We start from the raw sequence: 230,686 nt of genomic DNA, 5'->3' as shown, positions 1-230,686 counted from the left end.
TGGGCGTGGTCACGGAAATATTCCAAGGTATGTCGCCGTACTTCATCGAATGCATGGTCCAGCGTGTGCATAAACAAGTCCTCTTTACAGCTAAAATGCGCGTATATAGAGGGTTTCTTAATCCCGACTTCATCAGCTATCGCTCTCAAGGAAGCCCCTTCATAGCCGTCTCTGGCAAAATGAAACAGGGCCGCGTCCCGGATGGAATAAGCAGTCATCACATTCACCTTCCTAACGGTCGTTAGGTAACATCTTTTCACACATTACATCCTCTGTCAAGATAGGATAGAAAAATCAGGAAATACACCCGCCGCACATGAAACGTACAGACGGATGTATCTTGTTACAAGGATATATTTAATTATGTTGGGGCCTGGTCAGAATGTTGTAAACCCAAGAATGAGCTGCAGTTTATACAAAATGCCTTTCAGGAAGGTGGTCTTCTCCTGGAACTCTTCCAGATTCAGAGTGAATTCGGCATCTTCATTTGTCCAAATGCGCTTGAAATAATTCGCAACGTCTAACGTAAACTTGTTGTCTGCCGGAGCTGCAATCCACACATTGTTCTCCAAATTGTAGTCATTCAGATTCCGGGGAGTGAAGTTGGTTGAGCCACCGAGCACGATATGATCTCCAGCAGCTTTGGCAATATACATCATTTTGGTATGGTACTGTTCCTTGGTCGTGTTATACCAGCGGATCTGGATTTTGCCATTCGATTTACCATGTAATTCCGCTGCTACAGGACGATTAGGAATGCCGATCTTCTCCTGACCAAAGGCGTTTTCGTTAGGGTCAAGTACAAGCCGGATATCGGTTCCTCGCTCCGAGGCATCCAGTAAAGCCTCCAATACTTTTGGTGAAGCGATGTAGAACATCCCCATCCAAATGGTATCCCCTTTTCCCACCTGGCTCAGCTCATCCAGCAAGGCATCATTGACTTTGCCTTCGGTCACATAACGAAGGCGAACAGGCCGATCATTTTCATCGGCTTCCTCGGAAGACGGAGTGTGGGAGATTTCGTCATAGACAGGAAGCTGGCCCCCGCCCGATATATCTACAACAGCTTGCTCCGATTGAATGATATCTCCAATGATCGGACCGGTAACCTCAAAGCCAATGTTGGAGTGATAAGCGCTAGGATCATGAATGTTACCTGATGATACAATAGCTGTTTTTTCGCTTAGAACAACCTTGCGGTGATTGGCCTTTACATTCAGCAATTTTAGATAGGAACGTAATGTAACATCCGGGCCATCTGTTGCCATCAGGTTAGGAATCCAGCCTTTACCGGACTGACCAAACCACTGGAAGAACGTACGCCAGACTGCGGAATATACCGGTGTAGAATCACGTAGTGGATCAACATTAGTGATGACGACATGAATATCGGCCTGTTTCATCTGTTCCAGTAGCGGATTGGGGGCCGAGTTATAGTTGGTGTTCACTTCATCGGTAATGAACCAGATGTCCATATCGGGATGTTGCATTTTCTTGGCAAGGAGTGCATCAGTAAACTCCTGGCTGACAGGCGGAAAGTTCTGTCCCTTGTGTTGATAATTGTTGAACAGAAACATATCCACCAGGACAAATTGCTCGGCATCCTCAACCACCTGTTTCATCCGCTGAAAAATCTGCTGTTCATGCTGCATCTGTCCGTCGGCAGAAGGGTACGTGAGGTCATGAAGGAACTCGACATTCTTCACCCGATATTCTTGACTTTCATAAGAGATGCCTGGTGGTAGCGGTTTATAGGTCTGATAGAGCATAACAGCAATAAACCATAGGATAAGTAGTGCAATTGCTGTACGTATGTATGGGAATTTGCCGCGGGAAGATTTGCGGTCAGAGGTATGGCGGCGCAATGGGAACAATGTTGGACTCCCCCTTTCTGTACTTGCTGACGTTTATTACCACAGGTGTAGCGATGTTGACGCAGGAGGCAGAATTCGGATGTTGTATGGGAATCATGAGATTTTTACAGGCGAATCATGCAATTTGGATTGGATGAATCGACAGCTGTAGGGTCGTTGTGTATAATGAACGTATTATTTTTGTAGAACGTTTATGGAGAGAAAGTAGGTAATCACGTGTATTCCATCAAACAAGTCGCTGCCATGCTGGGCATTCAGGCGGTCACGCTCCGGGCTTGGGAAAATCGTTATGATGCGGTTACCCCTGAGCGGACAGAGTCGGGTTATCGCATGTACACGGAAGAGAATGTAGCGGATCTGCGCTGGCTAAAGGAGCAGATTGATCAGCATCAGGCCAATATCTCCGAGGCTGTACGCATGTTGAAGATCAGGAAAGCTAAAAGGCCTGATTCTTCTTCACCTGCGCCGATGGTTCCCCCAGTACCCGTGATGGAAGAAGCTCATGCACAGATGGCCGATCAGATCTATGATTCCCTCTATCATTTTCAGGGCGAGCGTGCCAACGGTTTGATTGATTTTGGTTTCACGATGTACGGATATGACAGCATGTTTTACCATGTACTCGTACCGATCCTGGTTCGGGTTGGAGACGCATGGGAAGCAGGACGTGCAACGGTAGCGCAGGAACATTTCATGACGCAGTTGATCTCCCAGCGGTTTTATCAGTTTTTCCATCTGTTCCCGATCTATCCGCATCTGCCCAAAGTTCTTGCTCTCTGTCCGGAAGGGGAACATCATCAGGTTGGTTTATTGTTGTTCTCTTTATTTATGCGCAAAAATGGAGCGGAAGTCCTGTATCTCGGGGCCAATACGCCGGAAGAAGGGGTATTTCCGATTCTCCGCGAGCAGAAAATCAAACTGGTCTGTCTTTCGATTACGAGCCCCGGACTTGTGGAACCTTGTGATCAGCTGATTGACCGAATTCGGGACGAGTTCCCTCATATCCGTTTTGTGCTGGGCGGCAAAGGGTTTGAACGTGCGAAGCACGCTCGTCACCCGGAATGGATTATGCCTGAAGATTCGGCAGACTGGCAGTCCTGGATTGAACGGGAGTATTTTACGGATCGGCCACCAGGTGCCTAACAAGTGATAGGATAACAATTGAACATAAGGCGAATGTTGATGGAATAGATTCATATAGGACATCCTTTGATCCAGCGATCAAGGGATGTTTTTTTATGGGATTATATAGATCTTTAACGTGTAAAAAACAATTAATTTGACCCACGGGTCATTTTATGTTTTACTTGTCGTATAATATTTGTACACGATTTGTATAATGTTTTCGAGTTTACCCGATTAAAGTGTTTCATTGCGGTTTAATAATAGTTTAGGGGCTTGAGAACTAGAGATAGTCCTACATAGAAAGGTGAGTGGCATGATACCGAATCAACAACGCAAACGTGCAGCCGTCATTGGCGCAGGCCCGGGTGGGCTTGCAGCAGCCATGTTACTGTCCGGTCAGGGATATGAGGTTGATGTATACGAGAAACAGCCAGCCATTGGCGGACGATCTTCCCGTCTGGAGCTTGGTGAATATAAGTTTGACCGCGGGGCTACCTTTTTGATGATGCCTCAGTTGATTGAAGAGATGTTTGATGTGGTCGGACGCAAGCTCTCGGATTATGTAGATATGAAAGAACTGACCCCGCTGTACGCTTTGAACTTTGGAGATAAGGTGTTCACGCCTTCACGCAATCGGGAGGATACAGCAGCGCAGATCAAAGAGCTGTTCCCTGGCAATGAAGAGAATTACCTCCGGTACATGCGGGACGAAGAAGTGAAGTTTGGCAAAGTGATGCCACTGCTCCGCCGTCCGTTTGGGAAGCTCACCGATTATTTACGTAAAGATGCGATTACGGCTCTACCTAAACTTGATATAAATAATACGGTTTACGGCATTCTTTCCCGGTACTTTACCGACGAACGCCTGCGCTGGGCGTTTACATTCCAGTCCAAATATTTGGGGATGTCCGCATGGGATTGTCCAGGAACATTTACGATCTTGTCGTTCATCGAACACCAATATGGACTGTTTCATCCGATCGGCGGCGTGAATCGGGTATTTCAGGCGATGGCGGATGTCGTTGAAGAGAATGGCGGACGCATTCACACCCTTACACCGGTGAAACAGGTTATTGTTCGCAATGGTCGCGCCGAGGGTGTACTGCTTGAGAACGGCGAACGGATCGAAGCAGACCATGTCGTGCTCAATGCCGATTTTGCCCATGCAGTGAACCATCTGTTCGAACCTGGCGTACTTAAAAAATATACACCCGAAAAAATGAAACAGAAAAAATATTCTTGTTCCACAGCCATGTTGTATCTCGGTGTAGATGGTGAGATCGACCTGCCACATCACTCGATTTATTTTCCGGAAGATTACCGGGTGAATGTAGACGAAATAACCAAGCACAAAATTTTATCGGCAGACCCGTCTCTATATGTTCATAACCCATCCAGGCTCGATCCGACACTCGCTCCGGCAGGAAAATCTGCACTTTATGTGCTGATGCCAACACCAAACCTTACGGGAGACATCGATTGGGAGGCGGAACGAGCGAAGGTGCAAGAAGACATGTTGAAGCGGCTCGAAGCGATTCCAGAACTGGCAGACATTCGTGGCCGGATCGAAGAAAGTATGCTGTTCACACCGCTGGATTGGCAGAATGAGCTGGATGTATACCAGGGGGCAACGTTTAATATGGCACATAATCTGGGCCAGATGATGTATCTGAGACCGCATAATCAGTTTGAGGAATTGGAACGCGTTTGGCTGGTGGGTGGAGGTACGCACCCGGGTAGCGGCTTGCCGACAATCTTTGAATCGGCGCGAATCAGTGTCAGATTGATTCAGGAAGAGGATGCACGAAGACGTACCAAGCCATCCTCCTACGTGAAGACTGCCCAAGCCGGAGGACAATCATGAAGCGGGCAGCTGTTGTAGGTGCCGGGATTGGAGGGCTTACCTCAGCGTTGCTGCTGAACCGTCAGGGATGGGATGTTACCGTGTACGAGCGAGGCTCTCGCGTAGGCGGACGGATAGCTTTTGAACAGGAAGGGGAATACCGGATCGATCAGGGGCCAACTATTGTCCTCCTGCCCGAGATGTTGCTTGGCATTTTGGAAGAGGCCGGTGTGGATCGCTCCAAAGTCGAGCTGCTACGCTGTGACCCGTTATACCGGGTGCATTATCACAGCGGACGTGTCATGACCAAGAAGACAGACCGGGCAGAGCAGACCGCCGAGATTGAACGGTTGTTCCCGGGAGAAGGCCGAGGATTCAACAGGTTTATGAAGGATATGGACACGTTGTTCCCCGCAGGCCGGACAGCGTTTCTGGAACAGATGTTTCCGCGCAAAAGGGACTTCTTCACCCCTTCGCTCATGTCGCTTATGGGCAAGCTGCGTGCACACAAGAGTGTGCGGAAGGCCGTTGGGGATTATTTTGAACATGAAGAATTACTCGATGCGTATTCGCTGCAAAGCTTGTATATCGGTGGATCGCCCTTTGGTACACCTGGGATTTATTCATTGCTTCCTTACGCCGAGCACGAATATGGCATCTGGATGGTGAAGGGCGGTTACGCGGCTCTGCCCGCTATTCTGGAGCAGGAACTGCTCTCTCGCGGCGTGAAGATCAAGCTGAACACGGAAGTCACTGGACTGGAGATCCGCAATGGAATATGCGAGGGGATTGAAACGGCTGATGGTGCTGAAAATGTGAATGCCGTAATCTATAACGGAGATTTTCCGAATTTGAGCGGGCTGATGAAGCAGGTACCGGAAGCACCCGTGAAACGTAAGCCGTATCGCCCTTCATCGGGATGTGTGCTGATTTACGCCGGAGTAGATAAAAGGTGGGAGGATGCCACAACGCATCAGTTTTTCTTGCCACCAAGCCTGGATGGTAGCTTGCGCCAAGTTTTCAACGAGCGCCGCATTCCCGCGAAGCCATCGTTTTACGTCTTCAATCCGGCTGCAGTGGACGAGACCGCTGCACCTTCAGGGCAGAGTGTACTGTATTTCCTCATTCCGGTACCGGACGCAGAAGGCGTGAACTGGGAACAAGAGAGTGAAGCGCTGGCAGAACGTGTGCTGGAAGAAGCAGAAGAACGAGGATTCCCGGGACTCCGTGCAGCATTGCAATGGAAAAAAGTACGTACACCTGCTGACGCCGCGCGTGATGGCTTATACGGTGGAGGAAGCTTTGGCATTGCACCTGTCCTGTTTCAGTCGGGTGTGTATCGACCGCAGCCCAAGCCGTTCTCGAAGATACAAGGTTTATATGCTGCCGGAGCATCGGTACATCCAGGAGGCGGCGTGCCCATTGTCATGCAAGGCGCTAGGATGGCTGTCAATCAACTCATGAAGGAGATGGGGAAATGAACGAAGCGATTTTAAGCAGGTGTGAAGAGTTGATGCAGAAGGGCTCCTCGTCTTTTTATCAGGCGTTTAAGGGCCTGCCCAGTCCCCGCCGCGAGGCGGTATATGTCATCTATGCGTTTTGCCGCATGATTGATGACAGTGTGGATGAGCCGGAGCAATCAACGTATACGATCCATGAGATTCGTGAATTATTTGAACACCTCGAAGAAGCGGAGGGGCACTTTATCTGGCCGGCGCTGAGATGGCTGTTCAGCAGCTTCCCTCATCTGGACAAAGGCCCGTTTTTTCGTCAGATGGAGGGCCAATTAACGGATCTGGAAGTGACCCACTATACAACGCTGGAACAGCTGGAGCACTATTGTTATCTGGTTGCCGGAACCGTAGGCGAGATGCTGCTACCTGTGCTCCGTAATGATAACGGTTCGGAAGTAGCGATGAATGGTATCGCACTAGGCAAAGGCATGCAGATTGTGAACATTATTCGGGATGTGGGTGAAGACCGGGCCAGAATGCGCCGTTATGTACCGCTGGAGATTATGGAGAAACACGGATACTCCGAACAGGACTGGGAAGACGGCATTGTGGATGAACGATTTATCGCCATCATTCAGGATCTGAAAGCAGCAGCGCTGAACTGGTTCCGGATCGGCATGGATCGTTTGGACACCTATCCGGTTGAAAGTGCCTTTTCGATTGAGTTAGCCGCGGCCTTCTATTCAACGATCCTGCACGCCGTGGAGCGTAACGACTACGATGTGTACACGAAACGAGCATATGTCAGCGATGAATTGAAACTGGAGATGCTGGGAGCGATTGTGAAACGGTATCCGATGCTGGCGTATCAAGCTTCCCGAATGGCGGTATCCTGATGGTTCAGTGGGTGTACTGGGTATGGTACGCCATTGGTGCCATCCTCATGCTTACGATTGGTGTGCCTGAGGCGTTATCCTTCTCTAATGGGCTATTTCTTGTATTCTACGCGTTGTATGTGCTTGACCTTATATATCAACAACATCGCCGATCTGACCTGTCCGACCAGTCAGTCAAGTGGCTACGGCCCGACCTCTGGATATCGTCCTTTATCATCTGGCTGGGCGGTATGGGTGTGGAATGGATCGGTGTACATACACACTGGCCTTTTGGCGAGTATGCCTATTCCGACTTCTTTGGCATCCATCTGTTCAGTGTACCGGTAACACTTGGATTCGCCTGGATCGCAGTCGTTGGCAACTCGGCGATGATTAGCGGCGGTGGATCGACCTGGGGTGGGAAGTTGGTGCGAGCCCTCAAAACGGGATTTTGGGCAATTGTGCTGGATTTTGTACTCGATCCTGTAGCTCATGCAAGGGGATTTTGGGAATGGCAGGCTCCAGGCGGGTTCTACGGTGTTCCGTGGACAAACTACATCAGCTGGTTCATTATGGGAGCATTTCTGTCTCTCTTTTTGCCGGCCATGCCGAAGGATCGGCATTCCCTACTGCGGGCAAAATGGTTGTACCAACTATTTATCCTTCTGTTTGGCCTGCTTGCGCTAAAAGAAGGCATAACAGGCAGTTTCATCATTGCCATCGCAGGTGTGCTGCTTGCCGAGGGGAGCTGGCTGTATGATTCGCGCCGTAAAGTCCAAAGCGTTTGACCGAGTCTTCTCGCTGTACAACCATTATTATTTGTTGCGTAGACGTTTTCGTTCGTTTACGCTCTCGGGTTCACTCGATCCACATATCGTAGATCGCAAGCGCTTGGATGGAGTGTTGCCTATAGCGCCGGATCAGCCTGTTGTCTATTTTATGAACCACAGCTCATGGTGGGATGGACTGCTGCTGTATCATGCGGCGAAGCAAACTTCGCGCGGGGATCATTATGTGATGATGGAGGAGCGGCAGCTTCGGCAGTATGCTTTTTTTCGCAAACTCGGGGCGTATTCAATCAACAAGGACAGTGCATCGGGTGTGCGGACATCGTTGCAATATACGAATGAGTTGCTGGCTGCTGGTAAAAGGGTCTGGATATTCCCGCAGGGTGAAATTCTGCATCAGGAGGCTCGGCCGATTCAGTTTCGTCCGGGCATTGGACTCGTGCTTCGTCGTTTTCCACAGGCTATTGCCGTGCCAGTCACCTTATGTCATGGCATGGTTCAGCATGACCTGCCTGAAATTTCAATGAAGGCTGGCTTGCCGATTGTGGAAGATTGGAAAACGTGGAAAAGTGAAGAGATTGCTCATCGGCTGGGATGTGTGCTGGAGCAACAACTGAATGATCATAGAGCAACGTTGATTCGGCTTGGGCAAGGAAGTCTGCCAGATGCACAGCCTCTGATTCGGGGAATTCGCTCCACTAGTGAAAAATACGATGCGGCACGAAAGCGGGTGAACCGATAACATGAGTGAGAGTATGAATGCATCTGAGATATTGTGGATGTGTCTGGTGGGAGGGTTGCTACTGCAATTGCTCTTTGCGGTGTGGAATGCCCTTTGCCTGCCCAAAGTACGATCATTCCGTAAGATGAATATCGTGCCATCCGATCAGCTTGTTTCGGTATTGATCCCCGCGCGAAATGAACGAATACATATTGAAGCATGTTTGGAAAGTGTGCTTGCCAGCGATACGAAGGGTTTTCGTATGGAAGTGCTGGTACTGGACGACCGCTCCGAAGATGAAACCGCCGCTTTGGTTCAGGCGATTGCCGAGCGAGACTCACGCGTACGTTTGCTTCGGGGTACTGAACTACCTGCGGGCTGGATGGGGAAATCCTACGCCTGTCACCGATTGGTTCAGGAAGCCCAAGGAGACTGGTTTATGTTCGTGGATGCGGACGTTCGGGTCAAGCCGGATGCCATTCGGCAGACTTTTGCTGCCGGGTGCGCGCAGGGCGGCGGGCTGGTTACCGGCTTTCCGTATCAGGTTGCGAAGACCTGGATGGAAAAGCTTGTTGTGCCCATGATGATGTTTACGATCATCAGCCATCTTCCTATTTTTATGATACGCAGATCGGCAAGTCCGATGTTTGTCGCCGCTACGGGGGCTTTTTTGCTTATTCATCGAACAAGTTATGAAGCATCCGGCGGTCATGCAGCGATTCAAGGGCATCTGGTGGACGACATGAGTCTCGCCAAAGCAGTGAAACGTGCCGGTCATCCCGTGATGCTGGCGGATGTCCATGATGTGACGAGTACGCGGATGTATCAGAACGGTGCAGAAGTATGGAACGGATATAAGAAAAATATGTATGAAGGCATGGGACGCAAGGACGTGCTGTTGCTTGGGACGATGCTGATGTACTTTGTGATGTATATTGTGCCGCCGCTGGGTCTGGTTATAGGGCTATTAACGGGCAGTGAAACGTCATTTCTCTATGGTTTCATAGGCACATTGCTTGGCATGGCCGTAAAACGGGTATCCGATCATATCGGAGGTCAGCCGTGGTGGCTTGCTCTTTTTCAACCGATCAGCATGGCGTGTGTGATTGCTATTGGTCTGGCCTCATGGCAGGCAGGTCGATCTGGTAAAGGGTATGTATGGAAAGGCAGGCGTTATAGCTGATGCAGAGTGTACAGGAGAATGGAAATGGTGACGGTTCAGAAGATACAGAGAGAGACCAAGGTATAGGAGAAGGTAGTAAAGGGGCAGGAATGTTGCTGGGAAAAGAGATGAAAATGGATAACGGGCACCGGGCGGAGGCCTCAAACGGGAACTTGAAACAGGATGTCATTATAATCGGGGCAGGCTTCGGCGGTCTATCCTGTGCGATTCGCCTTGCTACGGCGGGCTTGCGAGTAACCATTCTGGAGCGTCAGGCGCATGTGGGCGGCAAGTTGCAACAGATCCAGCAGGACGGGTATCATTTTGACCGCGGGCCGAGCACGATTACGATGCCGGATGCGTTTCGCTCGGTTTTTGATCAGGCAGGCGTGGTGATGGAGAACTATGTGCAGTTGTACGAGCTGGAGCCTAGAACACGTAATGTTTTTGCGGATGGAACAGTGGTCGATCTGTCTAGAAATCGCGGCTGGATGAAAGAGCAGATTGCTGTGTACAGTCCGGAGGATGCCTTGCGTTATGATGCGTTTATGGATGAATCTGCCGCATTGTATGCGGAGGCGAATCGTCATTTCCTCGGTAAGTTGCTACTGAATCCGTCTGATAAATACAACCTTCAAATGTTGCGCAGTCTGCTTCGGGTGCGGCCTACAGTCAGGCTGGATAAGTTGCTACGCAGGTATTTCAGCCATCCACACACACTCGCCATGTTCGGGCGGTACGCCACGTATGTAGGATCATCTCCGTATCTGTCGCCTTCTATTTTTGCCATGATGGGTCATGTGGAAGCAGAGGTGGGCATCTACGGGGTCAAAGGCGGAACGTATCAGCTGATTGAAGGCATGACCCGGCTTGCGCAGGAAAAAGGCGTGCGGATTCTGACGGGTGTAGAAGTGCATCAGATCGTGACTCGGCATGGCAAGGTGATCGGCGTGGATACGGATCGGGGCTTTATGGAAGCAGAACAGGTCGTGGCTAATGGAGATGTGCTTAGTGTAAACAGGTTACTGCTCGCGCCGGAGCATCGGAAACGAATGAGTGATGCCCGGATTGCCAAGTACGAACCTTCCATCTCAGGATTCGTAACCCTGGCGGGAGTGCGCAGAAAGTACGATCAGTTATTACATCACACGGTCTTTTTTCCAGAGCAGTATAAGCTGGAGTTTGATGATATTTTCCGTGATCGCAGGATGCCCTCAGATCCAACGATATACATCTGTTACTCGGGTTATTCCGAAGCAGGTATGGCTCCGGAAGGGGCGAGCAATTTGTTCATTTTGGTGAATGCACCGTATTTGTCTCAAGCGTGGAACTGGGAAGAGCAGAAATATCGTTACGGTGAGTTTGTGCTGGAACAATTGGAGGCGCGTGGTATTGGCGGGTTGATGCAATCGGAAGTGTTAATTTGTTACACACCGCAACATATTGAACGGGATACACTCGCTCATCAAGGGTCGATCTATGGCATTTCCTCCAATTCGGTGAAACAGACTTTTATGCGACCAGGCAATCAGAGCAAAGATGTTCAAGGGCTCTGGTACGTTGGCGGTACAACCCATCCTGGCGGCGGAACCCCGATTGTTACGCTGTCCGGCCAGCTTGTGGGGGAGCGACTTGCAACGGAGCTGGGAAGGTAGAGCAAGCACGTGGAGAACCAGGTGTGCTGGAACTTGATGAAGTTAATGAGGTGGACCGAGGCGCTACAAGACTCAAATGAGATAAAATAGAAGCTCCGAAACTCTAATGAATTCATGTTTGAGATCATGGGGGTTTTGGAGTGTCCTTTCATTAGGTTGAGAGGAACGGTATACTGGATAGAGTTGTCCATTGATGGACACTACCCTATATGGTCTGTCTAAGAACCGAATGAATAAGCCGAGCGATTAACGACACAAGGATGATTTATTGAATAGGTGTGAGTGGATAGAACGGTGAGTGATTTCTCCCAGTCCATTGCAACCGCATTTTACATAGAAACAAGAGTTACAGAGCAACTCAGCATGGGGTAGGGAACAGGAAGCATAACAACGCAGATGAGCCTACCCTGCACATCATTCTCACATAGGAGGTCTCATCATGAACGAACAAGAGCGAGCCGGCAGACGGCTGCTGCCCGAAGTGGCAACGGGAGAACGGAAGCTGGAGCACGTGCGCCTCTGTCTGGAGGAGAATGTGGCAGGAGAAGGCATAACGAGCGGCCTGGAGAAGTATGCGTTTCGTCATCATCCGCTGCCGGAGCTGGATTTTGAAGAGGTGAATCTGGACACTTCGTTCCTTGGCAAAAAAATGCGTACACCCTTGCTCATCAGTTCGATGACGGGTGGAAGCAAGACCACAGGCGCGATAAATGAGCGCCTTGCACGGGTAGCAAACGCCAGAGGCTGGGCGCTCGGGGTAGGCTCGATCCGGGCTGCCGTAGAGCAGCCGGAACTCGCAAGCACATTTGATGTCCGCCGCTGGGCACCGGATATCCCGGTCATCGCGAACCTGGGCGCGGTTCAGCTGAACTATGGCTTCAGCACGGCTGATTTCCAGCGTGCCGTGGATATCGCCGGCGCAGATCTGCTTGTGCTGCATCTGAACACGCTGCAGGAAGTATTCCAGCCCGAAGGCAATACGAACTTCAGCGGTCTGTACCAACGAATCGAGAAATTGTGTCGTGAGCTGGACGTGCCTGTCGGTGTTAAGGAAGTTGGTTTTGGCATCGATGGTGTGACGGCACAGCGATTGTACGAAGCAGGCGTAGCCTTCATCGATGTGGCTGGCGCAGGTGGTACAAGCTGGGTACAGGTGGAGAAGTATCGCAACAATAACCCGGTACGCCGGGCGGCTGCTGAAGCTTTTGCCGATTGGGGCATTCCGACAGCCGAATGCATCCAGGATGTGCGGGCACTGAACCCCGATGGGGCGCTGATCGGTAGCGGCGGACTGTACACTGGCGTGGATGCTGCCAAAGCATTCGCGCTCGGTGCCGACCTCGCAGGTTTTGGTCGCTCCTTGCTCGAATCCGCCGTCACCTCCGACGAAGCACTGTCCGAGCGGCTGGAGCAGGTCGAATTCGAGCTACGCACCGTCATGTTCGGCATCGGCGCAGGCAGCGTTGCAGAGGTGAAGCGGACAGAACGTCTGGTTGAGCGGCGGTAATGTTGTTGGGGTCGGGCGACATGGATGCCGAGGACTCAGAGTGCGGAAGCGAAGGTTAGTGAGCGGAGTGGCTGTATCGACTCAGAGGCTCTAACGATCTCACAGAACCTTATTTCGCGCATTTTGCGGTGTTTGACAATCTAACGATCACCAGAAGCGTTATTTGTGTGAAATTCCGCAAAAATGAGTGAAAAACGTAGCTTTTCAAGTAAATAAGCTCCCTGGTGATCGTTAGAATGATTCGAGTCCCATCGTAGCAATCGCAGATCGTTCTTAATCCGCTCAATTAAAATAGGGCGGTTTTTTTTGCATATTAAAGTAAAATATTTACAAGTTAAATATTGATGATACTTACCAAAATATTGTATGATCGCATTAAGCTTCATTTCATGGGAAGGCGGTGTCCCGTTGAGCGAAAAAGCTACAATTCGTGACCATTTAGAACATTTTTTGAAAAGGAATCGAATGACCATCAATCGCTTTTCCGAGATTTCTGGCGTGAATTCCGGGACATTGAGCGGTACGTTGAAAGGGAATCGTCCGATAGGCTTAAATCAGTTAGATCGTATTACTGCTGGCATCGGAATGCCTGAAGGCGAATTATATGAACTATACATACATGAGTATTTAGTAGACTCTACCCTGGATTGGAGAAGGCTCAGACCTTTTCTATATCGTTGTGCGGAGCTAGGCCATATAACACATATGGAGACAGCGGTGAACTATGTGATGGATAACCTTTCCTATGTGCCTCTGTTGTTTGAGCTGGCAGAGCAGTTGCATAGCGAAGGCAAGATGGAGGCTTGTAAACCGCTCTATCGCTGTGTTGCTGAGAGTGAGAAGTTGCAACATTCGGAACGTCTGGCTTTATGCCAATATCGTCTGTTTTCAATAGGGCTTTCGAATGACCAGGTTCATAATCTTACGCTAGCCACGAGGTTCGAACTATTTGTAGAACGTCTTGATGAGCAATACCAATTCGATGCGCTGAATGAACTGATCAATGTGTATGCATCCTTGCGCCGCTGGGACAAAGTGAAAGAATTCGCTGACCAGTTACAGATCAAAGCTTTTATTCAATATGATGCCAAGAAAACATTACGAGAAGTAGAGACCAGAACCAAAAAGAAGATTGTGTATTATGCTTTGTATTCGTATCTTGCGCTTGCTGAGGTCAGTTATCAACATGGGAAGTATGAAGAAACCCTTCAGTATGTCTCCAAATATGCTGATTACAGCTGGATCAAAGATCCTACAGAAGAGGAAAAGATGGTAATTCTTCAGTTTCAGGATTGGTCAGAAGGGAATAACTACTATTTCAGATTGCTGTCGGGTGAAACAGCGTTGATTCCAGATTATTTAACGTATATCTCTGATCGCAAAAAAGAAATATTTCCTGCGCTATGCGCCATCGTGACCGCAGCAAATCGATATAATGTCAATATTGACGAGGTACTTGAGCAGTATCAATCTCATCTGGATTACGAGGAACAGAGCAGTCGCTTCGGAAAAATGAGCAAACAATACACCAATGATCAATATGGTATTTTGCTTGCAGGGTTAGGTACGTATTATTTAAGAAATAACAACTATGACAGAGGTGTAGCTTACATTCGCCAAGGCATGGAATTTGCGATTGAAAATATGAATAAAGATGGGCTTCTCGATTGTCTAGGCCTGTTTGATGATTTGCAGTACGTGGTCACTGGACTCGGGGTCAAGCCAAGTGCCGAAATGCTTATTCAAAAGATTCAGAGATTATACAGTCCCGAACGATGAGTGGGTACATGCTAAGTAAAAAGTAACAAGGAACATATCCACATGTATGTATAGGCCTAGGGGCGATCTCCACAGGTCTAAAGAAATTAGGTTTGTTGCATCCTGATGCATCCTCCGTTTTGAAATTCCTTATACAGACAGTTGGTTAGATTGTCCAAAGGTGTTTCAGAAAAGGGTGTTTTTTTGTCGTTTTCACTGTTGGAGTTTATTTGAATTTATGTTAATTAGCAGGATGTCCTACAATGGTACAGCAGGGAGGGGTGTTATGGAGCGGGACGAACTCAAACTGCGGATCGAAGAAGCGAGGGAGAGACTCCATCAGATAAAAACGGAGTATGGCGAGCTTCTTCACCCTCAGGTGATCCACCAATCTATGGTGCTGGATGAACTTATAAATATGTACAATCATGTTAAAAGGATAAAGCCGATGGAGTAATCCATCGACCTCTGGGCGAGAAACTTTGGCCGGTCGCTCGCCCTTCTATTTTAACATAGGTAGATGTGTAGAATGAGAAACATTCAATTTAAGTACAATTTTCCTTCACAGTTATATTCTCATTAGTTATCGTGATGAGGGAAGTTCCTGACACAGATTCTGTATATCCACAGGCTGTTTTTGTATAGGTTTTGCCGCGACTGTCCTTAAGTATGACGTAGACGGAGCTTTCGCCTAGAAATTGCAGCTTTGGAGTAAACTTTACTTTTTTCCCGCTAACGATTTCTTCGCTAAAGGTATAGAGCAGGTCGGAATCTTCTGTTTTATCTGCTGTGCTCGCATTGAGAACGGGTTGATTCAAATGGGTTATGCCTGTCTTAATCTGAGTAATGTCATAGTCTGACTGATTATCAATCGTAATTCTGAGTTTGCGGAACGGATCCATGGCATTTAGAAAACTCATCACTACAATGGTACCCAGTGCAAGGAACAGGCCAAGGGCAATCATTAGTTTTAGTTTGGAAAAGGGACGACGTGGTTTGGTGTGCATGGTTAAACCGTCCTTTCTATTCGATTGTTGTATACGGGTGTCTTGTATTAAAGATATAAACGCAGGGATGCATGCAAAAGTTGGTGCAGGAGCATTATTTTACAGTGTATGTTCAATGAATAAGGTACAATATGAAGGAGAACGAGCAGAGCAATAAGATAAATGCGTGGAAACGTGTAAAGTCGATTAGGATGAGTGCTCAACATAAGAAGTTGAAGCGCTTGGAATAAGGTTCATTTAATGTGGTTCATGTAATGAGGTACTTGAAGAGGTGCTGATTTGTAAGTGTACTAGACTGTACATAAAGTTCATACGTAGGCCATCGTAGCAATCACACTCAAGTAATCACAACTAGATCAGGAGGAAATAACATGGAACTGTCTCCAATGAGTACGGAACAATTTGCGAGTTTTCGTAGCCGTTCAATTGAAGATTTTGCACAGGAAAAAGTAGAAGCAGGAACGTGGGCGCCAGAAGAAGCGCTACAACGGGCAGAGGAATCGTATGAGCGTTATCTGCCGGAAGGATTAGAGACGCCAGGGGCATATGTGTTTAATCTGATGCATCCGGTGGACGGCATTGTCGGATACCTCTGGTTTAATATTACGGAGAATCGCCGGGGGAAAGAAGCTTTTCTGCTGGATATCGTGGTGGAAGAAGCATATCGCGGCAAAGGATACGGCACAGAAACGATGGATGCACTCGAAAAGACCGCGCGAAGTCTTGGGGTGGATCGCATCGGGCTGCATGTGTTTGGACATAATGAGCGGGCAAGCAGCCTGTATCGCAAGATGGGCTATGAAGTGACAGACTTGACGATGTATAAGGAGATCAAAGGCTAGCATGAGTCACGGGATTTAAAGATGAGGATGATTGCCGATGAGTCGGCGAAGTTCCTTGATGCCTTGGGGTTTGTCATATATAATGGATAGGATTATCCATACCGAACAAGTAATGAATGAGGAGTTGTCATATACATGGCTTTGAAAGCAGGAATCGTTGGTTTGCCGAACGTTGGTAAATCTACATTGTTTAATGCAATTACACAAGCAGGTGCCGAGTCTGCAAACTATCCGTTTTGTACGATTGACCCGAACGTGGGGATCGTTGAAGTACCGGACGAGCGTTTGGACAAATTGACAGAACTCGTTGTACCCAAAAAAACAGTGCCTACCGCATTTGAGTTTGTTGATATCGCAGGTCTGGTACGCGGAGCTTCCAAAGGTGAAGGCCTGGGTAACAAGTTCCTTGCACACATCCGTGAAGTGGATGCGATTGTGCACGTTGTTCGTTGTTTCGTAGACGAGAACATCACTCACGTCGATGGCAAGATTGATCCTGTAAGTGACATTCAGACGATTAACCTGGAGTTGATCCTGGCGGACATCGAGAGTGTTGAGAAAAAAATCGACCGTTCCAAGAAAAACATGAAGGGTGGCAACAAAACGGCTGCTCAAGAAGTGGAAGTATTGGAGAAAGTCAAAGCGGTCCTTTATGAAGACAAGCCTGCACGTAGCATGGAGCTGACAGACGAAGAGCGTCTGATTGTACGTGACTTGCACTTGCTTACGCTGAAACCCGTTCTGTATGCGGCCAATGTGGCTGAAGACGAAATTGGTGATGTAGCGAACAATGCATATGTGCAAAAGGTAAGAGAGTTCGCAGCTGCTGAAAATGCAGAAGTGGTGCCGATCAGTGCAAAAGTGGAGGAAGAAATCTCCGAACTGGAAGGCGAAGATAAACAAATGTTCCTGGAAGAGCTCGGGATCGAGGATTCCGGTCTGAACTTGCTTATCAAAGCGGCTTATAAATTGCTCGGATTGTATACGTACTTTACAGCGGGTGTACAAGAGGTTCGTGCATGGACCATCCGTAAAGGAACTAAAGCGCCTGGCGCAGCGGGTGTCATTCACACCGACTTCGAACGCGGATTCATCCGTGCAGAGGTTGTTTCTTATGACGATCTGGTTGCAGCGGGTTCCATGAACGGTGCCAAAGAGCGCGGTCAACTGCGTCTGGAAGGTAAAGAGTACGTGGTAAATGACGGCGACGTGATGCACTTCCGTTTCAACGTGTAATCTTAAATAAATGATTAAAGACGGGTCAGCCTTCAGAGGTTTACCGGTTAAAATAAAGAACAGCACTATCTCTTTCGTAGGGGAATAGTGCTGTTTTTGTTTGCATTTTACTCCGAAACAACGGTCAGTATATGCAAGGTTGATTCCGTTTTCACTGGATTGTTTACCCATGATGGATATAATAAAAGAAAGAAGGACCTTTGGAGGAGGTGGCAAGAGTGGATATAACGTCCCGGTGTGTTCGATACGATCCTCTGCTTGTAGAAAAAGCGAATTTAACCGAAGAAACACAGGGGTTACTGCTTCATTCTGGCTTGCCACAGCTTACGTTGGACGGTGAAGATGTACTTGGTATTAGGTTCAACCCATTGCCGGATATGGAGTTAATGAGGACATCGGATGATCTCAAAACGCTGTTACCCATCGGTTATGAATGGGATGAGCAGACGGCCATTCTTGGGGTGTAAGCTGGAACGGGCATACTGTATAGAGTCGATGTGCAGAGTGGAGAGTATGCTGTAATGAACAGCAGTCTCCACCTGTTTCTGGCGTTTCTGAGCAGGTACACGGCAATCGTAGAGGAGCACTCCAAAGCCTATGAGCCCACGGTCATGACACTGGAACAAGCGGAAGCGAAGCTGGAAGCATTTCGACGCGGAGAGATTAAACCTCGTTTAACGCAAAAAGAGCAGTCCGGAAAAGATGAAGCAGTGAAGCAACTCCGTTTATTTTATACAGAGAAAGACCCTGTAAGTTTGCTTGATGAAGAAACATGGTGGAGTGTTGTGCTGGAGCAGTTGGAGGACGAATTGCTCTAGCCAGAGGCATAAGCATATGCTATAATTAAGAGTCGTATACCCATGATAAAATCTTTGTTTTAATCGATGAGATGAGACAAGGGCTTTTGGCGGTAGGCGATTTCTTTATATCACTTTAAAAGTAAAGGATTTGATGACGTTGTAGCGAGGTTATACGTCGATCATATAACACAGAATTCGAATGAGATGCTGCGGTCAGGGGATTCAGAAGAATCCTGTGGTTTGTGGAATCTTGAATGATAGATATATACAGCAAGTGTGCATGTTGGTTCGTTATGAAATACGGCATGTGCAAAGACAAAATAAAACGTGAGGTGACTATACATGTTGGATAAATTGCAGGCATTGGCCGATCGTTATGACAAGCTGAGCGAGCTTTTGTGTGACCCGGATGTAGCTAGTGATAACAAAAAGCTGCGTGAATATTCGAAGGAGCAATCCGATCTTCAGCCGACATACGATGCGTACAATGAGTACAAACAGGTAAGCGAGGATCTGGAAGCGGCGAAGGAAATGCAAGGCGAGAAGCTGGATGACGAGATGCGCGAGATGGTCAAAATGGAAATTGATGAACTTTCTGCTCGCCAGAAAGAACTGGATGATCTGATTCGTGTACTCATGCTACCCAAAGATCCGAATGACGACAAAAACGTTATTGTGGAAATTCGCGGCGCGGCTGGTGGAAATGAAGCGGCATTGTTTGCGGCTGATCTGTACCGGATGTATACCCGTTATGCGGATGCACAAGGCTGGAAAGTCGAGCTGATGGATGTGAACACGAATGACCTCGGTGGATTCAAAGAGGTTGTATTCATGATCAACGGACGCGGCGCGTACAGCAAAATGAAATACGAGAGCGGTGCACACCGTGTACAACGTATCCCGACAACGGAATCCGGTGGACGGATTCATACATCGACTTCGACCGTTGCGGTAATGCCGGAAGCGGAAGATTTTGATATCGAAATTCATGATAAAGACATTCGTGTGGATACGTTCTGTTCCAGTGGTGCCGGTGGACAATCGGTTAACACAACGAAATCGGCAGTACGGGTAACTCACGTGCCAACAGGTATCGTAGCAACGTGTCAGGATGGTAAATCCCAGAACTCCAACAAAGAAAAAGCGTTGCAAGTTCTGCGTACACGTATCTTTGATATGAAACGGATGGAAGAAGAAGCGAAAATCTCCGTAGAGCGTAAAAGCAAAGTGGGAACGGGTGACCGCAGTGAGCGGATCCGTACGTACAACTTCCCGCAAAGCCGTGTAACGGATCACCGTATCGGTCTGACGATGCACAAGCTGGATCAAATCATGAACGGTGAGATTGAAGATATCTTGTCTGCACTGACGATTGCTCAGCAGACCGAGATGATGGATAGAGGAGAATAATCTGTGACGGGCGGAACGTTTGTAATGACGCCGGAGCAGAGTTGCCGGGAAGCCTTCGTAGAGGCTTCCTCTTTTTTGGAGAAGTGCGGCGTGTACGAGCCGCACAATAATGCACGGCTGCTGCTGGAGCATGTACTGGGCGTCTATGGCGCCCAGTATTACATGATGCAGCCGGAGCCGTTCCCCAGCGGGCTGCGTAGCCGCTGGGAAGACGCCGTCACGCGCAAGGCTGCGGGTGAGCCGGCGCAGTACATTATCGGCAGCCAGGAATTCTACGGGCTGCCGTTCGAGGTCACGCCGGCCGTGCTGATTCCGCGGCCGGAGACCGAGCTGCTGGTCGAAGCTGTGCTACGCGCAGCAGACCGCGTGTTTGCCGGCGCCGGCGGTGCCGTGCGCGCCGTCGACATTGGCACGGGCAGCGGTGCCATCGCGGTCACGATGGCTTCGCTTCGCCCGCAGTGGCAGGTATCCGCCGGGGACCTCTCGGCGGATGCCCTGCATGTGGCCGCGCGCAACGCGGCCGCGAACGGCGTACAGATCGACTTCCGTGAAGGCGATCTGCTTGCACCGTTCGCTGGGGAGCGGTTGGACATCCTGGTGTCCAACCCGCCCTACATCCCGGCGGGAGATATCGCCGGGTTACAGCAAGAGGTGCGCGATCATGAGCCGCGCCTCGCTCTGGATGGCGGTCCGGACGGGCTCGCCCCGTACCGCATCATGGTAGAGCAGTTGAATCTGCTGCCTGCGCCGCCGCAGATTGTCGGTTTTGAGCTGGGCATGGGCCAGGCTCACGACGTGGCGGCTTTGCTGGAATCGGCGGGGCACTGGCCAGAGATTATCATCGTTCCCGACCTTGCCGGAATTGAGCGGCATGTCCTGGGTGTTCGACCTTCGGAACAGGTGACAAAAATGTAAGGCACGTAAGTTTTCTTTTTGCCGCGAAATCCTCTACAATGGGGTATGCCGAAGATTTTCTGAATGCTTGGGGGAACATAAAGACATGCTGCACAAATTCAAAAAGATCGACTACTCCATCGTTTTTATTTTGGTGATCCTGATGGTCATTAGTATCATGGCCATTTACAGTACTACGTTTGGTCGTCCAAAGGTTGAGGGATTCTCCAAAAATATGATTGTATTTTATGTTTTGGGTTTTGTTGTTTTTTTCGGAATGTCCATGATCAACTATAAATTTATCGTCAAAAATTATTTATATATCTATGGGCTGGGTCTGTTACTGTTAGTTCTGGTTTTGTTCATTGGTAATGAGTATTACGGAGCCCAAGGTTGGCTTTCGATTGGCGGAATCAGTCTTCAGCCTTCGGAGTTGTTCAAGCTATGTCTGATTGTCATGTTATCGACACTGCTCGCTAGGAAGAAGAACAGGCCTTTGTTTTTTGGGCGAGATGTCATTCCGATCAGTTTGTGTGTGCTGCCGCCCTTGCTGCTTGTGTTGTTGCAAAATGACCTGGGTGCGGTACTCAGTTATATTTTTATCTGGATCGGTTTATTATGGATCGGCAATATCAAATTTTCACATGCATTGATTGGTTTTGTACTGGCGGTAAGTGCTATCGTTGCTGGCATACAAGCATACATTCATTATCATGATGAAATTACAAGTTTCCTCAAAGATATTAAACGTGCACACTGGGCAGAACGATTTGACCCGTGGCTTGTACCTGAACTGACATCCAGAGACGTATTGTGGCAGACGTACAATGCCAAACTTGCCATTGGTTCTGGTGGGGTTACGGGTAAGGGTTACATGGAGGGTACGACCATTCAATCCAATCGGGTACCTCTGGCCTATGCAGACTCGATTTTTGTACAGATTGGTGAAGAGTTTGGCTTTGTTGGCGCATCGGTACTTCTATTATTGTATTTCATCCTGATTCATAGGCTAGTCTTAATCGCTTTGGAATGTAAGGATCGCGTAGGTGCTTATTTGATTGTAGGTATTATTGCGATGATTCTGTATCAGGTCTTTGTCAATATCGGACCGTTTATCGGACTCATGCCACTGACAGGTATCACCTTGCCATTCATTAGTTATGGAGGAACATCACTGCTCATTAACATGATCAGTATGGGGATTGCCATGAGTATCAAGGTACACACCGAAGAGAATGAAGATATCCTGGGAGCAGCGGAGCAACCGAGTATTACGGAACTGATCTTGAAGCTGTTCAGACGCAAACCTGTGCAACAGGAGCAACCGGAACAGTGAACATGAATGGTTTACAGCAATATTGAAAAAGAAGTCAGATCAACCTTGGAATCGTTCTTCCCGGCATTCGCTGGGGAACGGACTTTCAAGGTTTTTTGCTTTAAAATCAACCGGATTTCCATTCTCCCATCCAATTAGGTACAATGGTAATATTGATCATTATTGGTAAAGTGCGATGTGTGAGCTAGGGGGATATTCAAACATCATGTGGAAAACGGTAAAGAAGCTGGATGGCGTTATTCTTTTTGTTCTGTTGTTGTTAATGGCGATTAGTATACTTGCGATTTATAGTGGAACACGCTTTGATCCCAAACTCGCGAATCATCATGTGAAAACGATCTATTTCTACGTGGTTGGGTTCATTGCAGTCATCGGGATTGGTTTGTTTAATTACAAGTTGTACGTAAAATACGCTTTTCTTCTATATGGTATAGGCATTATTTTCTTGATCCTGGCCAATGTGCTTGGAAGTACGTTGAATAACGCGAATGGCTGGCTGAAAATCACGGAAAGCATTTCGTTTCAACCTGCGGAATTGTTCAAAATGATCCTTGTTCTATTTCTTGCCCATTTAATTGTGAAGCGTAAACGTGGGGAGCTCGGGTTCTGGAGAGATGTCGTACCGATTGGGCTCTGGACATTTATTCCCTTCGCACTGGTTATGGCTCAGAATGACCTGGGTAACGCTCTCGGTTATGTGGTCATTCTGGTTGCTATTTTATGGATCGGCAATATAAAGCTGAAACATGCGTTAATCGGGCTGGCGATTGTGGGGGCTTTCTTTATTGGTTTCATCAAATCGTATACCTTCTACCATGATGAAATATTCGCCTTTTTGGAAAAGATCAAACGGGAGCACTGGGCTGAACGGATCGATCCGTGGCTTGTACCCGAGAAAGCTACAGCCAAAGCGATGTGGCATACAAAAAATGCAGGACTTGCCATCGGATCGGGCGGGATTATGGGCAAGGGTTTTTTGGAAGGAACTTCGGTTCAAAGCGGACGTGTGCCGTATACGTATTCGGATTCCATCTTTGTGGTGGTCGCGGAGGAATTTGGTTTTGTCGGAGCTTCGCTCTTAATCCTGTTATATTTTATCCTTATCCACCGGATGGTGTTAATCGCACTGGAGTGCAAAGAACGGGCCGGACCCATTATCATTGTGGGTATTATCGGGATGTTACTCTATCAGGTGTTTGAAAATGTAGGTGCATTCCTTGGCCTCATGCCTCTAACGGGCATTACCCTGCCGTTTATTAGTTATGGCGGTACGTCTCTGCTGATTAACATGGCCTGTATTGGGCTGGTGATGAGCATTAAGTTGTATGGTGATGAAGACGAGGATGAATGGTTTCCAGAGGAGCAATCACCATCGTGGATGCAGCGGATTCGGAGTCTGATGAAAAAGAAAAAAGAGAATAGCGCGATGTAGTTGTGTTTTTCACGAGTTGGAGGGATTATTCAGATTAAAGTAGCATCTAATCCATTACTGTCTTCGAAAGAAAGCTTAGTGGTCACTAAGCTTTTTTCATATGCCCGAGAAGAGATGGTTTAGGGGCATTTCGTAGAATAAATGAGTGCTGAAATCATCTCCTTTTAGTAAGGAATCTCTTTTCTTTCCCGATCTATAAAGCCAATTCATCCGTTTCTATGAAAAACTTTAATAGATTTCTGGTTTGTACTAGGTTTACTTCTTCCTCTACCGGGCATACTGATAGACATGAGAGAGTTGCAGCTGGATATCGGAACCGAGGGGGAGAACGGGATGAACAGACGAATTGGTAAACAAATTGGACTTATCCTTGTATGTCTTATGATGATCATTATGATGTGGGAAGGTCAGAAAACCGATGCGGCTGTTGCTGCTACTACTATTCCGGAGCAATCGATCCGTTTGCGGATTCTAGCGAATTCCGATGCGGCGGGAGATCAGCTCGTGAAACGCGAGATTCGGGATGCGGTCGTTGCACAGATGGGCGAATGGGTTGGGGCGCTGGAAAATCCGCAAAGTCTGGAGCAGGCTCGGTATGTCATTCGTGAACATCTGTCTGAGATTGAGAATCGGGTAGGAGAAGAGCTAATGAAACGTGGTCTAACTTATGATTATCAGGTGGAGCTTGGCACGGTTCCTTTTCCAACAAAGCTGTATGGGGGTACGGTATACCCTGCTGGCGAGTATGAAGCGGTACGGATTACGCTGGGCGAAGGCAAAGGGCAGAACTGGTGGTGTGTACTGTTCCCGCCACTCTGTTTCATCGATGCAAGTACAGGGGACGCGCTGGCTAAACCAACGACAACGACAGTCTCTGCCTCAGCTGGGGATGCTGTAGAGGTGAAAGCAACTGTGCAAGGTGAAACGCCTGAAGCGAGATTCTTCCTGTGGGATGTGGCTGTGAAAATATGGGATTGGGTAGCAACTTTATTCGCCTAACAACGAATAAAAGACATATTAAAATGCAGTGCAATATAGAATAAAAAACTAAGGGATGGAAGTTTCGTTGCAAATGTGCAGGGAGCTTCCTTTTCTACATGAACAGGATATGCGGGAGAAGTACCCTATGGTTGGATCGAACCTGTAACGTTATAGATATGGTATACTTATATGTACTGAAATTGAACCTACTTGAAGTTTAGGGATGATGATATATATGAACAGAGAGCACGAAAAGGTACAACAACCCTCGTTAGAGGACAAGCATGATCATGCGGCGGTAGAGAGAGTCGAGGTGGAACACAATACAGCCTTTTGGGATGTCAGAGCACTGGTGCATGAGCAGAGTGAGGGCGAGAACATAAATGTGCACGTTCAAGAGATTTCCCCAGTATCGGATGTGAAAAAGGGAAACGCCGCCCGCGAAGCGGCGCTCGCTGACTTGCAGGCTGCCGCGGCCTGCCTTCGTCAAGGGGAGACGGTTGCCTTCCCGACCGAGACGGTCTACGGCCTCGGCGCAGACGCTCGCAGCACGGAAGCAGTGGAGGCAGTATTTGCCGCCAAAGGGCGGCCATCCGACAATCCGCTGATTGTGCATATCGCGCACCGTGACCAGCTGCATGAACTGGTCACTGAGGTGAATGCAACAGCGGAAGCGCTGATGGCGGCCTTCTGGCCAGGCCCGCTGACGCTGGTGCTGCCGGTTAGGCCAGGGGCGGTGTCCCCGCGGGTCACTGCCGGGCTGGACACGGTGGCCGTGCGCATGCCGGACCACCCGGTGGCGCTGCCACTCATTGCGGCGGCGGCATGCCCCGTGGCTGCGCCAAGTGCGAACCGCTCCGGGCGGCCTAGCCCAACCCTCGCCGCACATGTGCGGGAGGATCTGGATGGCCGCATCGGCGGCATTGTGGACGGCGGCCCCACGGGGGTGGGCGTCGAGTCCACCGTGGTGCAGGCCGGTGACGACGGTACCGTCACCATCCTGCGCCCTGGCGGCATCACGGCGGAACAGCTGTCCGCCGTAGCCGCCCGTGTCGCCACGGACCCGGCGCTTCTCGCCGAAGGGTCCGGTGGCGACAGCAACAGCCCGGCGCCGCGCTCGCCGGGCATGAAGTACACGCACTACGCACCCGCAGGGGCGCTGTGCGTCGTAGAGGGGCCGCCCGCAGCGGTGGCGGCCTGGACCCGCGCCGCCCTGGCGGAGGCGGCGCAGCGCGGAGAGCGCACCGCGGTGCTGGCGTTCGCCGAGCACGCGGAGCAGTACCGCGCCGATGCCGTATTCTCGCTGGGTAACGCCAGCGAGCTACAGGAAGCTGCGCGCAGACTATACGCCGCGCTGCGCAGCTGCGATGAGCAGGGCGCCACATATATTGTGGCGGAAGCCTGCTCGCGCGAAGGGCTGGGAGCAGCCGTCATGAACCGGCTGCTCAAGGCGGCAGGCAACCAACTTATTCAAGTTGGCTGAGCCGCCTACCTAAACGTTCCTGCCCACAGGATCAGGAGCGAGCCTCAACTTTTGCAAGCATTCATCTAGCTTGCATGCAGTCGTCAAGTTTAACGTCCCAATCTACTATTTCATATTAGCAAGGGTGTCCTTGATCTGTTTTTTTTCATCCGAAAACTGTATCCATACTTCTTAGCTCCGTTTCCCTGTAACCGTCATGTTTGAGTTCTTGTCCGCATATCGTGTACAAGAACCTTATGTGACTTGGGGGTATGAGGATGTGGGATGTGTCTGCCCATATAGGGCAGTTGGTAACCATTCTGATTATGGCGGTTGCGCTGGGGCTTGATGCATTCTCGCTGGGCATCGGCATTGGCATGAAGGGTATACGGCTGCGGGATGTATTGAAAATTAGCACCGTTACGGCACTGTTTCATGTCATCATGCCGCTTGCTGGCATGTATATGGGGAAATATGTCAGTTCCTTGCTGGGCAATATTACGAATTATGCAGCAGGCGGACTGCTGGTACTGCTAGGCGCTCACATGATTTTGAATGCCTTTCGTGAAGGGGAGACCAAGCTGGTCGATCATCGATCTCTGCTGGGCATTCTTTTGTTTTCGCTTAGTGTCAGCGTCGATTCCTTCTCTGTCGGGGTGTCGCTCGGCATGTTCAGCAGTGATCTTGTCCTGACCATCCTGGCCTTTGGTTTCTGCGGTGGTTTGATGTCGATCATGGGTCTGCTTCTCGGACGTCGGGTCAGTCAGAATTTGGGCGATTACGGTGAAGCTGTAGGCGGGGCGATCTTGCTTGCCTTTGGACTTTTGTTTATATTTTAAAAAATAAAGCGGTTGAACGATAAGATAGGTAGTTCACATCTTGATTATATGGGGAGGCTATCACAATGAAACATATTTTGTTTGTATGTACAGGAAACACGTGCCGCAGCCCCATGGCAGAAGGGCTTCTGCGGAAACTTGCAGCCGAGCGCGGTATCGAGGTACATGTTCGTTCAGCAGGTGTGGCTGCATCGTCAGGCATGCCGATATCACGTCATGCCGAAGCAGTTTTGAAGGATCATCAGGCAGAGGGCCCATCCCAGTCTACACAGCTTAGTGAAGCATTGGTCGAATGGGCAGATCTGATTCTGACGTTAACCCGAAGTCATAAGCAACATGTGATGCAGGTGTTCCCGAATTCCATTCAGAAGACCTACACGCTGAAGGAATATGCCGAGAATGATACACAAGTGCTTCAAGATCTGGAGGAATTGGACAGCCTGTTTGCTACAATGGAGATGAAACGGGCCCTGGGCCAGGAAATTCTGGCCTCGGAGAGGGAGCGTGCAATCGAAATTCGGCAGCGTATTCCGAGTTTTGATATCTCCGATCCGTTTGGTGGTAGCCGGGACGATTACAATATTGCGGCAGCAGAGATTCGTACAGCGTTATCCAAGCTTCTGGATAAGCTTGAATAATTCAGCTGTACAGAGACAAGATATAGAAACAGAACATGGAATGTAAATTAACCGTTGATTTTAAAGTGGGGTTGATTTATGATGAAGGGGAAAACAGGGATCCGGTGTAACTGGCGACGAAGTGGGCACAACCACAATGGAGCACCGGAACAAACGGCCGGTCGCCTGGGCAAAAGAGCAATTCTGCGATACCCGCAGACTGCTCTTTTTTTCGTCTTTCATCTGATTTTTCGCTATAATAGTACCTGAAATGCCATGCAACGTATGCGTTGAGCAAAATGATCACAAGATGACGGGCATGATTTTATCGGGAGGCGATAGGATGACTATTGAACTGGATTCGGAACAACCCGGATTGCAACAACAGACAGCATCAATCCTGCGCGAACTGGCGACAGCCGGTAAACTTGGCTCTGGCCATGTTGTTGTTATCGGCACAAGTACAAGTGAAGTTGCAGGTCAGCGCATCGGAACAAGTGGTGCCGTCGACGTGGCAGATCAGTTGCTTGCAGGTATTCGCGAGGTGCAGACAGAGTTTGGTTTCGACACTGTATTCCAGTGCTGTGAGCACCTGAATCGAGCGCTTGTGATGGAACGTAGGTTGCTTGAGCGGCTCGGACTGACAGAGGTTGGCGCTGTACCTGTGCCGAAGGCTGGTGGTTCCATGGCATCTACCGCCTATCGTTCACTGTCCGATCCATGTCTGGCTGAGCATGTTCAAGCCCATGCCGGTATGGATATCGGAGAGACTATGATTGGCATGCATCTTCGCCATGTTGCGGTTCCTTTTCGGACATCGCTTCGTTACATTGGAGAGGCTCGTGTCACAGCAGCACTTACACGTCCGAAGCTGATTGGCGGCGAACGTGCGGTTTATCGAATGGAAGAAGAGCCCGATTCAACCTTTTGTGACTAACGTATAAAGCGAAATCACTGGGTTACACTCCAGACTTCGATTGCATCACCATCTTACGATCGCTGTTATCCCCAGATTTCTTTGAATCCCCTTTTAAAAAGGGGAAATCCGGTGATAAATGCGAACGCGCTGCTTCTCCAGATTGGTGTTGCACTCTCCGTTTACGTGTAAACATCATTTCACTTTATAACTTCATTATAATTTAGGAGGAATTTAATCATGGAACAATTGCGTAAAAATGACCCTGCAGTATTGGAAGCGATGAATCTTGAACTGAAACGTCAACAGAACAACATCGAGCTGATCGCATCCGAGAACATCGTAAGTGAAGCGGTAATTGAAGCACTCGGCTCCGTTCTGACGAATAAGTACGCTGAAGGTTATCCAGGCAAACGTTACTATGGTGGCTGTGAGCATGTCGATATCGTTGAAGATATCGCGCGTGATCGCGCGAAAGAACTGTTTGGTGCAGAACATGCGAACGTGCAACCGCACTCCGGTGCACAAGCGAACATGGCTGTATATCTGGCAGCATTGAAGCCTGGTGATACCGTTCTGGGTATGAACCTGGCACATGGCGGTCACTTGACCCATGGTAGCCCGGTTAATGCTTCTGGTTTGCTTTACAACTTCGTTGCGTATGGTGTTCAAGAAGATACATTCCTCATTGATTATGATGAAGTTCGCAAAGCAGCATTCAAACATCGTCCTCGTCTGATCGTAGCAGGTGCAAGTGCATACCCACGTACGATTGATTTTGAGAAGCTGGCTTCCATCGCCAATGATGTTGGCGCGCTGTTCATGGTTGATATGGCACACATCGCAGGACTTGTTGCAGCTGGACTGCATCCTAACCCGGTGCCACATGCACACTTCGTTACAACAACAACACACAAAACATTGCGCGGACCACGTGGCGGTATGATCCTGTGCCGCAAGTCCTGGGCAGCTGCCATTGATAAAGCAGTATTCCCAGGTTCCCAAGGTGGACCTTTGATGCACGTGATCGCTTCAAAAGCTGTAGCGTTCGGTGAAGCATTGCAACCTTCGTTCAAAACGTATGCTCAGAACGTGGTGAAAAACGCACAGGTGCTGGCTGAAACATTGATCGCTGAAGGATTGAACATTGTATCCGGCGGTACAGACAATCACTTGATGCTGATTGATACTCGTAGCGTAAACATCACGGGTAAAGAAGCGGAACATGTGCTTGATTCCATCGGTATTACAGTGAACAAAAACGCGATTCCATTCGATCCAACAAGCCCGTTCATTACAAGCGGTATCCGTATTGGTACACCTGCTGCGACTTCCCGTGGTATGGACGAGAAAGCAATGGTAGCGATCGGTAAGATCATTGCGAAAACTCTTAAAAATCCAAAAGATACAGCAACACTTGATCAGGCACGCGCAGAAGTGACTGCACTGACGGATCAATACCCACTCTACACCGACCTTAAATACTAGTACCGTTACTTCTACTGCTAAAAAACATTGCTTGTGCTGTTTGGTTTTGAAGGTTGTTAAAATGGAATACAAAGTAACGAAGTGAGCAGAATGAGGCCGTAGAAGCGGAGCGCTCGCATTTATCCCCGAATTTTCACCTACCTAAGGTGATTCATAAAATTCGGGGATAACGGCGATCGAAGGAGCATTCTGGTGGCGGAGTGGTATTGTATTACAAAAGAGCATCTTTAGTGTTCACACGTATTTTGAGCATTCAACTCACACAACAGCACGAGCAAACAGGACCGGATGAATCATTTTCCGGTCCTGTTTTTGTAGGATTTGCTTTTCTGTAATGATTAGGTGCCCTTTGATGGTGTAATTCAGTGTGGGTGATGATATAATATACAGGATTTATCGAGCCTGTGAATGACGGCTAGGTATATTTGGAAATGCTTAACTCATGAAGAACTTACCGGAGGGACAATTTAATGGGAAAATTAGTAATATGTGATCACCCCCTGATTCAACACAAACTGACGTTTATACGCGACATGCGTACGAATACGAAAGATTTTCGTGAATTGGTTGATGAAGTAGCAACATTAATGGCTTACGAGATTACAAGAGATGTTGAGCTGGAATCCATTGATGTACAAACGCCTGTAGCCGCGACACAAGGAAAAGTAATTTCTGGACGTATGCTTGGACTGGTACCGATTCTGCGTGCGGGACTAGGGATGCTGGATGGCGTTGTGAAGTTGTTGCCAGCGGCAAAAGTAGGACATGTTGGTTTGTTCCGTGACCCGGAAACATTGCAACCGGTTGAATACTACACCAAGCTGCCCACAGATGTGACTGAACGTCAACTTATTGTGATTGACCCGATGCTTGCAACAGGCGGATCAGCAATCGCAGCGATTGACGTGCTCAAAAAGCGCGGATGCACTCAGATCAAAATGATGAACCTGGTCGCAGCGCCAGAGGGCGTAAAAGCAGTACAAGATGCACATCCAGATGTAGACATCTATGTAGCTGCGCTTGACGACCGTCTGGATGATCACGGATATATCGTGCCAGGACTTGGCGATGCGGGAGACCGTTTGTACGGAACGAAATAAGCATATTTTCATGCGGATTAGAAAAGGAGCTTTGCTCAAATGTCCAAAAAAATTAAAGTGATGACTATTTTCGGGGTGCGCCCAGAAGCGATCAAGATGGCTCCGCTGATTCTGGAATTGCAGAAACATCCCGACTCTATTGAGTCGATTGTTTGCGTAACTGCGCAACATCGCCAGATGCTGGATCAGGTTCTTGAAGTTTTCGACATTCATCCCGATTATGATCTGGATGTCATGAAAGATCGTCAGACCCTGAACGAAATCACCATTCGTGTTCTTGGCGGTCTGGAGCCGGTTTTGCGTGAAGCCAAGCCAGATATCGTGCTCGTTCACGGTGATACGTTGACTACATTTGTAGCCAGCTATGCAGCCTTCCTGCAACAGATTCAGGTCGGACACGTGGAAGCCGGTCTGCGGACGTGGAATAAGCTGTCACCATACCCGGAAGAGATGAACCGCCAGCTGACGGGTGTTTTGGCCGATCTGCATTTTGCGCCAACGGACTGGTCTTCTTCCAATCTTGCCAAGGAAAATAAACCGGAGTCTAGTACCTACGTCACAGGCAACACGGTAACAGATGTGTTTCAATATACAGTACGGGAGGATTACAAACACCCGGTACTTGATTGGGCCCAAGGCAAACGCCTGGTGCTGATGACTGCTCATCGCCGCGAATCTCAAGGCGAGCCTCACCGCAACATTTTCCAGGCCGTCAAACGTATTGCTGACGAATTTGAAGATATTGCCATCGTGTACCCGGTGCACCCTAGTCCTGCTGTGAAGGAGCCGGCTCACGCGATTTTGGGGAATCATCCCCGTATTCAGTTAATTGATCCGCTAGACGTAGTGGATTTGCATAACTTTTACCCGCACACTCACTTGATCCTGACTGATTCAGGCGGTTTGCAGGAAGAAGCGCCTTCGTTTGGTGTGCCTGTTCTTGTATTGCGCGATACTACAGAGCGCCCGGAAGGCATCGAAGCAGGTACGCTGGAATTGGTAGGGACAGAAGAGGAACGTGTATATGAACGGACCAAGGCTCTGCTTACGGATGAAGAACTGTATGCAAGCATGAGCCAAGCTGCTAATCCATACGGTGATGGACATGCTTCGGAAAGAATTGTCAATGCGATTTTGCACCATTTTGGCGTAAAAAGTGAGCGTCCGGAATCATTTCACAGAAAGTTCAAAAAATAATTCACATTTTCTGTTGGATTTATAGAGGGGATAGCATACAGTTAAACTGTACGGTTTACGCGGGTTTATGGGCTTTCTTAAGCTGTAGACCCGTCGTTTCTCCCTTTAAAACGCTAAAATCAATCAATTGACAAAGGCTCTCATCATTCAGTAAAATTAACTGGGATTGCAAGGGTGGCGTGGAAAATGGCCGATTCGAACAAACCAAATTCATCCCGTAACCATGATGATAAGGTCTGGAAAGCAATGGGGCTCGTGACAGCTTTTGGGATCGAGATTGCCTTGCTCGCTGTTGCCGGATATTACGCTGGCTCGTGGTTGGACAGGACCATTGGAGGCAACGGAATATGGATCGCCGTAAGCGTTCTCTTTTTTCTTGCGGCAGGCGGGGTAAGCATTTACTTTATTGCTAAAAAATTCATGGGGGAAAGTGATGAGTGAACTAGCCAGATATCGCAGATGGATGACCGTTTCCGTCATGTACATTCTCATGATTTGTTTTCTGACGGCTGCATTTGCACCTCGTTTGGAAACGATTGCTTTGGGACTGGCCCTGGGTGTTAGCATCAGTTTGATTAATGCATTTTACCTGGGCTACAAGGTGAGGAAGATGTCCGATGATGCGGCAGAAGGTAATCTGAAGCGTGTGAACCTGGGATTTTTGACAAGAGCGGCGCTCGCAGTGCTTGGTATTTACATATCGATGCGCTTTCCGCAGTACTTCAATACATATGCGGTTGCAGGCGGTCTGGCCATTGCGCAATTTTCCCTATTAATTATAGGGATCATCATGTCCCGCAAAGCAGAGTGATTTTGAGTGTGGCAACTTTCAGGTAGAGAAAGGGGTGAGAAAAAAATATGCATGAAGCTCCAGTGATTATGCTTGGTGGATTTCATCTGGACTTGTCCGTACTATTGATGTTGATTGTAACCAGCGCCATTGTCTTCATATTTGCCATCATCGCTACACGGAACCTGTCGGTGGATAATCCGGGAAAGCTGCAAAACTTTATGGAGTGGGCTGTTGAGTTCGTTCGTAATCTGATATCCAGTACGATGGACATGAAGAAAGGCAAACACTTTATTTCTCTCGCACTTACGATGATTTTGTTCATCTTCGTAGGAAATATGCTTGGGCTTCCATTCCAGGCCGTTACCGATGTTAAGGATGTTAATGCAGCTACCGTTTTCGGGAAACCAATCGTTACAGCGGTTGAGGCTTATGAAAAGGCTCACGCGAAGGACCCAGAAGCGCATCCACATATCGAGCTGGCTTGGTTCAAATCACCAACAGCTGACTTGTCCGTAACGATGGGACTAGCTCTTGTAGCCTTCCTCGTAGCACATGGACTTGGACTGTTCAAGAACACTAGAGGTTATCTGAAGCACTATGTGCAACCGTACGCGTTGTTCCTTCCGATTAATATTATCGAGACCGCGTCCAAGTTGCTCACGCACGGCATGCGTTTGTTCGCGAATATTTTTGCGGGTGAGGTGCTGATTGCAACCATCCTCAAACTGACCAGCTTTAAAGTGCTGGGCGCTATTTTCGCAATACCGCTACTTGCAGTGTGGCAAGGTTTCAGTATCTTTATCGGCGGGATTCAAGCTTTCGTTTTCGTCATTCTAATGATGGTGTACATTTCACAGACCATCGAAACGCACGAAGAACATTAAGTTTTAGACCTGCGGGGATCTCTCCATCAGGCTGAACAATAAAATTGATTTATAATTTTAAGGAGGATATACAAATGGGAGCAATGGCATTAATCGCAGCAGCAATTGTTGCAGGATTGGGCGCTTTCGGCGCAGGTATCGGTAACGGTATGGTAATCAGCAAAACAGTGGAAGGGATCGCGCGTCAACCAGAAGCGAAATCCACACTGCAAACAACAATGTTCATCGGGGTAGGTTTGATCGAGGTATTGCCGATCATCGGTGTGGTACTCGCATTCATGTTCTACGGTGCTGCTTAAGACATAACACAGTACGGCGGGGAAGGCTGTAGCCCTCCGCGCCTTCTTTTTAGCTAGGAACTTATCCTGTAAGGGATAACGGTTTAGGATACCTCCAGGAAGGAGTGAACAGATTGAGTTTCTTATGGGAAAATACGCTTCTTGCGATTATCGCATTTTTGGTTTTATACTGGCTGCTTAGCCGTTATGCTTTCGGTCCGTTGTTCTCCATCATGGAAAAGCGTCGTGAACTCGTAATGAGCCAGATGAATGAGGCTGCTCAGACTCGGGAACAGGCGATTGCTTATGTGGAGGAGCAAAAACAGGCTCTGGAACAAGCGCGCAAAGAAGCTCACGACATTATTGAACAATCCAGACAAACGGGTGGCAAGCAGGCTGAATCTATTCTGGCTGATGCCAAAGCTGAAGCAACTCGTCTCAAAGACGATGCTGTACGTGAAATTGAGAGCGAGAAGAACAAAGCGGTTGCCGCTCTTCGCAGCGAACTGGGTACTGCTTCCGTTCAGATTGCTTCCAGATTGATCAAAAAAGAAGTTGAGAACGGTCCAGCACAAGAGGAACTTGTGAACCAATACCTCAATGAGGTAGGGGGCCGACAATGAGCCGCGATACGATTGTTGCCAAGCGTTATGCAAAAGCATTGTTCGAAGTTGCTCTTCAGCAGCAGCAAGTGCTTGAAGTTGAACAGGAACTGCGTGCCGTTGTCAGTGGATTAACCGGAGATCAAGAGATTATCAAATTTATTGTTTCTCCAAACATCTCTGATGAAGCCAAGCGAAATGTGCTTCATGCAAGCCTTGATGGCAAAGTGTCCGAACCTGTCCTTCGCACGGTTTTGCTTCTGATTGAGCGTGGCCGCGTGGAATTGTTGCAAGACCTGTTGGATGATTATGTGAGAATCGAAGGGGATTCCCTTGGAATCGCCGATGCTCGCGTATACTCGACCTATGCATTGAAGGAAGAAGAGAAAGAAGCGGTAGCCCGTGAGTTCGGTGGCCGTGTGAATAAAAAGATCCGTATCGAGAACATTGTTGATCCTGCACTGCTGGGCGGATTGAAAGTCGCCATTGGCGATACGATCTATGACGGCAGCTTGGCTGGCAAGCTCGAACGTCTTGAGCAGTCTTTTAACAGACGAGTACAGTAGATTGGGGTGAGGACACTTGAGTATCAAACCAGAAGAAATCAGTACATTAATTAAGAGTCAGATTGAACAATATAAGACTGATATCGATGTAGTCGAAGTTGGTACAGTTATTGAGGTTGGTGACGGGATCGCCCGTGTATACGGACTCGAGAATGTCATGTCCAACGAGTTGGTTGAGTTCCCAAGCGGTGTAATGGGCCTCGCCATGAACGTAGAAGAAAGCAATGTCGGTGTCGTTATCCTGGGACCTTACTATGATATTCGTGAGGGCGACCAAGTGAAACGGACTGGTCAAATCATGCAGGTGCCTGTAGGCGAAGCATTGATTGGACGTGTCGTGAACCCGCTTGGTATTCCAGTGGATGGCAAAGGGCCAATCGCTACAACGGAATTCCGTCCGGTTGAAGGTAAAGCACCAGGCGTAATGGATCGTAAATCCGTTCATGAGCCGATGCAAACAGGAATTAAAGCCATCGATGCAATGGTACCAATCGGTCGCGGACAACGTGAGTTGATCATCGGTGACCGTCAAACAGGAAAAACATCGATTGCCATTGATGCGATCCTGAACCAAAAAGGTAGCGGCATGAAGTGTATCTATGTGGCTATTGGTCAGAAGCAGTCTACGGTTGCACAAGTTGTAGAAACTCTTCGTCGTAAAGGCGCAATGGAGTACACCATTGTTGTAACAGCAGCAGCTTCCGATCCATCACCACTCTTGTACATCGCACCGTACTCCGGTTGTTCGATGGGTGAGTATTTCATGTATAAAGGCGAGCACGTCCTGGTCATCTATGATGACTTGACTAAACAAGCTTCTGCTTATCGTGAGTTGTCCTTGTTGCTCCGTCGTCCACCGGGCCGTGAGGCTTATCCGGGTGACGTCTTCTACCTGCACTCCCGTTTGCTGGAGCGTGCTGCGAAGCTGAACGATGAACTGGGTGGTGGTTCTTTAACCGCACTGCCGTTCATTGAAACACAAGCTTCCGATGTATCTGCTTATATTCCAACGAACGTAATCTCCATCACGGATGGACAGATCTTCTTGGAAGCTGACTTGTTCAATGCTGGACAACGTCCGGCGATCAACGTTGGTATCTCTGTATCCCGTGTCGGTGGTTCTGCTCAGATCAAAGCGATGAAAAAGGTTGCAGGTTCCCTGCGTCTTGACCTCGCTCAATATCGTGAGCTTCAAGCGTTCTCCCAGTTCGGTTCCGATCTGGATAAAGCGACTCAGGCTCGTCTGAATCGTGGTGCACGTATGATGGAAATTCTGAAGCAAGGTGTTAACCAGCCGTTGCCTGTAGAACAACAGGTTGTCAGCTTGTACACTGCAGTTAAAGGATTCCTTGATGAGATTCCAACAGGTGATGTTACTCGTTTTGAGCATGAGTTCCTTGCGTTCATGGAGAGCAACCACCCGGAAATTCTGGGATCGATTCGTGAAACGAAAGAATTGACAGTAGACAATGAAAATGCACTCAAAGGTGCAATCGAGAAGTTCAGAAAGAGCTTCGCAGTCTCTGTCTAAATAGATGATTGTAGCTGCGGAGTTGTCTAACCGATTCCGCATGTCTGCATGCAAAACTTTGACTCAGTCAAAGCAGGAATATGCTTACGAAGTAGTTTTGACTATGTCAAAACTTTAAGGTGGTGAAATCATGGCAAAAGGCATGCGCGAAATTAAGCGGCAAATTAAAAGCGTACAAAGCACAAAGCAGATCACCAAAGCAATGGAGATGGTTGCAGCTGCAAAACTGCGTAAAGCGCAGGAAAAAGCAGAGGCCGCACGTCCTTATTCAGAGAAGTTGAAAGAAGTTGTGGCGAGTATTGCCTCCAGTACCCAAGGTATCCAGCACCCAATGCTGGAAAGCCGTCCGGTCAAAAAGACAGCGTATCTGATCATTACGTCAGATCGGGGTCTTGCAGGTGGATACAATGCGAACGTTCTGCGTCAGGTGAGTCAGACTCTGAAAGAGCGTCACAACTCCCAGGACGAGTACGAATTATTCGTTATTGGTCGTAAAGGGCGTGACTATTTCAGAAGACGCGAAATAGCTATGGCTTCCACAACTACAGATCTGTCGGACTCACCTTCATTCGCAGATATCAAATCCATCGCTCATGAGGCAGTTCATGGATTTGAACTGGCTGATTTTGATGAATTGTACATTTGTTATAACCGCTTTGTAAATGCGTTGACCCAGATTCCGACAATGGAGAAACTTCTCCCTATGGAAACACCTGAGTTAACTCCTGCGGATGGACCGACTGCGAGCTACGAGTATGAACCGTCAGCTGAGGCTGTGCTGGAAGTTTTGCTTCCGCGTTATGCGGAAACATTGATCTACGGTGCACTGTTGAATGGTAAAGCGAGTGAACTGGGTGCGAAGATGACAGCAATGGGTAATGCAACCAAAAATGCATCGAAACTCATTAATGATCTGTCATTGACTTATAACCGTGCCCGTCAAGCAGCGATTACGCAGGAGATTACGGAAATTGTGGCAGGTGCCAACGCAGCACAAGGCTAACCGTTTTTTATTTAATGAAGGCTTGCACTGCAAAAATGAACGAACGGAATTTTATTTTTGCCAAAGTAGCAGGCTTGTAGGAGGGGAACGTTAAGATGAACAAAGGACGCGTTGTGAGCATCATGGGTCCGGTTGTTGACGTCGAGTTTGATCGCGGCGGTCTGCCGGAAATCCTCAATGCCATTACGATCACTACAGTAAACGAGAGCGGTGTGAGTGTAAATCTTACACTCGAAGCTTCGAAACATCTGGGTGACAACCGTGTACGTTGTATCGCGATGTCCTCCACGGACGGTCTCGTACGTGGCATGGAAGCCGTAGATACTGGAGCTCCAATCTCTGTACCTGTCGGTGAAGCGACACTGGGCCGTGTATTTAACGTACTCGGCGAAGCGATTGATACTGGCGGTACAGTTGTATCTGAACATAAAAACCCGATTCACCGCTCTGCTCCTGCATTCGATGAATTGACTACCCAAGCGGAAATGCTTGAAACAGGTATCAAAGTTATCGACTTGCTGGCTCCTTACGCAAAAGGTGGTAAAATCGGTCTGTTTGGTGGTGCCGGTGTAGGTAAAACGGTAACCATTCAGGAATTGATCAACAACATTGCGCAAGAACACGGCGGTATCTCCGTATTTGCCGGTGTTGGTGAGCGTACCCGTGAAGGTAATGACTTGTATCACGAGATGAGTGATTCCGGCGTTATCAACAAAACAGCAATGGTCTTCGGACAAATGAACGAGCCACCAGGCGCACGTCTTCGTGTAGCCCTCACAGGTTTGACTATGGCGGAATATTTCCGTGATGAAGAAGGCCGTGACGTGTTGCTCTTTATCGATAACATCTTCCGTTTCACCCAAGCGGGTTCAGAAGTATCTGCCTTGCTTGGACGTATGCCATCCGCGGTAGGTTACCAGCCTACGCTGGCAACAGAAATGGGTCAATTGCAAGAGCGTATCACTTCAACGAAAAAAGGATCGGTTACATCCATCCAGGCGATCTACGTACCTGCGGATGACTATACTGACCCGGCTCCTGCAACAACGTTTGCTCACTTGGATGCAACAACAAACCTGGAGCGTAAAATCTCCGAGATGGGTATCTACCCAGCCGTAGATCCACTCGCATCCAGCTCCCGGATCTTGTCTCCTGAAGTTGTTGGCGAAGAGCACTATAGTGTCGCACAAGGCGTTAAACGTATCTTGGCACGTTATAATGAACTTCAAGATATCATCGCAATCCTGGGTATGGACGAGCTCAGCGAAGAAGACAGAGCGCTCGTATATCGTGCGCGTAAAATTCAACGTTTCTTGTCCCAGCCTTTCCACGTTGCTGAAGCATTTAACGGTATTCCGGGTAAATACGTTCCGGTTAAAGAAACAGTGCGCAGCTTTAAAGAGATTCTCGAAGGCAAGCATGACGATCTGCCGGAAGCAGCATTCCTCTTCGTGGGTACGATTGAAGAGGCAGTGGAGAAAGCTAAAACACTGGTATAATCTGAGTCCAGGATTGTCCTTATGAAGCGAGCTATCCTTCGGATAGTTTCAGGAGGGATGGAATTGAGCACCTTTTTGTTGGAGATCGTAACGCCTGAGCGTCTCGTCTATTCACAGCAAGTGGATAGCGTCATCGCTCGCGGTATTGAAGGGGAACTGGGGATTCTTCCTGGTCATATCCCGATGGTCACACCTTTACAGATTGCACCGATCACGATCAAAAACGGAAAAGAGAATAAGCAAGTCGCCATCGGCGGCGGCTTTATCGAAGTCCGCAAAGATAAGGTTGTTGTACTCGCAGAGAGTGCCGAATTCCCGGAAAGCATCGATGTGGATCGTGCGCGTGCGGCCAAAGAGCGGGCAGAACGCCGGCTTGCCAGCCAAAGCAACCAGGATCACTTTGATCACCGTCGTGCAGAGATTGCTTTGCAAAAAGCGGTTAACCGGATCAACGTATTCGGCAAATAAAGTAACTTATGGAGCCCGGCGGCATTGTCTGCCGGGTTCTTTTACTCTTTTATGAAGAAATAATGATAGAAATAAAAAAGTGGAATACGATGATGAATTGCCAATACGCTATTTATGGATTTGAACGTTAGAGAGTTTTCTCTTTATATAGTATGAATAGCTTCAAATAATTAGATTCACATTTCAATGATCAGGTGAATAAGATGTAGGACTTAAGTAGTATGGGCATATCACCCTGATAGAACTAATTTTACGAGATTCAGTAGAATTATTTCCGAGGAAATGACAGAATCGATATCGTTATAACGCTATTTTATGTCGTTTTAGTCACCCATTACTGGCGGATAAAAATTAAAATATTTTTTGAAGTGGAAATCAATGTAGTTGACAAGTAATAGTGAAACAGCCTATATTCCTTAGAGTCAGCAGATGCAGGAAGTAGGGCGCTAGATGTCCATCATCTTGCAGAGTTGAATTGTTGTTGCTTGATCAGGTAGGCATCAGAGACTTTTTCAATTCGAGGGGGACCTGACAGTAGAACAGAGATGTTTTTCTGGTTTTCGCTCATTCCTGTGTACTAACAAGTTATGGGGGTTAGGCATATGATATGCCGATCGCTGCAACAATCAAGGTGGAGGTAAGAAGATATGGGTAATGATCTGGCGAATCAGGTGAACCAGACATTGAGCACAAACAGCCTGATCTCAATTGTCGTTTCTCTTATATGTATAGCGATTACATGGTGGTCATTGCAAAATCTGAAATTGGATTTAGTGATCAGACAGCCGAAAGGTCCTCAGGGGAGACTGTTACATTTGTTGCTGGCCATTATTCTAGGGCATGCCGTTGCTGGCTTTGTTATTGATTATTTGTCCTGGACTCAAATGTTAAGAAATTTGTTTTAATGTTGAGATGGTTGGTTAATCATCTGTTAGGTTCTTCAAGCGGCTCATTGTCGAATAACATCGATTAATTGTGTTAACAATTAGAGTATGAGCTGTCGGCCAAAATATAAGAAAGAAATGTGAACGTTTAACTGACCAAATTTGAATTGTTTATGTAAAAAATGCTTGTATCGAACAATTCAACAATGTTATGATGGAAGTTAGGGAATTCACAATTTTTCACTAATTATGTAGGTTATAAAGGGGATATCCGGTAGTTACCGGCTAAAAACCATCCCAATTGGTCTGTTCTGATGCTAAGATGGCCTTTTTAATGAGTTTTCAAGCCATAAAGCAGGATGTACAGTACACATGGTATCATCGATATGAATTATACAAACCAATTCTTTTCTGATCAGACATCTGTGCTTACATGCCAGAATATGTCGAAATTCCACACACAGCAACAGTCCTTTCTATCACAGTGGGGCTTACGTATTCCGGAATGAGGAAAAGGGAATAAAAGCGCGGAGGGAACCATGATGAGCAAATTTATCGTCCGCGGTGGCAAAAGGTTGACCGGAAGTGTCAAAGTTAGCGGCGCTAAAAATTCTGTTCTTCCGATCATCGCTGCCTCTCTCTTAGGGGAAGAAGGACAAAGCGTTATTATTGACGCACCTCCTCTAGACGATGTGATGACGATTAACAAAGTGTTGGAATCGCTAGGAGCGGGAGTTACATACCGGGACGAAGTGATTACCGTAAATGCGGAGAACCTTACTTCCTGTGAAGCCCCGTATGAATGGGTTAGTAAAATGCGGGCGTCTTTTCTGGTCATGGGGCCTTTGCTGACGCGTTTGGGTAAAACAAGAATCTCATTGCCTGGGGGATGTGCCATCGGTACACGACCGATTGATCAGCATCTCAAAGGGTTTGAAGCCATGGGAGCCGAGATTAGCTTGGGCCAAGGTTATATCGAAGCACGTAGCCAAGGACGGTTGCGCGGAGCGAAAATTTATCTGGATGTGGCTTCTGTAGGTGCCACTCAAAATATTATGATGGCTGCAACTTTGGCCGAAGGTGTTACGGTTCTGGAGAATGCGGCGAAAGAACCTGAGATTGTCGATCTGGCTAACTTCCTGAACGGGATGGGTGCAAAGGTTCGCGGAGCCGGTACGGGCGTTATTCGTATCGAAGGCGTTGAGAAACTGTCTGGTGTTAAGCATACGGTAATTCCAGATCGTATTGAAGCAGGAACGTATATGGCTGCCGCAGCAATCTCTGGTGGTGACGTATACGTTGAAGGTGCGATCTCTGATCACTTGGGTTCCGTTATTGCTAAACTTGAAGAAATGGGTGTAACAGTACAGCCTGACGAGAATGGCGTACGTGTTATTGCAGACCGTCCACTCAAAGCAGTGGATGTCAAAACGTTACCATACCCAGGATTCCCGACAGATATGCAATCCCAAATGATGGCTTTGTTGCTGGCATCCGAAGGAACGAGTGTTGTGACTGAAACGGTTTTTGAGAACCGCTTTATGCATGTTGATGAGTTCCAACTGATGAACGCAGAAATCAAAGTTGAAGGAAGATCCTCCATCATTACAGGCAATGCTAAGCTGAAAGGTGCTAAAGTGACAGCTACAGACCTGCGTGCAGGGGCTGCTCTGATCATTGCTGGCTTGGTCGCTGAAGGCACAACTGAGGTAGGTGGTGTACATCACATCGACCGTGGTTATGTACATTTGGCAGAAAAGTTAAATGGCCTCGGGGCAGATATCTACCGAATTTCGGTGGAAGAGCCTAAGCTGGATGCAGTTAAGGCGCCTAGCGAAAAGGTTGAGGAAGAAGTTCCTATGTTTAAAGTACAACCAACTTGGGTGTAAACCCTCGTTTATATCACATAGCGTTATTTCTGTATAGCTACCCTACTGTGGAGAATACAGGAACAAGATCAAACGTATCGTATCCGTTTGATGAAGCTGAGCCTCCGGGCTTGGCTTTTTTTGTTCTTTTTACAAGTTCAAACGATATATGAGGATGGTCTGTTAAGGACCTGATTCTATTAATACCTGATCCTAACTTTGTATAACATAACATCTAGGCTTATATCTATTTTGACCATATGAAAGAGCGGGTATTCCATACCCATTGATCGGGATGCACTGTGTAAACCGCGTAGTAGCAATGCTTTCAGGTATCTACTCATACAAAGGAAAAGGTGCTCATTAAATAGCAACGGTTCGCGTTTCTCTTAAATCCGGTTCTATCAGATCGAGTGAACTCATATCTTAAACTATGGATTTGAGAAAAACCAGCCATGACCTGGTCATCGACAACGGAGGGGTATCACGGATGAAAGAAGCTCGTGTACAACTAAAAGTACCTCTTGCCCCGCGGCCCGGAATGCAGGGATCAGAGGAGAATTTAATTCAGGATGCAGAGAAAGACAGGTTGAATCCTGAGAAGAAGAGAGGTACCCCGTTACAGATAGCGAAGGTGCAAATCGTAATGGGGAGCAAGCAAGAAACGGCACATGCTAAACGTGGGGGATTGTCTACGGAGGAACTGAAACAGGAAGCTACAGAGCATATAAATATCCCGCTTATTGAGTTGGATGCGTTTCGTAAGGTCAAACGTCGTCGTATGCGTGCATTCGGTCACCGTCACCGCTGGGGACGCCACCCAGGGCGTTGGCAGCCCGCAGTAGCGGTATCAGCACTGCTTGTTCTGGCGATATGCATTCCGGTCATCCTGGTGTGGCCGCGAGCAGGAGAACAGGTGAAATCTACGCCTGCTTCTACAGGTTTGAACGCTGGTACCGGTCTACAGTCTCCTAATCCTGTACCCGCTGTGCCTGTAAGCTATCCTGAGCCGAAGGTGCGTGTTTACTTGTCTGCTACCGGGACAACGTTGGAATTACCACTTGAGACATATGTGACGGGAGTAGTTGCTGCTGAGATGCCAGCTGAATTTGAGTTAGAAGCGTTAAAAGCACAAGCGATAGCTGCTCGCACATTTATCGTGAGAAGACTTGCTGCAAATGATACAAGTGGCGTACCTTCAGGTACAGCAGATGTCACGGATACGATTAGTCATCAGGTCTTCATTCCACCCGATCAGGTCAAGGCGGATTGGACAAGGTTAGGTAAAGCGAAGGAATGGGAAAAACTTCAGCAGGCCGTTCGTGAAAGTCGTGACGCAGTTATGACGTATCAGGGTCGTGCGATCACAGCATCCTTTTTCTCAACCAGCAATGGATATACGGAAAATGCAGAGGATGTGTGGGGCAATGTTGTTCCCTATTTGAAAAGTGTAGCTAGCCCCTGGGATAAACAGCTTGCACCAGGTTTTGAAGAAACAATTACGATGAAGCGCAGTGAAATTTTGCAGAAGATGAACCTGGATGCAATTCCGGTGTCAGCAGATAAGAACGGTTCCTGGATCAAAGTGTTATCTACGACCAAGGGGCATCGTATTAAAGAAATGCAGATTGCAGGTGAAACGTTCAGTGGGCCGGAAGTCCGCAAACGTCTCGGACTCAGATCCAGTCAGTTCAACTGGAGAACAACAGGCGATGAAGTGCAGATTACAACGTATGGTTATGGCCATGGAGTGGGTATGAGTCAATGGGGAGCAAATGGTATGGCGCAGGAGGGGCACACGGCTACCGAGATTCTGAAACATTATTATACGGGAATCTCTTTCGGACAGGCATCCAAGATGCTAGCCTCAAAGCAGGGGAAGTGAGTATAGTGAGTGGTTCTCTACCAACCTCCCGTTCCGGAGCTTTTAAGATTTGGCTATATATGAGTAAAGTGAGAGCATACGGAGAGCTCAGGGGACAGAAAAGACCTGTAGAAGTGAAGCGGAAAGCTTTTTGAAAAAAAAGCTGCATCGGAAGCATAAACTTGCCTTTACTACCGGATTTCACCTTTGAAAAAGGAGATAGAAGAAATCTGGTAGTAACCTGCGGTCGAAAGGTTTTCTGGCCCCGAAGCGGTGCACGGATGAACACTGATCTCAAACATATATAGCATTCTTTGAAAGCTGCGTGAAAATTTTTAGAGTCGCGCGTGTATAAAAGAGTTGCACCCGGTAACACTTGTTACTGAGGTGATCAAGATGAATGAAAACAACAAAAAATCAATCCAAGAAGAAACTCCTAAAACAACTCAAGGAGTACCGGCAGCTCAGCCCTCTTCATGGAGAAAAGCAATGTCCAAACGTTGGGTTTTCCCGGCAGTCTACATCGCAGCAGCAGGCATTATACTAACTCTAGTGTGGGTCTATCAGGGAACAGGCGGCAAAGCGCTGAACCCGGACTCTCCTAAAGAATCAGTAGAAACAGGCGCAGCGAGCAACGAGGGAGCCGCTACAGGTGGGGATCAGGAAAGTGTGGAAGTTGTTGCAAAGTCGGAAAATTTTGTTTGGCCAGTAGGATCTCCTTCCGAGATCTCGGTTGTGAAACCATTCTATGACAACGAGGCTTCAAGTGAAGAGCATGAAGCAGCGATGGTGCAGTACAATGACACATTTATTCCGAATACGGGTGTCGATCTGGCACGCGGTGATAACAAATCATTTGAAGTCAAAGCAGCACTCAGCGGTAAAGTTACACGTGTTGAGCAAAATCCGCTTACAGGTCAAGTGGTGGAGATTACTCACAGCGATAACCTGAAAACTGTATACCAAAGCCTTGCGGACGTCAAAGTAAAACAGGACGATGAAGTGAAGCAAGGAGATGCGATTGCATCTGCTGGTGTGAGTGAGCTTGGAAAAAACCTGGGGAATCACCTTCACTTTGAAGTTTATGAAGATGGTCAGCCTGTAAACCCGCAAGGATATCTTCCGGAAAAATAAATGATTTTTACCGCACTAACATGATGGGCAGGGGTGAATAACCTCTGCTTTTTTATGCTTTTCAGAAAATAATGGGACCTTCGAAGCTTGTCACACCTCTAAACCGCGAATATATAGGCATGCTCCTCATATAATGTACCAAACTATCCACACAGTAGGGAGGCGGGAGCGTGCACGATTACATCAAGGAACGGACCATCAAAATTGGTCGCTGCATTGTTGAGACGAGAAATACGGTCCGTACCATTGCCAAAGAATTCGGCGTGTCAAAGAGTACTGTGCATAAGGATCTGACGGAGCGTCTGCCGGAAATTAACCCTGATCTTGCTGACCAGGTGAAACACATTTTGGAATACCATAAGTCGATCCGTCATTTGCGGGGCGGTGAAGCGACCAAAATCAAGTACAAAAAAACGAGTGGAAAAAAACGTGAGGTGCTGGCTTCCGCCAAATCATAAGCAAGTTCTTTGAGAACTAGGCCAAAAAGCTCACAGCATGGATTGAATCCCTCCCCTGAAGTATGATATGTTAAAAGCTGGTACAGGATCGAATTATGACATCTTATCAGCCCGATTTTTACATATATATGTTGCACTTTGTCGAACGAGCGGTGACGTGATAAGAGACACTTTTTCACAGGATACGCTGACCAAATAATATCACTTTGGGGGCTCTTTTATGTTTAGCAAGGATATCGGTATTGATCTTGGCACGGCAAACGTGCTTATTCACGTGAAAGGAAGCGGAGTTGTTCTCAATGAACCTTCCGTCGTGACCATTGAAAGCGATACGAAGCGGGTCCTTGCTGTCGGGGAAGAGGCGCGTCGTATGGTGGGGCGTACGCCGGGTAACATTGTTGCCATTAGACCGCTGCGCGATGGCGTTATTGCGGACTTCGAAATTACGGAAGCCATGCTTAGACATTTCATTAGTCGTGTAGGGGCAAGAAGCTGGTACAGCCACCCGCGAATTTTGATTTGTGCACCAACGAATATCACTTCTGTAGAGCAGAAGGCCATCCGTGAAGCAGCGGAGCGCAGCGGTGCCAAAGAAGTATTTCTGGAAGAAGAGCCGAAAGCGGCTGCGATCGGGGCAGGTATGGATATTTTCCAACCGAGCGGCAATATGGTCGTGGATATCGGCGGCGGAACGACTGACGTTGCAGTCCTGTCTATGGGCGACGTAGTCACCGCCTCTTCTATTAAAGTTGCGGGGGACAAGTTCGACGAAGCGATTATCAAGTTTATTAAAGCAAAATACAAACTCATGATCGGAGAACGTACAGCCGAAGATATCAAAATCGCAATTGGTACCGTTAACCCTGCGGGTCTTCAAGCTGAAATGGATGTTCGCGGCCGTGATATGGTAACCGGTCTGCCGGTTACAGTTACTGTGTCAGGTAGTGAAGTGCAGGAAGCGCTATGGGATTCCGTGCAATCCATTATCGTTGCGGCCAAGTCGGTACTGGAGCGCACACCACCTGAACTGTCTGCGGACATTATTGACCGTGGTGTCGTTTTGACTGGTGGAGGTGCATTGCTGAACGGACTGGATGAACTGTTGTCCAATGAATTGCATGTTCCGGTATGGGTTGCAGAGGATCCGATGCACTGCGTTGTAAAAGGAACAGGCATTATGCTGAATAATTTGGATCAAGTAGTTAAGAAAAAATTCTAGTTTGCCGATATAAAAAGCAGGTAGGTTCACCGAAAAGGTGAACAGAACGGACAAACAGCTACCTGCGTTGCAGGGACAAGCGTTTAAGGAGAGGGGTTCATTCATGTTAAGAGGTCTGTACACCGCTGCTGCGGGAATGATTACAGAGCAACGCCGCCACGACACTGCTACACAGAATATTGTAAATATGAACACAACGGGATACAAACAGGTGAATAGCGTAAACCGCTCCTTCCCGGAAATGCTCATTACTTTAACGGGCGGGGATGCCAATCTTCCAACAAAGCGGCTGGGCAAACTCAACTCGGGCGTATTCGCTGAGGAAAGCTTATCCATGAATGTTCAAGGCGCTCTTATGGAAACGAAACGTAAAAGTGATTTTGCAATCTCATCGAATTTGAGTGTGAATGATCCGCAGACCAATCAACCCATTCGGTTTGATGCTTCCGGCAAGTTTGTACGAGCAGATGGAACGGTCACGTACCAGCCGCAAGCATACTTTACCGTTCGAGATGCACAGGGAAACACGCGTTATACACGTGATGGTCATCTGGATGTTAATGGAACAGGGCAACTTCTCAGCTCTACCGGTTCTCAGGTGCTGGACAGTAATGGGCAACCGGTTGTATTGACAGGTCCTGTGGATCAATTTAAAGTGGATGAGCAAGGCCGCTTTGTTAATGCGGTTACAGGTGTTCCAACAGGCGTTACGCTTGGAATCAGTATTATTGACCAGCCGAATCAGCTTGTTCGTCAAGGTGACGGTAATTTTAGTCTGAATGAAGATAATGGTGCAACGGCTCGGACGATGAATGCTACTGATATTGTGCAGATTCATCAAGGTTATCTGGAAGGGTCGAATGTAGACGCCTCTCAGGCTACCGTTGACATGAATGCGGCATTTCGTGCCTACGAAGCGAACCAGAAGGTCGTTCAGTTCTATGACCGCAGTTTGGAAAAGGCTGTTAACGAAGTTGGTCGTGTCTAACGCCAATTGTAATTGTAACCATATTACCGCGTAGTGATGGGCGATAAGCCCTTTGCGGAGCAAAGCAGGGGAGGTAAAATCACCGCATGAATAATTCCATGATTAGTGCCAAGGTGTCGATGACTGCGATTCAGCAACGGCTGGATGTCATTTCCGATAATATTGCCAACGTGAATACGGCAGGCTATAAAAGTAAACAGGCAAACTTTGAAGATGTACTGACTCGTATACAGCAACAAGATGACAAGTATAAGCAGGATGGGCGTTCGACACCGATGGGGTATAACCTTGGTTTTGGAGCACGTCTGGTCAATCTCACCAGAGATATGTCCCAAGGTAGCATGCAGGAGACAGGTAACCCGACAGACCTAGCTATTGAGGGCAATGCGATGTTTGCTGTTCAGGCAGATGGTCAGAAAGTATGGACACGTCAAGGTGCATTCCACTTTGTGCCCGATATGCGTCCAAAAGCGAATCCGAACGATCCTGACCTGATGGTGCTTGTCAATGGCGATGGGAATTTAGCTCTGAATCGTCAGGGAGAGCCCGTTACTGCTCCGAAAGACAGCACAGTTGCTTTTGATGAGAAAGGTAATCTGCTCGTGCGTCAGGGCAACGGCAACGCCGTAATCAGGGGACAGCTACAGATGGTGGATATTGAGCGTCCTGAAGGACTTGTGCAATTAGCGGACAACCTCTTTGGATTGGGTGCTGGGTTAACCGAGAATGACGTATTCGGGGCTAATGCAGCAACACGTGTACCTCAGGCATCGATCCGCACTGGTTTCCTTGAGCAATCCAACGTAGATATGACACAGGAGATGGCGTTGCTCATGCAAGGTCAGCGGACTTATCAACTGGCGGCACGGGCGCTCACGTCTAGTGATTCCATGGCGGGTCTTGCCAATAATATGAGAGCATAAAGGTGAATGGGATGACAGAAACACAGCAGCAGAACAGCAAGCCGGAGCAGAAGGAAGTCAAGAAGAAAAAGAAGAGTTGGTGGCGCATCGCAAGATGGTTTCTGATTCCGATTTTGCTTGTTCTTGCCCTCGCTGGCGGAATGGTCGCTGGGTATGTGGTACTGGGCAAACAGGATATCGGTTCCGTATGGCAATGGAGTACCTGGAAACATGTTTATGATCTGGTGTTTGCTCCATAAGATAACGAGTTCAGCGAAAACTCCTGCGCAGGCAGGAGTTTTCTTTTTGGTGTTGAAAACAGTATAATGATGGATGACGTTTAACGTCAGAAGAGGCCTCCCCTGCGAAAGACATTGCTTGTCATCGCGAAGAGAGACCCCTTATCTCAACCTTCACTACTGCAGTCATGAAGGATATTACTAGTGTTAACCCTAAAACAACATTTCATACAACATTAAAAATGAAACTCATTTTATATGAGGATCGACTTGATCATGCTCGTTTAATGTTTTCCGCACTACAGTAAGTGGAGGGAAGAGAATTGTTCAAAAGAAGCAAAGCGTTCGCGTTTGTCCCAGAATTTTACCCATTAATAATGGGATCAAAAAAATTCAGGGACAATGGCGGTCATAGAACGATCTCTTTCCGAAACGACGCTATTGCGCCGGCATTATTTGCATGATGGAGAGCCTTCGTATAAACACCCCGAGAGGAGATTAAATTGTGTTAGATATCAAACAAATTCAATCCATTATCCCACATCGCCCGCCGTTTCTGTTGGTGGACAGAATTTTAGAGATGGAGGATGGCAAACGTGCTGTCGGTTTAAAAAACGTAACGATTAATGAACCGTTCTTCATTGGACATTTCCCTGAGTATCCAGTAATGCCAGGCGTATTGATCACAGAAGCGTTGGCTCAGGTTGGCGCGGCAGCTATGCTGAATTTAGAAGCAAACAAAGGCAAAATTGGTTTCTTGGCAGGACTCGACAATTTCCGGTTCCGTGGCCAAGTGGTGCCTGGGGATACGTTGATTCTGGAAGTGGAAATTACACGTCTTAAAGGCTCGATTGGTAAAGGTCAAGCTACTGCCCGCGTGGATGACAAAATTGTCGCTGAAGGCGAAATCATGTTTGCACTGTCAGACCCAAGCTGATTACATAGGCATGTATATATCATGCAAATAAGTTGTACTAATTCTTTACACTTAAACGGAGAGGACAGAGAAAACCTGAAAAAGCGAAGCGTTCGCCTTTATCACCGGATTTTTGCCTTTTAGAAAAGGGAATACAAAAAATCTGGGGATAACAGCGATTGGAAGGTTGCTCTGTCATTGGAGTGGACGTGTAAATATCTTTAGTCCAACTTATGACTACGCTGAACAGCTACGTGCATAAATAGAATTTTTATATAGACGGAAGGGGCTTATTGGATATGGAACAGTTAAGCGCAGCAGCAGCCGAGACGTTACAACAATGGTTGGAGGATGCTTCTATTGATGAAGCAACGAAACAGGAGCTTCGTGATCTGAAGGATCAACCCAAAGAGCTGGAGGAGCGTTTTTACAGAAATCTGGAGTTTGGTACAGGTGGATTGCGCGGTGTTATTGGTGCCGGTAGCAACCGGATGAACAAATATACAGTCGGTCGTGCTACTCAAGGCTTTGCCCGTTATTTGCTGGAGCAGCATGGGGACAAGGAAGGCAAACCTTCGGTTGTCATCGCACATGACTCCCGTCACTTCTCACCTGAATTCTCGCTGGATGCGGCGCTGGTACTGGCGGCTAATGGTATCGTAGCTAAGCTGTATCCTTCCCTGCGTTCTACACCACAGTTGTCTTTCAGTGTGCGTCACCTGCAAGCTACAGGTGGTATCGTTGTAACAGCAAGCCATAACCCGCCAGAATACAACGGATACAAAGTGTACAACCATGAAGGCGGACAATTGGTGCCGCATGAAGCAGAGCAAGTCATTCAATACATTCAAGAGGTGCCTTCTCTTGCAGATGTGAAAAAAATGACACGCGAAGAAGCCGAAGCACAAGGTTTGCTGGTTTGGCTTGGTGAAGAAGACGATCAGGCATTCGTAGACACCGTGGCAAGCCGCAGTCTAAGCCGTGAGCTGATTCAATCCGGCATCGGCCGTGATTTCAAAATCGTATATACACCGTTACACGGTACAGGCAATCTTCCGGTTCGCCGCGTACTGGAGCAGATCGGATTCGAACAGTTGTATATTGTCGCTGAACAAGAGCAGCCGGATGCTGAATTTTCCACAGTGAAGTCCCCTAACCCGGAAGAGCGCGAAGCGTTCACACTGGCAATGAAGCTGGGCGAATCCGTAGGCGCAGACATTCTGATCGGTACAGATCCGGATGCAGACCGTATGGGTGCTGTCGTAAAAGACAAGGATGGCAAATATTTCGTCTTGTCCGGTAACCAATCAGGTGCCATCATGGTACATTATCTGCTCAGTCGTCTCCAAGAGACAGGCGCTCTGCCAAGCAACGGTGCAGTAATCAAAACGATTGTAACGAGTGAGATGGGTGCAGTTATCGCTCAGCATTACGGTGCAGAAGTGATGAACACCCTGACAGGCTTTAAATATATCGGTGAAAAAATGAACCAGTTCGAAGCAACCGGAAGTCACACCTTCCTCTTCGGATATGAAGAGAGTTATGGCTACCTCTCCGGCAACTATGCCCGTGACAAGGATGCTGTCCTTGCCTCGATGTTGATTGCCGAAGCGGCTGCTTACTATAAGAGTCAAGGTAAAACACTCTACGATGTGTTGCAGGAGCTGTACAACCAGTTTGGATTCTTCCTCGAAAAACTGGAGTCCCGCACGCTGAAAGGCAAAGACGGAGTCGCACAGATTCAGGCGAAAATGACTGACTGGCGTTCTAATCCACCGAAGGAAGTTGCGGGCATCGCTGTGCAGGATGTGCTGGACTACTCTCTGGGTCTGGACGGCCTGCCGAAGGAAAACGTGCTGAAATTTATTTTGGCAGACGGATCATGGTTCTGCCTGCGTCCTTCCGGTACAGAGCCGAAGATCAAAGTGTACTTCGCTGTGCGCGGTGAGAGCTTGCAAGATGCAGAGAGCCAGATCGAACGTCTGGTTTCGGAAGTTATGTCGCGTGTAGACGCGCAATAAAACAAATGGTACTGTAGGAAAAAGATGCAGAAGGCCTCTCCGCACCGTAAGGTTGGTTGGCGGAGGGGTTTTTCTTTGAAATAAAATGGATCGTGTGCTGGCATATTAGAGAGTGTGTTAACACATGCTGAACGTAAGAATTATAAGAGCAGAACGGGCATTTGGTTCCAACAACTGAGGAGGTACACGTAGTGCGTCAAAAATGGCTTTATTGGAATAACGCTTCCCGGAAGTGGTTGTGGCTCATCGTTATTATTGGCTTGGTGGCATCCATACCGGTCATCCGTGATCGGGTGCAGACAGAATCTTCTACGAACAAAGTAGAACTGGTCTTCAACTACCGAGGACTCTTGGATATTTCCGCGTATCAGGCTCACCCGCAAGATTTCATTGATCAACAAATGACACGTCTGAAAGACGCTGGTGTGACAACGATGGCTGTGTTTGAGAGTACGCTGGACGAACTCAAAAAAACACGCCGCTTGATGGTTTACTCCGGTCAGGATCTTGCGAATATGACCAAAGAAGTGATTTCTTCCAATGCGAACTATACCTATGTATTGTTCACATCTGAAGAGAATGCAAAGACCTACACCCCTATTATTGAACAAACGTTCGCTGAGCGTCAGATCCCGGTCCAACCTTGGGAGTATGAAGGTCGCAGCGGCTTAATATTGCAGACACCTCCGGAGAATGCCAACATGCAGCCAATGCAGCCTGACCCGGTTGCGGTGAAAATGCTGCGTGATAAAGGTTTTCATATTTTACCCCGTATCTCCGACACGGTACCTTACAACCAACAATCCATGGAACGTTTGCTAACCTTCTTTGAAGCGAATGGCGTAACACGTATCCTGTTTGATGGGGATGCAGTGAAAGGGTACAATGATAATGCAGAGATGAAAAGTCTGGATCAGTTTGCCCAGCTCCTGAACAAACATCATATTGGTCTGGCGGCGATTGAAAATCTGAAGAAGCCACAGGCAGGATTCCAGACGCTGGCTTACAAAATTGATTACAACGTCACTCGTCTCTACTCACTAAGCGATTCCGATGCGAATCTGAAGGAAGATACCATTGCCGACCGTTTTGTACTGGCAACCAAAGACCGTAATATTCGCATGATTTATATGAACGCTTCACCGAGCCGGAATACGGCCAAAGCTGAGATCACCGACCCGATCGAAAATCTGATCAAAAGTTTGGGTGAGCCAGGACATGCCGTTGAACGTATGGCCAAACACGGCTTTGAGCTCGGACAAGCTGAAGCATTTACTGTGAAAGATTCGTCTATTCAACGGTATGCGAAGCTGATCGCTCTTATCGGAGCAATTGCTTTGATCACACTGATGGTTTCATATTTTGCACCTGTATTCACCATTGCAGTGTTCCTGCTTGGACTAGTAGGAAGCGCGGGTCTGTTCCTGTTGAAACCTACATTGCTGGAGCAAGGAATCGCTTTGCTGGCGGCCATTTCCGCACCAACCATTGCAATGGTACTGGCGGTTCGTACAGTGAATGCAACACAACTGCGTCAACCGGATGCCACTGCGGGTCGTCGTTTGGCACAGACCCTTGTTTTATATGTAAGAACATCGATCATTTCGTTCGTAGCTGTACCGTTTGTGATCGCATTATTGAATAGCATTACGTACAGCCTGGTTATTAACCAGTTCCGTGGAGTCAGCTTGTTGCACTTCGCTCCGATTGGTCTGGTTGCGATCTATATTATATTCTATCGTGGTTCCGGTTCAATCTCTGTGAAACAAGTGAAAGACATGCTTCGTATGCCGATCAACATTTTGATGGTTGTACTGGCGCTTGTTGCTGCTGCTGTTGGATATTATTATTTGAGCCGTACAGGTAACGCTGGTTCCGTTACACCATTTGAGATGTTCCTGCGTACCACGCTGGAAGATACGTTTGGCGTGCGGCCTAGATTCAAAGAATTTGTACTGGGACACCCGCTGTTTATCGTTGGCGTGTTCGCCGCTTTAAAATACCGTAAAGTGATTTTTGCGCTAATCATCGCCACGATGGGTCAATTGTCTATGGTTGATACGTTTGCGCATATTCATACACCAGCTGTACTGTCACTGATTCGTGGGGTGATGGGACTCGGCCTTGGCTTGATCTTTGGTATCATTGCTGTGGGTGTGTGGCAAGTCGCGGAAGGATGTTGGAAAAAATGGTCACCACTTCTAAAAAGTTAGTCATTTCAGGATACTATGGATTTAACAACAGCGGAGATGAAGCTGTACTGAAATCCATTCTAACTGCCCTCCAAGAAGAGAGCCAGCGGTCCAATGTTACCATTGAACCGATTGTGCTCTCCATTAATCCGGAGTGGACAACCTCGATGTATGGCGTTCGTGCTGTACATCGCATGAAGCTGAAGGAAGTTCGTGAGGCACTGAAGGAAAGTGACGGACTTATCAGTGGCGGCGGAAGTCTGCTGCAGGATGCAACTGGATTGAAGTCCATTCCTTATTATTTGGGTGTGATCAAGCTGGCTCAGTGGTTGAAAAAACCTACATTTATCTATGCGCAGGGTATTGGCCCTGTTCACCGTAAAATCTTTAACCCGATGATCAAATCGGTATTTAAATCCTGTACCTATGTATCGGTTCGAGACGAGCAATCCGCAGACTATCTGCGTCGTCTTGGACTGAAGTGGAATCAGATTCATGTCGTGCCTGACCCAGTGATGGGTTTACCTTTACCGGAGACAGCATCACCAGTCCGGGATGAAGTTGACCCTTCCACTGCTGGGGAACCACCAACTCATGCCAAACTACCGGTGATCGGAGTGTCTGTTCGGTTCTGGGAATCGGATCGTAAGGAATTGACGGCTATTGCGGCTGGATTGAAGAAGCTGGCTACGAAAAAGGCTGTCCATCTGCGCTTTATGCCGTTTCATCTGCCCGATGATGTGCAGGCATCCCGTTTCATTATGGAAATGATTGATGATGTGACAAGCAAAGGTAGTGAAATTAGTATTACGGACGATCTTACTGATCCTCAACAAATGCTGGAGGAAGTCAGTCGCTGTGATCTGATGATCGGCATGCGTCTGCATAGTTTAATCTACGCAGCTTCACAGTATGTCCCACCTGTTGGTATCTCGTATGATCCCAAAATCGATCAGTTCCTGCTTCGACTGGAAAGTGAGCCTGCAGGCAATACCAGTTCACTGGATGGGGATAAATTTGCAGAAACGGTTGCTGGATTGCTGGAACATCGTTCACAATGGTTGAAGCAACATGAAGATCGTATTACTGCATTGAAGCAGGAAGCCGTAGAGCCTGCCAAGCAAATTATTACCTATTTAGGCCGCAAAGGATGAGATAACAATGAGTCAGACCGGATCTATTCCTACCGTTTCCATCTATGGTATCCCCTTTTCCAAACTAACGATGAAAGAAACGGTACAGGTGCTTGAAGAAGCCGTGTTGTCGAAACAGCCGCATCAGGTTATCACTGCCAATCCAATTATGGTTATGGCTGCGCTAGAAAATCCCGCAATTATGAAGGTGATGAAGGATGCGGAGATGATTGTTCCGGACGGAACCGGCGTAGTATGGGCTGCAGGCTACTGCGGGGATCCTGTAGCAGAACGAGTGCCCGGCTTTGAACTTTTACATGAATTGTTGCGGGTTGGAGAAAACTATCGGTGGGGCGTGTATTTGCTTGGTTCGACTCCTGAAGTGATTCAAGAAACGGCAGTTCGGTTACAACAGCAGTATCCGGCTATTCGTATTGTCGGTTATCGCGACGGTTTCTTCGGTTCGGCTGAGGATGAGCAGGTTATAGCTGCGATACAGCAGGCTGCACCTGATCTGTTATTTGTCGCTCGCGGTGCGGATACCCAAGAACCCTGGATTCACAAGCATAAGCATGCGTTGCAAGTTCCTGTCATGATGGGGGTTGGCGGTAGCTTTGATGTGATCTCTGGCAAAAGCAAACGGGCACCTAAACTGTTCCAAAAGTTAAGACTGGAATGGTTCTATCGTCTGCTTCGTGAACCTAGCCGGGCTGGACGGATGCTTGCGCTCCCGAAATTCGCATTGAAAGTGATGCGGGACAAAGAAAACGTGACAAAAGTCCGTTAAAAACAGGTAATTACGAGATAAATGCTTGTTTTTGCTAGAAATTGAGGATAGCTTTTCAGAAATGATCAGCGTATAATTCATTCCGGCACATACGTGTGTCACTCGAATGAAAACATTCTTTGATTGCATTAGGCACTCCCGCTAAAGGAGCTGTTACACTTCATTACTACGATTGCAAGAGAACCTTCGATCGCCCTTATCCCCAAATTTCTATTTATCCTTGTTCAAGGATGAAATTCGGTGATAAAAGCGAACGCTTCGCTTCTACAGGTTTTCCCTTGCACTCTTCGTACCGTGTAACTGTTGCCTCAGAATCAACAATAAATTTTCATGCAAAGTGAAAAACAATGTTTCTTTATATATAGAAAAAGAGAACAGGGGATTTATAATTTTTCTGAAGGTATTATAATTGGGGGTCGAATGTTCAAATGGTAGCGATCTTTATCATTGGATTTCTGGTGTCAATGGGACTTGCTTTAGCTCTTACACCACTTGTTAAAAAGTTCGCAGTCCGCATCGGTGCAATGGATACACCAAATGCGCGTAAAGTGCATACACGTATTATGCCGCGTCTCGGTGGATTGGGTATTTTTCTGGCATTTATTATTACGGTGGCTGCCCTGCTTCCGTTTGTCTCTGCCTGGTTTACAACTCGCGATATGAGTTTTGTCAGTGCATTTCTGGTTGGGGGCTCCATCATTGTGTTGATTGGTGCACTTGATGACCGTTTTGAATTGTCTGCCAAAGTGAAACTGCTTGGACAGATCGTGGCTGCTTCCGTCGTTGTATTTGGATTTAACATCCGCGTAGACTTCGTGAACATTCCGTTTCAGGATGCGTATTCTTCACTTGAAACGTGGGTGTCCATTCCGCTGACGATTCTGTGGATTGTTGGTGTAACCAACGCGATTAATCTGATCGACGGACTGGATGGTCTGGCAGCCGGTGTATCGGGTATTGCTATTGGAACCATTGCAGTGATGTCTTTCCTGATGGGTAATACGATGATTGCTCTGATGTGTCTGGTATTGCTCGGTAGCATTATCGGGTTCTTGTTCTTTAACTTCCACCCAGCGAAAATATTCATGGGAGATACCGGTTCACTATTCCTTGGTTTCTCCCTGGCGATGCTTTCGATGCTCGGATTTAAACAGATTGCAGTCGTGTCCTTTATTACACCGCTGATTATTATCGGTGTACCGCTCTCGGATACATTGTTCGCAATTATTCGCCGCGCGGTGCAACGGAAACCGATCTTCTCACCGGATAAAGGTCACCTGCATCATTGCTTGCGTGAACTTGGATTCAGCCATCGTCAGACCGTACTGATTATCTATGGTATTGCCGCGTTCTTCGGTGTGCTGGCTATTATCCAGTCTTCGGCTGCAATGTTTGAAGCCAACTGGGTAACCTTTGTTGTGATCTGTATCATGATGTTCTTCCTGCAAGTTGGGGCAGAAGTCATTGGACTTGTAAGTAAAACGAGAAAACCAGTGATTAACTTCCTGATGCGTATGCGCGTGAAGCTTAATCCACAGACCCGTTCGAAATCCTAAAAAATTATTTCGTTTCCTGCTATCGTTCAATATTCTAATATTAGACCCGTGCCTTATCCCGATTGGGATAAGGTTTTTTGTTTTTTTTGAGATTTTTACTAAATAATTGGAACCTTTTTGCCGATAAATACTGGTAACTGACTTAAAAAGAGGAGAGATGATACGTAATGCAACAAAAGAAACGGCCGTTGATTTGGATCATGTTGGTCACCATGGTGCTCTCGTTGTTCCCACAAGGTCTATTCGGTGGGTCCGTTGCTTCGGCTGCCAACGCACTGACTACCTACTTTACACCAGATAATACCGCCATTAGTCAAACGGCGGATTTGAACATTGAAGACTCAGCAAATGCTAGATTTTTGACTCGGGATCGAGCTTATCAGACGACTCAGGGGACAATTACAATAACAGGTGCATACGCTTTTGTATCCAAAGATACGATGCGTGTCAAAGTCGAACAGCTTAACTCGGTTAGTGCACCGAGCAACAAAACGAAATGGGAGCCTGATGCTACCCGTTCCAATACCACTGCAGTAACTGCGAGTACGAGCGGTAATAACAACTTTACGGCAAACAACATCACCTTGTTTCCGGGTTTTAACCGGATTACCTTCACAGGAACTCAAGGATCAGTAGAACGTTCAGATACGTTTTATGTACTGTATGATCAGGTTCCATTTATCCAGGATTTTAAAATCTTTACGGACCCAAGTACAGGTTCCAATACATCCTATGGTTTGAATGAAGGTGCGCAGACAGTCGTCAATACACAGTTTGTGTCTGTTCAAGGTAAAGTGCAAAATGCAATTAAAGTAACTGTTTCATTGAATGGCGGAGAAGAACTCGATTCGTCTTTGCTTCAAAACGGAACATTTTTCACGCCACAGTTAAAACTGACTGCTGGTTTGAATAATCTGAAATTTAGAATTGCCAACGGTTCGGATTCTATCCTTACCGAACGTGCAGTTTATTACTACGACAAGGATCAGCCATTCTCTACGCTCAACGTTTCATTAACGAGCGGTGGAACTACAGATACGAAATCGCTACTGAACAATATCCCGACATTCTCGAATGCAGCTACCGAAGCCAAGCTTGAAGTTCAGATGGTGCTTCCTTATATCGCAAGCAATAGCTCATTTAAGGATTCAGGATCATTCACAGTCAATGGAACAACGATGACGTTCAGCAACGCAACGGAAACCATTATTCCTGGTCCGGATGGGTCAACGCCTGAATACCGAATCGTTACATTCACAACCGATAATGCGTATCCGTTACAAACATCAACTACAACACCAGCTGAAATTTTGAAGAATCAAACGGTTAACGCCGTTGTAGGGCATGGAACATTTAGCTCTGGATATCAAGGGAAGTTTACTTATGCTCCAGGTGTTAAAGCTATTACCAATATGTACTATCTTCCAGATTATAGTGGTGGTGCAGTAAGCAATAAAGTACCACTGGACAATGCACAGATTGCTACAGCAGATTTTTATATTATGGTGGAGTCTAGCCAAGCTATTGCAGGCGAAATCGTAAAAGGTGAATACCTCCCAACCGGAACAACCAAGTTGACGATTGAGGGAGCACCAACGGGAACGAATGCGCCTACCGGTCTTTCAAATAATCAAGCGGTCTACTTGGTAAAAAATGTGGCCAATGGCACGCAGAAAATTCGTTTCTATTATGGAAATCCTGATCCACATTACGATGTTACCGTATCGTATGCTGCCAAAAGCTATATTTACGTAGCCAACTTGTATGATGGACAGAACTATACATTCAATTCAAAAACGACCCAGTCCTTAACGGTCAATGGTGAGTTCGTTGGATTCAGTACACTTGTATCTCCTCCATTCACAAGTCAACTATTTGTGAATGGTGTAGCCAGAACTCCTGCTGGTTTCCCGGGCACTAACGGTAAGTTTTCCTTCCCGTTGACTATTGGGGGGACGGGAGAACTTGTATATGGGGAGAATACCATCACCATTACAGGCACGGATAAAGACGGTGCAGGTAAGACTAAGGTCATTGAGAAAAAAATCAGAATTTACATTTCAGACAGCAATGTGTCCAATATTGATAAATTCATGCCGGTCCCTGTTCCAACGGATGGTCGTGTGGAATTCAGCAAGGCAGATGTTAGTGTATACACCCCTGAAGAGATGGTCAATATCTTCAAAGTAACGCCGGACTTCATTATTCGTGATGGAAAGTATGTAACGAGTAAGGATAGATATGACCTGGTGTTTAAGGGCGGCGGTGCCACTATTGCAAATCTGTACTCTGGTTCCAAGCTGATCTATAGCTATCCGATTCCAGCAACGGATACAGGAGATCCAAACAAGGCAACTCAAGATGGTCATATTGCTGACTTTGCCGGGAATCAGGATGAATTCATGATTCGGATCCGGAACTATATCTTTGATGCACCAGGTAGCCATGTGTACACATTAGAGCTGATCAACAGCACGGGAGCCAGAACGACACAACGGTTGGAGATCTTAAGAGAACCATCTTCTTATCGTATCCTGTCTCCTGTAGCGACAGTAGGACAACAGATTGTCGTTAACAAAAACTATGTACATTTTGATATTGAAGCTGAAGGTGCAACGCAGGTATTGATTGGTAAGGAAGCGGCTGTTAAACGTCCGGATATGGATAACCGTTTTGTCCTGGATTATGTAGGATTGTCTCCGGATAAAAACAATGCGATCAAAATCCAGATTACGCGAGAAGGCGGCAAGATTAACGATACGGTTAACGTGTTCTATACAAGCACCGTTGGAGTAGATGCACAGTATATGGCTCCGAAAGTGGCTAACAAGTATTCTGCATTTAATAAGAAGCTGGAATTGTCGTTCCCGAAAGGAACCATTCTGCAATCCGCTTCCAAATCAAGCAGTGGTGTAATCAAGTTCTACCCGGACAATAAAATTCTGTTTGGTATTGCTGATCCGAAGGACGGCGTACTGGAACGAAAAAATGATTACGGCTTTAATATTGGACAGGCAGATCCACGCAGTACGGGAGGTTTGTCACCAATCACAGTTCCGACGATTTTGACAGAGATGTTTAACTCCAACCTGACGACAAGCAACTTTGTCCCAGTATCCGATACGTACTGGATTAACGGTGGAATTGGTGAACTTGGAGATAAAGGGACAAGCGGATATAAGCCAGGAACAAATGGGGTAACACCATACTCTCTAGAAGGAAGTTTTACACAATTCCCGACAGAACGGATATTGGTACCCTCTAACCGAGGTACATTGACTCTTGCTTACGATCCTTCAATTGTAGATGAAGTAGGTTCGACCATTAGCGTATTCCGTTACTCCGATAAGAGCAACATCGGACAGTGGGAACCGATTGGTGGAGCTGTGGATACCAAGAAACATACCGTTACCGTTTCTTTCGACGAGTTTGGTTATTACAAAGTAATGAAGCAAAGTAAGAGCTACCCGGATATTACGAACCACCCGTGGGCAAGAAATATTTTAAATGCTCTGTATTCCAAAGGCATCATGAACAATTTGCGCTTTAATGCATTCGGTGCAGATGATCAGACGACACGTGGGGAGTTTGCTACCCTGTTGGTCAAAGGTTTGGATATTCCATTGAAGTATTCGAATATACAGACCTTCTCAGACGTTTCGCCAACAACCAGAAGTGATACGTGGGATTATGCTTCTATTGAGACAGCAGCCAAAGCAGGGATCATTACAGGACTCAGTGATGGATTCTTTGGTGTGGAAGATCCAATTACACGTGAGCAAGCGGCAGTAATGATCGCACGAGCGATGAGCATGAAGCTTGCTGCGAATGATAGTAAGCTCGCGGGGACATTGTCTAAATCCTTCCAGGATTCTAATCAGATTGAGTACTATGCTCGTCCTTCGGTGCAGGCTGTATCCAAGGCGAAAATCATGGAAGGTAGCCCCGTGCAGGGCAATGCCAAATCATTCCTCTTCAATCCGAAAGGTAACCTGACTCGTGCTGAAGCAGGTAAAATTGCTGTAGAATTGTTCAAGAAAGGTACCAAACTTTTCCCTAAAACGCTAAGCTAATTTATCCGATATGGAAATGTTTTAGGAAGAACCTGTCCCTTTAACAAGAAGGGGCAGGTTCTTTTTATGGGTAAATATAAGATTGTATAGAATGCATTTATAATAGAAGGAAACAGTTTTTTACCAATAACTATTTTTGTAATTTGCTAGAGATTAAGATACAATAGCGGTAAATACACAATGATCTAGAGGGTGAAGTTAGCTTATGAAACCGATTTATTCTAAGGCCCAACTGGGCTACATGAAAGCAAAGACACAGTTTGAGAAGCAAGCAGTCTTTCTGGAGAAAAAACTGGAAGATACACGTAAGACACAGGAGATTTCTCAGGAAGTGATGGAAGGGCTTGTTCAGACGACCGGCTTCCATGATGCGTATAATAATCTGGTTCTAGCGGAAAACGAACTGATCGAATGGTCTCATACCACAATGAAACATGAGAAGACGTATCGTGAGAACCGTATCGCGATTGATGACATGTATTTGAAACTTAATAGTGATCCAAAGATGCGTGCACAGATTATTGATTTAGCAATGAAAATTCGATAATTTACAAAATTGACACATGAAAGAGGGCCAATGGGCTCTCTTTTTTTATTTTGAATATTGTGGAATTTGTCGCTTCATTGTCATAAACAGCGGGTATAAATAAACGTCCGTCTCATTTCTGAAAACTTCATGTCGCAGATATTAAACCAGCAAAGTGGCGCTGTGACTGGTTTTGAACATGCTAGAAACCTGCGCTGCATCAACACATAAATAAATTCAAAACTTTTTTTGTAGAAAGCGCAACTTTTCCAAATCTACTGCGTTTAAGATGTAGAGTCAAAAACATTGGGGAACTTACCAAGAATGACCTCGTGAAGAATCTTGTCTATTTATTAGAAAAAATTGCTTTACGGCACGAGAGACCCATTGTATAATACGTAAGGTAGGATTAGGAAACTACTCTATTTACGTGCGATTCTATCATTATTCTAGGTAACAAGTTTCTGTGATATGCTCACAGACATCATTTATATTAACTTGCTCATGACTCTGGAAAGGGGGTGCGACAATAGAATGAGGAACACGAGCGACCCTATTAAAGAAAATTCCAATGTTATGAACACCCAAGGAGGAGAAAAAAAGGTTATGAAGAAAATTTTATCCGTAGCATTGTCTACAGCAATGGCATTCTCAATGTTTGCTTCTGTAGCATTCGGTGATACAGCAGTTTCCCCGCAACAACAATTTGATGCATTGAAAGCAAAAGGTATCTTCGAAGGCTTCCCTAACGGTACAGCTGGATTGGATCAAGAGATGACTCGCGGTCAATTCGCAAAAGTTATCACTAAATTGCTTGGTCTGAAAGAAGTAACTGGCCAATTGTCTTACAAAGACAAAAACTACACAGCTAAAAACTGGGCTGTACCTTACATCGAAGCGGTAACTGCTGCGGGTATCATGCAAGGTAAAGACACAACTAAAAAAATCTTTGACTTCAACGGTAAAGTGACAATCGCTGAAATGGCGACAATCCTTACTCGTGCGCTTGACCTGGAAGTTCCAGCTGAAGTGAACAACAACGCTCCAGAATGGGCTAAAAAAGACGTTCAAGCAGCAATCAACGCTGGCTTGGTTGATGCTAACGCGAACTTCACAGCTAACGCTTCCCGCCAATTGCTGGTAGGTGCAGCTTATGCAGTGGATCAAGCTCAAAGCATCAAAGTTACTTCTTATGAAGTAAGCGAAGCTGGTAAAGTTGTTACTTTCAAAATCAGCGATGGTGAATCCGTTAAAGTAACTTTGGATAAAGCTCTTGAAGCTAACAAAGAAACTGAAGTTAAATTCACTTACAAAGATAAATCTTTCACTGAGAAAGTTACTTATGTAGTAACAGCAGCTCAAAAAGTAGTTAGTGCAACTGCTAACAACCTGAAACAAGTTGTTGTAACATTTGATGGTGATGTTGATGCTGATAGCGCTGAGCTTGAGTCCAACTACACTATCGATGGTTTCAAATTCAAATCTGCTACATTGTCTTCCGACAAGAAAACAGTAACTTTGTTGCTGCCAGCAGAGCAAACATTGACTTCCCAAAAAACTTACAAGTTGAATGTAAGCAATGTTAAAAACTCTGACAAATCTAAAGTGTTCAAAGAGACAGTACAAGTGACTCCAGTTGACACTACTTTGCCAGAAGTTTCAGAAGTTAAAGGTCTCGGAACTAAAGCATTCAAAGTAGTATTCTCTGAGCCAGTTAAAGCTTCTTCTGTAAACACAACTTCTAACTTCCGCATCGACGGTAAAGCAATCTCTGGATATGTTAACTTCACTTATCCAAGTGTTGCAGTTATCACAACTGACCTGAGCGTTGGTAAACACACATTGACAGTAAATGGTGTTGAAGACTATGCAGGTTACAAACTTCTGCAAAAAGAAGTTGAGTTCGAAGTAGTTGAAGACACTACAGCTCCAGAAGTTGTTAGTGCAAAAGCTACAAACCTCAACAAAGTAGAAATCGAATTTAACGAGTCCGTTAAATCCGTAAGCAAAGCTTACCACACGTCTTCTGGTAAAACAGGAACTGTTACTGTTGAAGATAACAAAGTAACTGTAAACTTCGAAAACGACAACAAGCTGAGCTTGGGTGAAAACACAATCACTTTGGAAGGTGTAACAGACTACAGCAACAACTCTGCTACACGTACTACTAAAGTGACTCCAGTTATCGATACTACTCGTCCAGAAGTAGCTTCTGTAACTGCTGAAGTTTACAACAACAACCATGTAATCACTGTTGAATTCAGCAAAGCTGTTGAAGCTTCTGACGTATTGAAAACAGCTAACGCTAACTTCACTTTGAAAAACGAAAAAGGCGAATTGGTTACTACTAGAGGCTTCACAGCAGCTGGTCACCCAGTTAACGCTCCTAAATTCGTAGATGGTACTGGTAACAAACGTGTACAAATCACTACAATTGGTGAATTGGCACAAGGTAAATACACTTTGGAAATCTCCGGTATCCGTGATATCGCAGCAATTGCAAACACAATGTTGCCATACTCCACTACTGTAGATGTAAGTGATATTGCTAAACCAAAAGTTAACGATGCTTGGTACGTTCAAGAGAGCACTGGTAACGGATCTTTGAAAGATCTTGATATCTACGTTACATTCAGCAAAGAAATGGCTGTAAGTGGTAACGGTAGTGCAATCGATCCAAACAAATATAACTACTCCATCAACGGTGGATCTTTGTTGCCGCTCCCTAACAACACTGAGGTAACTCAAGTGAATGCTCAACAAGTTCGCATTTCCTTGCCTGCTAAAGAAAATGGTTACTTGGCTGCTGGTCAAACTTTGAGCCTGCGTATTGCTAATGTTGCAGATACAAAAGATAACTATATTGCTGGTAATGTAGCTACTACAACTGTTGCAGCTAAAGATTCCAGAAAAATCGATGTTGAATCAGTTAAAGCTGTTTCCGACAAAAAAATCGATGTTCAATTTGACGGATACCTTTCTTCCGTAAGTGCAAGTGACTTCGGTATCAGTGCTACTGGTGCAACTTATGGTTTGAAATTGAACAGCGTTGAGACTAAAGATGGTAACACTTTGGCTCACTTCGAAATCACTACTGGTCAATCTTTGAATGCTACGGCTTCTACAGCTAACTTCGTTACAGTTGTTGCAGTAGAAAACATCCAATCTGTAAGCCCTAACGGTATCAGAGTTGGTAATGTAAACAAAGCTTTGACTGATGGTATTGCTCCTAAATTGGCAGAAAACAACAACTTCAGCGTAGTTGAAGGTGCGGTTCAAGCTAATGGTAAAAAACAATACACTGCTACATTGACTTTCAATGAAGACCTGAATGTTGCTAACAACACTACTGGCTTCTTGGCTCGTCTTGGTGGATCCGAAGCTACTGTTACTGCAGTTGCTGCTGGTACTAACCCTAATCAAGTAGTAGTTACATTTGAAGCTGCTGGTGACTCACAATTGGCTGGTTCTTATGTAGAATTGTACCTCAACTCTACAAATGCAACTAACAAATTCGTAACTGACAAATCCGGTAACGCTGCAGATCCTTCCAACGTTTCCGTACAAAAACAGTTCAATCTGTAAGCTTTCTAGAGAAGGCCCTTAGAGAAATCTAAGGGTCTTTTTTTTATTGTTGTTTATTTGAGAAATCACAACAACATCGTAACTTTCTCTCTTTCCCAAACGTTTATACTATATAGCAAGAAGCAACATATGGGAGGTTTGGAAGTGAATCAAAAGAAAATGGTTGTGAGCTTGCTCGCAAGTGCGATGTTGATCAGTTCAACGGCTGGCGTAGCGATGGCTGCAAATACAACAACGAAATCATCTGCCGCAAATAGCAATAGTAAGGCAACGAAGAAAACGACTACCCCGAAAAAACAGGTTGTACATACCTTAGGGAACCTGGCCCCTGTTAAAGTGACTGCACGCAGTACTGTAAGACTAACGGATGTGAACATTTTGGCTCAGGATGATGGTAACGTCGTGACATATACGCTATCGTATCAAAATAATGACAGTAAACCTCTGATGATGATTGATTACTGGAGCAAAGTGAAGACGAATGGGGGCACAGTGTTCTCCCCTAAACTGATTGCGAAGGATCAGGAAAAGAAATCGATATCCCCTGGTTCCACGGTAGAACTGACTTATGTCATGAAAGCGGGACGTGAAGTGAAGATCAGTGATCTGAACTTCCTCATCGTGAAATGGGATTTCAGTCAAGCCAACTATGAACGAACACTGGGCAAGTTTAATGTGCCCGGCTCCTATAGCATTACTACACCTGTGGGTAGACCAAAGACGGTTCGCCTGAGTGACTCTGCGGTGAAGGTTAAAGTCTCTGGCATCAAAGTCTATCCAGGTGATGATAAGAAACAGTATGTGAAAATTGGTGTGAATTTAAACAACATTAGCTATAAATTGCTGGAGAATCCGAATATCAAATGGATTTTGCGTACACCGGGTGGTGTGAACTATCCATTAACCCCAGACAAAGATAGTACAGCAGTAAGCATTCAGGCCCAGGCTAACAAATCTCTTGTTCTGATGACCTCTCTTCCTACGTCTGTGAATTTACAGAAATCCGAGTTATTACTCGTTGAGGAACAGGGCGAAGAAAAAAGTGTGCTTCCTGTAGCGGCGATGCAGCTTCCTGAAGCAAGTAAAAGCAATGTCAGTGTGGCAGCAAACCAGCCTAATATCATATCCATTGATGGACAGCCTCTGTCTACTTTGCTAACCTCATCCAGAGTTCGGATTGAAGATGAGGAATATACGTTAAATATGCAGATGGTGCTCAAAAATGAAGGTAAAAAGGCCATAAAAGTGCCGACGTATTCCTTCGAGATCCGTACTGAAGATGGAACGGTTAATCCGATTGAGACGAAAGCGTTGGATAATCTGAAATTGAACCCGGGCGACATCAAAACGATTAAGCTGAGTGGAACATTCCAAGGGGATGGAGACACGAGCAAGATGAAGTTGGTTGTGATGAGCCCTAAGGATAAGACCGAGGGCACAGATACGACAACGACAACTCCAGTGAGCGGATTGGTCTTCTCTTATCCTGTTGGGGTCTATACTTTGCCTGAATCACCATCTGGTGGAGATGCTCTGACTACGGAAACCGTCATCAAAAACAATAAAGGTACATTTGGCGTATCCATCGGTTCGTTACAACGTCTGCCTTGGTTGGATAGCGATATTATTGCTGCGAAGGTAACCATCCGTAACGCATCCACCAAAACGGTACAACTTCCAGAGCTGGAAGCAATGTACACGATTGATTCCGCTCAAATTGATGGAGATAAAAAGTTAATTTATACGCAATCCGGCAAACTGTTGGGCGCAGGTATGACAACTGAAGCTTATCTGTTAACAAAAATCCCATCGGATCTGCGGATGTCTCGTCTGGAACTCAGCTTGAACGAAAAGGTGAGCGAAGAAGAAACAAATGAATGGATTACACTCAATACCTCTGGCTTTATTCAACCGGTATCCTTCGTAGCTAAAGGGAGAACGTACACCTCCGGTATAGGAGATAAAGAAACGGAGATGGGTGCACGGAGAACAATCCGTTATCCTGGGGCATCATCGGATATCGTGTATACCGAATTTGAGATGACCAATAAATCATTGCGTCAGAGTGGCCTTGGTAAGCTGGTTGCTTACTATAAAACAGCAGATGGTCAGTACTATAAAGCTACAGCAAAACAATCCGAACGTCTGCCTGGACCTGGGCAAAAGTCGATTGTAACCTTCTGGGCCAAACTGCCGAAGTCTATTACATTCTCTGACTTGAAGCTGGTCGTAGGTGAAGGCGTTGCAGATGGCAAATTTGTAACAGGTGAAGGCGAAGCAACGGCTTATGTCAACGCTCTGGCATTTGAGGTTCCGCCAGTCTCCATCAGTGTACAAGGCTCTCTGAGTAACATTGATCTATATCCGTATAACCTGACTGCAAATAGTGTTCGTGCATACCTTGCAGGCAGTACATCAGTACAGATAGAGATGAACTACACACTCACCCGTAACGAGGAGACAGATATGGGCGAGAACGAGCATAAGTTGATTCTTACGTTCACAGATCAATCGGGTAGAACTTATGAGAAAGAGCTGAGCTTGGGCACAGACATCAAGGTAGGCAAAAACCAGACTCTTACATGGAGCATTGAGGATAGTATTTTCGAGAAGCTTCGCGGTGGTTCATATCGTCTTAGCCTGGATGATCAGTTCCAGGGGCAACGTATCCGTCTGGCTGATCAGGGTTACGGTTACGATGTGACAAAACTTCCTACTTTAGAACCAACGGATGTAAGATAGCCCACACCAATCTCTTGCAGAGTTCTATCATCCCTATCAAGATTTTATTTCAATAACAAGAATGAACACAGAAAACCTCGCTTCCCTATGCAGGGGAGCGAGGTTTTACTTGTCCCATCTGACCTTTTTCTCTATAGTTAAAGTTAATAGATTACCAGAGGAGGAACAAATTACAGATGAAACCTTATATGAAAGTCTCTTTGGCTGCACTGGCGATTGGTGTTGGCGTGTGGATCGGGGCGGTATATAACGATACGGCCATTGGTGCGGGTACGAGTCAACCGGGAACCGCAGATGATCCGGTGGTAACGAAGAGTTATGTGGATCAGCAGATTGCAAAAGCGCTGGGTGGCGGAGCTACTACAAGTCCAGACGCGTCCACTGGCAACAATGGATCGACGGGAACAGGCAACACAGGCGGATCAAGCACTGATCCGGGGTTGCCGCCGCTGGTATCAGGTACAACCGATGCCGTAGAGATTGTAACCGTGAAGCCGGGTCAACAGCTCCTCGGCAAATCTGGCGCGGAGTTCATTGTACGTAGCGGTAAAGCTGTAATCGTCAGTGAGGGTACGAACGGTGTAGCCGATCTGACGGACGGGGTGGACCTGACGAATGGGCAGGCAGCGCCGACCAATCACCTGCTTTCTTTTCCAAGGGACGGACGTGGCATTACGGTTCTGGATGGTAACAAATACAGCCTGACGGTTATGGTACGCGGTGGATATACGTTGAAATAGGTTGTGCAGTTTGGTACGGAATTATTCTCTTTTATTCGCAGTTTATTGCTCAGATTAACCAGTTCTAACAATCATTAATACGGCTAGCCAGGCAGGTTCCTGCTCACTCTATACCTGTAGACAACCCACAAACGGAGGTGCAGGAACAATGGCTAGAAGTAATAAGAAGGTTGTACCGGAAAGTCGTCAGATGCTCGATCAGATGAAGTATGAAATTGCTGCCGAGTTTGGTTTGAATGTTGGATATGGTGGTCGTAGCAGTTTAGCTGGTGCAGATACCGAGTTCGGTGGAGAGCTTGGCGCGATAAGTGATCATTCATATGGGCAATATAAAGGATGGGGACATCTCACATCCCGGGAGAATGGATCGGTCGGTGGAGAGATTACGAAACGTTTGATTCGTCAGGCAGAACAGCACCTCTAGAACTCATACGTAACGTACCCTGAATTGACACCACTTGACAAATACGATAAGATGGCAGTTGAGGTATGCAACCTTTTCCACTAGGGAAAGGTTGATTTTTTGTTAAGGCAATTACCTGAAAAATCCTTGTCTTCGTTATTGCGGATCAGTGTCCTTATTATACTGTAAGCTTCTTCGAGGGTATAGTGAACGAATCGCCGTTATGTTTTGTTCGGGCAATCGCCATACTATAGTTATGGGAGGTTGAAACTTCATGTCTATTAAAGGCCGACATCTATTTACATCAGAGTCTGTAACCGAAGGACATCCGGATAAAATCTGCGATCAGATCTCGGACGCCGTATTGGACGCGTTTCTTGCGAACGATCCAAACGCTCGTGTAGCGTGCGAAGTTTCGGTAGCAACAGGTCTTGTGCTTGTTATTGGTGAGATCAGCTCTGCGTCTGAATATGTGGACATTCCGGCAATTGTACGGAATACAGTAAAAGAAATTGGGTACACTCGTGCCAAGTACGGTTTTGATTATAATACATGTGCGGTACTGACATCACTCAATGAACAGTCCGCTGATATTGCACAAGGTGTTAATGCCGCGCTGGAGCATCGTGATCCAGAGCAAATGGCACGTGAAACAGAGAACATTGGTGCAGGTGACCAAGGTTTGATGTTTGGTTTTGCAACGAACGAAACACCGGAGCTGATGCCGTTACCCATCGCATTGTCTCACCGTATTGCACGCCGTCTGGCGGAAGTGCGTAAGAACGGTACGCTGGATTACCTTCGTCCGGATGGTAAGACACAAGTGACGATCGAATACGACGGTGACAAACCGGTACGTGTGGACACGATCGTTGTATCTACACAGCATGCGGAAGAGACAACACTGGAACAAATCCAGAAAGACATCAAAGAGCAGGTCATCCTGCCTGTTGTCCCAGCAGAGTTGCTGGATGAGCAGACGAAATATTTTATTAACCCTACAGGGCGTTTCGTTATTGGCGGACCTCAAGGGGATGCAGGACTGACTGGACGTAAAATCATTGTTGATACATATGGTGGTTATGCACGTCATGGCGGTGGTGCGTTCTCAGGTAAAGATCCGACAAAAGTAGACCGTTCTGCAGCTTATGCCGCTCGTTATGTAGCTAAGAACCTGGTTGCTGCGGGTCTGGCTGACAAAGTGGAGATTCAGCTCGCTTACGCGATTGGTGTAGCGAATCCGGTATCCATTAACGTGGACACATACGGAACAGGTAAAGTTAGCGAAGAGAAGCTGGTGGAACTGGTGCGAAACAATTTCGACCTTCGTCCAGCTGGCATCATTCGTATGCTGGATCTGCGTCGTCCGATCTACAGACAAACGGCTGCTTATGGTCACTTTGGCCGTACAGATCTCGATGTACCTTGGGAACAAGTGGACAAAGCAGAACTCTTGAAAACACAAGCGGGTCTGTAATACGTCAGGCAAACATAAAGCTCTTGGTTCCGTTTAGGAACCAGGGCTTTTTTGTCATGAGTTCCTGAGAATCTTATTAAATAATAGACTCTTCTAGCCTAGTAATCTTAAAGACAAGTAAGCCCGATAAGTTATAAATTAAATGTAATATATATCCAAATAACTAACAGATATTCCTTCTGTGGCCGACATACATATAGAGGTCTGTAAATCAGACATAAGGACTAAGGATTGAGGGGAAAGGATGGGTGTTTGTGAAGAAATGGGCCCGTAAGGGATGGATTACACTATTAATCGTGATGTTAATGACACAGGGTTTGCTAGGCGGCTGGACAGGTGGAAATACAGCTTATGCCGCAGATGACTTGGCTGCGAAGGGAATTAGCGCCACATTACCTTTGTTAAATGCAACACAGGCAGACGGAACACAGCCGCTGAAGATTGAATTTACCAACCCGGTGAGAAAAGTAGCGAATACGCAAGAGCTAATCATTATCCACCGACTTTCGGATAACTCGGTTGTGCGTAGTATCAATGTTGGTGACCCGACTGTAAGTATTACACCTGATAATGTGGCTGTTGATCCAGATCTGGGAAAGGTGGTCACAATTACGCCTAGTCCTGCATTGCCAGCTGGAATTTTCTATGTCTCTATTGGCAATCGATCTTTTGTATATGCGGATGGCCAAACTTTTTTTGAAGGACTAGATAAGGAGTGGACGTTCCATGTAGCTTCTGTAAATCCGGCCAAACTGCTGAATCGAACACCGCAAACGGCATCTACGGGCGTATCGCCTTCAGCAAATCTCACATTGACCTTTGATCAAGCGATGTCTAGAGGTACCGGGAAGCTACAGATTTATCAAGGGAATGAATTGTTTGAAGAGGTGGATGCGAACTCTTCGCAAATTAGTTTTAACAGCTCACAAACCATTGTGACGATTGACCCTGTTCGAAACTGGGCAAATAACAGCACCGTATACATAGCTATACCCGAAGGTTTTTTCCGTGATGCGCTTGGCAATGACACGGCTGCGATCCAGCGAATCGACTGGGGATTCAGTGTGATCTCCGATCCATCGGCTATCACAGTGGCTTCTTTGTCTCCAGCAAATGGAGCAACAGGCATAGCTCTTACGACGGAACTAAACGTAACCTTCACCAAAGAATTGGATACCAATTATTCCGCTCAAGCCATCCTGAGAAGTTCAAACGGCGGTACGGTGAACGCAACAACGATCATTAACAGCTCCAACAACCGTCAGCTGCGTATCATTCCGCAATCCAGCCTGACGAGTAACACAACGTATACGGTGGATATTCCGGGTAACGTCTTCCGGGATCGGTCCGGCAATCTGTTTACAGGCCTAACGGGGACAACCTCGTGGACGTTCAGAACCTTGTCTGTTGACACGACACCACCGGTGCTCAAAACAGCAAAAATGTACAGCAATACGATTATTCGTTTGACGTATGATGAATGGTTATCTACGTTTGACCTGTTGCCTTCCAGCTTTGCAGTGACGGTCAATGGAGATAATCGCAGTGTAAGTACGGCGTATGTTTCAGGGGATAGCGTGTATGTTGTGCTGGATACAGGTGTCGCTGTAGGACAAGTTGTGAAAGTAGCTTATACCGTCCCGACGACAACTTCACGCAGAGTTCAGGACTTGTCCCTGAATGCAGCGGTCTCCTTCTCGGCACGAGATGTAGAGAATGGACTGGACTCGATCATGTCCAAACCTCGTGAAGGTGTGGCATATACAAACAGCATCGTTCTCTACTATCCGGAGACGGTATATATTAACTCCAGTGATGCGTATAAACAGTTCAGTGTTACTGCCGATGGCAAAACCATTGGCGTAAGCAGCATCTCAACCAACACTAGCTCACAGGTTACGTTGAACCTTAGTTCTTCAATTAGCAATGGTGAGGTGGTACGAGTATCGTATCAGCCAGGTGACCAGCCTGTAAAAGATAGCCGCTTGCAGCCGCTTGCAGGTTTCAGCGGTTTCTATGTGCGGAACAGTAATGATTCAAAGCCGCCTGTATTCCAGAAGGCTGAAGTTAATGCTAATAAGCTGTGGATGTATTACAATGAGCCGCTAAGCCGGTTAAACAAACCGATGAATAATCAATACTCGGTACTGGCAGACGGCAAAGCGATCTTTGTTAACAATGTGGACATTGATGATGATCTGGTGACACTAACGCTGACAACTCCAGTGACAAGTACGCAAGTGGTGACGTTATCTTATGTACCGGGAACCTCTCGCTTGACGGATATGGCTAACAATCAGGCCGCTTTACTGGATCTTGTACCTGTGACACAGACCTTCGGAAACGGTACAATTCTGTCCGGTATTCTGCAGGGAGATACGGTTCAGATTAATTTCCGAAACACATTAAAATCAGAAGCTGTACTGACTCCCTCGCAATTTAAAGTACAGTCTGGAAATGAAATCATTCCGGTTAGCTCCGCCTCGGTTAACGGGTCTGTTGTGACGGTTAAGCTGTCCAAAGCTGCTCAGACCGGACAGGTTGCTACAGTGACGTACACCCCAGGTGGTGTTCAGCTTAGAGATGCTTTGAATACAGAAGTGGCTGCGTTCGGACCATTGACGTTGCAAGAGAAGACAGTGACTACGACGCCAACAGATAATACATCGTTAGGACTCCCAGCGTGGCTGACGGAACGTAATGCAAATAACTCCGGTTTTGCTCAAAGTATGTTAATTCTAAGTACAGATGCAGCAACAGCTAAGATGGCAGCATCTCGTTATAACCGAACAATACAGCAGTACACACTGGACGAAAATAAACTTGAACAGGCGTTCAATTATGCCTCGAACAGCTTTAAGTTGAATCAACCGATCATATTCGAAGTCCCAACGACGAGTGAAGCAGCCTATGTGGGTATTCCATTCCACAAGCTATCCCAACTGGCAGGCAAATATCGTGCAGGTACGATCGGTGTCAAATATAAAGACAATGTATGGATGGTCCCTCTTGCAGACCTGAAGTTTGTAACAATGGGACAAAGTGCGGGAATCACAACGGCTCCAGGGACAGCGACCCTGTACGTACAGATGGAGCCTGTGCCAAGACTTTCAGCAGGTGCCATGGACTTCATGTTATCCAGATCCAACGCACAGAGTCTGGGAGAAGCAACAGAAACCTATGTTACGCTCTTTAATGGAAACACGGGGAAGAGTGTAGAGCAAAATATTAAAAGTGAATATTTAACGAAGGTGCCTGGAAACACATCTACACTGTTAACCACTTTGACAGCGATTGACCCTAACTCACAATCGTTATCGTATATACCGACGGCTTATCGAACCTCGTCGACAGGGATCGTAGCACGTGGTTTGTTGGATGGAAACCGCGTGATTGCACCGATCACCCATCTGGTCAGCTTCCCTAAAGCATCGGACTGGTCTAGGGAAGCATTAACGGAACTCGCTTCCAAATGGATTATCACTTCAGATAATCTGGACAAGTATAATACCAAAACGAATATCACTCGTGCCGAGTTTGCTGAACTTGTTGCAAGAGGTTTGGGACTCAAACCGGATGCATCTGCAACATCATTTACGGACCTTGGCAGAAAACCTGAGACCAATGGATATATTGGTGCTGTAGTGAAGGCAAAGATTATTCAAGGGGTAGGCAATGGGAAGTTCCAGCCAAACAGCCCGGTCACGCGTGAACAAATGGCGATTATGCTCGTCAAAGCAATGGATTTCGTAGGGCAGCCTCCGGCACTTCAGGAAAAGGCAGAGGATACGCTCAAGGTATTTAAGGATAAAGCCAAGATCAAAGCCAAGGATTCGGTAGCCAAAGCCGTGCAAACAGGAATCATCCAAGGGCATCTCGATGAGACCTTCAAGCCTACGGGTAAGGCGACCAGAGAACAAGCGGCGGTTATGTTAAAACGGATGTTGGATCGGATTGGTTATCTGTAAACATATAAAGCTGGATTTAAACCCATTCAATTATGAAGGTTTAAATATTAATATGCAGGATGATTCCCAGGTATGGAGGTTTACTCTATACCTGGGTCTTTTTTTACCAGAAAAGCCCTTAATATTCATGATTAACGTAACTTTTTCTGCAAAAAACAGTCTATTAATAGAAGGGTATGCTAGGGATCACGCTGTGAGACTGTCACTAGGCAGGATCTGTGTGATATCTAAGATTGATATACAAGATGGGAGAGACGTTTCGAACATGCTGGGGAAACATGGGAAACAGCTGGAAGGCGTTAAGTACAATAAGGCAAAGAAATGGGCAATTGTAACACTGGCAGGTGTGATCTGGATTGCGCCTGTGATGAGTGCAGGAGGACAGATGTGGTCAGGGACTTCGTGGCAATCCGTAGCCGCGGCAGCATCGACGAATACGAGCAAGCTGGGCGAAGAGATTCTGACTTCGGGTGCGAAGCTCATGAAATACAGATATACGACAACACGTTCAGGTTCGAAGGTAAATGTGCTTGCCGATGTGATCCAGGTAGACTTGCAAAATCCATACGTGAAACTGGATGTAATGACAGGCAAGGGAAATAAATTAAACAGTAAACAAAGCACTGGCGGTATGGCGAAGGAAAACGGCGCGGTCGCTGCGGTGAACGGAGATTATTTTAACGTATCCGGAGAAATGTCACCGATCGGCGGTCAAGTTTCTGACGGTGTATTGGTGTCTACGCCTTCGGAACTGAAGGGCATGTATGCTCTCACGGTAACCAAAGATGGCAAGCCCATGATTGATGAATATTCATTTGACGGCACAGTAAAGGCGCAGGATGGTTCAACATTCGCTCTGCGTGGGATAAATAAGGAGGACTATACGGTTGAAACGGGAGCGGGTACATACAGCCATGTGAACTCCATGTATATTTATACACCTGCATGGACGTCGACCAAACGTCCGAATGATCCTTCCACAACGCCGACGGAGGTACTCGTTCAGAATGGTGTCATCACGCAAATTTCGGATAAAAAGGCATTAAATATGACCGTACCGCCGGACGGGTATATCCTCCGTGCACATGGTACAGCGGCAACATGGGTCATGAGTCACCTGTCTGTTGGACAAACAGTTGGAGCAGATTACAAGTTGGTTGCCAAAACGACAGGACAGTCTGTTGACCCGAATAATCTGGAAATGATGATTGGCGGTCATACAATTCTGGTAAACGGAGGTCAGGCTGCTTCCTTCTCGCGGAATATTGCTTCTTCCGGCATAGGTGGTGTTCGTGCCAGAACCGCGGTAGGATATTCTCAGGATGGGCGGTATGTGTATATTATTGCAGCCGAGAAAAACGGCAACAGCAGCGGCATGTCCTTGACCGAATTACAGTCATTTATGACCAGTATCGGGGTATGGAAAGGCATGAATCTGGATGGCGGCGGATCAACGACAATGGTTACACGTCCACTGGGTGAACAATCCGCAAGTCTCACATTTAATACCGAGTACGGTACCGAGCAACGTCAAGTTGTAAATACACTTGGAGTATTCTCGACGGCACCTGAAGGCAAGTTGAAAGGTTTTGCGGTGAGCGGCAACCAGACGTTGCTCGCAGGTCAGGAAGGAAAGTACTCTGCAAAAGGCTATGACACGTACTACAACCCGATCTCGACAGGCAATATTCCTTTGACCTGGAAATCCAGCAATAACGGCATTGTCAGCGTCAGCAACGGAACGATTAAAGGTGTGAAGCCGGGTACAGCAACGCTGACGGCAACAAGTAGCGGAGCGTCTTCCTCTATCAAAGTAACGGTGCTGGGTGGTAACGAGCTGGCTTCCTTAACTGCCGGATCTGGTCTTGGCTCACTCCAAGCGGGAACTACACTCTCGATTCCAGTGACAGCTACAACAAAGAGCGGACAAAGCGTGACGGTACCAGCCGATTCCCTGACATGGGAATTCATTGGATTTAAAGGAAAAGTGGCAGGTGACCAGTTGACGGTATCGTCTGTAAATGATGGAGCACAGGTTGGTTATGCAATCGGCCGATATGATGGTTACAGCACGGTTGTTGTACTCTCTGCAGCAGCGAGCGAAACGATCTGGGAAAATTTCGAAAACGCGAACTATCCGATTAACTTCACAACAAATGTAGCAGGGGTGACAGGCTCGGCCGCAGTCGTGGTAGGAACCGGTGAGAAGGCAGGCTCAAAGGTACTGCAACTCAGTTACGATATGACGGGCGGAACCGGTAAAATGTATGCTTATGCTCAGCTGAACGGTTCAACAGGCAGAGACGTATCAGCAGCCGCAACGTCCATGTCGATGGATGTGATGGGTGACAAGAGTCTGAACTGGCTACGTGCAGAATTTACGGATGCTAAAGGCAAAACGGTATATGCCGATCTGGCTAAAGTCATCGACTGGAATGGATGGAAGAAGGTTAATGTTGACCTGAATGGACTGAACATCGCTTATCCGGCGAAACTGAAACGTGTGTATGTCGTGAATGTAGAAGATGGACAGGATGAGCGTGCAATGACGGGAACGATTGCGTTCGACAACATTGCGTTCACCATGCCTTCCAAATCCAGCGAAGTTGGATTGCCTACAGGTACAGCTTCACTGGTACTTGGACAGAAGTCTATGACAGTAAACGGGACAAAAAAGACCATTGATGCAACACCGGTTCTTAAGAATGGAACTACGTATGTACCGATCAAACATGTACTGGATGCCTTTGGCGGACAGGCGAACTGGGACAGTAAAAATCAGCGGATTACAGTAATCCGCGGCAGCAAACTGATCGATCTGGTGGTAGGTCAGAAAGAATTTGTTCTCAATGGCAAAAGACAGAGCGCAACGGTTGCACCTTACGTAAGTGGGGGTAGGACTTTAGTCCCTCTCAGACTCGTTTCCGAGCAACTTGGGTTGACTGTAAAATGGGAACAGAACACGAAGACCGTTACCATCTCATCGTGATATGGTATGATATATACCGGAAACGATAGAAATGGAGTCGAACAAACGTGGATTTACAAGCCGATGCCATAGACCGCGTCATAAAAAACGCCATACAAGTCATGGAAAACAGCAAATATCAAATGTTTGAAATCATGGACTCCACTCGTGATGAGCTGAAGACGCTCAATGAAGAGTTGAAGTCGGTGCTGAAGGAAACGGCGGAAACGATCGAGAAAGTAGATCAATTGGAGCTGAATTACCGCCGTTCCCGGATCCGGCTTACAGAGGTGAGCCGCGACTTTGTCCGCTATTCGGAGCATGATATCAAGCAGGCGTATGAAAAAGCGACACAGCTACAGCTGGATCTGATGATTTATCGTGAGAAGGAAATGTATCTAAAGGCCCGTCGGGATGATCTGCAGAAGCGTGCCAAAAATGTGGAGGCTTCTGTAGAACGTGCCGAGACAATTGGTTCGCAGATGGGCGTTGTGCTAGAATACTTGTCAGGAGAGCTGGGTCAGGTGACCCGGATTATCGAGTCTGCCAAGAATCGACAAATGATTGGTTTGAAAATAATTTTGGCCCAGGAGGAAGAGCGGAAACGTATTGCCCGCGAGATTCATGACGGGCCTGCGCAGATGCTTGCTAATCTAGTGCTTAGGACGGAAATTGTAGAAAGAATGCTCATGAAGCAGGATTTTAAGATGGTCCAGGCCGAAATAGTAGATTTGAAAGGCCAGGTTCGTTCAAGTCTTGAAGAAATGAGAAAAGTTATATTCAATCTGCGTCCTATGGCACTGGATGATCTGGGATTGATTCCAACGCTTCGGAAGTATGTGCAGGATTTTGAAGTAAAAACAAAAATCCGGTCGCTTTTTGAAACAAGAGGCAAGGAACATCGTCTCTCATCTGCAATGGAGGCTGCAATCTACCGTCTCGTGCAGGAAGGTCTGTCTAATGCTGCCAAGCATGCTTATCCCACATATGTTGTCGTAGAAATTACATACCAGGCTCAGCTCGTCAAAATTGTCGTTCAGGACAATGGGCTTGGGTTCAAACCGGAGCTTCTTGCCAAGAAAAGCAAGGATCACAACCACTTCGGTCTGATCGGGATGAGAGAACGGGTTGAACTGTTAGAAGGAAGAATAGAGATTGAATCCGCAGAGAACCAGGGAACCAAAATAGTCATTCATATCCCGACAAACGTGGATAAGGGAAAGGAGTAGCAGGATGGAAAACCGTGATACTGGAAAAACATCAATTAAAGTTCTCTTGGCTGATGATCATCAGCTGTTCCGAGAGGGCTTGAAACGCATTTTAAATATGGAGGACGACATTGAGGTCATCGGGGAATGTGGCGATGGTATTCAAGTGCTCGAATTCTGTAATCAGGATAAACCCGATATCGTTCTGATGGACATTAACATGCCTGTAGAGAACGGCGTCGAAGCCACTGAGAAACTGCGCGAGCTGTTCCCGGATGTAAAAGTTATTATTCTGTCCATTCATGATGATGAAAGTTATGTATTCGAAACACTCCGTAAGGGAGCCAACGGATATTTGCTGAAGGATATGGAAGCAGAGTCGCTGATCAACGCGATTCGTTCCGTTCATGAAGGTCATGCATTTATTCATCCTAAAGTAACGGGCAAACTGATTATGCAACTTCGTCGTATGACGTATCTTAACGAAACAGGTGCGATGAGCGAAGGCGCTTCGAAGGAAGCAGGCGTTAAATTTGTTGCTGGAGACAATAACCCGCTGACACGTCGTGAAGCTGAGGTATTGCGTTTAATGGCTGAGGGTAAGAGCAACAAGATGATTGGTGAATTTTTGTTCATCAGTGAAAAAACAGTGAAAAACCATGTCAGCAGCATTCTGCAGAAGATGGAAGTGGACGACCGTACACAGGCCGTTATTAACTCCATCAAATATGGCTGGGTTACACTCTAATTCTAATAATTGTTATACAGGTATCTACTCGCGCCCTATCCAGTACGGATTGGTTTGCGGGTTGATGGACTTTATCACTGTACATGAACACAGTGTAAGGGTGTCCTGAACATTGGTTCAGGCGAGCGCCGACTGGTTGTTTGGCTGTAACCCTTCGGAATACGCTGCATATACTGCGGTATACAGGGATGTTCGCCATGGGTGAACATGACCTTCCGAGGAGGTGCAGTTGCCATGGTTGCTCATCTGACTATGATTCTGCTCATATACTTCCTGGCGGCAATGGCCGTTCATCTTATGCACCAGCGCCATACTTCCCGCCCGGAGTCCGAAGGCTTCGAGCAGATTTTGCTCATTCCTTCCAATCAGGTAGGACGGATTGAAGGCATTATTCGATCACTTTGTCTGGAATTATTATATCGTGGCAAGAGCTTTACATTAACGGTGGTCGCCGAGCAACAAGAGGCAGAGACGATAACCATTATTGAGAAGATGATGCAAAGGCAAGGCATGGAGTTGTCTTATCTGCCTGCTGTGCCAGCAGAACTTGAACATACCGGGCAGAGGAATGGTGACTATCGCCTCATTGATCTGCGTAGGTCCAATGATGAAGCTGGGTGCAGATAATCCTCACATTTTACACGTTTGCAGACGTTGATATGCCGATTCGATATGAGAAAGATTACAGCTTGAGGCTGTAATCTTTTTTTTGTAATTGTAGCCAAGTCTGCCTTTAAATTGAATATGGGTTTTATTGCAATCTATGGTTAAAGACTGGATTTACCACTTCAAATGATGCTGAAGAAGCATTTTGAAGTCAGAAGTCTTAACTTAAAAGTATAGACTGATAAAACTGGAAAAAGTTGCGCATATACAAAGTGAAAATTCCAAATTTTTAAATGAGTTAATACGTGACGTTAAGGTTGTCTTGACGGGCAGAATAAAAAACCATATACTAGATTTATATGAAAATTTAGGATGAAAAGAGTCGGACTAAGTAGCCGAAAGAATGGGATTCGGTGAGATTGAAATTCGAAATGCTTAAGAAGATGGTCATCGTATGAATAATTATAAGTACTGTGATATGCAGAATGGACATGAAGCACATGCTCCGGCGAAGACGTCGGTCAGCATGTGTTTTTTTTATTTTTCGGATACGAACAGGGGAGGGAAGGCGCGATGCAGGTTGGAATTTACGTGTACCGGGCGGAGGAAGAGTGGGATATGGCCATGTCTCTCGACATCCAGGTGGATGTCATGTGGTGGCTTGAGGGCATGAGTGAAAGGCATGTGCAACAATGGCTGGTGTTAAGCATGTATCTTCCGTTAAGTCAGGCTTCGTGGCTGGTAGATCAATTTGTACCCGAACGCAGCATGGATATGTGGCGTATGGAGGCGTGGCAAAGCTACTTGAATACCAAGCTGGACTTGTATGAGCATCTCTCGGGTGAAATAGAGGCAAGGAGAGTGTTGGTCGAACAGGCGGAAGCGGTAAGATGGAGGAATGGAAGTAGATTGGACAGAGGGGAGAACGATAAAAGGGAAAAAGGAATTGGTGGGGATGGAGGGAAAGGGACTGCAGCTATGCGTGCAGTTAGGGTTGGCGGGATGCCGAAGCCATATCCCGCCGAGTATTGGGCTCAGCTGGAGCAGTGCGCAGCTCTGCTGGCTGAGCGGATGAGCGGCCGCCAATTACTGGCGGCCGAGGCCGAGGCGCCGCTGGCGGCGGAGCCCGCCATGCCGCCAGGGGCTGGCGCGCGGCGCGCGGCTCGCGCGCTTGCATGGGCGGCTGCAGCTCACAGCCGCCCTCGAAGGGCCTGCCACGCGCCGCAGGCTCGCGTGGCTCGGCCGCGCGCGAAGCGCGCCCCGCTGCCACCGCTGTGGCAGCGAAGCCCGGCAGCGCGTGCCCTGCGCTGCCTGCGGCCTGGCGGCGTGCGCCTACTGCGAGGCATGCCTCGCGCTAGGGCGCAGCCGTGCTTGTGCGCTGCTGCTACGCAGTGCAGCGCAAGGGGCCGTGCCCGCACGCGGCAAAGCATCGCGTGGCACGGCCCTGGCCCCCACCGGCGGCGGACTCGCCCGGTGGGGGCTAAGCGCAGCGCAGAGCGCGGCAGCAGCCGCGGCGCTCGCGTTTTTGGCCCGGCCGCCCGCAGGGGATGGGCCGGGGCGGTTCTTGCTCTGGGCCGTGACCGGGGCCGGCAAGACCGAAATGATTTTCCCACTAATCCAGTACACCCTGGATCATGGGGGACGAGCGTTGGTCGCTACACCGCGCAGGGATGTTGTACTGGAGCTGGCTCCGCGCCTTGCCAAAGCATTCCCGGACACCTCGCTCGCAACGCTCTATAGCGGAAGTTCGGAGCGCTGGAAAGACGCGCAGCTTACTCTGGCCACCACACACCAGCTTATGCGTTTTTACCAAGGTTTTGATCTGGTGATCATCGACGAACTTGATGCATTTCCTTATCATAACGATCCCATGCTGGCCCACGCTGCTACATCTTGCTGTAAACCGGAGGGGCATTTTATTTATTTGTCCGCTACGCCGCCAACCCGTTTGCAACGTGAGGTCGCTTTGGGCAAACTTGCTCATGCCAAAGTGCCTGTCCGCTTCCATCGACATCCGCTACCTGTACCGAAGCTGATCAACATGTCTACTGTGGCACAATGCATCAAACGCAAACAACTTCCAGCTACCATCGTGAGTAGCATTCGTACTTCCTTACAACGTGATGCTCAGGTGTTTGTTTTTGTAACGCGTATCGCCCAGATTGAGGCCTTTGTGCACCTGATGCGCCGGACTTTTCCTGCGATCTCGATTGAAGGCACTTCATCGCAGGATGCGGAGCGGGCCGCCAAAGTCATTGCATTTCGTGAACGCTCCATCCGTCTGCTCGTGACAACCACCATCTTGGAGCGAGGCGTGACGATCCCGCGTAGCGATGTGTTTATTCTGGATGCAGACAACGGACTTTTTGACGAGGCCTCGCTCGTACAGATGGCAGGCCGGGCAGGGCGCTCCTTGGATGATCCGGCAGGTCGTGTCGTATTTGCTGCATCCCGCCGTACTCGTTCCCAAGTGAAAGCTGTATCCCAGATTCGCAAAATGAACGCGATTGCCCGTCGCAAAGGTTATCTCCGTACACCAGCTCCAAGATCATAGTCATCATTACATCAACATACACAACTGAACTTGAATAGGCTCACTACAGACTAATCGTTTATGCGAACCATTATTTACGCCAGTATCCACCTTCAAAACAAAACCATTCTATCGCTACACAAGCACTAGTGGTCTTCACACATACTAACCGAACGTGTATTACATACTTTATGCTCGCTACGTCGTCTCGTTATATCGTTAAGAAAGGAGAAGCACCTCATGTTCAGTTATATTTCTCATATTTTCGAGCATGTTCAGCGTTTAACCGGACAACTCCATAAGCTGCTTGGCCCGCCGGGTTCACCATGTTTGACTTGTGGAACCCGTGCGGTGTTGTCCTCACGTTATTCCGGGATATGCCCGCGTTGTGTACAGCAGATTCCATGGATTCGTTCGATCCGTTGCCAGCGCTGTGGGCGTGGTGTAGGATGCCCTGACTGTGTGCGCCCGCATATGCAGAATCGCTCTTTCTTCTGCAATCGTAGCGCCGTCCAGTATAACGATCTAATGAAAGATTGGATAAGCATGTACAAATTTCGAGGCTATGAGCGCTACGCCCCGCTACTAACTGCTATGTTAACTCAAGCTTTTCAAGCGATGAGTGAAGAACTGACTCTTATATGTGAAAAAGAAACCGGGAAGCCGCTATGGCGACCGGATGCGGTCACGTATGTGCCCGTGAGCGACGAGCGTCTGGCCGAACGCGGCTTTAATCAGGCGGAGCGGCTGGCAACAGAGCTTGCCATCACCGCTGGTTTGCCCTGTGTTGATCTGTTGCAACGCCAGATCAACACAGGGAAACAAAGCTTCAAGTCTCGCGCCGAGCGATTCGAGACGATGAAACATGCCTTTTCTATCAAGCTTGATGAATTTGATTTCAGCCTGCTCAAGAATTACAGCAAGCCGTTTAAATTACTTTTAATTGATGACATCTACACGACCGGAAGTACGTTAGACGCTTGTGGGCATGTCATTTTACATGCCGCAAGTAAAGCCGGCGTGACGGTGGAGATTTATACACTCACACTAGCACGGTCTTGAGGTTTTGTTGTTATTTCCCCCTAAATAGTTAGGGGAAACTGTGAAGTAGATATCAGAAGCTAAGATAACCTTGTAAAATATGGGGTCCAACTTTAAAAAAAAATTTCATATTCACGCAATCTAAACCATTGTATATTTGTAAATATGCTATGGACTTCATATGAGAAAATAAGGTAATGTATAGATATTATCTAGTCGGAATAGGAAGTTTGAGAGGGGAGTTTTAGCGATGAATTTAGGGAATTGTCCTCGTTGCGGAAGATTGTATGCATTGAATTTTCGTGATGTGTGCTCGAACTGTATCAAGGAAATGGAGCAGGAATACCAGATCTGTGTAGACTATTTGCGCGAGAATAAAGGCGCCAACATACAGGAATTGTCGGATGCGACAGAAGTCTCAATCAAAACCATCACGAAGTTTATCCGAGAGGGACGGATTTCCATCGAAAACGCCCCGAATATGATGTATCCTTGTGAAGTGTGCGGAATGCTGATTCGTGAAGGCCATATGTGCGATTCCTGCCGTACTCGACTAACGAAAGACTTGGCTGGGGCTGCTCGTGAAGTAGGTCAGAAGGATAACAACCCAATAGGCGGACGAACCTACAATGCCGTCGACAAACTGCGCAATTAATAGGAACGTGGTCTTAAATACGAATAATGCTATAACAAATGTTTTGAAACGTACCGATAAACTTATTAAAGATTATCGGTTTTTTTTATTATCCTACTCATTTCGAACACATAAAGATAAAGAAAGAAATACGTATATCAACGAAAAAAATCAGGTGAAAGGAAGTGCACTTCGAATGAAAATCAATGAACCGAGTCGAATTGGAGCCATCAATTCATATCAGAGGAATGTTGAGTCCAATCAGCAGGCTGAGAACAAGAAAAGCCGCCGCAAGGATGAAGTATCCATTTCTCCGGAGGCGATGAAGATGCTTGAAGAACAAGGACGTACACAAGATGCAGGACGGTTGCAACGCATTCAGGAGTTGAAAGAGCAGGTAAGCTCAGGAACATACCAGGTAGACAGTAGCAAGCTTGCTGATAAGCTGCTACCGTATTTCAAGTCTTTTGATAAGGAATAGGTGATTAGGTAATGGCAGCACTGGACAGATTAATTGCAGTTTTAGAGCAGATGGAGCAAAGTCACCGTGATATGCTGGAGCTAAGTCAACTTAAACGAGAAGTTATCGTCAAAAATGATGTAGACCAGCTTATTGCTATCATGAATAAGGAATCCAAGTTTATGAAACAGCAGGAGCCGCTTGAAACAGAACGACTACATGCTGTTCATGAACTACTTCAGGAGCGTGGCATCAAGTCGATGCTGAACCTGAATATTACCGAGATTTCCAAGCTGATCTTTGATCCGGCTGACAAACAGCGATTGTTTGAAGTTCAGAAGAGGCTGGCGGAAACATTACAAGAATTGAAAGAGATTAATCAACTCAATCAAAAGCTGATCGAGCAATCATTAATGTTTATTGATTTATCTATGGACATGTTTGCTTCGAGACCTGAACAGGATGCAACTTATCAGCATCCTGCTGATAAACACGGCAATCCAGGGCGAATCGGTCTGTTCGACACGCGTGCCTGATTAATAGGGGGAAACCAGGTGACATCTACATTTCATTCAATCGAAACGGCTAAACGCAGTTTGTTCACACAGACGGCCGCTCTTAGCACAACAGGCCATAACGTAGCCAACGCCAACACGGAAGGATACTCACGTCAGAAGGTGAACATGCAGGCTTCCATTCCTATGGAGCCGTTTGCATTTTTGCACAGCACAGCACCAGGACAACTCGGAACAGGAGTAGAGTTCGACTCGATCACACGTGTTCGCGAGAAGTTTCTGGATGACCAGTATCGAAACGAAAATACCAACTTCGGGAGTTGGTCGATTCAGCGAGATACACTGGAAAAACTCGAGGCGATTGTAAATGAGCCATCGGACACGGGTTTCCGGACGGTTATGGATAATTTCTATAAATCCTGGTCCGATCTGAGTAAAAACCCGGAAGACGTTACGGCTCGACGGATTGTTAAAGAGACGACACTGGCTCTTACAGACGCGATGAACCAGATTAGTCGCCAATTGGACGCTCTAAGTCAGGATTTGGACAGCAATATTGCGGTCAAGAGTAATGAAATCCAAGGTTATCTGGGTAATATTGCGAACCTTAACAGTGCAATTGTAAAGGTAGAGTCCCTAGGGGATAATGCAAACGACCTACGTGACCAACGTGACTTAATGGCAGACAAACTGTCCAAAATTATGAATATTACCGTCACGGATTCGCCACAGGGTTATCAGGTTCAAATGAATGGACAAGAGCTTGTGACTGGCGGAGTGGTACAAACAGTGGTAGATTCAGCGTTTTTGAATAACGCATATACAGCTGGTACGCTCACCAACGGTGAGGTTCATGGCATGATCAAATCCAGAGATACGCTGGTGAGTGACTACCGTAAACAAATGGATGAGCTAGCGAATACGTTAGCTAACGGGGATATCGAGATCACAATACCTGCAGGTTCTGTACTACCTGATAATACCGTTCTGAATAATGTTACATACACAGGAGCGACACGAACATTGGCTAGTGATCTGAAGGTCACTGTCAAAGGTTTAAACGGATTGCATCAACTTGGGTATAGTCTGGATGGTACGAACAATGGAGGATTACCTTTCTTTACTGCGGCTGGAGGTGGAACCGCAATTACAGCCGGGAATATCTCCTTGAATGCCGCCATAGTGGCTGATCCAAACAAGATTGCAACTTCACTTCGAACAACAACGAATGCATCTGGAACAGAAACGATAATCAAAGGGAATAATACACTGGCTAATCTGATGGCTAATCTTAAAGACACGCCGATGAAATCAGCTGACGGTTTGCGTAATGCAACAATCGGGGCTCAATTTAGCGCGATAGTAGGTCAACTCGGTGTACAGTCTCAGGAAGCAGCTCGCCAAACATCGAATTCGGAATTTTTGGTCGAACAGGTCAACACGAGACGCCAATCGGTCAGTGGAGTATCGCTGGATGAAGAGATGTCGAATATGATTAAATTCCAGCATGCATACAGTGCTTCAGCACGCTTTATGACGGCATATGACCAATTATTAGAGAAATTAATTAATTCCACAGGTACAGTAGGCAGATAAACATAGAGAGGAGTGAGTAAATTAAAATGAGAGTTACCAATAACATGTTGAGTTCACAGTTGATTCTTAACCTGAACCGCAATGCACAGCAAATGAACACTACTCAAACTCAATTGGCAACAGGGCGTAAGATTAATAAGCCTTCAGATGATCCGGTTGGTATTACTTATTCTCTCCGGTACCGTGCGGAACTATCATCCAATGAGCAATATCAGAAAAATGTGGATAGCGCGATATCTTGGCTGGATTTCAATGATACCGTTATGGATCAGGCCGGTAGTGTGGTACAGCGTTTGAGAGAATTGACAGTTCAAGCGGCAACGGGAACGAATCCACAGTCGGCTCTGGACAGCATCAATGAAGAAGTCAAACAACTCAAAGCACAGCTCATAGATATCTCAAATAGCACACTAAACGGAAAGTATGTTTTTAACGGCGAAACCTATGACGTTAAGCCATACGATTTTCCTGCAAATCCGGATGGATCATTTGACACATCTGGCGCTGCTTCAGTTCTTACTGATACAGGCAAGATTAATTTTATTGTCGGTGAAGCTGTTCAACTCCCGATCAATGTCACGGGCAATGAGGTATTTGGAAACGCAGCTGAGGCAGATAACCTGTTTGTAATCTTTAATACCATTAGTCAGGCTCTGGCTAGTGGAGATCAGAAGGAATTGTCTAATCAACTAAACAATATTGATACGCGGACCAATAAAATGCTTTCTATTCGAGCTGAAATTGGTGCAAAAACAAATCGTATAGAACTGATGCAAGGTAGATTGAGTGATCTTGAAGTGAATTTGTCCGATCTACAGTCCAAGGTTGAGGATGCGGATTATGCTGAATTGTCCATCAAATCTAAAATCCAGGAGAATATTTACAACGCTTCTCTATCTACAGGAGCGAAAATCATATCCCAATCTTTGGTTGACTTTCTGAGATAAAGGGGAGATCCTCTTGTGAGTATTATTCCAATGCTGCAAATCCAGACAACGCCTACAGTACTTCATATAGATGCGGACATGGGGCAGTATTCCATCCGGCAACCGAAAGCAGATGTAGAGCTCCATACGAAGCCTGGGAAGTTAACGATACAAAGCCATCCGATAGATCTTAATATCGATCAGTCCAAGGCCTTCTCGGCCTATCATGGAGGGAATATGATTGATATGAATGCCCGGATCTATTCAGGCATTCAGCAGATTTTTCTGCAAAATATGGCCGAGCGTGTACAGCAAGGAAATGAACTGGCGGCAATTCATAAGCCAGGTAATACGATTGCCAACATTGTCGGGACGAACTGGCAAGCCAAACCGTTTCCAGAGACGCGTACACCGGCATCTATGGATAATGTGAGCATTCGTGTTAACACGAGAGCGCCTGACGTTCGTTTTGAAGCAGGAGAATCGGAAATGAATGTCACCGTGAACAAACCTGAGATCGAGTATCAACGCGGGAAACTGGATATCTATGTACAACAATATGCTTCCATACAGTATATCCCGCCTTCAATAGATATCGGATTATAAGTTATACTATAGAGCTATAGACGGTTGTAAGCATCCGCTATAGCTTTTTTTATCTAAAATTATTATCGCCAGGGAGGCGTTTATCATTTTTATTGAGACAAGTAATTGGGGTAAGATTGAAGTCGATGAGCAAAGTATTTATGAGTTCTCCAGAGGTCTGCCTGGATTTGAAGATGAGACTACGTTTGCTTTAATTCCTTGGGAAGAGACACCTTTCAGCTATTTACAATCAGTGAAGGAGAAAGAACTTTCATTTTTGGTGGTTAGCCCGTTTGAATTTAAACAGGATTACAGCTTTGAACTGAGCGATGAAGATAAAGAAGAATTGGAGATTGAGGAAGAAGTTGCTGTATTCTCGATCGTTACGATTCATTCCGAGATTACGAAATCAACCATGAATTTGCTGGCTCCAGTAGTCATTAATCCCGTCAAGAGAGTAGGGAAGCAAGTTGTCCTTCTCCAATCGGACTATATGACCAGACATCTCATCTGGACGGAAGAATTAACGACGACAGAGGGGGGAGCCTGATATGTTAGTATTGTCACGTAAAAAGGGCGAGTCGATAATCATTCAGGATAACATCGAGGTAACCGTTCTCGCAGTAGAAGGGGACACGGTACGAATCGGTATATCTGCTCCCAAACAGATTGATATCTTTCGAAAAGAGGTATATGCGTCTATCCAGGAAGCTAACCGGGAATCAGCTAAACCGGATGCTCCCAGCGTTGCAGCTTTTATGGAGCTACTGCAAGGAATAGAGAACAAAAAAAAATAAAAATATTCCAATTTACTATAAAGAGTTCTTCACTTCCTGTCGATATATAGTTTAGACGCTGCTTCAGCAGGGCGGCCGACCTTAATGTCGCGGCGTTTACCACATGGATGTGGAACTAACTTATTTTCAGGGAGGAAATTTCTAATGATTATCAACCACAATATCGCTGCAATGAACACACACCGTCAACTGGGTGCAAACACAACAAACACAAACAAAGCAATTGAAAAATTGTCTTCCGGTCTGCGTATCAACCGTGCTGGTGACGATGCTGCAGGTTTGGCAATTTCCGAAAAAATGCGCGGTCAAATCCGCGGTTTGGATATGGCTACTAAAAATGCTCAAGACAGCATTTCCTTGATCCAAACAGCTGAGGGTGCGTTGAACGAAACTCACTCCATCCTGCAACGTATGCGTGAGCTTGCTGTACAATCTTCCAATGATACAAACACAGATAAAGACCGTACTGCATTGCAAGATGAAGTAAACGAGTTGGCGAAAGAGATCACTCGTATCTCTAATACAACTGAGTTCAACACTAAGAAATTGCTTAACGGTTTCGCGGACAGCGGTTCTTCCGTAACAAGTGCTGCTAACCTGAGCTTCCACATTGGTGCAAATGCTGACCAAAACATCTCTCTGACAATCAAAGCGATGGATGCTGCAAGCCTGGGCGTTGGCGCAGCTACTGGATCCACTTCCGCAACTGGTGGCACAGCAGCAGCTGTAACTGGCGGTATCAGTATCTCCAGCGCAACTTCTGCAAATGCTGCAATCACAACAATCAACAACGCGATTGAAACAGTTTCTACTGAGCGCGCTAAACTGGGTGCTTACCAAAACCGTTTGGAGCACACAATTAACAACTTGGGAACAACTTCCGAGAACTTGTCTGCTGCTGAATCCCGTATTCGTGACGTAGACATGGCAAAAGAAATGATGAACCAAACGAAAAACAACATCTTGGCTCAAGCTTCCCAAGCGATGTTGGCACAAGCAAACCAACAGCCGCAAGCTGTTCTGCAATTGTTGCGTTAATTTTAACTCAGCATTTATGGGTAAGAAAAGGTTGTCGATTTTCACATCGACAACCTTTTTTACTATGCCTCGTCTAATAATCAGAATCTAAGTGTGCATGACATGTTATTAGAAATTAGAACTGTCTTTGTTTAATTTGAGTGTTCTATTGAAATAGATTATGGATAGTGTTTTAACAAACATTAACAAGAAAAATATAGAGCAGAGGAAGCTCGGTATACTGTTGCATATACCTCATGCTCATTCATATAAATTGAAATTCAGGTATGATGAAGTGTTATGGATCTATACTTTACGATGTGATGTCATTGAATGAATTCAAATACTACTAATGAAGAGACGAGTGGATCTAATGGACAAAACGATTTCCCTTTGCATGATTGTTAAAAATGAACAGAAGTACTTGGAGAAGTGCCTAGAGAGTGTAAAACAGATTGTTAGTGAGATTATTATCGTGGATACAGGCTCGACGGATGAAACATTAGATATCGCCAAGAAATATACCCCAAATATATATTCCTTCAATTGGGTGAATGATTTCTCTGCCGCGAGAAATTATGCAATAGAGCTGGCAAAATCAGATTATATTCTTGTGATGGATGCAGATGAATATTTTGATGCAGATGTAAATCTACAGGAGGAATTAAAGAAAGACTACGATTATTATGTATTTAATATTAATAATCATATGAAATTTAATCAATCATTTATACACACAGCTGTGAGGTTGTTCCGGAACAACATTGGCCTAAAATATGAAAATAGATTGCATGAGCATCTTAACATACTGGACGACAACTCTAAATACCGTGGTGTTATGTCGCTATCAACAATTCAGCATGTAGGATACATGGATGAGGAAATATTGGAAGAGAAGAAACATAAGCGTAATCTGCCTTTAATGAAACTGGAAGTTCAGGAGAATCCTACAGCCTACAACCTATATAATATGGGGAAAACCTATTTTGGTATGAATGATTTTAAAAAAGCGGTTACTTATTTTCAAAAATCGTACTCGCTGGGCAAGGACAAAGTATATATCCCTGAGCTGCTCACAAAGTTATCATTTGCACTTCATGAGACCGGTCAATTTGAGGATGCCGTTGGTATACTAGTGGATGCCACGAGGATCTTCCCTTCAGAAACGGAGATGAAATACATTCAAGGTATTATATATGCGAGGAATGGATATTTCAAAGACGCCGAAACGTGTTTCCATGAATGTATTAAATTAGGCGATCAAGGTACGATGGTTACCGAGGGTAGCGGAGGATATATGGCGCATCTTCAATTGGCGGATATGTATGAGAAAACGAACCAATTGGATAAAAGTTACTTGGAGAGAATTAACGCGATGAGGGTAAAAGGGAACACTGCGCATGTCTTGCAGGATTACTTACAGTTCAGCCTTAAAATAAATCAATCTGCGGACGAGTGCAAACAGATTATAGAGGAACACTATAAACTGAACACCATAGAAGATCTCCAGAATTTAATGAATATTTTGTACAGTTTGCGTCATCCGTTGTTGAACCACTACTTGAGCAAATTCAACATCACAACGGAGCCGCATATTCATACGATTGCCAAGATATATAGTAAAGACAAGAATCTAATGAGAACAGCTTTGGAAGATATTAATAACTTGGGCAATAGAGAAAATATACAAGATGTTCTACTGATGGCCTATATATTTAAGGACAAGAGTGTAATGGATAAAATTCAATTTGCAATGAATTTTGGCGTCAAAGAGATGAAAATAATCAAACAACTCTTTAAAGATGAAAAGTTGACAGGCTCTATTACTAAACCGTTGCAAAATGTTCTATTTACACTTTGTAAACAATTGATCATGATTGAGGAGTTTGAGCTATTCCAGGAGCTGACTCAAAAACTGATAGATAACGATTCTAAAAATGTTTTGAATATATGTAAAATTCTCAGCGAGTATAGATTTGACGAGTTAGCGATTGATATGTTGGTTGGTGTGTACAAGGAATCACCAAATCATCCGGGAATTGTAAGGCTTTTAGGGGATTTGTGTTTCCGAAACAACTATTTTGAAGATGCAGAATTGTTCTATACCAAATTATTGAACTTAGACTCCAGTTATGAAACATACGAGCGGAATTTTAGGCTTTACGAAAATAATAATGATCAAGAAGCTATGATGAAAATGAGAAAAGAAATGATGGAGAAATTCCCTTCAGCTGCTTGGGTTCAACCCGTGTATGATGCTCGTATTTTGTCATCTAACTGAGTCCATCACTAAGATCAAATCTTAATTTTACTATAATTCTCTACATTCTCACTTAAAGATTACCGATAAATATAATAAATAATTCCATCGGGGGATGAACGATGAATCTACAGTTTTCACTTTCTACCAATGTGACTGGGACTTCTTCAGCTACAAATAACACATCAGTTGAGCCTCGGAGTAATAAGGACAGCATGTTATTACAATCGGTTAGAAACGGAACGGATTTATCCAAATTGGAACGGCAAGGAATGAATATTCCACCTGGCGATGAACAACTCATCAAAGCCATTGATAAGGCCGTTAAAGCTCTTCAGGGCCCAACAACGACCCTAGAGATGAGTGTACACGAGAAAACGCATCAAATTCTCGTTAAGGTTCTTAATAAGGAAACTGGAGAGGTTCTTCGAGAGATCCCACCTGAGAAAACACTGGATCTAGTTGCCAAAATGATGGAAATTGCAGGGATTGTGATCGACGAAAAGGTGTAGGAGGGTGAAATGAATGGTATCAAGAATTAATGGCTTTTCAGGTATGGATGTCGACAGTATGGTCAAATCGTTGATGTCAGTAAAGCGTGTCCCTCTAGATAAATTAAAGCAACAGAAGCAAATTTTCGATTGGACTCGCGACAGCTATAGAGAACTAAACAGTAAAATTGTACAAATGAGTAATAAATTATTTGATATGAGTAGTAAATCGGAATTGCTAAATACTCAAAAATCAACGGTGAGTGGGAATTCTACAGCTGTCAAAGCTGAAGCCAACGCAGATGCAAGCAATGTTTCCTTGGAAGTCAAGGTCACTAAGCTTGCTGAGAAGGCAATTATGAAAAGTTCAGTTGAGCTGCAGGTTGGTGGAACAAAAGCTACGCGAGCAACAACTCTGGCCGATCTTACTGGAAGTGCAACTCCGGGAACGTATGATTTGAATATTAACGATAAAACGGTCCAATTTGGTAGCACGGATTCAATAGCTGTTGTGATAGCAAGAATTAACTCAGAGGTTCCAACAGTGAATGCAACTTTTGATGAAATTAGTGGCAAGTTTACAATCACACATAAGGAATTTGGTAAAGCAATAACCGATACGGATAGTAACAAATTATCTAAGACTAGCTCGTTGTTAGGAGCACTGAAACTTGATGCTCCGGCTAACTTTGGAACAGGTGGGAAGGTGAACTATACTGAAGGAGAAGTTACCGTTACAAGCGGGTTAGGTGGTACTGAAACGTATAAGCCTTCCACAGACAGTCTCACGGTTAATGGAGTTAAATTGACTTTTTTGGAAGTCACAGGTGCTACCAACTCCAAAATCACAACCCAGTCTGATCCTACCAAGGCTGTAGAGACCATTAAATCATTTGTGGATTCGTATAATGAATTACTAGGACTGATGAATTCCAAAATATCAGAACAAACTTATCGTGACTTTAAACCTTTAACAGATGAACAACGCGAGTCCATGAAGGAAGATGATATTAAAAAATGGGAAGAAAAGGCTAAGAGTGGTATCCTGAAAAATGATGGTATTCTCAGTGATACTGTAACCACCATGAGAATGATTATTAGCAATAATCTTAAAGGTCTTAGCGAAGCCGGAATCACGACAGGGCAATATTATGAGAAGGGGCAATTGAAAATTGATGAAGCTAAGTTAACAGCAGCTTTAACGACGAATCCGGATAAGGTTTTATCTATTTTCCGCGGTTCTGCCTCCGATCTTAATGGCAAGCCTATTTTTGGTGAAATAAGAGGAAAGTTAAATGAAACGTTGGATATGTTTACGAAAAAAGTAGGTACATCCAAATTTGATACGAATGCTTCCATGGCTTTGAAAACAGAAAGTATTATGGGAGAACAATTAAAAGATTATAATAATCGTATCTCAAACTTGGAGCGGAAAATGACGAATTGGGAAACGCGATATTATAAACAATTTACAGCGATGGAGAAAGCAATGAGTCAGTTCCAATCCCAATCTTCCAGTTTGGCAAGCTACTTTAAGTAAAAGAGGAGGAAGGATTTGAAATGATTAAATCTCCTTATGAGAAATATAAACAGAATTCTGTACAGACCTCAACACCAGGTCAGCTGGTGATCATGTTATATGATGGGGCCATTCGCTTTGTTAAGGCAGGATTGGATGGTATACAAACGAAAGATTACTACAAAGCAAATGTGAACTTAGGTAAAGCTCAGACAATTGTTAGTGAACTAATGTCAACCTTGAATCAATCCTACCCGGTAGCTAAAGATTTGTTTGCTCTATACGAGTATACGAATCATTTGCTTATTCAGGCGAATATTAAAAAGAATTCGAGTCTGGGTGAGGAAGCATTAGGGTATTTACAAGAGCTAAGAGAAACCTGGGTCGTGATCAATAAACAGACCGCAGGAACAATGTAGTATGGAAAGCAAAGATCAGATAAACCAGCTGATAGATGAACTCGCGATATTAACAGATGCTTTCGTAAAAGAAATCAACACAAAATCATCAGATGAGACTGAAGCTTTTGTGAATGAACGTCAGTCGATCGTAGAACGTTTAATAAGGTTGGGCGGGCCTGCTAAGGCAAATCAAGAACAACATACGAAGCTGAATCATATTCTTGCTTATGATGCGTTGATTGAGTCTCATATGTTAGCGTTAAAAGATGAGGCTCAGCAGTGGTTGATGCAGCGGAATGCAGCACGTAGTCAACGTAACCTCTATGAAGCCAAGTATGCAGCAGATAGTTACCTTATGGATAAAAGAAAATAATCTTTTACAAAAAGATCAGGGGTTCAGATGAACTCTTGGTCTCTTTTTTAATTCATGTTAAAAATAAATATGCACAACAAAAAATAGTATATTCGTTTTTGATGATTTATACTTAGTTGAAACAGTCCAACGTGAAACTTTCAACATTTCTCCCTATAAATCTACAAAAAATACCAAGAAAACATTTTCTTTACCAATTGACAATGGATAAGTTTAGGTGATATCATCTGAGTTGTGGGCTAGGGTCTTGGCCAGAGCTTCACTTCATTTGATGACGAAGGGAATGTTAGTGCATGCAAGGTAAAGTAAAATGGTTCAACGCAGAAAAAGGTTACGGTTTCATTGAGACTGAAGACGGCGGCGACGTATTCGTACACTTCTCCGCAATTCAATCCGAAGGCTTCAAAACTTTGGAAGAAGGTCAATCCGTAGAATTCGACATCGTCGAAGGCGCACGTGGACCGCAAGCAGCTAACGTAATCAAATTATAATCATCCGGACAATCCGACCTACATATATGGTTAGATGGTTACCAAATTGAATTATCGCTAGCATCAGACTCCGGTGATCCGGGGTCTTTTTTTGTGTTGATAGAGTTTAAAATATAAGAAAGTTGATCTCTCCATTACCGGACAAAACGGGGGCAGCTTAAGGGTCAGGATAAGCTAGTTCTACATAACAGATTGAGGAACCTCAAAAACGGTTAAATAGATGATCAAGCGCCAGATATACAATCCAGTTAAATCTGTGATTTTGCTCGAAAATGCCGAAAAATCACGAAATATGGCGTTAAACTTACGTTGGTTGATGTGACTGGAGCAGATGTCATTATTCGGTCACCGGGAGTTTTTACATGGCGCTTACATTCGTGTTATAATGAAGTGGCAAAGATAAAGGAGGAGTGCCCTATGAATTTAAGTATTCGAGGTCAACAAATCGAGGTTACCGAAGCTTTGAAAGATTATGTCGACAAAAAGTTGAGTAGACTCGAGAAGTATTTCGATGCACCCCTTACCTCTGACGGTGCCGTTACACTGAGCACAACTAGAGGCTTGCATACAGTTGAGGTGACGATTCCTTTGAAGGGCTTTGTGCTCCGTGCTGAAGATGAGAGCGATGATATGTACGCATCCATTGACGCCGTTGTGGACAAGTTGGAACGTCAAATTCGCAAACACAAAACGAAAATTAACCGTAAATTCCGTCAGGAAGGTAGCCTGAAGACTCTCTTCGTAGAAGATCCGACAGGCACAGTGGCTACAGCCGAACTGGACACGGATACGGATGATGATTTGGAAGTTGTACGTACGAAACGTTTTATGTTAAAACCAATGGATGTGGAAGAGGCAATCCTCCAGATGAACATGGTTGGTCATAACTTCTTCGTATTTTCCAACATCGAGAATGAGGAAGTAAGCGTGGTTTACAAACGGAACGATGGCAAGTATGGCTTGATTGAGCAAGGTTAAGTATACTTACAGCATCGCTTCAATTGAATAGTTAGCCCTTAGTATTGAATATAAGCAGGAGCCTATGCTTCCTGAATTGAACTTAACGAGAGCTTCCATCCTTCTAGGGATGGGGCTCTTTTGTGCGTAGCGAATGAATTGCAAGATGGAAATAAAATGATGAAACTATTCGCTATATTGTTGCGTCTAATAGATTAGGAGTCAGCAGGAAAATCAAAACAAAAGTAGAATTATAAAAGTTAAAATGAATTTTGATATTAAATTCCATATTTCCCACAAATGATTGATTGATCCTTGCAACATCTCGGGAAATAAAACAGTCCATTTGCAACTTCCGATAACGACTATGATTTTTTGCACTAAAACTCGGTTTATACGGGGGATGAAGTTCAAAGAAGTCTGCTACGGCGTGTTGCGGCGACCCTTACAAACTGTTACAATTTATGCAAAGAGAATCATTGTCCTGATGAGGAATTGTCAACGAATGATCGCTAATCATAATCAATGACAGACACAGCACCATGAACATGATTCAATAGCTCGAATTCTGGCATGTATTTCATAAACCAGAGCCGGGTGAATACGATCAGCTTCATGAGTAACTGTGGCAAGCCTGGAGTTGATTCATCTCATATGTTTTTTTGTTTGTTACCCCCAGGGGGAAATGGATCAACAATCCATCCGATGGTGTCGTATGGCGGCAGCAGGGGGTCTATTCTGTTTTGCACGAAAGGGGTATACCATGTTAGGACTTGTCAAAAAGATCTTCGGAGACATGAACGAGCGTGATGTGAAACGTCTGATGAAGACGGTCGATGTGATCAATAAACTGGAACCACAATTTCAGGCATTGTCTGATGAGCAGTTGAAAGGCAAAACGGAGGAATTCCGTGCCCGGATTGAAAAGGGAGAAACGACGGATGAACTTCTTCCTGAAGCATTTGCAACCGTACGTGAGGCATCACGCCGCGTATTGGGCAAACGTCATTATGATGTACAAATGCTTGGCGGGATTGCGCTGCACGAAGGCCGTATTTCTGAGATGAAAACGGGTGAAGGTAAAACACTGGTAGGAACACTGCCGGTATATTTGAATGCATTGATGTCCAAAGGTGTACACGTAGTCACAGTCAATGACTATTTGGCGCAACGGGATAGCCAGGAGATGGGACAAATCTATGAATTCCTGGGCATGTCAGTTGGGGTTAACCTCAGCGGTATGGACCATGCACTGAAACAGCATGCATATGCATGTGACATTACGTATGGTACGAACAATGAATTCGGGTTCGACTACCTTCGTGACAACATGGTGCTGTACAAAGAGCAAATGGTACAACGTCCATTGTTCTTCTGTATCATTGACGAAGTAGACTCCATCCTCGTAGATGAGGCACGTACACCATTGATCATTTCGGGACAAGCTCAGAAATCGACCGATCTGTATTATGCAGCGGACCGTTTTGTGAAACGTCTTGTACCGGAAGAAGATTTTACGGTGGATATCAAAGTGAAATCCGTGGCGCTGACTGAGGGTGGCGTGGCTAAAGCGGAGAAAGCTTTTGGTATTGAGAACTTGTATGATCATGCCAACGTGACGCTGAATCACCACATTGTACAGGCTCTGAAAGCTAATGTAATCATGCGTCGTGATGTGGACTATGTTGTCACGGATGAAGAGGTCATGATCGTTGATGAATTCACAGGCCGTCTGATGGCTGGACGTCGCTACAGTGATGGATTGCACCAGGCGATTGAAGCCAAAGAAGGCATTGAAGTTCAGAACGAGAGTATGACGCTGGCAACAATCACTTTCCAGAACTACTTCCGGATGTACCGCAAACTTGCGGGGATGACAGGTACAGCAAAAACAGAGGAAGAAGAGTTCAAGAAAATCTATGGACTTGAAGTACTGCAAATTCCGACGAATCGTCCAAACAAACGGGATGATATGGCGGATGTGGTCTACAAGAGCATTGATGGCAAGTTCAAAGCGGTTGTGGAAGAGATTGTAGAGCGCCACAGCAAAAACCAACCGGTTCTGGTGGGTACGGTATCCATTGAGAACTCGGAGCGTCTATCGGACATGCTGAAACGTCGCGGCATCAGACACCAGGTCTTGAATGCTAAGTTTCACGCGGAAGAAGCTGAAATTATCTCTGGCGCGGGTCAAGCGGGTGCAGTAACGATTGCAACGAACATGGCCGGTCGGGGTACAGATATTATTTTGGGTGAAGGTGTGGCTGAAGTTGGCGGCCTTCATATCATCGGTACAGAGCGCCACGAATCACGCCGGATTGATAACCAGTTGCGTGGTCGTGCGGGACGTCAGGGTGACCCGGGTTCCACACAGTTTTACCTGTCGCTGGGCGATGAATTGATGAAACGTTTCGGTGCGGACAACGTGCTCAACATGATGGAGCGTCTTGGTTTTGAAGAAGATCAGCCGATCGAGAGCCGCATGATTACACGTGCTGTAGAATCTGCGCAGAAGCGGGTTGAAGGTAATAACTTTGACGTACGTAAAGTGGTACTCCAGTATGATGATGTCATGAACCAACAACGTGAGATCATCTACAAACAGCGTCGTGAGGTATTGGAGTCTGAAAATATTAAACAAATCGTTATGGATATGATCAAACCTTCCATTGAACGTATCGTTGAAGCACACTGCAGTGACGAGATTCCGGAGAACTGGGAGCTGCAAGAGGTTGCGGACTTCATGAACAGCAAATTACTGGATGAAGGATCGATTACCAAAGATGACCTTTGGGGCAAAGAAGCTGAAGAGATCATTGAGTATCTGTTCGAGAAAGTACAGAACAAGTACAATGCCCGTGAAGAACGTATCGGTGAAGATATGGTTCGTGAATTCGAGAAGGTTGTTGTGCTTCGTGCAGTAGACAGCAAGTGGATGGATCACATTGATGCAATGGATCAATTGCGCCAAGGTATTCACCTCCGTGCATACGGTGGTACAGACCCACTTCGTGAGTACCAATTCGAAGGTTTCGAGATGTTCCATCAGATGATCGCTTCAATTCAGGAAGAAGTTGCGACGTATGTGATGAAAGCACAGATCGAAAGCAACCAGGAGCGTCAGGCCGTAGTGGACGAGAGTCAGATCTCGACAAGCGGTGAACCTGCTGAGAAACGTCCGGTGAAAGTTTCTGACCAAATCGGCCGTAATGATCCTTGTCCGTGTGGCAGTGGCAAAAAGTTTAAACACTGTCATGGTCAAGAGTAGTTTTCGTTTCATTCCTTTTATCGAAGTACCCAATGTAAGATAGGTTAGTTTAATCTATATCGTTTCACTTATACGGCTCCTTGCAGCCGGGGGTTCAATAAGATAAAGTGGAGGATGCATATCCGATAATCGGTGCATATGAATAATCATATGATGCTGATTGAGGGGTGACGTGCCTGCTGGTAACAGTATGCGCAAGCCTCACGGTATATTGTATCCGAGACTTGATCTTGATTATTGAACTTCCCGGATGCGGGGAGCTTATCTTAATGAAAAGAGGAATTGCACATGATCGATCCAAGCGTGAAGCAGGACCTGCGTGAAATAGGCAAGAAATTAACAAACCTTAGGGGGTCTCTTTGACTTAGATCTCAAGCAAGAGATGATTGAGAACTTTGAAGAGAAGATGTCAGCTCCAGACTTCTGGGATGACAATGAGAAAGCGCAAGCCGTCATTGCAGAGATGAACGCAGTGAAAGGTTCGGTAGATCAGTACGCGAAGTTGCAACAGGATTATGATGATGCATTGATGATGGCTGAGCTGGCTGATGAAGAAGGCGACGAAGAGCTCGCTACGGAGATTGGCAACAGTGTCGCTGCAATTGTAGGCAAACTGGAAGAGTTTGAATTACAACTTCTCCTGAACCAGCCGTATGACAAGATGAATGCGATTCTGGAGCTTCATCCAGGCGCTGGTGGTACCGAGTCGCAGGACTGGGGTCAGATGCTGCTCCGTATGTACACACGCTGGGCAGAGAAACGGGGCTTCAAGGTTGAGGTGCTGGATTATCTTCCGGGTGATGAAGCGGGGATCAAGAGTGTGACGTTGTCCATCAAAGGGCATAACGCATACGGTTATCTGAAAGCAGAGAAGGGGGTTCACCGTCTGGTGCGGATCTCCCCTTTTGACTCATCAGGCCGTAGACATACTTCCTTCGTATCTTGTGATGTGGTGCCGGAGATCGACGATACCATCGAGATCGACATTCGTACCGAAGACCTCAAGATCGATACGTATCGTGCAAGCGGTGCGGGTGGACAGCATATTAACACTACCGATTCCGCTGTACGGATTACACATATACCGACCGGAGTGGTTGTGACCTGTCAGAACGAACGTTCACAGATCAAAAACCGTGAGCGAGCCATGACGATGCTTCGTTCGAAATTGTATGAGCGTAAAATCGAAGAGCAAAAACAACAGCTGGACGAAATCCGAGGGGACCAATCGGAAATTTCGTGGGGTAGCCAGATTCGCTCCTATGTATTCCATCCCTATAGTATGGTAAAGGATCACCGTACAAGCGTAGAGACAGGTAATACAGGAGCAGTGATGGACGGCGACCTCGATGCATTCATCGACGGTTATTTGCGTAGCCAAATTAAAGTAGAAAACGATTAATTCAAGTTCCTGTATGGACCCGTGCGCTGAGGCGCATGCTGGTGTATACAGGGGCTTTTTTTTGAACAATTTTAAGAAATGTTAAGAAGATTATGGATACGTTATATAAAAGGAGCGCGCGACAACATGCAAGAGCAACAACATTCATATCCTCAACGCAAAAAGAGGTTAACCACATTTATTCCCCTGAATGGACCATGGCGGAACGTCATCGATACCCTGTTTATTATTGTGGGTTCGTTTTTGATTGCCGTAGCCTTTAATTTATTTTTATTGCCCAATCAAATCGCTTCAGGTGGTGTCTCGGGTTTATCCATCCTCGGAGACGAGTGGTTGGGCTGGGAACCGGCATATACCCAATGGGCGATTAACATCCCGTTATTAATTGCAGGTTTCCTGTTGATTGGTAAACAATATGGTGTGCGTTCCATCCTTGGAAGCATTGTGTTGCCGCTCTTTGTATATTTGACGAGTCATTGGGAGATTCCGACGGCTAATCCGTTGCTCGGCTCTCTGTATGGGGGCATTGGTGTGGGGCTCGGGATTGGGATCGTGTACCGGGGCAGAGGCTCAACCGGGGGCATGAGTATTCTGGCTCGCATTGTGCAAAAATACAGTGGACTCAGTTACTCGCTATGCGTTGTCATCATGGATGCAACCGTCATTATTTTGGCAGCCTTTGTGCTGTCGCTGGAGCAGTCTCTGTATGCATTAATCGGGTTGTACGTTACGGGTAAAGTCATTGATGCCGTCGAGATGGGACTTGGATACTCCAAGGTGGCATATATCATCTCCAACCAGACAGAACCGATTACCAAAGTCATTCTGGCCGATCTGGATCGTGGTCTGACCAAGCTGGAGGCCAAAGGTGGATATACGGATGACCAGCGAACGGTGCTGATGGTTGTGGTGGGGCAAAATGAAGTGCCGAGACTGAAAGCGCTGATCCGGTCTGTGGACCCGGGAGCGTTTGTCATCATTAGTAATGCGCATGAGGTGCTTGGTGAAGGCTTTAAGCGCGGTGAGCATATTTAAGGTTTAAAAGCATGAGGTAGATATAAAAAAGCAGATCCTCTCTTTACCCCGATTACGGGGAAGGGAGGTTCTGCTTTTATTTTTTAGGATATAGGATCTAGACTAGGCAGGTTTTCCTGTATAAGCAAAACAACCAAACTAACTAAAATTTACACATCAACGGAGATGACAGAAAAAATCTGTAGAAGCGAAGCGGTCGCCTTTATCACCGGATTTTCCCCTTTAGTAAAGGGAATTAAAAAATCTGGGGATAACAGCGATTGGAAGATTATTCTGTCATCGTAGTGTCTGTGTAAATTATGTTCTGTTATTTATATAGGTTCCTGCCGAGTTTACAAGATCGGAGACAGCAGACGAGAAATAGCTTCTTTGAAACGTATCATAAAACTGCGATTTTGGTATTCTTCCAGCGATAACTCTCGTGATACATGCAGATCATGTTCGAACGTCTGTACAAGTGTCGTTGCAATGGCCTCATCATACATAAAAGCATTGACCTCAAAGTTCAACCGGAAACTGCGGTAGTCGATATTGGCGGTTCCGACCGAAGCGACCAAACTATCAATAATCAATGTTTTGGCGTGGATAAACCCATTATCGTAGATAAATACTTTAGCCCCTACTTTTAGCAACTCCCCGATATAAGACAGCGTGGCCCAATACACAAAAGCATGATCCGGTTTATTGGGTATCATAATACGAACATCAATGCCTGACAGGCAGGCAAGGCGTATCGCTTCGAATACACTGGCATCCGGGATAAAATACGGGGTTTGAATAAGAATCGAATGTTTGGCACCATTAATCATTTTCAGGTAGCTGTTCTTGATGTGCTCGATCTCGGCGTCAGGGCCACTGGATACAATCTGCATGGCGGTCTGACCTGAACCCTCAATTTGAGGGAAATGAGAGGGAACATACGGCGTGTCATGTTGTTTGGAAGCTTCGTTCCAGTCGAGCAGGAAACGTGTTTGCAGCGCATGTACCGCATTGCCTCGAATACGAAGGTGGGTATCGCGCCAGTAACCGAATTTCGAGTTGAGTCCGAGATATTCATCCCCAACGTTAAAGCCGCCAGTATAACCGAGATTACCATCGATGATAACGATTTTGCGGTGGTTACGGTAATTCATCCGTAGGTTGATCAGACTGAATTTGGATGGGAAAAAGACTTCCACAAGTCCACCCGCTTCACGCAGTTCTTTGAAAAATCGATTTCTTACCCGTCGCGAGCCCAGCGCGTCGTACAGCAGACGAACCTTCACGCCTTCACGCGCCTTACGGATCAGAGCGTCCCGAATCCGTTTGCCGAGGCTATCCCCACGATAAATGTAATATTGCACATGCACATGATCTTGTGCCGCCTCGATGTCATCGAGAAGCCGTTGGAACTTGTCTGTTCCATCGGTGATGATCTCAACGGCGTTATGCTCTGTCAGGAGTGCCCCATTTTGTTTGAGGTTCATATAAATCATGTCTTGGCTATTTTCTGTTGCCTTGTTGGAGAAAGGCGTGCGATTATCCTGCAGCTGGGCAAGCTGCGCCTCGATTCGTTCCTCCAAGCCAAGTTTCTTGCGCTCTTTCCATTGAAAGAGGCGATAGCGAGTCAGATTCTGACCCGTCAATAGATAAAGGATGAACCCGAAGACCGGAATAAAGTTCAATACCAGCAGCCAAGCCCAGGAAGCACTGGCATCCTTGCGTTCAAAGAAAACGACTGCGGCAGCGAAGATAATATTCAGTCCCAGGAGCACAATAAGTAATATAGATTCGATATGCACTGTAGTCCCCCATGTCTCATAATGACCTTCGGAGTCCAGTTCAATGTGACCTTAATTAAAAAGGGTATGTGTATGAACAGGACTCTGTATGTAATGTTTCCTTCTACTATGTATTTTAACAGAAGAATCCTTGTTCGTCCCTAAGGTAAAAAGTTATCGTTCGGATTTGTTGGGAATCCGTGTAAAATTCATGATAGATGGTTGTATTTATATAACTAGAGTCGTATAATAATACACAAATATGCATAGAAGCGACGGAATTGTCTGCTCAAGCTTTGATGATACGTATGAACGAGATGTTCGCACAAAAAACGGAGAGGACAGAAACAAACCTGGAAAGCGAAGCGGTCGCTTTTATAACCGGATTTTCCCTTTAAGAAAGGGGATGAAAAAATCCGGGGATAACAGCGAATGAAAGGTTGTTCTGTCATTGAAGTGCTAGTGCAAATTTCTCGTCATCATTCAGAGAGCCTTGAGCAAGGCACAAGTAGCGCATACAACAGGATTGGGGGAGCGAGAGTGAATAACAAATTAAGAGTGGCAATCGTCGGTTCCACCGGCTACGGCGGGGTGGAACTGATTCGTTTTTTTCAGAATCATCCGCAAGTTGAAATTACATCGGTAATCTCTTCATCCAGCAGCGGGGAGTCCATCGCCGATGGGTTTCCGCATTTGACGGACGTGATTCGCAGGCCACTCGACGGTGTCGATCCGGCAGAGATCGCAAGTCGTGCAGATCTCGTATTCACCGCGACCCCGTCTGGCGTAAGCGCGAAGCTCGTACCGAGTCTGCTGGAAGCAGGACTGAAAGTGATCGACCTGTCGGGTGATTTCCGTTTGAAAGACGGATCGGTGTATGAGCAATGGTATAAACACCCTGCACCGTCAGCAGAATTGCTGGAGAAGGCCGTATACGGTATGGCTGAGGTGTATGGAGATGAAGTGAAAGGTAAGGATTTTATATCCAATCCTGGCTGTTATCCAACAGCTACGTTGCTGGGTCTGATTCCTGCGGTGGAAGCGGGATGGATTGATCCATCGACCATCATTATTGATGCGAAATCAGGTGTATCGGGTGCAGGGCGCGGAACGAGTCTGACCAATCATTATGCAGAAATGAATGAAAATTTTAAAGCGTACAAATTGAATAAACATCAGCATATCCCTGAGATCGAGCAAGTGCTCGGCAATATCACCGGAAGCCCGGTGACGGTAACTTTTACAACACAGCTTGTGCCGATGACACGCGGCATTATGAGTACGATGTATGCAAAGCTGACGGGTGAGCATAGTGATCAGGAGATTGTGGACTTATATCGTAAATATTATGAAAACAGACCTTTTGTACGTGTACGTGAACCGGGTATTTGGCCTTCGACAAAAGAAGTGTCTGGATCGAACTATTGTGATATCGGATTTTCGGTAGACCCGCGCACAGGACGTTTGACGATCATTTCGGTGATCGACAACTTGGTGAAGGGTGCATCCGGGCAAGCGATTCAAAATATGAACCTGATGATGGGATGGGAGGAAAACCTCGGGCTGAACATGACACCAGTATATCCATAACATGTGGCTTGTGAACATCGTAGGGGGAGCGCGCGAAGAAGCGGTGTTCCATCTAAAAGTCATAAGGCATGGGTATAAGTTGTGGGAGTTTCAGTTGAAGCAGGCGGTTGATCAGCATATGGCTGAACGCATACGGGGGATATGATATGGGAACAAAAGTGGAGCATCAAGCTTTTACCGTAGTTGAAAATGGAACGATTGTTACGCCAGGCGGATTCTCGGCAGGAGGACTGCACTGTGGTCTGAAAAAAACATCACGCAACGACATCGGAGCGATTCGATGTGATATCCCTGCGACAGCTGCAGCGGTTTACACGACGAACGTGTTTCAGGCTGCTCCGCTCAAAGTCACCCGGGAAAGTCTGAGCAACGGACGGTTGCAAGCAGTGATTGTAAACAGCGGTAATGCCAATGCATGTACAGGGCAGCAGGGTGAAGAGGATGCGTATGCGATGCGTGCGGCAGCGGCTCGTGAACTGGGCGTGGCTGAAGAGGACGTGGCTGTGGCTTCTACGGGGGTCATCGGTGAATTGCTGAAAATGGATGCGGTGCATTCGGGCATCAAGGCGCTTCCGGAACAGCTCGGTAAGGAAACGAACGAAGCAGAACAATTTTCACAAGCGATTCTGACTACCGATCTGGTGAAAAAGGAAGCTTGCGTCTCCGTCGTAGTTGGCGGCAAGACGGTAACAATTGCGGGAGCGGCCAAAGGCTCGGGGATGATCCATCCGAATATGGCCACGATGCTGGCATTTATGACCTCGGACGCGGTCATCGGCGCAGAAGCGTTGCAGCGCCTGCTGCGCCAGGCGACCAACCATACATTCAACATGATTACCGTAGACGGTGATACGAGCACGAACGATATGCTCGTAGCGATGTCCAGCGGTTATGCAGGTAATGAAGAGCTGACGATGGATCACCCGGATTGGGAGGCATTTGCTGCCGGGTTCACATATGTATGCCAAGTGCTTGCCAAAGCGATTGCACGTGATGGTGAAGGAGCAACCAAGCTGGTGGAAGTTGAAGTGACGGGTGCGGTTAGCGACGAATCAGCACAAGCCATTGCCAAAACCGTAATCGGTTCAAGTTTGGTGAAATCCGCGATGTTTGGTGCTGACGCAAACTGGGGCCGAATTATTGCTGCTGTAGGCCGTGCAGGCCAACCCGTAAACCCGGATACGGTAGATATCCGTCTCGGAGACATTTCTGTGCTCGCTCAGTCTCGTCCTGTTGTGTTTGATGAAGAAGCGGCGCTGGAATACTTGCAGACCGATACAGTGCGTATTGTAGTGGACCTGCATCACGGTGAAGGCAACGCTGTAGCGTGGGGATGCGACCTGACGTATGACTATGTGCGGATTAACGCCGCGTATCGTACGTAAGTAGATGATATATCATGGGTATGAATTGTCTTATTCCTGATCGGACTCATTTCAAATGGATAAGATATCGAGATCGTCTTAAAATTAGGTTCACCAGAAAGTTTACTAAAGTATCTGAACGTTATTAAAGGTACTGAACTTGCAGCTTCATCTCTTAGAAAGCTGCGTACCATCATAGATGTAAAAATGTTTATAAGGATTAAACTTTTAAATATAAAAAATAAACGAATATAGTGGAAGAGGCGGAATCGATTCTGTAGAAGCGTAGCGTTCGCATTTGTCTCCGGGTTTTCCCTTTGGAAAAGGGGAATCAGAAAAACCTGGAGACAACGGCGATCGAAAGAACGATCCGAATCTGGAACGGCTAGCGTTTATCTATATCTTTTATATAGGTGTTAATCCTTTATAACCCCATAAGAAAGGAGTCTTGCCCCGTGAATTCAACCATGCCAAACGGCAGTACTGCAACGGAAGCAGGTACGGAAAAACAAATGTTTGTGATGAAATGTGGAGGCAGTACGCTGGCTGCATTGCCAGAGTCTTTCTTTGCAGATCTGCGTGATTTGCAGTCCTCGGGAAACGGCCCGGTCATCGTTCATGGCGGCGGCCCGGCGATCTCCGATAATCTGGCGAAGCTTGGGATTGAAACCGAATTTGTGAATGGCTTGCGCAAGACTACCGAACCTGTATTGGACGTTGTCGAGATGGTGCTGGCAGGTAGCATTAACAAACAGATCGTCCGTCTGATCCAGCGTGTAGGCGGTCAGGCTTTGGGTGTATCTGGTGTCGATGGCGGTCTCATTCAAGCGAAACCGGTAGCAAACCATGCCGAAATCGGCTGGGTTGGTGATGTAACAAGCGTCAAAGCAGAGATTATCCAGGGGATCGTAAACATGGGCTATATGCCCGTTATTGCACCCGTAGGTGTGGATGCGAGCGGACAGCGCTACAACATTAATGCCGATACGGCTGCTGGAGCGGTAGCGTCTCATCTAGGCGTAAGTCGAATGATCGTCGTGACAGACGTACCAGGCATTATGAAGACGATTGGTGGCGAGAAAAAAGTACTGCCATCCGTATCCGTTCAAGAGATCGAGGATATGATTCAAACCGGCGAAATCTACGGCGGCATGATTCCGAAGGTACGCGCAGCAATTGCCTGCATTCACGGCGAGGTACGCGAAGTTATTATCGTGGATGGTAGCGAACCGCAGATCCTGAGCCGCGTGCTTGGCGGAGAGACGATCGGTACACGAATTATCCGAATGCAGTAGATGTAATACGAAATTCAGACTTTAGGCTTTTATATATATAAAAAAGAATTTGTACACGACTTTTGTGAATCTGCTCATAACACAATAACGAAGATGACAGAAAAAACTGAAGAAGCGAAGCGTTCGCATGCATCGTGGATTTTTACTTTTTATCATTCTGGAACTATTTGTTTACATAAAAACGGAGAGGACAGAAAAAAACTGAAAAAGCGGAGCGGTCGCCTTTATCACCGGATTTTCCCTTTAGGAAAGGGAATCCAAAAAATCTGGGGATAACAGCGATTGAAAGGTTATTCTGTCATCGGAGTGGCTAGTGTAAACTGCCTTTAGTTCAATAAATATGATCGAAAAATCCATGGGTATATGCGATCAAAGGTTTTTTTCATCGAAGTGGCCAGTGTTATGTCTTGGATTCACCTTATACGTGTACGAATCGACAAGGAGTGATATGGTCATGGCAAAAGGCAACGAACAGCCAGGTTCTGGCACAGCCGTAGCAGGAGTAGCAGCAACAGGTGCAACGATACCGACGGAAAGCTCACTTTTTCAAACGTATGCACGGTATCCAATTAGCTTGGTCAAAGGTAAAGGCAGTTGGTTATGGGACGATCAGGGGAACCGCTATCTCGATTTCATGTGCGGACTTGCTGTGACGAGCCTGGGCCATGCACCGGAGAAAGTCGGAGCGAAGTTGAAAGCTCAGATCGATGAGCTGTGGCACGTATCTAACTTGTTCCAGATTCCAGGACAGGAAAAGGCAGCAGCCTTGCTGACAGCCAACACCTGCGCTGACGCGGTCTTTTTCTGCAACAGCGGCGCTGAAGCGAACGAAGCGGCGATCAAAGTGGCACGTCGTTATCAGCAGAAGGTGAAGGGCGAAGATCGGTACGAAGTGATTACCTTTGCCCAATCGTTCCATGGACGGACATTGGCAACACTGACGGCAACCGGTCAGGATAAGGTGAAAGAAGGATTTTTGCCACTGCCAGCTGGATTTGTAACGGTACCATTGCATGATATTCCTGCGCTCGAAGCGGCGATTGGACCAAAGACCGCAGCGATTATGCTGGAGATGGTTCAGGCAGAGGGCGGGGTGTATCCGGCGGAGCCGGAATTTGTGAAGCATGTGCGTAAACTGTGTGACGAGCACGGATTGCTCATGATCGTGGACGAAGTGCAGACAGGTATGGGACGTACAGGCAAGTTGTTTGCTCACGAGCATTATGGTGTTGAACCAGACGTGTTCACCGTTGCAAAGGGCATTGGTAGTGGATTCCCTGTTGGCGCAATGTTGGGTAAAGGGTTTCTGCGTGATGCATTTACACCGGGTAGCCATGCAACGACATTTGGTGGCACACCACTTGCATCCTCCGTTGTTATTGCGACCATTGAAACCATGCTGGAAGATTGTTTGCCGGAGCGTGCAGCCGAGATGGGCGACTATCTGATGACGTCCTTGCGCAATCGTCTGGCGGGCAACTCGTTCGTGAAAGAAGTGCGCGGTATGGGCTTGCTGGTCGGTATTGAGTGTGCAGAGCCGATCGGTGATATCGTATTGGCAGGACAGAAACGTGGTATCTTGTTTGTCTCAGCTGGACCGAATGTTATTCGCTTGCTTCCTAACCTGTATGTAAGTAAAGAAGAGATTGACGAAGCTGTATCCTTGGTAGCGACATTGATTGAGGAGCATGTAGCGGCGAAAGCTTAATCTCTTGATGATAAAATAAAGTACTGAACCGGGGCCATCACGGCCCCCGGCGCAGATTAAAGCGAAAGAATCCCTGTAGCCGCATGGTGCTCAAGCGCAGAAGTAGCAGAGGGTGACGATCCATCCGCGGTATAGATTGAATGGGAATTTGCTCTACCTAAGCTGATATGGAGAGTGTTAAGCCGAGCCAAGTCAGCCAAGGACTGTAGAACTTCTGCCCGTGCGGGTGCAGGGAACCGGAAATGAGGAGGAACCAATAATGGCAGTACAGCACACAGACAAGGTCCAGAAAATTGATTTGAGAGGCCGGGATTTCATTGAATTCACGGACTATACAGCAGAAGAAATTCGTTACCTGCTTGATCTCGCGATTGAGATTAAAGGCAAGCAAAAAAGCGGTGTACCGTTCCAGCCCCTGAAGGGCAAAACGATCGGACTTATTTTTGAAAAATCATCGACACGTACGCGTGTATCCTTTGAAGTGGGTATGTTTCAGTTGGGTGGACATGCGCTTTTCCTGAGCAAAAACGACATTCAGCTGGGACGCGGCGAAACGACGCATGATACGGCTAAGGTACTGTCTCGTTATCTTGACGGCATCATGATCCGTACGTTTGGACACCATAATGTGATTGAACTGGCAGAACATGCCGATGTTCCGGTGATTAACGGCCTGAGCGATGCAGCGCATCCATGTCAGGTACTGGCGGATTTTCAAACGGTGCTGGAGCATAAAGGCAAACTGGCGGGTCTGAAAATGGCTTATGTCGGCGATGGCAACAACATGGCACACTCTCTGATGCTGGGTGCGGCAAAAATGGGGATGCACGTGGCAGTAGCCACACCGGAAGGATATGAGCCGGACAGCACGGTGGTCGAGCAAGCTCGTGCGATTGCACAGGAGAGTGGCTCCGAAGTAGTCGTAACCTACAGTGTGCAGGAAGCCGTGAAAGATGCCGATATTGTGTATACGGATGTATGGGCGAGCATGGGCTTTGAAGAAGAGCAAAAGATTCGTGAGCAGGCATTTGCCGCGTATCAGGTCGATGAGGAATTGATGAAAGGTGCCAAGCCGGACTACATGTTCCTGCACTGCTTGCCAGCACACCGCGGTGAAGAAGTGAGCGCAGGTGTCATTGACGGCCCGAACTCGCTGATCTTTGATCAGGCAGAAAACCGTCTGCATGCACAAAAAGCACTGATGGCCGCTTTGATGAGCGAATAGTCGCGATTTGCGGCAATGGGTTGATTTTACACGCCAATTTGGCGATGATAGATAGAATATTGTAATTGATCTTGGGGAGGACCATATCACATGGCTAAGGAAAAAATCGTACTCGCCTATTCCGGCGGACTAGACACATCTGTAATTTTGAAATGGTTGAAAGAAACGTATGATGCAGAGATTATCGCGTTTACCGCGGATATCGGTCAGAAGGATGAACTCGACGGACTCGAAGAAAAAGCACTCGCTACGGGCGCTTCCAAAGTATACATCGATGATCTGCGCGACGAATTCGCGAAAGATTTCATCTATCCCATGTTCCAAGCAGGTGCCCTCTATGAAGGTCAATACTTGCTCGGTACAAGTATCGCGCGTCCGCTTATCGCTAAACGTATGGTGGACATCGCTCGTGCAGAAGGTGCTACAGCGATCGCTCACGGCGCTACGGGTAAAGGAAATGATCAGGTTCGTTTTGAGCTGAACGCAGCTGCACTGACACCGGACATTCAAGTGATCGCGCCTTGGCGTCTGGAAGAGTTCCGCAATCAGTTCCCGGGACGTGCAGAAATGATCGCTTACGCTGAAAAACATGGCATTCCGGTTACCGCTTCTGCGGCGAAACCTTACTCCACAGACCGCAATCTGCTACATATCAGCTATGAGAGCGGTGTGCTTGAAGATCCTTGGTTCGATCCAAGTGCGGACGAAAACAAAGATATGTTCCTGCTGAGCAGCGCACCTGAGGATTCACCGGACCAACCGGAGTACCTCGAACTGGAGTTTGAACAAGGTGACTGTGTTGCCCTGAACGGCGAGCGTCTGAGCCCGCTGCAAGTGATGGAGCAACTGAATGAACTGGGCGGCAAACACGGTATCGGCCGTGTAGACATGGTAGAGAACCGTTTTGTCGGCATGAAGAGCCGTGGCGTATACGAAACACCGGGTGGAACGATCCTGTTCACGGCACATCGCAAAATGGAATCCATTACGATGGATCGTGAAGTGATGAACCTGCGTGATAGCTTGATTACTCGTTACAGCACACTTGTGTACAACGGTTTCTGGTTTGCACCGGAACGTCTGGCACTGCAAGCTCTGGTAACGGAAAGCCAGAAGAACGTAACCGGTACGGTTCGTGTGAAACTGTACAAAGGAAATGTTATTGGCGCAGGTGTGAAAAGTCCTGTCAGCCTGTACAATCCGGACATTGCTACCATGGAAGCTGATCCATCTGAAGCTTATGATCAAGGCGATGCAACAGGCTTTATCCGCCTGAACGCACTGCGTTTGAAAGTACATTCCGGTGTGGAACAAAACAAAAAATAATTCACGGCGTGTGTATCACGCTACATCATAATTACTGACAAGGCGGGCCGTTCTTGCACATTCTGGCAGGGACGGCTTTGTCCATGAGCGAAAGGGGATACTCACTGTGAGCAAGCTGTGGGGAGGACGTTTTACGAAGCAAACCAACCATCTGGTTGAAGAATATACCGCATCCATTAATTTTGACAAAGCATTGGCGGAAGAAGATATTCAAGGCAGTTTGGCCCATGTGACGATGCTGGGCAAATGCGGTATTTTGCCGGCAGAAGATGTGGAAACGATCAAAGAAGGCCTGATTACCGTTTTGCATAAAATCCGTGCAGGTGAAGTGGAATTCTCCGTATCAGATGAAGACATCCACATGAATATTGAGAAAAATCTGATTGAAACGATCGGTCCTGTTGGCGGTAAACTGCATACAGGTCGTAGCCGGAATGACCAGGTGGCAACCGATATGCACTTGTATCTGCGTGAACGTGTCGTTGGTTTTGTTGGCATGCTGCATGCTTTGCAGGAAGCGCTGATCGGACAGGCTAAAGATAATCTGGATACGATTGTGCCGGGTTATACCCATTTACAACGTGCTCAGCCGATTTTGTTTGCACACCACTTGATGGCCTATGTATCGATGTTCCAGCGTGATGCGGAGCGTCTGATGGATAGTTACAAACGGATTAATGTACTGCCACTTGGTGCAGGGGCACTTGCGGGCACAACGTTCCCGATTGATCGTCATTTTGTAGCAGAACAGCTTGGCTTTGATGGAGTATATGAGAATAGTCTGGATGCGGTAAGTGACCGTGACTTCATCGTGGAGTTCCTAGCCGCCGCTTCCCTGATCATGACTCACTTGTCCCGTTTGAGTGAAGAGTTGGTGCTGTGGAGTAGCACGGAGTTTGGTTTTGTAGAGCTGGATGATGCGTTCTGCACAGGCAGCAGCATTATGCCGCAGAAGAAGAACCCGGATGTACCTGAGCTTGTTCGTGGGAAAACAGGACGTGTATACGGTAATCTGATCGGATTGCTGACCGTGCTGAAATCTCTTCCGCTGGCTTACAACAAGGATATGCAGGAAGACAAAGAAGGTATGTTTGATACGGTAGCAACGCTTGAAGGGGCGCTTCAGTTATTTGCTCCAATGATTGCTACGATGAAAGTAAACAAGGATCGTATGCGTCAAGCGGTAAACCAGGACTTCTCCAATGCAACGGATATTGCGGATTTCCTCGTCGGTGAGGGTCTGCCTTTCCGTCAAGCGCATGAGGTGATTGGTAAAACCGTATTGTACTGCATCCAGAATGGCAAATATTTGCTTGATCTGACGATTGATGAATTCAAACAATTTTCACCGCTGTTCGATGATCGGATCTATGCTGTGTTACAGCCTGAAGCAGTAGTTAACGCTCGTAATGTTTACGGTGGAACAGCGTCGGGTCAAGTGGCAGAGGCTATTGCTCGCAGTGAGAAGGTGCTCGGAGCAACCGAGCAGTGGATTGAAAATCGGGGTTAAGGCATAGGCTACAATCCAAGGTTAGGACTCAAAAAGATTAAAAAAGAAGCATGTTCGAGAGACGAATCTCTGACATGCTTCTTTTGTGTGTTTTCTATTGCTTTAAATTAAGGCTTCAGCCAGCTACCTTCGTTTACAGAAGGTAGCACCTTGCCATCCTGCACAACGATATGTCCGCGGACGATTGTACCTGCCAGACTCGACGGGAAAGTATGCCCAATATAGAGGCTCTGTTTATGCTTGGCGTAATAATTCTCTTCCGTCACGGTAAATGCTTCATTCAGATTTACGATGGCAAGGTCTGCATCCATTCCGATGGCGATACTGCCCTTACGACCTGCAAGTTCAAAACGTGTTGCCGGATTCGAAGCTGTCCAAGCAGCGACGTGCTCTAATGGAATGTTGTGGGCTAATGCAAGTTCCAGAGCAGAAAGTAGTGTGAACTGTCCGCCACTGATTCCGCCCCATGCCTGAAAGAGATTATAATCTTTCGGATCTTTCATCTCGTAAGGGCATGGTGAATGATCGGAAGATAGCATATCGAATTTACCTTCTGCCAGGAGGGAGATCAATCGCTGTTGTTCATCCGCCTCACGCAGGGGAGGGGCACATTTGGCGATAGTCCCTTTTTCACGCAGGCTATCGTGGTTGAAGAGCAGGTAATGTGCGCAAGTTTCTACCGTGACATTCATACCACGGGCTTTTGCCGCCTCAATTTTAGCCACGGCTGCTGCGGAACTGATATGAACAAAATGCAGGGCGCAGCCTGTAATTTCGGAGTAGTAGAGTGCGCGTTCAACCGCTTCGACTTCCGCGAGGATGGGCCTTGTCTCCAGATAATCATCGGCGCTGACGAGTCCTGCCGCTTCCTTTTCAGCTTTCAGCCAGTTCGTTATTGCCGCGCTTTCCGAGTGCAGAGCCAGAATTTTGCCGAGAGCTGCAATCTTTTTCATGCCCGTCAGCAGTGTCATGTCGTCTACCGCTTCGAATTCTTTATTACCGGTGGTCGACAAGAAGGCTTTAAACCCAATGACACCAGATTCGGCTAATGGCTGCAAGTCATCTTCGTTGCCAGGAACGAGTCCGCCCCAGAGGCTGAAATCGACGAGTGATTTTTCATTGCCGATGCGTGCTTTCTCCAGCAGTGCTTCTTCCGTAACTGTCGAGGGGATTCCGTTTAGCGGCATATCGAAAAAGGTCGTGCAGCCACCTGCGGCCATCATCGCTGATCCGGTAGTGAATCCTTCCCAGTGCTCCCTTCCTGGTTCGCTGAAATGCACGTGTACATCAATCATGCCTGGAAGAATATGCTGTCCGGTGGCATTCCACTCATGTGTAGCTTCTCCCTCAAGTGTGGCGGCAATTGCCGCAATCTTACCATCCTTTACGCCCATATCGACTTGTGCGACGCCGTCTGGCAACACCACGCTTCCGCCACGTATGATCAGATCATAATGTTCCATATTCATCCCTCTCTCTTTTTGGTGATGTTTAAATGGGTTGGCTCTGGCAGTTAAGTCAGGCTCATTTATTCGTAGATGGTACCTTTCTTGAATGAGGAACCCTTAAAGGCGAACTTGCTGAGTAGCAGATAGGATAGACCTGCGGTAATGAAGCCGATAATCCAGCCGATGTCAACGAGTAGGAAGGCTGCTCCAGCTCCGATGAGCATAGCTAACAAGGCGCTTGGGTTATACCCTTTGAAGGAGCCGTTATCCAGATATAACTCCGCTGTATCAACCTTTTGTTTTCGCAAGATGTAATATTCGACCAGCATGATCGATACAATGGGCCCCAGGAATGCGGAATAGATTAGAATAAATGTATTCAAACCTTGAGCCGAGGAATCCTGTACGAGTACCCATGGGAACGAACAAAGGGCGAGCAAGCCGGTGATGACAACAGATGCTTTGTATTTAAGCTTGGTAACAAGCGAGATGACGTAAGCGGGTGGTACGATGTTAGCGACCATGTTAACGGCAACTGCACCAATAACGATGAAGGCTGAAACAAATACGGTGATATATGGGTTGTCCACAATAACAGCAAATGCTTTGACTGGATTGGAAATGCCTGTTGCTGCCGCCATCATTGCACCAATGGTCAGAACGAATCCATAAGCGATAACGATCGGGAAGAAGTAGAGCATACTACGCTTTTTGTCACTCATGCCGCTCTTCAGCTCACGAGAATAATCACCTGCACTTAGGAAGATGGCTGCGTAGTTGCCGAGGAATACCATGATGAAAGCAAAGAATGGGAGTCCCCATGTCCCTTTGGCATTCACCCAATTTTCGGTAATAGCTGTGCTGTGGGAGTTAAGTAATAAGGCGAATACATAGACGAGTGCAAGCATGATAACGACGGAAGCGAGAGTTTCAACCCACTTGATTGCGTGAAAGCCATAAAGTGACAGGACAATCTGAACGGCCTGTAGCAAGATAAAACAAACAGGAATACTGTCTAAGCTGCCACCGCTTAATACTTTGACAATTTCATTCAAAGCCGTTGCTCCGACCCAGCTCTGGAAGCCGTACCACACGATGGCGGGCACACCACGTAAAAAGGAGGAGATAATCGATCCTTTGATGCCAAAGGACATTCGCAGTTGAACGACATAAGGGATGCCTGTTCGATAACCAAACCGGTCATTGATCGCAAAGATCACGGAAATGATACCAATGGCAATCATCGCAGCTACAAATGTCTGAAACACATTGAGCGTGGCGACACCAGCAACAATGAGGCTCGCTCCGAGGGTCATGTTACCGAGGTTCACGCCATCCCCGATCCACATGAACATGTAGGGTACTGATCCGATTGTTCTCTCGCTCTCCTGTTTCGGTTTTAAGGAGTCGTCGATGCTGATTTCTTCATGTAGCTGCGTCTGTTTCAGTACTTGTCCTGCCAAATTCGTTGACATATCTGCCCCACTCCTCTTTGATATGGGGTGCCGCAAGGCTGGTTGATCTCTGAATTAACGAGTCGTTCCATCCATTCCTGTCTGCACACCACAGATGATATAAAACATGTAAGATAAAATAACTTAATAATGTTATGTATCCTTACTTGTTCTTTGTATCTCTTATTTTATCATCTTGTTTGTACAATTCATTGACAAAAACGTAGATTGTTCTCGTAATTTCTGTTGAATTTGTATGAAAAAATATGACGTGGTATGTGAAGTTAGGATAAAATGGTGTAAAAAACGCATTTTTGTGTTCAAAACATCTTACAATGTTCGGTTTTCGCTCTCTACCCTATTATCTAGTTTCCGAAGCCCATCAATCTGACAGCTAACCACATCGCCTGGTTGAATGGTGACTGATCCCGGGGTGCCTGTTAAGATGACATCTCCCGGATGAAGTGTCATCACGTTCGACAGAAAAGAAATCAGGTACGCAGGAGAAAAGATCATATGATTAACGGTATTGCTGTGGGCAACATGATCATTGTGAACCGTTTGAATCTCAAGTTCATTCAAATTTTCGTATTCTTCAGGCGTTGAGAGAGAAGAGCCAAAGCTTAGGAATGTGTCAAAACTTTTGGCACGCTGCATAAACCGGGGGTTGCGGGCATGAATATCCTTGGCAGTCATATCAAGTGAGGTCGTGTAACCTGCTATAACGTCCATTGCCTGCTCTTCACCAATGCCTTTGCATGTTTGTCCGATGACAATCGCGAGTTCTGCCTCAGCAGTGATCTGTCCCGCTCCAAACGGTAAACGAATCGTTTCCCCGGAGCCAATCAGGGATGAATCAGGTTTGAGAAAAATAACGGGTTCATCCTCGGGTGGATGTCCAGATAGTTCGATGGCTTTGTCCCAATAGTTCATGCCGACACCGATGATTTTCCCTGGACGTCGATACAGCGCACGATAGGGCGCGTCATTGACTGGCAGAGAAGACAGTGAGGCAAGCTGCTTGTGTTCATTGCGGTACCAGTTACGTAGTGCGTTGAATTGATTATTTTGCAGCAAAGTAAACAGATCTGTATCCCAGCTCGTGCCGAATTGCTCGTTCAGCCAAGCCAGTGGAGTAATGCCTCGATCCGTCCAAAAAGCAACTTGTTCTCGCCCCTCATCTTCAATCGTTACAAGTCTCATCGGCACACCTCTTCCGCAAACTGTTTTGCCGTCCAATGTAATAACTTAAGATCTGTCTTCGTACCACCGATAAAAGATAACCCGAGTGGCAGTCCATCAGGACGGAGAACAGGAACTGTAACCTGGGGCAGGCCGGAAAGGCCTGCGATACAGGAGAGCTGCATCGTTTTGGCGCGGTAAGCTTCTGCTTCAGGACCTTTCAATCCCAGCAGGGGAGCCGGGCCCGGTGCGGTCGGGATGGCAAGTAGACCATCTTCTCCTAACAAGTCAATGAGGTTACGCCTTACGCGAGCACGCATTTTCACTTCGGCCTCGCTAGCAGACTTCTCAAGGGAGCAAGCCCACTCAAAACGTTCTGCGATCCCTGGGCCAAACGTCGGACGTTCTTTTGTCAGCCAGTCGCTGTGTTCGTGTGCAATTTCCAGCCCTTGAAGAACACGGAACGCCGCTGACCAGTCTGCCAAGCTCTCGGCAGGTTCGGTTAGGTTAATGGTTTGATAACCTTCCGGCTGCCATCCCTGAATTCCATGTAATGTTGAGAGCAAGATCGAACGATCTTCAGCTTCTGGCAGATTCCATGCTTCTGTCGCTATGAAGAAATGAGTGAACGGCTTCATATCTATTTCAGATGTAATATCTGAACCATTGTCTTTCAGAAGAAGCTTCTCTTTCAGTAGCACGTTGCCTACGTTACGTACAATAGTGATATCCTGGCTCATCCAGCCGACTGTATCAAAGCTCTGTGCAAGAGGAATGACCCCTTCTGTCGATACTGCTCCATGCGTTGGGCGAAAGCCGTACAGACCACAGTACGAAGATGGAATACGTACAGAACCGCCGGTATCTGTTCCGACGGCGAAATCGGCGAGTCCCGCTGCTGCTGCCACGGCGGACCCACTCGAGGAACCACCTGGAATCCGATCCGAAGCGAGGGGATTGGTTGGTGTGCCATAGTGAGCATTTTCCCCATTCAGGCTGTACATCAATTCATCTGTCTGTGTTGTGCCTTCGAGAATTGCGCCATTCTCCAGCAGGGTAAGCAATGCAGGAGCAGTAGAGGTTGCAGAATCATGTGTGCGAAGCCAATCTGGATTGCCTGCTCCGCTTGTTTCTCCCTGAATATTGAAAACATCTTTGACTGCAAAGGTTAGTCCACTTAGTGAGCCAGCATGGGTAGCTGGGAGTCTGATTTCTGCATTAACGTATGCCCCCCAGTGATTAGGCTGGAGCGCATCGGTTGTTTTTTTTGGACCCGTTTTCATTGCGGATGTTTCTGTCTGTTCCTGATTTGAATGATTCATTAGTTATTCCCCTTTCGTTCTTATACTAGGGCTTAGTGCACTCAGGGAGGAGCGGGAGTGGACTTGGTTCAATAACAAAGCCAGTAAAATACCTACCAAAAGCCCGTTTCCGAGCAGTGGACGTAGCAATGGGGGTAATGTTGTAAAAATTTCCGACGGTAATCCCATAACGATAATACCTATGAATAATGGCGCAGCCGTCCGGTAGAGGTTTGCCGCATCCATATGAAGCTGTCCGAAATACTGGAGTGAAGAACCTAACAGGCGAAGGTATGTCACGAATAGTATAGCGCTTCCGATACTGAGCGGAAGTTGTGTCAGTAAACCGGTGACGGCTGGAATCAGGCCGATGGCTGCAAACATCAGACCCCCAATAACAAACGGAAGTCTTTCTCGCATACGGGTTTGTTGGAGAAAGCCTACAGAACTAACATATGGAGCGTATGGAACGAGTCCGAGTACACCTGATATCACTGCAAGGATGCCACTGATTGTAAAAGAACGTTTATACTGGCTGCTGGCCGCTTCGTGCTCATAGATAGCGTCCGTACCTTTCAGGGCACCAAATGTGTTTGAAGTGTTGATTAAACCTCCAATCACGGCGATCGCGATTACGCCAGTGTTCAATCCACCCGCAGGTTCCCCAAGCGGGAACCAGACTGCATCGAGTGTTCCTGAATTGGATGTTCCCCCAGAGCTGCCGAAGATAAATACATGTAATGCCCAGCCGCCCAAAATACCAATCAGCAAAGCATACTGCGCTATGGCTGGCCGTGCTTTTATGGATAAGACAGCAACCAAAACAGCCACTGCTGCGGCTAGTAGGAAGACGGCAGGTTGGATTACGTTCGCCTTGTCGGAAGAACCTGATGAGATACCAAGCATACCTTCGAGAAAAATGATATTCAGTCGGCAACCAAGTAAGAACATAAATACAGCCATGACTCCTGGCGTAAATAATTTCGATAAAGGCGTAGCTAAACCGCATAAGCCAATCAGGATTGTGATCACACCCGAGATCAAAATGCCGACGGCGAGACTACCCCCGAGTTCCGTCAAGGATATACCAAGGGAGGGGGCGGATGCGCTAAGGCTCAGGATGACACCCCACCATAACCCCGACTGTCCTTCCATGACGGATCTTTGATGTCCAAGCCATGCTTGTACAGCACATGCGATTCCGGTGAGGATGAATGAACACTGGATCAGAAATTGAATTCGTTCCTGTGGCAATGCAAATGCCGTCCCAACTGTAATAGGTATAACTACTGTATTGGTAAATAAGAAAAACAGCCATTGCAGCCCGCCCAGACCTGAGCGGAGCCAGTTGATTTTAAGCATGTGTCACCTTCCGTGTGGATCTTCGTTGAAAATGTTTCCCGTGCACATAGGTAATCCATGATGCAGTTGATGTATTTTAACGAAGTCTGAATTGTACAAAAGGATTCCGGCAGTTCCCGGAATCCTTTCAATATTAATAAATAGCCTTGATTCTAATTGACCAATAACAGTGCTCCTATGCGATGTTTAAATCCCTCGGCGCTTTATTCTGCTTGCTCGTAAACGTCAAGGGCCTCTTGCACCCCGCGTCCGATCACAATCGGAGCTTTATGCCGGATTAACACAGCTTCCAGTGCGGATAGGACGAATAGTACGTTTTCTTTCCGACAACTGTAACCCATGGTGCCGATTCTCCAGATCTGCCCATGCAACGGTCCGAATGAGCTAGCAATTTCAATACCAAACTGGGTCAGAAGTGTAGTTCGTACAGACTCGCCATCTATCCCTGTAGGAATTTTTACACAGGTGACGACTGGAAGCTTCCATGCTTTATCGTTGAACAGCTCCAGACCCATGCCGCGGATACCTGCCATCAGTGCTTTTTCATGTAATCGATGACGTTCGAAGCGTGTTTCAAGCCCTTCTTCCAGCAGAATGCGCAAGCCTTCACGCAGTGCGTACAGCATGGATGTTGCCTCTGTATGATGATTCAGCCGTCGTGGCCCCCAGTAATCTTGCAACTGGCTCAGATCAAAGTAATTACTGCGGATTGGATGTGCGACATCCCGGCGATCACTCTCAAGTGCAACACCACGTTCTACCTTTTTCCGACTTGCCAGAATGCGTTCTACCCGCTCATTGTAAGTTACAGGAGCCATGCCAGAAGGAACGGATATGCACTTTTGGGTGCCGCCAATCACGGCATCGAGTTGCCATTCATCTACTTTGACGGGGGTGCCGCCAATGGAAGCAACAGCATCAACGACCGTTAATACGCCAAGTTCTCGGCAAGCTGGACCGATCTGGTCCAGTGGCTGCATGCAACCTGTTGAAGTCTCTCCATGTACGATGGCTAAAATTTTCGGCTGAACTCGTTTTACCTCATCGATTACTGCTTGTTGGTCGAATACTTCTCCCCATGGGCATTCCATGAGATGGAGTTCTGCGCCGTGACGTTCGGCAATTTCAGTCAGCAGATGTCCGAAGCGTCCGAAGATAGGAACAAGCACTTTGTCCCCTGGCTCGATCAGGCTGCACAGCACGGCTTCCAGACCGGAACGTGAAGTGCCATCAACCGGAAAGGCCCAATGGTTCGTCGTTTGGAATGTCTGCCGCAACATGTCCATCGTTTCGTTCATCATTCGGGTGAATTCCGGATCGAATTGGCCCAGAATGGGTGTTGCCATGGCTCTTAAAACTCTCGGGTCAACCTCGACTGGTCCTGGGGTCATAATGGTTCTCAAAGGTGCATGAATTTCCCGGTACTGTGTCATCTCGTCATCGCCTCCTGGTTCTAGTTGTTCATTCAATATGCCAGCTTATATAACAGGTCGATTAACAGGCGAACTCCGCGCTGCAAATCTTCCGTATGGGTGAATTCAGCAGGGGAGTGGCTAATGCCGCCCTGGCTTGGAACGAATAATAATCCTGTTGCACAATACGTGCCGAAAATCTGTGAGTCATGTCCTGCGCCACTTGTCATTCTTTTGTATGAAATACCTTCGCTTTTTAAAATGTCCTCAGCCGTTTGGTTTAACGTGCAATCCATCGCAACGGGAGGTTCATCCATCCACTTATGGCAAGCGACCGTTGTTCCATGTTCAGAGGCGACGGTCTCGAAGTCACTGAAGCATGCCTCGCAAAATTGCTCAATGATCTTGGCATCACTGTGACGAACATCCAGGCTAAAGGTGACCTCGCGTGCAATGACATTACCTACATTCGGTTTAACTTCCATGCGTCCAACGGTGGCGACAAGTCCAGACTCATGGGCTTTGGCCCGATGCATCAATATTCGGATCAACTCGGCTGAAGTAAACATCGCATCACGACGCCACTGCATAGGTGTTGTCCCGGCATGGTTGCTCTCACCGTATACCGTAATGTTATAACGGCGTTGCCCCACGATGTGACTGACGATGCCGATTGATTTCTCTTCGCGTTCAAGCACCTGGCCTTGTTCGATGTGCAGTTCAATAAAACATTCCAGGTCTTTGCGTGTTGGCTGCGCATGAAGTCCGAGTCCGAATCCTGCCTCGTGCATGGCCTGTTCGAAGGGGATTCCGTTTACATCGTTGATGTGGTGGATGGCCTCGCGCTCTTTTACTCCCGTTATGTTGCCTGAGCCCCAATAAGTCATTGGGAAACGACTGCCTTCTTCTTCACACAACGATACCACTTCAATAGTTTTGAGTGGCTGACCATAATGTGTGAGCAAATGTTCCACAGCAATGAGTGCTGCAATGATCCCATAGGCTCCGTCATATTTGCCACCGCCGATCACGGTGTCGACATGAGACCCGGTTAACACTACGTTTGCTTCAGGATCACGTCCAGAGAGCCGACCAAACAAATTGCCGACATCGTCATAGCGTGCGGATAAACCAAGTTGTTCTATTTTAGCTTGAATCGCCTTCTGAGCTGCGCTCCAAGCCGGGTCATAGAGCAAACGGGTTACACCGCCGCTGTTGTCTTTTCCGTACGAAGCCAGCCATTCGACCATCTCTTCGATCTGCTTAGACAAGGCAGATGGTTTTGGTTGTTCAATCATCAAGTGCAGTATCCCCCATTCCGGCAACGCTAGCTTTCCGACCGATGTTAGATTAATTAACTTGGCATTGCGTTTAATTCATCGTAAAATAAAAAAAATTAAAAAGCATTCACGAAAATGTAGAAGAATAGCTGAATTCGTTGTGCATGTTAACCATAGGGGTGGAGAAGGATGAAAATGAGTGACCTGCTGAAGCTGGGTGTATTCAACGGCACAATCGTGGTAGGGGGAAGCGGTGGTTTGAATCGGGAGGTTCATACCGTCAATATGATGGATGCTCCTGATATTATTCCGTACTTGAAAAGAAATGAGTTACTGATTACGACGGCTTTTCACTTCAAGGATGACCTGCCGGCTCTGCTTGAACTGATTCGTGAGATGGGGCAACAGGAATGTGCAGGACTGGGTATCAAAAGCAAAAGATTTCTCGGCAACATTCCTGAATCCGCAGTTCAGCTGGCAAACGAGTTGGAACTGCCTCTGGTGGAACTGCCTGTTGATCCTTCGCTAGGTGATATTGTCAACAAATCGCTGAGCCATATCCTCGATGTACGAACAACGGAGTTGCATAACGCCATACAGACCCATCGTCAGTTCACCCAACAAATTATGAGCGGTCAAGGTATACCTAAGCTGCTTGATCAATTATCTGCTTTGCTGCGATTTCCTGTATATTTGCTCGGGCCGTATCTGCAGCCAATCTTCGGCCGAGTTCCTGCTAAAACGGTTGTACAACTGGAGATGTTATTATCTGGCGGTGGTCAAATTCATGTAGCGCCTTCCGTGTTCTCGGCATTTTCCTTGTTAGGTGAGGAACGTGAAACGTTAACATTATTTCCCGTATTCACCCATAGACAAGTTCATTTCCTGTGTATTACCGGCTTCATATCACCTGCTGAACGTTCAAGCATTCTGACCATTGAACAGGCAACGAACGTGATTGCGTTTGAATTAATGAAGGATAATGCATTGAAGCAGAATCGGCGCCGGATCCAGAATGAGTTTTTTACTAACTTTATTGGAGGGGTCTTCTCGAGCAACGAGGAGATTGCAAACCGGGCAAGGGAGTTCGGACTGTCCAGCGATCAACGATACCTTTGTGTGGTCGGCAAGCTGAATAGCAAGGATCGAGCGACGTCATTCATGCAATATAAGGCAGAACAGGATCAGATTGCTGAACATCTTCAAGGGGAGTTAGCACACTTCCGCCATCCTATATATTTGTTCACCCATGACCGATCCTATGTGCTACTCATGCCGCTGGTTGAAGAGTGGGAGATGGTCAAACCTTCCTTTATCGAATTACTGGAACGTCTGCAACGTAAAATTGCCATGTATTACGAATCGGAGCTGTCATTTGGTCTTAGCAGTTATGCCCAGCCACTTAGCCAGATTCCTTTATCTTTTAAAGAGGCGAATGAAGCTCTCTATTTCGGGAGTATATCGGGAAAAATACGCTTTATCGAAATGTATCAGCCGAAGGAAGTATCTGAAATTTTGCGTTTGATCCCCCATGATCATCTGAGAAAATTTTATGTGGATACGATGCAAGGATTCGAAGATGAGACACTTAAGGATCACCATATGTTGCTTCATACATTGTCTGTATATCTGGAAACGCATTGTCATCTTGCCGAGACGGCAAAGCGGCTTTATATTCACCGGAATACTGTAATTTATCGACTGGAAAAATGCGAAGAGATTATCGGTCGTAGCCTGAAAGACCCGGAGGAGACATTGCGTCTTCGGATGGCCTTTCGGATCAAAGCGTTGCTACCAGAAGAAGGAAAAGCGGCGTATTGATAGAGTGACCTAATATGATTACAAGCAGGCTGAGATAAACTGTACCCCCAGGTTAGTTATAGTAACCGAGGAGGCACAGTCCACTTTAAGCCTGCTTTTTTAGTTGGCAATTAATACAGAGAGGGAGGCCTCTCTTATGTGCCTCAGTCTCTTTTAGACAGCGGTAACCACTTCAACACATTCTGAATTTTCACGTCCCAGTAACCCCATTCATGTTCCCCGGGTTCTTCCTCATAAGTTAACTTGAAGTCTGTCTCGGCGCAGGCTTTACGGAATGTCTGATTATCTTCATACAGAAAATCCTCTGTACCACAGCATTGATAGAGGAGTGGCCGTGGAGCCGGGTTATGTTTACTCTCCTGGAGCAAATGGATTAAATCGTTCTCTGAGCCTGCAAATTGAGGCCCGAAGATACGTAACAGTTCGGCCTGCCGTAAAGCGGATGGGGCGTCGTTGCTCAAATGAGCGGCCATGTCAAGAGCACCCGAAAGACTTGCCGCCGCAGCGTATTGATCCGGTTTTCGCAGAGCCAGCTTGAAGGCACCGTATCCGCCCATGGATAGGCCGGCAACGAAATTATCTTCGCGTTTCGGTGACAGCGGGAAGAAGGAGCGCGCGAGTTTAGGCAATTCCTCACTAATGAATGTCCAGTATTGTCCTCCCTCTGCCATGTCCGTGTAGAAACTGCGATGAACCTGAGGCATAACGACCGCAATTCCGAGTGAAGCGACATAACGTTCAATCGAAGTGCGGCGTAGCCAGATGGAATCGTCATCGGACATCCCGTGAAGCAAATACAGGGTTGGGTGCAGACCAGAACCAGTGACGTTTTCCATTCCGATCTGATTGTGGGTCTGCTGTGGCAGAATCACATGCATGCTTGTACTTAATCCGAGGGCATCTGAGTAGAAATCACATTTAATGAGTGCCATACCAAAAAGTAACCCCTTTCATAAATGGAAGTCGAATAAGGATGTTATTATGCCATGGAAAAGGTGAGAAAACTGAAATATATCAGCTTATATTCAAGGTTATACCCAAAATAAAGTAAACGCAATGATAGGTTATAAAACGTATTCGATATCTGCGTAAATAATCTTTGTATAATCAACTTTCTGAACAAAACAAAGAAATAAATAAACAAAGAATAGATTATTTCATCACATATGATCCTCGTATCTTTACAACGTAACAATGTTTTGTTACACTAACTTTAATGAAAAGGGGGTCCTGAAATTGACGGATGATTTGATCTCCAAAAAAGAGCTACTTGACCTGACAGGCATTTCATACGGTCAATTATATCGTTGGAAACGAAAAAACCTGATTCCTGAGGAGTGGTTTATTCGAAAGTCTTCTTTTACGGGACAGGAAACATTTTTTCCTAAACAGCAGATTTTACAGCGGATCGACAAGATTGTTCATATGAAAGACGGGTTGTCGCTGGATGAACTGGCAGATGTGTTCTCGCCAACACTTGGTGAGGTGGAGATGTCAGACCAACAACTGCTGGATCGAAACATTGTTTCACTAGCTTCGCTTGATCTGTTAAACGAGGCTGGTCGCCAGCAGTCATTATATGGTCTCGAACAGATTATGATGCTTTATGTGCTTGAAAAGCTGCTTCTCAGCGGGGATATCACTCAGCAGGAGGGGTTACTCCTGATTGATGTAATGTCTGAACACTATTACCGGTTCCGTGACCGTGCTAGTGAATTGCTGCTTATTCGCAAGATGGGCGTACCTGCCTTTATGGTGGTGAACTCGGGAGCTGAACTTTATTTTGATCAAGGGGTAAAAGTGGTACTTCGCATTCCGCTTGCAACGTTCATGGAAGAATTGAAACTTAAATTGGGCTGAGGGGGATTTTACGAATGGAAGAACGTCACTTAAGAAATGATTTGAATGTCACAGGCTCTCGCAAAACAACAGGCGGTTCTTATCACCGAGTGAATATTGACGGTATGGCTAAACTGGATGGTGATCTGGATTGTTCCTCCCTAAGCGTTAACGGCACGCTGAAAATCTACGGTTCCCTCGTCTCCGAGAGCACAACGATCAACGGAATGGCCAAAGTGGAGGGAGAACTGCGGACCCAATCTCTAGATGTCAATGGAACATTGGGAGTTCATGGTGCGGCGCGTGCCGAGAGTACGATGGTTAATGGAATGTGTACCATTAATGGTCCACTGGTCAGCAATCGGGTACGTGTGGATGGCATGACCACGATTAATGGAGACTTATCTACGCCTGAGTTTACTGTGAACGGAAAGTGTAATGTGCGCGGTAGAGTGGACAGTGAGCGTATTGATATCGGTGGTATGGCGACGATTGATGGAGATGTGCAGGGTGAAGTGATCAACGTTCAGGGCAATATTAAGGTCGGCGGACTTCTTAATGCAGACAGTGTGGAGATTCGTTTATACACGTCCTCTTCAGCAAGAGAAGTAGGCGGTGAGCGTATCGATATTCGGCGCAAGGAACGCAGCGGATTATGGAAAGCGCTCGGATTGGGCGGTGCACCATCCTTCAGGGCTCAACTGATCGAAGGTGATGAGATTGTACTGGAAGATACCGAAGCGGATACGGTTCGAGGGAGTCGAGTCCATATTGGGCGCGGCTGTAATATCCGGTTTGTGGAGTACTCTGGCGAACTATCCGTTGATCCGGAAGCGAAGGTGGGCAACAGCGAGCGAATTTAGCCAAGAGGCAAGATGCAAGAGACGGCTCGTATAATCTTATAAAAGTAGAACTTATGGTTATCCCCCAAGGTAGAAGGTTTTGCCATAAAGCAATCGGTCCTTGGACTGATTGCTTGTTACTTCTTTTCGGATATACTAATGCAGTCATATGAATAGAACGGGAATGGAGAGATTAACAACAATGGCTGCGCGTAACAATAAAATTGGATTTGTGCTGGCAGGTTTGCTGCTCAGCATCTTAATGGCCTCTATGGATAATACCATTGTGGCTACGGCCATGGGGGATATTGTGGGTAAGCTCGGCGGGCTCGACAAGTTCGTCTGGGTAACTTCTGCCTACATGGTGGCTGAGATGGCAGGTATGCCGATTTTCGGTAAACTGTCGGATATGTATGGACGTAAAAAGTTTTTTGTCTTCGGGATCATCGTATTTATGCTTGGCTCCGCTTTGTGTGGAACTGCGACATCCATCGTGGAACTGACGATGTACAGAGCAATTCAAGGGATTGGTGCAGGAGCACTGGTGCCGATTGCGTTCACGATTATGTTCGACGTCGTTGCGCCTGAATCACGGGGGAAGCTGGGTGGTCTGTTTGGGGCAGTGTTCGGTCTTTCGAGTGTATTCGGGCCGCTGCTAGGTGCGTACATTACAGAGTATGCCACATGGGAATGGGTGTTTTACATCAATCTGCCGCTCGGTTTGATTGCATTTCTGTTTATCGCATTTTTCTATAAGGAATCTCACCAGCATCAGTCACAGCAGATTGACTGGCTGGGTGCTGTTACACTGATTGGTGCCGTGGTCTGCCTGATCTTTGCGCTGGAGCTGGGTGGCAAGACGTTTGCTTGGGACTCTGCACAGATCTTGGGGCTGTTTGCCGGCTTTATCGTGCTGGCATTGATCTTCTTGTATGCAGAAACGAAGGCCAAAGAGCCGATTATTTCATTCGGTATGTTCCGCAAGCGGGTGTACTGGTCAAGCAATGTTATTGCCATGTTCAGTGGTGCTGCGTTCATCACGGCATCGGTATATATCCCGATTTTCATCCAGGGCGTACTCGGTGGTAAAGCAACCAACTCGGGTCTTGTCCTTCTGCCTATGATGCTGGGTTCCGTCGTGACGGCTTCTATGGGCGGTGTGCTCATGACCAAAACGAAATACCGCAATATTATGATTCCAACGCTGGCATTGCTTGTAGTGGGTCTGGGGTTGCTCACGACATTGGATGAAGGTTCATCCCTATGGACAATTCGGGTATACATGGTCATGATTGGCCTTGGTGTCGGTGCATCCTTCTCCGTACTTAGTAATGCAGCTATGAATGCCTTCGAACCGCAAAGACGCGGTGCCGCCAGTTCAACGCTGAACTTTCTGCGTTCCTTGGGCATGACGATGGGCATCACGATCTTTGGCATTGTACAGAGTCAAGTGTTTACGCGCAAAATGACAGACAACATGGCTGGTGCCGCTGGAGAAGCTGGTGCAACGACTGGGGCGCCTGCAGGTGGTCTGCCTGCCGGGATGGATCTGACCGATCCGCATGCACTGTTATCACCAGAGCTGCGTCAAGGGATTCCCCCACAGGTGCTGGAGTCCATCACACATGCGTTATCCTCTTCCATTGTACAGCTGTTTGCCTGGGCGGTTATTCCGGCAGCCCTTGCACTGATCGCTTCCTTCTTCATGGGGAAAGAGAAAATGGTTGTAGGAGAAGAGCAACACGAGTATACAGGTGGGCACTAAAGCAGAGGAGAACGAAGTTAAGCCATCACCGACCGTGTATTTGAAGCATAGATCCGGTGAGTCTTGAGTTATAACGTTTTGCAAGCTTTAAGCTAAGGAAACAAAAGGTTATGCAATAAACGGATTTTACAAATCCGTAAATCTAGTGCACCTGTCTCATATCCCGTACAAGGGTATGAGACAGGTGCATTTTTACTTCTTAAGGATCATTCGTTAGTTGTTTTTAAGGCTTACATTTGCCTACTTCAATATATAGGTTGAACTTTCATTTACACCATAACGGAGAGGACAGAAAAAACCTGAAGAAGCGAAGCTAAAAGCTTTCTGCAAGAAAGCTACATCGGAAGCATAAGCTTCGCCTTTATCCCCGGATTTTCCCCTTTGGAAAAGGGAATCCAAAAAATCCGGGGATAACAGCGATCGGAAGGTTATTCTGTCAGCGAAGTGTCCAGTGTAAAGCTTCCCCGTTTAACTTATATTTCCACCTGAATTTAAGGCTGATTCCCCTCACGAATGCCATCCTCCACCACGGAAGGTTGCTGTGGATCAGGCATGCTAATATGACCTGAGCGGGCAATCAGACGGCTCTGTGCTTTGTAGGTATCGCGTGAGATTGTTTTGGTTTCAACGACTTTGCCATCAACTCGCTTCGTGCGTACCGTCTCAACGATGTACCCGGGCTGTCCATTCTGAAGCACTTGCTGGGCACCGTCAGGTAGCACGTTACTGGATACATACTTTACAGGTACACTGAGCGTTTCAATCGTACGAGACTCCAGCGCATAACTGACGTTCTCGGGGAATGTGCCGAAAAACTTCACCACCATGCGCCCGCCTTGCACCTTGGCATGGATCAACAGGGATTTCTCGGTGCTGTTTCGAAAACGAAAGTTAATGGCGCCCGAGGCAAAGGTGGCATCTAACCCTTTCGGTATATATTTAACGGGCAACGAGTGATTACGCCGTTCCACGATATCCAGCCCCGTCAGCAGAGCGGCATTATATACGGTGCTGGATACCTGACAGATTCCTCCGCCAATTCCGGGCATCAGCCTGCCATTCACGATGACCGGTGCTTCCCGAAAACCATATTCCTTCTCCGCTTTGCGAATCACCTTTTCATAGTCGAACACACCTCCAGGCGGCAAAATCATCCCGTTGATGGCCTGAGCCGCCGCGCTGACGTTATGTATCCGACCTTGACTGCTGTTTCCCAGCCCTGTGGAAAATTGAATGATTTTTCGCTCGATGCCTTCCTGCTTTAGTGAATCGATCGTTACCTCTGGCTTCAAGGTGTATAGAGGTAAAAGAATGCGGATGGGTTCTGGTTTTACTCCATCCATCACATCGCTCAGCTCCCTGTGCAACTTGGTCTGCATGAGGGTGCTAAGTGTTTTCCAATCAATCCGGCGCACGCTTTTCTCCGGAATGTACTGCACTTGATCATTTGCGGTGATGCGGCGGACGGCTTCGGTCGGCGTACCGAAGGTTTCTTTTTCCCAGGCAGGGCTAAGCAATTGTTGAAAGGTTTGTTCATTGTAGTTCATATCCAAAGAGAAGGTCTGGGGAAATTGATACCGTGCATACGCGCGTTCCCACAGGTTCCCCTCATCCAGCTGTTGTACTGCGGCCTTGAAGCTGTCTGCACTGTAACTCACTCCTAGTTCGGCGGCAGTATGTGACATCGTTATCGGGTTTGGTTCAGCCACTTCCAGTGTGACAGGCCAGTCCTGTAATTGTTGAATGCGAGTGTGCAGTTCTGCCAGTACCTCTTTGCGATGTTTGCCATCGATGGCCCAGCCGCTAATCTGTACCCCTTTGGGCAAAGTAGGCTGGTTTACGTACATATAGAGCAATCCATAGGACGCGGAGCCGATCAAGAGCAGGGAGAACAGGGCGATGACCGTTACATGTATTTTTTTCATAACCAAACGCTCCTTTTGGCTTCTGTTGTTCCGGAATTCGTAACACTCTCTATCTATATGATCCAAGGGTGGAAAACTTTCGGGTACTCAATAGGTAACAAATTTGTTACAATAAACTTCATATGAATCCATGCTTCACCAGCAAAAGAGGGACAGGATGGATTTTTCCTGATGAATTTCAGGCCTTTTTAAAGGAAATGCCGGGATTGTGTCGAAATCATAATGGCTAACTATGTGAGCAGGAAGTGATGATGTGATAGAAATGCAGGACGTGTGGAAGACCTACGCCAATGGTACCCACGCATTACAAGGGGTGTCGGTGAAGATCGACCGCAATGAATTTGTCTATATCGTTGGTCCATCCGGTGCAGGCAAATCGACATTCATGAAATTGATGTACAGAGAAGAAGTGCCAACCAAAGGGCAAATATCCATTAACGGATTTAATATTGGCAAGTTGAAACCACGAAAAATTCCTTATGTGCGCCGTAATATCGGTGTTGTATTTCAGGATTTCCGCCTGTTACCGAAGATGACAGCATATGAGAACGTGGCATTTGCGATGGAAGTTATTGAAGCGCCGAAGCGTCACATCAAGAAAAGGGTTATGGAAGTGCTCGATCTGGTGGGATTACGCAACAAGGCCAACCGCGAACCTTCACAACTCTCCGGCGGGGAACAGCAACGGATTGCGATCGCACGGGCGATTGTGAACAATCCTTCCGTCATTATTGCGGACGAGCCTACAGGGAATCTGGACCCGGAGACGTCATGGGGCATTATGCAACTGCTGGACGAGATCAATTTCCGGGGCACAACGATTGTAATGGCAACACACAACAAAGATATTGTTAATACGATGCGTAAACGGGTTATCGCCATTGAACGCGGACAGATTGTACGGGATCAGATGAGAGGGGAATACGGTTATGAATTTTAGTACTCTCTTGCGACATCTGCGGGAGGGCTTCAAGAACGTATTCCGCAATGGCTGGATGTCAGTGGCCTCCGTCATGTCGATTATCGTCTCTCTGTTTATTCTTGGCGTGTTTATGTTGCTTGTGCTTAACGTGAACTCTATGGCCAATCAGGTAGACAGCCAGGTAGAGATCAGTACCTTTCTGGAGCTGAATGTGGACGAGAACCTGCGCAATGTCATTGGTCAGGAGATCAGTGCCATGCCTGAAGTCAGCGAGATTCGAATTGTTCCGAAGGATGAAGGATTAAAAGAATTCCGTGATCGTTTAGGCGAAAATGCGGATAATGTTCTCGGTGGTTTTGATGTAGATAACAATCCATTGCCGGATACGATTGAAGTTAAAGTAATTGAACCGGAAACGGTCAATTTTGTCGCGCAGAAGATTGAAGCATTGAACGAGAAATATGCCGAGAAGCCGATCATGAAAGTGAACTACGGCAAGGAAACGGTAGATGTGTTATTCAAATTTACGAAGCTTGTTCGTAATATCGGATTTATTTTTGTCGGGGGACTGGGCCTGATGTCGATGTTCCTGATCTCGAATACGATTCGCGTAACGATTCTGGCGCGCCGCCGGGAGATTGGCATTATGAAACTAGTGGGTGCAACCAACACTTTTATCCGCTGGCCTTTCTTTATTGAAGGGGCGTTAATTGGACTAATCGGTTCCGTTATCACGGTCGCGGTTCTGTTCTTCGGATACAGTCAACTGATGTCAACGATTGGTCAGGATGTCTTCATGCAGATGCTGAATCTAATTCCACTCAGCGAAATCTGGCCACTGATGGGAACGTTACTGATTGGGCTTGGTGTGCTCGTGGGTATTTTGGGCAGTACACTGTCCATTCGCAAGTCGCTCAAAGTGTAGAAAATGTCGAGAAGAATGCCAAAACAGGTTCATTATTGAATGCTGTTTGACGATATGTAGAAAAGACGCAACTGTTGTTTTGATGAAAGAAAGCAAAGAACATGCTGTTCACCACCTGTGCAGGTTGCTTTCTTGTGAATTCATAGGATGGGGGATCATCATTTTGAAAAAAACCGCTTCGCTGCTGGCCTTTATGTTACTGGCCGGTATGACGTTTCAACCTTCTGACGGATATGCCAAGAATAGCATCAGCGATATTGATCAACAGATTCAGCAACTGGAGAGCAAGGCGGCTTCCGCCAAGCAGGAGCAAAAAAAGGCTGCGGCCAATAAACAGGAAGCGCAACATTACAAGAACAAAACCAATGCTTACCTGAAGGTTGTCTTGGAACAGATCAATGTCGTTAGTGATGAGCTGGCCAGTGTATCGTTGCAGATTGAAAATACGGAGGAAGATCTTCGTACAACGAAAAAAGATCTGCAAGCAGCAGAAGACCGGATCGTCGCAAGAGAAAAACTGCTAGAGTCACGTGTACGCCTGATGTATACGGATGGGGCAGTATCCTACCTTGATGTCCTTTTATCTTCCACCAGCTTTACCGATTTTCTGACCCGTGCGGACTCGCTTAAAACGATTGTGGATCAGGATCAGCATCTCTTGGATGAACATAAAAAGGACAAGCAACTTGTGGTAGAGAAAAAGGCAGATTTGGACCGACAATATGCGGAGGCCAAAAGCCTTTATTCACAGAAGAAACAGCGCAAGTCGCAGCTGAACGATAAAGAGAAAGAAAAGCAGGTGCTCCTGGCTTCATATGATGCTAAAATTGAACAATCCGAAGAGTTGACGGCTGAGCAGGAAGCTGTGTTGATGCAGATTGCTGGCAAACGCTCAGCTCTGTTACAGGAGAAAAATAAATTGCGTGAGCAACAGGCCGCAGCTGCAGCCAAAGCTCGGGCCCAAGCTGCGGCACGTGCCAAAGCAGCAGCCAAGGCGCCAACACGTGTAAGTTCAAGCGGCAACAGTGAGGTAACTTATTCGTCAGGTAGCGGTATTTTTGCAAGACCGGTGTCTGGTGGACGCATTTCTTCACCGTTCGGTCCGCGAATTCACCCGATTACAGGGGAAGTAGGCAAACTGCATGCAGGTGTCGATTTTGCCGTTCCAGTAGGCACATCCGTTCATGCGGCTTCCGGCGGGATTGTCATTATGGCTGAATGGTATAGTGGCTATGGCTACACGGTTATTATTGATCATGGCGGAGGTCTGTGGTCATTGTACGGCCATTTGCGTGAAGGTGGATTCAAGGTCAGCAAGGGAGATACGGTAAATAAAGGCGATACGATTGCCGAGTCTGGCAATACAGGGAACTCAACTGGGCCTCACTTGCACTTTGAAGTGCGTGATAACGGAACAGCTGTGAATCCGATGAACTATTTGTAGATTGTCTGATTTAATGCGTTGCAACTTATATAGTTTAAACTTCGAATGGAAAAATCATAATCCGTACAAGCTAGACATATACTAAGCTGGCATGTTCAGGGAATGATTCGGGGCAGTTCGAATCGGATGCGCTTCAATACTAAAGGCGGTGACATACGGATGATGAAAAAAAGATCGGCGCTGCTGTTCGTTATTTTGGGACTGCTTGGCGGGAGTCTGTTAACCATCGTGTTAATGACTTACCCGGGTATTACAAGCCAAGTAAAACCCGGCGAAGGACTGTTGGCAAGTGTAACCGGCAGCTCGCAGCAGAAAAACGATTTAAAGAAGATTGAAACCGCAATGGATTTGATCTCCAGTAACTATTATAAAGATGTCGACCGTACCAAGTTGATTGATGGTGCGATTAACGGCATGATGGAATCTCTCGGTGATCCCTACTCCAACTATATGGGACAGGAAACAGCTGCCCAGTTTGAAGAGTCCATCGAAGGTTCATTTACCGGTATTGGTGCAGAGGTTTCTTCGCAAGACGGTAATGTCGTTGTCGTTTCCCCAATCAAAGGTTCGCCTGCTGAAAAAGCAGGTATCCGTGCGAAAGACATCATTATGTCCGTTAACGGCGAATCGCTTCAAGGACTTGAGCTCAACAAAGCGGTTAACAAGATTAGAGGTCCAAAGGGTAGCGAAGCCAAAGTACAGGTGAAACGTGCGGGATCGACAGAGCCGATTGAATTCATGATTGTTCGTGATGATATTGATCTGGAAACCGTTTATGCGCATATGGAAGATGGCGGTATTGGTGTCATCAACATTACGCAGTTCTCGCTGAATACAGGTGAACGCTTCAAGGAAGAACTCGCGAAGCTGGAGAAGCAAAATATGAAAGGCCTGATTATCGATGTACGGAATGACCCGGGCGGTGTACTACAAGTCGTTATCGATATAGCAGAACAGTTTGTACCGAAAGGTAAAGTCATCGTTCAGGTTGAAGATAAAAATGGCAAGAAGGAACAAAGTAAATCGAATGGATCAGCCAAACCTTATCCTATTACCGTCTTGATGAACAAAGGTAGCGCGAGTGCTTCCGAAATCTTGGCAGGAGCTTTGCAACAATCTGCTGGTGCTACACTCGTAGGTGAAAATTCATTTGGTAAAGGAACGGTGCAGACCAGCTACGATAAACAGATGGGCGACGGTAGCCTGCTGAAGATTACGATCGCCAAGTGGTTGACACCAAACGGTACCTGGATTCATGAAAAAGGCATCAAACCGGATATTGCAGTGAACCAGCCAGACTATTTCTCGGTTGCGCCGATTAATAAAGAGAAGTTGCCACTGAAATATGACAGCAATAGCATGGATGTGAAGAGTGCGCAGACGATGCTGAGAGGACTTGACTTCAAGCCGGATCGTGTGGACGGATACTACGACCAGAAGACCGAAGAAGCCGTCAAGGCGTTCCAGAAGAAAAAAGGCATTCAGGTTACTGGCCAAATCGATGAGAAAACGGCAGAGTCTCTGGAAGCATCTCTGATTGAACGTATTGCCAATCCTCAATATGATGCACAGCTGAAACGCGCGATCGAAAATGTCTCAAAGGATATTTCGTCCGCTGTGTCGAAGCCATAAAGAAGGCTGATTTTCAGCCTTCTTTTTTTCTGAACCGGCTGAAGGAGAGGAGTGAAATGCTACAATGGAATGGGTATGGCCTTGGTTAACTGTATTAGGGGAAGCATTGTTACAGTTGTTGATTCAGCCGTTTTATTATATGGCAGTGATTCTGATTGCTTTAATTTATCATCGTCAGTTGCTCCAGGAACGGAAACTCTTCCATGTACGTATGCAGAGTTCGATCACGCAGGCGATTCGAGCGGTTCTCGGGGGAATTGTCATTGGTGTAATTGTGTCCATGATATCTCTTTTCCTTGGCACTTATCTTACGCTAGGTAGTGTAATCAGCATATGGATTGCAGCATTGGTTTTATCTTTAATTCGTATCCGTTATTTGTGCTTTGCCTATGCAGCGGGGGCACTGGGGATTCTGCAATTTGCTCTGAATGTAGCCTCCAGCTGGCAGCCTGTCGGTATGCTTGGACAGGCTGTGGACACAGTGCGCGCATTGGACATGCCTGTGCTGCTCGTGCTGGCTGCATTGCTGCATTTTGGCGAAGCTATATTGGCACGAATGCAGGGTGTATCTATGGCCTCACCGTTTCTGATGGAAGGTAAACGCGGGAAGTTGGTAGGCGGATATCAGATTCAACTCTTCTGGGCGGTTCCGCTACTAATTCTTGTTCCGACAACCGGAGGTATCACAGAACTGGCGTGGACTCCGCTACTTCATGCAGGTCAGGGCTACACGCTAATGGCACTACCCATCTTGCTGGGATTTAGCGAAAATACACAAAGTATGCTACCTGGGCGTAAACTCCAGGTTTCAGCTAAACGTTTGATGCTGTATAGCTTGGCATTACTTGTATTCAGTCTGCTTGCCGTATGGTGGTCACCATTGACAGTGATTGCAGCCTTGGTAGCTTTTGCCGGACATGAACTCCTGGTGTGGTACAGCGCATTGGAAGAGCAGCAACTTAGTCCTGCATTTGTTCACCCTCAGCATGGACTTAAGGTACTTAGTGTGATTCCAGAGAGTCCTGCAGCAGAGCTCGGAATTGAGGCAGGGGAGACATTGTATAAAGTGAACGGTATACTCGTTCATTCTCCCGAAGAGCTACACCGGGCACTGCGGATGAATCCGGCTTTTTGCAAGCTGGAGGTGCGTAATCATCAAGGAGAGAGCAAGTTTATGCAACGAGCGATTTACGAAGGCGAGCACCACCAGCTTGGTGTGATTATGGCACCGGATAAACATGAAGCATGGGCAGTTCAGCCACGTCCGGTGACGTTGTTTCATGTGGTTACGCTCAAATTATTCACACGCCGGAAAGAGCAACGTGTGGGCGAAGCTCCACTGGCTTTACCACCAGCCCCTGTAGTGAGTGACAAAGGGTCAGTCGAAATGTAATAAAAGGTTCTTCCAAACGCCTTGGCTGGCGTGAGGAAGTACCTTTTTGCTTTATTTTCTCAAAATAAAAATGGCGATTTGGGTGCGATCACGCAAATGCAGCTTACCCAGGATTTCAGTTACATAGTTTTTGACGGTACCCTCGCTGAGAAACAGTTTAGTGGCAATTTCTTTGTTGGATAGTCCTTCTGATATAGCTTCGGCAACGGAAAGCTCCATGCGTGTAAGCCCATGCGTTTCAAGTGGCTCGTTTACCGGAGGAGAAGCTGGCGTTCGAAGCAAACCCGCGAGTTTGCGTGCAATATCCGGGTGGATCAGCATATCCCCGTTATGGACGGTTTTGATGCCCTGCACGATCCGGGCAGGAGGGACGTTTTTGAGTAGATAACCACTCGCTCCGTACTGTATAGCTTGAATGATATATTCATCGTCGTCAAAGGTTGTCAGCATCAGTACCTGGATATCGGGGAAACGGGTTTTGATCAAAAGAGTTCCTTCGACCCCATCACATTCGGGCATACGTATATCCATGAGTACAACATCTGCAGCTGTTCCTGATTCAAGGCAGGCAAGTGCCTCCGTCCCATTGGAAGCCGTACCTGTAATGTGGATACCCGCATCGAGACCGAGCACCACGTTCAGGCTTTCCCGGATGAAGGGATCGTCATCGACAAGGAGGACTTGAATCATTGAAGGTTGCTCGGACAATGTTTTCTGAGTGCTATTGTTCGGTTCTGGCATGAGCATATTCCTTTCCGTTTTACAGTAAATTCATTTTGTTTGTAATGGGGATTCGAGTGATAACGGTATATGGGGCGGTGGGTTGAACCTCAATGGTACCTCCAATGAACTGTGTACGCTGACGCATACCCTCATGCCCAAGGCCTGTTGTTACACTTGTATCTAAAAGGGAGTGCATGCTGCCATCATTACTGATGCTCATACGAATCTCCTGATGCCCAAAAGCCAGCTGCAAACGAATGGAAGTGGCCTTTCCATGTTTAATGGCATTCGTTATAGCTTCTTTGGCGTTTTTGTACAACACAATCTGCGTACTTGGATAGAGAGTGTGTGGCTGACCAATAATCTCGTAATGAGTCTGTATCCCTGTATCGCGACCGACTTCTTCTAATAGACGATCCAAAGCGTAGGCATCGGATGCATGAAAATCAGGACGAAGTTTATGAAGGGTGTTACGCATATCATCCATACTTGCAGCCAGCTGGTCTCGAATCTGCTTGACCATTTCAGTACCCTGTTCGTTATTCAAAGGTAGCGTGAGCAAGGCAGCTTCTGACATCATTTTGGTGCGTATTAGCCGATGTCCGATATCATCATGAAGCTGACGGGATATTCGAATACGCTCTTCTGCCTGAGCCGCATCTTCTAATTGTTTGGAAAATGACAGCAACTGTGCACGCGTCTCTTGTAGCTCATAATGCTTATGCCGTAGCTCGTCATACACATGCTCCAGTTGCTTGCGACCGTTTGCAGCTTTGGCTCCTTGCCAGGAGAGAGCCGCTGTCATCCATAGGAGCAGGTTTACGCCAATGTTTATCTTCACAGAGTCCGAGAACCAGCTCATGGTGTTCATTTGAACTTCCATCGCTCCAGAACTGAGCGTAGTTGGAGTTGCAACATGCCAATACAGTGCAAGATTCGTTGTAATCAGCTGAAACCCTAATATGAACCATCTTATAGATCCACCGAGCCGATACATATAAACATAAAGAACCGATAGAGAGATGAAAATCATAAAGGGGCCGTATAGCGCGATCAACCAGCTGGCCCACATTATTTCTGCCAGAAATAACAGTGATTGCTGTGCGCCTGAACGGGTAAAGCGGTTCGCTACAGCGAGTAAGGTCGAGATGAGGATGTAAAAGGTGTACAGTGCTTCGCCATGTAAAGGTAGGGTCAAACTGAACAACACAGCAGGTACAACCAATAAACCATATTGCAGGGATCCCAAGGGCATATGTAGATGACATCCTTTTTTAACATAATGGAGAATAAGACGATAACGCATCCTTGATTATAACATAGGCCACCGCAACATCAGGAGATGACTTAAGTCACCTTTGAATGATGACTTTATGTACCTTCGCCAAGGGGAGACATTCGATACAATAGACATAGAAATATCGCGGTAAGAGCTCATATGGGAGGGGCATACGTAAATGAATATATTGGAAATGGATCACGTTGTAAAACGGTATGGCAGCAAGTTATCGGTGGATCACCTCAACTTAAGTGTGCAAAAGGGAGAGATTTTTGGTCTGCTTGGACCGAATGGAGCGGGGAAAAGTACTACGATTAGCATGATTGCAGGTCTGCTCAATATGGATCAGGGAGAGATCAGACTGGACGGCATATCGGTGAAGGAGCGACCACTCGATGTGAAGCGTAAGATTGGGCTGGTTCCGCAAGATTTGGCTTTATATGAAACGATGAGTGCCGCGGATAATGTTACTTTTTTTGCCCGGCTCTATGGATTACGAGGGAAGAAGCTCAAAGAAAGAGTGCAGGAATCTCTCGAATTTGTCGGTTTGCAAGATAAGGCCAAGGATGCTCCATCCACCTTCTCGGGCGGCATGAAACGCAGACTCAACATCGCATGTGCGCTCAGTCACAGGCCGGATTTGATCATTATGGATGAGCCCACCGTGGGCATTGATCCACAATCCCGCAATCACATTCTTGAATCGGTGCGAACGCTCAACAAGATGGGCTCGACCATTATCTATACAAGTCATTATATGGAGGAGGTTGCTGCGATCAGTAATCGGGTAGCTATCATGGATCAAGGCCGGATTATTGCTTGTGGAACCGAGGTTGAGTTAAGGGAACGTGTTGCATCGGAGGAAAAAATTGTACTTACCACTTCCGGCATGGATGCCGGTGCTGTGGAAGAACTTAAGCTTCACCCGCGTGTACGGGCAGTAGAAGTCACGGAAGACACATTAACGATTATGCTGCCTTCGGCACAGCAGGCGCTGCAAGATATGCTGTTTATTTGCAGCAAACATGACATGTCCATTCAATCCCTCCGGGTCGAAGAACCGGATCTCGAGACGCTTTTCCTCAATCTGACCGGGCGTACGCTTCGAGACTAGGAGGAGATGGCATGAGCATATGGCATATTTGTATCTTTGAACTCAGACGTATTTTGAAAATTCGTTCTGTAGTGATTAATCTGTTCATTCTGCCTTTATTATTAATTTTTATCTTGGGAACGGCATTATCAAGCGCGATGGGAACAGGAAAAGATACGACGCCTGATACGTTGCGCGTGGGGATTGTGCAATCAAATGAAGCGATATCCTCTCCGGCAGGTGAAGCCCTGAAAGCCTTTGTGGCTGCACCTGAAGTAGCCCAAATGATAAAAGTGAAAAACATGTCTTCACAGGACGAAACGATGGATGCGTTAAAACAAGGAGATCTTGATTTTGCGGTGATCATGACTTCGGATATGGTGCAACAATGGATGGCAGGAAAAACCGTTAAGCTACAATGGATACTTGGAAAAGACAATACACTTAATGTAGTGGGGCAGACCGTATTCACTAGCTTTACGGATGAGTTGAATCGACAGGCTGCCATTGCAAAAGTCCTTGGGCCAGAAACGGTGATGGCGATTTCAACGCAAGATGGCACTGGATTGCCATCAGCACAGCCGAATATTAAGGTCAGCAGCCCGGGGAATTCCGGCCAATCCTACAGCGCTTCACAGTATTACGCAGCAGCCATGCTGGCGATGTTTATGCTGTACTCTGGCATGACCACCGTTAACAGCCTGTTTACGGAGCGCGACAAACAAACGCTCGCGCGTCTTCAGGCAACGCCAGTAGGCAATGGAGTGATCTTTGCCGGCAAAGTTGCAGGTAACAGTCTGCTTGCCTTTTTACAAGCAATCATTATTATCGTCATGACCAACCTATTATTTGGCGTGAATTGGGGTGGTCATCCGTGGTTAATTGTACTGATCTGTATACTTATTACGCTGGCGTCAATGACTTTGGGTATTATTGTAGCCTTGGTTAGTAAAAGCGCTGCTTCAGCTACTGCATTAATGCAGGGAATTATCATCGTGATGACTTTTATTAGCGGCGGGTTTACTCCGATCGCCATCGATTTTGTACAGCGCATTAGCGAATTCACGGTGAATCATTGGGCGCTTCAAAGTTTTCTGAGTATGATGCTGGGTGCAACTTTGCAAGAGGTCATGCACAATATTTTCATGCTTGGGGCCGTGTGTGCAGTGCTAGCAGCAGTTGCTGCAGTGATATACAGAAAGGTTGGATATCGTTATGAATAGTCTGCATATCGCTTGGTTAATGATCCGGAGAACACTGGGACGTAAACGTGGGTTTGTTGCATTTTTACTGTTACCATGCCTTGTTGTGACAGGTGCAGTTGCTCTTTTTGGAAGTGAGCAGGCCAGTCGTGCGGTTGTTTCTTATGTCAATATGGATGAGGGGATCGCTGGATCATGGATGATCAAAGAGCTCGCTCGTACGAAGGAGTACAGCTTCAAAGCTGCGAGTAACGAGGCAGAAGTGAAATCGGATATCGTTCGCCAAAAAGCAAGCATGGGAATTGTAATTCCCGCCAATTACACCGAATCGCTGTTACAGGGGAAGCCCGTGGAGATCCAGTGGATTGAAATGCGTGTCAGCGAAAGCTCATACATCCTACGAGCAGCCGCCGAAGGGGTTGCGGATGGGTTGAAACAGTCTGCTGCTGCCGTACAAACATCTGCTACCATGTTGCCTTCTAAAGCTGACGCTAAGAGTCAGGAGGCGAAACTCGAACAGCTCCTGCAAGAGATTGGGAGGCATCATCTATCCGGGGAAGCATTACATCTGCAACTGTATCCCAAGCCAGGTTTAAATAACGTCACCGGATTCACGATTATGTTCATGATGGGACTGTTAACGAGTGCAGTGGCTGTTATTATGGACGATCGAAAACAACGTACGATGGCTCGAATGTATACTGCTCCAGTTAGGTCATATGAGATCGCGCTAGGAAACTTTCTGGGTAGTCTGGCGATTGGAGTCATCCAGATTATGCTCGTGCTCGGTATAAGCCGTTGGGTGCTGCATTATGATGCAGGGATTCCGTTTGGTATTCACTTTCTGATTCTTGGAGCGTTTATGCTGGTATCGATGGGATTAGCGAGTGCTGTGAGCGGTTTGATTCGTGAATCGAAAAATGCCAGTATGCTGAATTCTCTTATCATTGTACCAACTTGTATGATTGGGGGTTGCTTCTGGCCGTTATCCATCATGCCGGAGTATATGCAGAAGCTGGCGAACTTCGTACCGCAAAAATGGACGATTCAGGCAGTCGAAACGATCTCCGCCGGAGGCACGCTGGCAGACATCACCCTGCCGCTGCTGATCCTGTTTGCCATGGCCGTGATCCTGCTGGCTGTCGGTTCCGTGATTCTTCGTCCCAATCAACCGGGGATGGATGCGTAAATTGGTTGTGGTGTAAATAGGAAAAGAGATAGAGGGAGTCAGTTAGGAGTTAAGAGTTAAGAGTGAAAGCAAGAGCAAGAGCAAGGGTAATTTAGAATACAGTCAAAAAAGCACGTTTGACGGGATGAATACAGTCAAACGTGCTTTTTACTGAGTTGTTTTTTTGTAACATGACTTCGTAGTCGGTTAATAGAGGCTGAGGTCATGCATGTATTTTTTTGCGGGATAACTGACTATGGCTGTAATTGGCGAAGCACCGTAATTTCAACCCGGCGATTCTTCTGTCTTCCAGTTGCTGTTGTATTGTCTCCGGTTGGCCTGGTATCCGCATACCCTGCATATTGGAAGTGGTCGGGGTCGAGTTTCTCCTGATCGATGAAAAAGCGTAGTACTGATAACGCACGTTCACCGGACAACTCCCAGTTATCCTTGTACGCGGAATTGGCTCCTATTGGGATGTTATCCGTGTGTCCCTCAATACTGACCACCATTTGAAGATTACGAAACAAACTGGCGAGTTTGCTAAGTGTAGGAGCAGCATCTTTTTTCAAGGCAGCTTGTCCTTGATCAAACAGAAAACGATCACTGAGCGTAATGGAGATACCTTGCGGTTTGTCTGCCACGAAAATTTGATTATCCAGTTTATTATCTTCGATATATTGGGTAATCACATTGAACAGATTTTGTAATTCCTGTTCCTGAGTCCTGAATTGTTCTTCTCGCTCCGTGAGCGGACGGTTGCTATCAATAGGGGTATCTTTGTCCGAATCTGATGACGAATCTTGATCATCCTCTGAGCTTCCCTGGGGGGGCTTGGTGATGGTTTGACCCGGTGTCTCCCCGAGTCCGTCCCCCAGTTCAAGTATGGAGTCGGATTTATTAAAAGTGCTTTGAAGGGATTGGGTCACGACGTCGTATTTACCGGTGTCCAGATTGCTCATGGCGTACATGATGACGAAAAAAATCAGTAGCAACGTAATGAGATCCGCATAGGTAATCATCCAGCGATCCCGATGGTCAGCAGCTTCGCGTTTGGCACGCCGTTTACTGCGACGACTCATCTAATCCCTCCTTTGCGAGCGGAGATTGCAAGACCTGGCGGTGCGAGAGTGTAAAAGACTCTAGCCGTTTGCGAACGAGCTGTGGATTTTCGCCATTTTGAATGGCAAGCACTCCTTCAAGCATCATCTCCATTTCTTGCACCTCGTCAGCACCTCTGGATTTGATTTTGGAAGCGATAGGTAAAAAGATCAGGTTAGCACTGGCAACTCCATATAGAGTGGCTGTAAAGGCAACGGCAATGGCTGGTCCGAGTCCGGTTGGATCGGTTAAGCTTCCGAGTACCTGAATAAGTCCCATTACGGTTCCGATGATCCCCATCGTTGGGGCATAACCACCGGCAGATTCGAATATTTTGGCATAATTCTCATGTTTCTGCTCTACAGAATCAATTTCCATCTCCAGAATCTGCCGAACAACATCCGGGTCTGTACCGTCGACAACCATCTGGATGCCATCTTGTAAAAAGGGATGGGGATGATCCACAACTCTGCGTTCCAGAGCAAGCACACCGGATCTGCGGGCAATGGATGACATCTCGATCAGTTCTTCGACCCATTGTTTGGAATCCTGAGCACGACGTCCAAAGGCCATACGTAAAGCAGCAGGGATCGTTCGCAGACGATGTGCAGGGAAGCTGGCTACAACGGCAGCGATGGTGCCGCCGAACACGATTAGAGCAGCCGTTTTTTGTAACAGGCCGGACATATGGCCGCCTTCCCACAGAAAACCGCTGATAACTGCGGCAATTCCGGCAATTATACCGATAAGTGTCGCAATATCCATAAATTAACCCACTCCTATCTTCATTTCACGTTTGCATCACTAAAACGAACAAGGTATAATTGAACGGGAACAAATATTCCTATTACTATAAGTTTTCCCAACTGGAAATTCGGGGAACTTCGACAATATATAGTGACTATTATTTTAGACGATAGGGTGAGATACGGCAATGAGCGATATTATTATGAGCGACAAAACGTTCGAAATCGAGTCAGAGTTTTCTCCCCAAGGTGATCAGCCTGCAGCCATTCAGGAATTGGTGAAGGGTGTTCAGGAAGGGAAGAGATACCAGACGCTTTTGGGTGCAACGGGTACGGGTAAGACGTTTACCATTGCACAGACTATTGCCAAGCTACAGCGGCCCACGTTGATTATTGCGCACAATAAGACACTGGCAGCACAGCTGGCGAGTGAATTCAAAGAATTTTTTCCAAATAACATGGTTGAGTATTTTGTCAGTTATTACGACTACTACCAACCAGAAGCCTATATTCCTTCCTCAGATACGTATATCGAGAAGGATTCGAGTATTAATGAAGAGATTGATAAGCTGCGACATGCCGCGACCAGTTCCTTGTTCGAACGTCGTGATGTCATTATCGTAGCAAGTGTATCCTGTATATATGGTTTGGGGTCACCTCATGACTATTCCAGTATGTTGTTGTCTCTGCGGGTTGGAATGGAGAAACCGCGTAATCAGATTCTGTCCCGTCTTGTAGAGATACAGTATCAGCGGAATGATATTAACTTTGTCCGTGGCACGTTCCGTGTCCGTGGCGATGTTATTGAGATTTTCCCGGCTTCCAAGGGTGAACATGCCATTCGAGTGGAGTTGTTCGGGGATGAGATCGAGAAAATTACCGAGATTGACGTCTTAACCGGAGAATTAATTGGTGAGCGCGAGCATATTGCTATTTTCCCGGCATCTCACTTCGTAACCCAAGAAGAAACGATGCGTGTGGCACTGGTGAACATCGAACGTGAATTGGAAGAACGGCTTGAAGTATTGCGTGAGCAAGGCAAGTTGCTGGAAGCACAGCGACTGGAGCAGCGTACACGTTACGATATCGAGATGATGAAGGAAGTCGGATTCTGCTCAGGGATCGAGAACTACTCCGGACCGCTGACCTTCCGTGAACGCGGGGATACGCCATATACCCTGATGGACTACTTCCCGGATGATATGTTGATCGTGGTGGATGAGTCTCACGTTACATTGCCGCAGATCCGCGCGATGTACAATGGTGACCAAGCGAGGAAGACTGTGCTAGTGGATCACGGTTTCCGTTTGCCTTCTGCACTGGATAACCGTCCGCTTAAGTTTGAAGAGTTTGAAGAAAAGATGAACCAGATTATCTATGTATCGGCGACACCAGGGCCTTACGAGATTGAGCATACCGATACGATGGTGCAACAGATCATTCGTCCTACTGGCCTGCTTGATCCTGTTATTGAGCTGCGTCCAACAAAAGGACAGATTGATGATCTGATTGCAGAGATTAACGACCGGATTGCCAAAGACGAGCGTGTGCTGATTACTACGCTGACCAAAAAGATGTCGGAGGACCTGACGGATTACCTGAAGGAAGTTGGCATTAAGGTCAGATATCTGCACTCGGAGATCAAAACACTGGAACGGATGTCCATTCTGCGTGATCTGAGGCTGGGTACCTTCCATGTATTGATTGGTATTAACTTGCTACGGGAAGGTCTGGATTTGCCGGAGGTTTCATTGGTCGCTATTCTGGATGCGGATAAGGAAGGTTTCCTGCGTTCCGAGCGTTCCCTGATTCAGACAATCGGGCGTGCCGCAAGGAATAGTGAGGGTAAAGTTATTTTGTATGGTGACAAAGTAACGGATTCCATGGATAAAGCGATAAAAGAGACCGAGAGACGCCGTACCATTCAGATGGAGTACAATGAAAAACACGGCATTACACCACAGACCATTCGCAAAAAAGTGCGTGATGTCATTGAGGCAACGAAGGTTGCTGAATCCAAAAACGAGTATCTGACCGGCGCCGCCGAGAAGATGTCGAAGAAGGAGCGCCAGTCGCTTATTCAGCGTCTGGAAGCGGAGATGAAAGATGCAGCCAAAAACTTGCAGTTTGAGCGTGCCGCCGAGCTTCGTGATGCATTGCTGGAATTGCGAGCAGAATAGATATAAGTCGATAGTGATTGAACTTGGATGATAAGAGAGAACGGCCAGTTTGGCCGTTCTCTTATTGAGTAGATTGAAGTAAATAAATGTATCCATTGACCCGATAATAAGACATGTTGAAATCGTAAAATCAGGTCTATACTGATAAAAATGACGAATTTGGTTAAGAGGTTTATAGAAAAGCAATGAGAGGATGAATACCATTGGCGAGCGAGAACATTGTCATCAAAGGCGCACGAGCGCATAACTTGAAAAACATCGATATTACCATTCCGCGTGACCGCTTTGTCGTATTAACTGGTTTGAGCGGATCAGGCAAGTCCTCGCTGGCGTTTGATACGATATATGCCGAAGGACAACGGCGTTATGTAGAATCATTGTCTGCCTATGCACGTCAGTTTTTAGGTCAGATGGAGAAACCGGATGTCGATTCGATTGAGGGTTTGTCGCCTGCGATCTCAATAGATCAGAAAACAACAAGTCGTAACCCGCGTTCCACGGTAGGAACCGTTACTGAAATTTATGATTATCTGCGTCTCCTGTTTGCTCGTGTCGGTCATCCGCATTGTCCGGATCACGGGATTGAGATAACATCCCAAACCGTAGAACAGATGGTCGATCGTATCATGCAATACCCTGAACGTACCCGGTTGCAGATTCTGGCTCCAATTGTTGCGGGACGCAAAGGGGAGCACAAAAGCGTTTTTGCCGATGTATCTAAACAGGGGTTTGTCCGTGTTCGGGTTAATGGGGAATTGCGTGACCTGTCGGAGGACATCCAGCTGGAGAAAAACAAAAAACATACCATCGATGTTGTCGTTGACCGGATCGTTGTGAAGGAGGATGTCCAAGCTCGATTGGCAGATTCCATTGAAACGGCACTTAATCTGTCCGGCGGGCAGCTACTCGTGGATATTATCGGTGAAGAAGAACTGCGCTTCAGTTCCAACTTTGCTTGTCCGGTATGTGGATTCAGTATTGATGAGCTTGCGCCGCGGATGTTCTCATTCAATAGCCCGTTTGGTGCGTGTCCGGATTGTGATGGTTTGGGTGTCAAAATGATTGTTGACCCGGACCTTCTTGTGCCGGATCGCAGTAAATCGATTGAAGAAGGAGCGTTTGATGCCTGGACAGGAGGAACGTCCACGTATTATCCGCAGTTTCTCAAATCCGTATGCGAACATTTCAATATCCCTCAGGATGTTCCTGTAGAGGATCTACCTGCTGATCAGATGAACAAGCTGTTGCAAGGAACAGGGTCTGAGAAAATTCGTTTCCGTTATGAAAATGACTTCGGACAGCGTAAAGAAGCATTAGTTACGTTCGAAGGGATCGTTAATAATCTGGAGCGTCGATATCGCGAAACAGGTTCAGAAGGTATCCGTGAGTTCATTGAAGGATACATGAGTGCCAAGCCTTGTGGTACATGTAAAGGGCAACGTCTGAAACGAGAGAGTCTTGCCGTAACCATTAATGACCACAACATGGCTTATGTGACTAGTTTGTCCATCGGTGAAGCGGGACGTTTCTTTGAGTCGCTGCAACTGACCGAAAAAGAACAGACCATTGCCAAACTGATTTTAAAAGAAATCAACAGCCGTTTGGGTTTTCTCGTTAACGTAGGTCTGGATTACCTTACGCTAAGCCGTGCTGCTGGAACGTTATCCGGTGGTGAAGCACAACGGATCAGACTAGCGACTCAAATCGGTTCCAGCCTGATGGGCGTGCTCTACATTCTGGACGAGCCAAGTATCGGACTGCATCAACGGGATAATGATCGTTTGATCTCCACGCTTGCACATATGCGGGATATCGGGAACACATTGATCGTTGTCGAACATGATGAAGATACGATGATGGCGGCGGACTATATTATCGACATTGGTCCAGGTGCAGGTATTCACGGCGGGACAGTAATGTCGCAAGGTACACCTGAGGAGATCATGAATGACGAGAATTCGTTGACAGGTCAGTACCTCAGTGGCAAGAAGTTTATTCCGATTCGTACCGAACGCCGAAGTGTTGGCGATCGCTGGTTGGAAGTGCGCGGAGCCAAAGAGAACAACTTGAAGAATCTGAATGTAAAGATTCCGGTGGGTGTGTTTACCGCTGTAACGGGAGTGTCTGGTTCAGGTAAATCTACACTGATCAACGAAATTTTGTACAAAACGTTGGCACGTGATTTGAATCGTGCACGAGTACGTCCAGGGCAACACAAGGAGATTCGTGGTCTGGAGCATATCGATAAAGTGATTGATATCGATCAGTCCCCGATCGGACGAACTCCACGTTCCAATCCGGCAACCTATACCGGTGTATTTGACGACATTCGTGACCTGTTTGCACAGACCAATGAAGCAAAAGTACGCGGATATAAAAAAGGCCGGTTTAGCTTTAATATCAAAGGTGGACGCTGCGAAGCCTGCCGTGGAGATGGAATTATAAAAATCGAGATGCACTTTTTGCCGGATGTATATGTGCCGTGTGAGGTTTGCAAAGGCAAACGTTACAACCGCGAAACACTTGAAGTGAAGTACAAAAACAAAAATATTGCAGATGTGCTTGAAATGACAGTGGAGGATGCAACTCAGTTTTTCGAGAACATTCCGAAAATTCATCGCAAAATGCAAACGTTGCTTGATGTAGGCCTTGGTTACATCAATCTCGGTCAACCAGCAACAACACTGTCCGGTGGTGAAGCACAGCGTGTGAAGCTTGCTTCCGAGCTGTATCGCCGTAGTACTGGCAAGACGATCTATATTCTGGATGAGCCTACGACTGGTCTGCACGTCGATGATATCGACCGACTGCTGAACGTCTTGCATCGCCTTGTCGATTCAGGAGAGTCTGTGCTTGTCATTGAGCATAATCTGGATGTGATCAAAACAGCCGATTATATCGTTGACCTGGGTCCAGAAGGTGGAAGCGGCGGCGGTACAATTGTAGCGACAGGAACACCAGAGGATATTATTAAAGTACAGGAATCCTATACGGGTAAGTATCTGAAACCTGTACTGGAGCGCGATACAGAGCGGAGCAGAGCTCTGCAACTGGCAGACTAGTAAGAGCACAGCGAATCTTTAAACTGTAAAATTAGATGAGAACCTTCTTTGCCTGGGAAATAGGCTGTGGATGTATGCCACCCCTTTTCTGCGGTGAGGAAGGTTTTTATTTCTCAATACGTGGTGTCAGGCTCTTTTTACATATTGTCTGTTACCGGTATCTGTCATACCTTGACTGTTAATAAGAATGTTTAATGAAAGTGTTTACATATTAGACCGGGTAAGCTTTTGCGGGCAAATCGGTCAATCTGGATTTTTTTCATTTTTCTGGATGATAGGGCTTGCATTACTAACAGGGTACGGATAACATAGAGGAAGAGTTTAGGGTATGTGTTGGTTGTTTAACTATGGTGAGGAGGTCTGTCTATCCATGTTGCTTGCAGAGGCTGCCACAGCGAGTACATCGAATTTTAATGCATTTGATATTTTTGTGATCTTGTTTACGATCCTGATTTTTATCGGATTGGTTCGGCTCCTTCGGGCACCGAAGAAAAATTTGTTTGCTATCGGGTTTACAGTTGTCAGTCTGCTGGTATTTTTGATGACAGACTACGCGATGATCACAGGTTGGTTTGGTTAATAGTAATATTAAGATGCATAGAAATAAGACCATGCAATAGTCATTTCGAACACTTTCCATGATGAATATGGAAGGTGTTTTTTCATGTCTGTATTCTCCGAAGGGAGGAAACTGAGAGAGTTTGATTATGTCGAAAAATAGCGAAAATTAAAACGATTGTATAGCCAGAATTTGTATGATACATTGAAGGATACCGATATTGCAGATGAGAGAGAAGATAGATTCGGCCAGGAATCGGCTGTCCAGTCGCGCAAGAAGGATGTATAGAGTAGAGAGGGTCAGGTGAAGTCATGAAAAGGTTAGTAAAACGGGCAACAGCCATGATGATGGTTGTTGTGCTCTCCATTGGTGTGATGACGGCGACGGCTGGTGCAGCGACAACCAAGACAGGTATGCAAGCAAAAGTGATCGACGGCCAGGTGTATGTGAATACGAAAGATCTACTGAAGATGTTCGGCGGCAGTGGACAATACGATACCAAATCGGGAACATATACGTATAAGGGAAGCGAAGCCATTCCCAAAGTGATTGAGAAGGTATCTCCGTCTGTGGTTGGGATTATAGGTAAAACGACGGAAAACCAGAACGGATCGGCAAACGATCGTTATAATCTGGCACATGGCACAGGAGTTATCATTCGCGCTAATGGATGGATTGTGACGAACGCCCACGTGGTTGATCAGCTGCTCGATCCGGTCGTTGTCACGACTGACGGGAATACATATAACATTAAAGAATCGTTCAGTGATCCGTTAAGTGACCTTGCGCTGATTAAAATTAACGCTAAAGCACTCAAACCTGCGGTCTTTGCTAAAGCTTCGCAAGCGGCTGTGGGCGAAACGGTAATTGCGATCGGCACGCCGATCTCCTTTTCATTGCGTAACTCAGCCACGGTTGGCGTGATCAGCGGTCTGAACCGTGGGGTGGAAGCGTCCTACCGCTTAATTCAAACAGACACGGCGATTAATCCCGGAAATAGTGGAGGGCCGCTCGTTAACTTAAAGGGAGAAGTCGTCGGTATTAACTCCATGAAATTCTCTGCCGTGGGCATCGAGAGCATGGGTTTCTCTATTCCTGTAGACACCGTGAACTTTGTCATCAATCAATTTTTTAAATATGGAACGATCCAACGGGCAAGTCTCGGATTACAGCTGGAAGAGAGCTGGTCGGCCATTGTAGGTCTGCCTGCGGAAGATCCGTTGACGGTTACGAGTGTATTGAGTCCTGAAGCGAAGAAAGCCAAGATCAAGGAAGGGGATGCTATCTACAGCGTTGCGGGCAAACGTGTATCTTCGGTAGTCGATATCAATGAGCTACTCAAAGCCTACTTACCTGGACAAAAGGTAAAGCTGCTGGTGCAAACGGACGGAGACATCGTTACCCGCACATTGACACTTGTGGATCGAGCCTCTCTTGAGGAGCCGTCCGATGATTCGCTTTTAACGGATGAAGAACAATAAGCCCGGCAAGCAACCCGAATTGAGAGAGGACGAATGAACGGAATGAAGAAGTCATGGTTACGCGTGCTGAGCACGGGTGTATTAGCAGGGATGTTGCTGGCAAGCACAGCTCTGCCAGTATGGGCAGCTGATGATTTGATCACCAATGAGCTGCGTGTCAAAGCAGGAAGTACAAGTGCTTTTATGAATGGCAAAAAACAAAACATCACGAAACCCCTCACGATTAAAGGCGTGACATTGGTGCCTGTCGGCGTATTCAAAAAAGCCTTTGGCAGTGAAGTGCGGCTGGAGAAAAATGATGTCATCAAAATCAAGGAAGGTCCACACGTTGTGGCCTTGAGAATAGACAGTTCCATCGCATGGATTGACGGTGCCAAAGTGGAGATGGGGACTGCCCCCAAAATGGTGAATGGTGTGTTAATGGTTCCTCTTCGCCCGGTTGCTGCAGGAATCGGTGCAACGATTGCGCCGAACAGTTCGGGAGAGATCGTCATTCGTTTGCTTCAAACGGGTGAGGGTGTGGATGAGGACGGCATCGACCTGGACAAAGGGAAAACGAGAATTGGCAACAGCTATTATGGCTGGTCGATTCATTATCCAGCCGATCTTCTGGTGTTGCAAACGAATGAACAGGAACGCATGATGACCTTTGGCGCTACGGATGAAAGTTATTTTCTCGAAGTGTATGTGAGTGACCAGAATGTGGTACTGGATGCGGATGACTTGCTGACACAGCTCGTGCAGGTGGCTAAACAGGCAGGAGATACGGTACTGGACCGTGAAGCGGTATCTAAAGGAAACAATCCTTATGCAAGAGTTGTCGTCAAAGATGCGGATGGCGTGTTGTGGGAGTTACGCCAGTACATTCATGACGGTCGTCAATATGATGTCTACTTGGCGGATTATGAGGCGATTAATTATAAAGATCTGGGCAAACATGCTTCATTGCTCAACTCTTTTGAACCAAGATATTCGCAGTCAGATCGAACCATTAAGGATCTTTCCACGGTGGAGGACGACATGCGTGCGGCATGGAATGATGATTACGGAATTGAATTAAAGGTTCCAGCGGGCTGGTCCATGGACAATAATAATATGGTTTATAAAGATAAAGACGGTGCTTATTTGCAACTTCGAGTGACTTCAGCCAAGTCCGGTGCAACGGTGAAGGACTGGAGTGATCAGCTCGAGAAGTGGATGCGTGAAACCTTTACAGCCGAGAGTTATCAGCAAATTGGTTCATTTACAACGGAAATCTCTGGCGAAACTGCCGAGGTGAATGAATTCCGTTATAACTTCGGGTCAGGATGGCAGACGGAATATGATGTGCTTTTGCAGAAGAACGGATATCGTTACTACGCGGAGTATACGTTCCCTGAAGGACAGGCCGCAGACCGAGCATGGTTTGAACGAATTATGAAGAGTGTAGAGATTGATTTTGACACGGTAAAAGATAATTTCGGTCAGCTGGATGAAGATCCATATCTGACAGATAAAATGAAAACGATCACGCGTACGTCCAAAAACTATCATTACAGCGTGGATATTCCGCGCTACTGGACGCCGTATAGTGATCGGTTTGAAAGTTCACCTGTCGTTTATACCTTCACGGGTGGCAACTTCTCCATTGCAGCTACAGAGGACAAGTCGATTGAGATGACGGTTAGTCAGCTGAGAGAGGCCTATGCAGAGGCAGCCAAAACGCGAAAAAGCTTCAATCTGATCCGTAGCGAACAACTGACCTTTGCAGGTGTACCGGCATTCTCCTTCACGTACCATGAAGTGGATAAGGGTGTGCCGTATACAGGTCGTCAGATTGTGTTTGAAAAGGATGGAATCACGTATACGATCACGAGTGGTCTGAACGATGCGAACCGTACGCAAGTGCAGGCAGCCATGCTGGAAAAAGCAGTGAACTCATTTACTTTTATTAAATAACAATATAGATGTGTAGAAATTGCCGGAGGGTTAAAGAACCTTCCGGTTTTTCTTTGGCTGCGACTTTACAATGAATGGAATAAGGTGTGTAAATATGTTGAGAATGAGTGGAATCTCTATGGAAAAATGATGAAAATGACAAACGGTTTTTTCAGGAAACCGTAGAAGAGTCGGTGCAGAAGTGGTACACTATACTAGTTCAGGAGTTATTACTGCTGATTTGAGAAATAGAGAGACTGTAGGCCTTGATTTCAGGCAATACAGACATAATGTATAGATATAGTGATACTTGACGTTGACAGCAATGCAGGCGTACCGAAATACAGGTACCAAGGGAAGAACACTGGCTGAGGCCGGTATGGGGAGGATCTACATGAAAACAGCAACAATACGAAGAGAAGACGTTGAGCTTCTGGCACCTGCTGGGGACTGGGATTGCATGCGTTCGGCGGTAGCCAACGGGGCGGATGCGATTTTCTTCGGGGTCGAAAAATTCAATGCACGGGCACGAGCGAACAATTTCCGTATGGACGAGCTACCGGAGATTATGGCGTTTTTGCACAGTTACGGCGTAAAAGGGTTCCTGACTTTTAATATATTGATCTTTGAAAATGAGTTGAAAGATGCCAAAGAACTCATCGATGCCTGCGTAGATGCGGGTGTGGATGCTGTGATCGTACAGGATCTGGGTCTGGTCAAAATGATTCGTGAGATTTCGCCGGACTTTCCGATTCACGGTTCCACGCAGATGACGATTACGTCGCCTGAAGCGGTAGAGTTTACGAAGCCGTTTGACATGGAACGTGTCGTACTTGGACGGGAAAACAATCTGAAACAGATTCAAAAGATTGGTGATCAAGCGAAACTTCCGATGGAAGTATTCGTGCATGGTGCACTCTGCGTGTCCTATTCGGGTCAGTGTCTGACTTCCGAAATGTGGGGCGGACGCTCCGCGAACCGTGGAGAATGTGCGCAGGCGTGCCGTCTGCCGTACGATCTGATGGTGGATGGTGTTCACCAGCCGATGGGGGATGTGGCATATCTGTTGTCTCCCAAAGACCTGGCAGCCATTGATATCATGCCGGAATTGATTGAAGCAGGCGTAACGTCTTTCAAAATCGAAGGTCGACTCAAAACGCCAGAGTACGTGGCGAACGTAGTTAGCAAATATCGCAAAGCGATTGACCGTTATTTTGACGGTGACAATACACGGACAAGCAAAGAAGAGATTCGTGAGTTGCAACAGAGCTTCTCGCGTGGATTCACACATGGTTTCCTGGACGGCACGAACAACAAACAGCTGGTAGACGGGACGTTCCCGAAAAGCCGTGGCGTTTACCTGGGTCGTGTAGATCAAGTGCTGCGTGATGGTGTTGTGCTGAAACTGGATGCACCTGTGAAACGTGGAGACGGCATCGTGTTCGACGCTGGTGATCCAACGAAAAAAGAAGAGGGCGGACGTGTATATGATGTACGCCGCAAAGGTGTGAAGATCGAAGGCGAAGCCGGCGAAGGCTGGATCGTGGACATCGTACCAGGCCGCAGTGATGTAGACTTGCGCCGCGTAAAAGTCGGCGATAAGGTATGGAAAACCAATGACCCTGCGCTCGACAAACGTCTGCGTCAAAGCTTTGAGACCGATAAGCCTTACCGTGTCTTCCCGGTCAAAGTGAAAGTCATCGGCAGCCCGGGCCAGCCGCTCAGCACGTGGTGGACCGACGTGCAGAAGGGAACGACCGTGCGCGTGGATTCGGAGATGGAACTGGACATTGCCCAGAAACGTCCGATGACCCATGAATTGCTCGAGGAGCAATTCGGACGTCTCGGCGGCACCGTGTTCCAGCTTGAGGAACTAGACGTCAATCTGCACGGTGACGTCATCATCCCGATGCGCGAGTTGAACAATATTCGCCGTCAGGCGGTTGAACAACTCGCGGGCGAGCGCCCGAAACCGCCCGTCTACGTGAAGCGGGCGGTGGACGTGTACGGCGATGCGGCACAACCGGCATCGCCAGTAGCTCGCGGTCAAGCAGAGCTGACCGCGCTGTGCCGCAGCCTGCCACAAGTGGAGGCAGCGCTGGAAGCTGGCGTCGGCATGATCTACGCCGACTTTGAGTTTATCAAGCAATTCCCGGCAGCCGTGGAAGCTGTACATGCTGCAGGTCGTAAAATCGCGCTGGCTACGCCGCGTATTCATATGCCTGGCGAGAACGGCTATCACAACAATATCTTGCGTTTGGAGCCGGATGCGGTACTCGTTCGTAATACAGGTGCGCTTTACTTCTACCTGCGTCACCGTAGAATGAATCCGGACGCGAAGCATCCGCAGCTGATCGGGGACTTCTCCTTGAACATCGCCAACCACAAGGCAGTGGAATTGTTCCTGGAGGCAGGTTGCGACTGGATCACGCCGTCGTATGACTTGAACATTCAGCAGATGGTTGATCTGCTCGGTAACTCCCGTACAAGTCAGACCGAAGTGGTAATCCATCAGCATCTGCCGATGTTCCACACGGAGCACTGCGTGTACTGTACGTTTATGAGTGAAGGCACCGACTATACGAACTGCGGACGTCCTTGCGAAGAAAAGCGGGCTTCCCTGCAAGACCGAATTGGTATGTCTCACCCGGTACGTGTGGATGAGGGCTGCCGTAACACGGTATATAATGCCGTAGAACAGTCTGGTGCAGAGTATCTGACTAACTTTATGGATCTGGGTGTATCCCGTTACCGGGTCGAGTTCCTGGAAGAGACACCGGAGCAGGTGAAGGAAGTTATCGACCTGTACAACCGTGCACTACGCGGCGAGATCAGCGGAACACAAGTATGGAAAACCCTGAAAGCAACGAACCAATTGGGCGTTACACGCGGTCAACTGGTGAAATAATAAGCAACCCCAATCTCGCTTTACGGAGCTCTTGGGGTTTTTTCTATAAAAGCGGCATCGGCAACCAAGGAGGTGTGAAGCGTGGCTCCATTTACGATGATGGATATCAAATTGCTGTGCGGGGTCACGGCATTCAAACACGGTGAAGAATATCAACAGTCTGGCAGGATTGGCAAGCTGGCTGTGAGTGAAGACGGACGTCATTATCAAGCTGTTGTTCGGGGGACGGAAGCCTACGAAGTGAAGGTAGACCTGGACGATGCGGGAGAGATTGAAGCGCATTGCAACTGCCCTGCATATGGCAACTATTATGACTATTGCAAGCATATTGCGGCTGTTCTGCTTGTTATTCATGAACGTGAGGATACACCAGAACTGTCTGGTGGCAGAGGGACACCTTCAAAAGTAGGCACACTGGTCGAAGAAGAGAAATGGGAACGGCCTTATTCAGATTTAAAATCTACAGCACAAGGTCAGCAATCGCAGCAATTGGAACAACCTCATCAACTTCATCAATCGCAGCAGCATAAGCCGCAGTCGTTGTCCCCTTCTCCTTTTGCACAGGCAGGTCGTCCGAGTTCAGCCTCAGGCTGGGGCCGCTCTGCGGACAAACCGTCCTACCGTACGGCAGACCAGATTTTATCCTTGTTTGCGAAGGATCGCAGATTGCCGCATGAACGAGAGTCAAAATACACAGCACCGGTTACCCGCTCCATGCTACGAGAAGAATTACAGGTACAGTTCATCTGTAAGCTGGTACATGTGCATAAAGGTGGAGCTAAGTTGGCGCTTGAATTAAAAGTGGGCAACAAACGGCTCTATGTCGTGCAGAAGGTTAAGCAGTTCCTGAACTGTATTGAAAAGGGCGAGCCCATGTCCTTCACCAAGCTGTTTCATTATGATCCGCTGCTACATGTGTTTCGGGCGGAAGATCAGGCTATCCTTTCCATGCTCATTCGTATGAGACAGAGTGAAGAGGCATACCGCGAGTCCATTTCGGGGTATCTGGGTGCTTCGGACGGTCGCGATATCCTGATCGCTCCCATTGTCTGGAAGCCACTGCTGGAGTTGCTTATGCAAGCGGATAGCCGCATGGAGGGAACAGGATTGGCAAATGGTCCGTTAACCCTAAGCGAGGGAGCATTGCCTCTATTTTACCGGATCGCAGAGGGGGCGAATGAAGGGTATCAGCTGGAGGTGTCAGGACTGCGTGAGTTGATTCTGCTTCCGGCATATGATGCGGCAGTCGTCGAGGGACAGTTCTATATGTTAGAACCGACGCAGATGAGAAGTCTGGAGGACCTGAACCGTGCGCTCACATCCTACGGCATTAAAGAAAGCATTGATATCTCGTCACAGCAGGTGGATGAGTTTGTGCAGCATGTTGTACCGGAGCTGCGGACATTGGGGCATCTGTCGATTGATTCCCATGTGCGCGAACAGATTGCCGAACCCGAGTTGTCACCGAAACTGTACATCGACTTTTACCGGGAACGCATTACAGCACGTCTGGAATTCGATTATGGCGTCATGGTCATTAACCCGCTGGCCGAGTATTTGATTAACGAGGAAGAAAAGAAAGTCATCTTGATCCGTGACCGCTTTAAGGAACGCAATCTCATCGAGAGGCTGGATCGTTCTTTTCTGGAGCGGGAGGGGAGTGTCTGGGCAAGCGAACGTGAGGACGCCATCTATGATGTGATGTATCACCTGTTGCCTGAGTTTGAGAAGCTGGCCGATATCTATATGCCGAATGCTGTGAAAGCGATGATGCCAACGTATCCGGTACCGCCGAAGGTTCGTGCTGATCTGGGAAAAGGACTGGACTGGCTGGAGATTTCCTTCGAGATGGAGGGAGTCGACGAGCAAGAGTTGCAAGAACTGATGCGCAGCATTGTGGAAAAGAAAGCTTTCTTCCGCCTGCGAAGCGGTGTCTTTCTGTCACTTGAAAATGATGGCGCGAGCAGCTTCGCTCACATGGCTGACGCGCTTGGACTGGAAGCAAAGGATATCCAGAGCAGCCATATCCGGTTGCCTGCCGTGAGAGCGTTGCAGCTTCCGGGCAGAGATGAGGTTTCGGGTCATGTGAAATGGGGAGGATCGCTCAAACGTTTCCTCGATGATCTGCGTGATCCTGACCGGATGGACTTTCCGTTACCTCAGACGCTGGCGCCCGTGCTGCGGGATTACCAAGCAAGCGGGTATCAGTGGCTTCGTACGCTCGCACATTACCGATTTGGCGGCATTCTGGCAGATGATATGGGACTGGGTAAAACACTGCAAAGTATCGCCTACATCACAGCTTCATTACAGGAGAGACCCGTGTATGAGCAGGGACAAGAGGCAGTGCTACCAGCTGATAAACACAACTCCATTTCTAATAATTGGACCATGGATGGGTCTAAGCAGGCTTACTTGGCTAACGTCAGTGGAACGATAGATGATGCATGGCACACCTCGCAGCAAGACGGTCTGACCATTCGCACGCGAATGACACATCCGCCGGTATTGGTTGTTGCGCCTGCTTCATTAACTTACAACTGGGCGAATGAGTTTGCACGGTTTGCTCCGCATTTGAATGTATTGATCGCCGCAGGACAGAAGGATGAACGCGCCAGCATGCTGGCGGATATGGACAAGGCGGATGTGATCGTGACATCGTATCCGTTGCTACGACGTGATCTGGATACGTATTTGGGAAGAACTTTTCATACCCTGATTCTGGACGAGGCACAGGCAGTCAAAAATGCATCGTCCCAGACAGCGCAAGCCGTCAAACAAATTCAGGCGCCGCGCCGTTTTGCCCTGACAGGTACACCCGTCGAGAATTCACTGGATGAACTGTGGTCTATTTTTGAAGCCGTATTTCCGGGTTTATTCCCGAGCTACAGAAGATTTCGTGACTTGCCGCCAGAACGCATCTCGCGTATGGTACGTCCGTTCATTCTCCGTCGCTTGAAGAAAGATGTATTGGAAGAATTGCCGGATCGGATTGAGACGGTGCAACGCTCTGAGCTGACGGTCGAACAGAAAAAGCTTTACGCAGCGTATCTCTCTCAGCTTCAGGATGAGACAACTAAGGACATGGAAGACAACGGTTTCCAGAAAAACCGGATCAAAATTTTGGCCGGTATCACTCGCCTGCGTCAGTTATGTTGTCACCCGGCACTATTTGTTGACGGATATCAAGGGGATTCAGGAAAAATGGAGCAACTGCTGGAGACCGTCCAGGACTGTCTGGCCGCTGGCAAACGCATTCTGATCTTCTCCCAGTTTGCAAGTATGCTTAACCTCATTCGTCAGACTCTTACAGCGCAAGGCAACAGCTTGTTTTATCTGGATGGACAAACCCCTGCCCAGAGTCGTGTAGACATGTGCCGCAGGTTTAATGAGGGAGAAGCTGAACTGTTTCTGATCTCGCTCAAGGCTGGTGGAACCGGACTGAACCTGACGGGAGCCGATACCGTCATATTATATGATCTGTGGTGGAATCCCGCCGTGGAGGAACAGGCGATTGGAAGAGCTCATCGTATGGGGCAGAAACAAGTGGTTCAGGTGATTCGTCTTGTGACGGAGGGCACGATTGAAGAGAAGATTTTGGAGTTGCAACAGCGGAAGAAGGACTTGATTGCTGAGGTCATTGAACCAGGCGACGGAGGATCAACGACATTATCCGAGCACGATATTCGCGAGTTGTTAATGGTGTAGAGGAAACTCGATTTTTATACAACGATTGTTAATAAATTGTGGTAATGTATAGAGAAATGCACCGCTTTTACCAACTCATTAATCGTGTTATCCCTATACTATCTTGATCCAGCCAAAGGAGTGTTTCCTATACGTATCCGCAAAGCGATTATTCCAGCCGCCGGACTGGGAACCCGGTTCCTGCCTGCCACCAAGGCCATGCCGAAAGAAATGCTGCCCATTGTGGACAAGCCAACCATTCAATACATTATTGAAGAAGCTGTTGCCTCAGGAATTGAAGATATTATTATCGTGACAGGGAAAGGGAAACGGGCGATCGAGGATCACTTTGATTATTCCTTTGAACTTGAACAGAATCTCGCAGACAAACAGAAGTGGGATCTGCTGAACGAAGTGCGTAAACCTTCCGAGATGGCTGACATCCATTATATCCGGCAAAAGGAACCGAAAGGACTTGGTCACGCGATCTGGTGTGCTCGCAAGTTTATTGGCAATGAACCGTTTGCCGTCCTGCTCGGGGACGACATTGTTGAAGCGGATCACCCATGCTTGCAGCAGATGATTGAAGTCTACGACGAACTGCAGTCTCCGATTGTCGGCGTGCAACCTGTCGATTGGAGTGAAGTATCCCGTTACGGTATTATCGATGGAGAGTTGCTAACTCGTACGGATGAACGTGTTTTCAGAGCGCGACGTTTGATTGAAAAGCCGAAAACGGAGAATTCTCCTTCGAATCTGGCGATTATGGGCCGGTACATTCTTACTCCCGACATATTTGAAATCTTGGGTAGGCAGTCTGCCGGTGTAGGCGGAGAGATTCAGTTGACGGATGCTTTATCTCGTCTGAACGAGCAAAGACAGATTCTCGCGTATCATTTTGATGGCTTGCGCCATGATGTGGGTGAGAAGTTAGGTTTTATTGAAACATCCATCCACTATGCACTCCAGCGTCCTGATCTACGGGAAGATTTGCTCAGGTATTTGAAAGAGATCGTGGTATCAGACTGATAATTGAGCCATTCCCATACTGAAGTTATCAATCTACTACTTCTTTATGATGTTTCTACTAAGGACTAGACAAAAAAAGGTTTGCCTTATAAGGCAAACCTTTTTTATATAAAACTATAACAACAAGTGTGGATAGGTTCTAATTAAAAGTTAATTCTGCAATTCGTTTGATTTCGTCTGCTTCACTAGATGAGATGGCAATCAGTTTATTATATAGAGCCTCGTCCAGTTTAAATTCTCGTTTGAGCGAAGCGAGGTACCAACGAGCAATTTCACGATTTGTCGCATCCGTCAGATCTTCCGCAATTCCCGTTTGAAGTACAGCGGTAGCTCCTGGAAGGTCGTTGGACATATACTTCATTTTCCCAGCATTGAGAATCATGATTGGGGTGACTTGGAATGGCTGACCTTGAAGCTGTCCTTTAGGGAGAGTTTTAAGGTGCTCCACTCCCTCTACTACATGCTGATATGCGGCGACTCCTGAAGTGAAATAGGCATTCTTTTTTGTAGTATCCCCTTGTCCAAGTGCCTGATACCCCAGATCGAATGAACGGTTGATCAATTGCTCGTACCAGTCCATATCCCAAATATAGTTGCTTGCATATTCTTTTCGTAGCGTATATGCCTGGTCGTTTTCGCCTTTCAATTCGTATATGCCAATGAGTTGTTTTACCATACCTTTATTGTATGGTTCTGCTTCGAGGCCACGCTGCAACAATTGCACGGCTTCTGTGTAGAATTGCTCATCTTTCGTTTGCGTGTAGCCTTGTTGATAAAGTGACGCTAGAAGCATTAGTGAATCCGGATGTGTGTTGCGGATGGACAAATCCTTGTCCAGTGGAGCTTTGATTTGCCGGAAATCTTGACTGCTCCTTGCGAGCTCATTACCTTCAATCGCATAATGATTAGCTTGTAGGAATCGAACAGAAACGATGAGAAGCACAATAATCGCTATTCCAGCAATTGTACTGTACACTCCGCGTGCCGCAGCTTCTCCCATTTTTAAACGACGAGTTGGTTTAGGCTCAATCGCGGCACTCATGCCTCCAAGACCAAGGAATACCAGCATTCCAATAAAGACATAACTCATGTTGAAATCAAGAAGACTGAGCACGAGGATGGACATGGAAAGAATAAAGTACATTAAATGTGATTCGCGATCCTCTTCATTCCGTCTGACATACGATCGAACATATTGATAGAAAACATATAGTATAAACGCCATAAATACTAGAAATCCAACAAGGCCAACCTCAACAAGATATTGCATGAAAAAGTTATGTGCTTGGGCACTGACATAAGGATTGTTCTGATACTTTTCATACAATGCAGTCCATGCTCCGCCACCTGCCCCGATTACAGGATAATCGGCAAATAGTTTCGTAGCATCTTTGTAGAATGTGATACGCTCCAGCACACTGTGCTGCTGGAAGTTGATATTCTCAAGTCGTGTGCTAATACTATCCGGCAAAATGTTACGCACGCCCGTACCGAGCAATAGCACAGCAATCACAACGGTTAGAACTACAGAACCTAGCGGAATCCATACACTGGATGCTTTTCGAGCTGACCAAGATTGAAGCTTGACTTCAAGTTTAGGGGCTACAAAGCGCTGGATCGCCCAACACAACAACGCAACAACAAGCGATGCTCCAATAAGGATCGCCCAGCTCTTGGCTGCAAGAGAACCTGTGAATTGCTTTTGAAGTTCAATTCCAGCAGTGTTAATCGGGTTTAAAACCAACAGCGTGCCAATTGCCGATACGGCACAATAGATAAACCATAGAATTTGTTTGGTTGGTTTAAGCAAAAATAATAGGATAACAAATACGATAGGCAACATTACAAGTCCTGTACGAGAGAGCGTCAGAAGCAATGACAGAATAATGGGAACAAGCATGAAGCCATGCAACAGTTGTGTGAATATTCTTTTGGAACGAATCATGCTGAAGATGGAAATAAACAAGAATGCCATTAGAAATGCTGCGTATGTATTGGGATACTGAAACACGGACGCAAGCCTCGCACCGTTGGAATCATTCCAGATGGCCTGGTTGTATGCACCATTAATTACGCCAGCAGAAAACCATCCAACTAGTTTACCTGCAAAACTAAAGGCCCCTAGCCAATTTAACAAACCAAATCCGACAATAACATATGCAATTCCTATTAAGGAAGATTGTATGATATGATTGATTTTGTTGTTTTGAAGCAGGTACATCGTCATCACAAAAATTATGGCATAAATACATTGGATGAGAATCATATTATTCGCCAAGTATTCTGATGCTGCATTAATGAGTGATAGTACATAGGTAAGAGGAAGTAATATAACGGCTACTTTGAGCCAATCTTGCTGTGTTTCTAACTTCATCTGCTTAAAGTAGATTGCCACCCAAAGGATGAACAGGAGGGTCGTAATGGCAACAGCCCAATAAATGGGTGCCTCAAATTGAAGCAATTGACCATTAAATAACGCAACTTGGAACGCGGACCAGAGTAAAAATAAGATAAGTCCTATGGACAATGACCATAGGAGCGTCGATGCCGAATTGGCTGTAGCCTTACTCGACGTTTTCATTTGTTTCCCGTATACTGGATTCGACAAGGTTTGAGTCTCCTTTTCTTGTAGATACGACAATATTTTAGCATATGTGAGAGAAGTGAGCTAGGAGAGATAACTTTATGCAAAACTATTTTTATCAGTTTGCCATAAATGGAGTTCAAACTAAAAACTATCATAGTCATACATGGAGTTTTTTTTGTAATTCAAAGATTAAGAGAATTAGGGGATAGAAATGGTGAAAAAAATTAGTATTGGTAATATCAAGAAATTATATTTCATGACCAAGAACCTTGCTTTAAATGATTTCAAGTCAAAATATGCAGGGTCTTATTTTGGTCTTTTATGGGCATTGCTCCAGCCGTTAGTTACGATACTTGTTTATTGGTTTGTATTTGAGAAGGGATTAAAAGTTAGTGGACCTGCTGAACTCGATGCTCCCTTTATTCTATGGTTTGTAGCTGGTATAATACCTTGGTTTTATTTCTCTGAGGCTGTTACAACATCTGCTAGTAGTTACATAGAGTATAACTATTTGGTGAAAAAGGTTGTATTTAAAATTGAACTATTGCCTCTAATCAAAATTATATCTGCTTTTTTCGTACATTTGTTTTTCCTAATTATCATGTTCGTGTTTTTTTTATTTTATAACTACCCAATAACTTATTATTCTCTTCAGATAATATATTATACTTTATGTAGTGTTATATTAATCTCAAGTATTTCGTGGCTAACAGCGGCGATAACTCCATTTTTTAAAGACTTTACTTATGTGATTTCAATTTTGTTACAATTTGGTATGTGGTTAACTCCAATTCTTTGGTCGGTAGAGGTTCTATCAGACAATTGGATTTTTATATTTAAGTTGAATCCTTTTTACTATATAGTGGAAGGGTTTCGGGATTCTATGATAAATAAAATATGGTTTTTTGAAAAATATAAACTCTCATTATACTTCTTTTGTGTGATAACTGTGAATTTTTTTATTTCAAATAGAGTTTTTAAAAAGCTTAAACCACACTTGTCTGATGTACTTTAATTTTTGTGAGGTGGGTATCTGATTATGGATCTTACAGCGATAAGGGCTGAAAAAATTAGTAAAGTATATAAACTATATAAGTCTCCTGTAGACAGATTAAAAGAATCTTTGCTTCATCGCAATAAAATTCTGCATTCAGAGCATCATGCCCTACACGAGATAGATTTAACAATTAATAAAGGTGAGATTGTAGGGATCATAGGAGAAAATGGATCTGGGAAGTCCACTCTGTTGAAAATAATTACTGGAGTGCTCACACCTTCTGGTGGTGAAATTGAAGTGAAGGGTAGAGTTGCGGCTTTACTTGAGCTAGGGGCGGGTTTTAATCTAGAGTACACTGGGATTGAGAATATTTACCTCAATGGACTAATGATGGGATTTAATAGAGAAGAAATAACTGCAAAGCTGGATAGTATTCTTTCTTTTGCAGAACTCGGAGATTATATCTATCAGCCCGTTAAAACTTACAGTAGTGGCATGTTTGCTAGACTTGCTTTCTCCGTTGCAATAAATGTTCAGCCAGATATCTTAATAGTAGATGAGGCATTGAGTGTAGGGGATATGTATTTCCAGGCAAAGTGTGTAACTAAAATGAAAGAGCTCTTTCATACAGGCGTGACAGTTTTATATGTAAGTCATGATTTAAATTCTATAAAATCCTTATGTAATAAGGCCTTGTATTTAAAAAATGGCACTATTGAAGCTTATGGTGAAGCTGAAAATGTAGTAGATATGTATGCTAAGTATGTACGCGAACAAATGAACATTAGCCTGGAAAAGAGCGATAATTCAGAGGATAAAACTTTTCCATTAAGTAACTTGAAATTAGAAGATGATATTCCCTTCAAAGAAAATTTAGCTTTCGAAGAGAAAGTAAAGGATTTTAGACAAGGGACAAAGGAGGCAGTTCTGACAGAGTTAGAACTGTTAGATGAGAGAAACAATCTCCTTTATAATGCAGATTTTAATGACAGGATTAAAGTTAGAATGCACATAAGATTCAATGAAAAATGTCAGATTTCTGTGGGATACCATATAAGAGATAAACAAAATATCGAATATTTAGGTAGTAACACACTTATTGAAGAAATTGGTGAAATTTCTGGAGAAAAAGGACAAAAAATAATTGTGGAATTCATAACTAGATTACCATTAGTAGAAGGAAGATATAATTTATCTACTGTTTTATCAACATCAGTAGTGAAAAATAGAACCTCTGTATTTGTTGACTACACAGAGAATTCATATATTTTTGAAATGAGAGAAAGAGAGCCTTATAAAATATGGAATAAATTATATGTACCTAATGAAGTGAATATAAAAAAAATTAATTAGGTGGTGGTTAAAGTTGGTTCCATTTCATCAGTATCAAAGATATAAAATGGTTGAAGTTATTTTTAATGGATTGAATTTGGAAGATGAGAAGCTCAAGATTCTTGAAGTAGGAGCCAATGAACATAAGAATTTAGAAAAATTTTTAAAGAAAAAAGAAATTAAATTTCTTGATTTGATTTTGGCGCCAGAACTTCTTGAAGATCCTTCATTCATTGAAGGCGATGCAACTAATTTGGATTTTTCAGATTGTGAATTTGATTTTGTAATAGGTTTAGATGTTTTAGAGCATATTCCAAAGAATAAAAGGGAAGCTTTTTTGAATGAGATAGAACGAGTATCTAAATACGGCTTTATAATTTCAGCTCCTTTTACAAATCATGGAGTAGAAGAATTAGAAGAGAGATTAGGTTGCTTTTTTGATTTCTTATATGATGGTGAGATTTTATGGAGTAAAGAACATCGTGAAAATGGATTGCCAGACATAACTGAAATTTTAAACACTATTAATAACTTTGCCGGAAACTCAGTAAATTTCAAACATTCATCTAGTTTACTTTTCGAAAGGCTAATGCAATTGGAATTTAAATCTGGGTTGCATTCTAAAGCCTCTTCTTATTGGAAGGCCATAAACCAATATTATAATGAAAATCTTTTTTTTAAAGATTTTGATGATAAACATTCAGTAAGAAACTTTATTATATATGGCAAGAATGGTTTCGAAAGAAAAATTCAAAAACTTCCAAGTCTAATTAAAGATTTAACTAGAACAATGACTAAAGAAGATGAAGCAAAATTAAAACATTTCGAAGAAACCATTAATTTCATGTGTTCACAAAAAGTTGGAGAAGTTCAAGAAGAACAAAGTAATCTTAGAGACTTACATTTGCAAATTTATTGGAATGCAAATGATGGTTTTAACGAGAGTGACAGTTATTCTATGGTGTTAAACAGATTACAGTCTATATACGAAGTTGATCTAGATTTAGTTTCCTATTCTAGTCAGGTAAGAATCGATCCTTCACCAAAAGGATGTATCATAAAACTGTTAGAGGTAGGATTATATGATCAAGCAGGGAATAGGTTGAATAATTATAATGTTCAAACCAACTCATTTTTTAGATTGAAAGACCAATTTATTTTTTTGGGAGATGACCCTCAGATTATTTTTGAATCAAAGGTTAATCCCATAAGAAGAATAAAATTAATTATTCAATATATAAAAGATGATTTGTATATTTCTAATGATATAGTTGACCAACTCCTAGAAATTAAAAAGACTGAAGCTAAAAAAAATACAATTTTCAAAAAAATTATATTAAGAAACAAAGAATATAAGAAAAAGTTGAAAACACAAAAGTATGAATATGAAGAGTTAATTAATGAATTGGAGAAACGATTGGAATTTGAAAAAGAGGATACAAAAGAAAAAACGATGAAGCTTGAATCGGAATTGAAGGAATTGCACAAAAATATGGAAATTATTTTAGAATTAAACGATGGTTTGAAGAATGAGAATAATATTTTGAAAGAAAAAATGAATACTAGAATAGTGAGATTATCGAATAGATTATATAAATTTATAGGTAAATTAAGGAGAAGATGAGATGTATGATAAGAAAATTATTTGTAGTGTTCTATTGGTAACATATAACCATGAGAAGTATATTCAGCAAGCAATTGAAAGTATCCTTGAGCAAAAAACTAATTTCAATTATGAAATAATAGTTGCAGATGACTGTTCAACTGATCAAACAAACAATATCATAGCTGAATATGCCAATGAGTATCCAGAACTCTTTAAAATCCTACCTGAACAGGACAATTTAGGAATTACACTTAATTATAAAAGAGGATTTGCTGCATGTGATGGTGAATATTTGGCTGTTTTAGAAGGAGATGATTACTGGACCGATCCCCAAAGATTACAAAAACATGTTGATTTCTTAGAATCAAATAAAGCCTGCGTACTGACGTTCAATCAATTTGTTGTTCATGATATGAAAAAGAAAAGGCATAAGGTTCAGCCGTGGAGTTGGGATAAAAGTTTTCAATTAATTAATACATCGGAACTGGTTTTGGACAATTTTATTGGTAATTTTTCTACTTGTGTTTACAGAACTAAAAATATAAAAATGATTAAAGAATCACTTTATGAGCTTACAGTTTACGACTGGATGACAAATATTGTTGTTTCCCAAGAAGGGCTAATAGCTTATCTACCGGAAGTAATGTCCGTGTATCGCTTGCATCCTAATGGCACATGGAGTCAAAAAGATGAGGTTGAAAAATTAAATGAAACTATTAAATTAATTGATGATTATGACTACTTCTTAGAAAAATTGTATCATGAGGAATTTAAATTACACAAGAATAGGTTGGTGGAAAGAATTTCCATTATTGAAGGGCCGTTAGATATTAAAAATAAGGAAAGTGTGAAGAATATAATAAAAAAATATATTCCTCCGATTTTTATTCATTTTCTCAAGTTGGTTATTCCACCGAAATTCTATAAATAAGCGGGTGTGTATTTTTGAATAAGGATCTTAAAGTATCAGTTATAATACCTTCCTACAATCATTCTAAATTTTTAAAGCAAGCTATCGATAGTGTTCTAAATCAGACTTACAAAAATTTTGAATTAATAATTGTGGACGACGCTTCTTCTGATAACTCGAATGAAATTATCCAGTCATATAAGGATGAAAGAATTAAATCTTTTTGTTTTCAAACTAACCAAGGTGCTGTTGATACTCTTAACTATGGGGTCTTATCTTCAGACTCTGATTACGTTGCTTTATTGAATTCAGATGACTATTGGGAACAAAATAAACTTGAAAAACAAATGAAGTACTTGGAGAATAATCCACAAGTGTCATGTGTCTTTACCGATGCTTACTTTATTGATGAGTTAAATAATATATTAAAGAAAAGTGACTATTTTTGGGCAGACGCTTTTACTCAGTCTAATAAATCTTCTGGAGAGTGGCTACACCAACTATTCTATAAACTAAATTGTTTTTGTCACCCATCCCTTTTAATCAAACGTTCCATTTATTCAGAAATAGGTATGTATGATCCAAGTTTTAGACAACTTCCAGACTTTTCAATGTGGATAAATGTGATAAAAAAATATAATATCCATGTAATGGAGGAAAAGTTAGTCTATTTTAGAATACTATCTAATGAAATGAATACTAGCTCTGTAACTTATAAAAATATTATCAGAAACAAAAATGAACTTTTTATCATAATGGATGATTTTTTTAATGGGATCTCAGATGAAGATTTTATAGATGGGTTTTTGAAAGATAAAAGTTCTAAAATATATACAAGTGATGAATTAGAATGTGAAAAAGCTTTTGCATATTTTAGAGAGATCTCAGGTGACATAAAACCAATCTATAATTTAATTGGTCTGAAAAAATTAAGTAAGTTGCTTAACAATGAGACAACGAGAAGGATTTTAGAAGAAAAATTCAATTTCCGTGATAAGGATTTTTTCGAGATGAGTGGTTCTCTTGATATTGTAGATGTTTTCGAGAAATCTACTCAGCAAGTTATTTTAGACAGTGCAAAAAGAAAAATACAAAAAGACCCTAATTTGTATTCTAAACTAAAAAAGCTTTTCGGGAAGCAAGGACGAAAAAAATGATGAATTCATGGACTGGCCTACCCATAGTTATATTTGGTACTGGAGGGTGTGCTAAAGAAATTAAAGCTTTAATAGATGAAATTAACGGATTAATGTATCAGACAATCTACAATCTCATAGGATTTATTACAAATGATAAATCTGAGGTTGGAAAGAAAATTGAGGAAGTAGAAATAGTTTGTACAAACGATGAATTTCAATTTTTATGCCGTGATTTCCCTTTTATGGGAGTTGTCATCGGACTAGCAGATCCGTTTTCAAAGAAGAAAATTAGAAAGAATATAGAAGATATGAAAGTATCAAATATAGTTTTTCCTAATTTAATACATCCTCTTGCTAATTTATCTCAGAGTATAAATAATAAAATGGGATTTGGGAACGTGATATGTTCAGGTGTTAATATGACGGTAAATATTAATTTAGGGAATTTTATATTGTTAAATCGTTCTTGTAATATAGGTCATGATGTAACCATAGGTGATTTTTGTACTATAAATCCAAGTGCTATTATATCAGGTAATGTAAATATTGGCGAACTAACACTTATAGGTGCAGGAGCCTCAATTAAGGAAAAAATTTCAATAGGTAAAAATAGTAAAGTCGGTCTAGGGGCAATTGTTGTTAAAGATGTTTATGATTCGACTACAGTTATTTCAGTAGCAGCCAGAGAAATGGATAAATGAGTTTTAAGTCATTTCTGAGATTGAGCTAAACCTATAATATGCTAACTGAATAAGATACAATTATTTCGGAATAAAATATGAATTTTGGGAATATAAGAAAAAGTTTTATATTTTATTCGATCCCATCACCTGAACCTCATTTTTAGATAAACAACCTCAAAAAAAGCAACGGAAAAGCCAAAGTGAAATAAAATTGAGCAGAATCATAGCCTGATTCAGGATGGTTAACACGATAAAGAGGAGGTCAATTATTACTTTAGAATTAGTATTAGACATTTTGGCCAATGGAATCTAATCTCAATTAATATCACATGTTTTTTAGGGAAATGGATAATTCTATTTTACGCTTAAGCTGAGAAGTTGAAGTTTTAGAACTACGAATGAGAGAGAACAGGCGAAAATATTATTTTTAGAGGGAGGCCATATATCAATGTATGAATTAAAAAGGCTAGATTCGCCTGTAAATGTAACAAGAACTTTTATGCCCCCGTTTTCAGAGTTTACATCAGAAATAGAACGGCTCTGGAATAATTCTTGGATCACAAATAATGGAGTGTTACATCAAGAATTTGAGGAAAAATTGATTGATTATTGTGAAGTTGAAAATATAAGTCTTTTAGTCAATGGGCACCTTGCTTTGGAAACAGGATTAAAAACATTAGATTTGAAAGGTGAGGTTATTACTACGCCGTTTACATTTGCTTCGACCATACATGCTATAGTAAATTGTGGTTTAAAGCCGGTTTTTTGTGACGTAGACAAAGATGACTATAATATCGATGTTTCTAAAATTGAAAAATTAATAAATAAAAATACAGTGGCGATCTTACCAGTACATGTTTTTGGCACCCCTTGTAATGTATATGAGATTGAGAAGATATCAAAGAAGCATAACTTGAAAGTCATATATGATGCTGCGCATGCTTTCGGAGTTAAATTAGATGGAAAATCAATCGCCTCTCATGGAGACTTATCTATGTTTAGCCTTCATGCGACTAAACTATTCCATTCAATTGAGGGAGGGGTGTTAGTTTATAAAGATATTAATTATAAAAAGAAAATTAATCTTTTAAAAAATTTTGGTATTAGTGGTCCTGAATCAGTTGAAATGGTTGGCTATAATGCAAAAATGAATGAATTTCAAGCTGCAATGGGGCTCGTTAATTTAAAGTATGTTGAAACTAATATAAATAAAAGGAAATTAATAACGGATACGTATGTTAATCTTCTTCAAGATATTCCAGGGATACAATTACTAAATTATAGCTCAGATAATACTGAGTATAATTATTCCTATTTTCCAGTACTTTTTGATCCAATACTATTTGGAGCATCAAGAGATACAGTTAAAGAATTGCTTGAAAAAAACAATATTTTTACAAGGAAGTATTTTTTTCCTCTTGCTACGGATTATGATTGCTTTCAAGGGGAATTTAGTGGATTTGATTTACCTTATGCAAAGGCAATTAGCGATAAAGTTCTTACTTTACCAATATATCCCGAATTGTCATTGAAGACGGTAGAGATAATTTGTGAAAATATAAAAAAAATTCACAGGAGGTCAATATGAAAGGTATTATTTTAGCAGGAGGGACTGGCTCGCGCTTATATCCCCTAACAAAGGTTACTAACAAACATCTCCTTCCTGTGGGGAAGTATCCTATGATCTTTCACTCTGTGCATAAGCTTAAAAAATCTGGTATTAAGGATATTCTAATCGTTACTGGCAAAGACCATATGGGGGATGTTGTAAACCTGCTTGGTAGTGGTAGTGACATGGGAGTTACCTTTACATATAAAGTTCAAGATGAGGCTGGAGGAATCGCTCAAGCCCTGAATCTTGCCAAACACTTTGTAGGTAATGATCAAATGACTGTGATTTTGGGGGATAATGTATTTTCTGATGATATATCCCCATACGTTGAGAATTTTAGATTACAAGGTACAGGAGCGAAAATCTTGATCCAAGAAGTCTCTGATCCGCAACGTTTTGGGGTTCCAGAGATTGAAGGTAAGCGTATTGTATCCATAGAAGAGAAGCCGCAAAAACCTAAAAGCAATTACGCGGTGACTGGCATATATATGTTTGATAGTAAAGTGTTTCAGATTATCGATACCTTAAAGCCATCCGCTCGAGGTGAACTAGAAATCACGGATGTTAATAACGCTTATATTCAAAATAACCAATTGACTTTCGATATTTTGCAGGGCTGGTGGACCGACGCTGGGACTCATGCTTCTCTAGCTAAAGCAAACGAATTATCACAAGATATTCAATTTGGAGATGAGTATGGTAAATTAAAACTTTAAAAGGAAGGAGCGGCATGATGAAGACAACCTCCTTAAAATTAGAAGGAGCTTTTCTATTTGAACCCGTAGTTCACGGTGATCATCGGGGCTTTTTCATGGAAAGTTATAACGATAACGTCATGAAACAAAACGGGCTTCACTATGATTTTATCCAAGATAACCAATCTTTGTCTGCTCAACCCGGGGTACTTCGTGGCTTGCACTATCAGCTTAATCCCAAAGCTCAAACCAAGCTGATTCGTGTTATTTCCGGCGCGATCTACGATGTTATCGTAGATATTCGTAAAGGGTCCCCAACGTTTGGTCAATGGCAAGGCTTTATTCTCAGCGAACACAACCACCGCCAACTACTCGTTCCAAAAGGGTTTGCTCACGGTTTTTGTACTTTGGTTCCAGACACCCAAGTCTTGTACAAAGTAGACGAATACTATTCCCCGGAGCATGATCGCGGCATATTATGGAGTGACCCGGCACTAGGAATTGATTGGCCTACGTCCAATCCGGTCTTGTCCGACAAGGATCAGAGGCATCCATTGCTGAAGGACGCGGAGATCAATTTTAATTTTGAAGTGAAGTAATTAGGAGGTTCCCATTCATGAAACTGCTCGTTACCGGCGGCGCCGGATTTATTGGAAGTAATTTTGTTATGTATATGCTTGAGCAGTACCCGGACTATGAAATCGTCAATGTAGATGCACTTACCTATGCGGGTAATTTGGAGAATTTAAAATCTCTTGAGGGTAACAAGCGACATACCTTTATCAAAGCAGATATTACGGATGCTGCCCAGATGGATCGTTTGATTGGCCAGGGTGTAGATGTAGTGGTTAACTTTGCAGCAGAATCACACGTGGATCGCAGCATACTGGAACCGGATGTTTTTGTGCGTACGAATGTGAATGGAACCCAGGCACTGCTTGAAGCGGCTAAAAAACACAATATCACCAAATTTGTTCAAGTATCGACGGATGAGGTGTATGGATCTTTAGGTCCAACCGGTTTGTTTACAGAGGATACTCCTCTTCAACCTAACAGCCCTTACTCTGCCTCCAAAGCAGGAGGAGATATGCTGGTGCGTGCTTACCACGAAACCTTTGGTTTGCCTGTAAATATTACGCGTTGCTCTAACAACTATGGTCCGCTTCAGTTCCCGGAGAAGCTCATTCCGCTTATGATCTCACGTGCGCTGAATGATGAAGCTCTGCCTGTATACGGAGATGGCTTGAACATTCGGGATTGGCTTTATGTGGAGGATCATTGCAGTGCGATTGATCTTGTTATTCACAAGGGATGTAATGGTGAAGTCTATAATATTGGCGGTAACAACGAGCGGACGAACATACACATTGTGAAGACTATCTTGGAGCAGCTAGGAAAACCTGAGTCTCTAATCCAATATGTACAGGATCGTCTGGGACATGACCGGCGTTATGGCATCGACCCAACCAAAACGATGACCGAGCTTGGCTGGAAGCCTAAGCATAACTTCGAGACAGGAATTAAGGAAACAATTCAGTGGTATTTGGATAACAAGGATTGGTGGACTCGTATTCAATCTGGTGCCTATCAGGAGTACTATGAGAAGCAGTACGGAGCTCGTTTAGGAGACGATAAGGCATGAAGGTTCTCGTAACAGGTGCAAGTGGCCAGCTTGGACGGGATGTTGTGCTTCTTTTAGAAAAAGAGGGGCATGACATTCTCGCTTGTGATCGGGACCAGATGGATATAACCAATCAAGCTCAATGTAACGAGGTTATATCTTCATATCATCCAGAAGTCATTATACATTGTGCAGCGTATACTGCGGTGGATGCAGCAGAGACCGATACGGATGGTGCATATAAGGTGAATGCAGTAGGCACACGTAACGTGGCTGTAGCTGCAGAGAAAGTCGGAGCCAAGCTGATTTATATCAGTACAGATTACGTTTTTGATGGTCAGTCGACGACTCCTTATCAGGAATACGATGATACGAATCCTCGAAGCGTATATGGCAAATCCAAACGAGCCGGAGAGTGGCTGGTACAATCATTGTGCTCTAAATGGTTTGTAGTACGAACATCTTGGGTGTATGGCCTTCACGGTAATAATTTCGTCAAAACCATGTTGAAGCTGGGTCAGGAGAAACCGAAACTTCAGGTTGTTCATGATCAAAAAGGTTCGCCCACATATACTGTGGACTTGGCTTTGTTCCTTATCGAACTAATGGGAACAGAGAAGTATGGGATATATCACGCTTCTAACTGTGGAGATTGTACCTGGTATGAGTTTACCCAAGCTATATTTGAGGAGGCTCAAACTGTTGTCGGGGTTTCCATTCAAGCTGAATTGGAACCTTGCACAACAGAGCAGTTTCCAAGGCCAGCTCCTAGACCTGTTAATTCAGTAATGGATCACTTGTCGATTCGTACTAACGGTTTAACGGATCTCCGCCCGTGGCGGGAAGGTTTACGTGATTTTATCCGTTCTATGTCATAACCAAAACAAATCTAGTACTCAATAATGAACTCTCGCTCTTGTATTTCCGGGCGGGAGTTTTCGTATATAATAAAAAGAAAAGTTTAAATCTGAGGTGCAGAGTGAACCAATCTAAAGTATGTGTCATGCTTTCTACATATAACGGTGCAAAGTATATTGAGGAACAACTTGAAAGTTTGATTGCACAACGCCACATCGAGATGGATATTTACATCCGGGATGATGGCTCTTCCGATGGAACTCTCCTGAAAATCCGTAAATTTGCTGAATCTATTCCCCAGGAGATCGGATTCCATATTTTTGAAGGTGAGAATGTAGGTGTAATCGGAAGCTTCTTTGAACTGATGCGTTTAACGCAGCCGAAATATGATTTTTATGCCTTTTGTGATCAGGACGATGTGTGGCAGCCTTTCAAACTCAGCAGGGCTGTGGAACAACTTCAATCAAGGCCGTCTGATATTCCTCTGATGTATTGTTCTTCTACTCAAATGGTGGATCAAGAGTTGAATCATTTAAACATATGGCCTCAGCTTCCTCCGAAACCGCTCAGTATGTGCAATGCTTTGGTCGAAAATTGTTGTGTGGGTTGTACCATGGTTCTGAATTCAGTTACATTCGAGCATCTCAGAATGAATCTCCCCTCCGATCCAACAAGTATCATTATGCATGATTGGTGGATATATCTTTTCGTTGCCTCTTTTGGTGAGGTAATCTTCGATAAGGAGCCAATGATATTGTATCGGCAGCATCAAGGGAATGTCCTTGGTGGCAGCAATGATAAACTATTTACAAAATGGAAGAACAGATGGAATCGTTTTATGAATGGAAAGAATCATTTTATTTTAAGTAAACAGGCAAGTGCATTTTTTGAGATATATAAGGATCAGTTATCTACACAACAGCAAGAAGACATACAACATTTTTTGTTTCAGAGGGATCGTAGTTTGCATTATAGAATCAGTTATGTCCTGGATATGCCATTCTACCGTCAAGCCTCTCTGGATAACCTTGTTCTCAAACTCATATATGTAATGAAGAAGGTTTGAAGTTGTAACTTGAATCTACTTTTAGTCCCTTCTGATGCCAACATATGCTATACTTTCAATAGTTAAACATGAGACGAAGTCAGGAGTTTTCAAAATGATTCATACAACCGATGCTTCACTAAGCGAAGTATCACATATAAATAAAAATGATAAGGTTGACGTTAGCATCATCATCGTTAACTACAATACACGTCAACTGACACTGGATTGTTTGGCATCAGTTTATGCGTCTCAGACCTCTTACCAATATGAGGTTATCGTCGTAGATAATGCTTCACGGGATGATTCGGTTGGGGCTATTCAACATGCTTATCCGAATGTGCGGATGATCGCGAACTCTGCCAACACCGGCTTTGCTGTAGCCAATAATCAAGGAATGGACATTGCCGGCGGACGCTACATTCTGCTCCTAAATTCTGACACGGTCGTTCAGCCAGATACGCTCCATACGATGGTCTATTTTATGGATCGCCATCCCGAAATGGGGGCCTCCGGTTGTAAAGTTATTCTTCCTGACGGCTCACTGGATAAAGCCTGCAAAAGAGGATTTCCCACACCATCTGCGTCATTCTACTACGCGTTTGGGCTTTCACGGCTTTTCCCGGATCAACCGAAGTTTAATCAATATCAATTGGGGCATCTTAGTCCAGACGATGAATATCCAGTAGATTGTCTGGTTGGTGCATTTATGTTGGTACGTCGTGAGACCATTGAGCAGATTGGTGGATTGGACGAGACGTTTTTTATGTATGGTGAAGATATCGACTGGTGTTATCGTATCAAAGAGGCAGGGTGGGGCATTTATTACTATCCGCGTACATATATTGTGCATTATAAAGGCGGTAGTGCCCGTCGCAAACCTTTGAAAATCACGTATGAGTTTCATAGAGCAATGTGGGTGTTCCACCGCAAGCACTACGCAAAGAAATATAATCCACTGATGAACGGAGCCGTATGGATGGGCATATCTTTAAAGTTTACGTTATCCCTCCTGCGTAACTGGGTATCTCTGCCTTCTCGTTCGAAGAGAACTGTTACACCGACGAGAACGGAAAACGAAGTATCATCCGAGGTGAAATCATGATTCGGCGTAATCAACGGTTTTTAACTCAATTGTATATCGCATCTGACTTTGGTGTTATCCAGCTTTCTTTTTTGCTCGCATGGTGGTTGAAATTTGAAAGTGATCTCTTGATAAACCAGAGCCCGCTACCTATAGAAAAGTATTTGATGTGGAGCCTAGTATATGCGGTACTTGCTATATTCGCAGGTTTGTTATCTTCACTTTATGTGCCTAAACGCAAAAAGCGTTTTGTAGATGAACTTTGGAAAATCATCCAATCTCACGGCATAGCCTTCTTCATGCTGATGAGTCTGATGTTCTTTTTCAAAGAAGTAAATATCTCGCGCGCATATCTTGCGATGTATATGATCGGTAACGTGTCTTTCACGTTGATGTATCGTTATATGGTGAAGTTGCAATTAAAACACTTGCGTAAAAAAGGCTTTAACCGTCAGTTTGTGCTGATCCTTGGGGCAGGTTCACTTGGGAAACGTTTCTATGACAATCTCAAAAGTTATCCTGAACTCGGGTATGAAGTTACGGGATTTCTGGATGATTACCGACATTGGGATCAAGTGGAACAAAAGAGATACAGCCCGATTTTAGGGAAAATCGATGAACTGGAAGAATTTTTGTCTACGCACTATGTAGATGAGGTTATTCTGGCTTTGCCGCTGGATGCACATGATAAATATTCGCATATTATCAATGTGTGTGAGAAGGCTGGAGTGCGCACACTGATTATTCCTGATTTCTTTGATTATCTGCCGGCACGGCCTCACTTTGATAACTTTGCAGGTATGCCGATGATTAATGTGCGTGACATTCCGCTCGATATTACCATTAATCGTCTTATGAAACGTGCGTTTGATATTGTGTTTTCGCTCGCGGCAATCATCTTCACATCTCCTATTATGCTCATTGTAGCGTTGGGGGTGCGTTTGACCTCGGCAGGGCCGGTTATCTTTAAACAGGAGCGTGTTGGGCTTAACAGACGTAACTTCATGATGTATAAGTTCCGTTCTATGAAGGCGATGCCTGAAGGTTTGGAAGATATAGGATGGTCAACTCAAAATGATCCACGTCGTACCGCCTTCGGAACGTTTATAAGGCGTACGAGTTTAGATGAGTTGCCACAATTTTTCAATGTATTGTTAGGTCATATGAGTGTAGTGGGTCCGAGGCCGGAAAGACCATATTATGTAAATCAGTTTCGAGATGAAATTCCTAAGTATATGATTAAACATCATGTTCGCCCAGGCATAACAGGATTAGCCCAGAGTAAGGGATTACGAGGAGATACCTCTATTGAGGATCGGATTGAACAGGATATTTTTTATATTGAAAACTGGTCTTTATTATTTGATATTAAAATTATATGGGAAACCATTCGCAATGGTTTGAAAAATGCATATTGAGTTTTCATGTAGATACGAGAAGGGGCACCAGATAGCGACAGATGAATTGAATGATCTCTCTGGCTTCCCTTATCTGATCCTTGTCTCACACCATTGAAAGTCGCCTCAGGGCGGCTTTTTTGTTTTGCCCCTGCTTGATTCGGGTAGTTAGTTACCAAAAAGTAATGTTACACAACATGTACCGTCGTTAATAGTAAGTGAACAGCAATAATTAATTTGTGATACTTGTAAACTACTTTGACTAATACGTCTGCAAAGGATGTGTAAATGATATGAAACGTATTGCCGCCGTTTTGATACTGTTGCTCGTTACTGTGGGTACACTCTTTTGGGCACATGACAGTCAAAGTGAGGAGCAACGTGATGGATTTGCAAACTATCGATTAATCGCCCATGCGATGGGCAGTATTCGGGAACAGCCTTACACCAACGCGTATGAAGCGATGATTGCCAATTATGAAAAAGGTACACGGGTATTCGAAATAGACTTCATGCTAACTTCGGATCGCGTAGCTGTAGCCAGACATGAGTGGACGGCTAACATGAGCAAAATGCTGGGACAGGATGAAGAGTTGCCAGAGCATAAACAGGCCGGGGCGCTTACACACGATGAATTCATGAACACACCGATTCTTGGCATGTACCAGCCAATGGATGCCGATGGAATTATGAAAGTGTTATCCAAGTACCCGGATATGTATATTGTAACGGATACCAAAGAGCAGAAGGACGAAGATATCCAGCAAGTGCTTCGATCATTGGTCAATGCAGCGAAGAAACATGATTCGTCAGCTCTAAGCCGAGTCGTGGTACAGATTTATAATGAACCTATGCTTGAAAAAGTAAAGGAGGTTTACAACTTCCCGTCCATTATCTACACGTTATACGCTACACAAGATACAGAGAGCCAAGTTGTTGATTTTGTGCAAAATAACGATATTGATGCTGTAACGATGCCGGAATATAAAGTAAACCAGAACTTTGTCGCTAAGCTGAAAAAGGCTGGGGCAGTCACCTATGTGCATACCATTAATGATACCCAGCAGGTGGCCAATTATGAAAAATGGGGTGTGTATGGGGTGTACTCCGATGTCCTGACAGAGCAGGAAATGGAAGAAATGAATACAAGGTTTGCTTGGAAACCTTAAATCATTCAAGACCCAGAAGAGACTCAGTATATGCTAAAAAACATTTGTAAGAGAATCAAATTTTAAGACATAGACTTTTTAGGGATGGAAACAGCAAAAAAGTCTGTGTTTTTTTTCTGTTCGCCTTTTATACGAACATTGACACCTACTGTCTGCTGACTTAGACTTAGTTTACAAGCTTTTTAGGATGCAGAAGAACCTCTGGAGGAATGTTCGTTGATAGACATGATTAAGCAGTGGAGACACGTATTTAAGCTCGACCCCGACAGGGAAATTACCGATGAGGCATTGGATCAGGTATGCATGTCTGGAACGGATGCGATTATCGTGGGTGGATCATCAGGTATTACGTATGATAATACGGTAGATCTGATGTCCCGGGTGCGTCGCTATGAACTGCCCTGTGTGTTGGAAGTATCCGATCTGGAGGCAGTTGTGCCTGGGTTTGACGGGTATCTGATCCCGATGGTGCTGAACACAACGGACAGCAGATGGATTATTGGACAGCACCAGCAGGCTATCGAGCGTTATGGCTATTTAATTCCTTGGGATTTGCTGATTACCGAGGGGTATATTGTGCTTCATTCGGACTCGACTGTGGCGAGGTTAACCGGAGCAGATACGGAACTGACGACAGAGGCTGCGGTTGCTTACGCTCAAGCTGGAGAACGGTTACTGAACCTGCCCATTATATATATGGAGTACAGCGGAACTTTCGGGGATATGGAGCTGGTTGGCGAGACACATAGACAATTGGAGCGATCACATCTCATTTATGGCGGTGGAATTGATACAGCAGAGAAAGCAAGACAAGCTGCCCAAGTTGCGGATACCATTGTTGTTGGGAATATTGTGTACAGCCATTTGAGCCAAGCATTGGAAACGGTACAAGCTGTGAAAGGCGATCGAAGTAACACCTGACCGGTTTAGTTTACCATTCCCCCACATCCCCTTTAGAATCTGTTAAAATAGATCTTTGTCCCTTTATTGATTTCATTTCATTTAAGTAATATTGCTTTCAGGTGCCTAAATCTCCTTCCGCCCATGTGCATTATGATTTATGTTTACACAGGAACGGAGAGTACAGGAGTAATCTGAAGAAACGAAGACTCCCGTTAAACAAACTGAAGATTTAATACAGTTTTCTTGGTGTTTTTACCTACCCACAAAGTATATGGCGACTATGTTTACACGCGAACGGAGAGGACAGAAATAAGCTGGAGAAGCGGAGCTAAAAGCTTTCTGAAAGAAAGCTGCATCGGAAGCATAAGCGTTCGCCTTTATTACCGGATATTCACCTTTAGAAAATAGTTTAAAAAATCCGGGAATAACAGCGATTGAAAGCTTATTCTGTCATCGGAGTGACAAGTGTAACCGCAGGACCCACTTATACGACCAATTAATGAAAGGAGCATGCATATGCAACCTGTAAATATACATGACGCCGTAGCACGGCTGAACACTCCTCAGCGGCAAGCTGTTGAGGCAACGGATGGGCCATTGCTTATTATGGCTGGCGCGGGCTCGGGCAAAACCCGGGTGCTGACACACCGGATTGCCTATCTGATCGCAACACGGAAAGCACCCCCGTGGGGCATTTTGGCGATTACGTTTACGAATAAAGCTGCTCGGGAGATGCAGGATCGGGTATCCCAACTGGTAGGCGGATCTCAGGGCCGCGATATTTGGGTATCCACGTTTCACTCCATGTGTGTGCGCATCTTGCGCCGTGATATTGAACGGATCGGTTTTACATCCAACTTTAGTATTTTGGACTCATCCGACCAGTTATCCGTTATTCGTAGCTGTATGAAAGATCAGAACATCGATACAAAAAAGTTCGAACCCAAAGCTGTTCAGGCGATGATGAGCACGGCCAAAAATGAACTGATCAGTCCAGAGCAATACGAGAAACAGGCGGGCGACTATTTTGAAGGCATTGTAGCCAAGGTATATACGATGTACCAGAAACGTCTCAGAGCCAACAACTCACTCGACTTCGACGACCTGATCATGGCAACCATTCAACTGTTCAAAGAAGTGCCGGAAGTGCTCGATTTTTACCAAAAGAAATTCCAATACATTCATGTCGATGAATATCAGGATACGAACCGTGCACAGTACATGTTGTGCCGTATGCTGGCTGACAGCCACCACCGTATCTGCGTCGTAGGGGATAGTGACCAGTCGATCTATCGCTGGCGTGGGGCGGATATTACCAACATCCTTAACTTTGAAAAAGATTACCCGGAAGCACAGACGATCCTGCTCGAGCAGAATTATCGTTCGACTTCCAACATCCTGAATGCGGCGAATGAAGTCATCGGCCTGAATACGGGCCGTAAACCGAAGAAGCTGTGGACGGATAAAGAAGGCGGCTCGAAGATCAAGGTATACCGTGCCGATTCCGAGCATGATGAGGGGTATTTTGTAACCTCCGAGATTAGTAAAAATGTGAAAAACGGCAAATCCTATCAGCAACATGCGATTCTGTACCGTACCAATGCTCAGTCCCGGGTTATTGAGGAAATTTTGATCAAGTCTGATATCCCGTATCAGATTGTCGGCGGCATCAAGTTCTATGATCGGAAAGAGATCAAGGACATTTTGGCTTATCTGCGCCTGTTGTCCAACCCGGATGATGATATCAGTTTGACCCGGATTATTAATGTGCCGAAGCGCAGCATCGGGGATACGACAGTAGCCAAGCTGGCTGCAGCCGCTGGAGAGCGCGGGGTTTCCATTTTCCGTGTACTGCAAGTGGTTGATGATCTCGGTTTCGCTGGCCGCACGCGTAATGCACTGGTGGAGTTCTATGATATGATCGCAGCTCTGCACCAGATGGTTGAATATCTGTCCGTGACTGAATTGACCGAGAAGATTCTGGAGATGAGCCAGTATCGTGACGAGATGCAGAAGGAAAACACCATTGAATCTCGCGCAAGACTGGAGAATATCGAAGAGTTCCTGTCGGTAACGATGGAGTTTGAGAAAAATAATGAAGACAAAACGCTCGTTTCGTTTCTCACCGATCTGGCACTCATTGCAGACATCGACAGCATGAACGATGACGAAGAGGATCAGAGCGATGCGGTCACGTTGATGACGATGCACAGTGCCAAAGGTCTGGAATTCCCGGTTGTCTTTATCGTAGGTATGGAGGAAGGGGTCTTCCCTCACAGCCGTGCTTTTATGGATAATGAAGAGCTGGAGGAGGAACGTCGTCTGGCTTACGTGGGGATTACACGGGCTGAGGAACAGTTATTCCTCTCGTGTGCACAGATGCGGACCTTGTTTGGACGTACAACAGCCAATCCGCCATCCCGTTTCTTGGATGAAATCCCGGATGAGCTTAAAGAAGATACTTCCATTGCACGCGACCGTTACCGCCGAGGAACCAGCACAGGCGGAGGTTCATATGGAGGACGTGGTTTAGGCTCCAGTGGTGGAAGCAATTTCGGCGGTGCCGCGAGTGCATCCAAGCTGTTTGAGCATCAAAGCCGAAGTGGTTCATCCGCAACAGCTTCATCTGGGCCAACGTCCCGGGTAACTACGAGTACATCTCGTCCCACCTTTGCGGCACCAACATCGGCTTCAAAATCGGCCTCATCCGAAAGTGCGGCAGGATTTAAGGCAGGCGACAAAGTGCAACACGGCAAATGGGGGACAGGTACCATCGTTGCAGTCAAAGGTAGCGGTAATGATACCGAACTGCAGATTGCATTCCCGGCTCCAGTCGGCGTGAAACGTCTACTCGCTGGATTTGCCCCGATTACCAAAGTGGAATAAGAATAAACGGCCTATTGTATGATACTGGACTGACATGACCATCGATTCTGCCATGTCTCTCGATTACAATAGGCATGTTCGTTCTACATATATTAAATATACGGAGGGATGGCCCAATATGGACCCGATGCACCGGATGGAGCAACTCGTTACCGAGCTGAACCAGCACAACTATCAGTACTACACGATGGATCAGCCGCAGATCAGTGATAAGGAGTATGACCTTCTATACGATGAACTGGTTACGCTGGAGCAGGAGAGCGGTATGGTATTGCCGGATTCTCCCACACAACGTGTAGGGGGCGAACTGCTCAAGGGATTTACCCCGCATCGTCATTTATCCCCATTATGGAGTTTGGACAAAGCACAGAACATTGAACAGCTTCGCAATTGGAATACACGTGTATTAAAGCTGGTGAATGACTATAACAGCAAAAACCCGGATAATCCGTTGCCTGAACCGGGTTATGTCATTGAGCTGAAGTTTGATGGACTGACCTTGAACCTGACCTATACCAACGGTGAGTTGGTGCAGGCTTCTACGCGCGGAAACGGAACGGTGGGCGAAGGCATTTTGGCACAAGTGAAAACCATCAAATCTGTTCCGCTCAAAATTCCGTATACCGGAGGTACGATTGAAGTGCAGGGCGAGGGCATTATGAATCTTTCTGTACTGAATCGATATAATGAAACGGCTGCCGAGCCGCTCAAAAATGCACGGAATGCAGCCGCAGGAGCGCTGCGTAACCTGAATCCGAAAACGACAGCTGAGCGTCGGTTGAATGCTTATTTTTATAACATTGGATACTCGGATGATATCCAGTTTGCCAACCATCAGGAAATGATGGACTTCTTGCGTGAGAACCGTTTTAAAGTTAATCCGTCACTCACCTATTTCCAAGAATTCGATGACGTTATGGAGCAACTCGAAGCAATTCAGGAAAATCGGGGGCAACTGGATTACCTGATTGATGGAGCGGTCATTAAGCTCACGGACATGCGAACTCGTGAAGTGTTAGGCTACACGGATAAGTTCCCGCGCTGGGCAGTTGCCTATAAGTTCGAAGCGGAAGAGACAACAACCGTACTGAACGAAGTCGTGTGGAATGTTGGCAGGACGGGTAAAGTGACGCCGCTGGCGCGGGTAGAAGCCGTTGAACTCGCTGGAGTGACCGTGCAGAACTGCACCCTGAACAATGTGGGTGATATTGAACGTAAAAATCTGAAATTTGCGCTGGGTTCACGTGTCTTTATTCGTCGTTCCAATGATGTTATTCCTGAGATTCTCGGCAAAGTGACTGAGGAGAATGACGGAGAAGAGATCATCTATCCAGAGCAATGCCCGGCATGTGGATTCCCGTTAGAGCAACGCGGAGCGCACTTGTTCTGCAATAACAAGCTGGCATGCAAACCGCAGACGGTTGCTCGGATCTCTCATTTTGCCTCCAGAGATGCCATGGACATTGAGACCTTCAGTGAGAAAACAGCGATTCAGCTATATGATGAATTGAATGTGCGTGAACCAGCTGATCTATATACATTGCAGTTCGATGATCTCGTGAAGCTGGAGCGATTTGGCGAAAAGAAAGCGAATAACCTTCTTACTGCGCTCGAGCAGAGTAAAGACCGGGACCTGGCTTCGTTCCTGTATTCCTTGGGTATCCCCAACACTGGAAAATCCACCACGCGTATGCTCGCCGATCATTACCGTGATCTGCATGCCATCATGAATGCTACCGTAGAGGAACTGGTTGAACTCCCCGATGTAGGTGGGATTGTTGCGGAGAGCATCGTGAATTTCTTTGCCGATCCGTTCACACAGGCTGCTATTGAGAAAATGCTGAATTTGGGTGTGAAAGCACAGGCACCAGAAGCGCCAGCGGTTGTGGTGGAGGATTCTTTCTTTAGTGGTAAAACGGTCGTGCTTACAGGAACACTGCATCAATTGACACGTGAAGAAGCAACGCAGAGACTTGAAGCGCTTGGTGCGAAGGTCACGGGGAGTGTATCGAAAAAAACAGATCTTGTCATAGCTGGAGAGAAGGCAGGCAGCAAATTAACGAAGGCTCGTGATCTCGGTATTCCGACCATCGAAGATGAGGACGAACTGGTACGCCTGCTGAATCCGTAGAACGTTAATATCTACAGTTTTGCGTCAGCACGTGTCATAGGCATTAATTAGGTACGTGATACAAGTAGCTTGTAAAGAAAGAGGCCTCCAAAAACACGCAAATGTCGTGTCAGGAGGCTTCTTTTGTATACGCTGGAGATCTGTTATGAACCCGTTATGTTAGGAAAACGCTGAGAAGCACCGGATAACCATGCATCTTTGTCGTATCCCCGTTCTTCCCAATACCCGATATGCTCGCTGTCGATGACTTCAATACGGTTCAACCACTTGACCGATTTGTAGGCGTACATCTGCGGAATAACGAGTCGTACAGGTCCACCAAGATCCGCAGGGATAGGTTTGCCATCATGCATGACCGCAATCATAATATCATCCATTTGTGCCTGCTCTAGTGTGATCGCATCGGTATATACCCCGTCTCCGGAATAAAATTTGACGCTGTGCGCGCCGGGCTTTATACCGGCGTTCTCCAAAAAATGCTTCAGAGGAATGCCTTCCCATGTATTCTTGTACACGGACCAGCCGGTAACGCAGTGGAAATCACTGACTTGCACGGTGCGTGCAAGCTTGACGAACTGTTCCCAATTCCAGATCTGGGCACGTTCTACAAGACCATCTACCCGAAATGACCAGTTTGCATTAGAGAATGATGGAATGGGTGTTACCGTATATACACGAAAATGTCCCTCGGCGCCCCCGCCAATTGGAGGAGATGAAGAAGATAAAGGTTGCGGAAGTGGAACCATCCGATTGGGGTCAGTCTCAAGCATGCTGTCTATGCTGTTATCAAACTTGAGGTTTTTACCTACCCATGATACAAATGTAGGTCCAAGAGTAACGGCGAGTCCTATGCCCACAGCAGAACGGATGAAGGCTCGACGGGTATATATCGGTTGCGGTTTCTCCATGTTTGGGACGTTATTTCTACCAGAGTCTTTGTCTGCATCGAGAATAGAAGTGGCTGCTGGTGTGTTGCGTGTGTCCAATTCCTCTTTGTTAGCGTTGGAATCGGCAGGATTATTTACACTTGGCTTCTGCATCGATGGTTCATTCGTTTGGATCATACGACGTGCAGGGTCTTTTAACCAACGTGTACGTGTGATGGAGTGGTAGATGATGTAAGGTAAACCAACCCATGTGAGCAAATCGTGAATCAGAAGCGCGGCATTGGACCACCGTGGGCCGGCCAGCTTGAACTGCCATAAAACGATGCCAGATAATAGCCAACCGATCAGAAGTGCAAGAACGATGATGGTATTTGCTTTTTGCCATGGTTTATTGCGGAGTTGCTTCCAATGTTTGCTGGCCAAAAATAAGTAATACACGACAGGCAAAAGCATGGCGATGCCCACGGCGATATGTAACCATTTTAACCAAACACGTCCGATACCCAGAGTTTCACGCCAGAAGCCACCAATTAATATGAGACCAGTAATAGCAAGTATCACAACGATCCAGGCATTCCAGGCATGAATAGAAACGAGCTTTTTGCCGTAACCTTTACGCATCATTTTTAACCACTGTTTCAAGTGTTTTCACCTCGCGTCATGGATTTAAATTAGAAATCGAAATCTTAGGTTGAAAGCAAAATCGTAATAGATCAATATTCAAAATTCAAAAGCGGATCTCAGATGAGTGTAGGAAGGGTACGTGTAAATATGAGCGTGCTACTGCTCAATTGGAACTGTTAACAACCTTGGAGTACTCCCTTTTATTTAAAGATACCTTATTATAAAGTTTTTGGATCACTTACTTCAAATTTGATCTTTTCCGAGCTATCACCTCTCTTGTTTGGCTAAGCAAAGCTAAAACTCGCTTCATTTCGATCATTCTCTCCAGGCTTTAAGATCGATCTTATTTTCAAAATGATAGAAGTTGAATAAAGTACTTGCTAAAAGCATGACAGCGTGATATATTATTTCTTGTCGCTTCAAACAGAAGGTAGTCGAGTAGCTTTGAAGATTGACGAAAAAGATTGTTGACAGAAACTCAGTTAACATGATATGATAAATTTCCTGTCTGGTTGACGTAAGTTGTCGCAAGATAAGGTGAACAAGTTCCTTGAAAACTGAACAAATGGATAGTAACTTTTGATTCACAATGAATCGTCAGATTCAAAATGAGCTTATCGCTCTTTTCAATACCCCGATGAGTTTCACCGCGTTTAACGACGCTGACGAAATTCATCTTTATTGGAGAGTTTGATCCTGGCTCAGGACGAACGCTGGCGGCATGCCTAATACATGCAAGTCGAGCGGACTTGAAGAGAAGCTTGCTTCTCTGATGGTTAGCGGCGGACGGGTGAGTAACACGTAGGCAACCTGCCCTCAAGCTTGGGACAACTACCGGAAACGGTAGCTAATACCGAATACTTGTTTTCTTCGCCTGAAGAGAACTGGAAAGACGGAGCAATCTGTCACTTGGGGATGGGCCTGCGGCGCATTAGCTAGTTGGTGAGGTAACGGCTCACCAAGGCGACGATGCGTAGCCGACCTGAGAGGGTGATCGGCCACACTGGGACTGAGACACGGCCCAGACTCCTACGGGAGGCAGCAGTAGGGAATCTTCCGCAATGGGCGAAAGCCTGACGGAGCAATGCCGCGTGAGTGATGAAGGTTTTCGGATCGTAAAGCTCTGTTGCCAGGGAAGAACGCTTGAGAGAGTAACTGCTCTCAAGGTGACGGTACCTGAGAAGAAAGCCCCGGCTAACTACGTGCCAGCAGCCGCGGTAATACGTAGGGGGCAAGCGTTGTCCGGAATTATTGGGCGTAAAGCGCGCGCAGGCGGTCATGTAAGTCTGGTGTTTAATCCCGGGGCTCAACCCCGGATCGCACTGGAAACTGTGTGACTTGAGTGCAGAAGAGGAGAGTGGAATTCCACGTGTAGCGGTGAAATGCGTAGAGATGTGGAGGAACACCAGTGGCGAAGGCGACTCTCTGGGCTGTAACTGACGCTGAGGCGCGAAAGCGTGGGGAGCAAACAGGATTAGATACCCTGGTAGTCCACGCCGTAAACGATGAGTGCTAGGTGTTAGGGGTTTCGATACCCTTGGTGCCGAAGTTAACACATTAAGCACTCCGCCTGGGGAGTACGGTCGCAAGACTGAAACTCAAAGGAATTGACGGGGACCCGCACAAGCAGTGGAGTATGTGGTTTAATTCGAAGCAACGCGAAGAACCTTACCAGGTCTTGACATCCAACTAACGAGGCAGAGATGCGTTAGGTGCCCTTCGGGGAAAGTTGAGACAGGTGGTGCATGGTTGTCGTCAGCTCGTGTCGTGAGATGTTGGGTTAAGTCCCGCAACGAGCGCAACCCTTATATTTAGTTGCCAGCACTTCGGGTGGGCACTCTAGATAGACTGCCGGTGACAAACCGGAGGAAGGTGGGGATGACGTCAAATCATCATGCCCCTTATGACCTGGGCTACACACGTACTACAATGGCCGGTACAACGGGCTGCGAAATCGCGAGATGGAGCCAATCCCAACAAAGCCGGTCTCAGTTCGGATTGCAGGCTGCAACTCGCCTGCATGAAGTCGGAATTGCTAGTAATCGCGGATCAGCATGCCGCGGTGAATACGTTCCCGGGTCTTGTACACACCGCCCGTCACACCACGAGAGTTTATAACACCCGAAGTCGGTGGGGTAACCGCAAGGAGCCAGCCGCCGAAGGTGGGATAGATGATTGGGGTGAAGTCGTAACAAGGTAGCCGTATCGGAAGGTGCGGCTGGATCACCTCCTTTCTATGGAGAATCGTCTTCTGCAACGAAGACATTCAAATATGCAAGTTCAGTGAACTTGCAAGCACTACTAAGTTACTACTCCATTTGTTCAGTTTTGATGGAATTTGAGGGGCCATAGCTCAGCTGGGAGAGCGCCTGCCTTGCAAGCAGGAGGTCAGCGGTTCGATCCCGCTTGGCTCCACCAAACAATTTCATCTATTTGTTGTGTTCTTTGAAAACTAGATATCGAAACGAAACAAACGCGAATTAGAACATTCCTTTTTAGCTGAACTTGTGTTAAAACAAGTTTCAATAAAAACGGTAGATAATGCAATTGCGATGGTATCGGGTGGGAGCGACTTTTGGCTTTGGACGTAGTCCAAAACAAGGGGAGCGAGCAAACGAAACCGGAGCATATGGTTAAGCTACTAAGAGCACACGGAGGATGCCTAGGCGCTAGGAGCCGATGAAGGACGTGGCGAACAACGAAACTGCCTCGGGGAGCTGTAAGCAAGCTTTGATCCGGGGATGTCCGAATGGGGAAACCCAGCTGGGGTAATATCCAGTTACTCATAACTGAATACATAGGTTATGTAGAGGCATACCAGGGGAACTGAAACATCTAAGTACCCTGAGGAAGAGAAAACAATAGTGATTCCGTCAGTAGCGGCGAGCGAACGCGGAGAAGCCCAAACCAAAGAGCTTGCTCTTTGGGGTTGTGGGACGTCTCACATGGAGTTACAAAGGAACCGGTTAAGCGAAGAGGTCTGGAAAGGCCCGCCAAAGAAGGTAAAAGCCCTGTAATTGAAAGTCTGTTCCCTCCGAGACGGATCCCGAGTAGTGCGGGGCACGTGAAACCCCGTATGAATCCGGCAGGACCATCTGCCAAGGCTAAATACTTCCTAGCGACCGATAGTGAAGCAGTACCGTGAGGGAAAGGTGAAAAGCACCCCGGAAGGGGAGTGAAATAGAACCTGAAACCGTGTGCTTACAAAAAGTCAGAGCCCGTTTTAGGGGTGATGGCGTGCCTTTTGTAGAATGAACCGGCGAGTTACGTTCCCGTGCAAGGTTAAGGTGAAGAGCCGGAGCCGCAGCGAAAGCGAGTCTGAATAGGGCGACTATAGTACGTGGACGTAGACCCGAAACCGGGTGATCTACCCCTGTCCAGGGTGAAGGTGCGGTAACACGCACTGGAGGCCCGAACCCACGCATGTTGAAAAATGCGGGGATGAGGTGGGGGTAGCGGAGAAATTCCAATCGAACTCGGAGATAGCTGGTTCTCCCCGAAATAGCTTTAGGGCTAGCCTCGGAAAACAGAGTCGTGGAGGTAGAGCACTGATTGGGTGCGGGGCCCGCAAGGGTTACCAAGCTCAGTCAAACTCCGAATGCCATAGACTTACTTCCGGGAGTCAGACAGTGAGTGCTAAGATCCATTGTCAAAAGGGAAACAGCCCAGACCATCAGCTAAGGTCCCCAAGTGTGTGTTAAGTGGGAAAGGATGTGGAGTTGCACAGACAACCAGGATGTTGGCTTAGAAGCAGCCACCATTGAAAGAGTGCGTAATAGCTCACTGGTCGAGTGACTCTGCGCCGAAAATGTAACGGGGCTAAACACACCACCGAAGCTATGGCTTGGATCGACTTCACTGCTTCTTTGAGGCGGTGTTTACCACAAGGACATTTTTGTCTGACAAGGTGTGAAGCCTTGGAAGACCAAATGGTTCCCAGGGGATAAACACAGGGCTTCGAAGCTGGAGTGAAGTCGATCCAGGGGTAGGGGAGCGTTGTATAAGGGTTGAAGGTGTACCGTAAGGAGCGCTGGACATTATACAAGTGAGAATGCCGGTATGAGTAACGAAAAGATCAGTGAGAATCTGATCCGCCGAAAGCCTAAGGGTTCCTGAGGAAGGCTCGTCCGCTCAGGGTAAGTCGGGACCTAAGGCGAGGCCGAAAGGCGTAGTCGAAGGACAACAGGTCGAAATTCCTGTACCACCGTAAATCGTTACGAGCGATGGGGGGACGCAGTAGGGTAGTGACGCAGGCTGATGGATGCCTGTCCAAGCAGTAAGGCTGGTTAGTAGGCAAATCCGCTAACCGTAAGGCTGAGCTGTGATGGGGAGTGAAAATTACAGTAGCGAAGGTCATGATCTCACACTGCCAAGAAAAGCCTCTAGCCAGATGAAGGTGCCCGTACCGCAAACCGACACAGGTAGGCGAGAAGAGAATTCTAAGGCGCGCGGAAGAACTCTCGTTAAGGAACTCGGCAAAATGACCCCGTAACTTCGGGAGAAGGGGTGCCCCGGTAGTGTGAATAGCACGAGGGGGCCGCAGTGAAAAGGCCCAAGCGACTGTTTAGCAAAAACACAGGTCTGTGCGAAGCCGTAAGGCGAAGTATACGGGCTGACGCCTGCCCGGTGCTGGAAGGTTAAGGGGAGTGGTTAGGGAGTAATCCCGAAGCTGTGAACCGAAGCCCCAGTAAACGGCGGCCGTAACTATAACGGTCCTAAGGTAGCGAAATTCCTTGTCAGGTAAATTCTGACCCGCACGAATGGCGTAACGACTTGGGCGCTGTCTCAACGAGAGATCCGGTGAAATTTTAATACCTGTGAAGATGCAGGTTACCCGCGACAAGACGGAAAGACCCCATGGAGCTTTACTGCAGCTTGATATTGAATTTGGGTACGATCTGTACAGGATAGGTGGGAGCCTTTGAAGCGTGAGCGCCAGCTTGCGTGGAGGCACCGTTGGGATACCACCCTGATCGTATCTAGGTTCTAACCTGGTACCGTAAACCGGTGCGGGGACAGTGTCAGGTGGGCAGTTTGACTGGGGCGGTCGCCTCCTAAAGAGTAACGGAGGCGCCCAAAGGTTCCCTCAGAATGGTTGGAAATCATTCGAAGAGTGCAAAGGCATAAGGGAGCTTGACTGCGAGACCTACAAGTCGAGCAGGGACGAAAGTCGGGCTTAGTGATCCGGTGGTACCGCATGGAAGGGCCATCGCTCAACGGATAAAAGCTACCCTGGGGATAACAGGCTTATCTCCCCCAAGAGTCCACATCGACGGGGAGGTTTGGCACCTCGATGTCGGCTCATCGCATCCTGGGGCTGAAGTAGGTCCCAAGGGTTGGGCTGTTCGCCCATTAAAGCGGTACGCGAGCTGGGTTCAGAACGTCGTGAGACAGTTCGGTCCCTATCTGTCGTGGGCGTAGGAAATTTGAGAGGAGCTGTCCTTAGTACGAGAGGACCGGGATGGACGTACCGCTGGTGTACCAGTTGTTCCGCCAGGAGCACCGCTGGGTAGCTATGTACGGACGGGATAAGCGCTGAAAGCATCTAAGCGTGAAGCCCCCCTCAAGATGAGATTTCCCAGTATGTAAGACCCCTTGAAGACGACGAGGTAGATAGGCTGGGGGTGGAAGTGCAGCAATGCATGGAGCTGACCAGTACTAATCGGTCGAGGGCTTATCCAATAGCAAGTTTTAAATCGCGTACGTTTCGTTTCGAATCTAGTTTTCAGAGAACAACACTCTGAATGGTGAAATGAAAATCGGTACATCACGGAATGTGTGTATGATTTTCAATTCCAAAATGGATATGGAAGAAGCTATGCTTCGACCAATCGCGTTTGGTGGCGATGGCGGAGGGGTTCCACACGTACCCATCCCGAACACGACCGTTAAGCCCTCTAGCGCCGATGGTACTTGGACCGCAGGGTCCTGGGAGAGTAGGACGCCGCCAAGCGAAGAACCACTGCCGATGTAATTCGGTGGTGGTTTTTATTTTATATATTAAAATTCAGAAGACATTATGATTTAGGAGATGTGAACGTTACATCTCTTGTTTGACTTTAAAGGGAACCTCTGAGACACTCAAATGTAAGAAAAGGGCACAAGCAGCCTTTTGTACAGAATGAACTTACATTAGAAGAAAATGAGGTGCAGATTAGTATGGAACTTCGCAAATTAACGATCGACGATTATGAGGCTTGTATGGCGCTCTCCGAGTATGCTTTTCAATTTAAATTAACAGAGGATCAGTTGGAGAGGCGGCGCCAGGAATTCGCTAAGCATAATGTATTGGGGGTTTATGCGGATGGTCAGGTTGGAGCCAAGTTGCAGATTATTCCTTTTCAGACCTATATCCATGGAAGGTCCTTTGAAATGGGTGGAATCGCGGGTGTAGCCACATGGCCGGAATATAGACGTAAGGGCTGGGTAGCAGGATTGCTGAAATACGCACTAGAAGAGATGAATCGGAATAAACAAAGTGTATCTTTCCTGCATCCGTTTTCGTTTTCTTTTTATCGAAAGTATGGCTGGGAAACCTATGTTGAATATAAGAAATACAAATTGTCTACGGCTCAACTGCCTGCCAAGCAACTGACACCAGGCACGATCAAACGTGGTAATGCTGAGCTTGCAGAATTGAAGCAGGTGTATGACGCTTATGCAGCGCGCTATAATGGGACTTTGAATCGTGATGATGCGTGGTGGGAAAATTCCGTTTATGTCAAAAAAGGAAGCCAGCGTGCTGTATACTATGATGAGGCAGGAGTGCCGCAAGGGTATGTCCTCTACGAAGTCAAGGAAAGTAAGTTTACCATCGGTGAGTTCATTCATTTGAATGAAGAGTCCAGACGAGGGCTTTGGACGTTCATTGCTAATCACGATTCCATGATTGACGAAGTAACTTTACAGGCACCTGCAAGTGATCTGCTTGCATTTCAATTGGACAATCCACGGATTGGGCAAGAGGTAGTGCCTTACTTTATGGCACGAATCGTGAGCGTGGAGCAGTTCATTTCGCAGTACCCTTTTGCCAGTCAAGACTCGCCCGTACAGATTTGGCTTGACGTCGAAGATGCTTACGCTCCGTGGAACGAAGGTGTATGGGAATTAAACGTGGCAATGAACGGAACCGCTTCAATATGGAAAAAGGCAAAATCGGATGGCGAAGGTCAGCTGAATCAGCCGATTCGTCTCAGTATTCAATCCCTTTCAGCCGTGTTAATGGGTTATCGTAGACCCGCAGAGATGGCACAGATCGGTAGATTGGAAGGGCCAGTGAGCGCTATCCAAGCGTTGGAAAAGGCAGTTCCCAAACGTGAAACCTATTTGCTTGATTTCTTTTGAGCGACGATCTATATCGAGTACGACTTCATTCCAACAGATATGAAGCGCAATTGGAAGCAATGAGAACTTCTCCCGATGTCCGGGAGAGGTTTTTTTGTGTCAGGCGAATATTTCGTGTAAAATCGTAAAAAATGAATAGTGCCCCCACTTGGCAAAACAGTAAAATATGCTATAATGTATATAAAGTCAAAGAAAGTCAAAGTCAACTCAAGGTTAAATACGTAGGATTATATTTCTGGAATACGTGCTATTTACCTATGATATGACGTTAGCTTTCTTACTGTTCTCTGATGAAAAGTACCGTAAGTCGGAACACATCATTGGAAGATCAAGGGGATATTCAAGGACCTTCGTGCTTCCTTTGTTCTCCTGTTTAACACTTGTATCAGCAAGATTCGCTGTTTCTCTGAGTGGTTAAATGGGTGGAGAAGGTGTACTCTGTGGGGGGCGTGTGGTCCTTATTGACTTAACGTTTCAGACAGTGGAGGATGATTGGATGCGTAATATCTCTGATATTATTGAACGATATCTGAAGGGTATTTTGCATGAAAGTCCCGAAGGAATGATTGAGATTCAGCGTAATGATCTGGCAGATCAGTTTTCATGTGTACCTTCCCAGATCAATTATGTCATCAGCACCCGTTTCACTCTTGAAAAAGGGTATCTCGTCGAGAGTAAACGTGGCGGTGGTGGGTATGTTCGTATACAACGCATTGAATTACCTGCCCAATCGGCGCTGCACAACCATCTGCATCACAGTATTGGTGACGAGATTGGACAGACTGCTGCGGAAGGCTTGATTTATCAATTGGAAGAAGCGCGTTTTTTAAGTAAGCGGGAAGCCGGGTTGATGCGTGCGGCTGTGTCGAGAGAAGTTCTTATGGTCAAACTTCCTTACCGGGATCAAATTCGTGCCAGAATGTTGAAGGCAATGCTAATATCTTTGCTCGGTAAATGAAAACTATCGGGATCAAAGGAGGTACATCTATATGCTGTGCCAAGAATGTAACAAACGTCCGGCTACACTTCATTTTACGAAAATTGTAAATGGCGAGAAGACGGAATTTCATATTTGTGAATCATGTGCCCGAGAGAAGGGGGAGATGATTCCTGGAACAGCAGGAGGATTCTCTATACACAACCTGTTATCAGGAATACTCGATTTTGATCCGGCAGGCAAAAGTTCAGGTGCTGCTCCTGCTAAAACGCTGCAATGTGAAGAATGTGGCATGACGTATGCTCAGTTCAGCAAAGTTGGTCGTTTTGGCTGCAGTTCCTGTTATAAATACTTTGACAGCCGTCTGGACCCTTTGTTCAAGCGAGTGCATGGTAGTACATCGCATGTAGGTAAAGTTCCTGCCAGAGCAGGCGGGCGTATTAAGGTGAAACGGCAAATTGCCGATCTGAAGCAAAATCTGCAGCAGAGCATTGCTCAAGAAGAGTTCGAAGAGGCCGCTCAGATTCGTGACCAGATCCGGGAACTTGAAAAAGAAATAGCTCAAGAGTAAAGTTTGTCATAAGTAGGAGGGAAGCATGATGCCTAATCTGCGTTTTACAGAGAAGGCGCTCAGTGACTGGATGCGCAGTGATGCAACTGATTCGGAGATCGTAATCAGCAGTCGTGTCCGGATCGCACGTAACCTTCAGCATATCCCGTTTCCAATGCTGGCTTCGAGTGAGCAATCGGAAGAGGTGCTGAATAAGCTGAGCGAAGTACTTCAGTACGATGACGTACACGCCTTTGGTGATTTTACTACACTCGATCTGATCGATATTGACGAACTCGACAAGCGTGTGCTGGTGGAAAAACATTTGATTAGTCCGAGTCTGGCGAATGAATCGACCAACGGAGCCGTAATTCTTAGTGAGGATGAGTCGGTAAGTATTATGATCAATGAAGAGGATCATTTGCGTATCCAGTGCCTCTATCCGGGGTTCCAGGTCAAAGAGGCCTGGGAGAAAGCTTCCGCTATAGATGATGCTTTTGAAGCGCACGTGGATTATGCGTTTGATGATCGCAGAGGGTATCTGACCAGTTGTCCAACGAATGTTGGAACAGGTGTCAGGGCATCGGTTATGATGCACCTTCCCGCATTGGTTATGACTCAGCAGATTGGCCGTATCCTCAGTGCCGTGTCTCAAGTGGGATTAACGGTGCGAGGGATCTATGGAGAGGGTAGCGAGGCGATGGGCAACTTGTTCCAGATTTCCAATCAGATTACACTTGGACAGACGGAGCAAGAAGTGATTGACAACCTCCACGGTGTTGTTTTACAGATGATTGGTCATGAGCGTACCGCAAGAGAACGGCTCATTACTGATTCCAGACTGCGTATTACGGATCGAGTGATGCGTTCCTACGGGATTTTGTCTCATGCAGCGATTGTAGATACGAAGGAAGCAGCGCAACGTTTGTCGGATGTGCGGCTCGGCGTAGATCTTGGTTTGTTGGAAGGATTATCGATTCCAGTGATGAATGAGTTGAATGTAATGACTCAGCCAGGTTTTTTACAAAAAACATTTGGGGATATGCGTACAGATGAGCGCGACATCTACCGTGCTCAGTTAATTCGTGATACGATCAATGCAGCTAAAAGTTCTGGTTAAACCTTCCTTTAAGCGTTAATATGGGTTTCATGCCGCATCTGCGGCTTTTATATAATAAGCTTCCATCTAGACTGAAGCTACCAATGATTTTATTCGCAGCATGGCTGCAAACAAAAGTGATATGAAGAATAACGAAGGGGCATTCAAATAGAATGGAATCCCTCGTTTTATCCAAAACCATGGAGGTGCAGGAGATATGATGTTTGGAAGATTTACGGAACGGGCCCAAAAGGTGCTCGCACTCGCGCAGGAAGAAGCTGTCCGTCTCGGTCACAATAACATCGGTACGGAGCATATTTTGCTCGGCCTCATTCGTGAAGGTGAAGGCATTGCTGCCAAAGCACTGATCGGCCTGGGACTCGGATTGGAAAAAATTCAGGATGAAGTAGAAACGCTGATTGGCCGTGGCCAAGAGCAACCTACGAACATTGCATATACGCCACGTGCGAAAAAAGTAATTGAATTATCGATGGATGAGGCGCGTAAACTCGGCCACACCTATGTTGGCACAGAACACATTCTTCTCGGACTGATCCGTGAAGGTGAAGGCGTTGCGGCACGTGTGCTCAATAACCTTGGCATCAGCTTGAACAAAGCACGTCAGCAAGTACTGCAATTGCTCGGTAGCAGTGAAGCAGTTTCCAGCCACAACGGCACACCTGCCAATGTAAGCACACCAACGCTGGACAGCCTCGCTCGTGATTTGACGGCGTATGCCAGAGAGAATAACCTTGACCCGGTTATTGGCCGTAGCAAGGAAATTGAGCGTGTGATTCAGGTATTGAGTCGTCGTACCAAAAATAACCCGGTATTGATCGGTGAACCGGGTGTAGGTAAAACAGCAATTGCCGAGGGGCTTGCCCAAAAAATTATTGCAAACGAAATTCCCGAAACATTGCGTGATAAACGTGTAATGACGCTGGATATGGGTTCGGTTGTTGCTGGAACCAAATATCGTGGTGAGTTCGAGGATCGATTGAAAAAAATCATGGATGAGATTCGTCAGGCGGGCAACATTGTCCTGTTCATTGATGAGTTGCACACACTGATTGGTGCGGGTGGCGCAGAAGGCGCGATTGATGCATCGAACATCTTGAAACCGGCTCTTGCTCGTGGAGAATTACAGTGCATCGGTGCAACGACACTGGATGAGTACCGCAAATATATCGAGAAGGATGCTGCGCTAGAGCGTCGTTTCCAACCGATTACAGTGGATCAACCATCACCGGAAGAAGCCATTCAAATTTTGCATGGTCTGCGTGATCGTTACGAAGCGCATCACCGTGTGAAAATTACGGACGAAGCGATTGTGCAAGCTGTCAAATTGTCGGATCGGTATATTACAGATCGTTTCTTACCGGATAAAGCGATCGACTTGATCGATGAAGCAGGATCAAAAGTAAGATTGAACTCCTATACGATTCCGCCAAACCTGAAACAATTGGAGAGCCGTCTGGAAGATATCCGTAAGGAAAAAGACGCCGCGGTTCAGAGTCAAGAGTTCGAAAAGGCAGCGGCACTGCGTGATACGGAACAAAAAATCCGTGAAGAGCTTGATACAACGAAAAATCAATGGAAAGAAAAACAAGGTCGTACCGATTCCGAAGTCACTCCGGAGGATATCGCTCAAGTGGTAGCCAACTGGACAGGAATTCCGGTGAACAAGCTGAAAGAAGAAGAGACACAGCGTCTGATGAATCTGGAGTCCATTCTTCATGAACGTGTAATCGGTCAGGATGAGGCTGTTAAATCGGTCAGCCGCGCCGTTCGCCGTGCACGTGCAGGACTTAAAGATCCAAAACGCCCAATGGGTTCATTCATCTTCCTCGGTCCTACCGGTGTAGGTAAAACCGAGCTGGCTCGTGCACTTGCTGAAGCAATGTTTGGTGATGAAAATGCCGTAATCCGGATTGATATGTCCGAGTATGGTGAGAAACACTCCACAGCACGACTGGTCGGAGCGCCTCCAGGTTATGTTGGATACGAAGAAGGCGGACAGTTGACAGAGAAAGTTCGTCGCAAACCGTACTCCGTTGTCCTGCTGGATGAAGTGGAAAAAGCTCACCCCGAAGTTTTCAACATCTTGTTGCAAGTACTGGAAGATGGTCGTCTGACGGATTCCAAAGGCCGTGTTGTTGACTTCCGTAATACACTGATCATTCTCACATCCAACGTGGGTGCAGAAGCGATCAAACGTAATTCTACTCTTGGATTCACAGCTGTTGTGGATGCAGGTGCAGATTACGATAATATGAAGGGCAAAGTGATGGATGAGCTGAAGAAAAGCTTCCGTCCTGAGTTCTTAAACCGGATCGATGAAATCATCGTATTCCACTCGCTCGAAGAGAAACACATTGCTGAGATTGTTACTCTTATGAGTGAGGACCTACGTAAACGTCTTAATGAGTACGAGGTGGATTTTGAGCTCACAGATAACGCTAAGGCTTTCTTGGCGAAAGCTGGCTTTGATCCTGCTTACGGTGCACGCCCACTTCGCCGGGCGATCCAGAAGCACATTGAAGACAAATTGTCTGAAGAGTTGCTTACAGGTAATGTGACTAAAGGGGATTCCTTACTCATCGACGAAGAGAATGGTGCATTGTCTGTAACGAAAAAGGAAGCAGCCGTTCCATCCAATGAGGAAATTGAAACAAAATAAATATGATGTATGTGGCTGAATGAATTCAGCTACCCGCATATATAGAACCTCATATATAGAACCTCCCTGGCTTTGGCCGGGGAGGTTTTTTCGTATGTACGAATTATAAAGGGATGTGTGAAGATTTGATTGAGATGAAGCGATATTGATGAGGAACATGTGTAAAGTTTGCGATAATCCTTTACGAAAAATCTCAAACAATGGTAAACTTTTAGTATCCCTGTATGTCAGGGCAACGAGTAAATTTTGTCGAATAATGCAAAATGCTGCTATAAAATAAAAAAATCAATAGGAGTGCTGAAGTGGCCAAAGTAAAAACTAAGTTTCAATGTACGGAATGCGGCTATGAAGCCCCCAAATGGTACGGGAAATGTCCTGGCTGTCAGTCCTGGAATTCGATGATAGAAGAAACTGAAACGGTAGTCAAAACACAAGGAAGAAATTCTCCTCTGTTTGACAGTAAAGATAAACCGCTTCCTATCATAGATATAGATAGCGGTCAGGAGCCGCGTGTACAGACTGGAATCGGTGAACTGAACCGTGTATTGGGCGGCGGCATTGTGCCAGGTTCGCTTGTTCTGGTGGGGGGCGACCCGGGGATTGGAAAATCAACATTGATGTTACAGACTTCTCATGCGCTGACCCACTCGGGGCTACGCGTGTTATATGTGTCTGGAGAAGAATCCGTAAAGCAGACGAAGCTGCGCGCAGACCGTCTTGGTGCACTTTCGCCGGAGCTGTATGTGCTCTGTGAAACCAATATGGAGCGGGTTGAGGAAGCGGTGGATCAGATCCAGCCGCATTTTCTTGTCATCGATTCCATTCAGACCGTATATCTGCCCGAAGTTACCAGCGCACCAGGAAGTGTAGCACAGGTAAGGGAATGTACGTCTAGATTCATGCGGATTGCGAAAGGCCGAGGCATTGCAACGGTTCTTGTAGGGCATGTTACCAAAGAAGGTGCCATTGCTGGTCCGCGTATGCTGGAGCATATGGTGGACTGTGTGCTTTATTTCGAAGGAGAGCGGCATCATACGTATCGTCTCCTTCGTGCGGTGAAGAACCGTTTCGGTTCTACTAACGAGATTGGCATATTTGAAATGGGGGAAGATGGCCTTCGTGAAGTCGGTAATCCCTCCGAGTTATTTTTATCTGAACGTCCACTAGGGGTAGCTGGATCTACCGTTGTGGCGAGTATGGAAGGCACACGTCCGATGCTTGTAGAATTACAGGCTTTGATTTCCACGACCCACTTCCCTTCTCCTAGGCGGATGGCAACAGGTATCGACCATCATCGATTAAATCTAATTATAGCGGTGCTTGAAAAACGCATGGGTATGTTCCTGCAGACACAGGATGCCTATCTGAATGTCGCTGGTGGGGTGAGGCTGGATGAGCCAGCGGTCGATCTGGCTGTGGCAGTTAGCATTGCCTCCAGCTTGAGAGATGTGCCAACCAAGCCGGATGATGTCATCTTTGGCGAGATTGGCCTGACCGGTGAAGTTCGTGCCGTATCCAGGGCAGAACAACGTGTGAAAGAAGCCGCGAAGCTGGGCTTCAAACGAGTTGTTTTACCAGAAAAAAGCTTAAAGGGCTGGAAACATCCTCGCGGGATACAACTGATCGGTGTGAATACCGTGGCAGATGCACTAGCGGTTGCTTTAGATTAGGGGGCATAACAAGATGAAGGATTCAAGCCAACTGGACAATATGAATGATTTGTTAAGGCTGATCGCACCAGGTACACCTTTCCGCGAAGGTCTGGAAAATGTGCTACGCGCCAAGACGGGCGCACTGCTTGTTGTAGGATACAGCCCTGAAGTAATGGAAGTGGTGGATGGGGGATTTTCGATTAACTGTGATTTCTCCCCAAACTACCTGTATGAGCTTGCCAAAATGGACGGAGCTATTATTCTGAGTGAGGATTTGAAGCGGATTCTGTATGCCAACACACAGCTGATTCCGGACTCATCCATCTCTTCCTCAGAGACGGGCATTCGTCACCGGACAGCAGAGCGGGTGGCAAAACAAACGGGTAAGTTAGTTGTTTCCATCTCACAGCGCCGGAATATTATTACCCTGTACCAGGGAACACTTCGATATTCGCTTAAGGAAATCGGGGTGATTTTGACCAAAGCCAATCAGGCGATTCAAACGCTCGAAAAGTATAAAGCGGTGCTCAAGCAATCGCTTACGAATCTGAGTGCTTCCGAATTCGAGGAACTCGTTACGATTCCCGAGGTGGTTAATGTTATTCAGCGCACAGAAATGGTACTGCGGATCAAAACCGAGATTGAACGTTATATCGATGAGCTAGGTAATGAAGGAAGGCTCATTTCGATGCAAATGGAAGAGCTCGTGGGTACTACAGAGGAAGAAGCATGGTTGCTGTATAAAGACTATGCTCGTGATGACAGCGATGACAAGATTCGCGATATTATCGTGGGATTAAAAAGATTGTCGGACGATGAGTTGCTTGATGCACATCATATTGTACGGTTGCTTGGCTATCCTTCATCTGCGGCAACTTCTGAAGATTCGGTTGCCCCGCGCGGATATCGGGTATTGAATAAGATCCCTCGTCTGCCTAATGTAATTATTCATAACTTGGTAGATCAATTTGAGCAATTACCTCATGTCATCATGGCAACGATTGAAGAACTCGATGAAGTGGACGGCATTGGCGAGGTTCGTGCCCGTACCATCAAGGAAGGTCTCAAACGTCTGCAAGAGCAGATGTTTATTGACAGACAGATGTAGAGATCGCTTATAACGGCTTTTTATGGATGAGGTGAAACAACATGTTAACCAGATTCATTCCAAATCTTTTTACCTTAGGTAATCTGTTTCTGGGTATGCTGGCCATTTTGCTGGCAATCAACGGAAAGTATAGCTCGGCCGCGATTATGGTTATCGTTGCGATGCTGCTCGACGGTCTGGATGGACGGGTGGCCAGAGCACTGAATGCACAAAGTGAATTCGGCAAGGAGCTTGATTCCCTATCGGATATGGTTTCATTTGGTGCGGCGCCTGCGTTGATTATTTTCATGGTGTCTTTTCAGGATTCCATGCCGATCTTTGCCTGGATCGCAACGGCGGCTTTTCCGATCTGTGGTGCGATTCGTTTGGCGAGATTTAACGTGCGCCCGGGCATTCCGGGGTATTTCACAGGCTTGCCCATTCCCGCTGCAGGCGGTGTATTGGCTACGCTATCCCTGTTTCACAAAGATATCGGACCCATTAGCATGATGATTGCTACGTTGCTGTTGTCTTATCTGATGGTCAGCTCACTGAAATATCCCAATTTCAAAAAAGTCGGACTACCCCGCAAGGCGATCTGGATCGCTCCGTGGGTTGTGTTACTTGCGGTTGCACTGGCTGTTTTATTCCCGGATCAACTCTCCAAGCTGATTTTTATTCCGCTGGTGTTATATGCCCTATATGGTATGAGATACAGTGTAAGAACGGCAGCTTCTCGCAATCGTGCTAAGAAACGCAAGGACAAGAAATCATCGCGATCTTCTGACAACTAAAATGGGTAGGGTACGTAAGTACCAACCACTCGGCAAACTCTAAGGTCCCTATGAGTTCAAAAAAAAGCACGTACACTTCCTAACAAGGAGTGTACGTGCTTTTTGCTTGTATTCTTTGATATATGACGAAGTAGCGGGGACGGATTAGCTAAGACAGATTAAACATCCCAAGCGTCGAACATTTCTGTGATTCGTGATTCACGACCTCTTCCATGTTGATGTCCAGCAGATTGCAGAGTGCAGACATATAGAACAGGTTCCGCCCCAACTCGGAGCTGATCACCTCTTTGCAATTCTCACACAATTCACCTTCCACATGCGTTTCCAGCAGGCCCTTGGCTTGAGAAATATCACTCTCGGGGGCATATTTCTGTTTGGTGGCGTGCAGCTCAATACAGCCGCATTCGGTAATGGCTTTGGACACAGCGCGGTTAACAGAGGCTCCGGCTTGTCCCGTTTTGGACAGTACATCAATCAGGCTGCGATGGCGCAGCAACAGTTCGGAAACTTGATCCTGAAAAGCCTGTAAACTTAGTGTACTCATTTTGCCACTCACCTCGGGATATGAATTGAATTCATTATATGCCAATAAAAGTCTCACTTTCAACTGATGAGCACAACATTTCCAAAAACTTCATGCTGATGCGATTAGGTTTTCGATAATTGGATCATACTGGATATGAAAATGAAGAATGATTTGAGGAGGTGCAGGAACTCATGTGGAGAAAAGGCATTTTAACTTTTACTGGATTGTGCGGCGCATGGTTCGGGTACACGGCTTATCATCTGGCAGGCAAGTCCATTCCTTGGATGGCTGAATGGATTCAATCAGCGGGACTGCTGGGTGCGGGTGTATCAACACTGCTGGGAGCAGTACTTTTTATGTCCGTATGCACGATCGGTGGCACAATGATGGCCAACAGATTAAACAGTGGTATCGATTCTTTAGCCAGGATACCCATGAACGAGCTCGCTGCTGGCGCGGCAGGCATCGTGGCTGGACTGCTCGTAGCCTTACTGATGTATCCTTGCTTGGCTTGGCTCGGAACCGCAGGAGAGGTGCTGCAAGTGGCCCTCACGGTGATCGCTGCATATTCGGGTTATAGCTTGGCTATGGCCAAGAAAGACGATCTGGCGGCATTCTGGAAGTCAGGACGATGGGGCCACCCAGAGCCTGAAGAAGAGCGAAGAATGGAAGAACATAAAATTTTGGACACCAGCGTCATTATTGACGGCAGAATCGCAGATATCTGCAAAACCGGGTTCATCGAGGGTACGATTGTTATCCCGGAATTTGTACTGGAAGAGCTGCAACATATTGCAGACTCATCAGATCTGCTCAAACGCAACCGCGGGCGCCGTGGGCTGGACATTTTGAACAAAATCCAGAAGGAGCTTGATGTACAGGTATTGATCTACGAAGGTGATTTCGAGGAAATTTCCGAGGTGGACAGCAAACTGGTGAAGCTTGCCAAAGTACTACAAGGGAAAGTCGTAACCAACGACTTCAACCTGAATAAAGTCTGTGAACTCCAAGGGGTATCCGTACTGAACATCAATGATCTCGCGAATGCGGTGAAACCGGTTGTGCTGCCAGGTGAAGAAATTATGGTGCAGATTATCAAAGACGGCAAGGAGCACGGCCAAGGCGTAGCCTATTTGGATGATGGAACGATGATCGTGGTTGAAGGTGGACGTGAGTATATCGGCATGATGATGGAAGTTCTGGTGACCAGCGTGCTGCAGACGTCTGCGGGACGAATGATTTTTGCCAAGCCGAAACTGTTGGAAAAAGCCCAATAAAAGCGGTATGATGGGTAGTGTATCGTTGTACGATGATGGATATCGAAAGAGATATGAATTGTCGCCCGGCGATAAACTGACAGACAAGGCAGGGATTGCGGCATGGATAAAGGGTGGGGCGTTGTCATTGTGGCGGCAGGCCGGGGAACCCGAATGGGAACGACCGAGAGCAAACAGTTTTTGCTGCTGCAGGACAAGCCCGTTTTCATACATACGCTTGAAGTATTTGCGGCTCTGGACGAGATCCGTGAGATGATTCTGGTTACAGGTGTTGCAGATGTTGAACGATGCCTGGAATGGGTAAAAGAATACCAACTGGAAACGCGTGTCCGCGTGATCCCCGGAGGGAAAGAGAGACAGCATTCGGTTCATGAAGGCCTTCGGGCGCTCAGCACCGATGGGGTTCTCGTTCACGACGGGGTGCGTCCATTTGTGACCCGTGAGCAGATTAGAGAATGTATGGCTGCCGCCGAATCAGGCGAAGGTGCTGTGCTGGCTGTGCCTGTGAAGGATACGATCAAACAAGTGAATGCGGAAGGTATCGTTACAGCGACGCCGGATCGCAGCAGTCTGTGGAGCATTCAAACCCCGCAGGCTTTTCGTCTTTCTTCCCTGCTGGAGGCTTACCAATCCGCGGAACGTGACGGGTTTCTGGGGACGGATGATGCCATGCTGGCTGAGCGCCAGGGAATGTCGGTTAAGGTTGTGGAAGGCAGTTATACCAACATCAAACTAACAACACCGGAAGATTTACAGTATGCCGCGTTTTGGCTTGAGGGAGAGAAGAAGCGATGATACGTGTAGGACAAGGGTTTGACGTGCACCAATTGGTGGAAGGTAGACCGTGTATTATTGGCGGGGTAACCATTCCTTATGAGAAGGGGCTACTGGGTCACTCGGACGCAGACGTGCTGTTGCACGCAATCAGCGATGCTATTCTTGGCGCGCTGGCACTTGGGGATATCGGCAAGCATTTCCCGGACACTGATCCGGAATTCAAGGATGCAGACAGCTTGAAACTACTGGAGCATGTATGGCAACTTGTGAAGGATCGCGGCTATAAGCTTGGGAATATTGATTCAACGATTATTGCCCAGAAGCCAAAGATGGCACCGTATATCCCGCAGATGGCGGAAGTCATTGCTAAAGCGCTGGAAGCGGATGTGGCACAAGTGAACGTGAAGGCAACAACAACCGAGCAATTAGGTTTCCCTGGACGAGGAGAGGGAATTGCCGCTCAATCCGTTGTATGCCTGGTACGTGTGTGATATCATCAATCAATTAGAGACGGAGGGAATCATATGAGCACAGAAATTCGGGTGCGCTACGCACCAAGCCCAACGGGACACCTGCATATCGGGAACGCTCGTACGGCGCTGTTTAACTACTTGTATGCCAAACACAATAACGGAAAATTTATCATTCGTATCGAAGATACGGACGTGAAGCGCAACATTGCGGGCGGAGAAGAAAGCCAGCTGAAATACTTGAAATGGCTCGGCATCGAGTGGGATGAGAGTATTGATGTAGGCGGAGAATACGGGCCGTACCGTCAGACGGAACGTCTGGATCTGTATCGCAAATATACGCAGGAACTGCTGGACAAAGGCCTGGCTTATCGTTGCTACTGCACGGAAGAAGAACTCGAACAGGAGCGCGAGGAGCAGTCGGCTCGTGGAGAGACCCCGCGTTACTCCGGCAAACACCGTGACCTGACACCAGAGCAGATCGAGGCATTTGAAGCGGAAGGCCGCGTGGCGAGCATTCGTTTCCGTGTACCGGCAGATCGCACATACACATTCAACGACATGGTTAAAGGTACAATCTCGTTCAACAGCAAGGAATCAGGCGACTTTGTCATTGTGAAAAAAGATGGCATTCCCACGTACAACTATGCCGTTGCCGTGGACGATCACTTGATGAAGATCTCCCACGTGCTACGCGGGGAGGATCATATCTCCAACACGCCGCGTCAGCTGATGATCTATGAAGCGCTTGGCTGGGAGCCGCCGCAATTCGGTCATATGACGCTGATCGTGAACGAAAACCACAAAAAACTGAGTAAACGCGATGAATCCGTAATTCAGTTTATTGAGCAATATGATCAGCTTGGCTATCTGCCAGAAGCGATGTTTAACTTCATCTCCTTGCTTGGCTGGTCGCCAGAAGGGGAAGAAGAAATCTTCTCACAAGAGCAGTTGATCTCTATCTTTGATACGAAACGTCTATCCAAGAGCCCGGCCGTATTTGATACACACAAGCTGGCGCATTTGAATAACCATTACATTAAAAATGCGGACCCTGCACGGATTGCCGAGATGGCTATTCCGCATCTGCAAAAAGCAGGACGTCTACCTGCGGAGCTGTCATCTGAACAAAAAGAGTGGGCATATACGCTCGTACATCTCTATCAGGAGCAGATGAATGCGGCATCCGATATCGTGGAACTGTCCGAAGTGTTCTTCCGTTCCGAAGTTGAACTGGAAAGTGAAGGCGCTGCGGTACTTGCTGAAGAACAGGTTCCAACTGTGCTGAAGGCATTTGCAGATAAAGTACAGGCAAGTGATGAATTCACGCCAAGCAAAATGGCTGCTTTGATCAAGGAAGTGCAGAAGGAAACAGGCTTCAAGGGTAAACAGCTCTTTATGCCAATCCGCGTTGCTTTGACTGGACAGACCCATGGACGTGATCTCAATCAGACTATCGTGTTGCTGGGTCGTGACACTGTCATCGAGCGTTTGCTGGCACGAGTGTAAGTATTCATTGTTCAACTGATGCCATTCAATTCTGCTGGTTGTCAGTGCGAAGGCTTTTCGCTATAATAGCAACACAAGGTTGAATTGTCATAATACGTTCATATAGAACAGCAAAGACCGGGAGAAGTAAGCTGATCCGGACAGATCCAGAGAGGATGGCCCCGCGCGTGAACAGAGATTACTTCTGCTCAGCGAGTGGTGGCTGCGAGTCATCCACTGTCCAGCAGTCTGAAATGCACCCGTGAGCTGCACCGTCGAATCCGGCCCCGCTTCTATTCATTGGATAGAGGAAAACGTCAGGATAGATGGCGACGACTGGTTCCCGTTACCGAGCCGCCAGAGGGCCCATTCCTTTTATTCAAGAAGAGGAATGAGCCAAGCAGAGTGGGACCGCGACTAACGCCTCTGCAGCTTCGTGCTGCAGGGGCGTTTTTTGTCTAGCGAGTGCGCAAGTATACTACCAAGGAACACGCCGTCCGGCGAACCCGGAGGACGAGAACCGGAACAAGAGGGGAACGAGCATGTTCAAAAAGATCAGATCCGATATCCAGACGGTCTTTGAAAATGATCCGGCCGCCCGGAGTTGGTTTGAAGTCGTATTTACGTATTCAGGGCTGCATGCCATATGGGCCCATCGATTTGCTCACAATCTGTACAAACGAAGATGGTACTCGCTCGCCCGGTTCGTATCACAGGTTAGCCGGTTTATGACAGGGATAGAGATTCATCCTGGAGCTACGATTGGGGAACGTTTGTTCATTGACCACGGTATGGGCGTTGTTATTGGAGAAACCTGTGAGATTGGTGACGATGTCGTGATATATCAGGGAGTAACTCTTGGGGGAACGGGGAAAGAAAAAGGAAAGAGACATCCCACGATTGGTAATAATGTGGTTATCTCATCTGGCGCAAAGGTGTTGGGATCATTTCGTGTCGGGGATCAAAGCAACATCGGAGCAAACTCCGTTGTGCTGAAAGAAGTTCCTGCTAATAGCACGGTGGTGGGCATCCCAGGTAGAATCGTCAAACAGGATGGACGTAGGGTGGATCGTCTTAATCAACAATTGCCCGATCCGGTTATTGACTCTCTGCGCAGCATGCAGCGCGAGATTGAACGGCTGCAGGAAGAAGTGCGAACTTTGCAAAATACACGAGAATCGGAGAAATGCACATAACTCCATCGATCAACATAAACCATGGAATCAAGTAAAAGTAGTTTAGAATGAAAGGAAAAGTGACTATGACACTTCAGATTTATAATACGATGAGTCGCACCAAAGAGGAGTTTGTTCCACAAGAGCCTGGCAAAGTGAAAATGTATGTATGCGGGCCAACCGTCTATGACTACATTCATATCGGCAATGCACGTCCGGTGATCTTTTTCGACACGGTTCGTGGATATCTGGAGCAGATCGGACATGAAGTGAATTATGTCGTGAACTTCACCGATGTCGATGACAAACTCATTCGCAAAGCAGAGCAGCTGGGTACCGACGTTCCGCATGTGGCTGAAACATTTATTGCCGCGTATTATGCCGATCTAGAGGGACTCGGTATTCCTAAAGCGAGCAGTAATCCACGGGTAACGGAGAATATGCCGCTTATTATCGATTTTATCCGTGAACTGGTTGAAAAAGGTTTCGCATATGAAAATGGCGGTGACGTATATTATCGAACAGGAAAGTTCGAAAAATACGGTCAATTGTCGAAGCAAAACCTGCAGGAATTGCAGTTCGGTATTCGGATCGGTGTAGATGAACGGAAGGAACACCCGGAAGACTTTGTGCTCTGGAAAGCAGCCAAGCCAGGTGAGATCTTCTGGTCTAGCCCATGGGGAGATGGTCGTCCTGGATGGCATATCGAGTGCTCTGCTATGGCAAGAGAATACCTTGGTGACACGCTAGATATTCACGGCGGTGGACAGGATTTGCAGTTCCCTCACCATGAATGCGAATGCGCACAGTCCGAGGCAATCACAGGCGCACCTTTGGCGAATTACTGGATGCATAACGGTTTTATTCGTATTGATAACGAAAAAATGTCGAAATCTCTCGGTAACGGTGTTCTGGTAAAAGACTTGCGTAATCAGTACAAACGTGAAGCGATTCGTTACTTTATGTTGTCCACCCACTATCGTAACCCGCTCAATTTTACAGAAGATACGATGGAACAGGCGCAAAACAGTGTGGATCGAATTGCGAATGCAGTAGGTAACCTGAGACATCGCCTGGGAGCTGTGTCTGTTAATCAGGAGGTTACACCTGAATTTTCAGCAAAACTAGACCGGATTCGACAACAATATCATGAAAAAATGCAGGATGATTTTAATACACCTGATGCAATCACGGCGTTGTTTGAGTGGGCTGCGGAAGCGAACCAGTTGTTGCAACAAGATGTGGTCAATGCCGCTGAAATTCATGCACTGCTTGAACTGTTCGAAGAACTCAATGCTGTGCTTCGAATCTACACGGATGTTGAACCAGAGCTTCTGGATGAGGACATTGAACGCTTGATTCAGGATCGAGTGGAAGCACGTAAGTCTAAAAACTGGGCTCGTGCGGATGAAATTCGTGATGAACTATCTGCTCAAGGGATTCTGCTGGAAGATACCGCACAGGGAATGAGATGGCGGCGCAAATGAGTGGAGAAAAAGAGAATGTTTTGTCTGGTTCTGTCGAGCGGAATGAACAGGCCAAGCAAGTGGTGACTAATAATCAGGTTAATGAACTTGAGGGGGGATGGTTTCCTTATCCACCCTCCAGGCCTGCACGATTGATTCCGCCAATCGCACTGGCTTACATCGGTGATGCGGTATATGAGGTTGCCGTGAGACAGTATCTGTTATCCAAAGCGAACATGCGTCCTAACCATCTGCACCGCAGTGCAACCAAACTGGTATCTGCCAAAGCACAAAGCCGCATACTGACAAGTATTGAGGCTGAACTGACAGAAGAAGAGCAAGATGTTGTGCGGCAAGGGCGGAATGCGAAATCGGGCAGTGTTCCCAAAAATGCAGATGTGCTGGAGTATAGACATGCAACGGCGTTTGAATGTCTGATTGGTTATCTGTATAGCAGTAGTCAGCATGATCGCATGATTCAACTGATCGGGCTGGGTATTGAGCTGGCGGAGCAAGCATCTGCATCCACGTCAAAATAGCTTCAGGGTTGAAATATATATAACAAGCAATACAGAGAGGAACGAATGAGGATGGAAGAAGAATGGATTGCCGGTAAACACTCCGTAACGGAGGCGTTACGATCAGGCCGGACCATTAATAAAATATGGATTGCTGATACGGCTCAGAAACACTTGACGCAACCAATTATTGCGGAAGCCAAAAAACAGGGGATTGTCATTCAGCATGTGGACAAGCGCAAGTTGGACCAGACGGTTCCTGGTATTCAACATCAGGGTGTAGTTGCGCAGGCAGCGCCTTATGCCTATGCTGAGGTTGAAGATATTTTGGAAGCGGCCAAATCTAAAAATGAACATCCGTTTTTAATTTTGCTTGATGAGATTGAAGACCCTCATAATCTGGGTTCTATCTTGCGTACAGCGGACTGCACAGGAGCTCACGGCGTTATTGTTCCTAAACGGCGCTCAGCGGCTGTAACTGCAACAGTGTCTAAGACATCAGCAGGTGCAGCAGAGTATGTTCCAGTCGCTCGTGTAAGCAATCTGGCACAAACGATTGATCGATTGAAAGAAGAAGGCGTATGGGTTGTTGGTACAGATGTTACTGCGCGTGAAGGCGTGTTTGGCAATGGAGTATTCACAGGACCGGTTGCACTTGTCATCGGGAATGAAAATAAAGGTATGGGACGTCTTATTCGTGAGAAATGCGATGTTCTGGTCAAATTGCCTATGCAAGGTCAGATTAATTCCCTGAATGCCTCTGTGGCAGCTGGTGTTGTTATGTATGAGGTGCTTCGTGCTCGCCAAGAGCAGGAATAGATGATATGGCTGATTCCCGTGATGTGCTTCTTGTAGACGGGTATAACATGATTGGCGGCTGGCCTGAATTATCCAAAATAGCCGAAAACGAATTGGAAGAAGCGCGGAACAGGCTCCTCTTTCGGCTTGCGGACTATCAGGCTTTCTCCGGCCGTCGAGTCATTGTTGTGTTTGACGCCTACCTTGTGCCAGGACTCGGTAAATCCTTTACACAGAGCAAAGTTGAAGTTCATTTTACAAAGGAAAAAGAGACGGCAGACGAATGTATCGAGAGACTCGTTCGGGAACTAAGCATGCGAAGACGCCAAATCTATGTAGCAACCAGCGATATGGTAGAGCAACATGTCATCTTTGGACAGGGAGCGTTGCGCGTATCTGCCAGAGAGCTGCTGATTGAAGTGGAACAAAATGAAAAGGAATTGCAACAACGGCTTGCAGAGGATCAGGCAAGGTCAACACGGAATACAATTGGGGGCAAATTAAGCCCGGATGTTTTACAGCAATTTGAACGCTGGAGACGAGGCTGACAGCGGATTTCTTACAAATTTTTCAATATTGAAACTATTGACAATTATGTTATAGCTGTTCTTTTTTAGGGATGCCGTGGTTGACGGTGGGAGGTACCATCATATATACTGTTCGTATATTTCATAGAGTAGAGTAACGGGGTACCTTGCGTTGCAGCCGGAGGGATTGTCTGTGAGTGTCGACCTCAAAGATATCATGTTATCCAAGTATGATTACCAAAGTGACGAAGACATTGTCGAAGCGGTCCGTGAAGGCGAAAGCGAAGCGCTGGAGTTTTTGATCAACAAGTATCGCAACTTTGTACGCGCCAAGGCAAGATCTTATTTTTTGATCGGAGCTGACCGGGAAGATATTATTCAAGAAGGAATGATTGGCCTTTACAAATCCATTCGTGATTTCAAAGGGGACAAGCTTGCTTCGTTCAAGGCATTTGCCGAACTGTGCATTACAAGACAGATCATTACGGCGATCAAGACAGCCACACGTCAGAAGCATATTCCGCTTAATTCTTATGTATCTCTGGACAAGCCCATTTATGATGAAGAGTCTGATCGTACGTTACTCGATGTGATTTGTGGAACTCAGGTCAGTGATCCGGAAGAGTTGATTATTAACCAGGAAGAGTTTGTAGGCCTGGAAGATAAAATGTCCGAGATTTTGAGTGACCTGGAACGTAAAGTACTGATGTTGTACCTAGACGGGAGATCTTATCAAGAGATTGCAGTGGATTTGGATCGTCATGTAAAGTCTATCGATAATGCATTGCAGCGTGTAAAACGCAAACTTGAAAAGTACCTGGAAGTTCGAGATAATTGAACAAAGGTTGTTGTCGTTGATGAAAAAGGCTCGGTGTTTGAGTCTTTTTTTATTGTCTGTAGTTTATATTGTTAAGGTTTGATAAATACTAGTAATCGCTCGGTTCATACTGGAGCAGTGAAAAAATCAGAGATGAGAGATACGTTGCGTTTCCTGCGGAATTAATACCCATCGACGAAAGGTTATTCTTTCGTTGACATGCTTATACCCTTGTGATAAAGTGTTTTAGGTAGGCCTATTTTACGGCTTTTTTTTCAGGATCAATTTAGAGACTCTGCTTCAATGTGGAAGTCTTCGGGAGGTGTACATCATGCGGGTAATTATTACTTTGGCTTGTACGAACTGCAAACAAAGAAATTACACTACGACAAAAAACAAGCGTAATCACCCCGACCGCATGGAGATGAAGAAATTTTGCAAGTTTTGTAACGAGCAGACTTCTCATCGCGAAACCAGATAGTTTTTTGGAGGTGTAGTCGGCGTGAAACGTAGTTTCAAATCTCTGATTTCCTTTTTCTCTGAAAGCTGGGCTGAACTTAAAAAGGTTCGCTGGCCTAATCGTAAAGAGCTGACGAACTACACGTTAATTGTACTTGGTACTGTTGTGGTTATGACGCTGTTTTTTTGGGTCGTAGATATCGGCATCTCCGCTGTGATCGAAGCGATTATTTAAGAAGGGTCCCAGGTGGCTTGATATGGAAAAAAGATGGTACGTCGTTCATACCTATTCAGGGTATGAAAATAAGGTCAAAGCCAATTTGGAAAAACGCGTAGAGTCCATGGGCATGGAAGACAAGATTTTCCGCGTTCTTGTTCCGATGGAAGAAGAAGTGGTAAACAAAGACGGTAAGAAAAAGACCGTTATGCGTAAAGTTTACCCCGGTTATGTCTTGGTCGAAATGGTTCAGACGGATGATTCTTGGTATGTTGTTCGCAATACACCAGGTGTTACCGGCTTTGTCGGTTCGACAGGTTCCGGTTCCAAACCAACAGCCTTGTTGCCAGAAGAAGTGGAACAAATTCTGAAGCACATGGGTATGGTTGAACCTAAGCCTAAAATTGAATTCGATATTAAGGAATCCGTACGTATTAAAGTCGGTCCTTTTGCGAATTTTGTGGGCTCCGTGGAAGAGATTTTGGTAGACAAGAGCAAGCTCAAGGTACATGTTAACATGTTTGGACGGGAAACACCGCTTGAGTTGGAATACACCCAAGTGGAGAAGATATAGTTTCTTCAAGTTTCTTGTGGGAGGGCTGTGAGGCCCGTTAACCACTATTTTGCAAGGAGGTGTCTATCATGGCAAAAAAGGTAATCAAAATGGTAAAACTGCAGATTCCAGCAGGTAAAGCAAATCCAGCACCACCAGTAGGTCCGGCATTGGGTCAAGCAGGTGTCAACATCATGGCATTCTGTAAAGAATTCAACGCTCGTACAGCTGACCAAGCAGGATTGATCATTCCAGTTGAGATTTCTGTATTCGAGGACCGTTCCTTTACATTCATCACTAAAACTCCACCTGCAGCAGTTCTGTTGAAAGTGGCAGCTAAAGTTGAAAAAGGATCCGGCGAGCCGAACAAGAAAAAAGTTGCTACCGTTAAACGTGACGCGGTACGTCAAATCGCGGAAACAAAAATGCCTGACCTGAATGCTGCTGACGTTGAGTCCGCAATGCGTATGGTTGAAGGTACTGCCCGCAGCATGGGTATCACCATCGAAGACTAATTTTCACACGAAACATGGCTTCGTAAAGCCGGCCGATTCGCGGCCGGTCAATGTGGGAGGTATATCCGCTAAAACCACAAAGGAGGAATATAACATGGCTAAACACGGTAAAAAATACCTGGAAGCTGCTAAGCTGATCGACAGCGAAGCAACTTACGAGCCTTCAGAAGCTGTAGAGCTTGTGAAAAAGGCAGCTACTGCAAAATTCGATGAAACTATCGAAGCAGCAGTTCGTTTGGGCGTAGACCCTCGTAAGCAAGACCAGGCAGTACGTGGTGTTGTTGTCTTGCCACACGGTACAGGTAAAACACAACGCGTATTGGTATTTGCAAAAGGTGACAAAGCGAAAGAAGCGGAAGCGGCTGGCGCGGACTATGTTGGTGATGCAGACATGATCAACAAAATCCAACAAGGCTGGTTCGAATTCGACGTCTGCGTAGCGACACCGGATATGATGAGTGAAGTAGGTAAATTGGGCCGTCTGCTCGGCGGTAAAGGTCTGATGCCTAACCCTAAAGCCGGAACGGTAACTTTCGATGTAACTAAGGCTGTTCAAGAAATCAAAGCCGGTAAAATCGAATATCGTCTGGATCGTGCAGGTCAAATTCATGCACCGATCGGTAAAGCTTCTTTCTCTTCCGAGCAATTGAATGAGAACCTCAAAGCTCTCATGGATGCTCTGAACCGTGCTAAACCGGCGGCAGCTAAAGGTGTTTATCTGAAGAACGTAAGTCTTTCTTCTACGATGGGCCCTGGTGCACGCGTGAACGCAGCAGCTTTTAGATAAAATATTCTTGACAGGTTCGCCCTGTTCTGATACTCTATAAAAGTTGTGAGTCCGAGTGACTGACCGTTGACATTTGAATATGCTTGCCGTAGACAGTAGGTGCCATATGGCTTAATTTCCTACCGAGGTGTGATTATACAACTTGAACGATGCAAATCGGATGCGAGTATATATCAAGCCTTCGTGATTCTACGGAGGCTTTTCTTAATGGGATAAATTTGATCAGGAGGTGTACAGATTGGCAAACGCAAAAGTGATTCAAGCAAAACAAGAGTCCGTTGATGTTGTAACAGCAAAATTGCGCGAAAGCGTGACAACAGTTGTTGTTGACTACCGCGGATTGAACGTTGCCCAAGCTACTGAACTGCGCAAGCAGCTTCGTGAAGCCGGAATCGAATTCCAAGTGCTGAAAAACACATTGCTTCGCCGTGCAACTGCAGCAGCAGAATTGACAGAACTCGATAGCGTTCTGACAGGACCTACTGCGATTGCATTCAGCGGAGAAGATGCTGTAGCTCCAGCCAAAATTCTGAACGACTTCGCTAAGAAGAACGATGCACTGAAATTGAAAGGTGCTGTCGTAGAAGGTCGTGTAATTGGAGAAGCAGAAGTTAAAGCGTTGGCAGAACTGCCATCCCGCGAAGGTCTCCTCTCCATGCTCCTCAGCGTGCTTCAAGCGCCAGTGCGCAACTTCGCGCTTGCGGTTAAAGCTGTTGCAGACAAAGAAGAACAAGGCGCATAAGCTACTTGATCTGAATACTGCCTAGCAGTAATGAAATACAAAAAAATAAAATTATATATGGAGGTTCAATCATGAGTAAAGAGCAAATCTTGGAAGCAATCAAAGGCATGACTGTACTGGAACTGAACGATCTTGTTAAAGCAATCGAAGAAGAATTCGGCGTAACTGCTGCAGCTCCAGTAGCTGCTGTAGGTGGCGGCGCGGCTGCGGCTGAAGCTGAGCAATCCGAGTTCGACGTAATCTTGGCAAGCGCTGGCGCTTCCAAAATCAACGTTATCAAAGCGGTTCGCGAAATCACTGGTCTTGGCTTGAAAGAAGCTAAAGAAGTAGTTGACAACGCTCCAAAAGCATTGAAAGAAAAAGTTTCTAAAGAAGAAGCAGAAACAATCAAAGCTAAGCTTGAAGAAGCTGGCGCTACAATCGAAGTTAAATAATTTAGCTTATCCAAGCTGAATGAACAAAACAACAAACCCCTTGACTTATATCAAGGGGTTTGTTGCTGTAAATGTAACTATGGAAAGTGAGTGAGGGCATGTCCAATCATTATTATTCGGACAAACCACAAGTGGCACATGATCGCAAGGCTGCGGAAGCGGTACTTCGCGGAATTAGTCTGCGACTTGTGACGGATGCTGGTGTTTTTTCCAAGAATGGAATCGATTATGGCAGCAGAGTGTTAATAGATGCGATGGAACTGCCGTCAGGCGCTCATGTTCTCGATGTGGGATGTGGTTACGGGCCAATCGGGCTTACAGCAGCAAAACTTGTACCGGATGGGCATGTCACCATGATCGATATCAATGAAAGAGCGGTTGAGCTTTCCAAAGAAAATGCCAAAGGGAATGGCATTGCCAATGTTACTGTATTGCAGAGTAATCTACTGACTGAAGTAAAGAAGCGGGATTTCGACGTAATCTTGACTAATCCTCCGATTCGAGCTGGCAAAGAAACGGTTCACACGATTTTCGAGCAGGCGTATGACCATTTGAAGGTAGGCGGAGCGTTATGGATTGTCATTCAAAAGAAACAAGGAGCACCTTCTGCGAAAGCGAAGTTGGAATCGTTGTTTACACGAGTGGAAGAAGTGACGAAGGATAAAGGCTACCGAATCTTCAAAGCGGTGAAAGAAGAGTAGAGGAACTGTGAGAGGTTCATTCGAATTTGTAAAGTAAGCAGGGGATCATTTTTTTTGCAATAGGACTATTGACTTGAAATTCAAGGCGTGGTATAGTTGTAAAATGTCAGTATTAAGATGCCCTACTTGGCTTTAGCTAACTAAAAATGTCAACCTTTTTTTACGCCGAACCGGGCTTATTATGCCTATGTTTGGCGTATAATATGTACATTTTGGGCAAACTGGGGATAAGAATGATTTGGAAAGACATCCGCCGATCAAAGTTGCTCTTTTATCGAACGACATTTCGAATAAGGGCTTTTCTTTATTTGCGGGTGCATTGCTTTGCTCTGTATGTGTACCATTATAAGGTTACAAACAGAGGTTCGCAACGAAATTTTTAAAGTGAGTAGACATTGAGGGGTGAGTTTAAGTTGGCAGGACATCTTGTTCAATATGGTCGACGCACTCGGCGCAGTTATGCACGAATTAACGAGATACTCGAAGTTCCGAACCTGATTGAAATCCAACAGAAATCGTATGATTGGTTTTTGGAGGAAGGGTTGCGCGAAATGTTCCAGGATATCTCGCCGATCCAGGATTTTACAGGTAACTTGATTTTGGAATTTATCGATTACAGTCTCGGAGAACCGAAGTATACAGTAGACGACGCGAAAGAACGCGACGTTACTTATGCAGCACCACTTCGGGTGAAAGTCCGGCTCATTAATAAGGAAACCGGAGAAGTCAAAGAGCAGGAAGTATTCATGGGAGATTTCCCGCTGATGACCAGCACCGGCACATTTATTATTAATGGTGCTGAACGGGTTATTGTCAGCCAGTTGGTTCGCTCTCCTAGCGTTTACTTCAGTACCAAAGTAGATAAGAACGCGAAAAAAACGTATACCGCTACAGTAATTCCTAACCGCGGCGCTTGGCTGGAGCTGGAGATGGACGCGAAGGATGTTGTTTATGTCCGGATCGACCGTACGCGTAAAATTCCGGTTACGGTTCTCCTGCGTTCCCTTGGTTTTGGCACAGACGCTGAGATTCTGGATTTGCTTGGTAATGACGAATATATCCGTAATACTCTGGACAAAGACAACACGGATTCCACCGAGAAAGCTCTCATTGAGATCTATGAGCGCCTTCGTCCAGGCGAGCCACCAACGCTGGATAACGCGAAAAGCTTGCTCGTTGCTCGTTTCTTTGATCCAAAACGTTACGACCTTGCAAACGTAGGTCGTTACAAAATCAACAAAAAACTTCACATCAAAAACCGTTTGTTTAATCAGCGTTTGGCTGAATCTTTGATCGACGCTGAAACAGGCGAAATTATTGCAGAAGCAGGTCAGATGGTCGACCGTCGTTTGCTCGACGAAATCATGCCTCACCTGGAGAAAAGCGTTGGATTCCGCACATATCACGTGGGGAACGGTGTTTTGGATGCCAATGATATCCCGATGCAAACGATTGATGTGTTTTCACCAATTGAAGATGGTAAAGTGGTTAAGCTGATTGCCAATGGCGACATTGACAAGTCCGTGAAAAACATCACGCCAGCGGATATCATTTCATCCATCAGTTACTTCCTGAATTTGTTGCATGGCATTGGAAGCACGGATGATATCGATCACCTGGGTAACCGTCGTCTGCGTTCTGTGGGTGAACTTTTGCAAAACCAGTTCCGTATCGGTTTGTCCCGTATGGAGCGTGTGGTTCGTGAAAGAATGTCCATCCAGGATGCGAATGTCATTACACCACAGGCATTGATCAACATCCGTCCAGTCATCGCATCGATTAAAGAGTTCTTCGGTAGCTCCCAATTGTCACAGTTTATGGATCAAACGAACCCGCTGGGCGAGTTGACGCATAAACGTCGTCTGTCCGCACTCGGACCGGGCGGTTTGACTCGTGAGCGTGCCGGCATGGAAGTCCGTGACGTCCATCCATCCCACTATGGCCGGATGTGCCCGATCGAGACACCAGAGGGACCAAACATTGGTTTGATCAACTCCTTGTCGACGTTTGCGCGTGTGAACGAATACGGCTTCATTGAAGCTCCATATCGTTGGGTTGATCCGAAAACGGGTGTTGTCACTGAGCAGATTGATTATCTGACAGCAGACGAAGAGGACAACTATGTTATCGCTCAGGCGAATGCGAAGCTGAACGAAGATAGCACTTTTGCAGAAGATGCGATCATTGTACGTTACAACAAACAGTCGGATAACATCCTTACGATGCCGAGTGAACGAGTGGACTACATGGACGTATCTCCTAAGCAGGTTGTATCGGTAGCTACAGCGCTCATTCCGTTCCTTGAGAACGATGACTCCAACCGTGCCCTGATGGGATCAAACATGCAACGGCAGGCGGTTCCACTCTTGATTCCTAAAGCTCCGCTTGTAGGAACGGGTATGGAACACAAAGCTGCGAAAGACTCCGGTGTATGTATTGTTGCCGATTACGACGGAATTATTGAACGTTCCTCTGCGAACGAGATCTGGCTTCGTCGTGTAGAAGAGGTTGACGGTCAAGAAGTCAAAGGCGATATCGTTAAATATAAATTACACAAATTTATGCGTTCGAACCAAGGAACATGCATCAACCAACGTCCGATCGTAAAAAGAGGCGCTACTGTTAAAGCTGGCGACATCCTTGCTGATGGTCCTTCGACGGAAATGGGTGAACTTGCTCTTGGACGCAACGTAGTCGTTGCCTTCATGACATGGGAAGGTTACAACTATGAGGATGCGATCCTACTCAGCGAAAAACTCGTTAAGGAAGATGTATATACATCCATCCATATTGAGGAATATGAGTCGGAAGCTCGTGATACGAAGCTCGGACCTGAAGAGATCACACGTGATATCCCTAACGTTGGGGAAGAAGCGCTGCGTAATCTGGATGAGCGTGGTATTATCCGCATTGGTGCCGAAATTGCTGCTGGCGACATTCTCGTTGGTAAAGTTACACCAAAAGGGGTAACAGAGTTGACTGCAGAAGAACGCCTCTTGCATGCAATCTTTGGTGAAAAAGCTCGTGAAGTGCGTGATACATCTCTACGTGTACCTCACGGTACCGATGGTATCGTAGTTGACGTGAAAGTATTTACCCGTGAAAACGGAGATGAACTGCCACCAGGTGTGAACCAACTCGTTCGTGTTTATATTGCTCAAAAACGGAAAATTTCCGAGGGTGATAAAATGGCCGGACGTCATGGTAACAAAGGGGTCGTGGCCCGCATCTTGCCGGAAGAGGATATGCCTTTCCTGCCAGACGGTACACCGGTTCAAATCGTTCTTAACCCGCTGGGCGTACCTTCGCGTATGAACATCGGTCAAGTGCTTGAAGTTCACTTGGGTATGGCAGCAATGCAGCTTGGTATCCACGTAGCAACACCTGTATTCGACGGGGCGAAAGAGTATGACGTCTTCGATACAATGGAAGAAGCAGGTATGCAACGTAATGGTAAAACCGTGCTGTATGATGGTCGTACTGGTGAAGAGTTTGAACGTGAAGTTACCGTTGGTGTCATGCACATGATCAAACTGGCACACATGGTTGACGATAAAATCCATGCCCGTTCCACAGGTCCTTACTCACTTGTTACGCAACAGCCGCTGGGTGGTAAAGCCCAATTTGGTGGACAGCGTTTCGGGGAGATGGAAGTTTGGGCGCTTGAGGCTTATGGTGCCGCTTATACTCTGCAAGAAATCTTGACGGTTAAATCCGATGACGTTGTTGGTCGGGTGAAAACGTACGAGTCCATTGTCAAAGGCGAGAATGTACCGGAACCAGGTGTTCCTGAGTCGTTCAAAGTATTGATCAAAGAGCTACAAAGCTTGGGTATGGACGTTAAGATTTTGAGTGAAGATGAGCAAGAGATTGAAATGAAAGAAATGGACGATGAAGATGACGCTGCGAGCGATAAGCTCAGCCTCAACCTTGAGGGTACAGAGGTCGGAGCGGAATAATCGCTTCGGGCGCATGATGACCGGCGTTTTTCATCAGGCTCACGTCATGCTCCGGCTACAGCCGGGGCATGCGTAACCTAGAATACAGGAATTGGTTAAGGAGGGTTGCTCCTTGTTGGACGTCAACAATTTCGAATACATGAAGATCGGGCTTGCTTCCCCAGAGAAAATTCGTTCTTGGTCCCGCGGAGAAGTGAAAAAACCGGAAACGATCAACTATCGTACGTTGAAACCGGAAAAAGAAGGGCTGTTCTGCGAAAAGATTTTTGGCCCTACAAAAGACTGGGAATGCCATTGCGGTAAATACAAACGCGTTCGTTATAAAGGCGTTGTCTGTGATCGCTGTGGCGTTGAAGTAACACGTGCGAAAGTCCGTCGTGAACGTATGGGCCATATTGAGCTTGCTGCTCCGGTATCGCATATCTGGTACTTCAAAGGTATTCCGAGCCGTATGGGTCTCGCACTGGATATGTCTCCAAGATCTCTCGAAGAGATCATTTATTTTGCATCATATGTAGTAACTGATCCAGGAGAAACTCCACTGGAGAAAAAACAGCTGTTGTCCGAGAAGGAATATCGCAGCTACCGTGAAAAATACGGATACGGCTTCCAAGCAGGCATGGGTGCAGAAGCAGTTAAAAAATTGCTTCAAGACCTTGATGTAGAGAAAGAGCTTGAATTCCTGAAGGAAGAGCTTCGCACTGCACAAGGGCAACGTCGTAACCGTGCAATCAAACGTTTGGAAGTGATTGAAGCATTCCGTAACTCTGGCAATAACCCAGAGTGGATGATCATGGATGTACTTCCTGTCATTCCGCCGGAACTTCGTCCGATGGTACAACTGGATGGTGGACGTTTTGCTACGTCTGACTTGAATGACTTGTATCGCCGTGTAATTAACCGGAACAACCGTCTGAAACGTCTGCTTGACCTGGGCGCGCCAGATATCATCGTGCAAAATGAAAAGCGGATGCTGCAAGAAGCAGTTGACGCCTTGATCGATAACGGTCGTCGTGGACGTCCTGTTACAGGTCCGGGTAACCGTCCTTTGAAATCCCTCAGCCACATGCTGAAAGGTAAACAAGGTCGTTTCCGTCAGAACTTGCTCGGTAAACGTGTTGACTACTCCGGCCGTTCCGTTATCGTTGTCGGACCTTACCTGAAAATGTATCAGTGCGGTCTGCCTAAAGATATGGCACTGGAACTATTCAAGCCTTTTGTGATGAAAGAGCTTGTGAATAAAGGACTTGCCCACAACATCAAGAGCGCAAAACGTAAAGTTGAGCGTGTGAGTCCTGAAGTATGGGATGTTCTTGAAGAAGTCATCAAGGAGCATCCGGTTCTGTTGAACCGTGCCCCTACGCTTCACCGTCTCGGTATTCAGGCGTTTGAACCGATTTTGGTTGAAGGTAAAGCAATTCGTCTTCACCCACTCGTATGTACGGCATACAATGCCGACTTTGACGGTGACCAAATGGCCGTGCACGTTCCATTGTCTGCTGAAGCTCAAGCGGAAGCGCGTATCTTGATGCTTGCATCAGGTAACATTTTGAACCCGAAAGACGGTAAACCGGTTGTAACTCCTTCCCAGGATATGGTTCTTGGTTCGTACTATCTGACGATGGACAACAAAGAAGAGAAGGGTACAGGTATGGTTCTGCGTACAGTCAATGAGGCTGTATCTGCATACCAACGGGGGACTGCCGGACTGCATGCACGTGTAGCTATTCCAGTTAAGGCGCTTGGTAAAACAAGCTTCACGGAAGAGCAACAAAAAGGTATGTTGCTGACTACGATCGGTAAAATTATCTTTAATGAAATTTTCCCGGCAACCTTCCCTTATATCAATGATGCGACTCGCGCGAACCTGTATCAAGGTACAGCCGATCATTCATTTGTTTATGAGAAAGGTACTGACTTGAGAGAGGCAATCATGAATGCTCCTCAAGCTGGCGGTGTCGGCAAAGAATACCTCGGTTCCATCATCGCTCGTTGTTTTGAAATTTATCATACAACCGAAACTGCGGTTATTTTGGATAAAATTAAACAACTTGGATTCACGTATTCGACGCGTGCGGGTATTACCGTAGCCGTGTCCGATGTTGTCGTTCCACCTGAGAAATTCGAAATTCTCAGACAGTCCGAAGATAAAGCTCAGATCGTTACGAACCAGTATCGTCGTGGTTTGATTACGAATGAAGAGCGCTATGACCGTATCATTGATATCTGGTCAAAATCCAAAGATGACATCACGGATATTTTGATGAAATCCATGGATCGTTATAACTCCATTATGATGATGGTTGACTCCAAAGCACGGGGTAACAAATCGCAAATCACTCAATTGGGTGGTATGCGTGGTCTGATGGCCAACCCGTCTGGTCGTATTATCGAACTCCCAATCAAATCGAACTTCCGTGAAGGTCTGACAGTACTCGAGTACTTTATTTCCACTCACGGTGCGCGTAAAGGTCTCGCGGATACAGCCCTGCGTACAGCCGACTCAGGTTACCTGACTCGTCGTCTCGTAGATGTAGCCCAAGACGTAATTGTGCGTGAAGACGATTGTGGTACAGATAAAGGCTTTACGGTTAGTCGTATCCAGGATGGTAAAGAGGTCATCGAAGATCTCTACGACCGTATTGAAGGCAGATACTGCTTCGAAACTGTTCGTCATCCGGAAACAAAAGAAATTATCGCTGGCCGCAATGAATTGATCGACTCTGACAAAGCAGAAGCGATTATCAAAGCTGGCGTAACCAAATTGCAAATCCGTTCCGTTCTCAGCTGCCGTGCAAGTCATGGTGTCTGCAAGAAGTGTTACGGTCGCAACCTTGCGACAGGTAAACACGTGGAGATTGGTGAAGCGGTTGGTATCATTGCCGCACAATCCATTGGTGAGCCAGGAACACAGCTTACAATGCGTACGTTCCATACCGGTGGTGTAGCCGGAGACGACATCACGCAAGGTTTGCCTCGTATCCAGGAGTTGTTTGAGGCCCGTAATCCTAAAGGTCAAGCAACAATCAGTGAGATTGACGGTGTGGTTAAAGAGATTCGCGAAGCGAAAGACCGTCGTGAAATCGAAATTCAAGGTGAAGCAGAATCCAAAGTATACTCTGTTACTTACGGTTCCCGTGTTCGCGTAAGCGAAGGTATGGAAATTGAAGCGGGTGACGAGTTGACAGACGGTTCTATCGACCCGAAAGAAATGCTACGCATCAAAGGCGTACGTGGCGTACAGAACTACATTTTGCAGGAAGTACAGCGCGTATACCGTAACCAAGGCGTAGAAATCAATGACAAACACGTTGAAGTTATGATCCGTCAAATGTTACGTAAAATCCGTATCGTTGATGCGGGAGATACAACATTGTTGCCAGGATCATTTGTAGATACGCATGAGTACGAAAGAGCGAACAAAATTGCGATTCTGAGTGATAAAGAGCCAGCGGTTGCAAAACCAATCTTGCTCGGTATTACAAAAGCATCCCTTGAAACAGACTCCTTCCTCTCTGCGGCATCGTTCCAAGAGACAACACGTGTACTGACGGATGCAGCGATCAAAGGTAAAGTGGATCAGTTGCTCGGTCTGAAGGAAAATGTTATCATCGGTAAGCTGATCCCTGCTGGTACGGGTATGAACCGTTACCGCAGTATCAAATTTGCTGAGCCTGAAGATGGCCAATCTTCTGTAGAAGAGCTGGAGCCAGTTTCGGTAGACTAATATAGATTTCCTCTTTCTGAGGAATTAAAGAATGTGTATGTCAGGAAGCGACGTTTGTAATATCCAAGCGACGAATCCTGATGTACACAAACTTTATAAAAACTTTTTGGAATAGCATTGACAATGCTTGCGCTAGATGCTAATATATCAAAGGTGCGTGGGCAGCTGATTGTAATTGGTCCTATTCGGAGGAATGTATGATGTCTAATGAAAAAGGCTTGCAAGATGCTCATGTCAAGATTGGTACCAAACAGACCATGCGGACAGTGCAGACAGGAATGGCTTCAGAAGTCTATGTCGCAGAAGATAGTGATCCGCAGCTCACTTCCAAAATCATTGCTTTGTGTGAACAACACAATGTGAAGTACACGAAAGTGGACACAATGAAAAATCTCGGCAAAGCGTGCGGGATTGGAGTGGGAGCAGCGATGGCTGCTGTCGTAAAATGATACGGTAAGGAACGTTTTTGTCCGAGAACATTTAAGGATTCTCCAAGGCAAAAACTTTTCATTTGTCTTTTTATGAACCGCCTGGGTCTGTGGGCTTAGATAAAGGTTTGTAAAGAAACATGAATAATTGAGGAAGGGGGTGGCAATCACATGCCAACTATTAACCAACTGGTTCGTAAAGGACGTCAAGCTAAAGTTGAGAAGTCAAAATCACCAGCTTTGCAAAAAGGGTTCAACGCTTTGAAACGTGAATCCACTAACATCAGTGCCCCACAAAAACGTGGTGTCTGCACTCGTGTAGGTACAATGACTCCACGTAAACCGAACTCTGCACTTCGTAAATATGCCCGTGTTCGTTTGACGAACCGTCTCGAGGTAACTGCTTATATCCCGGGAATCGGACATAACCTTCAAGAGCACAGTGTGGTATTGATCCGCGGAGGTAAAGTAAAAGACCTTGCAGGGGTTCGTTATCACATCGTTCGTGGAGCTCTCGATACTGCAGGCGTGAACAACCGTATGCAAGCTCGTTCTAAATACGGTGCTAAACGTCCAAAAGCTAAAAAAGCCTAAATTATGATAAGCAGATTGCCTGAAAGCCTTCTGGCTTAGGTCTGGAAGGTACAGGAACTGCTGAACAAGAAAGAAAGGGGGATATCCATGCCACGCAAAGGTCCAGTTACGAAAAGAGACGTGTTGCCAGATCCGGTATACAACTCCAAGTTGGTTACTCGTTTGATCAACCGCATCATGCTCGACGGAAAACGCGGTGTTGCTCAAAGCATTCTGTATAATGCGTTCAAGTTGATCCAAGAACGCACGGGTAATGACCCGATGGAAGTATTTGAGACAGCAATCAAAAATATCATGCCAGTCCTGGAAGTTAAAGCTCGCCGTGTCGGCGGTGCCAACTACCAAGTACCAATCGAGGTAAAACCAGAGAGACGTACTGCTTTGGGTTTACGTTGGCTCGTGAACTACTCCCGCAACCGCGGTGAGAAAACAATGGAAGAGCGTTTGGCGGCTGAGATCATCGACGCTTCCAACAACACAGGCGCTTCCGTTAAGAAACGTGAAGATACGCACAAAATGGCTGAAGCGAACAAAGCGTTTGCTCACTACCGTTGGTAGGATTCAGTTCACAAAAATAAACTTCAATTTTGAAGGGAGACCCATTTCATGGCTAGAGAGTTCTCCTTGAAAAATACACGTAATATCGGGATCATGGCTCATATTGATGCGGGTAAAACCACGACAACTGAGCGGATCTTGTTTTACACAGGACGTACGCACAAAATCGGTGAAGTTCACGAAGGCGCTGCGACAATGGACTGGATGGAACAGGAACAGGAGCGCGGAATTACGATTACTTCCGCTGCGACTACCGCTGCTTGGAAAGGTCACCGCGTAAATATCATTGATACCCCGGGACACGTTGACTTCACTGTTGAAGTTGAACGTTCCCTTCGTGTATTGGACGGAGCAGTAGGTGTATTCAGTGCGAAAGAAGGCGTTGAGCCTCAGTCTGAAACTGTATGGAGACAGGCTGACAAGTACGGCGTACCTCGTATCGCATATGTAAACAAAATGGATATCATCGGTGCTGACTTCTTGAACGTTGTATCTGACATGCGTGATCGCCTTCAAGCGAACGCTGTTGCGATTCAACTTCCAATCGGTGCTGAGAATGATTTCAAAGGTATCATTGATATCGTTGCTCAACGGGCTCATATGTATAAAGATGACCTGGGACAAGATATTGAAGAAACCGATATTCCTGCGGAATTCGTTGAGCAAGTTGAAGAACTTCGCAACGAATTGATTGAGCGTGTTGCAGAGCTTGATGAAGAACTGACAATGAAATACCTGGAAGGCGAAGGAATCACTATTGATGAGATTAAATCCGCTCTCCGTAAAGGTGTTGTAGATGTTAAGATCTTCCCAGTTATCTGTGGATCCTCATACCGTAACAAAGGTGTTCAACTGATGTTGGATGCTGTTATCGACTACTTGCCAGCTCCAGTTGACGTTCCAGCAATCAAGGGTCTTCTTGAGGATGGAACTGAAGCGGTTCGTAAGTCTTCCGATGAAGAGCCATTCTCTGCATTGGCTTTCAAAATCATGACTGACCCTTACGTTGGTAAATTGACATTCTTCCGCGTATACTCCGGCGTACTTCAATCCGGTTCTTATGTATTGAATGCAACTAAAAACAAACGTGAGCGTATCGGTCGTATCCTTCAAATGCACGCAAACAGTCGTCAAGAAATCACTGAAGTTTACTCCGGTGATATCGCAGCAGCTGTTGGTTTGAAAGATACAGGTACAGGTGATACACTATGTGATGAGAAACATCCGGTTATCCTGGAATCCATGAACTTCCCTGATCCGGTAATCGAAATCGCTGTTGAACCTAAAACCAAAGCTGACCAAGATAAAATGGGTGTAGCTCTCGGTAAGTTGACGGAAGAGGATCCAACTCTTCGCGCTCACACTGACGAAGAAACAGGCCAAACAATCTTGGCGGGTATGGGTGAGCTTCACCTTGATATCATCATTGACCGTATGCGTCGTGAGTTCAAGGTGGACACTACTGTGGGTAAACCACAAGTAGCTTACCGCGAAACATTCCGTGCTCCAGCGCGTGTTGAAGGTAAATTCGTACGTCAATCCGGTGGTCGTGGTC

Annotated in this window: 183 protein-coding genes, 1 tRNA gene, 3 rRNA genes, 1 riboswitch and 1 other annotated feature (2 of these 189 cut by a window edge); of the genes, 167 read left to right on the top strand and 20 right to left on the bottom strand. The window is 46.2% G+C overall.

The window, feature by feature from the left end:
- Positions 1-218: the beginning of a TetR/AcrR family transcriptional regulator gene (locus MHI38_RS13480; protein WP_154891337.1), read on the bottom strand. The gene continues 397 nt to the left of window position 1, outside the view; only the first 218 of its 615 coding nucleotides appear in the window; the start codon lies at positions 216-218; its stop codon lies beyond the left edge, outside the window.
- Between the two features lie 159 nt (positions 219-377).
- Complete coding sequence (locus MHI38_RS13475; RefSeq protein WP_253499662.1) at positions 378-1,874, bottom strand: phospholipase D family protein; 1,497 nt, start codon at positions 1,872-1,874, stop codon at positions 378-380.
- A gap of 216 nt (positions 1,875-2,090) precedes the next feature.
- Between MHI38_RS13475 and MHI38_RS13470 the strand changes: the two genes are divergently transcribed.
- From MHI38_RS13470 to MHI38_RS13420, 11 genes are all read left to right on the top strand, one after another.
- On the top strand, positions 2,091-3,017 hold the full coding sequence (locus MHI38_RS13470; protein ID WP_090922795.1) for a MerR family transcriptional regulator: 927 nt from the start codon (positions 2,091-2,093) through the stop codon (positions 3,015-3,017).
- 295 nt (positions 3,018-3,312) lie between these two features.
- Positions 3,313-4,863 (top strand): phytoene desaturase family protein, encoded by a 1,551-nt coding sequence (locus tag MHI38_RS13465; protein WP_154891336.1) that lies wholly within the window; start codon positions 3,313-3,315, stop codon positions 4,861-4,863.
- Complete coding sequence (locus MHI38_RS13460) at positions 4,860-6,323, top strand: phytoene desaturase family protein (RefSeq protein ID WP_154891335.1); 1,464 nt, start codon at positions 4,860-4,862, stop codon at positions 6,321-6,323. Before MHI38_RS13465 ends, MHI38_RS13460 begins: the two co-directional genes overlap by 4 nt.
- Positions 6,320-7,192, top strand: coding sequence for a phytoene/squalene synthase family protein (locus tag MHI38_RS13455; RefSeq protein WP_090922801.1), 873 nt, complete (start codon positions 6,320-6,322; stop codon positions 7,190-7,192). The genes MHI38_RS13460 and MHI38_RS13455 overlap by 4 nt, the downstream gene beginning before the upstream one ends.
- On the top strand, positions 7,192-7,959 hold the full coding sequence (locus MHI38_RS13450) for a carotenoid biosynthesis protein (protein ID WP_154891334.1): 768 nt from the start codon (positions 7,192-7,194) through the stop codon (positions 7,957-7,959). The genes MHI38_RS13455 and MHI38_RS13450 overlap by 1 nt, the downstream gene beginning before the upstream one ends.
- The gene (locus MHI38_RS13445) at positions 7,928-8,701 is read left to right on the top strand and encodes a lysophospholipid acyltransferase family protein (RefSeq protein WP_154891333.1); all 774 of its coding nucleotides are present in this window, start codon (positions 7,928-7,930) and stop codon (positions 8,699-8,701) included. The genes MHI38_RS13450 and MHI38_RS13445 overlap by 32 nt, the downstream gene beginning before the upstream one ends.
- A 13-nt stretch (positions 8,702-8,714) precedes the next feature.
- Entirely contained in the window at positions 8,715-9,863 is a 1,149-nt protein-coding gene (locus tag MHI38_RS13440) for a glycosyltransferase (RefSeq protein WP_154891353.1), read from the top strand.
- A 113-nt stretch (positions 9,864-9,976) separates the two neighbouring features.
- A complete protein-coding gene (locus MHI38_RS13435; RefSeq protein ID WP_167375783.1) occupies positions 9,977-11,497 on the top strand; it encodes a phytoene desaturase family protein in 1,521 nt (506 codons plus the stop codon).
- Positions 11,498-11,936: 439 nt separating this feature from the next.
- The gene (gene fni, locus MHI38_RS13430) at positions 11,937-13,004 is read left to right on the top strand and encodes a type 2 isopentenyl-diphosphate Delta-isomerase (protein ID WP_154891332.1); all 1,068 of its coding nucleotides are present in this window, start codon (positions 11,937-11,939) and stop codon (positions 13,002-13,004) included.
- Between the two features lie 465 nt (positions 13,005-13,469).
- The gene (locus MHI38_RS13425; RefSeq protein ID WP_186809795.1) at positions 13,470-14,783 is read left to right on the top strand and encodes a transcriptional regulator; all 1,314 of its coding nucleotides are present in this window, start codon (positions 13,470-13,472) and stop codon (positions 14,781-14,783) included.
- Positions 14,784-15,048: 265 nt separating this feature from the next.
- Entirely contained in the window at positions 15,049-15,219 is a 171-nt protein-coding gene (locus tag MHI38_RS13420) for a Spo0E family sporulation regulatory protein-aspartic acid phosphatase (RefSeq protein ID WP_154891330.1), read from the top strand.
- An 88-nt stretch (positions 15,220-15,307) separates the two neighbouring features.
- On the opposite strand, the gene MHI38_RS13415 is transcribed toward MHI38_RS13420, so the two are convergent.
- Positions 15,308-15,769 carry a hypothetical protein gene (locus MHI38_RS13415; protein WP_154891329.1) on the bottom strand — a complete coding sequence of 154 codons (462 nt, stop codon included), beginning with the start codon at positions 15,767-15,769 and terminating at the stop codon, positions 15,308-15,310.
- Positions 15,770-16,140: 371 nt separating this feature from the next.
- On the opposite strand from MHI38_RS13415, the gene MHI38_RS13410 reads away from it, so the two are divergent.
- From MHI38_RS13410 to MHI38_RS13040, 75 genes are all read left to right on the top strand, one after another.
- On the top strand, positions 16,141-16,611 hold the full coding sequence (locus MHI38_RS13410) for a GNAT family N-acetyltransferase (protein WP_154891328.1): 471 nt from the start codon (positions 16,141-16,143) through the stop codon (positions 16,609-16,611).
- 135 nt (positions 16,612-16,746) lie between these two features.
- A complete protein-coding gene (ychF, locus tag MHI38_RS13405) occupies positions 16,747-17,847 on the top strand; it encodes a redox-regulated ATPase YchF (protein ID WP_123065294.1) in 1,101 nt (366 codons plus the stop codon).
- A gap of 218 nt (positions 17,848-18,065) precedes the next feature.
- On the top strand, positions 18,066-18,314 hold the full coding sequence (locus MHI38_RS13400; protein WP_154891327.1) for a hypothetical protein: 249 nt from the start codon (positions 18,066-18,068) through the stop codon (positions 18,312-18,314).
- A gap of 12 nt (positions 18,315-18,326) precedes the next feature.
- On the top strand, positions 18,327-18,665 hold the full coding sequence (locus MHI38_RS13395) for a hypothetical protein (RefSeq protein WP_154891326.1): 339 nt from the start codon (positions 18,327-18,329) through the stop codon (positions 18,663-18,665).
- 324 nt (positions 18,666-18,989) lie between these two features.
- Complete coding sequence (gene prfA, locus MHI38_RS13390) at positions 18,990-20,057, top strand: peptide chain release factor 1 (RefSeq protein ID WP_341181301.1); 1,068 nt, start codon at positions 18,990-18,992, stop codon at positions 20,055-20,057.
- Between the two features lie 24 nt (positions 20,058-20,081).
- Positions 20,082-20,972 carry a peptide chain release factor N(5)-glutamine methyltransferase gene (gene prmC / locus MHI38_RS13385; RefSeq protein WP_154891352.1) on the top strand — a complete coding sequence of 297 codons (891 nt, stop codon included), beginning with the start codon at positions 20,082-20,084 and terminating at the stop codon, positions 20,970-20,972.
- An 85-nt stretch (positions 20,973-21,057) separates the two neighbouring features.
- Positions 21,058-22,287, top strand: a complete 1,230-nt coding sequence (locus MHI38_RS13380; protein ID WP_221791297.1) for an FtsW/RodA/SpoVE family cell cycle protein — start codon at positions 21,058-21,060, stop codon at positions 22,285-22,287.
- A gap of 205 nt (positions 22,288-22,492) precedes the next feature.
- Complete coding sequence (locus tag MHI38_RS13375; protein WP_154891324.1) at positions 22,493-23,719, top strand: FtsW/RodA/SpoVE family cell cycle protein; 1,227 nt, start codon at positions 22,493-22,495, stop codon at positions 23,717-23,719.
- Between the two features lie 333 nt (positions 23,720-24,052).
- The gene (gene spoIIR, locus MHI38_RS13370) at positions 24,053-24,718 is read left to right on the top strand and encodes a stage II sporulation protein R (RefSeq protein WP_154891351.1); all 666 of its coding nucleotides are present in this window, start codon (positions 24,053-24,055) and stop codon (positions 24,716-24,718) included.
- A gap of 205 nt (positions 24,719-24,923) precedes the next feature.
- The gene (locus tag MHI38_RS13365; protein ID WP_341181300.1) at positions 24,924-26,183 is read left to right on the top strand and encodes an L-threonylcarbamoyladenylate synthase; all 1,260 of its coding nucleotides are present in this window, start codon (positions 24,924-24,926) and stop codon (positions 26,181-26,183) included.
- Between the two features lie 257 nt (positions 26,184-26,440).
- On the top strand, positions 26,441-27,001 hold the full coding sequence (locus MHI38_RS13360) for a manganese efflux pump MntP (RefSeq protein WP_154891323.1): 561 nt from the start codon (positions 26,441-26,443) through the stop codon (positions 26,999-27,001).
- A gap of 65 nt (positions 27,002-27,066) precedes the next feature.
- Positions 27,067-27,639 carry a low molecular weight protein arginine phosphatase gene (locus MHI38_RS13355; RefSeq protein WP_154891322.1) on the top strand — a complete coding sequence of 191 codons (573 nt, stop codon included), beginning with the start codon at positions 27,067-27,069 and terminating at the stop codon, positions 27,637-27,639.
- Between the two features lie 96 nt (positions 27,640-27,735).
- A riboswitch (ZMP/ZTP riboswitch) is annotated at positions 27,736-27,817 on the top strand.
- 144 nt (positions 27,818-27,961) lie between these two features.
- Positions 27,962-28,555: a TIGR01440 family protein gene (locus MHI38_RS13350; protein WP_154891321.1), complete on the top strand. Its 594-nt coding sequence runs from the start codon at positions 27,962-27,964 to the stop codon at positions 28,553-28,555.
- Positions 28,556-28,774: 219 nt separating this feature from the next.
- Positions 28,775-30,022 carry a serine hydroxymethyltransferase gene (gene glyA, locus MHI38_RS13345; RefSeq protein WP_167375780.1) on the top strand — a complete coding sequence of 416 codons (1,248 nt, stop codon included), beginning with the start codon at positions 28,775-28,777 and terminating at the stop codon, positions 30,020-30,022.
- A gap of 470 nt (positions 30,023-30,492) precedes the next feature.
- Complete coding sequence (gene upp, locus MHI38_RS13340) at positions 30,493-31,122, top strand: uracil phosphoribosyltransferase (RefSeq protein WP_090922856.1); 630 nt, start codon at positions 30,493-30,495, stop codon at positions 31,120-31,122.
- A gap of 39 nt (positions 31,123-31,161) precedes the next feature.
- Complete coding sequence (wecB, locus tag MHI38_RS13335; RefSeq protein WP_308722726.1) at positions 31,162-32,319, top strand: non-hydrolyzing UDP-N-acetylglucosamine 2-epimerase; 1,158 nt, start codon at positions 31,162-31,164, stop codon at positions 32,317-32,319.
- Between the two features lie 186 nt (positions 32,320-32,505).
- Positions 32,506-32,760, top strand: coding sequence for an AtpZ/AtpI family protein (locus MHI38_RS13330; protein ID WP_090922860.1), 255 nt, complete (start codon positions 32,506-32,508; stop codon positions 32,758-32,760).
- Positions 32,753-33,130, top strand: a complete 378-nt coding sequence (locus MHI38_RS13325) for an ATP synthase subunit I (protein ID WP_090922862.1) — start codon at positions 32,753-32,755, stop codon at positions 33,128-33,130. Before MHI38_RS13330 ends, MHI38_RS13325 begins: the two co-directional genes overlap by 8 nt.
- Before the next feature lie 47 nt (positions 33,131-33,177).
- On the top strand, positions 33,178-33,996 hold the full coding sequence (atpB, locus tag MHI38_RS13320) for a F0F1 ATP synthase subunit A (protein WP_090922864.1): 819 nt from the start codon (positions 33,178-33,180) through the stop codon (positions 33,994-33,996).
- Positions 33,997-34,070: 74 nt separating this feature from the next.
- Complete coding sequence (atpE, locus tag MHI38_RS13315) at positions 34,071-34,295, top strand: F0F1 ATP synthase subunit C (protein ID WP_090922866.1); 225 nt, start codon at positions 34,071-34,073, stop codon at positions 34,293-34,295.
- 113 nt (positions 34,296-34,408) lie between these two features.
- Complete coding sequence (atpF, locus tag MHI38_RS13310; protein WP_090922868.1) at positions 34,409-34,897, top strand: F0F1 ATP synthase subunit B; 489 nt, start codon at positions 34,409-34,411, stop codon at positions 34,895-34,897.
- Positions 34,894-35,442: a F0F1 ATP synthase subunit delta gene (locus MHI38_RS13305; RefSeq protein ID WP_090922870.1), complete on the top strand. Its 549-nt coding sequence runs from the start codon at positions 34,894-34,896 to the stop codon at positions 35,440-35,442. Before atpF ends, MHI38_RS13305 begins: the two co-directional genes overlap by 4 nt.
- A gap of 16 nt (positions 35,443-35,458) precedes the next feature.
- On the top strand, positions 35,459-36,973 hold the full coding sequence (gene atpA, locus MHI38_RS13300) for a F0F1 ATP synthase subunit alpha (protein WP_221791290.1): 1,515 nt from the start codon (positions 35,459-35,461) through the stop codon (positions 36,971-36,973).
- 130 nt (positions 36,974-37,103) lie between these two features.
- Positions 37,104-37,976 (top strand): ATP synthase F1 subunit gamma, encoded by an 873-nt coding sequence (gene atpG / locus MHI38_RS13295; RefSeq protein ID WP_090922874.1) that lies wholly within the window; start codon positions 37,104-37,106, stop codon positions 37,974-37,976.
- A 95-nt stretch (positions 37,977-38,071) separates the two neighbouring features.
- Positions 38,072-39,475, top strand: a complete 1,404-nt coding sequence (gene atpD, locus MHI38_RS13290) for a F0F1 ATP synthase subunit beta (RefSeq protein ID WP_090922876.1) — start codon at positions 38,072-38,074, stop codon at positions 39,473-39,475.
- Positions 39,476-39,538: 63 nt separating this feature from the next.
- On the top strand, positions 39,539-39,943 hold the full coding sequence (locus MHI38_RS13285; protein ID WP_090922878.1) for a F0F1 ATP synthase subunit epsilon: 405 nt from the start codon (positions 39,539-39,541) through the stop codon (positions 39,941-39,943).
- 647 nt (positions 39,944-40,590) lie between these two features.
- Entirely contained in the window at positions 40,591-40,848 is a 258-nt protein-coding gene (locus tag MHI38_RS13280; RefSeq protein ID WP_090922880.1) for a DUF1146 family protein, read from the top strand.
- A 521-nt stretch (positions 40,849-41,369) separates the two neighbouring features.
- Complete coding sequence (gene murA / locus MHI38_RS13275; protein WP_090922882.1) at positions 41,370-42,716, top strand: UDP-N-acetylglucosamine 1-carboxyvinyltransferase; 1,347 nt, start codon at positions 41,370-41,372, stop codon at positions 42,714-42,716.
- A gap of 469 nt (positions 42,717-43,185) precedes the next feature.
- Positions 43,186-44,580 (top strand): stage II sporulation protein D, encoded by a 1,395-nt coding sequence (gene spoIID / locus MHI38_RS13270; protein WP_341181299.1) that lies wholly within the window; start codon positions 43,186-43,188, stop codon positions 44,578-44,580.
- A gap of 375 nt (positions 44,581-44,955) precedes the next feature.
- Complete coding sequence (locus MHI38_RS13265) at positions 44,956-45,693, top strand: M23 family metallopeptidase (protein WP_154891319.1); 738 nt, start codon at positions 44,956-44,958, stop codon at positions 45,691-45,693.
- Positions 45,694-45,863: 170 nt separating this feature from the next.
- Positions 45,864-46,151 (top strand): sporulation transcriptional regulator SpoIIID, encoded by a 288-nt coding sequence (gene spoIIID, locus MHI38_RS13260; protein WP_024632710.1) that lies wholly within the window; start codon positions 45,864-45,866, stop codon positions 46,149-46,151.
- 220 nt (positions 46,152-46,371) lie between these two features.
- Positions 46,372-47,370: a rod shape-determining protein gene (locus tag MHI38_RS13255; RefSeq protein ID WP_090922887.1), complete on the top strand. Its 999-nt coding sequence runs from the start codon at positions 46,372-46,374 to the stop codon at positions 47,368-47,370.
- 103 nt (positions 47,371-47,473) lie between these two features.
- Positions 47,474-48,358: a flagellar hook-basal body protein gene (locus MHI38_RS13250; protein ID WP_341181298.1), complete on the top strand. Its 885-nt coding sequence runs from the start codon at positions 47,474-47,476 to the stop codon at positions 48,356-48,358.
- Between the two features lie 86 nt (positions 48,359-48,444).
- Positions 48,445-49,281, top strand: coding sequence for a flagellar hook-basal body protein (locus MHI38_RS13245; protein WP_154891317.1), 837 nt, complete (start codon positions 48,445-48,447; stop codon positions 49,279-49,281).
- Between the two features lie 11 nt (positions 49,282-49,292).
- Positions 49,293-49,520 carry a DNA-directed RNA polymerase subunit beta gene (locus MHI38_RS13240; RefSeq protein WP_221791282.1) on the top strand — a complete coding sequence of 76 codons (228 nt, stop codon included), beginning with the start codon at positions 49,293-49,295 and terminating at the stop codon, positions 49,518-49,520.
- Positions 49,521-50,004: 484 nt separating this feature from the next.
- Entirely contained in the window at positions 50,005-50,436 is a 432-nt protein-coding gene (gene fabZ, locus MHI38_RS13235) for a 3-hydroxyacyl-ACP dehydratase FabZ (RefSeq protein WP_090922893.1), read from the top strand.
- A 278-nt stretch (positions 50,437-50,714) separates the two neighbouring features.
- On the top strand, positions 50,715-52,436 hold the full coding sequence (locus tag MHI38_RS13230; protein WP_253499739.1) for a phospho-sugar mutase: 1,722 nt from the start codon (positions 50,715-50,717) through the stop codon (positions 52,434-52,436).
- Between the two features lie 191 nt (positions 52,437-52,627).
- Positions 52,628-54,649: a DUF5693 family protein gene (locus MHI38_RS13225; protein WP_154891315.1), complete on the top strand. Its 2,022-nt coding sequence runs from the start codon at positions 52,628-52,630 to the stop codon at positions 54,647-54,649.
- Positions 54,625-55,782: a polysaccharide pyruvyl transferase CsaB gene (gene csaB, locus MHI38_RS13220; RefSeq protein ID WP_154891314.1), complete on the top strand. Its 1,158-nt coding sequence runs from the start codon at positions 54,625-54,627 to the stop codon at positions 55,780-55,782. The genes MHI38_RS13225 and csaB overlap by 25 nt, the downstream gene beginning before the upstream one ends.
- 7 nt (positions 55,783-55,789) lie before the next feature.
- Entirely contained in the window at positions 55,790-56,548 is a 759-nt protein-coding gene (locus MHI38_RS13215; RefSeq protein WP_154891313.1) for a WecB/TagA/CpsF family glycosyltransferase, read from the top strand.
- A gap of 428 nt (positions 56,549-56,976) precedes the next feature.
- Positions 56,977-58,104 carry a glycosyltransferase family 4 protein gene (locus MHI38_RS13210; protein ID WP_090922903.1) on the top strand — a complete coding sequence of 376 codons (1,128 nt, stop codon included), beginning with the start codon at positions 56,977-56,979 and terminating at the stop codon, positions 58,102-58,104.
- Positions 58,105-58,271: 167 nt separating this feature from the next.
- Positions 58,272-62,177, top strand: a complete 3,906-nt coding sequence (locus MHI38_RS13205; protein ID WP_341181297.1) for an S-layer homology domain-containing protein — start codon at positions 58,272-58,274, stop codon at positions 62,175-62,177.
- Between the two features lie 205 nt (positions 62,178-62,382).
- A complete protein-coding gene (locus MHI38_RS13200) occupies positions 62,383-62,724 on the top strand; it encodes a hypothetical protein (RefSeq protein ID WP_090922908.1) in 342 nt (113 codons plus the stop codon).
- Between the two features lie 585 nt (positions 62,725-63,309).
- Positions 63,310-66,288, top strand: coding sequence for an S-layer homology domain-containing protein (locus tag MHI38_RS13195; RefSeq protein WP_261769484.1), 2,979 nt, complete (start codon positions 63,310-63,312; stop codon positions 66,286-66,288).
- Between the two features lie 144 nt (positions 66,289-66,432).
- Positions 66,433-69,030: a hypothetical protein gene (locus MHI38_RS13190; protein WP_154891310.1), complete on the top strand. Its 2,598-nt coding sequence runs from the start codon at positions 66,433-66,435 to the stop codon at positions 69,028-69,030.
- A gap of 176 nt (positions 69,031-69,206) precedes the next feature.
- Positions 69,207-69,770: a hypothetical protein gene (locus MHI38_RS13185; RefSeq protein WP_154891309.1), complete on the top strand. Its 564-nt coding sequence runs from the start codon at positions 69,207-69,209 to the stop codon at positions 69,768-69,770.
- Positions 69,771-69,918: 148 nt separating this feature from the next.
- Positions 69,919-70,194: an alpha/beta-type small acid-soluble spore protein gene (locus MHI38_RS13180; RefSeq protein WP_090922916.1), complete on the top strand. Its 276-nt coding sequence runs from the start codon at positions 69,919-69,921 to the stop codon at positions 70,192-70,194.
- A gap of 253 nt (positions 70,195-70,447) precedes the next feature.
- Positions 70,448-71,650: a methionine adenosyltransferase gene (gene metK, locus MHI38_RS13175; RefSeq protein ID WP_145334489.1), complete on the top strand. Its 1,203-nt coding sequence runs from the start codon at positions 70,448-70,450 to the stop codon at positions 71,648-71,650.
- A 254-nt stretch (positions 71,651-71,904) separates the two neighbouring features.
- Positions 71,905-75,618, top strand: coding sequence for a SwmB domain-containing protein (locus MHI38_RS13170; RefSeq protein ID WP_154891308.1), 3,714 nt, complete (start codon positions 71,905-71,907; stop codon positions 75,616-75,618).
- Between the two features lie 265 nt (positions 75,619-75,883).
- Positions 75,884-78,607 carry a stalk domain-containing protein gene (locus tag MHI38_RS13165; RefSeq protein WP_154891307.1) on the top strand — a complete coding sequence of 908 codons (2,724 nt, stop codon included), beginning with the start codon at positions 75,884-75,886 and terminating at the stop codon, positions 78,605-78,607.
- Between the two features lie 47 nt (positions 78,608-78,654).
- Positions 78,655-79,815, top strand: a complete 1,161-nt coding sequence (locus MHI38_RS13160; RefSeq protein WP_090922925.1) for a sensor histidine kinase — start codon at positions 78,655-78,657, stop codon at positions 79,813-79,815.
- Between the two features lie 4 nt (positions 79,816-79,819).
- On the top strand, positions 79,820-80,542 hold the full coding sequence (locus MHI38_RS13155) for a response regulator transcription factor (RefSeq protein WP_063567747.1): 723 nt from the start codon (positions 79,820-79,822) through the stop codon (positions 80,540-80,542).
- A gap of 234 nt (positions 80,543-80,776) precedes the next feature.
- Positions 80,777-81,169, top strand: coding sequence for a hypothetical protein (locus MHI38_RS13150; RefSeq protein ID WP_090922927.1), 393 nt, complete (start codon positions 80,777-80,779; stop codon positions 81,167-81,169).
- Between the two features lie 877 nt (positions 81,170-82,046).
- The gene (locus MHI38_RS13145) at positions 82,047-82,223 is read left to right on the top strand and encodes a hypothetical protein (RefSeq protein WP_308722735.1); all 177 of its coding nucleotides are present in this window, start codon (positions 82,047-82,049) and stop codon (positions 82,221-82,223) included.
- A gap of 222 nt (positions 82,224-82,445) precedes the next feature.
- Positions 82,446-83,702 carry a helicase-related protein gene (locus MHI38_RS13140; RefSeq protein ID WP_308722736.1) on the top strand — a complete coding sequence of 419 codons (1,257 nt, stop codon included), beginning with the start codon at positions 82,446-82,448 and terminating at the stop codon, positions 83,700-83,702.
- A 309-nt stretch (positions 83,703-84,011) separates the two neighbouring features.
- The gene (locus MHI38_RS13135) at positions 84,012-84,743 is read left to right on the top strand and encodes a ComF family protein (protein WP_308722737.1); all 732 of its coding nucleotides are present in this window, start codon (positions 84,012-84,014) and stop codon (positions 84,741-84,743) included.
- A gap of 229 nt (positions 84,744-84,972) precedes the next feature.
- Positions 84,973-85,377 (top strand): TIGR03826 family flagellar region protein, encoded by a 405-nt coding sequence (locus MHI38_RS13130; RefSeq protein ID WP_090922933.1) that lies wholly within the window; start codon positions 84,973-84,975, stop codon positions 85,375-85,377.
- A 175-nt stretch (positions 85,378-85,552) separates the two neighbouring features.
- Complete coding sequence (gene flgM, locus MHI38_RS13125; RefSeq protein WP_090923072.1) at positions 85,553-85,837, top strand: flagellar biosynthesis anti-sigma factor FlgM; 285 nt, start codon at positions 85,553-85,555, stop codon at positions 85,835-85,837.
- A gap of 11 nt (positions 85,838-85,848) precedes the next feature.
- Positions 85,849-86,352, top strand: a complete 504-nt coding sequence (locus tag MHI38_RS13120) for a flagellar protein FlgN (RefSeq protein ID WP_154891305.1) — start codon at positions 85,849-85,851, stop codon at positions 86,350-86,352.
- An 18-nt stretch (positions 86,353-86,370) separates the two neighbouring features.
- Positions 86,371-87,927 (top strand): flagellar hook-associated protein FlgK, encoded by a 1,557-nt coding sequence (flgK, locus tag MHI38_RS13115; protein ID WP_090922936.1) that lies wholly within the window; start codon positions 86,371-86,373, stop codon positions 87,925-87,927.
- Positions 87,928-87,953: 26 nt separating this feature from the next.
- Complete coding sequence (gene flgL / locus MHI38_RS13110) at positions 87,954-88,874, top strand: flagellar hook-associated protein FlgL (RefSeq protein WP_090922938.1); 921 nt, start codon at positions 87,954-87,956, stop codon at positions 88,872-88,874.
- A gap of 15 nt (positions 88,875-88,889) precedes the next feature.
- Complete coding sequence (locus MHI38_RS13105) at positions 88,890-89,459, top strand: DUF6470 family protein (RefSeq protein WP_090922939.1); 570 nt, start codon at positions 88,890-88,892, stop codon at positions 89,457-89,459.
- Positions 89,460-89,517: 58 nt separating this feature from the next.
- Positions 89,518-89,988 (top strand): flagellar assembly protein FliW, encoded by a 471-nt coding sequence (fliW, locus tag MHI38_RS13100; protein WP_318294972.1) that lies wholly within the window; start codon positions 89,518-89,520, stop codon positions 89,986-89,988.
- Between the two features lies 1 nt (position 89,989).
- Positions 89,990-90,235 carry a carbon storage regulator CsrA gene (csrA, locus tag MHI38_RS13095; protein ID WP_090922943.1) on the top strand — a complete coding sequence of 82 codons (246 nt, stop codon included), beginning with the start codon at positions 89,990-89,992 and terminating at the stop codon, positions 90,233-90,235.
- Between the two features lie 144 nt (positions 90,236-90,379).
- Entirely contained in the window at positions 90,380-91,273 is an 894-nt protein-coding gene (gene hag, locus MHI38_RS13090) for a flagellin Hag (RefSeq protein ID WP_154891304.1), read from the top strand.
- Positions 91,274-91,625: 352 nt separating this feature from the next.
- A complete protein-coding gene (locus tag MHI38_RS13085; protein WP_186809793.1) occupies positions 91,626-93,533 on the top strand; it encodes a glycosyltransferase in 1,908 nt (635 codons plus the stop codon).
- A 101-nt stretch (positions 93,534-93,634) separates the two neighbouring features.
- Entirely contained in the window at positions 93,635-94,024 is a 390-nt protein-coding gene (locus tag MHI38_RS13080; protein WP_090922947.1) for a flagellar protein FlaG, read from the top strand.
- 13 nt (positions 94,025-94,037) lie between these two features.
- Positions 94,038-95,543, top strand: a complete 1,506-nt coding sequence (gene fliD / locus MHI38_RS13075; protein ID WP_154891302.1) for a flagellar filament capping protein FliD — start codon at positions 94,038-94,040, stop codon at positions 95,541-95,543.
- A 20-nt stretch (positions 95,544-95,563) separates the two neighbouring features.
- Positions 95,564-95,941 (top strand): flagellar export chaperone FliS, encoded by a 378-nt coding sequence (gene fliS, locus MHI38_RS13070; protein WP_090922951.1) that lies wholly within the window; start codon positions 95,564-95,566, stop codon positions 95,939-95,941.
- A gap of 1 nt (position 95,942) precedes the next feature.
- Positions 95,943-96,296, top strand: coding sequence for a hypothetical protein (locus MHI38_RS13065; RefSeq protein WP_090922953.1), 354 nt, complete (start codon positions 95,943-95,945; stop codon positions 96,294-96,296).
- A 293-nt stretch (positions 96,297-96,589) separates the two neighbouring features.
- Entirely contained in the window at positions 96,590-96,787 is a 198-nt protein-coding gene (locus MHI38_RS13060) for a cold shock domain-containing protein (protein WP_024631599.1), read from the top strand.
- 417 nt (positions 96,788-97,204) lie between these two features.
- Positions 97,205-97,765: a ribosome hibernation-promoting factor, HPF/YfiA family gene (gene hpf / locus MHI38_RS13055; RefSeq protein ID WP_090922954.1), complete on the top strand. Its 561-nt coding sequence runs from the start codon at positions 97,205-97,207 to the stop codon at positions 97,763-97,765.
- 742 nt (positions 97,766-98,507) lie between these two features.
- Entirely contained in the window at positions 98,508-101,012 is a 2,505-nt protein-coding gene (gene secA / locus MHI38_RS13050) for a preprotein translocase subunit SecA (protein ID WP_154891348.1), read from the top strand.
- 288 nt (positions 101,013-101,300) lie between these two features.
- A protein-coding gene (gene prfB / locus MHI38_RS13045; RefSeq protein ID WP_154891301.1) for a peptide chain release factor 2 occupies positions 101,301-102,414 on the top strand; the annotation gives its coding sequence in 2 pieces (ribosomal slippage) (positions 101,301-101,372 and positions 101,374-102,414; 1,113 coding nt in all).
- A 126-nt stretch (positions 102,415-102,540) separates the two neighbouring features.
- On the top strand, positions 102,541-103,449 hold the full coding sequence (locus MHI38_RS13040) for a YitT family protein (protein WP_090922958.1): 909 nt from the start codon (positions 102,541-102,543) through the stop codon (positions 103,447-103,449).
- A 332-nt stretch (positions 103,450-103,781) separates the two neighbouring features.
- Here MHI38_RS13040 and cls read toward each other — a convergent pair whose 3' ends face one another.
- Complete coding sequence (cls, locus tag MHI38_RS13035) at positions 103,782-105,230, bottom strand: cardiolipin synthase (RefSeq protein WP_090922960.1); 1,449 nt, start codon at positions 105,228-105,230, stop codon at positions 103,782-103,784.
- Positions 105,231-105,749: 519 nt separating this feature from the next.
- Between cls and argC the strand changes: the two genes are divergently transcribed.
- The 7 genes from argC to argH all read left to right on the top strand — a co-directional run bounded on the left by argC (position 105,750) and on the right by argH (position 115,227).
- On the top strand, positions 105,750-106,799 hold the full coding sequence (argC, locus tag MHI38_RS13030; protein WP_154891300.1) for an N-acetyl-gamma-glutamyl-phosphate reductase: 1,050 nt from the start codon (positions 105,750-105,752) through the stop codon (positions 106,797-106,799).
- Between the two features lie 146 nt (positions 106,800-106,945).
- A complete protein-coding gene (argJ, locus tag MHI38_RS13025; protein ID WP_253499800.1) occupies positions 106,946-108,184 on the top strand; it encodes a bifunctional glutamate N-acetyltransferase/amino-acid acetyltransferase ArgJ in 1,239 nt (412 codons plus the stop codon).
- Between the two features lie 446 nt (positions 108,185-108,630).
- Complete coding sequence (gene argB / locus MHI38_RS13020; RefSeq protein ID WP_154959472.1) at positions 108,631-109,458, top strand: acetylglutamate kinase; 828 nt, start codon at positions 108,631-108,633, stop codon at positions 109,456-109,458.
- 454 nt (positions 109,459-109,912) lie between these two features.
- Entirely contained in the window at positions 109,913-111,166 is a 1,254-nt protein-coding gene (locus MHI38_RS13015; protein WP_308722739.1) for an aspartate aminotransferase family protein, read from the top strand.
- A gap of 259 nt (positions 111,167-111,425) precedes the next feature.
- Complete coding sequence (argF, locus tag MHI38_RS13010; RefSeq protein ID WP_308722740.1) at positions 111,426-112,391, top strand: ornithine carbamoyltransferase; 966 nt, start codon at positions 111,426-111,428, stop codon at positions 112,389-112,391.
- 90 nt (positions 112,392-112,481) lie between these two features.
- Entirely contained in the window at positions 112,482-113,717 is a 1,236-nt protein-coding gene (locus tag MHI38_RS13005) for an argininosuccinate synthase (protein ID WP_154891297.1), read from the top strand.
- Positions 113,718-113,823: 106 nt separating this feature from the next.
- Entirely contained in the window at positions 113,824-115,227 is a 1,404-nt protein-coding gene (argH, locus tag MHI38_RS13000; protein ID WP_110895522.1) for an argininosuccinate lyase, read from the top strand.
- A 107-nt stretch (positions 115,228-115,334) separates the two neighbouring features.
- Here the strand turns inward: argH and MHI38_RS12995 are convergent, their stop codons facing one another.
- From MHI38_RS12995 to allC, 7 genes are all read right to left on the bottom strand, one after another.
- A complete protein-coding gene (locus MHI38_RS12995) occupies positions 115,335-116,690 on the bottom strand; it encodes an allantoinase (protein ID WP_154891296.1) in 1,356 nt (451 codons plus the stop codon).
- 65 nt (positions 116,691-116,755) lie between these two features.
- On the bottom strand, positions 116,756-118,150 hold the full coding sequence (locus tag MHI38_RS12990) for a cytosine permease (RefSeq protein WP_154891295.1): 1,395 nt from the start codon (positions 118,148-118,150) through the stop codon (positions 116,756-116,758).
- A 309-nt stretch (positions 118,151-118,459) separates the two neighbouring features.
- Entirely contained in the window at positions 118,460-119,332 is an 873-nt protein-coding gene (locus MHI38_RS12985; RefSeq protein ID WP_154891294.1) for a fumarylacetoacetate hydrolase family protein, read from the bottom strand.
- Positions 119,329-120,594 (bottom strand): amidase, encoded by a 1,266-nt coding sequence (locus MHI38_RS12980; protein WP_445667231.1) that lies wholly within the window; start codon positions 120,592-120,594, stop codon positions 119,329-119,331. Before MHI38_RS12980 ends, MHI38_RS12985 begins: the two co-directional genes overlap by 4 nt.
- 42 nt (positions 120,595-120,636) lie before the next feature.
- Positions 120,637-121,974, bottom strand: coding sequence for a uracil/xanthine transporter (locus tag MHI38_RS12975; RefSeq protein ID WP_154891293.1), 1,338 nt, complete (start codon positions 121,972-121,974; stop codon positions 120,637-120,639).
- Between the two features lie 203 nt (positions 121,975-122,177).
- The gene (locus MHI38_RS12970; RefSeq protein WP_154891292.1) at positions 122,178-123,407 is read right to left on the bottom strand and encodes an aminotransferase class V-fold PLP-dependent enzyme; all 1,230 of its coding nucleotides are present in this window, start codon (positions 123,405-123,407) and stop codon (positions 122,178-122,180) included.
- A gap of 32 nt (positions 123,408-123,439) precedes the next feature.
- Positions 123,440-124,684: an allantoate deiminase gene (gene allC, locus MHI38_RS12965; RefSeq protein ID WP_154891345.1), complete on the bottom strand. Its 1,245-nt coding sequence runs from the start codon at positions 124,682-124,684 to the stop codon at positions 123,440-123,442.
- Positions 124,685-124,855: 171 nt separating this feature from the next.
- Here allC and MHI38_RS12960 point away from each other — a divergent pair, with 171 nt between their 5' ends.
- A complete protein-coding gene (locus tag MHI38_RS12960) occupies positions 124,856-126,487 on the top strand; it encodes a PucR family transcriptional regulator (RefSeq protein ID WP_341181295.1) in 1,632 nt (543 codons plus the stop codon).
- 143 nt (positions 126,488-126,630) lie between these two features.
- On the opposite strand, the gene MHI38_RS12955 is transcribed toward MHI38_RS12960, so the two are convergent.
- Positions 126,631-127,419 (bottom strand): alpha/beta hydrolase, encoded by a 789-nt coding sequence (locus tag MHI38_RS12955; RefSeq protein ID WP_308722748.1) that lies wholly within the window; start codon positions 127,417-127,419, stop codon positions 126,631-126,633.
- 304 nt (positions 127,420-127,723) lie between these two features.
- Between MHI38_RS12955 and MHI38_RS12950 the strand changes: the two genes are divergently transcribed.
- The 3 genes from MHI38_RS12950 to MHI38_RS12940 all read left to right on the top strand — a co-directional run bounded on the left by MHI38_RS12950 (position 127,724) and on the right by MHI38_RS12940 (position 130,933).
- Complete coding sequence (locus MHI38_RS12950) at positions 127,724-128,347, top strand: YhbD family protein (protein WP_090922987.1); 624 nt, start codon at positions 127,724-127,726, stop codon at positions 128,345-128,347.
- A gap of 14 nt (positions 128,348-128,361) precedes the next feature.
- Positions 128,362-129,189: a polymer-forming cytoskeletal protein gene (locus tag MHI38_RS12945; protein WP_090922989.1), complete on the top strand. Its 828-nt coding sequence runs from the start codon at positions 128,362-128,364 to the stop codon at positions 129,187-129,189.
- Positions 129,190-129,370: 181 nt separating this feature from the next.
- Positions 129,371-130,933, top strand: a complete 1,563-nt coding sequence (locus MHI38_RS12940) for an MDR family MFS transporter (RefSeq protein WP_154984792.1) — start codon at positions 129,371-129,373, stop codon at positions 130,931-130,933.
- A 491-nt stretch (positions 130,934-131,424) separates the two neighbouring features.
- Here the strand turns inward: MHI38_RS12940 and MHI38_RS12935 are convergent, their stop codons facing one another.
- The gene (locus tag MHI38_RS12935; protein ID WP_341181294.1) at positions 131,425-132,858 is read right to left on the bottom strand and encodes a VanW family protein; all 1,434 of its coding nucleotides are present in this window, start codon (positions 132,856-132,858) and stop codon (positions 131,425-131,427) included.
- Positions 132,859-133,111: 253 nt separating this feature from the next.
- On the opposite strand from MHI38_RS12935, the gene ftsE reads away from it, so the two are divergent.
- The 5 genes from ftsE (at position 133,112) to MHI38_RS12910 (ending at position 139,174) form a co-directional block, all read left to right on the top strand.
- The gene (ftsE, locus tag MHI38_RS12930) at positions 133,112-133,798 is read left to right on the top strand and encodes a cell division ATP-binding protein FtsE (protein WP_090922994.1); all 687 of its coding nucleotides are present in this window, start codon (positions 133,112-133,114) and stop codon (positions 133,796-133,798) included.
- Positions 133,788-134,705, top strand: coding sequence for a permease-like cell division protein FtsX (ftsX, locus tag MHI38_RS12925; RefSeq protein ID WP_154891286.1), 918 nt, complete (start codon positions 133,788-133,790; stop codon positions 134,703-134,705). The genes ftsE and ftsX overlap by 11 nt, the downstream gene beginning before the upstream one ends.
- Before the next feature lie 163 nt (positions 134,706-134,868).
- Positions 134,869-136,149 (top strand): murein hydrolase activator EnvC family protein, encoded by a 1,281-nt coding sequence (locus tag MHI38_RS12920; RefSeq protein ID WP_090922998.1) that lies wholly within the window; start codon positions 134,869-134,871, stop codon positions 136,147-136,149.
- A 159-nt stretch (positions 136,150-136,308) separates the two neighbouring features.
- Positions 136,309-137,781, top strand: coding sequence for a S41 family peptidase (locus MHI38_RS12915; RefSeq protein ID WP_341181293.1), 1,473 nt, complete (start codon positions 136,309-136,311; stop codon positions 137,779-137,781).
- 64 nt (positions 137,782-137,845) lie between these two features.
- On the top strand, positions 137,846-139,174 hold the full coding sequence (locus MHI38_RS12910) for a PDZ domain-containing protein (RefSeq protein WP_341181292.1): 1,329 nt from the start codon (positions 137,846-137,848) through the stop codon (positions 139,172-139,174).
- A 51-nt stretch (positions 139,175-139,225) separates the two neighbouring features.
- Here the strand turns inward: MHI38_RS12910 and MHI38_RS12905 are convergent, their stop codons facing one another.
- Both MHI38_RS12905 and MHI38_RS12900 read right to left on the bottom strand, forming a co-directional pair.
- Positions 139,226-139,864 (bottom strand): response regulator transcription factor, encoded by a 639-nt coding sequence (locus MHI38_RS12905; protein WP_341181922.1) that lies wholly within the window; start codon positions 139,862-139,864, stop codon positions 139,226-139,228.
- 70 nt (positions 139,865-139,934) lie between these two features.
- Positions 139,935-141,152: a sensor histidine kinase gene (locus MHI38_RS12900; RefSeq protein ID WP_308722753.1), complete on the bottom strand. Its 1,218-nt coding sequence runs from the start codon at positions 141,150-141,152 to the stop codon at positions 139,935-139,937.
- Positions 141,153-141,354: 202 nt separating this feature from the next.
- On the opposite strand from MHI38_RS12900, the gene MHI38_RS12895 reads away from it, so the two are divergent.
- The 3 genes from MHI38_RS12895 to MHI38_RS12885 are packed head-to-tail and all read left to right on the top strand — an operon-like array spanning position 141,355 to position 144,660.
- Entirely contained in the window at positions 141,355-142,290 is a 936-nt protein-coding gene (locus MHI38_RS12895; RefSeq protein ID WP_154891282.1) for an ATP-binding cassette domain-containing protein, read from the top strand.
- An 11-nt stretch (positions 142,291-142,301) separates the two neighbouring features.
- A complete protein-coding gene (locus tag MHI38_RS12890) occupies positions 142,302-143,492 on the top strand; it encodes an ABC transporter permease (protein WP_154891281.1) in 1,191 nt (396 codons plus the stop codon).
- Entirely contained in the window at positions 143,485-144,660 is a 1,176-nt protein-coding gene (locus tag MHI38_RS12885; RefSeq protein ID WP_154891280.1) for an ABC transporter permease, read from the top strand. Before MHI38_RS12890 ends, MHI38_RS12885 begins: the two co-directional genes overlap by 8 nt.
- A gap of 233 nt (positions 144,661-144,893) precedes the next feature.
- Here MHI38_RS12885 and MHI38_RS12880 read toward each other — a convergent pair whose 3' ends face one another.
- Together MHI38_RS12880 and MHI38_RS12875 are read right to left on the bottom strand one after the other, a co-directional pair.
- A complete protein-coding gene (locus MHI38_RS12880) occupies positions 144,894-145,721 on the bottom strand; it encodes a flagellar motor protein MotB (protein WP_154891279.1) in 828 nt (275 codons plus the stop codon).
- Positions 145,705-146,505: a flagellar motor protein gene (locus MHI38_RS12875; RefSeq protein ID WP_090923009.1), complete on the bottom strand. Its 801-nt coding sequence runs from the start codon at positions 146,503-146,505 to the stop codon at positions 145,705-145,707. The genes MHI38_RS12880 and MHI38_RS12875 overlap by 17 nt, the downstream gene beginning before the upstream one ends.
- Before the next feature lie 169 nt (positions 146,506-146,674).
- On the opposite strand from MHI38_RS12875, the gene uvrB reads away from it, so the two are divergent.
- The 8 genes from uvrB to galU all read left to right on the top strand — a co-directional run bounded on the left by uvrB (position 146,675) and on the right by galU (position 163,309).
- Positions 146,675-148,666: an excinuclease ABC subunit UvrB gene (uvrB, locus tag MHI38_RS12870; RefSeq protein ID WP_090923011.1), complete on the top strand. Its 1,992-nt coding sequence runs from the start codon at positions 146,675-146,677 to the stop codon at positions 148,664-148,666.
- 203 nt (positions 148,667-148,869) lie between these two features.
- Positions 148,870-151,728 (top strand): excinuclease ABC subunit UvrA, encoded by a 2,859-nt coding sequence (uvrA, locus tag MHI38_RS12865; RefSeq protein ID WP_154891278.1) that lies wholly within the window; start codon positions 148,870-148,872, stop codon positions 151,726-151,728.
- 370 nt (positions 151,729-152,098) lie between these two features.
- Positions 152,099-152,308 carry a hypothetical protein gene (locus MHI38_RS12860; RefSeq protein ID WP_090923015.1) on the top strand — a complete coding sequence of 70 codons (210 nt, stop codon included), beginning with the start codon at positions 152,099-152,101 and terminating at the stop codon, positions 152,306-152,308.
- Between the two features lie 290 nt (positions 152,309-152,598).
- Positions 152,599-153,768, top strand: coding sequence for a trypsin-like peptidase domain-containing protein (locus MHI38_RS12855; protein ID WP_154891277.1), 1,170 nt, complete (start codon positions 152,599-152,601; stop codon positions 153,766-153,768).
- Between the two features lie 42 nt (positions 153,769-153,810).
- Positions 153,811-155,706 (top strand): stalk domain-containing protein, encoded by a 1,896-nt coding sequence (locus MHI38_RS12850; protein WP_261769469.1) that lies wholly within the window; start codon positions 153,811-153,813, stop codon positions 155,704-155,706.
- A 373-nt stretch (positions 155,707-156,079) separates the two neighbouring features.
- Positions 156,080-158,593 carry a DUF3656 domain-containing U32 family peptidase gene (locus tag MHI38_RS12845; protein ID WP_154891275.1) on the top strand — a complete coding sequence of 838 codons (2,514 nt, stop codon included), beginning with the start codon at positions 156,080-156,082 and terminating at the stop codon, positions 158,591-158,593.
- 81 nt (positions 158,594-158,674) lie between these two features.
- The gene (locus tag MHI38_RS12840; protein WP_154891274.1) at positions 158,675-162,301 is read left to right on the top strand and encodes an SNF2 helicase associated domain-containing protein; all 3,627 of its coding nucleotides are present in this window, start codon (positions 158,675-158,677) and stop codon (positions 162,299-162,301) included.
- A gap of 129 nt (positions 162,302-162,430) precedes the next feature.
- The gene (gene galU, locus MHI38_RS12835; RefSeq protein ID WP_154891342.1) at positions 162,431-163,309 is read left to right on the top strand and encodes a UTP--glucose-1-phosphate uridylyltransferase GalU; all 879 of its coding nucleotides are present in this window, start codon (positions 162,431-162,433) and stop codon (positions 163,307-163,309) included.
- A gap of 139 nt (positions 163,310-163,448) precedes the next feature.
- On the opposite strand, the gene MHI38_RS12830 is transcribed toward galU, so the two are convergent.
- Entirely contained in the window at positions 163,449-165,917 is a 2,469-nt protein-coding gene (locus tag MHI38_RS12830; RefSeq protein ID WP_154891273.1) for an O-antigen ligase family protein, read from the bottom strand.
- Positions 165,918-166,110: 193 nt separating this feature from the next.
- Here MHI38_RS12830 and MHI38_RS12825 point away from each other — a divergent pair, with 193 nt between their 5' ends.
- The 18 genes from MHI38_RS12825 to ligA all read left to right on the top strand — a co-directional run bounded on the left by MHI38_RS12825 (position 166,111) and on the right by ligA (position 187,964).
- Positions 166,111-166,911 (top strand): ABC transporter permease, encoded by an 801-nt coding sequence (locus tag MHI38_RS12825; protein WP_186809791.1) that lies wholly within the window; start codon positions 166,111-166,113, stop codon positions 166,909-166,911.
- A 24-nt stretch (positions 166,912-166,935) separates the two neighbouring features.
- Complete coding sequence (locus tag MHI38_RS12820; RefSeq protein ID WP_154891271.1) at positions 166,936-168,246, top strand: ATP-binding cassette domain-containing protein; 1,311 nt, start codon at positions 166,936-166,938, stop codon at positions 168,244-168,246.
- 13 nt (positions 168,247-168,259) lie between these two features.
- Positions 168,260-169,849 (top strand): methyltransferase domain-containing protein, encoded by a 1,590-nt coding sequence (locus tag MHI38_RS12815; protein WP_154891270.1) that lies wholly within the window; start codon positions 168,260-168,262, stop codon positions 169,847-169,849.
- Position 169,850: 1 nt separating this feature from the next.
- A complete protein-coding gene (locus tag MHI38_RS12810; RefSeq protein ID WP_154891269.1) occupies positions 169,851-170,762 on the top strand; it encodes a glycosyltransferase in 912 nt (303 codons plus the stop codon).
- Between the two features lie 14 nt (positions 170,763-170,776).
- Positions 170,777-171,898, top strand: a complete 1,122-nt coding sequence (locus MHI38_RS12805; protein ID WP_186809790.1) for a glycosyltransferase — start codon at positions 170,777-170,779, stop codon at positions 171,896-171,898.
- Complete coding sequence (locus MHI38_RS12800; RefSeq protein WP_186809789.1) at positions 171,898-172,581, top strand: acetyltransferase; 684 nt, start codon at positions 171,898-171,900, stop codon at positions 172,579-172,581. Before MHI38_RS12805 ends, MHI38_RS12800 begins: the two co-directional genes overlap by 1 nt.
- A 430-nt stretch (positions 172,582-173,011) precedes the next feature.
- The gene (locus MHI38_RS12795; protein ID WP_154891266.1) at positions 173,012-174,151 is read left to right on the top strand and encodes an aminotransferase class I/II-fold pyridoxal phosphate-dependent enzyme; all 1,140 of its coding nucleotides are present in this window, start codon (positions 173,012-173,014) and stop codon (positions 174,149-174,151) included.
- Positions 174,148-174,891: a sugar phosphate nucleotidyltransferase gene (locus tag MHI38_RS12790; RefSeq protein WP_341181291.1), complete on the top strand. Its 744-nt coding sequence runs from the start codon at positions 174,148-174,150 to the stop codon at positions 174,889-174,891. The genes MHI38_RS12795 and MHI38_RS12790 overlap by 4 nt, the downstream gene beginning before the upstream one ends.
- A 17-nt stretch (positions 174,892-174,908) precedes the next feature.
- The gene (rfbC, locus tag MHI38_RS12785; protein WP_341181290.1) at positions 174,909-175,469 is read left to right on the top strand and encodes a dTDP-4-dehydrorhamnose 3,5-epimerase; all 561 of its coding nucleotides are present in this window, start codon (positions 174,909-174,911) and stop codon (positions 175,467-175,469) included.
- A gap of 17 nt (positions 175,470-175,486) precedes the next feature.
- On the top strand, positions 175,487-176,512 hold the full coding sequence (gene rfbB / locus MHI38_RS12780; RefSeq protein WP_154891264.1) for a dTDP-glucose 4,6-dehydratase: 1,026 nt from the start codon (positions 175,487-175,489) through the stop codon (positions 176,510-176,512).
- Positions 176,509-177,369, top strand: coding sequence for a dTDP-4-dehydrorhamnose reductase (gene rfbD, locus MHI38_RS12775; RefSeq protein WP_154891263.1), 861 nt, complete (start codon positions 176,509-176,511; stop codon positions 177,367-177,369). The genes rfbB and rfbD overlap by 4 nt, the downstream gene beginning before the upstream one ends.
- A 125-nt stretch (positions 177,370-177,494) precedes the next feature.
- Positions 177,495-178,415, top strand: coding sequence for a glycosyltransferase family 2 protein (locus MHI38_RS12770; RefSeq protein ID WP_341181289.1), 921 nt, complete (start codon positions 177,495-177,497; stop codon positions 178,413-178,415).
- A 94-nt stretch (positions 178,416-178,509) separates the two neighbouring features.
- Positions 178,510-179,499, top strand: coding sequence for a glycosyltransferase family 2 protein (locus MHI38_RS12765; protein ID WP_154891262.1), 990 nt, complete (start codon positions 178,510-178,512; stop codon positions 179,497-179,499).
- Positions 179,496-180,896: an undecaprenyl-phosphate glucose phosphotransferase gene (locus MHI38_RS12760; protein ID WP_253500552.1), complete on the top strand. Its 1,401-nt coding sequence runs from the start codon at positions 179,496-179,498 to the stop codon at positions 180,894-180,896. The genes MHI38_RS12765 and MHI38_RS12760 overlap by 4 nt, the downstream gene beginning before the upstream one ends.
- 272 nt (positions 180,897-181,168) lie before the next feature.
- Positions 181,169-182,044 carry a phosphatidylinositol-specific phospholipase C/glycerophosphodiester phosphodiesterase family protein gene (locus MHI38_RS12755; protein ID WP_154891260.1) on the top strand — a complete coding sequence of 292 codons (876 nt, stop codon included), beginning with the start codon at positions 181,169-181,171 and terminating at the stop codon, positions 182,042-182,044.
- Positions 182,045-182,260: 216 nt separating this feature from the next.
- The gene (locus MHI38_RS12750) at positions 182,261-182,965 is read left to right on the top strand and encodes a heptaprenylglyceryl phosphate synthase (RefSeq protein ID WP_154891259.1); all 705 of its coding nucleotides are present in this window, start codon (positions 182,261-182,263) and stop codon (positions 182,963-182,965) included.
- Between the two features lie 498 nt (positions 182,966-183,463).
- Complete coding sequence (gene pcrA, locus MHI38_RS12745; protein ID WP_154891258.1) at positions 183,464-185,833, top strand: DNA helicase PcrA; 2,370 nt, start codon at positions 183,464-183,466, stop codon at positions 185,831-185,833.
- A gap of 118 nt (positions 185,834-185,951) precedes the next feature.
- Positions 185,952-187,964, top strand: coding sequence for an NAD-dependent DNA ligase LigA (ligA, locus tag MHI38_RS12740; protein ID WP_154985929.1), 2,013 nt, complete (start codon positions 185,952-185,954; stop codon positions 187,962-187,964).
- Positions 187,965-188,107: 143 nt separating this feature from the next.
- Here the strand turns inward: ligA and MHI38_RS12735 are convergent, their stop codons facing one another.
- Complete coding sequence (locus MHI38_RS12735; protein ID WP_341181288.1) at positions 188,108-189,493, bottom strand: molybdopterin-dependent oxidoreductase; 1,386 nt, start codon at positions 189,491-189,493, stop codon at positions 188,108-188,110.
- A 660-nt stretch (positions 189,494-190,153) separates the two neighbouring features.
- Here MHI38_RS12735 and MHI38_RS12730 point away from each other — a divergent pair.
- The 12 genes from MHI38_RS12730 (at position 190,154) to pssA (ending at position 205,618) form a co-directional block, all read left to right on the top strand.
- A 16S ribosomal RNA gene (locus MHI38_RS12730) occupies positions 190,154-191,709 on the top strand.
- A gap of 108 nt (positions 191,710-191,817) precedes the next feature.
- Positions 191,818-191,893, top strand: a tRNA-Ala gene (locus MHI38_RS12725).
- A gap of 213 nt (positions 191,894-192,106) precedes the next feature.
- Positions 192,107-195,157 (top strand): 23S ribosomal RNA (locus MHI38_RS12720).
- Between the two features lie 154 nt (positions 195,158-195,311).
- Positions 195,312-195,428: ribosomal RNA gene (rrf, locus tag MHI38_RS12715) — 5S ribosomal RNA — on the top strand.
- Together the 16S, 23S and 5S rRNA genes with 1 tRNA gene alongside form the textbook arrangement of a ribosomal RNA operon.
- A gap of 206 nt (positions 195,429-195,634) precedes the next feature.
- Positions 195,635-196,819 carry a GNAT family N-acetyltransferase gene (locus MHI38_RS12710; protein ID WP_154892121.1) on the top strand — a complete coding sequence of 395 codons (1,185 nt, stop codon included), beginning with the start codon at positions 195,635-195,637 and terminating at the stop codon, positions 196,817-196,819.
- 496 nt (positions 196,820-197,315) lie between these two features.
- On the top strand, positions 197,316-197,777 hold the full coding sequence (locus tag MHI38_RS12705; protein ID WP_090924702.1) for a CtsR family transcriptional regulator: 462 nt from the start codon (positions 197,316-197,318) through the stop codon (positions 197,775-197,777).
- Between the two features lie 31 nt (positions 197,778-197,808).
- Positions 197,809-198,327, top strand: a complete 519-nt coding sequence (locus MHI38_RS12700; protein WP_090924701.1) for a UvrB/UvrC motif-containing protein — start codon at positions 197,809-197,811, stop codon at positions 198,325-198,327.
- 28 nt (positions 198,328-198,355) lie between these two features.
- On the top strand, positions 198,356-199,426 hold the full coding sequence (locus MHI38_RS12695; protein ID WP_154892124.1) for a protein arginine kinase: 1,071 nt from the start codon (positions 198,356-198,358) through the stop codon (positions 199,424-199,426).
- A gap of 196 nt (positions 199,427-199,622) precedes the next feature.
- On the top strand, positions 199,623-202,085 hold the full coding sequence (locus tag MHI38_RS12690; RefSeq protein WP_154892120.1) for an ATP-dependent Clp protease ATP-binding subunit: 2,463 nt from the start codon (positions 199,623-199,625) through the stop codon (positions 202,083-202,085).
- A 302-nt stretch (positions 202,086-202,387) separates the two neighbouring features.
- Positions 202,388-203,755: a DNA repair protein RadA gene (gene radA / locus MHI38_RS12685; protein ID WP_154892119.1), complete on the top strand. Its 1,368-nt coding sequence runs from the start codon at positions 202,388-202,390 to the stop codon at positions 203,753-203,755.
- A 13-nt stretch (positions 203,756-203,768) separates the two neighbouring features.
- Complete coding sequence (gene disA / locus MHI38_RS12680) at positions 203,769-204,845, top strand: DNA integrity scanning diadenylate cyclase DisA (protein WP_090924697.1); 1,077 nt, start codon at positions 203,769-203,771, stop codon at positions 204,843-204,845.
- A 41-nt stretch (positions 204,846-204,886) separates the two neighbouring features.
- Complete coding sequence (gene pssA / locus MHI38_RS12675) at positions 204,887-205,618, top strand: CDP-diacylglycerol--serine O-phosphatidyltransferase (protein WP_090924696.1); 732 nt, start codon at positions 204,887-204,889, stop codon at positions 205,616-205,618.
- Between the two features lie 148 nt (positions 205,619-205,766).
- Here pssA and MHI38_RS12670 read toward each other — a convergent pair whose 3' ends face one another.
- Positions 205,767-206,162, bottom strand: a complete 396-nt coding sequence (locus MHI38_RS12670; RefSeq protein WP_090924695.1) for a DUF1573 domain-containing protein — start codon at positions 206,160-206,162, stop codon at positions 205,767-205,769.
- A 173-nt stretch (positions 206,163-206,335) separates the two neighbouring features.
- On the opposite strand from MHI38_RS12670, the gene MHI38_RS12665 reads away from it, so the two are divergent.
- The 24 genes from MHI38_RS12665 to fusA form a co-directional block, all read left to right on the top strand.
- Positions 206,336-207,421 (top strand): PIN/TRAM domain-containing protein, encoded by a 1,086-nt coding sequence (locus MHI38_RS12665; RefSeq protein ID WP_090924694.1) that lies wholly within the window; start codon positions 206,336-206,338, stop codon positions 207,419-207,421.
- A 102-nt stretch (positions 207,422-207,523) separates the two neighbouring features.
- On the top strand, positions 207,524-208,216 hold the full coding sequence (ispD, locus tag MHI38_RS12660; RefSeq protein WP_154892118.1) for a 2-C-methyl-D-erythritol 4-phosphate cytidylyltransferase: 693 nt from the start codon (positions 207,524-207,526) through the stop codon (positions 208,214-208,216).
- Positions 208,213-208,689 carry a 2-C-methyl-D-erythritol 2,4-cyclodiphosphate synthase gene (ispF, locus tag MHI38_RS12655; protein ID WP_154892117.1) on the top strand — a complete coding sequence of 159 codons (477 nt, stop codon included), beginning with the start codon at positions 208,213-208,215 and terminating at the stop codon, positions 208,687-208,689. The genes ispD and ispF overlap by 4 nt, the downstream gene beginning before the upstream one ends.
- Before the next feature lie 33 nt (positions 208,690-208,722).
- Complete coding sequence (gltX, locus tag MHI38_RS12650; protein ID WP_090924691.1) at positions 208,723-210,177, top strand: glutamate--tRNA ligase; 1,455 nt, start codon at positions 208,723-208,725, stop codon at positions 210,175-210,177.
- A 521-nt stretch (positions 210,178-210,698) separates the two neighbouring features.
- Positions 210,699-211,352, top strand: coding sequence for a serine O-acetyltransferase (cysE, locus tag MHI38_RS12645; RefSeq protein ID WP_090924690.1), 654 nt, complete (start codon positions 210,699-210,701; stop codon positions 211,350-211,352).
- Between the two features lie 65 nt (positions 211,353-211,417).
- Positions 211,418-212,818, top strand: coding sequence for a cysteine--tRNA ligase (gene cysS, locus MHI38_RS12640; RefSeq protein WP_154985699.1), 1,401 nt, complete (start codon positions 211,418-211,420; stop codon positions 212,816-212,818).
- The gene (locus tag MHI38_RS12635; protein ID WP_253491039.1) at positions 212,815-213,336 is read left to right on the top strand and encodes a Mini-ribonuclease 3; all 522 of its coding nucleotides are present in this window, start codon (positions 212,815-212,817) and stop codon (positions 213,334-213,336) included. Before cysS ends, MHI38_RS12635 begins: the two co-directional genes overlap by 4 nt.
- 51 nt (positions 213,337-213,387) lie before the next feature.
- Positions 213,388-214,134, top strand: coding sequence for a 23S rRNA (guanosine(2251)-2'-O)-methyltransferase RlmB (rlmB, locus tag MHI38_RS12630; RefSeq protein ID WP_090924688.1), 747 nt, complete (start codon positions 213,388-213,390; stop codon positions 214,132-214,134).
- Between the two features lie 5 nt (positions 214,135-214,139).
- Positions 214,140-214,661: an NYN domain-containing protein gene (locus MHI38_RS12625; RefSeq protein WP_090924687.1), complete on the top strand. Its 522-nt coding sequence runs from the start codon at positions 214,140-214,142 to the stop codon at positions 214,659-214,661.
- A 172-nt stretch (positions 214,662-214,833) separates the two neighbouring features.
- Positions 214,834-215,478, top strand: coding sequence for an RNA polymerase sporulation sigma factor SigH (gene sigH / locus MHI38_RS12620; protein ID WP_024633601.1), 645 nt, complete (start codon positions 214,834-214,836; stop codon positions 215,476-215,478).
- 310 nt (positions 215,479-215,788) lie between these two features.
- Positions 215,789-215,938 (top strand): 50S ribosomal protein L33, encoded by a 150-nt coding sequence (rpmG, locus tag MHI38_RS12615; protein ID WP_072735843.1) that lies wholly within the window; start codon positions 215,789-215,791, stop codon positions 215,936-215,938.
- Positions 215,939-215,959: 21 nt separating this feature from the next.
- Positions 215,960-216,151, top strand: coding sequence for a preprotein translocase subunit SecE (gene secE / locus MHI38_RS12610; protein ID WP_024633600.1), 192 nt, complete (start codon positions 215,960-215,962; stop codon positions 216,149-216,151).
- A gap of 22 nt (positions 216,152-216,173) precedes the next feature.
- Positions 216,174-216,707: a transcription termination/antitermination protein NusG gene (gene nusG / locus MHI38_RS12605; protein ID WP_024633599.1), complete on the top strand. Its 534-nt coding sequence runs from the start codon at positions 216,174-216,176 to the stop codon at positions 216,705-216,707.
- Between the two features lie 68 nt (positions 216,708-216,775).
- On the top strand, positions 216,776-217,201 hold the full coding sequence (gene rplK, locus MHI38_RS12600; protein WP_017692062.1) for a 50S ribosomal protein L11: 426 nt from the start codon (positions 216,776-216,778) through the stop codon (positions 217,199-217,201).
- A 94-nt stretch (positions 217,202-217,295) separates the two neighbouring features.
- Positions 217,296-217,988, top strand: coding sequence for a 50S ribosomal protein L1 (gene rplA, locus MHI38_RS12595; protein ID WP_090924686.1), 693 nt, complete (start codon positions 217,296-217,298; stop codon positions 217,986-217,988).
- Positions 217,989-218,056: 68 nt separating this feature from the next.
- Positions 218,057-218,203 (top strand) — a sequence feature (ribosomal protein L10 leader region).
- A 23-nt stretch (positions 218,204-218,226) separates the two neighbouring features.
- Entirely contained in the window at positions 218,227-218,730 is a 504-nt protein-coding gene (gene rplJ, locus MHI38_RS12590; RefSeq protein ID WP_090924685.1) for a 50S ribosomal protein L10, read from the top strand.
- Positions 218,731-218,801: 71 nt separating this feature from the next.
- The gene (gene rplL / locus MHI38_RS12585) at positions 218,802-219,164 is read left to right on the top strand and encodes a 50S ribosomal protein L7/L12 (RefSeq protein WP_090924684.1); all 363 of its coding nucleotides are present in this window, start codon (positions 218,802-218,804) and stop codon (positions 219,162-219,164) included.
- Positions 219,165-219,262: 98 nt separating this feature from the next.
- The gene (locus MHI38_RS12580) at positions 219,263-219,865 is read left to right on the top strand and encodes a class I SAM-dependent methyltransferase (RefSeq protein WP_154892122.1); all 603 of its coding nucleotides are present in this window, start codon (positions 219,263-219,265) and stop codon (positions 219,863-219,865) included.
- A 413-nt stretch (positions 219,866-220,278) separates the two neighbouring features.
- A complete protein-coding gene (gene rpoB / locus MHI38_RS12575) occupies positions 220,279-223,824 on the top strand; it encodes a DNA-directed RNA polymerase subunit beta (protein ID WP_154892115.1) in 3,546 nt (1,181 codons plus the stop codon).
- A 112-nt stretch (positions 223,825-223,936) separates the two neighbouring features.
- On the top strand, positions 223,937-227,551 hold the full coding sequence (rpoC, locus tag MHI38_RS12570) for a DNA-directed RNA polymerase subunit beta' (protein ID WP_154892114.1): 3,615 nt from the start codon (positions 223,937-223,939) through the stop codon (positions 227,549-227,551).
- A gap of 200 nt (positions 227,552-227,751) precedes the next feature.
- Positions 227,752-228,000 carry a ribosomal L7Ae/L30e/S12e/Gadd45 family protein gene (locus MHI38_RS12565; protein WP_090924680.1) on the top strand — a complete coding sequence of 83 codons (249 nt, stop codon included), beginning with the start codon at positions 227,752-227,754 and terminating at the stop codon, positions 227,998-228,000.
- Positions 228,001-228,150: 150 nt separating this feature from the next.
- Positions 228,151-228,573 carry a 30S ribosomal protein S12 gene (gene rpsL, locus MHI38_RS12560; protein ID WP_017692070.1) on the top strand — a complete coding sequence of 141 codons (423 nt, stop codon included), beginning with the start codon at positions 228,151-228,153 and terminating at the stop codon, positions 228,571-228,573.
- Between the two features lie 87 nt (positions 228,574-228,660).
- On the top strand, positions 228,661-229,131 hold the full coding sequence (rpsG, locus tag MHI38_RS12555; RefSeq protein WP_056697679.1) for a 30S ribosomal protein S7: 471 nt from the start codon (positions 228,661-228,663) through the stop codon (positions 229,129-229,131).
- A gap of 48 nt (positions 229,132-229,179) precedes the next feature.
- On the top strand, positions 229,180-230,686 hold the 5' portion of the coding sequence (fusA, locus tag MHI38_RS12550; RefSeq protein ID WP_341181287.1) for an elongation factor G. The gene runs 572 nt beyond the window's last position; the window shows 1,507 of its 2,079 coding nt (coding positions 1-1,507); its start codon is at positions 229,180-229,182; its stop codon lies beyond the right edge, outside the window.

The sequence above is a fragment of the Paenibacillus sp. FSL K6-1558 genome (genome assembly GCF_038002565.1).
GTDB lineage: Bacteria > Bacillota > Bacilli > Paenibacillales > Paenibacillaceae > Paenibacillus > Paenibacillus polysaccharolyticus.
The sequence above is the reverse complement of the archived record's forward strand: the minus strand, read 5'-3'. Positions and strand labels throughout refer to the sequence as shown.

Excerpts from the sequence above, each read along its gene's own strand:
- MHI38_RS13465 (WP_154891336.1), top strand. The coding sequence starts at position 3,313 with ATGATACCGAATCAACAACGCAAACGTGCAGCCGTCATTGGCGCAGGC.
- MHI38_RS13460 (WP_154891335.1), top strand. The coding sequence starts at position 4,860 with ATGAAGCGGGCAGCTGTTGTAGGTGCCGGGATTGGAGGGCTTACCTCA.
- MHI38_RS13455 (WP_090922801.1), top strand. The coding sequence starts at position 6,320 with ATGAACGAAGCGATTTTAAGCAGGTGTGAAGAGTTGATGCAGAAGGGC.
- MHI38_RS13450 (WP_154891334.1), top strand. The coding sequence starts at position 7,192 with ATGGTTCAGTGGGTGTACTGGGTATGGTACGCCATTGGTGCCATCCTC.
- MHI38_RS13445 (WP_154891333.1), top strand. The coding sequence starts at position 7,928 with ATGATTCGCGCCGTAAAGTCCAAAGCGTTTGACCGAGTCTTCTCGCTG.
- MHI38_RS13440 (WP_154891353.1), top strand. The coding sequence starts at position 8,715 with ATGAATGCATCTGAGATATTGTGGATGTGTCTGGTGGGAGGGTTGCTA.
- MHI38_RS13435 (WP_167375783.1), top strand. The coding sequence starts at position 9,977 with ATGGATAACGGGCACCGGGCGGAGGCCTCAAACGGGAACTTGAAACAG.
- fni (WP_154891332.1), top strand. The coding sequence starts at position 11,937 with ATGAACGAACAAGAGCGAGCCGGCAGACGGCTGCTGCCCGAAGTGGCA.
- MHI38_RS13425 (WP_186809795.1), top strand. The coding sequence starts at position 13,470 with ATGACCATCAATCGCTTTTCCGAGATTTCTGGCGTGAATTCCGGGACA.
- MHI38_RS13420 (WP_154891330.1), top strand. The coding sequence starts at position 15,049 with ATGGAGCGGGACGAACTCAAACTGCGGATCGAAGAAGCGAGGGAGAGA.
- MHI38_RS13415 (WP_154891329.1), bottom strand. The coding sequence starts at position 15,769 with ATGCACACCAAACCACGTCGTCCCTTTTCCAAACTAAAACTAATGATT.
- MHI38_RS13410 (WP_154891328.1), top strand. The coding sequence starts at position 16,141 with ATGGAACTGTCTCCAATGAGTACGGAACAATTTGCGAGTTTTCGTAGC.
- ychF (WP_123065294.1), top strand. The coding sequence starts at position 16,747 with ATGGCTTTGAAAGCAGGAATCGTTGGTTTGCCGAACGTTGGTAAATCT.
- prfA (WP_341181301.1), top strand. The coding sequence starts at position 18,990 with ATGTTGGATAAATTGCAGGCATTGGCCGATCGTTATGACAAGCTGAGC.
- prmC (WP_154891352.1), top strand. The coding sequence starts at position 20,082 with ATGACGCCGGAGCAGAGTTGCCGGGAAGCCTTCGTAGAGGCTTCCTCT.
- MHI38_RS13380 (WP_221791297.1), top strand. The coding sequence starts at position 21,058 with ATGCTGCACAAATTCAAAAAGATCGACTACTCCATCGTTTTTATTTTG.
- MHI38_RS13375 (WP_154891324.1), top strand. The coding sequence starts at position 22,493 with ATGTGGAAAACGGTAAAGAAGCTGGATGGCGTTATTCTTTTTGTTCTG.
- spoIIR (WP_154891351.1), top strand. The coding sequence starts at position 24,053 with ATGAACAGACGAATTGGTAAACAAATTGGACTTATCCTTGTATGTCTT.
- MHI38_RS13365 (WP_341181300.1), top strand. The coding sequence starts at position 24,924 with ATGATGATATATATGAACAGAGAGCACGAAAAGGTACAACAACCCTCG.
- MHI38_RS13360 (WP_154891323.1), top strand. The coding sequence starts at position 26,441 with ATGTGGGATGTGTCTGCCCATATAGGGCAGTTGGTAACCATTCTGATT.
- MHI38_RS13355 (WP_154891322.1), top strand. The coding sequence starts at position 27,067 with ATGAAACATATTTTGTTTGTATGTACAGGAAACACGTGCCGCAGCCCC.
- MHI38_RS13350 (WP_154891321.1), top strand. The coding sequence starts at position 27,962 with ATGACTATTGAACTGGATTCGGAACAACCCGGATTGCAACAACAGACA.
- glyA (WP_167375780.1), top strand. The coding sequence starts at position 28,775 with ATGGAACAATTGCGTAAAAATGACCCTGCAGTATTGGAAGCGATGAAT.
- upp (WP_090922856.1), top strand. The coding sequence starts at position 30,493 with ATGGGAAAATTAGTAATATGTGATCACCCCCTGATTCAACACAAACTG.
- wecB (WP_308722726.1), top strand. The coding sequence starts at position 31,162 with ATGTCCAAAAAAATTAAAGTGATGACTATTTTCGGGGTGCGCCCAGAA.
- MHI38_RS13330 (WP_090922860.1), top strand. The coding sequence starts at position 32,506 with ATGGCCGATTCGAACAAACCAAATTCATCCCGTAACCATGATGATAAG.
- MHI38_RS13325 (WP_090922862.1), top strand. The coding sequence starts at position 32,753 with ATGAGTGAACTAGCCAGATATCGCAGATGGATGACCGTTTCCGTCATG.
- atpB (WP_090922864.1), top strand. The coding sequence starts at position 33,178 with ATGCATGAAGCTCCAGTGATTATGCTTGGTGGATTTCATCTGGACTTG.
- atpE (WP_090922866.1), top strand. The coding sequence starts at position 34,071 with ATGGGAGCAATGGCATTAATCGCAGCAGCAATTGTTGCAGGATTGGGC.
- MHI38_RS13305 (WP_090922870.1), top strand. The coding sequence starts at position 34,894 with ATGAGCCGCGATACGATTGTTGCCAAGCGTTATGCAAAAGCATTGTTC.
- atpG (WP_090922874.1), top strand. The coding sequence starts at position 37,104 with ATGGCAAAAGGCATGCGCGAAATTAAGCGGCAAATTAAAAGCGTACAA.
- atpD (WP_090922876.1), top strand. The coding sequence starts at position 38,072 with ATGAACAAAGGACGCGTTGTGAGCATCATGGGTCCGGTTGTTGACGTC.
- MHI38_RS13280 (WP_090922880.1), top strand. The coding sequence starts at position 40,591 with ATGGGTAATGATCTGGCGAATCAGGTGAACCAGACATTGAGCACAAAC.
- murA (WP_090922882.1), top strand. The coding sequence starts at position 41,370 with ATGAGCAAATTTATCGTCCGCGGTGGCAAAAGGTTGACCGGAAGTGTC.
- spoIID (WP_341181299.1), top strand. The coding sequence starts at position 43,186 with ATGAAAGAAGCTCGTGTACAACTAAAAGTACCTCTTGCCCCGCGGCCC.
- MHI38_RS13265 (WP_154891319.1), top strand. The coding sequence starts at position 44,956 with ATGAATGAAAACAACAAAAAATCAATCCAAGAAGAAACTCCTAAAACA.
- MHI38_RS13255 (WP_090922887.1), top strand. The coding sequence starts at position 46,372 with ATGTTTAGCAAGGATATCGGTATTGATCTTGGCACGGCAAACGTGCTT.
- MHI38_RS13250 (WP_341181298.1), top strand. The coding sequence starts at position 47,474 with ATGTTAAGAGGTCTGTACACCGCTGCTGCGGGAATGATTACAGAGCAA.
- MHI38_RS13245 (WP_154891317.1), top strand. The coding sequence starts at position 48,445 with ATGAATAATTCCATGATTAGTGCCAAGGTGTCGATGACTGCGATTCAG.
- MHI38_RS13240 (WP_221791282.1), top strand. The coding sequence starts at position 49,293 with ATGACAGAAACACAGCAGCAGAACAGCAAGCCGGAGCAGAAGGAAGTC.
- MHI38_RS13230 (WP_253499739.1), top strand. The coding sequence starts at position 50,715 with ATGGAACAGTTAAGCGCAGCAGCAGCCGAGACGTTACAACAATGGTTG.
- csaB (WP_154891314.1), top strand. The coding sequence starts at position 54,625 with ATGGTCACCACTTCTAAAAAGTTAGTCATTTCAGGATACTATGGATTT.
- MHI38_RS13215 (WP_154891313.1), top strand. The coding sequence starts at position 55,790 with ATGAGTCAGACCGGATCTATTCCTACCGTTTCCATCTATGGTATCCCC.
- MHI38_RS13210 (WP_090922903.1), top strand. The coding sequence starts at position 56,977 with ATGGTAGCGATCTTTATCATTGGATTTCTGGTGTCAATGGGACTTGCT.
- MHI38_RS13205 (WP_341181297.1), top strand. The coding sequence starts at position 58,272 with ATGCAACAAAAGAAACGGCCGTTGATTTGGATCATGTTGGTCACCATG.
- MHI38_RS13200 (WP_090922908.1), top strand. The coding sequence starts at position 62,383 with ATGAAACCGATTTATTCTAAGGCCCAACTGGGCTACATGAAAGCAAAG.
- MHI38_RS13195 (WP_261769484.1), top strand. The coding sequence starts at position 63,310 with ATGAAGAAAATTTTATCCGTAGCATTGTCTACAGCAATGGCATTCTCA.
- MHI38_RS13185 (WP_154891309.1), top strand. The coding sequence starts at position 69,207 with ATGAAACCTTATATGAAAGTCTCTTTGGCTGCACTGGCGATTGGTGTT.
- MHI38_RS13180 (WP_090922916.1), top strand. The coding sequence starts at position 69,919 with ATGGCTAGAAGTAATAAGAAGGTTGTACCGGAAAGTCGTCAGATGCTC.
- metK (WP_145334489.1), top strand. The coding sequence starts at position 70,448 with ATGTCTATTAAAGGCCGACATCTATTTACATCAGAGTCTGTAACCGAA.
- MHI38_RS13165 (WP_154891307.1), top strand. The coding sequence starts at position 75,884 with ATGCTGGGGAAACATGGGAAACAGCTGGAAGGCGTTAAGTACAATAAG.
- MHI38_RS13155 (WP_063567747.1), top strand. The coding sequence starts at position 79,820 with ATGGAAAACCGTGATACTGGAAAAACATCAATTAAAGTTCTCTTGGCT.
- MHI38_RS13150 (WP_090922927.1), top strand. The coding sequence starts at position 80,777 with ATGGTTGCTCATCTGACTATGATTCTGCTCATATACTTCCTGGCGGCA.
- MHI38_RS13145 (WP_308722735.1), top strand. The coding sequence starts at position 82,047 with ATGGAAGTAGATTGGACAGAGGGGAGAACGATAAAAGGGAAAAAGGAA.
- MHI38_RS13130 (WP_090922933.1), top strand. The coding sequence starts at position 84,973 with ATGAATTTAGGGAATTGTCCTCGTTGCGGAAGATTGTATGCATTGAAT.
- flgM (WP_090923072.1), top strand. The coding sequence starts at position 85,553 with ATGAAAATCAATGAACCGAGTCGAATTGGAGCCATCAATTCATATCAG.
- MHI38_RS13120 (WP_154891305.1), top strand. The coding sequence starts at position 85,849 with ATGGCAGCACTGGACAGATTAATTGCAGTTTTAGAGCAGATGGAGCAA.
- flgL (WP_090922938.1), top strand. The coding sequence starts at position 87,954 with ATGAGAGTTACCAATAACATGTTGAGTTCACAGTTGATTCTTAACCTG.
- csrA (WP_090922943.1), top strand. The coding sequence starts at position 89,990 with ATGTTAGTATTGTCACGTAAAAAGGGCGAGTCGATAATCATTCAGGAT.
- hag (WP_154891304.1), top strand. The coding sequence starts at position 90,380 with ATGATTATCAACCACAATATCGCTGCAATGAACACACACCGTCAACTG.
- MHI38_RS13085 (WP_186809793.1), top strand. The coding sequence starts at position 91,626 with ATGGACAAAACGATTTCCCTTTGCATGATTGTTAAAAATGAACAGAAG.
- MHI38_RS13080 (WP_090922947.1), top strand. The coding sequence starts at position 93,635 with ATGAATCTACAGTTTTCACTTTCTACCAATGTGACTGGGACTTCTTCA.
- fliD (WP_154891302.1), top strand. The coding sequence starts at position 94,038 with ATGGTATCAAGAATTAATGGCTTTTCAGGTATGGATGTCGACAGTATG.
- fliS (WP_090922951.1), top strand. The coding sequence starts at position 95,564 with ATGATTAAATCTCCTTATGAGAAATATAAACAGAATTCTGTACAGACC.
- MHI38_RS13065 (WP_090922953.1), top strand. The coding sequence starts at position 95,943 with ATGGAAAGCAAAGATCAGATAAACCAGCTGATAGATGAACTCGCGATA.
- MHI38_RS13060 (WP_024631599.1), top strand. The coding sequence starts at position 96,590 with ATGCAAGGTAAAGTAAAATGGTTCAACGCAGAAAAAGGTTACGGTTTC.
- hpf (WP_090922954.1), top strand. The coding sequence starts at position 97,205 with ATGAATTTAAGTATTCGAGGTCAACAAATCGAGGTTACCGAAGCTTTG.
- secA (WP_154891348.1), top strand. The coding sequence starts at position 98,508 with ATGTTAGGACTTGTCAAAAAGATCTTCGGAGACATGAACGAGCGTGAT.
- MHI38_RS13040 (WP_090922958.1), top strand. The coding sequence starts at position 102,541 with ATGCAAGAGCAACAACATTCATATCCTCAACGCAAAAAGAGGTTAACC.
- argJ (WP_253499800.1), top strand. The coding sequence starts at position 106,946 with ATGGGAACAAAAGTGGAGCATCAAGCTTTTACCGTAGTTGAAAATGGA.
- argB (WP_154959472.1), top strand. The coding sequence starts at position 108,631 with ATGCCAAACGGCAGTACTGCAACGGAAGCAGGTACGGAAAAACAAATG.
- MHI38_RS13015 (WP_308722739.1), top strand. The coding sequence starts at position 109,913 with ATGGCAAAAGGCAACGAACAGCCAGGTTCTGGCACAGCCGTAGCAGGA.
- argF (WP_308722740.1), top strand. The coding sequence starts at position 111,426 with ATGGCAGTACAGCACACAGACAAGGTCCAGAAAATTGATTTGAGAGGC.
- MHI38_RS13005 (WP_154891297.1), top strand. The coding sequence starts at position 112,482 with ATGGCTAAGGAAAAAATCGTACTCGCCTATTCCGGCGGACTAGACACA.
- MHI38_RS12995 (WP_154891296.1), bottom strand. The coding sequence starts at position 116,690 with ATGGAACATTATGATCTGATCATACGTGGCGGAAGCGTGGTGTTGCCA.
- MHI38_RS12990 (WP_154891295.1), bottom strand. The coding sequence starts at position 118,150 with ATGTCAACGAATTTGGCAGGACAAGTACTGAAACAGACGCAGCTACAT.
- MHI38_RS12985 (WP_154891294.1), bottom strand. The coding sequence starts at position 119,332 with ATGAGACTTGTAACGATTGAAGATGAGGGGCGAGAACAAGTTGCTTTT.
- MHI38_RS12980 (WP_445667231.1), bottom strand. The coding sequence starts at position 120,594 with ATGAAAACGGGTCCAAAAAAAACAACCGATGCGCTCCAGCCTAATCAC.
- MHI38_RS12975 (WP_154891293.1), bottom strand. The coding sequence starts at position 121,974 with ATGCTTAAAATCAACTGGCTCCGCTCAGGTCTGGGCGGGCTGCAATGG.
- MHI38_RS12970 (WP_154891292.1), bottom strand. The coding sequence starts at position 123,407 with ATGACACAGTACCGGGAAATTCATGCACCTTTGAGAACCATTATGACC.
- allC (WP_154891345.1), bottom strand. The coding sequence starts at position 124,684 with ATGATTGAACAACCAAAACCATCTGCCTTGTCTAAGCAGATCGAAGAG.
- MHI38_RS12960 (WP_341181295.1), top strand. The coding sequence starts at position 124,856 with ATGAAAATGAGTGACCTGCTGAAGCTGGGTGTATTCAACGGCACAATC.
- MHI38_RS12955 (WP_308722748.1), bottom strand. The coding sequence starts at position 127,419 with ATGGCACTCATTAAATGTGATTTCTACTCAGATGCCCTCGGATTAAGT.
- MHI38_RS12945 (WP_090922989.1), top strand. The coding sequence starts at position 128,362 with ATGGAAGAACGTCACTTAAGAAATGATTTGAATGTCACAGGCTCTCGC.
- MHI38_RS12940 (WP_154984792.1), top strand. The coding sequence starts at position 129,371 with ATGGCTGCGCGTAACAATAAAATTGGATTTGTGCTGGCAGGTTTGCTG.
- MHI38_RS12935 (WP_341181294.1), bottom strand. The coding sequence starts at position 132,858 with ATGAAAAAAATACATGTAACGGTCATCGCCCTGTTCTCCCTGCTCTTG.
- ftsX (WP_154891286.1), top strand. The coding sequence starts at position 133,788 with ATGAATTTTAGTACTCTCTTGCGACATCTGCGGGAGGGCTTCAAGAAC.
- MHI38_RS12915 (WP_341181293.1), top strand. The coding sequence starts at position 136,309 with ATGATGAAAAAAAGATCGGCGCTGCTGTTCGTTATTTTGGGACTGCTT.
- MHI38_RS12910 (WP_341181292.1), top strand. The coding sequence starts at position 137,846 with ATGGAATGGGTATGGCCTTGGTTAACTGTATTAGGGGAAGCATTGTTA.
- MHI38_RS12905 (WP_341181922.1), bottom strand. The coding sequence starts at position 139,864 with ATGATTCAAGTCCTCCTTGTCGATGACGATCCCTTCATCCGGGAAAGC.
- MHI38_RS12900 (WP_308722753.1), bottom strand. The coding sequence starts at position 141,152 with ATGCCCTTGGGATCCCTGCAATATGGTTTATTGGTTGTACCTGCTGTG.
- MHI38_RS12895 (WP_154891282.1), top strand. The coding sequence starts at position 141,355 with ATGAATATATTGGAAATGGATCACGTTGTAAAACGGTATGGCAGCAAG.
- MHI38_RS12890 (WP_154891281.1), top strand. The coding sequence starts at position 142,302 with ATGAGCATATGGCATATTTGTATCTTTGAACTCAGACGTATTTTGAAA.
- MHI38_RS12885 (WP_154891280.1), top strand. The coding sequence starts at position 143,485 with ATGAATAGTCTGCATATCGCTTGGTTAATGATCCGGAGAACACTGGGA.
- MHI38_RS12880 (WP_154891279.1), bottom strand. The coding sequence starts at position 145,721 with ATGAGTCGTCGCAGTAAACGGCGTGCCAAACGCGAAGCTGCTGACCAT.
- MHI38_RS12875 (WP_090923009.1), bottom strand. The coding sequence starts at position 146,505 with ATGGATATTGCGACACTTATCGGTATAATTGCCGGAATTGCCGCAGTT.
- uvrB (WP_090923011.1), top strand. The coding sequence starts at position 146,675 with ATGAGCGATATTATTATGAGCGACAAAACGTTCGAAATCGAGTCAGAG.
- MHI38_RS12860 (WP_090923015.1), top strand. The coding sequence starts at position 152,099 with ATGTTGCTTGCAGAGGCTGCCACAGCGAGTACATCGAATTTTAATGCA.
- MHI38_RS12855 (WP_154891277.1), top strand. The coding sequence starts at position 152,599 with ATGAAAAGGTTAGTAAAACGGGCAACAGCCATGATGATGGTTGTTGTG.
- MHI38_RS12850 (WP_261769469.1), top strand. The coding sequence starts at position 153,811 with ATGAAGAAGTCATGGTTACGCGTGCTGAGCACGGGTGTATTAGCAGGG.
- MHI38_RS12845 (WP_154891275.1), top strand. The coding sequence starts at position 156,080 with ATGAAAACAGCAACAATACGAAGAGAAGACGTTGAGCTTCTGGCACCT.
- MHI38_RS12820 (WP_154891271.1), top strand. The coding sequence starts at position 166,936 with ATGGATCTTACAGCGATAAGGGCTGAAAAAATTAGTAAAGTATATAAA.
- MHI38_RS12810 (WP_154891269.1), top strand. The coding sequence starts at position 169,851 with ATGTATGATAAGAAAATTATTTGTAGTGTTCTATTGGTAACATATAAC.
- MHI38_RS12800 (WP_186809789.1), top strand. The coding sequence starts at position 171,898 with ATGAATTCATGGACTGGCCTACCCATAGTTATATTTGGTACTGGAGGG.
- MHI38_RS12795 (WP_154891266.1), top strand. The coding sequence starts at position 173,012 with ATGTATGAATTAAAAAGGCTAGATTCGCCTGTAAATGTAACAAGAACT.
- MHI38_RS12790 (WP_341181291.1), top strand. The coding sequence starts at position 174,148 with ATGAAAGGTATTATTTTAGCAGGAGGGACTGGCTCGCGCTTATATCCC.
- rfbC (WP_341181290.1), top strand. The coding sequence starts at position 174,909 with ATGAAGACAACCTCCTTAAAATTAGAAGGAGCTTTTCTATTTGAACCC.
- rfbB (WP_154891264.1), top strand. The coding sequence starts at position 175,487 with ATGAAACTGCTCGTTACCGGCGGCGCCGGATTTATTGGAAGTAATTTT.
- rfbD (WP_154891263.1), top strand. The coding sequence starts at position 176,509 with ATGAAGGTTCTCGTAACAGGTGCAAGTGGCCAGCTTGGACGGGATGTT.
- MHI38_RS12770 (WP_341181289.1), top strand. The coding sequence starts at position 177,495 with ATGCTTTCTACATATAACGGTGCAAAGTATATTGAGGAACAACTTGAA.
- MHI38_RS12765 (WP_154891262.1), top strand. The coding sequence starts at position 178,510 with ATGATTCATACAACCGATGCTTCACTAAGCGAAGTATCACATATAAAT.
- MHI38_RS12760 (WP_253500552.1), top strand. The coding sequence starts at position 179,496 with ATGATTCGGCGTAATCAACGGTTTTTAACTCAATTGTATATCGCATCT.
- MHI38_RS12755 (WP_154891260.1), top strand. The coding sequence starts at position 181,169 with ATGAAACGTATTGCCGCCGTTTTGATACTGTTGCTCGTTACTGTGGGT.
- pcrA (WP_154891258.1), top strand. The coding sequence starts at position 183,464 with ATGCAACCTGTAAATATACATGACGCCGTAGCACGGCTGAACACTCCT.
- ligA (WP_154985929.1), top strand. The coding sequence starts at position 185,952 with ATGGACCCGATGCACCGGATGGAGCAACTCGTTACCGAGCTGAACCAG.
- MHI38_RS12710 (WP_154892121.1), top strand. The coding sequence starts at position 195,635 with ATGGAACTTCGCAAATTAACGATCGACGATTATGAGGCTTGTATGGCG.
- MHI38_RS12705 (WP_090924702.1), top strand. The coding sequence starts at position 197,316 with ATGCGTAATATCTCTGATATTATTGAACGATATCTGAAGGGTATTTTG.
- MHI38_RS12700 (WP_090924701.1), top strand. The coding sequence starts at position 197,809 with ATGCTGTGCCAAGAATGTAACAAACGTCCGGCTACACTTCATTTTACG.
- MHI38_RS12695 (WP_154892124.1), top strand. The coding sequence starts at position 198,356 with ATGCCTAATCTGCGTTTTACAGAGAAGGCGCTCAGTGACTGGATGCGC.
- MHI38_RS12690 (WP_154892120.1), top strand. The coding sequence starts at position 199,623 with ATGATGTTTGGAAGATTTACGGAACGGGCCCAAAAGGTGCTCGCACTC.
- disA (WP_090924697.1), top strand. The coding sequence starts at position 203,769 with ATGAAGGATTCAAGCCAACTGGACAATATGAATGATTTGTTAAGGCTG.
- pssA (WP_090924696.1), top strand. The coding sequence starts at position 204,887 with ATGTTAACCAGATTCATTCCAAATCTTTTTACCTTAGGTAATCTGTTT.
- MHI38_RS12670 (WP_090924695.1), bottom strand. The coding sequence starts at position 206,162 with ATGAGTACACTAAGTTTACAGGCTTTTCAGGATCAAGTTTCCGAACTG.
- MHI38_RS12665 (WP_090924694.1), top strand. The coding sequence starts at position 206,336 with ATGTGGAGAAAAGGCATTTTAACTTTTACTGGATTGTGCGGCGCATGG.
- ispD (WP_154892118.1), top strand. The coding sequence starts at position 207,524 with ATGGATAAAGGGTGGGGCGTTGTCATTGTGGCGGCAGGCCGGGGAACC.
- ispF (WP_154892117.1), top strand. The coding sequence starts at position 208,213 with ATGATACGTGTAGGACAAGGGTTTGACGTGCACCAATTGGTGGAAGGT.
- gltX (WP_090924691.1), top strand. The coding sequence starts at position 208,723 with ATGAGCACAGAAATTCGGGTGCGCTACGCACCAAGCCCAACGGGACAC.
- cysE (WP_090924690.1), top strand. The coding sequence starts at position 210,699 with ATGTTCAAAAAGATCAGATCCGATATCCAGACGGTCTTTGAAAATGAT.
- cysS (WP_154985699.1), top strand. The coding sequence starts at position 211,418 with ATGACACTTCAGATTTATAATACGATGAGTCGCACCAAAGAGGAGTTT.
- MHI38_RS12635 (WP_253491039.1), top strand. The coding sequence starts at position 212,815 with ATGAGTGGAGAAAAAGAGAATGTTTTGTCTGGTTCTGTCGAGCGGAAT.
- rlmB (WP_090924688.1), top strand. The coding sequence starts at position 213,388 with ATGGAAGAAGAATGGATTGCCGGTAAACACTCCGTAACGGAGGCGTTA.
- MHI38_RS12625 (WP_090924687.1), top strand. The coding sequence starts at position 214,140 with ATGGCTGATTCCCGTGATGTGCTTCTTGTAGACGGGTATAACATGATT.
- rpmG (WP_072735843.1), top strand. The coding sequence starts at position 215,789 with ATGCGGGTAATTATTACTTTGGCTTGTACGAACTGCAAACAAAGAAAT.
- nusG (WP_024633599.1), top strand. The coding sequence starts at position 216,174 with ATGGAAAAAAGATGGTACGTCGTTCATACCTATTCAGGGTATGAAAAT.
- rplK (WP_017692062.1), top strand. The coding sequence starts at position 216,776 with ATGGCAAAAAAGGTAATCAAAATGGTAAAACTGCAGATTCCAGCAGGT.
- rplA (WP_090924686.1), top strand. The coding sequence starts at position 217,296 with ATGGCTAAACACGGTAAAAAATACCTGGAAGCTGCTAAGCTGATCGAC.
- rplL (WP_090924684.1), top strand. The coding sequence starts at position 218,802 with ATGAGTAAAGAGCAAATCTTGGAAGCAATCAAAGGCATGACTGTACTG.
- MHI38_RS12580 (WP_154892122.1), top strand. The coding sequence starts at position 219,263 with ATGTCCAATCATTATTATTCGGACAAACCACAAGTGGCACATGATCGC.
- MHI38_RS12565 (WP_090924680.1), top strand. The coding sequence starts at position 227,752 with ATGTCTAATGAAAAAGGCTTGCAAGATGCTCATGTCAAGATTGGTACC.
- rpsL (WP_017692070.1), top strand. The coding sequence starts at position 228,151 with ATGCCAACTATTAACCAACTGGTTCGTAAAGGACGTCAAGCTAAAGTT.
- rpsG (WP_056697679.1), top strand. The coding sequence starts at position 228,661 with ATGCCACGCAAAGGTCCAGTTACGAAAAGAGACGTGTTGCCAGATCCG.